We start from the raw sequence: 230,686 nt of genomic DNA, 5'->3' as shown, positions 1-230,686 counted from the left end.
TGCGCGTTAAGGCTGCCCGGCTGGGTCTGTTAGTTGCGGTTTGACTAGTAGCCGTGGGTCACGAGCGAAAGCACCGAAAGATCGGGATGCGTGCCCTCGATGATGCTCCGGCCCACATGTGCCGCCTCTTCCACCGCTTCTTGCTCGCTGCGGAAGGTTTCCTCGCCGTCCGGATGGTACAGGACCGAGTGGCCCGGCCGTGTGATGTCCGCGCCTGGGTGGCAGACATAGGCAGTGTAGGTATAGCGCGTGCCGCCTTCCTGGACCGGCATCGCGCTGACGTGGATCTCGAAACCTTCGTAATCGACTTTTTGAGTCTCAAGCTGCGCGGCGGGCATGGTGGCCTCCGAGGGACTGGGTGCGGGCGGGTGGCCCGGGGCATAGGGTTTAGTTTAGGGCACTGGGACGGGTTGGGTTGCTGCGGTGCGGGGGCTTGCTGGAGTCGATTTATTGGGCTGTCGCCTAGAATCCCTGGGTGATTGGGTTTGTCGTTTTGCTCATTTGTGACTGCGTGGAGGGTGGATATGGCTACGGGTACTGTTCGAATTCATCGTGTTTTTACGGCGCCGCCTGAGCGGGTTTATCGCGCGTTTCTGGATGCCGCCGCGTTGGCTAAATGGCTGCCGCCGAATGGGTTTACCGGGACCGTGCATCAGCTTGATGCGGTTGTGGGCGGGAAGTATCGTATGTCGTTTACGAACTTCACCAATGGCGCCAGTCACTCGTTTGGTGGGGAGTATCTGGAGCTCGTGCCGGGGGAGCGGATTCGGTATACGGGCGTGTTTGATGATCCGAATTTGCCTGGGGTGATGGAGACTACGGTTTCGCTGCGTGCTGTGTTTTGCGGGACGGAGTTGAATGCGGTGCAGGAAGGGATTCCTGAGATTATTCCGGTTGAGGCTTGTTATCTTGGGTGGCAGGAGTCGGTGGCGTTGTTGAAGACGCTGGTGGAGGCGGAGATTCGGGAGCCTTAGAAGGACAAACCCCGGTGGGGGCCGGGGTTTTCGTTTGTAGTTCTACTTAATCCTGCGTGATCACAAGTTTGCCTTCGTGCACTTCTAGCCTTACGCGCCGCCCTGCTTCGAAGCCTGCGAGTTCTAGCCATCGACCGGCGAGTTTGATCCAAGGATATAGCGGCGGGTCGGTGTGGGTTCGTGCGTTGATGCGGCGATATCGCCAAGACTTCTGAATGGTCACGTGACGCACAGGATGTGCGTGCAATGCATTAAGATTGGGGCCAGCCATGGTCAACTCCCGTGATGAGTTGGTTGCGGTTAGCGGGCTGTGAGTGCCGGTAACACTTGCAGCCCGCGCTTCGGTTACAGCGTTGAATTCCCCTCTGATATCTTTGCCACTTAATATGACATCCTATTTATTTTATAAAATAGCACAGGCCACCTAAATCGCATTTGATTTCTGGAGCGGCCCCACGTATCTGAGGACACGCGGACTCTCTTAAAATAAGGGATAGTCTTGTGCCTATCTGTAAGCCTAGTCGACTGCGTCATTGAAATGGCACTGGTCGAATTCGCCGCGATGGATCGTCGTACTTCCATTTAATCGGCCTGGGATTCTTGTTGTGCTCGCGGATGTAGCGCATCAGCTTGCGCTCCAGATCCTTTACCGTAGTGAAGATGCCTCGCGCAATCACGTCGCGCTGGATGCGCGAGAACCAGTTCTCCACCTGATTGAGCCAGGAGGTATAGGTCGGCGTGTAATGCAACCGCACGTTTCGGTGTTGCCGCAGGAACTCTTGCACGCGTGGGGTCTTGTGGCTGCTGACGTTGTCGCAGATCACATGGATCTCTTGTTTGGGCCGCTGGCTGGCGATAACGTCCGTGAGGAAGGCCACGAACTGCTCGCTGGTATGGCGTGGCGCCGTCTTGCCGATGACTTCCCCGGTTGTCGTGTTGAGCGCGGCGAACAGGCTCAGCGTGCCGTTTCGCTTGTATTCGAAGCCGTGGCTCTCGGCGCGCCCGGGTGACAGCGGCAGCATCCGGTCTTTACGATCCAGGGCCTGAATTGCCGTCTTCTCGTCTACGCAGAACACCACCGCGTGCGCGGGCGGGTTCAGATACAGACCGATTACGTCTGCCGCCTTGGTCTCGAAGTCAGGATCATTAGAGACCATGTGCGTATCGAGCCGATGGGGCCGCACGCCGTGCTTGCGCCAGATGCGCTGGACCGTCGAGGCGCCCACATCGCCCAAAGCCGCAGCAAGCTTGTAGCTGCTCCAATGCGTCGAGCCGTCCGCAGGCCGGTGCTTGAGCGTGAGATTCAGAACCCGCGCCTCCAGCTTTTCAGGCGGATGCACCGGGGCTCGTCCCGGATGGCGCGCGTACAGGCCTGCCAGCCGCTCGGCCAGAAACCGGCTCGACCAACGGCTAATGAAACGGGAGTCACAGCGCAGCCGCTGCATGATCGCCTCACGTGTCTCTCCGTCGTCAAGCATCAGGATCAACCGGGCACGCCGCGTGTCCGCTGCGCGCACCGTTTGGCTACGAGCCGCCGACAGCAATTGTTTGCGCTCAAGCGTGGTCAAGTTCATCTTTTCCATGTGTTTCATTGAATACCAAATAAGGTGCTTTTTCAATGACGCAATGGACTAGTCATTACGTGGAATCCATCGAAATTCTGACCGAGCCGGAGCGTCGTCGGCGGCGCACGGCCCAAGAAAAAATCGCCATCGTGCAGGAAACGCTGGCGCCGGGCGCATCGGTATCTGCCGTGGCTCGGCGGCACGGCGTGAACCCGAACCAGGTGTTCGGCTGGCGCAAGCAATACCAGGAAGGCAGTCTGGCTGCGGTGCAAGCGGGCGAAACCGTTGTGCCCGCCTCGAGCTGGCCGCTGCCATCAAGGAAATCAAGGAGCTGCAACGGCTGCTCGGGAAAAATGGTATGGACGCCTCCTCATCGCATAATTGAGGTCTCATCCTACCGGGAGAGCACAAATGGAGCCGACAGTCGTGGGCGTGGACATCGCCAAGCGGGTCTTCCAACTGCACTGGATAGCTGCGGATACTGGTGAAGTGTTCGACAGGCAGGTCCGTCGCAGTGAGTTCCTGGAGCACTTTGCTAATCGCGAGCCCTGCCTTATTGGAATGGAAGCTTGCGGAGGTTCACAGCACTGGGCACGTCGCCTCACTGAACTCGGGCACGAGGTCAAACTGATGCCCGGCAAGCTCGTCAAGGCGTTCGTGACAGGAAACAAGAACGACGTCGCCGACGCGCGCGCTATCTGGGCAGCTGCAAAACATCCGGGGGTGAGAGCCGTACCGGTTAAGACCGAAGCTCAGCAGGCCGTTCTCGCGTTGCATCGCATAAGACAGCAGCTGGTTGTATTCCGACGCTCCCAGTCCAACTGCCTAAGGGGTTTGCTGGGCGAATACGGAGAGGTGATGGGCGTTGGGCGTGCAGCCATGAACCGTGCCATGCCAGAACTCCTGCTACGTCTCGATTCACGTTTGCCCCGGGTATTGATAGATTCACTTCGGGAACAGTGGCAACGGCTTGTCGACATCGACAAGCAGATTACCGTCATTGAGCAGAGACTCCGTGCATGGCTACGTGAAAACCCAGCCTGCAGGGCAATTGCGGAAATCCCGGGCGTAGGGTTCCTCACTGCCACTGCTGCAGTCGCCTCAATGGGCGACCCTAAAGCCTTCCGTTCCGGCCGGGAATTTGCGGCGTGGCTAGGACTTGTTCCCGCGCAGTTTGGAACTGGTGGAAAAGTCCGCCTGCTTGGAATCAGCAAAAGAGGAGACCGGTATCTGCGCACCCTCATGGTTCACGGGGCACGCTCGGTTATGAAGCATGCGAAAGACCCGGGGGCATGGGCGGTGCAATTAAGCATGCGACGCCCATTCAATGTGGTAGTCGTTGCTCTGGCAAACAAGATAGCGCGGACTATTTGGGCTCTCCTGGCTCACGGACGCTCTTACAGCGCTAGTTATCCACCACCTACGACGGCATAGCTGACTTTCCACTGTACTATGTTGTACTCAATATAGACTCTATAGTTCAAGGTTGCGCAAGGTAACGTTGCAATGGCAAACAGGTAAGACCGGGACTCATCAAACCTGCATCGTCTTCCGGACGTGATGGTCCGTGGCAAAAATGAGGATTGAGTCAGCGGATTCCATTGGGGCCAGCGGGCATCGACCTGCACGGGCCGAATATAAAACCGCAGCCTGTATCTGTTCGACAACGCAACAAGTCCTTGGCAAGCCGGAGGCGTCCATATAAAGACGATGGAAGTCGAAATCCTGAAAGAAGCCGTCGAGTGGGGTCGCTCAAAAAACCTGATTGCGCGCTCGCCCTTGTTGCCGGGGGACGACCATTGAAAACGGTCTGCGAAGTTCTCGGCGTGGCGCGCTCTGGCTTGGCGGTGAAACGGCTTCGCTCGTCCGGTTGGCAGGATGGTCGCCGCGCCAGACCGACCGACGACACGGAGCTGGTCGAAGAAGTCCAGGCCCACATGGCGCACTTGCCGACCTACGGCTACCGGCGCATCTGGGCGCTGCTGCGTCGCAGTCGCGAGATGGTCAGCGCGCCATGCATTAACCACAAGCGCGTCTATCGCGTGATGCACGAGCACCAGTTGCTGCTGCGCCGTCCCGGCGTGCGTCGAGACAGGCGACGGCACGACGGCCGCGTTGCCGTGGACCGGAGTAATGCCCGCTGGTGTTCGGATGGCTTCGAGTTCCGGTGCGACGATGGCACGCCGTTGCGCGTGACATTCGCGTTGGATTGCTGCGACCGGGAAGCGATTAGCTGGGCGGCGACGACCGGTGGGCATAGCGGCGACGTGGTGCGCGACGTGATGCTGGCGGCCGTCGAACAGCGCTTCGGCACCACGCAGACGACGCAGCCCATCGAATGGCTGACAGACAACGATTCGGCCTACATCGACCATCGCACTCGGAGCTTTGCACGCGAGTTGGGCTTGGAACCGCTGACCACGCCCGTGCGCTCGCCGCAGAGCAACGGTATGGCCGAGTCGTTCGTGAAGACCATGAAGCACAATTACGTCGCCTATATGGACAAGCCCGATGCGCCGACGGCGCTCTCGCGTCTGGCTGTTGCGTTTGAGCATTACAACGAGCGTCACCCGCACAAAGCCCTGAAATACTGCTCGCCTCGCGAGTTCAGGCGGGCTGCGGCGTCATCAACCTAACGGTGTCCGCGTGTCCTGAGTTACAGGGGCAACTCCAATTTCATTCAATGTGCAAATGATTTTTAAAAATACAATTGTATCGGGGCTACGCCCTCCCTTGTCATAACCTTATGCGCCGCTTTTACCGCCTTAAATGACTCGCCATTCGAAGCCCCATCGATCGCAAGGACAACAGGATGTTTGGTCCATCCGTTCAAGCTGGCCAGATCGAACGAAAGCCGTCGATGGTGGCGGATCGAGAGCAGATATACCGTGCCTTTGATCTGCACATACGGCAGCAAGTAGTGTCATCACGTATTCGCGCAACTCGCTGCCTTCGACAATGGAATTCAATGGTTGGGTCAGACGAGCGATGCCGTTGCTAGTTTCCACGGAGTGGATAGGGAGTTCGAGGAAAGACCTGGCCCATGCGGGACAAGCGTCCGATATAGCGACGGCACCTTACGCTACGCGGGGTTTCCGGGGTACTTTGGTACGACTCGGATATCCAGTTGTGCGGAGGTCTCTCAAACTGATCGCTGTAGATCAATATTCACGGGCATCTATAGACTGCCGCTTATTGGAGTTGCCCCCAAACTTGCCCCCAGCAAAAGCCTGCTAACTCGAATCGGCGAATCGGCTCGGTGGAATTGTATCCGCGCTAAGCCGCCTTCAACGTCGTCGCATCCGTGTTGCGAAAAGCACACAGCGTATGCTGAACGCACGGCCCGCCGCAAAAAACGGCACGGCTTTCCGTGCGCCTGCTGGTTAAACGCAGGCTCAATTCGTACCATTAAACCTACCCAGTCTGCCGTTCGTCAACCCAAGCCAATGCCGCCGCCTGTGCCTCCCGCAGCGACAACCGCACACCATACGTGAGAGGCTCGACGCGCGCAGCCCTCCCGCCGAGACGGTAGCCTTCGCGAATCGCCCATCGCCAACATAGCGTAAGCGATCCATCTTTGACGTCTGGCAGTAAGCCGCAGGAGCGAGGAGCATAGGTGTCCACCTACTTTGGAGGTGGACACCTATGGCCGAAAAAGACTCAGAGTTGAAAGTGGTGCGTCAGAGCCGCGACGGACGGCGGCAGTACGACGAGAAAGGCAAGCGCACACTCATCGAAGCGGCGCTGTGCTCAGGCGTGTCGGTTGCCCGTCTGGCGCAGGAGCATGGGGTGAACGCCAACCTGCTGCGCAAGTGGATCACGAAATACCTGCTGGAGCGTGAAAAAAACACCGCGCAGACACCGCAGGACACCATTGCCAGGGAGCACGAACTGTCACCGCCCGCAGGCGAGGTGATCGACAGCGTATCGGACGGACGCCCGGATTTGATCAAGCCGACGGCGCAGACTCCAGCACTTTCGCCATTCGTGCCCATCGTTGCGGTGCCGTCGGCGCTTCCAACGCCACCTGCGGTGCCGGTGATGGCGCTCGCGTTGCATGTGCGCCTGTCCAATGGTGTCGAGTTTGACATCGGGGACGCAAGCGTCGAGGAACTGACCACCGTAGTCCAGATGCTCGGGAGGATGCCGTGTTCCGCTTCGACGAAAACCTGAAGGTGTACTTGCACCGCGATCCTGTCGATTTCCGCTACGGCATGAACAGCCTCTCGATTCTAGTCGAGCAGGCCATGCATCTGAACCCGATGGATTCCTCTCTTTATATCTTCGGAAACCGCCGTCGTGACAGGGTCAAGATTATCGGCTGGGATGGAAGTGGTTTCTGGTTGATGACGAAACGCCTTGAAACAAGCCGTTTTATCTGGCCCGACAGGAAGACCGAAGTCGTGGCATTGACGTCGGCGTCGCTGCACGCGCTGCTCGATGGCGATGACATCACCGCGATCCACCGACACCCACGGGAGGAATATTTGCGCGTGAGCTGAACATGGGCGGGCATGCATGGTCTAATCCGGCATGCCCGCCCAGATCACGATCTCCGCCGACGAGCTCAATGCGTTACTCGCCATGCGCGAGGCGTATGCCACTCTTGAGCGCGAGCACGAGGAAACCCGCAGCATGCTGCGTCTGGTGAGCGCGGAGCGCGACCTGGCCGAGGAACGGCTGCGTGCCTACCGGCGTGAGCTGTTTGGCGCAAAGAGCGAAGTACGGGACTCGGAACAGTTCGGGCTGTTCAACGAAGCTGAAGCGCTTGGCGCGAATGCGGCGCCCGCCCAGGAAGATACACCCGAAACGAAGGTCGGTGCACATACACGCAAAAAGCGCGGCCACCGCAAGCCGCTTGACCCCAGTCTGCCCCGCGAGATCCGGCGGCACGAGCTCCCGGAGGCCGAGCGTTTCTGCAGCAACGACGGCCTTGCACTGGTCGAGTTCGGCGTGGAAATCAGCGAACAACTCGACGTGATTCCCGAGCAGTTGCGCGTGATCCAGCACCAGCGCGTCAAGTATGCCTGCCCGTGCTGTGATCTGGGTATCAAGGTCACGCCGGCGCCGCCGCGCATCATCCCACGAGGACTCCTGACCGAATCAGCGCTTGCCTGGATCGCGACGGGAAAATTCCAGTTTGGCATTCCGTTGTATCGCCAGGCTGGCCTGCTTCGCCGCTTCGGCGGCGATATCTCGTCGAACACGATCGCTGCCAGCATGGTCAAGGTCGGCCTCGCAACGCAGCCCGTGATCAACCTGATGCGCGACGCGCTGCTTGAGGCAACGGTGATCCTCACAGACGAGACGACCTTCCAGGTGCTCAAGGAGAAAGGGCGCAAGCCACAGACGAAGAGTTACCTGTGGTGTCAGATGGCAGGCACTGGAATCCCGATCTGTTGCTATACCTACACGCCAGGTCGTGGGGCGAAGCTGGCTGACAGGCTGTTCGCCGGCGTGCAGGAAGGCGCTGCGCTGATGACCGATGGCTACGAGGCTTATAACGGTATCGCCGAGCGCTACAAGCTCGTGCACCTTGGTTGCCTCGTTCACGCGAGACGTTACTTCGTCAAGGCAGAGGAAAATGTTCCCAAGGCAGCACGTACGCCAGATCTGCTCGCAACACGCTTCATCAAACTGTTTGGCAAGTTGTTTGCCGCCGAGGCACGCAGTAAAACGTGGCGTGCAGGGCGGCGTCAGCGCCTGCGGCAACGCTATAGCGCCCGCGTACTCCAGGTCATCAAGGATCTCATGATCGAGCAGTCTCCGGGAGTGCTGCCCCAGAGCCTGCTCGGCAGGGCACTGAGCTATCTACGTGAGCAGTGGCCGAAGCTTGTGCGTTACCTCGAGAACGGCGACTGGCCGGCATCGAACAATCCTTGTGAAAATTCCATTCGCCCGTTTGTCGTTGCACGCAAGGGCTTCCTGTTCGCGGATACGGTTGCCGGCGCACATGCCAGCGCAAATCTCTTTAGTCTCGTTGAAACCTGCAAGGCCAATGGTATCGATCCATACCGTTACCTGACCTGGCTGTTCGAGCGCCTGCCTCTGGCAAAGACCGCCGACGACTACGAGGCGCTCGTGCCTTGGCGGATGCCGTCCCCCCAGAACTGATTCGCAGCATATCCACTCCACGAATCAACGCGCCTGTCCACTACTCAGAGGGACGGCGTTAATGGATCGCTTACAACATAGCCGCCCGAACATCGAATCGATCTCAGGCACCAAATACAGCAGGTAGCCATTGCCCAATATCGCCGCGAATCCGTCCTCGGTTGGCTGGTATCCTTGCACTCGAATTCTCCTTCACAGCGTTCACTCAACGCTTTCGTTTCCTGATATAGCTACGATTCAACGCCCAATGAACAAAAATCGGCCTGCGCAGATGGGCCAGCGATTCATCGATCACCATCGGCGTAGGTCGGGGGAGGCGGCAACGCCTTCAATAGCTCTACCGAATCAAGAATTGCTTGCGGGTCGTTCGATGCCGCCACCCCTGTTCTCCTTCCAATTTCACGAAGCCTCTACCCAGCCAATCAGCTGAGTTTCATATGCTTGGCCTTCCTTGGCGATTCCGCGATGAGCCAAGTCGCGATGAAGCATCGGCTCGATGGTCTTGGTGAGAGCAAGCAATGCTTCGTTTCGGGTCATTCGTGATCCCAAAGGCTCCGCTTCGAAATACCGCTCAGGGACGTGTTCCATCAACGGGCTGCGCCTGCCATCTGGATCGATAGCCAAAGCGAGTGTCAAAGCCCGCTGGCGATGCTTTTCATCCGTCGCCACGACACGCCACAGTGAAAGGATCCCAGGTTTGCCATCCGGGGCCTTTACTGAAATGCCGAGCGACTCCGCCGGTGCCGCGTGGTATTGCGAGAGGTAAGCCTCCATCATTGGATGGTCGATGCCAAGAAGCGACAATGAATCGTCAGCCACCGCCGTGTCTCTATCAGAGACAAAGCGAGCTTCGACGCGTCGGTCTCGGTCGATCGCGTGCCAGGCGCCGGTCCCGTCTCGCTCGAACTTCTTGCCGTCGGCCTCCAACGCTGCCTTCATAAAGCGCTCCAAAGCACCGAGGCCCGCAGCCGTGTCAGACAGTGGCTTGTAATCGTCGATGTTGAAGCCACCCAGATCTTGGAAGAGCTCGAAGACCACAGCCTGGGCCTGGGAAGCATTGCTCATGGCTGCCTCAAGCTCCACTTTCGTACGTTTGAGCTCTGGATCGCTCAACGCTTCGGCATAGAGCTTGTCATAGCTAAGGCGCTCTGAGAGCTGGCCAAGTATCTGCGCGCGGAGATCCTCGGCAACTTCGCCGCGTTCATCGACCTTGCCTAGGGTCTTCGCAATCTCGTTTAGCTTGTCGTCGAGCAGCAGGAAGATCCTTCCTTCGATCGTATCGGAGAGCACCAAGTTGTAGATCTGGGCAGTATGCTTTTGCCCGTAGCGATGAATACGCCCGATGCGTTGCTCCATGTCCATCGGGTTCCATGGGAGGTCGAAGTTGAAGAGGATTCGCGCGTGTTGCATGTTCAAACCCTCGCGGCCTGCGGCAGTGCAGATCATCACCCGAGGACCATTCGACTGCTTAAAGCGCTTCTCGGCCGCCGCTTTGCTCCCGTGGTCGCCACCTTTGAGCACCACCACGCCTTGCCCTGGATATTCACGCTCGATCATTTGGCCGAGCATCTCGACACTTCCAAGGTACGTCGCGAATATCACCACCCTCTCGCTGGGATCCTGACGCCACAGTGTCCCTAGAGCCATCAAGAGCTTCTGAACCTTCGTTTCGAGCTCTTGCGGGAAACGAGCAAGCAGATCCCTAATTCGCAAGCGCTCTTCAGGAAGAGCCAGGTCCACAGACGAGACCGCAGATTCCTCAGCTGCTGCCATTGACACCTCGTCCGAGACTTGTGCTCCGTAGCCGAGCGCCTCCTCATCGAGATTCTTTAGCAGTTTTCGCTGGATGTCGCCAAGAGCCCGGTCCACCTCGATGTCAGCGAGACGATCTTGACCAAGCCCGAGCTCCGACCTAATCATCTCCCGCGCTTCTCGCAAAGCGTCATCACGACGATCAATGTCGCGGTTCTCGTCGTGCACCAGTGCTTCGTGGACCGTCAGTGCTATAAGCCTGCGGCGGAGGGTTCGAGCGACTGCGGCAAAGCTTGAAGCGGCGATCTTCTGAAAGATCGTCATGACAAAGCCCAACGCCATACCCTTGTTGCCTTGGCGCTTCGCTAAGGCGAAACCATCTTGCAGGTATTCATTGAGGCCTTGATAGAAGAGCCTCTCACCTTCCCCCATCGTGAACGATTCCGTATGTACCCAGCGACGGGCGAAAAGAGGCGAGCCATCAGGGCAACATGCGTCGGCTTTCGTACGTCGGACCACTACTGCATTGAGCCGGTGGCGCTGCTCGACCATCTCTTCTGGCGAGTTGAAGAGCGTCGAGTCCAGGAGCTGAATTAGCATCCAGAAGCGAAAGTGATCGCCTTGGTGCGGAGTTGCGGAAAGCAGCAACAAATCGCGCGCGCGATCCCGCAAGACCTCTGCGAGCTTATAGTTCTCAGTTTTCTTGACCTTCCCGCCTGATCGGTACGCAGTTAGATGATGGGCTTCGTCAAAGACCACCAAATCCCAGCGAGGAGCCTCTTCGAGCTTCTGAATCCTCGCCTTGCGCTTAAGCGTGTCGATGCTCGCGATGAGCCGGTCGTGCTTCGCGAAGGCGTTGGACTTGCGGTCAGTGACATCTCCCTCAGCGCCGAAGACCTCGAAGTTGAGGTTGAAGACTTCGTTAAGCTCGCGATGCCAATTGTTGACTAAGCCAGCGGGCACCACCATCAACGCACGCTTTAATTCGCCTCGGCTAGCGAGCTCACGAAGGATCAATGCGGTTTCGATCGTCTTGCCCAACCCCACTTCGTCGGCAACAAGGAAGCGTCTGGGAGCAGTTGTCGTGACTCTATGGGTCAGGACTACCTGATGGGGCAGAAGATCGATCTTGGCCGACGTGAGTACGGCCGCGCTATCCATCAGTGGGAGTGCCTGCGCCTGCCACGCAAGCCAAGCATCCCGGGCTCGGTTCTTACCTTCCTTGACTGAATCAACCACGCGCTGCGCCCACGCTAGCGCCTCGGAAAGCGCGCTCGCGGGAACTTGCCGCTCGCCGACCTGAAAGAAGACCCGAACGAAGCCTTCGGCTGGTGCGCCAACAACCACACCGTCTCCAAACTGCGGATGCCTCACCCGCTGGCCTAGATTCAAATTCGGCATTGATTCCTGAGTTGCCGCCATTAAGAAATCCGCTGAAGATAGTAGCCGGCGAATCGGGAGTGGCCCAACGTTTTCGAACGGATCTCTTGGCTATTGGGCTCTGATCCATTCCAGAGTCGACGCCCGAGGTCGATCTCCTTGCGCCCATGGGCGGACGAGCATTTCCAAAACGCAGCTTCCGCAGCCGGTCGGTACTCAAAGCGGCGGCTGTCAGCGAACCAGAAGATCAGTGCTGCTTCGCTGCCTCCAAAAGCGACCTCACGCTGAAAGCCAGTCACAGCGGGATAAACCTCTTGGTCGAGCCATGTTAGAGCTTCGTCAGGCTCGAGCGCGTCAATACTGGCCTCGAGGCCAGCCACCACCAACGCTCTCTCCTTTACTAGCAGGTTGTCGACACCAGCCCACTTGGCGGCCGCCAGCCGCACGAATTGCCTGACACTAATAGCCTGTTCGGGCTTGCAGAAGGAGGCAAGAGCTTCTACGTCCCAGAGTAGAGAGTGTCCTTGACGTTTCCATACGTCAATTTCCATCGGCGCATTCTTCATGCTACCTCCCCGAACAGATCAAATTGCTCCTGGGCCGCTTCAGCGCGAGACTTGTTTTCACCCAGCCATTTTGCATAGAGCTGTTTAGCAATCTTGGCCGAACTCTGGATTTCCGATGTGGCGCCGCGAGTCGCCATCCAACTAAGCAGGTCCGGTACAGCCGGATGCGGTTCGAAATTGGGATTGTTAAGCGTTTCACCGACCGAAATGCCACTGTTTGGAAAGCAGGCTCCCACCAAAAAAAGTGCTTGGTCAAGATCCCGCGACATACCCCTCCGATGCTTGCCACGCCAGCTCTTCGCGAATTCCAGTGGATCGCAGAGGTGATAGATCTTCTTCTCCTCTTTGCACCAACCGTAACCCTCGAAAATCGATGGAGCAGTTCCGGTGCCGCGTAGATACTTGACCATGTCGTTGCGATCGACGCTCTTGGCTCGGTCGAAGATGCGCAGGAAAAGGCGGGTGTGCACCTCTGCAAGAACTGGCGGAGCAACCCCAGCCTCATCGCGCTCGTCGTCGAGAAGCTGGTGGATACCGGCTAGGGCTTCCAGTAGCGTGAACTCGCGGCCCTTTTCCACGTAAACATGGCCGTAGTGACGCGAGTAGTATTCAAGCGCCTTGCCGCGGCGGATCACTTCAAGATCGGCTCGGGGAAGGCCGCTAGCCTGGTGCTGTTCCAACAGTCCTTGCAAGTCGCGTACATCATCGACGATCTTCCGGCGCAGCTTTGCCCAGCTGATCGGCGTGGGATCGTCCACGCGCTTTCGGCAAACGTGGATGATGTCGTATTCAATTGTCTTCGAGCCGAACTCTCCCTCGCCCTTCGTTTCATCGCTGCGAATCGGATAGGTCGCCTCCAGATAAAAGCCGGCGTCGAATAAGCTCTTGAGCACACCGACCCAAGGTTCATCCTCACTATGATGGAACGTGAACGCTAGCAATCCACCTGGCTTCAGAATGCGATTCGCCTCACGCCAGCAAGCTGTCAATAGCCGCTCGTAAAATGCGTCTGCATCCTCGGGGTGTCGCGCTTTGTTAGAAACCGCTTCCAGGGTCTTTGGCGTGTATTCGGGGCCGAAGTACTCAGGGTACTTGTCCTTGAGTGCGAGCCTCATCCAAACATAGAAGAAGTCAGCTAACTCTGAATAGTGCAGCAGGCCTCCGAACGGTGGATCTGTAATGACCAAGTCATGTGTGGCGTCACCGATGCTTGATAGATCAGTCGACGATCCACAATAGATCGCCGCTGCGTTTGCGATCGGATCGCCCGGTTTCGTTTTTTCGCTCTTGCCCTTCAGCTGCTTGGCGAACGCCGGATCCCGCGCTGCAATATCTGGCGTCGCGACCAGTTCCCACGGATCTGACGCCCACTCCATTGCCTCAACGACACCTTCGGCGCAGGACTCCCAATTTCCGCGCCCCAGAACTGGAAACACCGAGTTTTCGACGATGTTATTCTTAGGATGGTAATTGTTGTTGCTCATGTGCGGCACGAGCTTGTCATATTCGCGATCCCAAAAGCAGAACATATTCTGGTTGCGCAAATACTGTTGAAAAGCGCCAACAGCCAACTCTCGCGTTTCCCAAGATGCCGTCCCAGCATCGAGACACGCCTTGAGCAATTGAGACAAAACTAGCAATTGCCTCGAATTGAACATCGTCCACCAATGCGTGAAGCCGTGGTTGGGAACGCCACCTTGAAGGTGGTGGGTCATAAAGCCGTATGGAAGTTCAGAAGTAGGCCACAATCCGGCCAGATCACCATCTTTGCGCTCAGCCCATTCTTCGTTCGCTTGATTGAGGGCTTCGATGTTTGGTAAATCAAAGTAGCGCCCTCCGTACAAGCGCCCCTCTTTGTCGCACTCCGGGCAATAGCATTGCTGCGCATACGCGGCTACAGGCCCAGTTTTCCCTGTGGCCTTAACTGCCTCAAGAACGTCATTGGCGCGACCACACGTCGGCTCATGGCAAGCAAACGTCGATTTCTTAGGGACGGTCCCTTTCGAGGGATCAAAAGAAACGCCACTGGCAGGGCACGTGACGGTCTCTGGCACAAGCCCTCGGACTTCCAGCAGCCGCAACGTCGACTGTCGTGCGTTATTCCACCGACGTGTTGATTCGGGATCGTCCCCCGCGCTCCCTCCGAAGGGGACACCATTGGCATCGACAGCGGGAGCGCCTTTAAGCCAATCTGGATGCACGAACAACGTAAGCGCAACCTTTTCGTTTTTCCCCTTGCCGAGGTTGATAGACTGACCGTCGATCTTCGCCTTAAGGTCGCAATGTTGCTGCCCGCATTTCGGACAGGCAAATGCCCCTTCGCTATCCATCACGGCATACGCTACTTCGGACGGTGAAACATACAACGGCACGCCAGGAGCCATGCGCGCTTCGTCTCGCTCGACCCTGAACTCATGACCGCAGGAACACGCGTAAGGCCACGTCTTTACTGAAATCTCTTTGACCGCAACGACAGGAGAAGTCATGATCGGCGTGCGGTGGCCACAATCCGCACCCAAACACGGACCGTGCTTCGCCCAGAAGGTATAGATTACTTCGGGGCCCTCGTAACTGTACGAGCTTCGATCTTGGCTGGAAAGGCTCAACGGATCAAACCCGATTGACATGGCCTCGCCGCTAGACTTGTGAATCCATTTGCCAGCGTGTCCTCTCGGGCATGTCGTCGCGTAGAACGGTGTAATCTGCGGCTTGACCGCCGCCTCAATTGCCCCAAACAGTCCGTTCAGCTCGGTGAGATCAGGTCTCGCCATCTCGTTCTTGACTACAAACCAAGCAACGGGATTCAGGTCGTTCGCGGTGATCTGCATGCCGAGGCGAGCCCCTTCGACGACTGTCGTGCCTCCGCCCATGAAGATCTCAGCGACCTTCAAATTCTTGAAAGCACCCTTTCGCTGATGGTTTGCGTAATACGCATCCCAGACCATTTTGGCAGTATCCAGCTCATCCTCTGGTGCTTTCGCGGCTGCAGCGATGAGCATCGAGCGAAAGACGCTCGAACGCCTACGCGCCCACCACTTCGACATCTGGTAGATCGGCTTTCCAGCATTCCCCTCCACAGCCGCAACCTGATTTACGGGAAGAATCGGAAAATCCACTTCCAAGCAAGTTTTGGGGCGGTTCGGGTCATTAAAGTCGACAGTATCAAGCGCTACGGCCCTGCCGGTCCCCACTAATGCCGCGACCTGCTCCGCTTGGAGCTCCGATTTGTTTTGCTTTGCAGTTGCCATGCTTACCCTTACAGAGCCTTTGAGAGCTCAATGAATGGAACAGCAACTTCCAACAAGGAGATGCCGCCATGGGATAGATTTTTTCGCCCACCTTGGACGCTCCAGGCGCGCCTTCCGAGCGTAAAACGGTAATTTCCACGCGAGGTAGTCAGTGCCAAATCAACTGGCGGCAGCCAATTGGAAGTGGACTGATCTGTGCTTGCGGCGAAGCGCTCTGCGCCATAGAACTTCTGGAAATACTCCTTCTGCTGGGCGTCGTGGACGTCGCTGAACTGCCCCGACGCTGCGTAGCCGTGATCGCCGGTAATGACAAGTCGTCGGCCTTGCGCAAGGCGGTCGATGAATTTCCAAAAGTCGTCGCTGGTGAGGACCGCCCTCACATCTTCAGCGAGCTGGTGCAACCCTGGGCCCGGACCGGAAAGCTCATGCATGATGGAATCAGGCCATTCATGCCAGACCAGCAAATTCGGGCTATTAGGCAACGTGTCCGCGCACTCGATCCAGTGCTGCTTGAAGAGGACCGCAGCCGCTCCGGTCAACTTCAGCGAGCCGATTTCGCCTTTCTCGATCGATGCTCGCTGCTGCAATCCCAGTTGACGAGCGAAGCTTGTAGTGTCACTGGGCAGCGCGGAGGCTGTCGGCACAGCGCGATGAATGTTGTAGCCACGCTTTGACGCTTGTTCCAACAGCCAAGGTGTCTCACGCAGCGATAGTGCATCGAGAATCAGGACCGCCTTTGAGCCTGGAGCAGTTTCCCAGAACTCGATTAAAGCGTTGGAAGTCTTCGGCGCGCAATCTTCGAAGCTCGACCACAGATCCCAAGCCGCGCTTGAAAGCAGCAGGTCGAGGCCTTCAACTTCCTTGTCACGTCGGACCACCTCGGAAGCCGCATCTCCCTCGATCTCAGAGCTCATGGAAGTCCATAGCTCACTGAACACCTGATCCCACGCTTGCTGAGGATCGGATAAGAGAAACTCTCCCAATCGATTGTGATCAAGGTTCATCAGGATTCCTCCTTGTCGGCTTCGAGCCCGTAGGACAGCCCGTCCGGCAAGGCCCTGATCAGGTGCTGTAGCTGGGCCCCAGTGAGCTTATCGACCTTGATCGAGACATTGCGAACAGTCGTGGCGGTTCCAACCCCCCATCCATCAACCACCTTGCTCAGCAAGTTGAGCCCGGAAGTCGGCTCGGCCGTTAGCTTTGTGGTGATCTGCGCGGTGGACGCGCCAGGAACGGTGGCCGGCGCGCCGAAAGGATTCAGAATGCCCCCCCCGCCAGGAGCCGGAGCGGGCACGCCCGGAATCGGGGGAATGCCCGGCAGTCCTGGAATGACAGCAGCTGGAGCGGCTGCGGGCGATTGACCAGCGCTGGCAGGCATAGCCCCGGGCTTCGACAACGTCGTTTCTTCGAGCTGCTTGCCCGATACATCGAAGTCGCGCTTCATGCGCTTCAAGGCCAGTTCTGTCGACTCGCCCGGCACAAGCTGCAAGGTCTTCAATCCCCTAACGTGGATGGCAATCTTGCCCTCCGCACACACAGCCAGAATCGAATCTTTTGCCTCAGCTTCGCCGAGCCACGGGATGCAATCCTTGCCGCCGCCGCGAGGCTCGCGCAGCTCGGCTAGAAGCTTTGCCATCGAGAGGTTTTTCTCTGCGAAGCTGACAACCATCTCATCGAAATCCTCGTCGACGAAAAGGTTCTGTTTGATCTTTTCTTGGATAGCTGGCGGAATCTTGTCGCCCTTTGTTCCGTGCGTCTCGATATGGAACGTACACTTGGACGAATCCTCGTGGTTCCATACCGCCAGGATCGCGAAGCGGTCAAAGCGCTCGGAGATCTTCAGCTTGAGAGTGCCTAAAAATTCCGTGGACAGCGCCTTGTAGCTGGGCTCATTTTTCGACCACGCCTTGGCGAGGTACGCGGCGCGCGCGTCAAGCATCAGTTCCTTGTCAAGGTAGATCGACGACGAGCTGTCGCTGCCTTTCTTCGGAAGGAGAAAGCGCACGGTGTTGCGGCCGACACCCAGATGCTTCTTTAGCCAGGTTCCCAATGTGGCGTTGAGGTTGGACGGGTACTCCGGCAGGATGATCAGCGGGATCTTGCCGTCCCAGGCGTTGGGACGTAAGGATTCGTCGATTTCCTCCCAGGGGGTGCGGAACCACTCGCGCTTCAACACGATGGTCCGATAGAGGCCGCTCACCTGGATATCCCCGCCGATCGCGTGACGGACCTCCGCTGCCAGGAAGTCGATGTCCTCGCCGTTCTGAAAGAGCTTGTCGTTGCGGGCGTGGGCCATCAGCCGGGTGCGCGCGTTCTCCTCAAGCTTGAACACCAACCGCGAACCCATGGGGTGAATGTTGTAGCTGTTGCTCTCAATCGTGGCCAGTTCGGCCTGGAAGGCATTGTCGTCGACCTTCGCCGAGCGCGTGACATCGACCTGAAGGGTCTCGGGATCTGCTCCGACCCGCTGGTTGTCCAAGGAGAGCGAACGCAGCCAGAGTGACGTGATGATCTCGCGCAGATGTGGAACCGAACTGAGGTCGCCGCCTAAGGCCATTTCGACCGCAGTAAGGTTGCGGAGCGCGCGGTCCCTAAGTTGCTTGTGGTGATCAATGCCGACGTTATCGATCAGCGCGGCAGCACTACCTTTCTCTTCGCCCGTCAAATCGAAGTCGGCGGGTGTGATGACCGGAACCTTGTCGCCAGCGGCCTTGTAAAGCTCCACCAAGATGCGCACGAGGTCGCGCGTACCTTGGGCCTTGACCGCGAAAATCACTTCATCGTCGAGAAGTTGCAAAAGCTCCGGCGAGAAAGGCCAAGCTTCTACGAAGCGCGCGCGATGCTTGTCGCTTTCGGAGGCTGGACGCTGTCCAAGCCGCATATATTCGGAAACGTGCAGCTCCACTAGGGGACCAACCTGGTCTTCTGGGATATTGATGCGGTTCTCGAAGATCCGATAGAGCAGAAGCCTGCGGCGGTCATGCTGCGCCTGCTCACCCTTAAAGTCGACTCGCACTGGGTTGACTCGGAAAAGCTGCTGGGCCGCATTAGAGCTGCCCTCGCGGACAGACACCACGAGAGTTAATAGCTCGGGGTTGTTCTCTGCGATTTCAGAGAGTATCTGAATGAAGTTGAAGGCCCAAACCTGACGCGGCTCCTGTGCATCGCTCAAACCGTCAAACCAGGTTTGAAACTCGTCGAGCAGTAGTGCGCAGGGTTTCTGCTTGAACATCTCGACCAAGATGTCCTTGCCAGGGACCTCTGTCTTCTGCCCAACCCATACGCCGCGAGCGTATTCGCCAGCCGGATGCCGCTTGAACAGCAAGTCCCAGAGGTAGGCGAAGCGGCGCTCGTGCAATGGCTCAGCGATGACATACCGGGCACTTTGCAAGCCAATGTCTGCAAGCTCCGGCCGACCAAGCTTTCCAGCCCAATCCTTGAGCCAGGCCTCTCCTGCGACAGGATCAGTCAGCATATGGCAAAGCGCTGCCATCAGGTGCGACTTGCCCTGCCCCTTGTCGCCAATAAGCACCACCGCCCGGTTAGATCCAGGCGCTGCGGCCTTAATAGTCTTGATCAAGTCCACAGACGGGTAAGTGATCCGGAGGAAATCCTGCGCGGCCATGTCCAACGCACCAGTCTTTGCGTCGTTTGTGAAGTCAATAGTGGTACCTCGGAGGCGAGTTCCCCGAAACTCTTCCCGAAGTTGCAATCCAAGCATGTTTTTTCCCCTCGTCTTTGCCCGTGTTTCGACGGTTGGTCAAATGTAATAGTGGAACGGAAGCGGCGACAGTTCTTCTCTGCGCGGAGCCGCTGTCAGGATCTCTTCAACCGAGTCGGCGAAGCATAGGGTGGCCAACTCAATTTGTCCCAGAAGTGGTCGCCACCCTTGCGGCGGCCGAGGTCGTGCCAAACTTGTGGCCGGCAAATTCGAACTTCGGACCATGCCAACGAACAAAATCATTGTTCACAGGCGCGGCACTAACGAAAATAACTTTTCGCATCATGCAACATCCTCTTCTGTAATGCATTCAGCCGCGCCTGGGGCCAAGGCCGCACTCTCAACCCCATAAAGCGTTTGCGTATTTCGTAACCAAAGATGGTGAACAATGGGATCAAGCCGATGGTCTGGGCTTGTGTCGACTACCCAACGCCTTAGCACGTACCCGGCGAGGGCGGCCCGCGCCTTAACGCGCAAGACCCCATCCAACATGCCGTAATCGGCTTCGATCGCCTTCGGATGGGCGATGCCTGGGTGCGGCACCAGCTCCATTTCCACGATCCGAGCCCATTGTTCGTCGGCGCCGATCAACTCGCCTTCGTCGACAGGGTCATCGATCAGTTGAACGTTCGAGATGCGGGTAAGGACAAAGTCACCGAAGCGCTTACGCTCGCGGTCGTAAGCGCGAACGTGCCATCGGAGCCCGTTGTCAGCTAAAGCGACTGGTACGATTTCGCGGCGCCGAGCACGACTGGATAATGACTGGTAGCTAATACGCACGGCGCGCTTGGCGCAAATGCTGCGAGTAATCGCGCCCAGCACCGCCAAATCTGGCCTAACAAACTGCCCTGGTCCCTCGCATGGGGCGGCCTGTCGCAGGCCCAGCTCCAACCCATCCCCAAAACCATTCAGCAGCCAAGCCAGCACACGTTCAGCACGAAATTCATAGACGGGCTTGAATCGATCTGTAGGTCGGTAGCACCGAGCCACGGCGTCGTAAGCCAGGTTGTCCGAGGCGATCTCTCTGTAGACGCTCAGATCACGAGATGCTGCTGCGGGCTTGATACCAAAACGCGCCTCGATATCACTTCGCCGGAGCTCTCCGGCGAAGTAGACCCGCAGCTCTAGAAATACCAGTCGCTCGCGCTGCGCTTGCGACACCCCCGATGTATCAGTCATCGTCACTCTGAGTTTGGGCCCGCGCCCGTGTGCCGAACGCGCGTCACGCCATTTTTGGGACAGGATACCATGCGTATCATTTTGATACGGTAATTGTTATCGCAAACGAACTCCAGGCCGGGTTACCTAGACTAGTAGAACAGCCTCCTGCATGCCCCGACTTGCTATAGCAATGCATTTTCGTGAGACCGATGCATGGCTGCACCTCAGCCTTTAATTTACAGCGCTACTTCTGCAACAACGTGCTGTTTGACACGGCTTGGGCCGACGTGTTGTAATTGCAGCGCATTCTGAATTGGGTCGACGCCCATGCCAACCTGCCTTCCCGGGCAAGGTGGATCGCGAGAGCGGATGTGGCTCCTGAAGGAGCAACCAAGCGGGCAACGCGTCGACCCTCCTTTATCGGAGGGTTTTTTGTTTCCAGATTCGGACATTCCACGCGATACGATCCAGGCCTACTTGGAGACGCACTATCACGTGCGGGGCAACGCCCCCACCACGTTGAAGATCGGCGAAACCAACGCGACGTTGGCCGTTCTCCACCGCGCAGCCGACGTCGAATGCAGCGCATTCGTTACCGCCTGCAACCCGTTCAGCGTGGAGCAACCCGCTGACGTCAACGCCGCGCGCCAACAAGAACTTGCGCGCGTGCTCGCGCAGCGTGGACTGACCACCATCGATGGCCTCGGCGAGCATCCGACCAACGGATGGGACGGCGAAGCCAGCTTCCTCGCTCTCGGCCTGGCACTGGACGATGCCATTCAAGTCGGCAAGCAGCATGGCCAGAACGCCATTGTCTGGTCAGGTATCGATGCAATGCCGCAGCTGATTCTGTTGCGATAAATCGACCAGACGCCATCGTTGCGTCGGAACGGTTGGTCCACCACCCTCCGGGGAATCGGACCGGGGGGATTTGATCCAGCTTGCCGCCCCCGACATCTCGTCATATGCGGCTAAACGGGAGACGTTATGTCCATTTACAACGGTCTGTTTTCGTCGGAGTCGGTATCGGAAGGCCATCCCGACAAGCTCGCCGATCGCATTTCCGATCGCATCCTCGACGCGTTCCTCGCCAGAGACCCGCAGGCGCGCGTCGCCTGCGAGACGCTGCTCGCGGACCAATGCGTGATCGTAGCCGGTGAATTCAAGACGAAGCACATCGACGACTTCCACGCGGTGCGGGAAAACGCGGCGTCCCTCGTGCGCGGTGTGCTGTGCGAGACCGGATACCGTGACGCGGCCACCGGCATCTCGCCCGACCAATGCGAGATCCAGATCCGCTTCAACGGCCAGTCGCAAGACATCAGCCAGGGAGTCGACCGCGCGGACGGCGTACTGGGAGCCGGCGACCAAGGACTGATGTTCGGCTACGCGACCGATGAGACGCCCGAGTTGATGCCTGCACCGATCGTCTACGCGCACCGGCTCGTTCGCCGTCAGGCCGAACTGCGAAAGACGGGCACGTTGCCATGGCTGCAGCCCGACGCAAAATCGCAGGTGACGTTCCGCTACGTCGACGGACGCCCGGTCGTCATCGAGGCGGTGGTTCTTTCGACGCAGCACGACGACGTCATCGATCTCGATGATCTCCGGGATGCTGTCCGGCAGTACATCATCGAGCCGGTGATTCCCGAAGCGTTGCGTTCGGATTCGCTGCGCACGCTGATCAACCCGACGGGACGTTTCGTGACCGGTGGCCCGAAGGGCGATGCCGGACTGACCGGCCGCAAGATCATCGTCGATACGTACGGGGGTGCCGCGCCGCATGGCGGCGGTGCGTTTTCGGGCAAGGATCCGTCCAAGGTGGACCGGTCTGCGGCGTATATGGCTCGCTTCCTCGCTCGCCAAGTCGTCGCGCGGGGCTGGGCGAGCCGCGCACTGGTTCAGCTGGCTTACGCGATAGGTGTCGCCGAGCCGGTCAGCTTCGTCGTGGAAACGTACGGGACTGCAAAAAGCGAGCGACGCGATATCGCCACGCAGCTCGCGCGCGAGTTCGACCTTCGTCCGCAAGGGATTATCGATACGCTTGACCTGCTGCGCCCGATCTACTATCCGACCGCCGCGTACGGGCACTTCGGACGCGACGATCTGAAGCTGCCGTGGGAGTCAGTAGTGTGACCTCCGAATTCGGCTCACTTGAGTCCCCCTTCCCGACTCGCACCGACATTGCTCGACGCGATCGGGAACGGTCTAATCCCACCTACGGGGAGAATTGACTTGTCCAATGAGAACAGCTTCGCAGGACTAGCGCAGCAATACAAAAACCACGCCGCGCTCGGCGGCCTTGTAGGCTTGCTGACCGGCGACGCGGTCGGCGTCTGTTACGAGTTTCGCCCGCCCGAAAGGCTTCCTGCGCGAGAGGCAATCGACATGATGCCGCCGGCTGGATTTCGCCGCTCGCACGCCGGTGTGCCGGTTGGCACCTGGTCTGACGATGGCGCACAGGCGTTATGCCTGCTTGCCAGCTTGATCGAGCGCGACAAGTTTTCGTTGCCCGACTTCGCGGAACGGCTCGTGCGATGGATGCGCAAAGGCTACATGGCCGTCGACGGCGATGTGTTCGACATTGGCGTGCAAACCGCTGAAGCGCTGCACAACCTCGTCGACGGCGTGCCGCCGCGCGAATCCGGCGGTGCGTCCGAGATGGATAACGGCAACGGTTCGCTAATGCGCGTGCTGCCGCTCGCGCTGTGGCATTTCGGAACCGACGGGGATCTGGTGCGTGACGCGCATCTGCAGTCGCTGCCGACTCATGCCTGTCCCCGCTCGCTTGTTGCATGCGCATTCTATTGTCTGGTGGCGAGGGGCTATCTGCGGAAAATCGCCGATCCGTGGATGTGGGCCGGTCAGCGATTGCAAGAAGTCTATGAAACGTGGCCTGACTGTCCGTCAAGACAGCAGCTTTCCGCCGAGCTTCGCCTGCTGCTACGCTTCCCCGCAACTGATCGCCCCAGAGGTACTGGGTACGTAATCGACACAATCTGGTCAGCAAGGCAAGCACTTGAGGACTCGTCGTTCGAGGAGGTGATTCGAAGCGCGATCTTGTTCGGTCACGATACGGACACGACGGCGGCGGTCGCCGGCGGTCTCGCTGGCATCCGCTTTGGCCTTGCCGGCATTCCGGAGCGCTGGCTCTCACAGCTGCGCGGGTACAGGCTAGTGGCACCGTTGCTTTCGCCGCTCTTGGTGCGCGCACCCTCATGACCAGCACTACATGATGCTTCGTTACGCGGAGGTGGCCGACCTGATCGAGCGCGCTCCAACAGCCATTCCCTAAAGCCGAAGGTAACGAAAGAGCTGATCCTCGGAGAGTCTGTGCTCTCCAACGGGCCCCATTGTCCGAGTGCAAAAATGTTCTTCACTGCGGCGGGCATGCGAGCGGTAACATTTTCCCGACACCCGCTTCAAGCAGGTGTCGGCCTTCCAGCTCCTCGTGGGATCGAACTTTTTAGTGCGGATAGAGATCGTCGCGATCGGGCCGCTCTATCGTCTTCCTGAGGATCGCTACGTCGTCCTCCACGTCTTTTGCCGGAACAATCAGACCAAGTGAAAAGGGATCCAATGCTAAGCCGCAGGCCACCGAAATTCGGTGGTACTCTTCGTTCGAGCCTGAAAAATTGGCCAAGCGAGGATGTGGAGGCAAGTGCATCAAATTAACCGCTCGCGCCAAATGCTGCCCGCCCGCCTTCACAGACGCCGAATACCCACTCACCGTTGCGCCGCCACCCGTTAGGAATGTTGGTAGGCCGTCTTGCCAAGCAGCGGATAGACGGTAGCGTATCTGCTTGGTCTTATACAAGACGCGCTCGACCATGCCACGCACCGCTACCCAGAAGATTTCATCACGTAGGCGAACCTGATCTTCCGATAGGCCGCTGAATTGAGCATATTCTTTTGCGTTGGGCACAGGCTGAAGTTCATCGGGAAGAATTGCGTTATCGGGAAGTGATGAGCCCACCAGTCTGTTCTGGTTAAGCATCTGTGTACCGAGCACTCGAACTTCAGGAACGAGAAAAGGAAAAACGGACTCCTCGTTTTTTTCATGAACGATGAAAGTCACGAGATCGAAGGTGCCACCCCCAACGTCGGCCAGAGCGTGAAGGCCCAGCTTTCGCTGCGGCGATTGAACGTAACTCGCAATTTGAGCTACGAATTCCGGCAACACCTGCAAATCGATCAGATCATCCGGCTCGGGGAGCTTTCCGGCCAAGGTCCCTTCTCGTGCTTGCTTCAGTTTTATATCCGTTCCTCCCAGACTCAGAGACCAGGCCAAAACTCCAAGTTTCTTGTAAGCATCCTTTATGCGCTCCGTCTCGAGGCCGTTACTCGGCGCCCCGATGTTTAGGAGCCAGCGAATATGGCCTGATCCGATCTTGCCTCCGTGGTGGTGATAAATCCATCCACGAACATAGCGAAGTATAAGCGCCACAAATACAGCAGCCGTCGCAATAGACTCACTGGACGCAGCTGGTTCGATAAACGGCTGTTTAAGACGCTGACGCACTCTCTCATAAGGTACGAGAGGTGCCTGACCAATATGGCAACTTCCGTCGTCCAACTCGCTGTATTCGGTTGGCAGAAGATATTCGTGTGGCGTCGCAGATATGCCTTCCCAGCTGACCGGAAGGATCTGGTCTCTAAGACCCACGGCGACCTTCGTATATGAGGTACCGAAATCGAGTCCGATCACGATATCCAGCGACCGGCTGCTTGGCAATTGAGCATACTGACTCCGCGCCCCAGCTGTAACCCAAGGTTCGGGCGACTTGTAGAACGATCGTCTTGTTAGCGTGCCGAGCTTGGGTTGATCAAGCCTCTCTGGAACGCCTTTCCTCTTTTTCGTATCAGCATTATTGGAAACCGTCGGTGTCTTTGCGTCCGTCCGCGTCGAAGCAGCCGTCCGAGCCGAGTCTTCCGACGTCTGTTGCGAAAGTACTGTGCTCGGCGACTTGCTTGCTGGTGTTTGCGGTGGCCGGGACTTGGCTTGAGCTTTGAGAGACTCGAGCCAGGCTGTCGCGTCAATATTTCTAATTCTTTTGGGTTTGGAATCCGCGCCGTGCTCGCGCCTTTCTTCCTTCGTTTTTGCAGTTGGCGACCGCCTCTTGATTTCGCGTAATGCGCTCTTCCAGTCGTTCATTGCGCTGCCCCCTTGTTCGGTCTTCTTATTCGACGCGAATCAGTCCAGCACATACCGGCGCATCGTCCGGTTGCATGCGTTCTTTGCGGCGGATCTGCTCTTGTTTCAGGCCCATAACGGCTCGAAGCCTATCAATGCGACCTTGCGTGGCCCGAACAAGTCCTTGCCTACTCAAAGATGCGTGCTGTGCTCGTACGCTCTCTAAGGTCTGAAGCCTTCGTTGCAAGTGTTGGTCGATTCCGCGAAGCTGAAACATTAGGCGATCGGCGTTCTCATCCCGCTTGCGGTTCTTCGCACGCTGATATGCATTTTCGAGGTGGATTTCTAACGCATCAAGGCAGGCGCTCGCCGCCTCCGCCGGCACGATATTGGGAGCCTCGAGCCAGTCCGATCCTTGCAGTCGAGCAAGGTTGATGAGCGCGTCAGCCTGATCGTCGCCCAGCGGCACGCGGTCGGCAAGTCCACACACGGCGGCCTGCAGCCACTCCTCATCGCGTACCCCGCTGAAGGTCCATCGCCGCAGCGCGAACATGTAGTCACCCGGCGGAGTATTCCCAGCATCTGACGCTGACACCCTTACCGAGACCAGCGGATAGAATGCCTCGTCTAGCTCTTTAAGGCGTTCACTCACAAAGCGAATAAGGGGATGAAATTGATGGATGCTCTCCCATGCCTTGCTGCTTGGACTGGTGACGTTGTTCAGAAAGCGGCATTGCCGTGTTAGTCCGTTGCCAAGCAACGTTTGCCCGACAATACCCTTTCGCCGACAAAAGTCATCCAAATCTGCCGCAGTACTTGCTGGCAGTCGAATCGAAAACTCGTAAGGGGTATCCAATTGCTGGAACTGATGCCCCGGTGCGTGATGATTCAGAAAGTCTTGGACATAAATGACTAGATCGCGCTCCGTTACTCGACGGGCGAGCTCCTGGGCAGCGGCGATGCGCTCTAACACCAGACCGCCGTGTGCCATCATCTGGGATGCGTTCCTCTCGAGTTCATCCTGCCGCTCGCGCACGTTCTCTAGCGCTTGAGCTGCGCGTTGAATTTCCTCCTCTTCTTGCGCTGGAGTCAGCCGGCTGGTCAGTAGCCTCGACTCCAACCGCTTGATGGTTTCACCGATAATTGGCTCCGGCTCGCCGAGGGCTTGCTCGAATACTCGCAGGCGCGCCAGCAATCGGCTGAAAATCCGCTCGTCAATCGTTTCCTGATAGAAAAGATTCCAGATGTGGATCACTTGGGCCTTTTGTCCCAAGCGGTCAATACGACCAATCCTCTGCTCCACGCGCATGGGATTCCATGGCAGATCGTAGTTTACTAACAAGCGGCAGAACTGCAGGTCAACACCCTCGGAAGCCACCTCTGTCGCAACTAGAACGCGGAGGTCCGGGCACTCGCGGAACTCGTTGATTATGTCCTGTTTTGATTCCGCCATATTGCCCCACAGCAGCCTGCTGGGCATATCGAGCGAAGACAGGCGCTCACTCAAATACCGCGCAGTCACTCGGAACGAAGTAAAAAGTATCACCTTCTCACTGGGGTTCTCGGCGAAATAATTTTCCAGCACAGTGACAAGGCGCTGCAACTTGGAATCCGTTCGCTCAAGGGCGCCCACGTCCAAATCGCGCGGCCGTTGAGCCACCAGGAATTCCTTGAGGGAGAGGCTGATTTCCTCCAGCTCTCCTTCCTCGTCTGTCTCCTCGTATTCCTCTGCGACCTGGTCTGCCAGGTCTTCGATCATGGAACTGTCGCCACCTAGCCAGGCACGGGCAAAGGCTGCCGGACAGCTGCAAACCTGCCGTTGAGGCGTCGCCAATAAGAACCCATCAGAAATGCCACGTTGCCACGCATATTCACGAGTTACCCGCGTCACGTACGTGTAGAAGGCATCCTCGACCGGCGTCATGGGTACTTTTTCCGCGTGGACCTTGCGCAGTGGACGCTCCAATTGAACGTCACGCTTGCGTGTGCGTGTAATCACATGCCCAAGCAAATTGATTCGCTCAAAGTTCGCGGCAAGTTCGGCACGATAGTCGGATTTAGTCAGAAGGTCGTCGGTAGGTGGGTTTTCTAATAGTGTCGCTAACTGACGAGAGTTACGCAGCAAGTCGCTGTCGGCAGCCTGTCGGATGTACCCAACGACTGTCGCTGCGCTCGAAGCCGGGTTGAGTGCGGCATCGCGGGCCGCTACCAAAGGCTGATTGGCCTCCAATAACTCCTGGAAGTTTGAAGGATATTGAAAGTGATCCGGGTCACACAACTGTAGCAGATGGAACAAATCATCGTTATGCAGATTGATCGGCGTCGCCGACAGGAGAACTCGCTGATGTGAAACTTTCTGCAGCATTTCCCCTAAGTGATGTACTGCACTCTCTGGGTTGCGCATGTAATGCGCTTCATCAAAGACCACGAGATCCACCAGTGGCTCTTCCTCCCCACGCTCATCCAGCAAATTTGCCAGAATTAGTCGTCCAGAAGCTTTTCTGGCAGCGGACTCAGTGCCAGGGCGCCAGCCTTTTGGTGGCCGCAGCGCTTGATAACTTGCTATCCAGGCTTTGGCAGCCCCCGAGCTAGAAGCATGCGCTAGCTCATCCGCCAATGCCCTTGCATCGACGATAGCCGCGTCGATGCCGAATCGAAGCTTCAGTTCATCACGCCACTTTTCACGGAGCACTGCCGGACAAACGATCAGTAGGCGGCGCATGTCTTCGCGCGCGCGCAGTTCTGTCCAAATAATCCCTGCTTCAATCGTTTTGCCAAGACCAACTTCGTCAGCTATCAACAAGCCATCGGCCGGTGATTCAAGCAAGGTTAACAACGGCTTGTACTGGTGGGGATAGAAATCGGTATTGGTCACGCCCATCGAATACACGAGATTTGCCAGGCGACCGGAAAGGTGCACATGCGTCAAACTACGGCGCAAATCCTCCGAACGCCCATAGCGACCTGTTTCGATCAGCTCGAATCGATCCTTCGAGGCGATTACACAAACCCCTTCCAGTTGGTCTTCGGCAACATAATCGAGAGAGCCATCTTGCCAACGCACTCCGTGGTAGTGCACGTTTCCCCGGTTGCGAATTTGCCCGGTGGTCGTTCCGATCTTGCCGGGATTATCGATACGCCGGACGTCCGTCCCACGTTCCCACGTCATCCGAACGCACCCTGAAGTAGTTACTTTGACTGAATTTTGCATGCCAGAAGTTACCGCGTCTTATAGAGAATTCCGGTTAGTAAGTAATAACTTCCAACTCAGGCCTTTGCGAGTATCTTTGCTTGTCCCTCGGCCCACTCTTTTACGAGGGCTTTGGCGCGCCGCTTCCCCGCTGCCGGCTCAAACGTCGCCAAGAACTGCTCCATATCGTCCACCTCTTCCTTGGCATCAGCGTCGTTATCACGGCTACCATGCGCCTTGGCCCATTCGAGCCAAGCGAGCACCAGTACGGAATCCTTCTCAACGCCCAGCCCGCGGTGAAACATTTTCGCCAAGCACAATGCCGCCACAACGCTGCCTGACAGCGCAGCCTTCTCAATCTCTTGTCGGTAATCGCGCAGATAACCAAGGGATAGTTCGTCGCCCGCCAAGGCCGCGATGGTGTGAAATTCGGCGGCAGCCGCGACATTCTGGGGGACGCCGCGCCCTAAGCGATACAAACTGCCAAGCTCCCGAACCGCTTCTGTATATCCCTGTTCAGCGGATCGCATGAGCCATTGCGAGGCCTCCGCGTCACTCTGCTCCACACCTTCACCCTGCAGCCAGCACATCGCGAGCCGGAATTGCGCCGAGGGTTCACCGGCCGTCGCCGCCGCACGGTACCAGCGCAGCGCTTCGACAATGTTTTTGTCGACCCCATCACCCGTTCGGTACGCTTCCGCCAGTGCAAATTGCGCCTTCGGGTCGCCGTGACTTGCCCGAGCGAATTCGGCTTGGATTTTTGGAGACATCAAGCCCCCTATTAGTTGGAGCAAACAAAATGGCCCGCATCCAGTTCGGTCTCCCCCTCCCAGCGGTACGCAACGAGTGGCCCGCCCTTGCCAGCACTGTAATCGACACAGGCGACCGTGGACGATTGAAGCTTCGGCGTGCCGGTCAACCAATAGTGACCAAAAAACACCGGTTTGTCGGCCGTGTAGCCCGGAATCGATCCTTTGGGAATTGGCATGTCGGGGAGCCTCGCGCGCGCCTCAGCATCAATCATGGCCGCCGCTTTATACGTCGTCGCACTCGCATCCCACCAGCGCAAGCGCACCCGCCGACGCTTGATCTCGTCTTTGTCGAGAAACACGTGGCCGTTGGGTAGATCGATTTCGAGTCCCTTGGTGAGGCCCTCGATCGTACGAAACTCCATCGAACATTCCCGGCTTGCAGCGACCATCAGCGACTCATCAAGCGTGTGGCCCGGCTTGAGGCGCGGCGCGACTTCTGCCATATAGCCGTGATGCCAGCATGCATGCACCACGCGCAGCCCAGGCAAGTCGAGCCAAAGGGGAAGCGTCAGAAACCAGTCGATGAAATGTTTGTGCAACCGAGGCCTTGATTTCACTTCTTCGAGGAAGGCTCTATGCTGGTGGAAGTTCTTCGCTCCGAGCTCTCCTTGGTGCGTACGCAGAAAATCACCATGGGCGGAAGGATCTGACAGAGACCACGCAATGGCGTTGAATTCGTGATTGCCCATCACCGCCAGTGCATTCCCTGCGTCGATCATGCGACGGACCAACTTGATTGTTTCTACTTGGTGCGGTCCGCGGTCAATGAAGTCACCGACAAAAATCGCTTGGCGTCCAGCCTGCCACCAGGCGCGTTTGCGCTCTCGGTAGCCAAGTTTCTCCAGCAAAGCCCGGAGTTTGCCAACTTGGCCGTGGATATCCCCGATGATGTCGTAGTTCACACGCCCCCCGTATTGTCGTTGTCGTACGTTTGGAACCACCACAGACCAACCTAGCAAATGTGCGTGGAAGTTATCCTCCACGTATACCCTAGCCTTCCATCGCCGCCCCGCACCGTCCCTGCCCCGGGAGCGACTGCTCAAGCCGCGCGGGATGGCCACAGGCGTTTCGGCCACGACAAGTCGGGTCTTGGGCTCGCTCCGGTCCGGGAGCTGCTCCAGGACGACATCAGGCAGCCACAAGACATCAGTCGCCTCACCTTGGTCACGGAGACCCCTGCGCGTGAGGCTAAAACTCCGTCCTCGGAACGAACTCAATGTCTTGTTGAACTGGGTGTTGACTCAACTAATGCTCTTCGCCCACCAAACTCTCTCTGCAGCAGCGCGCCCATACTGTCTGCTACCGCACAAAAGTGACCGAGTGCCTGGACGACATGGGCGGGCACGAATGGCTCAGCGGATATCTCAGCGAAACCATAAATCGTCTTATTTCGAAAAACGAAGCGCACAAGCGCCTCATTGGCATTGGCGATCGCTCGACAAGAGCGCCTTTCGCTGGCGCTTGAAGGACGAGCCCGATCTGATCGAGCTCAAGGGGGAGTTTCTACGCGGCGCCCAGCGACCAGCGCAGTTGCACCGGGCGGCTGATGGGATCCGCTCTTGATCTTTGTCACCTTCGGGCTGCGCTCTTTATCCCAGTCGGCGCCGCTCATCCGCGCGGTGTGGCTATGCCCGCAAGTGCACGCTGGCTGCTGCCCTAGGAGAAGTCACGGAGAGCGATGCTGTAGCATCAGTACGCCCGTCGGTGAAAAATGGTAACTGTACAGGCGTCGAAACTCACTCATAGCTGCAGCTTCCACCATAGCGCTTTCGAGGAAAGAGATAATTTCCTGGTTGACGTCCTTCTCGCTCGCCTTGGCGGCGGCCATAGCGTGGGCCAACGCAGTGCGCCGTCGTTGGTCTTGAGCAAATACATCAGCGCCATGCTCGACTAGTGCCTTCACGATCTGAAAGTTCCCTCGTTTCGCCCCAAACACCCCTGCTCCTCTTGTGGCGCGCATCAGCGGCGTGACTCCGGCATAATCCGCAATGCTCACAGCGCGCGAAAGAACAGTAATTATCTTTTGCTTCCAGCTGGCGTCCCTGAACACTATGGCCGAAAGAAGAGCGGTTCGTCCGGATCGGTCTTGATGGTCGACGCGGACGTGATTCTCGATTAACCATTCACACATCTCAATTCTTTGACTGTTGGCCGCCGGAAACAGCAACGATTCGCCGTCCTTGAAGACGTCGCTTGGTGCGACTCCTTCGGAAGCACACAGACGTTGAAGCTCCGAGATATCGCCACGTCCCGCTGCGTCGAACATGCGATTAGTCGGCGTGATCGAAGGTGGTTCTTGGATCACGCTCTCAACATCGGATTCCGCCTGCCCCCTCTCGGGCTCCTCTCCCCACTCATCTTCGAGAACATTCTTTGTTTCGGCATCGTCGACACCCCAGGTCACAGCATCGACGGGCCGCCACACCTTCCCATCTTCGATGTGGAACTCAGGCAGCCCCTGCGACGGGCGAATGTAGTCGCTCAGCTTAACCTTCACCCCCGGAATGTTTTGGAATTCTTGATGGATCGGCCTGAGCAAGGACTCCGGCCCATCAACACCGATGAAGGCCGACCATGAAAGGACGCGAAAATTGACACTCTGACCTTGATAGACATAGATCGTCGCGCGTAGCTCCGGGGATATGGCGGCAATCGGTCGAAGCGACGCCACGACCGTGTCAGAGTATCCCGAAAGGTTCTTCGGGATGCTGTCCATATCCAGTTCGACGGTGGGGATCGGCTCGCGTGACCGCGAGAAGTGAAGGTCCTTGCTCTGGCGTTCGATCATTTGAATTACCCGTTCGTATCAGTGTTTTGATTTGCGACAAAGGGTTTCGGCGCAACTCTAGTCTCTATGCAAGATACCGGATATTTACTTTCAGTCCGCATAGCTCCTTCACGGCACCTATCAAGTGAACGTGCGAACACCGGTCGCGCCGGTAAGCGCAGCCCCGACTAACGCTCCGCCGATTTTGATGCCGCCTGCGTCCAACTATCTTCGGGTATGGGCACAGCTCAACGGCTCTCAGCAAGAGCCTCGTCGGTCTTAGCATCGCTTAATCATTCTTGCCGCCTTCGACGGTCAAGCGTTGCTCCAACGTGTGTGCTGCCGTTTCAGTGCTCACCACTTCGACGTGCATTCGCGCCCTGGTCAACGCGACAAACAGCAGACGCGGCCATAACGTATCCGCCTCATCGAAATCGACCTCGGTCAAGACGATTGCTGGCGCCGATTGTCCTTTGAACCGCCGAACCGTTTCGATCCGTAGTTCCCCATCGGACCAGATGGGCTGGCCGCGATCGTCGTAAGCTCCCGCGAATTTCGCAAGCCGCCAGTCGGCCAGTACCGCTTCCCGCAGCAGCGCCGAGTGCTCGCGCCCGCGCCAGCACAACACAAGGATGTCCTGAAGCGCGTAACCTTGACTCAGGCACCGGCGGACAGCGTCCGCGGTCGCACGCGCAAGGCTGCTGCCTTTCGTTGAGTCGTACAGCGTGAACTCAGGTGGCACCCCAGCCAGTGGCGCACAGGAGACGATCGGCTCATTCGTCAATCGAAATAAGTTGATTGTGTTCGCAATCTTGCGGGGGCTTCTATAGTTTTCCCGTGCCGTAATGAGCACAGCGTCCTCAATTTCGATTGGGACGCGATCGGGATAGACGCACTGTTCAGGGTCGTCCAGCAGATAAATCTGTCCTTTGTCACGCACGCGCGCGCTTAGTGTTTGCACCCATTCGGCATGCATGTCCTGCAGCTCATCGATCACCAGCAGGTCAAGATCCGGGTTGGCCCGGAGCGCACTGTCGCGGTAACTTCTCACGAGTTCCTCAAAGTTGCGGGGAGCAACAGGTCGCCCCGCCGCCTCCCAGCATAACTGGTGGAAGCTCTTCACCTCGACTCCAGACGGAGCGATTTCGCGCATCTGATCCGCCAGTGGTCGGTTGAAACAAACGTACGACGCTGTCTCTTGAGCTACACGAGCCCGCCGCAACAGACCAAGTGCCAGTTGCGTTTTTCCCGATCCTGCTGTCGCCTGAACATGAATGACGCCACTTGGCGCTCGAACGCGTGGCACCCAGCTCGCCAATCCGCCAGCGATTGCATCGACTCTTCGCTGCAAAGTCCCATCCATCGCCGAGATGTCAGGCTGAACGCACATGCGATCGAGCAAAAAAGCACAAACTCGTTCCTTCATCGGGTCGGGCCGGCCTGCACCGAGCCGATGCTGTATGAACCATGCGAGGTCCTTGCAGTCGTCCGCGTCTGCTATCCGCTCGCGCGGATAGCCAATCGTTCCCTCGCTCCCGACCCTGTGGTGCGGCAACACCAGGCAATGCAGCAGGCGAACATTGAGTCCTTCCGCCTTCAGCCTTTGCAAGATCGAGCCGAATTGCCAACTTGCCTGCCGGCCAATGTCTTTAAGCTGCCCACCATATTGCTTGAAGACGTCGCCACCGTGGATCTCGACCTCGCCTGCCTTGACCTCCAATACAGCGATGTCACCGGCGTTGTTAATCACCACGACGTCGAGTTCGCCATGGCTATCCTTGTGCTGCTCCGCACGAGTCCAATCGACGCTATGAAAAAGCTCATAATCCTCGGGGAGCCCGCCAGCAAGCAGTGCGAGAACTTCGAGCTCGGCATGCTCGCCTGCCGACAGCGCTCTTATCTCGGAAATCGGCGGATGGACTCTAGCCATAACCTGTCTACTCCATTACTGCAGCACCAATCCCGCTCAACTGGTCGACGCCATCCATACGAGGCGGCTTACCGGCTGGTTACGAACGCTACCGTCGAGCATTCAACGCTCGCCACATTTACTGTCACGCAACGCACGCCAGTAAAGATAGATTACAAGGTTAACTAACAGAAACCTTATCGCTTGGTGGGGTTGGCCACCAACGGAAAGCCTAGCCAGGACGAAACTCAGCGTGGTCCCGGGATCGTTATCGAACGACAGCCAGCGAATGAAACGGTCACAAAAGCAAACTGGGAACCGTCAAATGACGGGCACGGATCGGTTTATGCAATTCGCATCAGTCACCGATCGGTCATGAGCGGACCGTCAAATGGATTGCCAATCGACCACTTCGGATTATGATCTTATCCGAAGCGAAGCAGTTCGAACGGCGGAATCAAGCAACAAACAGGCGCTGATGGCGATAAGCGCGAGACATTGACGAGGCCATAGGCGACATCGTTGAGAAATTCATTGGGGGATACCAAGTGATTCAAGGCGCACGCGTTCTGCCGGTCCAACATCTAACTATTCGGGTGCCTTGGCACGACTCCGGCTGGAAGGGCACTTTCTGCCAAGGTTGTACTGCTAACACCAGTTGTACGGTGCTCCCGCGTATTGCTACTGGGCGCGACGACGCCTTTGAAATGCTGCGTGCTGGCGAAAGCTTTGAATCGCTGGATCGTTTCCAGCATCCACCATGTGTCGATGAGCATGGAACATTCATGGCGAATTTTCCGCTGTCGATGCAGAAGAAGCATCCCTATTCGGAGACTGCCAAAGTCACGCATGGGCATTTCACTGACACGCCGTACACGATCCGCCCGTACTCGGCTGCAGCCATTCCGTTTCGCTGGATGTTGCGCGAGCAGGTGGAAGGCAATAAAAAATGGGGCGTACCCAGTCTGAAGGAGAACCTACAGTTGGGCTACCAGACCGAGCGCGAGCCGGATCTCACTGTCAACAAGGGCTGGGAAAAGGACAAGAAGACCTGGGTGCAAGAAGGCACCAACCAGCGCATCATCCTTGACACGTTTTTCAGCGTGGCCAAGCCGAATGAGTCGCTGGTTTTCTTCTATGCCAAGCGAACACCGCTGATAGAGGATGCGCGGCGCGTGATCATCGGTGTGGGACGCGTTAAGTCGGTGAGTGCGCCGATCGAGTATCACTACCTGGGCGGGCAGAAGCCGAAGGACAACATCAGCGGCTATCTCTGGGAACGCAACATCGAGCACTCGGTCCGACCGAAGGACTCGGATGGTTTCTTGCTGCCATACCAGCAACTGCTGCAAGCTGCGGAGGCAGATGAATCCATTGATCTTCTTGCTTGTACCGCATTCGCCCCGGACGAGTACTTTGGTAGCTACTCCTACGGCACCGAACACCTGGCACACGACGGCGCTATTTCTTCATTACTGTCCATCGAGAAAGCCATTAAGGCAATGCGCCAGCACTTGGCAGACGAGCCTTGGGACAAGCATCTGGCATGGATCGATGCGGAGTTGAACCGCCTCTGGGAAGTGCGTGGCGCCTTCCCTGGATTGGGCGCCGCCCTGAACGCGTTCGGTTTTCCGCATGGCAACTTGTTGGCCTGGTATCTGGCCAGTCAGGGCGATGAGAGGTTAGACCCTTGGCCAGCACTGGCAGGCGTGCTTAAAAAGCCCGAAGGCCTACCTGCTTACCTGCGCGATGGTATCGGCGACACCCTCCGAAAGAAGTGGGAGAAGCTGCTGCCCGAGCGGCGAGCACTGTTGATGCTGTTAGCACGGTTCAATCTGACCGATGCTCAGGCCCTGCGCTGGTATCAGCCGACAGAGCGTACGAAAGCCGGCATTGATCTGAGCGATGCAGCAATCCTGGCTAATCCCTACTTGGTCTACGAAGAAGACCGGTTGCAGGCCGACCCGGTGGCTTTTGAGATCGTGGACCGTGGCATCTTCCCCCCAGAGTCGGTCCGTGCGGCATTTCCGCTGGCCGAGCCAAGCCTTGTACGCGAAGCCATCGATGAGCGACGGGTACGCGCGGCAATGCTCCTGACGCTGGAAGAGGCAGCTCGAACGGAGGGGCATACCTATCTCATGGCCACGTGGGTCGTTCAGCGGATTCGTGACCGCGCGCTGCAGCCCGACTGTCCGTTGGACATGGACACGCTCTCGATTATGGAAGACGGTCTGGCGCCTAAGATTGAGAGCATCCAGGTCAAGGACGGCCTCCAGGCGTTTCAGTTGGATCGCTATGTCGAGACATCGGCCCTGATCAGGACCAGGATTACCAAGCGCAGATCCCGCAAGGCCAACGCCGGAGAACACAACTGGGCAGCGCTGGTCGATGCAGCAATTGACTCCACGAAGGACAAGGGCGCCACCAAGTCGAAACCGAGCAACCGCGACGTAGCTGCGCGCAAGGAAAAGTCCGCAGCCTTGGAAGTGCTCTACAAGTCCGGAGTCTCGGTGCTCATGGGAGCCGCTGGCACGGGAAAGAGCACCTTGCTCAAGGCGTTGTGCAGTATTGAGAGCGTGAAGAACAAGGGAATCCTGCTGCTTGCGCCCACCGGCAAAGCTCGCGTGAGGCTTGAGCAGACGAGCGGCATGGCCGGTCAAGGAAAGACAGTCGCGCAGTTCTTGAATGGACTTGACCGGTACGACGGTAAGACCGGGCGGTATTTCGTCAATGAGGATGCCGACCGCTCGGCCGTGCATGCCACAGTCATCATTGATGAATGCTCCATGCTGACCGAGGAGCAGCTCGCGGCACTTTTGGATGCGGTGGAAGGCGTAGATAGGCTGGTTCTGGTGGGCGACCCCAAGCAGCTACCGCCGATCGGTGCTGGCCGGCCCTACGTGGACATCGTCAATTTCTTGAAGCCGGCCAATATCGAGAGCTTACGAACCCGCGTTGCGGGGTGCTTCGCGGAACTGACCGTTACGATGCGCCAAGGCGCTGAGGAGGGCGACGTTCGCGATGACGTGCTGCTGGCTCAGGCTTTCAGTGGCAGACCACTGGATGCTGGCGCCGACGAGATCTGGCAGACCGTGGCGTCCGGAAAGTCGAACTTCGTGAAGCTGGTTCGATGGAACAAGCCGGATCAGCTTCAACAGTTACTACTCGATGAGCTGAAGGCTGAGTTGGAGCTGAAGTCGATCACGGATGAAGTGACTTTTGAAGAGTCACTGGGTGGCGTCTATTCGGAGTTCGACGGCGGCTCAACCGTGTTCTTCAATACCCAGTACAGGGATCGGCCAGGAGCATCCAAGAAGGCCGAGGCGTGGCAAATCCTCTCGCCAATCAAGCAATACCAAGCGGGTGTTAACGCAATCAACCGTGCGCTGCAGCAGCATTTTAGGAAGTCTTTCCTGAAGATGGCCGCTCAAACCGGCTGGAACAAGAAGATTCCAAGCCCTGCGGGCCCAGAGGGAATCATCTACGGTGACAAGGTCATCAACGTTATCAACAAGAGCGGGCGCGAAACTTACCCAGAAACAGATGATGCCTATGTTGCCAACGGCGACATAGGCATCATCACCGGGCACCGCAAGACCAAGGCGAGAAATTGGTCGCCCTACGAAGTCGAAGTTGAGCTGGCCTCGCAGCCCGGGATTTCCTACAAGTACAAGCCGTGGGAATTCGACTCGCAGGAGAGTACACCACCTCTTGAACTGGCCTATGCTCTGACCGTGCACAAGACGCAGGGAAGTGAGTTCGGCAAGACCTTCGTTGTGGTTCCGAACCCCTGCCGCAACCTGACACGTGAGATGCTCTACACCGCCCTGACGCGCCAGAGGGACAAGATCATCATTCTCCATCAAGGGGACTTCCGGGATCTGCTGCACTTCAGCCAAGAGGCGGCATCGGAGATCAACCGGCGTATGACAAATCTCTTCGTACCGTCGTCGCCGGTCGAAATCAAGGTGCGAAACAAGTCCGTCTTCCTGGATGAGAAGCTGATCTACCTGACCGAAAACGGTGATTTGGTCCGGTCAAAATCCGAATGGATCATCGCCGACAAGCTGAAGGCTGCCGGCATTAAGTACCAGTACGAGCAGCCACTCATGTTGGACGGCGTTGAGCGCTTGCCTGACTTCACGATTCGCGACGAGGATACCAACAGGGTCTGGTACTGGGAGCACAACGGCATGCTCTCCGATGACGAGTACAAGAAACGTTGGAAACGCAAAGAGGCTGCGTACCATAAGGCAAAGATTCTTCCTTTGCCGTTGCCTGAAATGGACGATGATAGGGTGGGGACTCTGCTAGTAACCGAGGAACACGAAGGTATGGGACTAGACCTGAACGCGATTCTCGCTAACATCAAACTCATACTTGGGAGAGACTGATCGACCTGCTTGACTTCCCGCGACGAGATTCCCCGTTGAGCCATGCCCGGAGTCAAAAGGCGACGACATTCGAACTGTGATGCCGCTGTCGCTGCGGAGCGGCCGCCGGGAGGCAACGCGCTGACGTAACCCAACCACGCGTGATGATGTTTTAGAGGAGGAGCGAGCCGTGACTTCTGATGAATACGAGAAAGAATTCGAGTCGCTTATTCGCAAGCGGGCCGACGAACTTGGCTCACTTGATGCTGCTGCAAAGGAGGTGCTAGCAATCGCATTGAAGGGATTAAAGACCGGCACCGGAGTAGACGGCGAACCCGTCACACAGCAAACAATAGCCGCCATTAATCGTGTACGCCAGTTGCTCAAGGACCGTAAGCAGTGAAGAACGGCTGCCTGCGGCGCAATATTGTCGAATTCTAGGCAAGTTCATACCAACGCGGCACGCATTTCACGTGGCGTTGCTGTTGGGCCGGCGGCGTCGGAAGATGCCGCCAATCCCGATTCAATGTACCGGCATGACCGAATACGAGCATGCTGGCGAGCGCGTTCGTTGGCAAGCGACACGGTCTGCACGACGCCTTCGAACTCGGCGAGCATTGCGCGGGGTGTTGGTGCGCCAAGATGAACGGCTTTGATCTACTTTGGAGGTACGGGCATGGACTGGTTCAAACAGGTTTTCGGTTTTACAGGAACCTGTCCGCATTTTTGTGGGCGAGGCGGTTAAAGGAATCGTTACCCGCGCGCCTGCGTGAATCGATCACCAAACAGGATAGCAAACTGGTTCATGGCCGACTTCCAATCGAAGGCAGCGCGAACAGATTTTGCCAGGACATTGCGTAGCGCCAGCCAGAGCAGCTTGATGGCAGCCTCGTCGTTCGGGAAGTGGCCGCGGGTCTTGATGATCTTGCGTAGCTGCATGTTCAGACTCTCAATGGCGTTCGTTGTGTACACAACGCGCCGGATCTCCGGCGGAAACGCGAAGAACGGCGTGACGTGCTCCCACGCGCGCTGCCACGACTGCACGATCATCGGGTATCTGAGGCCCCAGGGACCATCAGCAAACGCCTGCAGCGCCTGCTGCGCGGCCTGCTCGCTGGCGGCGGAGTAGACCGGTCGCAGCGCCGCCGCAAGGGCCTTGCGGTCCTTGTAGCTGGCATAATCCAGGCTGTTGCGGATCAGGTGCACGATGCAGGTCTGCACGGCCGTGCGGGGGTAAGCGGTGCCGATTGCGTCGGCCAGTCCCTTCAGGCCGTCAACCACCGCAATCAGGATGTCCTGGCAGCCACGGGCCTTCAGTTCGTTGAACACCTTGAGCCAGAACTTCGCGCCTTCGGTCTGCTCGATCCACAGGCCCAGTACATCGCGCTGGCCATCGGCCTGAATGCCCAGTGCCAGATAGACCGCCTTGTTGCTGACCACGCCGTCGTCGCGGATCTTGACGCGCAGGGCGTCGAAGAACACCACCGGGTACATCGCATCGAGCGGACGGTTCTGCCAGGCCAGCGTTTCGGCCATCACCTCGTCGGTGACCGAGCTGATGAAATCAGGCGACACCTCGGTGCCGTAGCTTTCGGCCAGAAAGGCCTGAATCTCGCGCACGCTCATACCGCGCGCGTACATCGCGATGATGCGCTCGTCGAATCCGGTGAAGCGGCGTTCGTGTTTGGGGATCAGGATGGGTTCGAAGCTGCCGTCACGGTCGCGAGGCACCTCGACGCGCACGGGGCCGCGATCGGTGATGACTGTCTTGCCACTGGCGCCGTTGCGCTCGTTGGCTTGCCCGGCCGGTTTGGACTGGCCCGGTGGGTAGCCCAGATGCAGGTTCATCTCTGCACCCATTGCCCGCTCGATAACTGCCTTGTTGAACGCCAGCATCAGGTCCTGCACCTCGGCCGGCGTCATCGGCCCCTTGACCAGCTCGTCCAGCAGCGCCTTGGGCAGTTCAGGCAGCGGCCCTCGGGCCGCTGCCTGAGACGCCACCGTACGTTTCTTTTTCATTGGCATATCCATGACTTTTACCTCTCATGATATGCCTCACCCACAAAATGCCGGATAGGTCCTTTTACAGAGTCGACGTATGCAGAAACGCAAAAGCGATTTCGCATTGAATCAGACAAGCTCCACACCGATACACAACCGCACCGGAATTTTCACGTGGGTACGCTGACCACACCCAGCTTGGACGAACTGCGAACGCAAGTTGGCGCGCTTGCGTCGCCGCCCACCGGAACGCGTTTGGCGCTGCGCACGGTCAGCGCCGACGCATATGACCTGCATACCTGGCCCGAAGCCCATGGGGCACTGATCCAAGTGGCCAGTCAGTTCAACTTGTTAGAGATGCCGGGCTACGACACGACTCCGGAACATGGCATCACCGCTTACGAGCACGATCATACACAGGGTCCCGCCTGTGCCAGGGCGTGCGCGCCTGCCACGGTTTTCCGCAATTACCTGGTGCCAGTGGATGGCCATAGGGGGCAGACTGCGACGCGTCAGATCAATACCTTGAGAGATCTCGATCGCGCCATTGGCATCCCGGGCATCCGAATGCAGAACGGCTATGCGTTGCTCGACGCTGAAACCGTTCGGGCAATCGGCCAACACATACAAGGTCTCGACGAGGCCGGGCGTGACGAGTTGCGTCGGCAATTGCGCATCGGATTGCATAGCGATACCGAAGTGACCGCCGACGATGCTCCACCCCAGCAGCGGGTGACCCAAGCCTTTTGCTCGGCATTGCCCGTCGCCTACAACCGCACGCCGAGTTCGGATTGGGCGCCGTTTGCATCCCTGGTGCTGGAAGCCAGTTACGAAGCGACCTTGTTGGCCGCCGTGCTCAACCACCAGCAGACTGCCAACCCCAAGGTCTATCTGACTACGGTTGGAGGCGGTGCTTTTGGCAACGAACGCGGGTGGATCCTTCAAGCACTGCGGCGTGCGTTGCATTGCGTGCGCGATTACCCACTCGATGTCGCCGTGGTCTGTTTTAACGAGGTGTCGCAGGATCTTGTGGACTTGTCGGCCGAGATCAGCGCGGGGCTTTTAACCCACAATACAGGGACTAGTCTTCGATCCGCTTCTCACGTGCTGGGAGCGTCAGCTATATTTCGGGGCGCGCTCCGTTTTCACCAAAGGAGCCCTACTCATCAGGAAGCACACCCTATCCGACGACACGCTGATTGCTTGTGGCAATTCCACACCGTGAAACGTCAGGCGCGGCGGGCAAGCGTCGCTGGCGCACTGGCACGCTACATCGCTGGAAATAAGCGGTGCGTCCAGTTTCGGAAGCGCCGCTTTTTGTTTAGGTGATCTCTCTGCTATTGCGTCTCACAAGCCCGAGATTGGGTCTCGTGTCGCGACGACCGAGTTATGCGTCTTGCGGAACCATTCTTCCGGCGCGAAATCTGTGGAAGGCAGGTGTTCCTCGGCCCCGCCGATGGCAACCGCCAGTTGCGGATAGACGCTTCTCATCGCTTCGGTCGCATGTTCCATCCAGTCGGGCATGGCCTCAACCGGAACGCATGAGATTTTCCTGCCCTTCACCTCGATCACGCCATGTGCGAGATCCTGGATCATCGGCAAGCGTGAACTTCCGCCGGTGAGAATGACCTGCAGCTTCACCGGATCACGGGCCAGGTAGTCGAGATAGCTTTCGTTCACGTCGCTCAATGCGTCGACGAAGCCTTTCTTAAGCAACTTGGCGAACGACTGTACCCGAAGATCATTGCAGAACTCTTCGCGCGTAAAGGAACCGACGGTTCGGTCAGCCAGCGTGTACTCGAGCGATCCCGTAGCGAACAACAGCTCCTTGAGAACGCGAATACGCCGGCGCAAGTCCGCTTCGATCATCGCGCCGTGCGTGCTTTTGGGATCGAATCCTTCCCGCTGCCCGATGAACGCCTGCAAGCACTGGTCTATCTTGTCACCTGCCTGACCCGATCCTTTGATCGACGACGCGACCTGGATGACCTTCGGCTCATCCATAGCCTGGTTGCGCAGTGCCAAGAACAGGCCGAAGTCGGTGGTGCCGGCGCCCGCGTCGACGACCATGTACGCGTCGATGCGATTCTCGCTGCTCTCGACCGCCGCCGCCGCGACGGCAACCGGTTCCGGCACGCCATCACCGATGAGAAACTCCGGACGGTGCTCCAGCTTTCTGACCTCCTCGACAGCCGACTTGAGGCGCCGGATATCGATGCCGCCCTCCCATTGCCCGTGAAATGTGTCGGCAAGGATCTGCGCCTCTGACAATAGGCGTCGCATCAGCGTGTCGACCCAGGCTGCCTGTTGTGCGTCGCGGCCGCAGGGACGCGCATAACGGCGCTTCATCAAGCGTCCGAGCGAAGCGCCTTCAACCGGCAAGATCGAGAGTTGCGTCGTGGCAATGTCCGTGAAATACGCCAGATAGATACGCAGGAAATCACCTTGCGTCAACTTGATAGGGCCGGGATTAAGTGCCTCCGAAAGAAGCACGGTGTCGATGTTGACGTGGTCCGCGAAGCTGAGCCAGCTCTTGATGGAATCGAGGCGCTGGCGACCGGCGTCCACCATACTTTCGCTACGGTCGATCGCTTCGAAACCGAAATAGACTTTGCCGTCGTCGACGAAGATCGACGAAGGAAGCGTGAATCCTTCGCTGCCCACTGCTCGTCCCAATTCCAGTCCAAAGTGCCTGCGTCCGTTCGTGGCGCATGCCTTCGATGAGGCCGTGCCGAAGTCCAGACACAGCAGATACCCGGGGTCGCTCGGTGCGCTGACATGCAGGGCATCGAGCACAAGTTCCACGGTCTCAGACTTTTCGAGTTCCGGCGGCTCAATCGCCGGCTTCCCCCCTGCAGGAGACTCGATTGCCTCGGGTTCGAGAACCTCGGGCTCGTCTTTCAGTTCTTCGGCTATGGCCTCCTCCGCTTGCTTAACCACCTTGGCGACGTCTGCGGACGCCACCTTCGCAACTTCCGCGGAAGTGGATGAATGCGCCGTCAGGACGCGCAGCGCGACCTTCAACGCCTCCTTCTCCATCTCCGACACAGAGCCGACCGGGCCTTGCTCGACGCGGTCGATCAAACTCGAAATCAAGTAATACGCAATCTTTTCGTCCATTTTTTCTGGTCTCCGTCACGCATCCACACATTCGTTTTCGACACGTCCTGCCAGACAAGTCTTATTCGACAAGTCCTTTCAGGATCACGTCCCTGATATCCCCATTTTCGCGAATCCGAACGATGGCAGGCTGCTTCACTGTCATTCGGCTTCGCGGCGTCGCACCGACGACCTCAAAAAATTTGGGCGCAACATCGATTTCCTCACCTCGATTCCCGTACAGGCTGATCCCGCGCAACCTCGCCACCTGTTCGATTTCCACGGCAGAAGCGTTCACCGTGTCGAGCAGCGCCCGTGTGGCGCCCGTCAGATTCGGCTCATAGATCTCCAGGCCCGACAGAAGCGGCTCGCTCAGACCGGCCGCCATCGCTCGCGCCTCGCGCACGGTTTGCAGAGCCAGTCCGATGCTTGCATCCGCGTTGCTTGCCGCCATTTCTTCGGCGGCGTAACTGGACAGCGTCGAATCCGTGTCCCGCTCGCGTGAAAGCCATTTGCGCACGGTTTCGTCGAGCTCGATATGCCGGGCCGCTAGCGATCTGGATATCGCCCGGGCGCGCTCCGGGTACTTGCAGAGAATGTCGAGTTGATCCAGAAGTGACTGATCGCGTCGCCCCTGGCGGCCGAGCAGGATCAGAGCTTCGGAGACGTCCGTGATCAGTTTGCCGAGCGCGTCGGCCAGCTCGTCCGGCCAGCTGCTGGAACGCCAGAAACGCTTGCACAACGTCACGACCTGATACGTCGCGGCGTCCGCCACTACGGAGAACCGCGTGCGTACGACGTCGTGCAGCGCCAAGAGCGTCTCACGTACCAGTTCGATCTTCGCTTTCTCGTCGTCCGGCCGGCCTGATGCTGAAAACGCGCCTTCCACGATGGCATTCAGCGCGCCGCCGATTTCGGTGCCTGCCTCGATATCGAGTTCGGGCAGACAGGCGCGCAAGGCGCTCAGCGTCCGCGTGAGCCGGCGCGCCACGGTATTCGCCGGAGAATCGGTCGAGGGCCGCAGCGTTTTGAAGCGCGCCGCGAGTTTCGCGATCGCTCCGGCAAGCGTATCGCAGCGAACCAAAAGCGCCGCCATGAGTTCGGCGCGCGCTTTTTCGCCCTGCTCCTCCTCGACGATCGATGTCGCCAGATAATCCACGAGCCAGTCGCGCTGGAACAGCGACAAGGCGCGCGCAAGGTTCAGGCGATCGTCCGCCTCGTCGAGCAGGCTGATCGGCGGCAGTTCTGACACGAAAGCCGGTTCCAGTGCGGCCGTGATTTCCGGCTGCCAGCGCTTGACGACCTGACCTAAGCGCATGATTTCGGCGATGGCCAACAGGCGAAGACGTGGCGTTTCCTGAGACACCGCATCGATGAGCGTGAGACGTTTGCCCTCGAGAATTTCCGGCGCATCGGCGAACTTCGGCAGGAATTTTCCAGAGATCAACGCCGTCAACGCGGTTTGTCGAGACTCAGGAGACCGCGCCTGCGCAAACTCTTGCAGGTGCTTCCGATTTGCCTCAGGGACTTGATTGTTACCGGGCATGGCATGACAACCTAATCAAAAATGTGATGCAAATTGTTTCCCGCGGACGATCCGGAGTCAATCACGGTGACGACAGCGAAATGGGAATGTACACGTTGGAGCCTTTGCTGACATCCCGAACGAGATCCTGACCAATAAGGTCTCGCACAAGGATGCTTTCCCGGGCGACGGAGGCATTCCGTTTGATCCAATCTGAGCCGGATGTCATAGCTCGCATACCAGTCACCCGTCCCGATTCAAAAGAAAAATAGACCTATATCACCAAACGGAGCGCGGCAGCAGCCTGCCGCTCCGTCCGCGCAATCCTGCGCTGGCGAATCCACCTCCGGGAGCCGTGATGCCTACCACTTCTTCCCCCTTTGAATTTCTGATCGTGTTCGCGATCGTCTTTACCGCTGGTGTTCTGACGTCGGTGGGCCTTCGCCAGTACACGGAGAAGGTCCGCCGGGAGGCTAACCGTCATGCATGACCCGCGCCCCTATCCCGAACCATTCGAACAGGACGACCGATATCTCGACGAGCACGATGACGACGCATCCAAACAGCCCTTCCTGATTCCACCGAGCGACAACACGGTCCCGATTACTGGCACTATGCCAACCTGCCCAAAATGCCACTCTTCCCGTGTTGATGCACGCAATCTGGCGCGCAAGACCGGAAGCGCCATCGGCACGGTCGCGGGCACGACAAGCGGCATCGCGATCGCACTCTCGGGCGCAGAAACCGGCGCAGCTGTTGGTCTGTTGGCTGGCCCAGCCGGCGCAGTGTGTGGCGCCATTGCCGGTGCCGTAATCGCCGGTCTTCTCGGTGGTGCGGCGGGCTGTGCCACCGGTTCTGTCTTTGGCGAAATCGTCGACGACAAGGTGCTCGACAATTTTCGCTGTCACGCCTGCGGACACACGTTCAGCCGCCCCAAAGCACCTACCTGATCCGTAGTTTTTCCCTTCAGCAGCATCCCTTTCACCTTTCTCTCGCATCCGCTCGGCCACGCGCCGGGCTTTATGCCATTCTCAAGGAGCTTTTCATGCATCTCGTACGCAATATGGCCTATGTTGGTGAAACGCCTTGGCATGGGCTTGGTAATCAACTCTCACCGCGCCAACCGATCGAGGTATGGGCGAAACAGGCCGGCATGGACTGGACCATTGAAGCCGCTGAGGTCCGGTATGTCGCCGGAGCTTCGGGCAACCTTGGGTCCATTCACGCCTTTCCCGAACAGCGCGTGCTATATCGCTCGGACACGAAAGAGGCCCTGTCGGTCGTGTCGTCGCGCTATCAGGTCGTTCAACCCAAAGACATCCTCGAGTTCTATAAGGATCTCGTCGAGTTCTCGGGGTTCGAACTCGAGACTGCGGGCGTCCTGAAGGACGGCCGCAAACTCTGGGCGCTCGCGCGCACCGGCCAGTCCGCGACGCTTAAAGGCCGCGACCAGGTCAACGGCTATCTGCTGCTTGCCACTGCCTGTGACGGCACGCTTGCGACGACCGCACAGTTCTGCAGCGTGCGCGTGGTTTGCAACAACACACTGGCCATCGCGCTGGGCGACGGCACCGGCGCCGTCAAGGTGCCGCACCGCTCGCAGTTCGATGCCCAGGCCGTCAAGCGGCAGCTCGGGATCGCCGTGTCCTCGTGGGACGCGTTCATGGTTCGCATGAAGGCGTTGTCGGAGCGCAAGGTGTCCGATGCGGCTGCGGAAAAGTTCCTGCGGCGTGTGCTCACGTATTCCGTTGCCAACCCGGCTGACCGGGATGCCATTGCAGTTAACGAGCGTGCCATCAAGGCCGTCAGTGAGCTCTATGCGGGACGCGGCAAGGGCGCGACCTTGCCTTCGGCGTCGGGCACGGCCTGGGGTCTCGTGAATTCGGTGACCGAGTTCGTCGACCATCAACGCCGCGCACGTAGCGACGATTCCCGGCGCGACGCTGCGTGGTTCGGGGCAGGAGCCGCCCTGAAGGAGAAAGCCTGGAACGAAGCGCTCAAGCTGATCGCCTGAAGGTTCCAGTGCGACGACATATAGCCCGGCCGGGACTATCCCCGCCGGGCTTTTTCACATCAGGAGGTATTCACCATGTCTCATGCTCAACCGGCTGGAGGTGGCAGAAGTCGTCCGGCCTTGCGGCTCGTGGAAACGAAATCCCTCTCGCGCGACGACTGGCTGGAGGTGCGCAAATCCGGGATCGGCGGATCGGACGCGGCGGCGGCCATTGGCCTGAATCCGTACATGAGCCCACTGGAACTCTGGCTCATCAAGACCGGGCGCGATGCAAACCTGCCCCGACCGGACTCTGACGATACGACCGAGCCCGTTTATTGGGGCCAACTGTTGGAGCCCATCGTAGCCGCCTCGTACACGAAGCAGACGGGCAACCGTGTGCGACGCGTGAACGCCGTACTGCAGTCCCCCACCATTCCCTTCATGATCGCCAACGTCGACCGCGAAGTGGTCGGCTGTCGCGACGTGCAACTGTTGGAATGCAAGACGGCAGGCGAGTTCGGTGCCCGGCTCTGGCGTGAAGGCGTGCCCGAGTATGTGCAGGTCCAAGTACAACATCAACTGGCCGTCACCGGGAAACAGGCCGCGGATGTCGCCGTGCTCATCTGCGGGCAGAAGCTCGAGGTTCACCGCATCGGGCGCGACGCCGAACTCATCGCGAGACTGGTCGAACTGGAAGCTGCGTTCTGGCGATACGTCGAAAGCGATACGCCACCACCGGCTGATGGTTCGGCCTCCGCTGATCGCGCGTTGCGCTGCCTGTATCAGGGGCACGGCGGCACGGTCGATTTCACAGACGATCGGCGTCTGTCGTCAGTGTTCTCCGACCTGGTAGCCGTGAGAGACGAGATTGAAACTCGCCAGGCAATCGAAGCGCAGCTCAAACAGCAAATCCAGCAGGCGATGGGCGACGCCACACGCGCGGTGTTCGAAACCGGCGAAGTGTCGTTCAGGCGCAGCAAGGATTCATCCACCGTTGACCTGAAACGCCTGCTCGTCGATCACCCCGAGTTCGAGGCGCAGTACGCCCTATCGAAGGCTGGTTCACGGCGCTTCCTCATTTCCACCTGATTTCGCATTGCACATTCACTTTTCAATTGGAGGATCACATGCTCAAAGGTTTGGCGATTACGCCGCCCGTCGTTGGGCGAATCTCGATCGGCAGAGTTGTTGAAAAGAACGGCAAACGACTGCCGGAAAAGGACGATCAGTTCACGCTCACGACGCAAGTGCAGAACCGCGACGGCTGGATGCTGCATCCCGCGGATCAGGCGCTGAGAAAGGCAACGACAGGCAAGCTGCGCTCGATTCCGGTCCGCGTGCTGTTCAATGACCCGGACCTCAATCTGCGCGCCGATTACAGCCTGTTCGACCGTGATACCGGGCGGCCGGTGTGCGTCGGAAATGGTGAAACGTGCCGGCGCGTCGGCAAAGACGGGAACGGCATCGAGAGCCTGCCCTGTCCATCCCCCGATAGTTGTGCGTTCGGTCAGCAAGGCGGCTGCAAGCCGTATGCGCGGCTCAACGTGATCATTGGCGAGGAAGACGAGCTCGGGTCATTCATCCTGAGGACGACGTCCTGGAACTCGCTCCGGGCTCTCTCGGCCCGGCTCCATTACTTCCGCGCCGTGTCCGGCAACCTGTTAGCCTGCCTGCCACTGGAACTGAAGCTGCGCGGCAAGTCGACAACGCAGAGCTACCGGAGTCCCATCTATTACGTCGATCTGGGCGTGCGTTCAGGTAGCACGCTCGAAGACGCACTGAAGCAGGCGCAGGAACTCGATGCGCGACGGCGGGCCGCCGGATTCGATCAAGCGGCGCTCGACGTGGCGGCTCGCGCAGGGTTTGCAAACGGCGCATTCGAGGATAGTCCAGACGAGCGGGCAGCGGTCGCCGATGAGTTCTATCCCGGCACCGCGCCCGATCATCAGGATACAAAGAACGGGGTCTCGACTGATGCATCCGCCGCAGCGCCCACAACACTGCGCGACAAGCTAGAGCGCAAAGCCGTGCTTCTGGGCGGGGCGGCGGCATGACTGCCATGTCCCGCTGGGCGGTCACACTCGCGATCGGCGCCACAGGCACGGCGGTCAGCCTTTCGGTTCTGGCGGGGTTGCAGCGTGGCGGCACACTGCCCGAAAGGGCTGTCTGGATCGCACTCGGCATTGTGCTCGTCGTGAGCGCCCACCTGCTGCCAGCCCTCACCCGTGGAGCGTCACCGACCGCACGCGGCATAAGCGGCGTCCTGTGGCTCGCATGTTTCGTAGCCGTGTGCTACGGGCATGCAGGCTTTTTTCTGCTCGCTCAGCGGCATGCGGGAGCACTGCGGGCGTCGTCCGTAGTCGCTCCTGCAGTCGCAACGACCGTCCGCAGCCTCACGGTCGTCATGACAGATCGGGCCGCGGTGATCGCGCAGCTCACGAGTATCGACGCCAGGCGGTGCTCGGGTGATTGCCGAACGCTGGATGGCCGTCGCACGACGCTCACTGCGAGGTTAGATGCGCTCAACGCGGAGGCTGACGATGTGCGACGCATCGAAGCCGGGCGCGACCGGGTCACCACACAGCGCGACGCGTTGCTCGCCGATCCGGTCACGTCGCGACTGGCAGCGTTACTCGGCACGACGACTGCGCGCGTCGATCTGCTGTCGGGACTGGCGTTCGCGGCTGTGCTCGAGGGCGTTGCATGCCTGTTGTGGACGGTGGCGCTGCGGCCATCACCGGTACAGGCTCAAGGCATGACTGCCAGCACGACGCACCCGATGACGATACGCGGGACAGCTACCGTGACTGACGCGTCTGCGCCGAACGTCACGGTAGCAGTCACGAGTGATACCGCGAGTCACGGCGACGTAATGGCCAGTCGCGACATCGCGCCCCGCCGTCACAGGAACGAGTCATATGTTCCCGCGCCCCGTGACGATCCGGTTTCGCCGCTACCGGAGGTCACCGACTTCGGTGACGACGTGACCCAGCTCGTCCGGGATATCGGCGCGGGACGGGTACGCCCGACCGTCGCCGGTATCCGTCAGCACCTCGGCTGCTCCCAGGCCAGGGCTTCTGCCTTGCGCCGACAGCTCGTCGACCTCAGAGCATAAGCCGGGCGCGTCCTGCGCCCGGTCTATTTTCCACCACGACGCGATCACGTCATCCGGTTCGTCCGGAGGCCCGTGCTCGCCCTTTATCCGGAGCAAGCCATGCACGAAACGAAAGTCGCTCACCTGCCGCATCCCGGTCCCGTGACAAGGGGACTCGGCGTAGTGGTCGGTATCACGGCCATCAGCTTCGCCGCCGCATGGGCATTCGAGCAGCACCGCAGGCGTGAAGAGATCCACGTCCTCGCCTCGATGCCCGGTGCCGCCAGAATCTTTTCAGCGCTGCGCGCGCACTCGGAGATGGTGTTGTCCCAGTTTGGCGTCGGCCTTCCGCTGGAGCCGGACAACCCTCGCCCGTAACGCATTTCCCCTCACTGGCGGCACGCGCTGCCGGGCTTCTCTCATTTTCCCGCACGCATCCGGTTCGACCGGAGGAGTGCGCTCGTCAATTTTCAGGAGAAAACGATGTACCAATCTACCCGTCTCAAACCCCTGTTTCATCCGGGCGAACTGCTCGTCTCCCATGCGATACTCGCAGCACTGCGCGCGAACAGCGTGCCGGTCATCAGCATCGTGCTCCGCCACATCGCTGGTGACTGGGGCATTGTGCCCGAAGATGACAAACGCCAGAACGACGTATCGATCATGGCTGGCTTGCGACTGATCTCAATCTACCGCCTGCCAGACCAGACCCGTATCTTGGTCATCACGGAGTGGGATCGGTCGAACACAACGATCGAACACCTCGATGAAGTCGTGCCTGGCAGCGAAGCACGCCCGGCTCAACCGGTAATCCGTCGCCATCCTGTCTGGCCCAGCGCTCAGTACGCACAGGAGGGCCATGCATGAGCTACACGAAGAGCCCGCGATTTCCGATCGGGCGACCTGTAATCACTCCCGCGGCTCAGGCCGCGCTTGAGGCGGCCGGCATCGAAGGTGTGCTGCTGCTCGCTCAACATATTCGTGGTGATTGGGGAAATCTGAGCGTCGAGGATATGGCCGCGAACGAGTTGGCGTTGCTGACAGGAAAGCGGTTGCTGTCGAGCTACAACCTGCCGGACGGGCGAAGCAAGATCTGGATCATTACTGAGGCAGATCGTGCCGTAACTACGATTTTGCTGCCTGAAGAGTATTGATTGAGCACTTGCTTATGGGCGAACCTAACATGCCGTATTCGACTGGGTTCGCCCCATAACAGCCGATCGACCGTAGAAAATCGGTTGACCGGTCAGCGAACTTCACCGCCCATCCTGGCAAGCTCAGAATCGATACCCGATACGCAGGCTTTGGCTCACTGCGATGCGGCGCGCACACTCGCTGACACATCCGCCGAACCAAACGCGACAGCAATGCTCAGGCAATTCATCCCCTGCGCATCGCGCTGGAGCGGATCCCCCCCGAATCGATGCATCAGTTCGAAAGCCTCCTTGCAATCACTCTCCGCCGCAAGCATAAGGGGTGTTCGACCCGGCGCGGGATAGCGGTGAGGTGCGTTAGGGTCCGCCTTATGGACTAGCAACGATTCAATGATGCTCAGCAGGTTTGACATTGCATGCCGCGCTAACTGCTCCGCCACCTGGGCGTCCACGCATCTCTCGAATAGTTCCGCGTAGCGCGGATAATCACGCAGGGTCCTAATAGCGCCTCCGTCGCCGAAGGCGCCAGCTAAGCTGACGTTGTATCGCCGGAAAACCTCGCGCTGCATTTCGTCAGGAGCCTCTGAGAAGGACCGCTGCAGCTGAGCGCGCAGGACATCCGTGTTCTTTACTATCGCGACCTTGGTGAGCGCATAGTACAGGGGTGTCTGGTCGGCGACGTCGGCTCTCAAGTCAGCCGTTGCTCCCATGGACAAAAGTGTTTCAACGACGACGGGCTCGCCCAGATCGACAGCGCACAAAAGAGGCGTGAGTCGCTTCTTGGCAGTAACGCTGTTGATCGTGGCAGCCGAATGCGGACGCCTTAGGAGTGCGTTCAATACTCGTCGGTCCGCGCTTGTCATTGCGCCCTGGATTGCGACCAGCAACGCGGAAGCTCCACTGTCATCAACGAGATCGACCGACGCTCCCGCATTGAGCAAGGCTTCAACAGAGTCGTACTGTCCCTTGGAAACAAAAAGCTGAAGTTGCGTCCAACGCCTGATCTGCCCGTCCGCCGCCCGAACGGTGACGATCCGGTCCGGATTGCGAAGGTCTGGCTTCTTCGTCTCACTAGCGTCCAGCACCAAAAATGGAAGGATGATTTTCTCCTCTCTCGATGCTTCCGGGAACCGACCGGCCGCAGGAAACAACTGCCCGAATTGTTGGCGAAACTGCTCGATCTCCCAGTTTTCAAGAACGTCCTCGCGCGGGTCCGCAAATAGCCCATGAACCACCCCGAGGTGCTTGAGCCTCTTAAGCGCGGCCTTCTTTCCCAAGTGCGCTGCGACGGCAAGGACCTCCTCTACTAGCGTCCTCTGTTTTTCTCCGGCTCGATAGCTTGCCCCCCGCACTGCAGACGCGTAGTGAGAAAGCGCCGATTCGAAGTCCGCCGAGAGCATATGCCACCTGGCCTTCAACCAGTCGACCTGAAAGTCGAATCGGTCGTCTCCCGGAGACGCGCAAAGCATCTGCTCGAGCTGATCGAGGTCGGCTTTCGTCTTCTCCTTCTCACCGGGTTCCTTCGAGGATGTTCGCAAAAGCCGATTGTGTAAGCCTTGCCCCAGTTCGATCGATGCCGCAAAACGGTCAAGACTTGCAACAACCGCGGCCTCCAGGGATTCGAGGATTTTGCCGTCAGGCATCCCCAGCAGGAGATGTCGCCGCATCATGTTCCTGATCGGCATACCCGAGGCGCGCTCAAAGTGTGCCACCGCCCGCGCGAGCAACAGCCATCGACGGACATGCTTGATTTTCCCTTCACGCATGGCCCCCTTTTCCTTCAACGCTGCGGCCAGCCGGACGATGCTATGCTGATCCGGGAGGTCAAGGCCCTTGCGCCACTTTCTGCATTTCTCGGTCTCGTTCCGATCAATGTCGCTCTTCGTTGGGTCGTATGCGAGCCGAGCGAGCGAGTTCGTTTCGCCCATCTCTAACCATTCCATCACCGCCGCGACCGGGTGTCGGTCCGGGTCGAGGAACGTCAACGGATCCGGGCCGCCCAGTTCCCTCTGAATCGCGTAAATCACGTTCAGGCCGTGTGGCACGAAGTAGTGTTCGATGAGGATGGGCAAGGCCTCCTTGCGCGTCAGGCTCTCGATCGCGGATCTTGAGACCATGCCGATGTAGCTGGTGTGCATGTGCCCGAACCAAGGCCGGACAAACTCTCCGAAGTCTGCGTCAACGTATTTCCTCAGCGGTGCGATAAATAGCTCCTCGGCAAGTGTCGGCAACAAGGACCAGTCGAACTCGCCGCGGCGGGCGAGGTCGTCAACCTGCAGATTGCTGTCTTTCGTGCCGAGCGCCACGGCCATCGCACGGTACAGCTCGCCGAGACGAGGAAAAGGAGGTGGGACTGAATTTTTGGTGGTCATGCTGGATTCGTGGTTGGTATGCGTCGCAGAGCGCTATTTTTCTAACACCTGTCGTCGAGCCTTTAAGCGCGCACGCCAGCACGGAAGACCTACCGTGGGAAGCACGCGCGCATTCCATCGCGATCATTACCCGCTTCGACGCTGCCGGGTATCATCCGACGCGGGGTACGCGGGTAAACCAGATTGCCTTACTTCCCGCCGCCCGAGCCCGATTGCGCGTTGGCTGCCGCGGCGCTGCTCGCGCGCGCCGAGAACGAACCCGCGGGCACTTGGCCGCCATGCACTCGCGCCGTCGCGCTCTGGATTCGTGATGCAGCGGCCTGCGTCATCGGGGCGCGCCCCGTCCCGGCCGAAGGAGTAGCGGATTTTGCACCTGATTTAGCCATGATTTTCCCTTTCTGAGGTTGGAGTGTCGTTGCCACCGCGGCAACGAAACGAACGATATCCAACGCCTTTCAGGAAATCACCCGCGCGGGTGCCGAAAAAAATCCGGAAAATGCACAGGGAATAGCGCAGCCGAATTGCCGGGCGTGCTCTCCTCCTTTCAAACGTCCACTCGTCGACAAGCTTCGGTCATTCCATGTCCGAGCTCGGGCGACCCTTGATGGCCGAACTGAGTCCGACGCGTTCGGCTCGTTCGACCCATAGGTGCCGTTCGGTTCGCCTCCTTTCGAACTTCCGCTATAGAGCGCAGTCCGGTCCAAGGCCCGACCCTAAGCAAGTGCCGGCGATGCGTTTCACATGGGCACGCCGCACTTCTGCTAGAACCAACGGCGAGTAAGCCAAAGTTTGTCGATCGACATACGAAGGCTCACGCCATCATTGCCCCCCGCTCGAACTCCCTTGTGCTGGAAGGAAGCTCCGTGACCATGATGTGAAAGACATTTAGTACGATGAAGCTTTCAGCGCAATGATGCGAGCCGAAGTCTGCAAATATCACTACGTGCGCTATCCGAAGCATCGCGATCCAATCGTCCGCGCCGATCGACGTCGGGCTGATTTCCATCGGAAGGCTGCGGAAATCTGCGAGCGTGCGGTCATGGCGGAGCTTCACGTGCAGGCTGCATTGCTTTAACGAGGAAATACTTACTTCGGCATGACCCTAGGCGCGCGCCTATGGTCATGTGCCGTCGTGTGCCATCCATCCTCACGGAGTGGGACATTTCATATTCTGACAAACCTCTTCGAGAACCCCCCCTGGACAAAATCGTTGCTTGAGCCGGTTAGCCGCTCCCGTTGCTACAGAGACTGCCCGGTCTAGCGATGCATTTGTTTGGACCTTGAGCGCGTATGCGTGGTCTTTAATCTCGGGCACTTCTGGAGCTAGCTTTTCTGCCTGAGATATCGAACCTATTACCCCGGGGTACTTCCGAAGAACTCCGTCCTTTCCAGCGAGCCGATCAACGGTCTCTGTGTAGCACTGGTAGACGCCACCTTCCAAGTGATGAGAGGCTGCTTCAACCTTTTCGGTTTCATCGGCAAGTTGATCCTGAGCCTCTTTTAGGAACTGAATAGCTTGCAGTTTTCTGCCGAGTGCAGCCGTATTTATCGCGTCAATTACTTCCAGATAATCTGCCATGCTGGCTTCGGCGGGTCCCTGTTCGTAAGACGTGAAAGTTCGCTCCCACCAATTCTTGCTAGGGGGAAAGCTTACCTGAAGAAGTCGTTGCTGCGCATCAGCTTTTACAACGTCGCGTGGATCAGCCTGCTGCATGGTTAGATAGGCAAGGTCTTTCGCTGCGATCACGCAAGTGTCTGCGTCATGACAGCTATTCTCCAGTCTTCTCCACGTAAGCCAAGGGCGACTCACTTCGATACGAATATCTCGAACCGCCGTGAGTGCCTCCGATCCGGAACTGCCAGCCGACACATCACAGGCAGTGATGTCTGCCGCATGCAGAAAGTCGCCATACGCGTCCACGTAGTCACTGGGAGCCGAGTTCGCATGGAACGCGGTCTCGAGCCGCACCCGCTCGTGCCGAAGATCTTTGACTGGAGCAGGCCTTCCTCCAAACAGCAAGTGCTTGGCTCCAGTGATTACGTTGTCGGCCGTACCTACGGCAGTACAGCTGGCATTCGCAAGCTGATGCGCGATCGTGTCATTAACCTTGTCGATGTAACCATAAACGCTTGCGTCCAGCATCGGCAGGGCCTTCACAATCAGGTCTAACGTCTGGTTCTTGATATTTTCGGGCATCTTATCGATCAAGGCGCGCGTTTCGGCATCGAGGCCCGCTTCTACACTCGCGTTGGCGGAAAGTCCAATATTAAAGTCCGCGGCGTGAGCATGACCGCAAGAGAGGAACGTCGCGAGTATCGCTGTTATCGGTTGTAGCCGGCTCCAATGCATTTTGGATCTCCCGATTAAGGTGAAATTGGTAACCCAGCCTATTTTCTAAAGTTTCCGAAGCACTGTCTGCTTTGCGAAATGCGGTTCCTATTGCCCCTGCTGCAGCTTTTATAATCGGATCTTTGCCAGGTCGCCGTCAACTTGTTTAAATGTAACGGCATAACTGGCGGGCTCGAAGGCCGCCTCTATCATTATCCGATCAGTTGTGCGTAGGCTTGCGCCAGGCGTGAGTGGTAGTTGTTTTTGGCTTCCCCGCTGCCGTTGTACTGCTTGGCGAAGCTCAGCAAGTTATGCGACACGAGTGCGCTCAACATCGCGCCGTCGTTCATGTCCTTCACGTACTCGACAAACGCGTCGAGCTGTTGCGTCTCCGTCGTCTGCATCGCGTTCGTGAAGCCCTCGACGCTACTGAAACCACACTGGGTATGGTAGTAGCCCATGATCTGGAACAGACCCCACGAGGCGCATCGCAGCGCGAGGCCCGTGTCGATGCCGTTCGTGGAACAGATCGCCTCTGCCTGCTGCAAACGGGTCCATTCGGCCGAACCGCCCTGATAGCCTCCCGTGCTCGTATTCACGAGGTTGGGATACTGGCGCCATCAGCTGCTGTACCGTTGCGGTCGGGAGCACTGTGCAGGAATCACCCGCGACGATCGAGCGGAAGATCGCGGCAGTGCGCGCGGCGACCGACCGGCCGTTCGGCGTGAACCTCACTCCCACAGGCACGAAACCTGAGTTGCTCGATGCCGAACTCGACCTATGCTAAGTTGGGAGCATGTGCGGTACCGCACACAGCGTAAGCCGTTTGTCGTGCCATATTCGCTCGGCAGCACGCCTCGGAAGAAGCAATAACAGTGGGATGTAGTTCGACCTGTTAGCACCAGTCCGCGCTTTTTGATCTCAATTCTTTCCACCAGATATATGCGAGCGCGAGGGGACTCTTATGACCATTTTCGTTCAGCGATGCGTCGCAACGTACTAACGGTTCGATGGGGACCGTCCTGGCTGATTGTTTGTTGCGCCATTCTGGGCTCCCAAAGTGCAACGGCCGCTGATGCCACTGCCTCATGCGTGACAGACGGCGGGTTCTGGGGGACCTTCGGCGTTCTCACTCTAAGGTCGGACGTGATAAATCACGATACGAGCAGATGGTATCGGTGCGAATCTCATTGTCAGTTCAGGGGCAGGTCCGGCAGACCTGTAAATCTGGATTGCACGGGCTTTGTTCCGCCGAACCAGCAGGTTTGGAGGCTTCTTTGCGCGAGACCCCTTGCCGTGGGTGAAGAGCTTGTCAACAATAATCCAATGATGGCCAATCGTCACACATGTACGCCACTCGCCGGTCCTCCGCAATGATGATACGGAAGCATCTCTTACTCGAGGGCAGGAGTTGGCGCGTGATTGTCTCTAACGAATTGGAGGGAAAGATGCTCCGGAATGCTACAACTGCGGTCGCGTTTTGTGCCGGTATTGCAACTTGCTGTTTAGCTACCTATGCGCTTGCTCAGCCAATTCCAGGAACTGGGCGCAATGTGCTAACTGCAATCCCGAAAGGCGGTGGCCCGCAAATTTCGCTTTACCGCTTTGAGACAGCAACCGAGTGCCAAGACGCTAAACCGTCTTACGGGGTTAAGTACCCAGCGGACAAATTCAATGTGGTTTGCATCTTCGAGTGAGCCAAAACTGCAAGGGAGCAGGTGGTAACGGATTTAGTGTGGGCTGCAGCGTCACTGTCCCGTGACGAGGGCAACAACTGGATCCCGGTTGTCCTTATACGAAGGCCAAATCAGACCGAGGAAATAGGCGGCAAGGACGAGGAGACCGACGACCTGCACGGCAGGCGATTCCAGACCAACGCATTTTTTGCGCCCTACCCTAGCGGTCAAAAGCTTCATGCGTTGCTCCTGCCTGATGGATCAGCGGACAACCGGCAACTTACGAGTTCTTTGTTCGGCCCCTACCAGCGTCTCGCGGCGCTCGAGCTCGCTCGGGAAGGTAAGAAACTCCAGTCAGTATCGGCGGTGGTTACATTCATCTAAACGGGTGTGAAACGGCGCCAACGATAAGCGAATGCCCGCTTTACTTGGGTGGTCGGACACCCGAATGTCCGATGGGCGCATGGGGCGAACGTCTCATCATGGCCGGGTACTGCCTGACGCAGTAGTCCTTCGACCCTGAACGGCCCTTCAAACACTTACGACGTCAACGGCAGCTTCTTTGGACGCAACAGCCCTCAACCGCTAGCCGCTGACCGCAACGTGCCTAGTGCCGTCCAGCGCTACAGAGGCGTGCGTAGTTTGCGACACGGTGAGTCTGGCGAGCGCTCCAACGTAACAAGAGGCTTTGCGTTCGTCGGCTAGCGCACAGATGTCGCCGTACTGTCTGAAGAAAATGTGTTTTATGTTGTCGTCCATCGACTGGGTTGTGTCAAAGCGGAACTGATCATGGCCCCTGCACGCGATCCCGAGACCCTACAGAATCTGACCAGGGAACATCTCCAGGCAGCCGCCCTAGCATGGAATTCGAGACAGCGAGCCTGGGACTTCAAGTTCACGACGCCCCAGGAGGTCGTCATCAGCGGCAGGAGGTACCCGACCAAAGCTATTGTGGCGCTGGCACACGAACTGGCTGGTCTTGGCACACTGACGAGCAAGCAACTGGCCGGCGAGGCTGCCCGGCGACGCCTGCTGGCTCTGGGCTTCTCGCTGGCCACCGGCCACTCGCTGGAGCAGATAGAGCGAAAGCACGTCGAGTCGGGAGCCGCGGCAATGCGCGAATCCATGAAGTACGCGATCGCCCAAAAGAACATTGCAGAGAAGCCGCATGCAACTGAATGGCGGGTCTGCATTGACGGATTTTGGTACAGTCCGCACGCGCTGCGCCACGAGGCATACGCGGCTGCCGGATTGACGACGAACTTCAAGCTGTCGAAGTCCGAGTACGACCGCTATCGAACACATTTGACAGCCCTCGGCTTCCGGGTAGAGCGCGGTCGAAAGCCCGAACGCGCCCGAACCACACCGCGGAGCGCCAGTGATCTTCGCCGAGCCGCAGCGGCGCTACGTGGACCTGTCGACGATGCAGATCCGCTGCAAATCGTGCTGGATGGCATAGCCTATTCCGCAGGCGCCTTGCTCGGGCTGACACCTGGCACAGCGCCGAGCGTTCAGAATCTCGCCGCCATCACCGAGGCAGGTGCGGTTTTGCGGGCTGCTCCTGACCCGCTAGACCGTGATCTCGATGCACTCGCGGCGCGCACCGACCTGCCGACTGAGGTCCGGCGCGCGGTCACAACACGCATCGGACAGGGGCGCTTTCGCGCAGCACTTATGCAGTTGCATGGCGGGTGCATGGTGACTGGCACCTCTACGCCAGAAGTATTGCGGGCAGCCCACATTCACCGCTGGACGGATTGCGCGGTAACACCAACAGCGCGCCTGGATCCAGAAAACGGGCTATTGCTAACGGCCAACCTTGACGCGTTGTTTGAAGTCGGCCTGATTGCCTTCGGCGACGACGGGGAAATCTTGATTTCGCCGCGGCTAGATGCAAGCGCACAAGCCGCGCTCGGCATCCACGGTGGCATGCGACTGGCGTCGACTCCGTCGGCTGCGCAACGTGCATACCTGGCCATGCACCGGGATCGCATCCGCGTCACGCGCATAAACGAGACAGCATGATTTCGCATCGAAGGACCGCTCTCTCATTCTAACTTGTCGTTCGAGCCGTCATCTCTACGCTCAATCGAACCGCTGTTCGTAGCCGAACTCTGCCTGATGTCTGTTATTGATATCGGCCGCACCCGCGTCAGCAACCAGCTTGATCCCCTCAGCGTCGCGCAAGGCGACCGGCCAGACGCTCAACAATCTCGACGACCATCGTCCGGTCATTGCCGCTAAGCTTCGACAGAAGTTGGCCGACGTACTTCCCCTGATCACTGCTGCGGGTGCTGGCCCCAGTCAGCAGATCGGCAGCATCGCACTCGAAGATCTCGGCTAACTCCACCAGCCGGGCCACCGTCGGCATCACGAGCCCGCGCTCCATGCGGGACACCGCTTCGTTGCCGATCCCGAGCTGTTCCGCAACCTGCTCCTGCGTAAGGTCGCTCTCCACGCGATGCTTCGCTATCGCTCGCCCAACCAACTCCGCCAATCGGTCTAGATCCGTTCCCGGCATGCGCTCTCCATTTCAACCTGAATGGTTGAGCATCACCCCATTGATTTGAAGGACTTTATAGGTTGAAATTAAACTTTTAACGATGAATGTCGTTACTGCTCATGACTGCGCTGCGTTCCCGGGGGGGTAACCCGGACAATCTCCCCGCTTTCCGGCGCGAGTGGCAGACACCACAACCCGAAAGGGCCATCACGCCTCAATAGGAAGACTCATGAAAGCCAAACCCAAAAGAAAACTTACACCGATCCTGCTGTGCGCATGCTCCGCAGCACTGCTCTCCGCCTGCTCGCATGGTCCATCGGAAAGCGATGCGAAGGCAGTCATCAAAGAGAGGTTCGCGAGTTGCCAGTACCTGTCGCTCAATGACTTCGATAAGACCAACGGCATTCCCGGCGACGACCCATCGAACTACCGCGTCGAAGTCAAATACACCGCGACGCTTGAACCGACCGACGACCAGAAAGACAGCCTGCGTCACTGGATCGACGACGCCGTTCAGGCGCAGAAGATCAATGCCGGCTATATGCAGGCGATGAAGGCTGATGCAGCCGCACACATCTATCACGGTCAGGACGAAGACGACTACCACCAAAAGTTGGATGCCCTGCAGCAAGACATGAAGCAGTACCTATCGGTGCACGGCTTCTTTGACAAGGTGGCAAACGACTGTCCGAATGTCGACAGCCAGTTCATCCATTCTTTCTACGACCCGAAGGGCAAGTTCTCCGACTACACCAGCGATGGCATTACAGGCACGTTCACCGAAACGATCCAGATGATCCACACCGACAACGGCTGGCAGGCCGCGCGGTAACGCGCAGCTACGGTCACGCTGTACGACATGAACGGCAATAAGGTGCGATCGGAGCAGGTCCAGAACATCGCTCGCAACTACGCGCCAGCGGCAGGCAGCACGGTGGCGTGGCAAACGCTGGGCAACGATGTGATCGCGAACTACCTGACGCCGGGTGGTTCCGGTACGCGAAGTGCACCGGGCACGTCCGCTTCGCTCGACTGGACGATTCCGGCCAATTCGCTCTATCCGAACTTCTGGGCATCGATCAATTCGCTCGGTGCTGCCCAGACCGGCATACCGGCCACCACTTACGATGCGACCGTATGGGGATCGAATAGCGGCAACACGCCGTCACCGCTCACGTTCAATACGCCGTTCGTCGATGTTCTGACCTCCACTGCGAACTTATCTGCTGAGCAAGCGGTGCAGGTTCAGCTTGGATGGCAGGCAGGCGGCGAGTATTACGTCAACACGTGGCAGTACGGCAATCCGTAACGCTGGCCCGTCGGCACAGAGGAACCCGCTACAAGGCGGGTTCCTCATTTTTTGCCGTCGCCTTCAGTAGTCGGGACCCTTCAATCAGAAACACCTGGTGACATAGCTCGCCAGGCAGTCCCCAAACAGTTCACAGGAACGAGCGCTCTCGCGACAGGAAACCCTCACTTCCAGGCTGACTAATTCTGGTTCGGGGCGACGTTCATTTTCGTGAATATCCGCACGCGGCGTAACCCACTCAAACTTTAACAGAGCCACATAAAGCCACTACCCTCAGTTTTGCGCCGGAGATGCCGTATACGTACATGGAACGTATATTCGCCAAGCAATTCTCAGCTTGGGTCCGGCGCTACAGGCGCGCCGCGATAACAAGCTGCCTCAGCCTTCATACGTCGAAACGGGTCACCCGGATCAGCACGCCCCTTCACTCCTTCTTAAAAATATGTCGAAACTAAAGAACCTACGAATCAGAGACGCACAGTGGCTGTTAGATCAGACTTCCGGTGCCGAAGTGCTGCATGTAACCGATCCTCACGCACTAGTTCAAGCGGCTGGGTATCTTAAGTTTCTGGGCGCCACCAACGACTCCCATACCGTTTTCTTTCGCGGCCAAGGCCGATATCGCAGCCAACTCTCACCCTCCCTTTTTCGTGGGCTCTCGAACGTTGGGCCGCAGAGCGATCGAGTAGGCGCACTGAACAAACTGATCGTTGCGGCAAAATCCAAAAGCAAAACATTAGCGGAACTTCCGGACGCAGCGCTGGAACCACTATTGCAACACTACGGCATTCGAACAAGCTGGATCGATCTCGTCGACAACCTATGGATTTCGCTATGGTTCGCCTGTCATCGCTTCCTGAGCTCCGGCGAGGCTGGCGAATATGCTCACTATGAGCGCCGTGTACCACGACGAGAAAGCGATGCCGACAGGTTTGCCTACATCGTTCTAGTTGCCGCTGAAACTGCACATGACACAAGAAATTCCGCTGGATTCTGGCACGGGACCAAGACGGAGCTAATTGACCTCCGATTAAAAGTGCCTTCCATCTTTGTTCGTCCGCACGCACAGCATGGAGTACTGTTTCGGCTTAAGGGGACCGGCGACAAACGGCCGTTGGATTACAGTTCTGCGATCGCAGGAACGATTCGCGTCAACCTGGAGGACGCATTGGAATGGCTAGGAGATGGCCGCCTGCTGGATGTGCGCGGACTGTTTCCACCCGCTTTCTACGACCCGGGATATCGCATTCTGCTCGACGACTTTCGTGCCGCTGGGCTACTCAACGACCCGGTCACGGGTACTATCTGGCATATAGGAACGTAAATCGCGAAGGCACATGAGAGCAATGCGTATTCGGCGAAGTCGAACAATGGTCGGCAGCTTCCGAAATTCTTGCACGGCTTCCCCGAAATCCGCATGAACTTGGCTCGCCCTTGCTTTCCAGTAATTCCTCGACTCACTCAACCACGGCAACTGCTGCGGCGACATGTGCCCAGCTCAATCCAAACTGGATAGTTTCTGAGTTCGGCAACACACGTGCGGCGGTTCATCGTGAAACTCGCCGGACCACCCCGATGCTCTGACGGCTTCGAGCGCACTCGCCACGAGGCCCATCCTGATTGCATAAGGTACCATCCGCAGTGCATACGCGATCCTCACCAGGGCTTTCGAACCAACCGAAACCCTTCGGCGACCTGCGATGTGTGTGCACAGCGGCAAGTCGAAGAGGAGGACAGAATGTCGGTATTGAATTTTCTTACGGGCCTGGCCAGCAATGCCGTACTTTCGTCTGCAGAGCAGTCATCGATTACTACCTCAATCGCCACCCTGCAAGCCCGGATGGAACAGCATTTCGATCGCGGCGTAATCAAACGGCATTTCCGCTTCGGATCGTCAACACGGGGAACTATCCTGCCACGCTCAATGGACGAGCAGTCTGACATCGACTACATGATCGTCTTCAGCGACAACAACGCGACGCCTCAAACATATTTGAATCGCCTGAAGACCTTCGTCGAAAAGCGTTACGGGTCGTCAGAAATTTACCAAAGCAGTCCAACCATCGTCCTTGAATTGAATCACATAAAGTTCGACCTGGTGCCCGCAACTATGACATTGTTTGGCGATCTCATGATCCCGAATGGCACAGGTGGTTGGAGAGGAACCAATCCCAACGACTTCAATTCCACTCTTGAAGCCAAAAACAAGGCGAACAACTCGCTGATCAAACCTACCATCCGACTATTCAAATATTGGAACGCGGCCAGCGGCTTTCCGTTCGAGTCATTTGAAATGGAAAAATGGGTGTGTGGCCTCAGTTTTTGGTGGCAGTCGAACCAGAAGGATTATTTTTTTGCCGTCATCGAGAACTTGAGTACGAACTGGTCATATGCGCAATGGGTAAACAATGAGATTGTCCGTGCGAAAGCTACAATCGCCAATATCAAGAGGTACGAGAGGGGTGGCCTGCCTGCGACAGCAGAAGCTGAGACCAGGAAACTGTTTCGACTATGAGCAAACAGCGTAACGCTCGATACGATGGCGGAACCGAATCTGACCGCCTGACAGGACCAAAAGCGTCAAACTCGGAGACACATGAATGCGCTTGTGAGATCGAAGGCCGGGACAGAAGGCCTTATGAAAGAGGAACCGCTGGCCGATACTGGAGATTGTGTAGTCGCACCGTGGGTACGACCTAGCCCGCAACAGACAGGCTGCTGTCGCTCCTACTGGGCTGCGGCATTAGCGTCGCCGTTGTCGATGACAGGAGCAGGCGCTGGCGAATGATGACGACGTGACGATCTGCGCCACAGGCGAAACCGCAGCGGGCTGCGCCGATAAGTCCTGTAGAACTGAGGGCATTAAAAGCTGCCAATAGCCAGGCACGCTGCACAAGCCCAGAAGGATTCCGGCACCTCCAAAAAGTAGTCCCTACTTTTTGGACTTGCTTGACCAGTTTCCGCTCGCCCGGCTTGCGATTGCTCCAATACGTCTTGCCCAGCGGTTTGCCACCATGTTTCTCGCGCTCGCGCATGATCGTCCAAGCCGTGACCGTCTCTCGCCCGAACTCCGTAACGTACGCCCAGCTCTTGCTGACTGACATTCATGCTCCCGCAACTATTGGTGGCAACCCGGTTCGCGGAACTTTGAACGAAGAGCGCGATGTGTCGTTTCCATTCGGCAACTTCAGCATACCGTGGCGAGAACCAAACACAGTTACCGCAGTGAATACGCCATATCGTGATGGAAATCGAAACAGCGCTCGAGTCCAGCGACCTAGAACGCCGGCATCTTGCTCACGTCATAGTTCGTCTTGTTCTTTGCAATGCGCAATTCGACCTCTACTGGCTCGCCAAGATGGGCCTGCTTTCCATCTGCGCTGATCTTGCCGGTAAGTACCGTGTTGCCAGATTCGATCAGTTCGACCACCTGCTTCGCCGATTTCGCCCCCAGCTGATTCCACTTTGTTGTTTTTGGATCTTGAAGCCAGACGAGAAAGGACGATGCAACGTGATTGTTCGGGTTCTTGTGATTCGCCGCCGTAATGCAATAGTTAGCCATAGTGGTCTCCGAAACGTCGCCGATATGGGCGAGCGAACCCCTCTGTTGGGGGCCTTTGCCGGAAAGCAAGAGCCGCGGGAGTGCGAAATAAGTCGCTCATCGCGTCGGCCGACGCAAAACGGGCCCAGCCTACAGGTTACCTTTAACCGCCGTAGCGGCAGCGGTCCTCTCGTTGCACCTTCATCGATCATCACGATACGAGCGCTCACGAGGCGCGACTCGCCCTCCTGATCGCGCCGTCAAAGCTTGAGCAGCGCCTTGATCGAGGTCCACTCCTTCGAAATCGACGGGTTCAATTTATCGAACGTCCCCGACGAAAGCGTGATGCCGGCCGTGGACTTCGTCGCTTCATACGACGTCAACGAATCGAGAGCCATCGCAGCAAACGTCGAGGCAGCGGGGCGAGATTGAAACAATCGGTACACGTCGTCGTATGTCTTCTCGAATCGCATCCTCAACCACTCGAGTCGCAACCAGCGGGATACCAGTTGCTCGCTGAAGACCACCTGCGACGCTGCCAGAATCACGCCGAGATCGGACTGGCGATTAATTACACAGACGAGCCAGAGCACTGCATATACGAGAAGCTTGATGCGCTCGAAGCGCGCCATCGACAGAGCGATGGTTTTGCTGAAGAGGCTATTTTCGAGCAACTGCGCGGCGAGCTTCCTGTTCGGATCACGTGCTTCGTTGTTGTAGTAGCCGTCGGTCACTTCGTGACTAAGACTGACATCGAACGCGCACCCGAAAAAATCTTGACGACGTTTATCCTCAGCCCGGGGCGTCAGATACAACCGGGAAACCTGACCCAGAACAAACAGGACGATGGCATCAATCAAGAACCCGACCTGAACCCAATCGTAAATTCTCGGGTACATGCTCTTGTCGAGCAGCAGCGACAGAACCGACAAGACCGCACCGACGTAAAACAACCAGTCCGTCGCGGTATCGGCAAGCTCGACATTATCGAAGTAGCGTTTTCGTATCGGATCTGCGTTGGACATTTTTGTCTCAGAGAAAGCGTTCAATAACACCGGCAAGTCAGGTTTGGCGATACCCGCCCGAAAGTCCTCAGGCGACCGTTCGTCCGATGCCATACCGTCGACGGGGAGCCGACGGTGGATGCTCACCGCCCCCTGTCCATTTTCCCGTGGCCAGCCATTCCTCGAAGTAGCCCAGCCACTCGACGGCCCATGGAACGTACGTCTCCGACAACTTCATGCTCGTAGACCATTCACGCGCCTTCGGCCACCACAGGCAGAGTTTTGTGCCCGGACCGTCGTGCAAGTAGGTATGCGGCGGGCGCTTGCCGTTTGCGAGGGCACTCAGGTCGGGCTCCAGCACCAACAGATCCGGCACCTTGCGTCCGGCCTTCAGCCGAAGAAGGCATCGGTATCTGCGCGCATACGGTCCGGGGGAGGCAACGAACACGAAGCGCAGCTCCTTGCCGGAACACAAGGTAAATGAACTGTCCGCCAGTTGCAACGACGCGAGATCCAGCGCCCGTGCAGCAAGACTCGGTGGTGGCGGGGCGCAGTGCATTCAGTCACCGTAGAAGGTGTGCGGCTTCGATCTGGCGATGACGGAAGATGGGGCCGCGCTGCCGCCCATGATCGCCACGCGCCCTGCTTTCCGGCCCGCTTCCCGTCGCGCCCGATCATCCTTGAGTATCTCCGCTCCCGCGCGCTCCCCGAAAACAGCGAGCACGATGCGAACGACGGCATCCAGGCCAGCGTTTGCTTCAATCGCGTCAACGAGCTTGCGCAGGTCCCGACAGATCCGGGCATGCCACTCGTCAAATGCCCCCTGGCGCTCACGTGTGTTCATGCTGCTCGCGAGGTTGTCGTAAGGCGACGACGGGTTCAGGAGGTACCAGACTTCCCGGCCACCGAAATCGCGTTCCCGCGTGAAGTACCGCGGCATCGCCTCGACGATATCAAGCAGAAGATCGAGCGGCGTGGAATGGGGTTTCGGAGCCAGATCGACATACGCCGCAGCTGCGAGCGTAGTGATGAACACCGACGAGGGAGCGAAATCCTCGTGACCGGTAGCCTTCCCGAACGCTACGTTCCGATGCAGTTTGAGCAGCTGGACGAGGCGGCTCAGCAATCGCTCGAAAACCTCGTCGGCCTTCGGAAGGGGGGAAATGGACTTGCGAACGGAGTCGGCCGCGAATGTCAGATGCTCGACGGCAGTGAAGACCGGCGCAATCGCTGCTGCACGCGCAAAGCTGCGGGTCAACCCGCGCGGATTCGTGGGTTCGTACGTCCGCAACTGGCGATCTGGGACACGGCCATGCGTGTCGCCGTACGGCGCCCAGGATAGCGGATCGTCGACAACCGGCGTGATGTCCGCGAACATGCCGCTTGCATATTCAAGCGTGACGCACCGTTCCCAGCGCTTGATCTTCAGACTGTGTGCGCTCGCATATCGTGACAGGACGGCATGCAGGTGGTTGATCAACAACCCGGGACCACCGTCGCCGCCGTATCTCAATATGGCACGCTGATCAAGCCGGGCGACGAGATCAATGTCGAAGCCCTCACGCGATTCATCCGACGGCCTGAGCAACGTCCCCAGCGCCCTCGAGCCATGGCCATGAATGTTCGTCGTCAGACCGGCGAACTCGTCACTCTCGGCAAGATACTCCGCAGTGCTGATGTAGGAGGACTCGAGCGCCAAAAGTTGCGTCGCCGTGGGCTCGTGCGAGCGCGCGATCGTATCGGCAAGGTGAAAAAACTGCGTCGCGGCACGATACGAAAAGGTAGGCCGCCGCTGCGGCACCTGCGACTTCGCTCCGCGACCTTCTTCCCTGCCGCCGCCCAAAGGGCTAGTAGTCAGTGCTGGTGTACTCATTGCGCCGTCCTCCCGCTCTCGAATTAGCGCTTATGTTTCGCGGGATCGACCAGGGTGTAGGTCTGATGACGCCCGGGAGTAGGCGGCAGCGGACGGCTCTTCACCCCCGTCACTTCGGTGCGAGTCACGTTATTGCGGTACAGCCCGGAGGACGGTGCCGGCGTCCCCGGTTTCAATGCTTTCGGCATGATGCTCTCCTTCCGCTCAAGAGCTTCGCGCCGAATCCGATCACCGGACACGCACGCGAAAAGGCGTTCGGTCTTCTTGCCTTTTCGGTTCGGAAGTCCGACAATGAAAATACTGGACTTCCGAATGCGCGAAGTCAAGTACTTTTTTTATCTGAATTCAGAACATCATGCCAACTCTAGGCGAAAAGATCCGCACGCTGCGGAAACAGCGAGGGCTCACGCTCGATCAACTGGCCCTTCAGGTTAGCGCGTCCAAGTCATCGATCTGGGAGCTGGAGAATAAGGAAAAGGCACGCCCGTCGGCCGACAGGATCGCTGCCATCGCGCAAGCGCTCGGCGTCACCTCGACGTATCTGCTGGACGACACGCAAACCGAGCCTTCCAGGAAGGTCGCCGACGAGGCGTTCTTCCGAAAGTATGAACAGCTAGACGAGCCCGTTAAACGGCAGCTCCAGGACATCCTCGACGTTCTTGACCGAAAACGTGACTGATCAGCCTCTGTCGCCGCAGCGCGAAGCAATGAAGCTCGTGCAGCTCTGGCGGGCTGTACATGGCGCGGCATTTCCGATCCGGGCGGACGAACTGGCCATTGAATGGTCGCGGCAGGTGTCGCCGGCTCGACCTATCGGCGAGGTTCTAGCCCAGGATCTCGATGGCTTCGAGGGCGGACTGTTCTGGTTACCCAAGAGGAAAGAATGGGTAATCCTGCATGCCCCTAACGAAGACGCTCCCGGGCGGGCGAACTTCACGATCGGCCACGAGTTCGGCCACTACGTGCTGCATCGCACGCGGGAGGAGGCGTTCCGCTGCTCCCAGAGCGCGACGCTCGGACTGGCGGCAAAGGCCATCGAGCGCGAGGCCGATCTGTTCGCCTCGTATCTGCTCATGCCGATTGATGATTTTCGAGAACAGGTAAAGGGAAAGTACATCACCCTTGACGTTCTCGGCGAATGCGCCGCCCGATACGGGGTTTCTTTGACGGCGGCCATTCTGAAGTGGATCGACTTCACCGAGCAGTCCGCTATCATCGTTTTCGCCCGCGAAGGGATGCTTCACTGGTGGAAAGGCAGCACGAGCGCGAAGCGATTCGGCTTCAGCCATCTCCACGAAGGCATGGAGCTGCCGATGCAATCGCTGGTGATTCAGCCTCGCTCGGGGACTTTTGACATTGACTCGCGCGACGGAATTGAGCATGAAAGTGGGATCTGGTTTCCCGACTCAAAGACTCGCGAGATGGCGGTCGTATCGGATCGTTACGACATGAGCATTTCGCTGCTGATGCTCGACGGCCCGACGTGGGACGCCGGTGAGGATGAGCTGCTGGCTCCACTCACTGGGACGCCGGGCTTCTAAGCGATAGCATTCGTTGCGATCGGCAACCAGTGGTCACAATCTCTTGCAGCGATCTCACACGAGCATTTTTCGGCGTAGCGTCCTACAGACCGCAGCATCTCACGAAGGCCGTTCTTACCGTGCGGATTGCCCGCCGCTCGGCGCATCACGAAACCGCAACCAAAGCGGTAAGCTTTCGATGCAGCCGTAGCATTACGGCGCGCGTCGCGCGTAAGCGAATGTCGAGCAAAGCCGGCGAACGGAATGCTCCCCGGTTCTCCCGACCACCAATCGTTGTCAACTGTCCGCCCATCACCGACGGCGATACCGACGTGCCAGTGCGTGTTCGGGCATCGCAAAACGCCCGTACGTCGCGGTCGCCAGAACACGACGTCGCCGGGCTTCAGATCCTCGAGCTTCACGACCTTCGGCCATCGCGACAATGCGGCGTCGACTGCCGACACCGACGCAAGATTGCCGATTGGATGGCACGCGGCGCGAAACATTGCGCTCACCGTGTACGCACATGAAAGCAGTCCCGGAAATTGCACGCCGAGATAGCTCGCGCGCGTGGCGGTGGTCCACCGCTGCACGCCGTAGAGAGAGCGTCCGGCAGCACGGCGCCAGGCGAAGCAAGCGCCGCGTGTGTCAGTCGCTGCGCAAGAGGCTGATCACACTGCACCCGCAACACCTCGCTTCTCGCTGCGTGCGAACTCTCGCTCATCATAACCACCGTCATCGATGCTACCGCGCCGAGACACCTCGTCACCTTCAATCGATTTCCTCGCGCTGCCATCGCTTCCGATTCCAATACTCCAAACAGTCTAAACGGGCGCCGCCCAACGAAAAGCACCCGTCAGACATTACGTTGCCTGCGGACCCCCTATGATTTCGCGAACGTCAGCGTCAGGTGATCGACGCTAGCCAGCTCGGCGCGGTAGAGATCGAAGCTCTTGCCCTCAGGCCTCTCGATGGTCTCCCGTCCCGGGTAGGCGCCTACGAAAAACGCCAGGACCTCTTCCCCGGCCGCAATAGCTTTTTCCAGCTCCGACATTTCCGCGAGGAACGCCTTTCTCCTGCGGGACCGATCAATATGCTCCTGCGGCACATACACCCAGATCCGATACGGCTTCCGGTCAACCCAAACCGGCTCGGCAAAGCGCAAACCAACGCCCTTGCCGTTGTACACGTTCAGTTCGGCGACCGTGCCGTAATAAATCAGGCCGGCCTCGTCACTGAAAAACTGTACCTTCTTGAAGAACCTCGCGAACGCCCTTGTCTTGCCGTCGATCGTAAACTGGCCGGCTTTGCTATCCTCGTCGCCGGAAAGAAAGCAGTCGACGACCTGGTCCAGGTAGCGTGTTTTGGTGCTTGTCTTGCGTCCGCCTCCACCGCCGTTGCCGCCAGTTCCGGTTCCGCCCGTCGTTCCTCCATCACCACCTTCGCCTCCGCCATCGCCTGTACCACCAGTTCTGTTACGCCTCGGTGGGTTCAAGACGAACTCGGTGGGAAAGTCGGTGGGTTTATAGTCATCCTCACCTTCAGATGGGCGACGTCCCTTTGCGCCGCCGGAGCCAGGCTGAAGGAACCCGCAATCTGGCTTGTGCTCGTCCTTTGTACGAAAGTGCAGCGCGCGTTTCGACTTGCGTGCCATGTAGATGCCGACGGGCGTCAGACGTACCCTACAGTCCTTGTCTTCACACCGAAACGTCAACTCCTGGCCGTAGTATTCGCTATCCTCGTCCGTGTACAGTTCGCGCGCCCGATAAGGCGTCAGTGCGTCGCCAGCTTCGTCGCACCAAGCGCGACCAAATTTCATTGCCATTCTTTTTATTCTCCAAACCGGTGCCCTCACTAAGGATCACTTTCCACTGCCGGCGGCAGGCCGAGTCGACCGACAGCACGTAGACCGACAATGCGAAAGTTGGTTGCACAAGTAACAGACGGTCTGTCCTTGAGCACAGCGAATCGGTTCGCCCGCTGCAATGTCAACGCCGCAATTATCCAAGGTCGCGTCAGGCAGACTACAGCGGCGAGCTACCCGGCTCGTGCGTCACGGGTCGGTTGGTGGCGTATGTACCTGATCGGCTCCGACCACTTTGTCATCGGATTGAGGCAGTTCACGCTGGAGTGACTGGTGCATGTAGTTCAACAGGGAAATCGTGCGAAGACCATTTTCCTTTGTCCCGTAGTCAACCGATTCCCCGTGGAGGACCATGTGACGGTTGAGCCCGGTGAAACCTTGAGGCCGCGCCTTCTCAGACAGTGCAATAGTCATCTCTGACTCCAACGGCGCAAGGAACGCCCGTGAGATCTGCGATCCCGCGAATTCCACCGCGTGCGCCAATACCTTCGGGCGTTCCCTTCCCATGAAAAGGTGCGCGTTTGCCACATCGAAGCAGATCCCATCGACCTGTGTGAGCAGGACAGGGATCGACATCAGGTACTGACCATTCAGGTGGGTGTCGAACGCGGCGTCAAGAACGGCGCCTCGATGGGGGTACGCCTGTATAAGGTCAGCGCGGATGCCCGGAATGCGTGCTTCGAAGTGCTCGACCATTGCAGTCTCGGCATCTGCCTGCCGTCCGTCGTCGACAGCCCGCTTGAAGCGCAACGGCTCGGACATTCCCATGTCGCGGTCCAGGTACCAGCCTGAGCGGCTCATGGCCACGAGTCCTTCACGCATCCGGCCCGGATACGTCTCGAACGTCCTGGCGATGGAGGCCATTTCCTCCGCCATTTTCCGTATCGGTTCGCCGATTGCACTCAACCGATCGCTGAAGGCACTGCCTACTTCGTTTGCTCGCTCAATAAGTGGCAGAAGCCCGAACGTGCGCTGCTGGAGTCTCTCCATGACGGCTCCGATAGCAGTGGGTGGATTCAAGCCGACCCGCAGTGGTTTCAGCCATGCCGGCTCCGAGAGTGCCGTCATCCACGGCATGCTGAGACCCGCTGCGTTCATGGCGGCAAAGGCGTGTCCCAGTTCAATCGCACCAAAATGCGTGCTGAACGGCCCCACTGGATGTGTCTTGAACTCGGCCTGTTCAGCCTTCGTGTCGTTCTGGTCACTGTCGTTCAATTCCGTCGACCTTTCATCCATGAGCTTATGTCCCGGGTTACACATTAAGGCGACGCTACCACGAGTGGGGCGCGAGATCGCAGACGGTGCCCGCGACGTTGTCGAAGCCGATGAAGTGGAAGTGATTTAACCCGATCGTCCTAGCTTCCCGGACTCGTGGATCGGTGCGACCAGCCCGGTCGGGGACATGGCACAACTTTTGGCCACCTCGGCGGCAACCGACTCACGAACGACAATAGTCGCGGCGTGGCCCGCGACTCGCTCAACACGACTACCCGGAGTCGAGCCCGATATCCGCGCGACGACCGTATGTTGCATGCATCGCCGGCTTTCAATCGCATGCGACTGCGGCGCGATCGCCGAAGACTTGCGTAAGTCCTGGAACAGGTCACGCGAAGTGATCTTCGATTTTGAGAACGACTGCGCACGCGAACTCCCGTCGCGAATTCAGTCGCGCCTCAGTCGGGCCCAGTCGGCTCGCGACCGGCGAACTAGCGGAATCAGCGGTTCAAGGGCAGCGCGATTTCACACTGAGACTGCCACGCCGGGGAAAGCGTCTTCGAATACAACGACGAATGACGATATGGCGACTAGCGGTACAGCGTTACGAATGCTGGATGGAGCAGCGAAGCCAACGTAGCCTCGAGGCGTCACGCCTCGGGCGCAATAGCAAAGCCCGATAGAATGCCCCGTCGTGTCGCCGTTATGCTTCCACTGGCTCGGCCATATTGGGTCCACCCAGACCATTCGAAAGCCTTGCAGATCCCTCCATACCCGGTGGCACAATAGTGACAAACTCATTGGTACCGGTACGCTCAACCCGCTGTTAGCACCGGCCAATGCACTCAATGGACCGAACCTTCGAGCCAGGAAATCTGACGACTTGCCGCGCCTGGCGCATCAAACATGAAAAAGTACACTGGCTGGTGGTTCTGGATTCTCTCGCCGACTTTCAAGCTTGCTGAAATAAACAAGAAAGCCCACCTCGCGAAGGATGACGGAATAGCGCGTCTGACCAAGGGTATCGGAAGGTACAACCACTTCTACTTCCTCACATCGCTCATTCTGGCAATCGTCTACGGCATCGTACTCGGTGCCAACCGGCATCACCTGCCAAGCTTCGCGGATTTTCGCATCCTGAGCGCTTTTATCTTTGGCTATCTGATCGCCTCGCGAGCGGTGGAGATATTTGCAGCCTTCCTGATCGACGCGGTCGAAAAGCTGAACGGCCGCCCATCCACCAGTGCCCTCAAATTTGGTGACCGGCTGCACCTTGCGCTCAAGAGCTACCTTGAGATCATGGTCGGCTTCGGATTGCTCTATTACCTTCTGCCCGACAAGTTCTTCAGCCACCCTTTCGGCAGCATCATTGAGGCAACGTATTTCAGCGCTGTCACGATGACGACCGTAGGCTATGGGGATTTCTCACCATGCCACTGGATCTCCCAGATCCTCGTGGTTTTGCAGGTATTCTGCGGCCTGACCCTGGCGCTCGTATGCTTTACCGTTTATACGACCCTCGCCCTCGCTGACCTCACAAACAAGAACAAGGAGTAAAGCTTGTTTCCCACTTCGCAGCTAACCGCAAACATTGAAACAGATGGCAGTCCGATGCCGCTTGGCGACCTCTCCTATTTTCTCTACCTGTTTCGCGCGCTATACGTAGCGGCACGCGAAGAGATGACGAGTTCGGGTCAGTTCCAAATCGAATCCATCGATCAGGTTAACCGTTTCGCGAGATTGGTCGCGAAACGGATCGGCACAAGTGCTCATCAGTTCGCCGACTTCGCATCCCGGAAGCTTAGCGATCAAGAAGACATTCGAGTCGTCAATATCTATCGCCAGAACCCACTTTTCGTTGTTTTCGAGGGGATCGGACTGTCGCTAGTAACTTGCGCAATCATAGCGGGTGGCTCGTTCGCACTTAACCAGGACACAATCGAGCTACCCAGTCTCCGGACAATGATCACGAAAATCCAGAGTGCGGTCTCGCGGCAACGTCGCGATTAAATGACGTCCGATTGAATAGCAAGAATGCGCCCGGCGACAAAAGCCAAGATTATTCCGCGTCCTTGCCGAAGCACTTCCGTCGTGTCTTGTGAAGCGGTTCGCGGATCTTGAAGATTCGGCGTTATTGAATCAGAATGCAATGACGGCGAAGCCACCAGCGGTACAGCTTTGCCAACGCCTGCGCAACGGGGTCAATACCGATTCAATGCGCAGCGCAATGAACTCACCTGCACAGCCTAATAGATCCCCATATCAGGCCGCTGATGGTCTCCGACTGCCGCCTTCATGCGTAGACATACCCGATCTATTCGAAAGCCTTACAGAGCCTGTTATGCATCAACCAGGTTATCGCCGCATCACAGGATGCACTCGGTTCCTACGCTACGGTATTGCGCCAGAGAATATCATCGGAATCGATGACTGCGCCAATCGACTGAGCAACACCGCCAATTCCCTGCTCTTCAATAGCGACATCCATTTTCGGAGATACAGAGCCCTCACCCGCACTATTCGAGAAGCGCGCCAGACATTCCTCAAAGTCGGCGACTGGCTTTGCCTTCACGAGCGGTAACGTCACTGCCGTCTTGCTGCGCTTTCTTCCCCTTCTCTTTGCTTCGAACTTAGGCGGCTGACTCTTCCAGAATGATCTATGCCCGTCGCGTTTCACCATGTCGAAGTAGAAGTCTGCCTTCGTCACGTACGGTACGACTTCCTCTTCGAGATTGCCGAGCTTATCGTCGCCGTATCTGACGGACCCAATTCCTTTTTTCTTATAGCTGGACCGAAAGCAGTTGTAGCTCCCACCCATGCCGCGCGTGATCGTCTCGTTCCAGTAGTGGCAAATCATCTCCGTAATGGCAGCATGCCGGCAGACGACGTCGCCGTTGAGGATGACGATCACGTGAAAATGGAAAGTCTTGTCAAGGCCGAATTCGAGCTTGATAGCGAAGCCCATGCCCTTGCAGGCACCGGCCGGAAGCATCTTGCTTAGATCACGTTTGAGGAAACGTCTCAATGCCTCTCGATGGCTTCTCACGTCCTCGTAGGTAATGGCGTGTCCACCGGAGAACTCGGCATCGCAATAGTACTTTGCATACCCGAGATCGAAGCGCAACACAGAGAGGTGGTGATTGACATTCAGACAAGCGAGAACCAGCGACCACAGCGCGTCCCTGTTACTGGCCGGCTGCCTCGCGAGCTTCTCGATCCAGTCCCGGAAAGCCTGGCTATTGCCGTTCCTGCGGATCTCGTCGACAACGTCGTTCAATGGCTGAACGTATTGGATTAGCCTATCGGTGCCACTCACCTTCCAGTCGGCGCTATCGAGCCACTCGTCGTTGGCGACTTCCACGAATGGCGCACTCCCGTTGGCGAGGTGTATCTCGCGCGTCACAGCCTTGTAGAAGAGATCGAAGTATCGATTGAATTGACCAATGCTCGGATACGTGTCTAGTACGCGATCTAGATCCATCTGCAGGCACTTCAGGAAGCACTCGCCGAGCTTATTCATCTCCAGCCTAGACGTAGGCGGTCTCAATCGACGATCAACCTCCACGTCTTTCAGATGAAAGAGATTGCGCTTCGACTGAATGATCCCTTTGACACACTCCGTGATCTGATGCACGCCGCTCGCAATGCTCCCGTCACTCGGACCGTATGAAGACTTGACCTTGCCATCTTTAAGGTCAAAGTGAAGTGTTTTGTAAGAATCGATCTCGAATGCGTCTTCGACGTTCGGGCTACTGCTGTTTAATTGGTTGTCCGTTTTCATTACTCATCTCGATAGTTCACTAGTCGCAGCCTCGTCAATCATGGAAATCGACTCGACCTCAATCAGGAGCATGCTCGATGACAGCGAGACACTACTCCTCAAATCATTCGGATGAGCAATAAGAATTTACGGTAACTTGAACGTAATGATAATTTCTACGTTGTTGATCTATCTATCGATCGGCATCTAAGGGATGCCTTTCGAGCGACGAGCGATGGTACTGAAGGAAAGGATACCGGGCGGGTGCTCAGGAAGGGGATGACAATACAGGTGCGCTAACTTGAACGTGATAGAAAGGACAAAACACAACAATGACAGATCCGGAATTCACTATCAGCAAAAGAGCCTGCTCATTGAGGAATCGAGATTGCAAATTGCTTTTCCTCACGCATTTTCAACCAAAAACCGCTCGCCAAGTTAGCGGGTCGAACAGAGTAGTCAAGGACAACCTCCTCATTCGAGATCCATGTATTGATCGCACCTTCCCCTTCTCGCCCCCCACTGACGTATGCCCCTTCGCCATAGTGAAACCATGTCGCTCCACAGCTTCGTAGGCCCGTAGATCAATGAGCCTTCAATTGGCTCCGCTTTGCATGTGAATCAGCGCATCGGCACAGGCTCCATTCTCAGCCCATTTCGCGTGAACTGCTTACGCGGCGGCTAAACCGATGACGTTACTCGATCGGCGCGCTAAATGGCAGGAATCGCACCGAGGCTCGAGTAGCAACTTTTATCCTCACCAAAATTCTCATAGAACATTGATTATTAACATTTTTATGAATATAGATGGCCCGTTTCGGTTGCATCCACAGGACTAGTTCGAATCGATTGCTACCCTACTACTTTTACTACTGTAGTATTTTTGAGAACAACTCGCAGATCATCTTATATAATCTATCGTGATTTTTTTGTAATAGATAAAATGAAATCAATCCTGCGCATTAGGATCGTCGTCGACTTCCTCGTCGTCATCAGCCGGGAATCCGAGAGAACTGGAGACAGCCCTGTTCAACTGATCATGTGGAAGAATGAAACGACTGGACTGTGACTGGTCTTCACCGCTATTGAGAACTGAAAGCGGGAATTGCTGCTCCTCCGCGCTAGTCTCTTTTGTTTCTTCTTCTGAGGCAACGAGATTGGGGCGCTTGGCTTTAACGATATCCAACAAGCTCTTTCCTCGCATGTAGGCATCGTAATCAACAGGGATATCCGTTGACTGCGGCCCCTGATCAACCACTCCTACCTGACGGGCATCACTTTCCAGGCCAAGCTTCACGGACTGACCCGTAACCTCATGAGCTGAAGGTGACTCAGCCTGCTTAACCAATGTCGGGGTCGGCACGCAACGACCACAGCCATAGAAGCCCGAACGGTTATAACAAACGAAGTACCCGCCCTTCTTGCCGCGTCCCAGATAAAGCCTTCCTTCGCTCGCCAGGCAATGTAGAGCGGCAAGGATCTCTCCCTGTGTCTTTATTGTGCGATTGGCATTCTGGATTTTCTTGTATTCGAGTTTGACACAGGCGCTGCCATGTTGAGCCTCGACGTATTTCCAATAGTTCTTTTCTATTGTTCGGAGGATCTTGTCCGCATTGGCTCTTACCTGAGTTGAGAACGCAAAGGCCGAAAGCGGTTCCGGGAGCTCACTTGCGACTACCAACATCCGGAACTCCGCCATATACCAGTCGCACAATCGGATGGCTGCCTGAACGGTTTCGATCGGTATGTCTCGCTCTTTGCCTTTCAGCGCAGGACGTCCATAAGCGTCGGTGGCCGAGCCGGAGTCCGCGCTATTGCGGACTGGATGCATCTCGAAGTAGTGAAACAGCGCGGCGATTCTCGCGGCTTGCTCGGGCAGTTTCCTGACAAAGCCCTCCATTTCCGTATCGAACTTGCCTTTCTCTGCGATCGCAACGCTGAGTTTGTTGTAATAGCTTTCCCAGTATCGCCGTGCGGTCGCCGAAAACGTCAGAACGGTTCGCTCTGGAATGCAAGGAAATTGCTGCCCCAGAATGGCCTGAATCCGTTGATGGAACTTTTTCAGGCTTCCAATTTCCCTTGGGGCGTCGTCACTTCCGCCAGCCGATTTCGGTGGGTAGGACGGCACCTTCAGGAGCAGCGTTCTCGATAGAAACCCATTGTCCAGCGCGTTCTCCCCACAATTGTCGAGGAATTTTTGAAACTGCTTTGGCTGGAGCATTAACGCGAGCGTCAGCCGAGGGGACTCAATGACGTATTCACGCTTGTCGTAGGTCTCCCGATAGAACTCGCACCCCCACAGGTCATTCCATGCGTCCATGTTGCGCGTGACCAGCGCGCTATTGAGAATCCCGCCGGCTTCTGCTGAGATAATTCCTGCTGACCGGCACTTGTCCTGCAAGCCATTGCGGAAGCCGGCAAATGAACCCCGTCCATAGACCAATCGGCGAGCAGCTGGTCCGATGGTGTCTCTAATTTCGGCCTGTATTTCGGCCAGCTCAGATTGCAACTCCTGGATACGGAGCAGAAGGCTTTCTAACGCATGATTGGCTGCGGCCACCCTCGCTTCCAGTGGCTCAGGGCGTTTTCCCCGTACCTCTATGACTGGACGCCGTCCGGACAAGACCTCGTTCTGGTAATCCAGATGCTTCCGAACCTTGCCTTCCTTCTCTCGGAGTTCGTCATATTCGACCAGTGCTTCGTATTCCCTCTCACGCAGTTCAGCCAGCATCTCTATACGGACTTTGCGTGACAGCTTTCTAGAGCCTTCGGATGCTTCATTTGCTCGGCTCTCTTCCTCCCGCTCAAATGCCTCGAGTTCGGTGATGAAATTGTTCTGAATCTCGCTCTTGCCCGCGCCCGTCCCAGCTATGGTGATCAGAAAGAGCGAACAGGATGATGGCTTGAGCTTCGGCCGCTGGACGTTGACGAATTCCTGACAGGCTGTCGAGACGATACCCAAGGCGGCAGAGGCAGCGAGTTCAATACCGCCGCCCAACTCAGCGTCGACGTCGATAATGGCCTGCCTGATGATGGGTGGGAAGGCATCAATCGGATAAGTTCGGCCCCGGCCGTTCTGCTGCAGCCGATACTCCGACAACTGGTATTCAGGTTGTGCCGTATTCCCCAGATTCTGATTGCCTGCGCCGTACATAGCGTTCAAATGTAGTGTTTGGTGACGAGACAGCGGACTCCTAGCTGCCCCCTGGCGATGCCCGATACTGTAGCGTCCGTTGCGATCTCGTGCCATCATTGCCGCCGCACACCGCTATGAGGGAATATTCAATGACGACAATCCACAATGAATCGCTCGAACCGACGACGTACGACGAATCGCTGGCCCAAATAGAACAGATTCGCAAGCAGGCGGAAGCCCAGATCGAGCAGATCCAAAAGAGGGCGAATGCGCAGAAGGAAAAGGAGAAAGCGGACGCTATTGCCGACATGAACACGAAGATCGAAAAGTACGGCATTGCCGCTGGCGATCTGAAATGGCCGACACAACAGGCAACCGGGAAAAAAGCCAAGGCAAAGAGCAAGGCTTTGCCGCCGAAATACAAGGATCCAGAGAGCGGTACAACCTGGAGCGGTCACGGCAAAGCGCCTCGCTGGATTTCCGGCAAAGACAGGTCACCGTTTCTGATCAAGTAGTAAGGCTCGCCCGGCAGGACCACGGGCCGGCAGAGTTCATTAGCATGAGGCACTGGCTCGTAGCCGTCTATTGTGGCACCTCGCCGCCATTTCCTACCGGAGCCCGCCTTCATAATCCGCTCTACAGTGCAAGCAGCCAAGAGAGTCAGTGGCTCGTCAGTTTGGCTGGCCCCACGTCGCCATCGCCATTGTTCATGAACGCGTCGATCGCGCGATGGACAAACGTGACGGAACCGATTACTCGCTAGCTGTACCGCCGTTGATCAATTGCCTAACGGCTTCGACCGGCCAGAGCAGCCGACGATTCGGAAGCTTTGTCGGCCGCACGCCATGATAGCTGCCAGTTTCAGAGTACCGCTTCCGAACCGACTGAGGCTCCACTGCCAGTACCGCAGCCAACTCTTCCGTCGACAGGTGTTCCCGGTTCTCTGGCAATGGCATCGGCAATCGTGCCGACGACTTTCTCTCTCCAAGCCGCGTATCCCTGCTCGACTCGCCAGCGACGAGCTTAGCGGTAAGCACGTCGACCTCGTTGGCCTTTTGTTCCGCGTATTCGACAATCGCAAGTGGAATTACGTCGACGCGACCACCATCCGCCTTGTAGCCAGTGAGAGACCGACAAAGCCAAAGACAATCGGTCTCGATATGCATGTCGTCGCACCAGATCAGAAACTTGTCCGGCCGAAACTCAGTCGGCGTGACTTCACCACGTTCCTGATCGTCTTCGCAACGCGAAAGCCACTTCCGCCAGATTCGGTGAGCATCCGAAAAGCGTTCATTGTCGCCGCTCGAGAAGATCCGGCCATCGAGGCCCACCCCCCTTTTGGGAATCTCACAGCAGTTGGGCGGCGGGTGAATCCCCGACACAATCAATGCCCCTTCCATCGGCGTCCAGGTCGGCCGGTCGATGTACTCCTGCAACGCGGCATAAAGCTGCCTTGCGGCAGCAATGCGTTCTCGCGGTGATTGCTCGCTCGTCATAGCGTCGATGTAGCTTTCGATACGTGGGCCGCGAAATACTAATCTTTCCCAGCTGAAACCCGCTCCTGAATCCACGCATCGACATCGGCCTGCAGATAGCCGACGGTGCGCGCACCAAACGACACCTTCTTCGGGAACGTAGGATCGTAGTATCGCGACTTGCGATTCATCTTTTCGTAGAGCATCGACACTGAGATTCCCGTCAGCTCACTCACTTCGCTAATGCGCAGAACGGTGCCACGCAAAGCGACAGGAGCTTTTGTAGTGTTGTCTGTTTTGCTGGCACCAGCGACGGCCGACGAGACTGAACCATGCGGCGGGTCTGCACGATGCGGTCCACTCGCGTCGCTACCATACGACTCATCACTGCCCGAACGTACTACCCCTGCACTCGCTTGACCGATGGAGACGCCGCGTGTCGGCGCTGGGAGAGTACCCGCGGCTCGTTGACCATCAATCGGTTTCCGCGCGCTTGCCTTTGCCTTCCGATACCCCAAACCGTGTCGATACAGATAATCGATCGCGGCCTTGCGGGAAAGGTAGGCGTCTGAAACAGGAGCAATTCGGGTCAGCCGAGTGTGCCCTCGGTCGAGAATTACTATTGCGCCCGAGGAACATTCATCTGCCAACGTGGCGAGGTGATATTCGACCATTTGCTCTTGCCGCTGGTGCTGCCTGCCAACATAGGCATCCGTCACAAGTATCGGCTCCCACAGCCAGTCGCGGGCCTTCTCCCGGAATGCTTGCGTGAACACTTCCCTGCTTCGGTCCGACAACGGGTAATGCAAAGGCGGCAAATCAGGCAATATCCTTTCCAGACTCTCCCGGTCCTTGTCCGTCAGCTTGTGCGGGAACTGAAGGTCAGACGTCAACCTCCAAATCTGCCGCTCGGTTGCGCCGCGTTCGTTTTCCAGCGCTTCACCACGAAGCTCGAGTTCGAGCTGTTTGTCGTGTTCGATAAGTGCTGGCAACGGAAAGGCCCCCGCGATATCCGCCCGAACGGCGTCTAGCAGTTCAGTTTGCGGCGACACCTTCCTGAGATCTGGGGCCACCAACTTGCCCGTCACGCAAGCCATGCCACTTGCCCCTTCTTCCGGCACTGGGTGGATCGCTCTCGCTATGGCGCGCGCAAACGCCTCGCAATGGATCAGTTCGTCGAGCGGCAAATCAACAACAGTGACGGTCATATTCCTCCCGTTATAGGATCGACGTCAGGCAGCTACAGTGCGAATTTTGAGAGCGTCGCCATTTTCGGACTTCAATTCGTCGAGATAGTCCGCCCATCGTTGCATCATCACCACCCGATCATCGATAAACCTGGTCCGGTTGTAAGCCGTCCCCAACGCATCAGGAACTTTATGCGCCAGCTGATGTTCTATCACCTCACTGGCGAATCGCAACTGTTCGTGCAGGATGGTACGGGCCATTGCGCGGAACCCGTGCCCGGTGATCTCGGTCTTCGTGTCGAATCCCAGTCGCCGCAAGGCCGCATTGATTGCGGCGCCGCTCATCGGCTTTTTGACGTCTCGCCCGGGAAATACGTGCTGGCGGTGACCGGTTAGCCCGTGCAGCTCTCGAAGTATGGCGACGGCCTGTCGCGCGAGCGGGACCAGGTGCTCTGTCTTGGTCTTGGAAACGGTGTAGCGCCACTCGGCCTTGTCGAGGTCGAACTGTGACCATTCGGCTGTACGCAGCTCACCGGGGCGCACGAACAGCAACGGTGCCAGTCGCAACGCACACTGGACGACGAAGGTTCCCTTAAAGCCGTCTAGCGCCCGCAAGAGCCCAGCGACCTCCTTTGGTTCGGTAATCGAAGCGAAATTCTCGTGGCGAGCGGGCGGCAGCGCTCCGCGCAAGTCTGCACTGACGTCCCTTTCCGCCCTCCCCGTCGCTACGGCGTAGCGAAACACCTGACCGCAATTCTGGTGTACGCGATGCGCTGTATCGAGTGCACCGCGGCCCTCGACTCTGCGCAAGACCGCCAGAACTTCCGGCGCTCGGATATCCGCGATGGGCCGCCCCCCCAACCAAGGAAAGACGTCGTTTTCCAGTCGGGCGATAATTTTGTCGCCGTGACTCTTCGCCCAGCCGGGAGACTGCCGAGCAAACCATTCCCGAGCGATGGTCTCAAAACTGTTGCCGGCTCGCTCGAACACCGCGGCTTTTTGTATCTTGCGATCAAGTCCCGGATCGACCCCGTTCGCGAGAAGCTTCCGTGCGCCATCCCTTCGGTCACGCGCTTCCTTCAAGGTGATCTCGGGATAGACGCCTAGCGAGATGCGCTTCTCCTTTCCGGCAAACCGGTATTTGAAGCGCCACCACTTGCCCCCGCTCGGGGCAACTTCCAGATAAAGGCCACCGGCATCGAAAAGCCGTATTGGTTTGTCGCCGGGCTTCGCGTTGCGGACGGCTATGTCGGTCAGGGGCATTTTGGGGCAACTCCTTCTTCAGTCTTGTACTTGCCCCTGAAGGTTGCCCCCAGCTGCCCCTGGATGTCAACGGACCACATCGGAGATCGCCGGAAACAAAAAACCCCGCGAGCCTTATGCTACGCGGGGTTTTGGACTTTTCCGGAACCGCTTTGGACCTACTCGGATGTTCTGTTGGTGGAGCGGAGGAGGATCGAACTCCCGACCTTCGCATTGCGAATGAGGTTTCGATCCGATTCGACCCACCCGATCAAAGTCCTTGATTCCGAAGAGCTTTTCGGCGAGAGATCAAAACCCTTGCAAATCAATCAGTTGCCGAATTTTTTGGGCCGCGCACTAATTTCGGTAGATTCGGGTACGCGCCGGGAGTTGGTATCGTACCGAAAAAATCCGCAGTCAAGTGGAGCAGAATTGGAGCGTCGGCCCGTGGGTAGTCACGGCAGCAAAGGCAGTCCCAGCTCCGAGAGGAATTTGTTGTGCTGCTCAGTGGCCAACTTGATCCTTTTATCCAGTGAAACAAGTTCAGCATGCGCCGCCGCGAGGTCGATCTCCTCCTCCTCCATCGTCGTGCTCACATAGCGCGAGATATTCAAATTGAAATCGTTCTTCTTCTCGATTTCCTCCATGCTCACACGCCGCGAGTAGCGTGCCTCTTCCTTGCGGAACTGGTAGGTATCGATAATCTTCTCGATGTGCTCGGGTAGCAGCCGGTTCTGCCGCTTACCCTTCTCGAAGTGTTCGGCGGCGTTGATAAACAGCACGTCGTCAGGCTTCTTGCACTTCTTCAGCACTAGGATGCACACCGGTATACCGGTGGAGAAGAACAAGTTGGGCGGCAGCCCGATCACCGTATCGATGTGGCCGTCCTTAAGCAACTTGGTACGGATGCGCGCCTCCGCCCCGCCACGGAACAACACACCGTGCGGCAGGATGATGGCCATCACGCCGTCCTGCTTCAAGAAGTGAAAGCCGTGCAGCAGAAAAGCAAAGTCCGCAGCCGACTTCGGGGCTAGGCCGTGGTTCTTGAAGCGTACATCCTCACCCAGCGCATCGGTCGGCTCCCAGCGATAGCTGAACGGTGGATTGGCGACCACCGCGTCGAACTTCGGCGCTTTCGCCGGGTTGGTCTCGCGCAGCATGTCCCATTCGTTGAGCAGGGTGTCGCCGTGGAATATATCGAATTCGGAGTCCTTCACCCCGTGCAGCAGCATGTTCATGCGCGCGAGGTTGTAAGTAGTGATGTTCTTCTCCTGCCCGTAAATCTTGCCAATACCATGCGGCCCCATGCGGTGGCGCACATTGAGCAACAACGACCCCGAGCCACAAGCAAAGTCCAGCACGCTGTCCATATGTTTGCGCTGGCCGGTGGCCGGTTCCTGCCCGTCCAACGTGACGATCGCCGAGAGGACGCTGGAAATGGGCTGCGGCGTATAGAATTCACCGGCTTTTTTTCCGGAGCCGGCGGCAAACTGACCGATTAGGTATTCGTAGGCATCGCCCAGCGTGTCGCTGTCGGTGGAAAACTGCGTGAGCCCTTTAGCGATTTCGCTGATGATCTTGCACAGGCGCGCATTGCGCTCGTCGTAATTCTTTCCGAGCTTGTCCGACGCTAGATTGATCTCGGAAAACAGCCCTCGGAAGGTACTGGCGAAGGATTCTGTTTCGATGTATCCAAAGCCCTTTTGAAGCGTGTCCAACAGGTACTTGCTCTGTTCGCGCGCCATCTGCGCGATATTGCCCCACAGGTATTGCGGCTCGATTACGTAATGCACCTTGCGACGCATCTGCTTTTCGAACTCGGGTACATCATCTAGATTTTTCTCGTACCAAAGCTGCAACGGCGTGGAAGCCGCGCCGTCGAGCTGGGCAGGGTAATCCGGCCCGAGCTCCTTTTGCGCTGCGGCCTCGTAGTTGTCCGACAGGTACCGCAGGAAGAGGAACGCCAGCATGTAATCGCGGAAGTCGTCCGCGTTCATAGCACCGCGCAATTGATCGGCAATGGCCCAGAGGCTCTTGCCCAGTTTCTGTTTTTCGAATTCGGTCATGGCGTGTCTGCTCCCTCAACGGGCTGAGGGAATAAATCTGGATTGAAGGGATAGCGGCTCAGGAATTCATGCAGGATCTTCCTGAAGTAAGCCTTGTTCTCATCCAGCATCGGCTGGGGTTCGAACAATGAATAGTTGCCATGGCTCATGATATTGATCAGCCGTGCATGCAGAACGCCGTCAGGGTCGTCGGCATCCCGCGCAATGCACGCCGAGAAGTTGGAGAAACCGTGAAAACTCGCCGACTTTTCCAACACCGAACGCAACATGTTGAAGTGGTAGGTGTACAGCTCGCCAGACTGCTCGGCCTTGTAGAGCTCGGTCAATACGGCCACGTGATGGAAGAACGGTGTCGCGCCGGTGTAGGCCAGAGAGTACGAGCCATCGGACTTCGAGCGCGACAGAAAGTACGCGGAGACGTTCTTGGACTTACGCGCGTCCAGCTCGTTGTGCATCACGTTGAAGAAGAGCGGATGGTGCGACGAGATCACCACCTTTAGCGCACTGCCGGGCTTGTTCAGCAGCTGCGCTAGGTGGTTTCCCACTGTAATGGCGTTGTGTTCATCCAACGAAGAAATCGGATCATCAATATAGACGTACTTGACCCACTGGTAAGCCTCTGCTCCGTCGATCGCCAGTTGGACTATAGCAAGGAAGAAACACCAGACAAAGATGTTCTCCTCTCCCCGCGAGACCTTGATATTTTCGATGATCTGTCCGTCCACCGTGCGCGAGAAGCGCACCACCCAGTTCTCCCGGTCTATACGAAAATCAAAATCCGCGTAGCGCTGCAGCAGCGGCCTAATGCGGTTGTCCATTTCAAGCTCAGCGGGGCCATCAAAGAAGTGCGAAGACGCATTGAGTGTGAGCTTTCGGTCGACGTCCCCATTCAAATCGTTGTCCCAGTGGAACAAATCCTCGGTAAAGGCATTAAAGTAAAGCGTGTCGCGCACATCCCCCTGTTTGCCTATGTTTTTGAACTCCATCGACAGCCTCGTCTTTCCGGTGCCGTTGTAAGCATAAAGAAGGATTGTTTTCTTGTTATCCAGCTCCTGCCGCAGATGTGCCGCCAGTGCAGCTAGATCGGTATAGCGGCGATTATTCTTCATACCAATACCTCATCATGCGCAGGGAAAAGTTGCTGCATGAGTGCTGCTTTGTGCTTCTTCAGGTGATCGATTTTCCGGGTTTGAGCTGCGACCAGTTCATCTAGCGAGGACAAGAGATTGACGATGCGCGTTTGCTCTGGCTGCTTAGGAACAAAGAACTTGTACTTGAGCAACTGGCCGCCGTTGATCGAATTAATCGTGGCCCCTAGATCTGCAGCAACTTGATTCTGGTATGCAGGTGTTTGAAACAGTTGAAAAATGAAATGCGCGCACTCAGATCTGAAAACAGTCATAAATGCACCATGCGTGCAAAGGGGCATCCCTTTCGGAATGATTGCATTTTTCCCGATCAGCGCTGACGAACCATTCCTGACGCATATCAATATGTCATCAGGCTTAGTCAGGTTTGCCCCCTTTATCTCCGGATCAACATAAACACAATCATCCAGAAGAATTCGTCCATCTTTGATATTCGAGGACCTGAGAACAAGGAGCCCTTCGTCTCGCACATCGTCTGGGCTATAGGTCAGACCGGAAACAAGCGTCCCAAGATCGCCCAAGCTGACGCGCTCCCAATCTCCCTCATTGAGAAACTCCTTAAAACGCAGGCGTGGGACGGTTTCGCCCTCGCGGGGGAAAATCTGAAGCATCAGGCCCTTCTTGTGGGCCTTGAGGGTGTCCAGCTTCTGGCCTTCCGCCGTGATCAATTCGTCGAGGGAAGATAGGCAGTCGGCAATTTTTTGTTGTTCCGCCTGAGATGGAATGGGCAAAGGCAGTTCAGAGAACTGCTTATAGCTAACCATCTTGCCGTCGCGCAACCCCTCAAGATTCTTGTTCAGTTGAGCAATGAATCGGTCTGTCTTCAGAAGTTGCCTGAAGTAGTCCGCTGAGTGCCCACGCTTGAGTCTTAGGACTACATAGGCCGGACTGCAGATTCCGTGGTATTTAGAATATTCAATCCCGCCTTGAAATGAGCGCAAGCTGATGATGAAATCACCAACTTCCACGACCTTGTAGCTTTCAATGCTTTTGTCAGCTACCGATACGTGGTAATCGATCAAATTGCGTGGGATCGCTCCATGCTCTTGGGTTATGGCAAGGACAGGAAGATCGGAGTTGTGATCCTTGTTGCTGACTTGAGCGAAGACCTCGTCACCAAATTCACTTCCCCACCCTTCTTCATCCCGAAAGTCGGGAAAGCGCAACCGTGGCACCAGTGCCGGCTTCTCGTCGTTCTTTTTGCTCATCGCGTCCGTGTCTTTATTGCTCATATGCACTCAGCCCCGAAATCTCGCGTCCTTGGGCGAGTTTGTGCAGCAGTGGCGTCAGATCCTCCACCAGTGCCAGTTCTTTTTGCGTGCGTGCCTTCCAGCCTAGGCCCAGTGGAGCCATCAACTCGCTCAGTGCTTCGCCGTCGAAGATGCGGCGGCGAAGCACTTCGTCCACAAAGGCTTGCAGCGCATCAGTGGCCAGTCCATGCTTGGTGGCGATCCCGGTGAGCTCGCGGGTCTTCTTCTCGGCCTTGAAGCGCTCGTAACCGACGCGGATCTGCTTTTCGTCTAGCGCCTCGCCCACCGGAAGACCACGGATGTATTCGGCAATGTCCTCGCGCTCGTCGATGAACTTAGCGTCGGACTGGATCAGGCCAATAAGCTGCTCACGGTTAAGGGTGAGCTTGCCGGGCTTCTCCTGCGTCACGCGGGCGATCAGCCCCATGATGTAGTCGTAGTCGATGACGGCGGAAGCGAAGAGCACAAATTCGAAATCAAGCTGCTGCACCTGGGGCAGGGCTTGATCGCCTTCTTTGTCTTGCTGCTCCTTGAGCCGTTTGGCGGTCTCCAAATACGCGCCTTTGAAACCTTGCAACTGTTCGGGTGACGTGATCTGGCTGATCTGCGTTTTCTGCTCCTCGCTCAGATCGGTGTACTGATCGAGCTGGGTCTTGAAGCGCTGCACTTCCTTGAACAGGTTAACGAACTGGCTGCGCGCGGCGTCCCCCCTGAGGTTGGCCACCTCTTCCGGTGCATTAGGCAGCCCCTGCGATTGCATGAAGTCGGCCAGCTTCTGAGTGGCTGCCTGCAGACTGTCGATGACCTTGGGCGCAGGATCCACCAGCCAGATCTCACGCGGATTGTCGATCTTCTCACCGGAGAAGAGTGCAATGGCTTCTTCCACAGGCTTTTGCTGCTGACGAAAGTCCAGAATGTTGCCGTAGGGCTTGGTGTCGTTGAGCACGCGGTTGGTACGCGAAAAGGCCTGAATCAGCCCGTGGTGCTTGAGGTTCTTGTCCACGTACAGGGTATTGAGGTACTTGGAGTCGAAGCCAGTGAGTAGCATGTCGACCACGATGGTGATGTCGATCTTTTCGGCGTGCGGCTGATCGGCATTGGAGTATTGCTGATCTTTGATGCGTTTTTGCACGTCCTGATAGTACAGATCGAACTCGCCGATACGGTGGTTGGCGCCAAAGCGAGCGTTGTAGTCGGCAATGATGCGGGTGAGTGCGACTTTCTTACCCTCCGGGTCCTCTTGGTTGTCTTCCTTTTCCTGTGGCAGGTCTTCCTGAATCTGCTGCACGTCCCTGTTGCCCTCGGCGGGCGGAGAAAATACGCAAGCCACGTTCAGCGGCTGGAAAGTGTCATCTTCTTCCAGCTTCTTGGCCTGAAGCGTCTTGAAAGCCTCGAAATACTCAATGGCGTCGTTGATACGGGCGGTAGCCAGTACGGCGTTGAACTTGCGCCCGTTGGTGGCCGCATCGTGCTTGGCGAGGATAGTCTCGATGACCTTGGCCTTCGCCAAGCCCTCGCCAGGCTTGGGCGGGTTCTTGCCCTCGGGCTTGAAGTAGTCCACGTGGAAGCGCAGGACGTTGCGGTCCTCGATGGCGTGGGTGATGGTGTACTGGTGCAGGCAGCGCTGGAAGAGGTCGTCCGTAGTGCGGTAGCTCGCTTGTTGCCCTTCGACCTGTTGATAGCTGGCGTTCTGCTCGAAGATGGGCGTGCCAGTGAAGCCGAACAACTGCGCGTTGGGAAAGAACTCCTTGATGGCCTTGTGGTTCTCACCGAATTGCGAGCGGTGGCACTCGTCAAAGATGAACACCATGCGTTGGTTGCGCAGTGGCTCAAGACGCTCCTTGTAGTTGCGCTTGTTGGTGCCGTCGAGCGCCAAACCCAACTTCTGGATGGTAGTGACGATGACCTTGTCTGCGTATTCGTCAGACAGCAAGCGGCGCACCAACGTTTCAGTGTTGGTGTTCTCTTCGACGCACCCCTCCTGGAAGCGGTTGAATTCCTCTCGGGTCTGGCGATCCAAGTCTTTGCGGTCTACCACGAACAAGCATTTGTCGATGTCCGGGTTGTCCTTGAGCAGGGTCGAGGCTTTGAACGAGGTGAGCGTCTTGCCGCTGCCGGTGGTGTGCCAGATGTAGCCATTGCCGCAGTTCTGGTGGATGCAGTCCACGATGGCCTTGACGGCATAGATTTGATAAGGCCGCATCATGAGCAGCTTTTGCTCGCTGGCCACCAGCACCATGTAGCGGCTGATCATCTGTCCCAAGGTGCACTTCGCCAGAAATTTCTCGGCAAAGCTGTCCAGTTGCGTAATCTTCTTATTGTCCTCGCTCGCGAACTGGTAAACGGGCAAGAAGCGTTCGTCAGCATTGAAGCTAAAGTGGCGCGCGTTGTTGTTGGCGAAGTACCAGGTATCGGTGCGGTTGCTGACGATGAAGAGCTGGACAAAGCACAGCAGCGTCCTGCCGTACCCGTTGCCGGGGGCGCTTTTGTAGTCGACGATCTGCTGCATGGCCCGGCGCGGGCTGACGTCCAAGGTTTTCAGCTCGATTTGCACCACCGGCACGCCGTTGATCAGCAGCATCACGTCGTATCGGTGATGGCTGTTGTCGGTGTTGATACGCAACTGATTGACCACCTCGAAGTCGTTCTTGCACCAGTCGCGGATGTTGACGAGGGTGTAGTTCAGCGGCGTTCCGTCGTCGCGCTCGAAGCTGTTGATGTTGCGCAGCGTCTGAGCAGCGTTGTACACGTCGGGCGTAATGATGCCGTCGAGCAGGCGCTGAAACTCGCTGTCAGTCAGTCGCACCCGGTTGAGCGCCTCGAACTTCGTGCGGAAGTTGGCTTCGAGGGCGGCCCGATCGCGGATATCGGGCCGGTAGCTGTACTTGAGGTCGCCGAGCTTGGTGATCAGGTCCTGTTCGATCTGATTTTCTGTCGAGGTCATGAATTAGTTCCCGCCGTAGGTGACCCGTTAGTTGGCGGACACTCCGCCCCGGATCGTTCGTCGCAACCAGGTCAGGCGCGCTTCCCATCTTGCGAAATTTGAATTATATCGGTACAGCCCGGTACAATCGGGTTAGTCAGCGCTTTGGCTGTCGCTAAACGGCCAGCTTTCTCCCTAATCTGCGTGAGCAGACCGTCAGACCGGAAATAGCCCCGGTTGACGTTTCCGGGCAGAGCCAGCGACAGAGCACTGATGTCTCTTTGAGACCGTTCTACCGACGGTGCAGGCCCCGGCGGAATGAAGAAGAACCTGCGAGGAAAGCCATCGAGGAATCAACGGGACGATGGCGAGTATCAACTTGAATGTACAGATGCGCGCGCGGACGCTTCCCTGAGAGGATAGCTGCAAGACCGGAACGAACACACAGCGCCGCACACCGCGACATCTGTACATACCCCTGGGCGCGGGGGCACCGTTGATGAATACGTACGTTTCCTTTTGCCACCTGACCCGTACGGCAGGCGATGGGGCGATTGCAGAAGGCGTACGTCCATGCAACGCTCCAAATCTCTGTTCGTTGTCAGCCATGCTGGCACCTCTCTCGCGTATCTATCCTCGCTGTATCCGCCCGCCCTGTCCGTCGCACAGGTCGCAGAGATCACTAGCGAGGCACCCCAGACCATCCGTAACCGGCTGAGCGCCGGCACATACCCTGTCCCGTCGTTCAAGGTCGGCCGGAAGCGCGCTTTCCGCCTGGTTGATGTCGCAGCGTTTATCGATCGGCAATGTGCCGATGATCCGTCGAATCCCTCCAATCGGCCAACCCGACGAGGCCGACCGACAAAGGTCCAACAGGTAGCGAAACTGCAAGCGCAGACGAGCGCGCCCCATTCCGCCCTCTCATCGGGGTTGGTAGGGGGTACGCGATGAACGTGAACGTTCAAATCGACCCATCGGCATGGCAAGCCGGATTTGACGCCGGCAAAGCGGGTCGCCCAATGACTCCGTGCCCGCAGAAATTCGACCCGTTTTCGTACTTTTCTGGATGGATCGAGGGCGACGCCAAGAGACAGGGGCTCGAATACAGCCGTGGAGGTGCGGCATGAAGAGCCTCCCGGTAGCCCGCGAAGCGCTGGAAGAATGCCATGGCGACGAGCCCGGTACCTGGGGCCAAATCGCGTCCACCGCGCCTCGCGCAACGAAGACGTCACGGGAAGAACGGCTGATCAATTTCGGCCTATCAATTGAGTCGGAACCACCCAGTGGCGACGATATGACCTTCACGCACGCCGTCTTTTGCCAAGTCGGTCTTCCGCGCGCCAAGGTATTGGAACGAGAGTTTCTGCGGCAATCCGGCTCCGTCTGGCTTAGCGTGCAGGCTGGGTTCCTCGACGAGGGTAACGGGCCGGTGATCCAGCCCATTCCGTATGGAGCGATGCCGCGCCTCGCGCTCGCGTGGGTATCCACCTACGCAAAGCGGCACAAGACGCGCGAGATCCCAATCGGCGACAGCGCCGCAGAGTTCCTTCGCTTGGTCGGAATGGACTCGCAGGGAAATCGGTATGCCACGCTGCGCAAGCAAATGCATGCTCTCGCGGCATGTCGGCTGCAGCTCGGCTACAAAGGACGCACGTTCAACGGTCAGCCAGTGGAGCAGTTCGACGCCTGGCTCGGCAACCGGGACGCCAGGCAGCGATCTTTGTGGCCAGGCGTCATGCTGCTGTCGGAGAGCTACTTTCAGGAGCTGATGGAGAAAGGGGTCCCCTTGGACAACCGTGCCCTGATGGCCTTGAAAGGCTCAGCATTGGCGCTCGACGTCTATGCTTGGCTGGCCTACCGCCTTCACCAGATACAGGGACGGCCGCCGATTGTTCCTTGGATGCGCCTGCGGGAGCAATTCGGCCAGGAATACATGGGCAAAGACCCAGACAACGACTTCAAGAAGAAATTCCTGCCAGCGTTGCACGCCGTAATGGCGGTCTATCCAAAGGCTCGGGTCAAGCGTGTGAGAGGCGGACTGCTATTGATGGCATCACCACCGCCGATTCGCCCAGCCGTGCATGCTGTTAGCAAGCGTGTGGACTCAGCGATTTATCCACGTTAGATCGGCCCCCCGAAGACGTTAAATCGGCCCCCGTCGCAGGGGGGCGACCACGTTAAATCGGCCCCCTCTACCGCGTTAAATCGGACCTCCCCTAAACCTGTAAGGTTTGCTTGTAACGGTTCTTGTAACTTCCTCTAGTAATTGGTGCCCGTGGACTTGTGGACAATGCGCTTCGCGCACCGTCGACGGCCCGTGGACAACCGCAAGCGGTTGCCCACAGTCCGACGCCTTTGCCCACAGGGTCCACCGGCCTATTCGCTACATGTGGACAATGCGCTGCGCGCACCGGCCCTTCGGGCCTTTGCCCACACTCCGCTTTCCCAGCTATCGATATGTACGATCGGCAAAAAAGCGGCAGCATCGACGGCACCTATGCTCGCCTTGACGCTCACCCCGGAAGCTACCTAGCGAGCTCGCTCGAACGCACGATTTGGCCGTAAGCCGCGATGGCTTTTTGAACAGCGGCATCATCGTCGATACGCAAGCTCCGGCGCTCGCCGCTGAGCCGCTTCTGCAGCTCGAGCAATTCATCAATTCGACGCACATCCGGCCGCGACTTTTCCCGCTCTTCGGTAATGTCACGTGACGCGATCGCAATCACGTTGCCAATCGTCTCGAGTGCCGTCTCGTAGTCCACCAGTTGATCATCCGTCCAGGTCATCACATCGCCTCTCGTTCTCGTCGATCCATAAGGCCTATCACGATCGACTTTGTTTCGCAATTTGGCAATCCCGCTAAGCGCACTTCCATCGTCGCCACGCTTGCCTTTCCGTCGTCCATAGATCGGCTTGTTTGCTCCCTCAAGCTGCTCAATTTGCATGCAACCTGGCAGCAGTAAGCGCGTGCCGTTTGATGACCGAAAACCGTCTTATCGATCAGCACTTGTCTGGCAGAAACAACACATTTTCATCCGCCGAGTAGTGTGCCGGAAAGAGTTGCTTTGAACTATTCGGAGTCCCTCTTCGCATCCTTCGATTTTGCTTCAAAAAATCGTCCACGCGAGCTACCTTCAAACTTCCACAAACAACAGCGTAACTTCGGTGACAGGGTAGGGTTTGTAATACCGCCAAATTGGCGCCATTCCAACCGGCAGCGCACCAGTCGTTTCACTCCCTATGCGCAGCCTACCGTCCCTGCTCAGGGCTTCGCCCCGAGACCCAGATTTCGAGAGAGAGGGCGTAACAATGAGTACGAGCGAACAACGAAGGAGGACGGGCATGCTTCCACCGATTCGGTGCTACGAAGACGAGGAAGCTTCGGTCCGGGAGAAGGCGCGCGATTGCGGCATGAGCGTAGGGCAATTCGTGCTCGCGGCAGCGCTTGGTCGCCGCACGCGCACGAAGATCGATACGCACATCCTGAACGAGCTTCGCCGCCTCGGTGGTTTGCAGAAGCATTTATTCAATGAAGGCGGCGGAATGCTGTCGAAAGAATACGCAGCCATCCTCGTTAAAATTCGTGAGGCAATTGCCCGCATCGGTGACTGAAAATGTTGGCCAAAATCCCGCCGCGACGAGAAGATCTGAAATCGAGTTTCAAGGACTTGGTGGAATACATCACCAATCGCGACGAAGAGAGGAAATATCTGGGCGACGAAGTTGATCCCAACGCCCCACTCGATCGGGAAAAACATCTCAAGACTCTTCAGCGTGCTCGAGAGCATCTTCGGGCAGCAGCAAACTACCTTCGACAGTCCCCAAAAATTGATCGCGATTTCCAACAAAAGGCACGAGCGCGGCGCGCCCTTCTGGGGCTCGAAGAAACAACGATTCAGCCAGCGCATAGCCAGGCCGAGGCGGAAGCCCTTGCAGAACTCTGGTCCGGGCGACTCCTCGGCCAGGCCGAACGTCTCGTGACGCCATCTGGCGTCGCGTGCGAACACAACTGCTTGTCACTGTCATCTGCTGCGGCTGAAATGGAGGCTGTGGCGACCCAGAATACCCGGGTTAAGGACGCCGTGTACCACGTCGTTCTGTCTTGGCCGGCGAATGAACCACCGTCCGATGCACAGGCGTTCGAATGTGGCGCACACGCGCTTGACGCCGTCGGCATGGCGGATCACCAGTACGTTTTTGCCGTGCATCGCGACACCGACAACACGCACCTGCACATTGCCGTGAATCGCGTGAATCCCGATACGTTCGCAGCGGTCTATCCCGAGCGCGACTATTTCAAGCTGGATCGCGCGATGCGCGAGCTCGAGCTCCGGTACGGCTGGCAGCACGACAATGGCCCCTACGCTGTTTTCCAACGCAGCGGTCACGTCGTCATCGATTGGGCGAGCAAAGACCCTGCGACGAAAGGCAAGCGACCGACGCCGGCGGCCGACATGGAGCGGCACGCCGATCAGGAAAGCCTGTTTACCTATGCGCGCGGCGAGCCGCGCAAAGCGCTCTTGGCCGCGCTGAAAAATGATCAGCTGACGTGGCGTCAACTGCACAATCTGTTCGCTAAGTACGGGCTCGAGATCCGCGAGAAAGGGCAGGGCTTCGCCATCTACGATCTCGCAGTCGTCGCGACGACGCCGATCAAGGCCAGCGACATGCACGAGGCGCTGGGTAAAGCGCGGCTGACCAAACGGCTCGGGTCGTTCGAGCCGTCCGCGTCGACGACCGGTGCTGTTCTGACCTACGACAAGGACCGACCGCCGAAACGCGATCCAAGGATGCGGGAAGATCGGCGCCAAGAGCGCGCACAAGCGCGACGCGAGCTGCGCGCCCGGTACGGTGCGTACAAGAGCACGTTCGTATATCGTCGACTCGACCCGGCTACCGTGCGGCAGCGATTCTCGGATATCCGCGAAGCTGCCCGCCAGAAGCGGCTCGAGATCCGAGAGACTGTCCCGTATGCTTCGGCCCGCAAAGTGCTGTACAGCGTCGTTGCATTCGAGACGCTGCGGAACCGCGATCGGCTGCGACGCGAGATCCGCAGGGAGCGTGAGGCGCTATGCGCAGAGCCAACGAATCGCAGACTGTCGTACCGCGAGTGGGTCGAGCGCCAAGCGGCCGCCGGCGATAGTGCGGCTATCGGCCAGCTACGCGGCTTCGTCTACAGTGAGAAGCGACGGACGCAAGAGCTGGTGCGGGCGCTGGCCAATGATGATGCCGACGGCATCATTCACGTTGACGATGTCGATCCGATTGCACGAAGCGTCGCTGATGGACTGTATTTCCGCGTTCGCCGGGACGGAGCCGTCATCTATCGGTTGGACGACGGCCGCGACGCATTCATCGATCTCGGCCGACGCATTGACGTGCTCGCCAAAGGCAACCGCGACACCGTATCAATCACGACTGCGCTGCGATTGGCAGCGGAAAAGTACGGGGGCGCATTCGAGCTCACGGGCAGCGAAGAATTCAAGCGCCGCGCGATCGACATCATGGTCGAACATCGAATTGAGGTGCGGCTCCGAGACGCCGAGCAGGAAGCGCTGCGGCGTGCCAGGGCAGCGGCCGCAGCGCAGCAGTTGCACCGGCAAACACCCCGCCGCCCCGGCAAGCCATGACCTGGGCAAATCTTGACCGTCCGACACCAGAAAGAAGCGAGGTATTGATCATGACCGACGACGAGGCCAAGGCGCGGATCGACGTGCTCCACGACGAGGCGGCGACCATTCTGGCCGAGCAAGGGCTGTCGCCCCTGCAGGCTTACCGCTTGATCCTCGAGCGGGTCACCACTCGACACGAGCCTACGTTGCAGTTGCTTGCCGACGCAGCAGCCTATGACCAGTGGTATCAGGAAGAGGTTAGCAAGGGCCTTGAAGAGGCGGACGATCCGAATACCAAATGGGTATCCAATGAAGAAGCAGAAGCTAGCTTTGCCAAGCAGCGAGCCGAGTTACAGGCACGGATCAAGAACGGCAATGAGTGACGATTACACACGCTGCGGTACGCCGCTGGTCTATGCTGCCCAGCTCGAGTTGCAGCCCGATATTCGCGCCGAGCTCAGCGAGCAGCAGTCGGACCAGGAGGCGCCGCCGTCTACCTGATCCACATTAAGCGCCCCGCCCGGGTGTTGCAGCACACGGGCGGGACTTCCACACCACCACCTGGCTAGAGGTGATGACATGGCAACTGAACATCCTATCAGCCCGGATGCAATCCGGTTCGAGATCGCACGTATGCAGTCGGCAAACGACCTCATGCGTGCAGCCAACAAAGCGCTTGCGAAGGGTGACGATGCGGCCTTGGCCGACATGGGTTTTTCGCCGGAACATGTCGATGAGCTGCGGAAGAACGGTGGCCTCCCGTCGACGTCGATCGGCAATAACACGCGGATGATCACCTACCTGCGATCGATTGGAGAGCCCCATGCACGCTGAACCCACCCGGCCGCTGTCGATCGCGGCCGGCGTGCTGACGTCGGCTACGCTGGCCAGCGCTCCATTACCGCGGCTGGCAGATCCTCGATCGCTGGGCGTTCGAGAGCCCTACGCAGCTCCGGGCCCTCGAGGCCGCAGGCACGGGTGATTCTGCTGGGCCGGTTGCTCGAGCAGCAGCGGCTCGAGCACCAGGTGCTGCGATCGGCGGCCGCGCTCAGGCTGCGCCGACGAGGCGTGGCAGAGCATGAGATCCTTGAGTTGCACGAGATCCGCGCCACGCTCGCATAGAAAAACCGGGCCATCAGGCCCGGTCTTGTTTGCTAGAACCCCAACGTCATTCGCAACCGCGATGCCGTGTCATCGACACTTCGACGTGGTACAAGCACCCGTGCCGACGGCAACGCATGCTCGTTGAACCACAGCACGAGGTAAGTGCTGCCCCGTTCGGCATCTTCAAACTCCCACCGCGACACCTTGTCGATCGGCATCTGCTTGGCGATGCCCTTCTTCTTGTCAACGACTACCACGCTGCCGGTCTCCGTCGAGATCCCTACATACTGACCTTCGGTCGGGGCGCTGGCCTCGACAGCTGGATGAAAACCCGGAGGGGCGACGCGTTGAACCTGTCGCTGCAGTTTTGCGGTCAGGTGGCTTGCGGACGTCCGGATCCAGACAATGGCCACGACCAGGCCGGCAACGGACGTTACGATCCACGGCATGCCGTCGCGCATGCCCACGCCTACGAACAATCCAAATCCACTGAAAACGAGGCCAGCGATCGACGCGAGAGCCAGCACGACCGGAACCAATACGATTGATAAATTTAGCATGACTTATTTCCTCACGAACGCATTCCGTCGGTGTTACCTGGGCGGCTGCCGCCCTTAGCCGGGTTACGCGTGGGGGCGCCCGGCATGATTCGCTCAAGCTTGCCTGCAAACACCGCGAGTGCCCCGCGAACTTCACCAGTCGTTTCGCGGCCGAGCGTCGCCGATGCTAAACCACCCACCCAGTTGAGTACCTGGTCGGGAACAACGAATATCAGGCTGAAGCTCGTTTGAATCAGGTTCGCGCAGAGCATGTAATAAATCACGAGGTAGCCGATGACGCTCACGATACCTGTGAGTGAGTCGAACTGGGCATTGGCGACAGCTATCCCGAAGAACAAGTTGAGCACCGTTCCGCCTTCCTGCAGGACGGCACCGCCAAAGAAAAAGCCAATCACCATCAGGATCGGGCGCACCGCCACGTTCAGCAGGAAGATGTATCCATGTGCTGTGCGTTGGCCCATGCCATCGCCCTCACCGCCGATGTGTGTCATCGCCCACAGAGGGGCGGCCACGACGGCTTCGCCTACGATGATGATCCAATTTATAACCGCCCCGAACCAAGTGATGAACGGGATCATGGGCAGGTACAGAGACAAGCCTGCACCGATGAACAGGAGGGGAATGAGCAGTGTGAACAACATAGGCTCCGTCGCATGCAGTGCCGCTCCGGCGGCTGCACCGAGGCCGGACGCAATGTTCGCGACTTTCCCCCAGATGCTGGCATCTGCGCCGGCGACGACGGCGTTCAAGCCGACCCATACGCCGAAGGCGCTTTCGACGCCTCCCAAGGTGTAGTCCCCGAGATTTTTCATCTTGATGAGCGGGTTCACGGTGCCACGCTCTGCGTCTCCGCTGCTGGTCATCGCGGCGATGATCTTCTGCCCAAAGCCCGAGAAGATCTGGCTGAGGGCTTTACCCCCATCCTTTTCGCTGGCATTTCCTGCGTTGCCCAACGGTTGCGTCGTCGTCGAGCCAGCTTCTTGAAGCTGGAATGCGTTGTCGACTTGGGAGCGCAGCGTGGAAACGCCATCGTTCCCACCTACCTGTTCTTTGTACACATGTGCGACGGCCGACACCGCATCAGAGAGCTTGCTGTTGGCCTGAGCAAACGTCTGATACCACGCGCCGAGCGACCACCATCCAGACTCCTTGATCGAACTGCTGAGCTGGCTGGCCAGGCTGCTGATGTTGCCGATGGTTGTCGCTGCCTGGCTCTGTATCGTGGCCTCGTACTGCTGCGCGGCCGACTGAATTGCTACCTCGGCATCCGGGATAACGGCGCCGGCATTCATTTGCTGATCAATAACGGCCTGCACGAATGCAGCCGCCGCCGGCGACAGCGTGTTTTCCATCGCTTTGAGGGCCTGCAGGTGCGCTTGGAACAGCGCCGTCGTATCAATGGTGCCGCTGAACCAGTTGGTCGATTGGTCTTGCTGAGTCAGCTTCGACGCATTGATATCGGCACCGCCGCAATATTTCGTGCCGATGGGGTTACGCAATACGAGGCCTTGTGAGCCGGACGTGACTTGCACGTATTCCTTCTGATCCGGCGGAAAGCCTCCATTTGCCCCGATCGTCGCGAGGCTCGCGTTGTACGCGTGCATGCACAGGTTGGACTGATACAGATCTCGCGCGAGCTGTATCGTGCTGGGCATGGCCGGTTGCAGCACCATCCCCTTCCCGTCCGCGAAGGCCTGGATTGCCGAGTCGGTTCCCATGTTGGCGAGCCCAACGCCCATGACTGATGCTGCCCACAGCATCAGGAGCTGGGAGAGTGCCCAGCCGTTGGCAGTCGGCACCAGCGAGGCGAGGCCCCACACAAGCCGAACTGGCCCCCACAAGGTCCCCTTGTCAGGCCCGTACACCGCGCCTGAATGCGCGGCTTGAGATAGCCTCTTGAACCATACATAGCAGGCGAAGAAGGCTCCTACGACGAGCAGTCCGCCGTTCGCCACCTGGAAGATGCTGGAGAGGATCGTATCGCCCCCTCCGGCCCCGCCGGTCGCGAGTGGGTTATTCACGACGTTACCGAAGATTCCGACCAGGACTTTGCGGCTGATGTCACCCGAGCGGCTTGCGGCTTGGCTGATTTCACCGAGGGTCGTGCCGTCGGCAAATGCAGGCAACGCGACGAGGCTAGTTAGAATCGCCGTAAGGAAGCGTGCTGTTCTGCGTTTCATACTCGCGCCCCTTTCTGTTGCTTTCCGAGCTCCGGATCGAGAACGCTGGCAAACCAGCCAGGCTCTTTCGTGAAGTCATTCAGGCCGCCGTGCTCAGCTCGCGATAGCCGCCGGCTTCGAAGCTGCCAGAGGCGAAATTGCGCGGTCAGGCTGGCCATGAACATCACAGGTAGACCAGCCACAAGCGTGAAGATGCCGAGCAGGTTGCCTCGTGAGAGGGCGTAGACGCCCATCAGGAGGAAAACCGCGCCGGTCCCGATGGCGAGACGCTTCTGAAAAAGAAACCGTCGCTGCAGATCTCCAATGCTTGGTGCGCCGACTGATCGGCAGCGCATCATCTCCTCGAACCCCTGCTCGCTAACGGCACCGCCTTCGCCTTGCTGTTCGGCGCGAGCTTTTTGTTTCGCGCGTGCATACAGCGCCTTGATGTAGACGATGTTCTCGTCGTGCTGCTGTTTTGCTACCCTGAACGATTGCACGTTCTTTCGGAACGCGTAGAACGGGAGGAAGAGGCGTTTTGCGATCTCAACCCCAGCTGATTTTGCGGTTTGCTTCATGTCCATCACTTGCGCTCCCGGGTATTGGATGTTCGCTTGTTGAGCCACGCAGTGAGGGGGTCTTCGCAATCGAATACGTCCCTCCACCTACACGGCGTGCCTCTAACGGCGTTGAGACGCTCATGCGTGCTCAGGGCGATAACCAGACAGACCGCCGCCGAAGCCAGCCAAATCCAGTTGAAGGGATGAGTGAGAACGACGGCCGTCAGGCACGCCGCGAATGCGATCATCCACCCGCGTTTTGCCCACAGCAGAGCCGCAGTGTTTTCGGTTTCGCCTGTCGTGGCAGAAGGAGCCTGTTTGTTGGTATCAGCGGGGCGCGTCATTGCTGCCCCCGATGGCTCTGTTCAATCCAGGCGAAAACGTCGTGCTCGTACCAACACAGCCTGCGGCTGTGCGGCATCTTGAACGGCGTGGGGATGAGGTGCCGATATTGCGCCTTCGAAACAAAGGTGCGAATGGTGGCGGGAGTTTTGCCGATCAGGTCGGCGAGCTGTTCGATGAATATGACGCGCGGGGATCCGCCGTCCGTGGCTGGTAGGGAGCTCACGTTTTCCTCTCATACACGAGCAAGAGCGCGTGTGGGGTGTCGTTCCCCACGTGCGAGGACCCTATTCGGGCGACTAGCGGAGTACCGAGTCAGTGATCAGAGCGGCTTTGCGCGTTATCCGCCCTGCTCGTTGACTCCCGACGCCTAATGCTGGGTTATCTCTTCGCTGACTTGGCCCAGCGGCTCTAGTGTCATCGTGGCGAACGATGTGAGATCGCCATCACGAATTGTGTGGAGTAATTTAGAACGAGCGGCCGACGCAGTCAATATTCCTTTAAAAACAATGACTTACGTACATATGTATGTACGTAAGTACGTCGCGTAGGATGTGATTTGGCGCGAGCCAGAGGAATTTATGCAATTTGGGAAACGACGGCGTTATACGAGTGCCGTTCCGGTACCGTTCGTCGGGCGGAGCCATTCTTGCTTTCCTCGGCCCCGGGGCAATACAAATGGGCCGCAGGATTGACGTCCGACTGAAACATGAGGCCGCTGTTGCGCGCGATGAAGCGATACATATTGCCGAAAGCCACCTGCTTTTGGGAATCTGCATTACCCAGCAGCGTCGGCGTTATACGAGTCCTCTAACTCTCAGATTTCGCCAACGCCGCCGACAGGCACTCACTACCTGCGGGTGGTGGCGCACGCCTCGCGCAATACCTTGCCACGCACCGCGGCATGCATCACGCCCGCGCTTTCCGTATCTTGCGGTCTAGCTTCCTCACCTGTTTCTCTAGCGCTTCAATCTTAGCGAGATAGGGCCATAACTCATCCATAATGCGGTCCTCCCGTTCTTGTAGTTGCCTGACCGCGAACGCGTATTCCCGCTCATACCTGAGTCTGGCGACCCTCGTATCGGACCATGAACGGCTAAGGGGCTCGCTTTCTTTTCTCAGCTTGCGCAACTCGCGCATAGCGGCCTTCATTTGTGCCTCGTCAGCCAATTCGGCGGCCAGTTCGGGATTCATCGTGGACCTTTTGCGCTCACGGGTCGGTTGCACCAACCGACTCGGAAAACTGCCGAGCCTGGGCCGCACGACAGTCACTTAAGCCGTTTCGCCAGATCCTCAGCTCGAGGATGGTAGTACCGCATAAGCATACGCGGGTCGCGATGTCCGGTAATCTTCGCCAGCTCGTGCACTGGGAATATCGACGCTAGGCGAGAAGTTGCCTCATGGCGAAGGTCGTGGAACCGGAGATCATCCAGATAGGATTTGCTGGGCACCTTCCCAGCATCTCTGCATTCGGTTACGTAGATGGCCCGCGCACGTTCAACAGCACGTTCGAACGCCCGTGTTACCGCATCACTACGAATTGGAAAGACCCTGTCGTCGTCGCAGCGAGTCTTGGCAGCTTTTCGTTGCTCCTTGAGCACTTCGACGGCACGTGTCGACAAGGGAACGTCTCTGGAACTCCCGTTCTTGGTTTCCGGGAGGTGTGCGACCCGTCGGCGTAGGTCAACGTGCTCCCACTGGAGATCGACGATTTCCCCGCGTCGCATAGCCGTTTCGACGGCGAGCCAAATAATGGCAGGCAGCAAGTCCGAACCACTTGCCGCCACGACACGCTCCAGCTCCCCTGCCTCCGTTTGACGACCAGACTCAGTGTCGGTTTCGGCGGCAATCCGGCGGGTACGTGCATTGTTGGCGGGTGGCTTGCGCACCAGCTCGAGGGGATTGAGCAGACTTTCCATGCCCCATTCCTTCCGGGCGATGCTGAAGACATGGGAGAGGACAGCGAGGCGCCGCACCACGCTGGCTGGCTTCAATGGAGGATTGGCCTGTTTCAACCAATCGTCCCTCAGTTTGGCAATGTCCGCGCTTCGCACCGAAGCCATAGGTCTGGACGCGATGACCGTGCTCTTCCAAATGCGCAGAAGAGACGCTTCCTGCACGTAGCCCTTCTTGGAGGCGGCGATTTCGCGATCGTATCGATCGAGCGCTTCAGCAAGCGTGGTCGATTCCGCTTCGGCTCGGCTGACGAAGACGCCGCGATCGATCTCCGACTCGATCAGTCGAGCCCAAGCCTCTGCTTCAGCTCGTGTGTTGAACGTCTTGATCTGGACCGGGTAGCCCTTGCGGCGAACGCGGGCCTGCCACTGAAGATCGCCTCGACGGGTGATAGATGCCATTCACTGCTCCTCAAGTGTTGCGCCTAAGGCTTCGACAGCCCAAGTGGCGCAAAATTGGCGCAATAAATCGAATCTACCAAAGAAAAAAGGCCTAGCCATCGGCTAAGCCCTTGAATCTGTTGGTGGAGCGGAGGAGGATCGAACTCCCGACCTTCGCATTGCGAACGCGACGCTCTCCCAGCTGAGCTACCGCCCCACTATCCAGTCGATTCTAGCACAGCAATTTCCGCTTGTGCCAAGCACCAAAATTGCGCGACCTCAACCTTAAGAGTCCGCGAAAACGCGCGCATTACTTGGAAGCAGGGAAATCCGGCGCCCCAGCCAAAACCCAGGCCACCACATCCTTCACATCCCCCGCACTCATCCGCGGATGCGCGGGCATAGGAACCGCGCCCCAAACCCCAGCGCCCCCATCCCGTACCTTCTTCTCGAGCTTGCCCTGCGCACCAGCATCACCCTTGTACTTAGCAGCAATATCCTTAAACGAAGGCCCGACGAGCTTCCGATCCACCGCATGACACCCCATGCAAGCATTGGAGCGCGCAACAACCGGCCCGTTACCCACAGCAGCAGCATCAGCAGCGAAAGCCGGAGCCCCTCCTGCAACGCCAGCAAGCACCACCACCCCAGCAACCCATCGCCGAGGCGCAACCAAAGCACGCATCACCATCACATCGTCTTCCCATTGCTACCCGGACGCACCGGCGCAGAATCCTTCACCGGCGCGGGCGATTGCACATCGAGCGGTTTGGAACTCACCCCCGCGTCAGGCACCGCGCCCACAGTCGGCGCATCGGCGGCGCTCACCGGCGCTGTCGTCGCGCCATTGCCGCTAGCCGATGCATTCGCCGCAGCCGCCTGCGCCGGCTGAATGTACTGATAGCACTTCACCACCTGCATCACGCCAGGCACCGTGCTCGCCGCGTTCGCGCCAATGTTGCCTTCCTGCGTGGTCACGAGGCCCATCAGATAGATAATGCCGCGCTCGCTCACCACCTTGAAGTTATTCGCCGAGATGTCCTTATAGGCAATCAGCTCGCTCTTCACGCGCCCTTCGAGGTAGGAGTCGTTGGCGCGCGACGAGAATGAGCTCGCCGGCTGAACCGCCAGTTCGTTGATGACCGATCCCACGTTCGCGACGCCACGCACGAGGGTCTCGGCTTTCTGCTTCGATCCGTCGTCGGGCACCTCGCCCGTTATCAGCACGCGCTGGTTGAACACGGCCACGTTCACGTGCGAGCTATCGGGCAGGCCGCTGCTCAGGTTCGAGAGCGCCTTCACCTGGATCTCGCGGTCTTCGGTCTGCGAGCCCACGGTGCGCCGGTCGGTTGCCACCAGCGCTGTGCCGCCCGCCGCCGCGCCCGCGACGGCGAGGAAGCAACCCTGCAGGCTCGCGCACAGCGAGGCTGCGAAGCCGATCGTCAGCGTGGTCCGGGCCAGCGCGCGCATCTTGCTGTTTCTGCTCATCAACTCCCTCTCCTTCGTCCTTCGCGGTCAGTCTTCGCCCAGCAGCATCGCGTCGATGCCGTCGCACAGGCAGTGGATCGTTAGCAGGTGCACTTCCTGGATGCGCGCGGTCCGATCGGACGGCACGCTCAGATGGATGTCGGTATCGGCGAGCGCATCGTTGACCATGCCGCCACCTTTGCCGGTCAGCGCAATCACGATCATTTCGCGCTCGTGCGCGACTTCGATGGCGGCCAGCACGTTCGCTGAGTTGCCCGAGGTCGTGATGGCGAGCAGCACGTCGCCGGGCTGGCCGAGCGCACGCACTTGCCGCGCGAACACCTGGTCATAGGCGTAGTCATTCGCCAGCGCCGTGAGCACGGAGGCATCGGTCGTGAGCGCGAGCGCGGGCAGGCTCGGGCGTTCGCGCTCGAAGCGGCCGATCAGTTCGGCGGCGAAGTGCTGGGCGTCAGCGGCCGAGCCGCCATTGCCGCATGCGAGTATTTTGTTGCCGTTCGCCAGCGCGGCGAACATCGTGTCGACCGCGGCGGCAATCGGCACGGCCAGGGCTTCCATCGCGGCGAGCTTGACGGCTGCGCTGTCGCGAAAGTGCTGTTGAATTCGTTCGACGGACATCGACTCTCTAATCTGTACTGCGGGTATCGCGAATATTCCGCGTGATTGCGGCGTGCCGCAAGTTTAGCGCACTCACGCTCGTTCTCTTCCGGCGTTCTTTTCCGCTCGCGCTTTCCATACCGATTTTTTCGCGCTCGGCGTCGTGCGTGAACGCGCGTCGCCGTATCGTCTTGCACTTCCTCCGCTCAACGTCCATCTTCGCGAAACGCATCGCGCAGCCACGCGAGGCGCCCGCCGTCGAACGTCACCACGTCGAAGCGGCACGCCAGCGGCAACGCCTCGCGTGCATGCGCGCGCATCGCGAGGCTCGTCAGGTAATGGCGCGCCGCCCGCAAGATGCGCTGCTGCTTGTGCCAGCCCACGCTCGCCGCCGCGCCGCCGTAACCGTGCCGCGTGCGTGCGCGCACTTCCACAAAAACAAGCGTGCCGTCGCGATCGCGCATCACCAGGTCCAGTTCGCCGGCACGGCAATGCACGTTGCGCGCGACCAGCACGAGGCGCTGACGCTGCAAAAAAGCGAGTGCGTGCGATTCAAAACGCGCACCTGCCTCGCGGCGTTCGGCATTGGACCGGCCGCGCGCGTAAAAGTTGTCGCAAGGTGGACTCGAAAGTTCATCCGCACCTGCGCGCGTGCGCGAGGCGCGTATGCCGCTCTCGCGCTGCCGCGTGCCCTGTTCCGCTGCGACTTTCCCCACATGGCACAATGGCGGCCTCTTTTCCTGCGTTCGCCGTGTCATGACGTCCCTCCTCGAACTCGCCCAGGCCCAGCAATATCCCGCCGCCACGCTGTACGTTGTAGCGACGCCCATCGGCAACGCGGCCGACATCACCTTGCGCGCGCTGCATGTGCTCGGTCTCGTCGATCGCATCGCCGCCGAGGACACGCGTAACACGGGCCAGCTGCTCGCGCGCTACGGCATTTCGAAGCCGCTCATCGCCGTGCACGAGCACAACGAGCGCGAAGCGGCGCTGCGCGTGATCGAGCATCTGCGCGCGGGCGAGCGCGTGGCCTGCGTCTCGGACGCGGGCACGCCCGGCATCTCGGACCCCGGCGCGAAGCTCGTCGATGCAGTGCGTGCCGCCGGTTTCCAGGTCGTGCCGCTGCCGGGCGCGAGCGCGCTCGCCACGGCGCTTTCCGCAGCCGGCGACTGGGTCGCGACCTTCACGTTCCTCGGCTTTCTGCCGTCCAAGCCCAAGCAACGCGCGGCCGCGTTGCAAGCGCTGGGAACGCATGCGCATGCGATGGTGTTCTATGAAGCGCCGCATCGCGTTGTCGAAACCGTGCAGGCACTCGCCGATGCATTCGGCCCGGCGCGGCGTCTGCTGATCGCCCGCGAGTTGACGAAGCTACATGAGGCGCTCTGGTGCGGCACCCTGGCCGAAGGGCCAGCGTGGCTGGCCGCCGATGCAAATCGTCAGCGCGGCGAGTTCGTGCTGGTCGTGGAGGGCGCGAGCGCGCAGTCGCCTGGCGACGCCGATCACGATGCGCTACTGCGTGTGCTGCTGGGGGAAGTGCCGGTGAAGGGCGCGGCAAAGATCGCGGCGGCGCTCACCGGCGCGTCGCGCAATGCGCTCTATGCGCGAGCGCTGGAGCTGAAGAACGAAGGCGGCGAGGAAGACGTCAACTAAGCGTCGATAACCGCAACAAGCCGCATCGGGCCATGCGGCTGCAAAACACGGCAGAAAAGCACCGCAGAAAAACCGAAGGGCCGCGTCGATCGATCGACGCGGCCCTTCATGTTTGCAATCTCAGCGTGGCGAATCTCAGTTGGTGCTCGAGTTTGCTGCCAGCATTTCGGCTTGCGCGGCCTTCGCTTCCTGGCGCGAGAGACCTTCGATGTTCACCTTCGCGGTGCCCGCATGCTGGAGGCCCAGCATCTTCGCTGCCGCATAGGACAGATCGAGAACGCGGCCACGCACGTACGGCCCGCGGTCGTTGATCTTCACCACGACGGACTTCGACGTTGCGGGGACGCTCACGCGCACATAGGAGCCGAGCGGCAGCGTGCGATGCGCAGCGGTCAGCGCCTTCATGTCGAAGCGTTCGCCGCTCGCGGTCTTGCGGCCATGGAACGCGCGGCCGTACCACGAGGCGCGGCCGGTCTGATGGAACGAGCCGACGTCAGGCGTGCTGTCGTCGATCGGTTGTGCGTCGGCAAGCGAGTTGCCCTTGCCGGCGCCTGCTGCAGGCAGCGCCCCGAACGCGGAGCCGTAGCTCTGCGGAGCGGCGAACGCCGTGTGCGCGTCCTTGGTGCTGAGCGCGTTGCCCTGCGCATGGTCCTGCTGACCAGGCGGCATGGCACAACCGGCCAGCACGGACACGGCTGCGAGACTCCCGAGTCGTCGTCGAGAAAGTCCGAGTTTCATAAGTTAGCCATCGTGTTTCGGAGCCGTCCCGCGCCTTGGTTGCGCGTTCGCGGATGACTCCGGCGGTCGCAGGCAAAAGCCCCCCTCCCGCCGATCGATGAAAAAAGGCGAGCGAATGCCAATACCCGGATGCAGCCCCATATGCCGCTAACCGCTGGTTTTCTTTCACGTCTGGCGCAGCCTGTCCCCGGCAGCCTGACCAGACCCCACATGCCGCCATCGAACGCGATGTACACGTTCAGGCGCGCCGGTAACACACGGCGCACAGGAACGGCGGCGTAGGCCCCACCCAGCGTCACGGCAGCAAGGCCGTGGCAGGCGCGTAGCACCTGGCTGGGCAAGACGTGCGGTGCCGAACGGATCGGCACCTGATTTGCTATCTTGTAAGGCAGCCTGTTTAGCCAGCCTTCCTCGACGGCACTGCTTGACGGCGATGCATCGAGACCCGTTTTAAACTGCGGGTCACATCGCCCAGTGAATGCACGCGTAACGTGCTTGATGCGTCGCATTATACCTAAAAGTAATTCTTGCCATCCTTCCCTGGTAGAAAACTCCATGATTTTTCACTATTGATGTAACAAAGCCGTTTGTCTTACTCATCCGCGGGCCTTGTCTGACAAGGCTGACAGATGCTCCCCGGCAAGCCGAGGCGACGTCTTGCGCGCCCCGGTACAATCGGGTCTTTGGCCTGTCCAGATCCCCGCAACACCGTCATCCAAGAGCCGCGCGCATGAAAGTCACGCTGATTCCCGTCACGCCGTTCCAGCAAAACAGTTCGCTTCTCGTCTGTGAGGCAACGCGGCGCGCCGCCGTGGTCGATCCGGGCGGCGACCTCGATCGCATCGAGGCCGAGATCGCGCGCCAAGGCGTGCAGCTCGAAAAGGTGCTGCTCACGCACGGCCACCTCGATCACTGCGCGGGCGCCAAAGAACTCGCCGAAAAGTTCGGCGTGCCGATCATCGGACCGCATGAGGACGAGCGCTTCTGGATCGATCAGTTGCCGCAGCAAAGCGAGCGCTTCGGCTTTGGCCATGCGCAGGCGTTCGAGCCCGACCGCTGGCTCGCGGACGGCGACACCGTGCAGTTTGGAGATGAAGAGCTGGAGGTCTATCACTGTCCCGGCCACACGCCTGGGCACATCGTGTTCTTCAGCCGCAAGCATGACCTCGCGCTGGTGGGCGATGTGCTGTTCGCGGGCTCGATCGGCCGCACCGACTTTCCGCGTGGCAATCACGCGGACCTGATCCGCTCGATCCGCGAGAAGCTTTGGCCGCTCGGCAACGACGTCACGTTCGTGCCGGGCCACGGCCCGGTTTCGACCTTCGGCGAGGAGCGCCGCACGAATCCGTATGTAGCAGACAGCGTGCCCGGCGTTTCGGGCGGTGCGAGCCAGGCCCGCTGGGGTTGAGCGCCGGACCGCGCTCGCCAGCACACCTCGAACCAGTTATCGAATCCAGCCCATGAGTCCAGCGAATCAAGCCGCCATTGAAGAGATCTACGTCAGCACCGACGTCGAGGCCGACGGTCCCATCCCCGGCCCGCACTCGATGCTGAGCTTCGCGTCGGCGGCCTACACTGCCGACAAGCGTCTGGTCGCCACGTTCTCGGCGAATCTCGCCACGCTCGAAGGCGCGGCGCCGCATCCGGTGCAGGCCGCGTGGTGGGAAACGCAGCCCGAGGCATGGGCTGCGTGCCGCAAGGATCTGCAGGACCCGGCCGAAGCGCTCAATGCCTATGTGGATTGGGTGGAGGCGCTGCCCGGCAAGCCGGTGTTCGTGGCCATGCCGGCGGGCTTCGATTTCACCTTCATGTTCTGGTACATGATGCGCTTCGCGGGGCGCTGTCCGTTCTCGTGGTCGGCGCTCGACATCAAGACGCTCGCGTTCGCCATGACAGGCCTGCCGTACCGCAAGTGCATCAAGCCGCGCTTTCCGAAGCACTGGTTCGACGATCATCCGCACACCCATGTCGCGCTCGACGACGCCATCGAGCAAGGCGCGCTGTTCTGCAACATGCTCGCCGATCTGCGCGCGCAGCAGACCGCGCCAGCAGCCGGCTCAGATCTCGATGATGGGGACACCTCGGGGCAGAAAGCCGCCATCTGACCATCAAATTTAGGGAATCTCCCTCGTCACGCGCGGTTTGCATTGCGTTTCGTTTTTCCGGCCTCTAACATTCGGAAATACGGCGACGCACATGGAGGCGCATTTGACACTCGATACGTTCTCTCAGAAGATCCTGCGCCTTTTGCAGCTCGACGCGCGCCGCTCGGTGCAGGAAATCTCCGATCAGGTGGGCCTCTCCAGCACGCCGTGCTGGCGCCGCATCAAGGACATGGAGCAGTCGGGCGTGATCCAGCGCTACACGGCGCTGCTCGATCGCGAGAAGCTCGGCCTGCACGTCTGTGCGCTCGCGCATATTCACCTCACGCGGCACACCGAAGGCGGCGTCGAGGCGTTCGAGCGCGAGATCGCCACCTGCCCCGAAGTGACCGAGTGCTACAGCACGACCGGCGAATCGGATTACATCCTCAAGATCGTCGCGCCGGACATCAAGGCCTACGACACCTTCCTGCACGAGCGCATCTTCCGCATTCCCGCTGTTGCGCAGGTGCGCACGAGCGTCGTGCTGCGGGAAATCAAGTTCGATACGCAATTGCCGCTGTGAGCCTTAGCGCCTCGCCCGGCCCGGCTGGCTGACGCGGCACTACGCGCCCGCCGGCCCCGGACCTGCCGTAGGCGCTTTCAGCGGCGTCGCGGACCGCACCGCCTCCACCTTGCTCGCGCCGAGCCTTCGCGCGAGCGCCTGCATGTCGATGCCGTCGAGACGCCCCGCTTCGCCCTGCGCCGCCAGCACGACCTGAATTTCGAGGCCCGTGCTCAGGTAGTGGAGCGTGACCGCCTCCACGCGCACGCCGTGCGCCGCAAGCGCCTCGCGCAGCGCATTCACGACTTCGCTGCGCGGCGGCAGGTCCGCGACCGAGCGCACGTGCATGTCATCCTCGGGATCGACGTGGATCAGCGCGTCGAGCACACGCGGATCCTTGAGCAGGCGCGCGCGCGCCATCTCCGCAATGTAGTGCCCTTCCGAAACTGAAATCAGCGGATCGACGAGGATATGCGCGTCCACGAGCGCGAGGTCGCCGGTCTTGCGCGTGCGCAGCTCGTGCACGTCGAGCACGCCGGGCGTGCCGACCAGCGTGGTGCGCAAGTCGGCGGTGGTCGCTTCGTCGAGCGCGCGATCGGAGAGATCCTGGAGCGCGTCCCAGCCGAACACCCAACCCATGCGCGCGACCATGAAGCCGACGATGGCCGCCGCGATTGGATCGAGCAGCCGCACGCCCATGAGGCTGCCCACGATACCGATGGCGACCACGAGCGACGATGCCGCGTCGGAACGCGCATGCCACGCGTTGGCGATCAGCATGGCCGAGCGTACGCGCTGCGCCTCGCGCAGCATGTAGCGAAAGAGTGCCTCCTTGGACACCAGAACGAACACGGCCACCGCAAGCGCGCTTGCGTGGACCGGCGGAATGTCGCCGAGATTGGCAATGCGCGTGCCGGCGCGCGCGAGCATGCCCACGCCCACGGCGATCAGCAATGCGCCGAGAAATAATGAGGCTACCGTTTCATAACGGCTGTGGCCGTAATTATGATCGGCGTCTGGCTTTGCGCCGCTATGGCGGTTCGCAAGCAGCACGACGAAATCGGAAACGAGATCGGAGAGCGAATGAATGCCGTCGGCGATCAAGGCCTGCGAATGCGCAAACACGCCAACCGCGATTTGCAGCACGACCAGCACCGAATTGACGCCGACGCTGACAAACGTGGTCTTGCGCGCGACGCGCTGTTTATCCGATGACGATATGGCAGTGGTGGAGGACATGCGTTACAAAGCGCGAGGTGGAATAGCCGCCATTGTAATGTCCCTACCATGACCAATTGGAGATAACCTTGGAATCTTCTTTTAAATCAGCCGATTACGAGAACACCTCGTATTCGCGTTTACCCAGGAAGAACAATGCCGCAAGGCGTTGGCAAGCTATTGGCAAGGTATTGGCAGGAGGGCAACAAAAAAGCCGCGCTTGCCCCGTGACGGCGCGGCTTTTTCGCTTTGCGGGCCGCAGGGCCCATCGCCAGAACGGCAGAAGGCGATTTATTACTTCTGAATCAGGAAATCGTCGCGGTCCTTGCCGGCAATCCAGCGCGGCGGCTTGCCACGGCCCGACCACGTGCTGCCGCTTTCAGGGTCACGGTATTTCGGAGCGACGCTTGCGCGCGAGCGGCTGGCTGCCTTGGCGCCCTTGCCTGCTGCGCGACCGCCGCCGAGTTCGGCCAGCGTAATGCCGTAATCGGCCATTTTCTGCTTGATCTCGTCGAGGACTTCGGCATATTCACGCGCCTTCGCCTCTTCAATCTGCTTCTCCAGCTTTTCTCGCTGAGCGAGGAGTTCCTTGTAGGAAGACATAGGTATCCTGGTGGTTTGTTAATTAATGGCTACCAATCTTGCGTCAGTATGCCCATTGACAGGTGATTTGCCTCGGAATTTGCAGGCGAGATTAACACAGAATCGAATGTCGCGAAAAGCGCAGGCAATAAAAATAATTAAAACGTTTTAGATATCGTAGAGCATCGCACCGGGCCGCGAAGACCTGCCATTTCATGCAAATCGGTATTTTTGCCCAATATCCAATTTTTCAGATAAATCCCGCTCTCATAATTCGCAGGACATGAAAATTAATCGACAAAAAATCCACAAACATTTCATCTCATGCGAACTTTCGGCAGCACCCATGCATTATCTCTAAATTACGCAACGCACTAGAAGTGGCGGTGAACAGCCTCCGCAGCCTGCTAGAAAAAATACTCAGCTCGCATGCCGTGCGAGGCAATCGGCTATCACGGCATGCAAGGATTGCGCGTCGCTCTGCGGCGCCTCGAAAACATAGCGTGTGCGCACGCCATCGATGCCGAGGTCGGCGCCGTAGCGATCCACGCCCAGCAACGCGAACCCGTCTCGCCGTTTCGGATGCGCTTCGAAGAAGCGGATCAATGCCTCTTCCTCGTCGGCGCAAAGCGGATCGAGCGGGTCGAGATCCGCGCCGTCGAGCCAGCCCATCGCGCCAAAGCCGCCGATATAGCGCAAGCGCTCCACGCGCATCGTCCAGAACGTGAAGTCGCCGAGCGCAAGGTAGCGCGCGGCGTCCGGCTGATACCGCAGGTAGCGGCGCGCGAGCGCTTCGAGGCCAAAATCGGCGTCAACATCGATGCCCCCGCCGGCTTCGGTCCCGCTCGGCTCGAACCGGCCGAGCAGTGTCATGCGCGGCGCGCTCAGCGCATCGTCGCCGCTCATCTGCGCGACGAGGAATCCTGCGCGCGAGTCACTCTGCAGATTGCGCGTGTGCTCGGCGAGCCGGCTCACGAGGATGACCGGGCGGTGGCGCGCATCGGGCACGAACGGCAGCAGCGTCGGGTAAGGAAAGCCGAGCGGTTCGCGCGCGTGGGTGGCGAGCGTGCCGGTGGCGGCCTGATGCAGCAGGTGCAGCGGAGCGTGAGCGGGAATCTTCAAGGAGTGTCCTCGATCGATGAGGGGGTCGATGGGCGCGGCGCGATCCCATTATTAGAACAGGCCGCGCGGCCGCGAGCAGCCCATGCGCGCCTTCGCTAGAATTTCCGCTCGCCTTTCAAAAAGCTGATTCGCTGTTGTCCACCCCAGGATCTTCCGTGTCCGACCACTTGCCCGACTCGTCCCTCGCACAACCGCCCCATGCTGTTCATCGCGCGCTGCCCGCCGCCACGCGCCAGCGCGCGCGCATCGCGACCATGGCGCTCTTTTTCATCGCGGGGATGATGTACGCGTCCTGGGGCGTGCACGTGCCCACGGTGCGCGACAAATTCCACCTGAGCGCGGCACTGCTCTCATATGCGCTCTTCGCCGTGGCGGGCGGTTCGATCGCGGCCATGACGACCATCGCCGGATGGATCACGCGCGTCGGCACGCGCCGCGCCTGCCTCACGGGCGGCCTCACCATGTCGGTGTGCGGCGCGCTGATTCTCGTCGTGCCGTACTACTGGATGCTGCTCGTCGTGCTTGCGGCGTTCGGCATGGGCATGGCCACACTCGACGTCGCCATGAACGCCGAGGCGAGTGCCGTCGAGGAAGCCGTCGGCAAGCCGATCATGTCGGCGCTGCACGGCATGTTCAGCCTGGGCGGCATGGCGGGCGCCGCCGTCGGCGGCGCGCTGCTCGCGCACGGCATGGCGCCTGCGCTGCATCTGCTCCTCGCTTCGGTGGTGGCTGCGCTCGTGCTCGTCGTGTCATGCCCCGCCGTGCTGCCGCACGTGCCGCACGCCACCCACGGCGAGCACGCCAAAACCGGCAACCGCTGGCGCACGCCCGCGCTGTGGGCACTGGGCGCAATCGCATTGATCGCGCTGATCGCCGAAGGCGCGATGTACGACTGGGCCACGGTCTACATGCGTGACGTCGTGCTCTCGACGCCGGCGCTGGCGAGCGCCGCCTACGCCGCGTTCTCAGGCGGCATGGCCGCCGCGCGCTTTGCCGGCGACGCCGTGCGCGCACGCTTCGGCGCGCCGCAGCTCGTGTTCGCGAGCGCCTCGCTCGCCTGCGCCGGCATGATCGGCGCGCTGCTGCTGCCGTATTCGTTTGCCGCGCTCACGGGCTTCACGCTCATGGGGCTCGGCCTCGCGAATATGATGCCGGTGCTGTTCGCCGCCGCGGCGCGCGTCAAAGGCATCCATGCCGCCGAGGGCCTCGCGCACGTCGCGGGCATCGCTTACTTCGGGCTGCTGTTCGGTCCGGTCGTGATCGGCGGCATCACGCAGGTGACCAATCTCACCGTCGGGCTCGCCGTCGTCGCGCTGTGCGCCGCGCTGGTGGCGTTCGCCGGGCCGAAGGTGCTCAGGCGGCTGGGGATTTGAGGCTTGCGCCGCGCGCAGCGCTGTTCGTGGAGCGATTGCGCCTTCCAGAACAAAACAAAAGCCCGCGAGTCGAGAAACCCGCGGGCTTTGCGCTTGCGACCATGAAGTCGAGCAGGTGACGATTTACATCTTCACCACGTCGAGCAGCGACTTCTTGCCCGCCTTGTAGTTGTACAGCGAGATCACGCCGTGCTTGAGGTCGCCCTTCGAATCGAAGGTCGTCTCGCCAATCACGCCCTTGTAGTCCGTAGCCGGCATGGCGGCGAGGATCTTGGCCGGATCGGTCGAGTTGGCGCGCTTCATCGCGTCGACGATGATGTACACCGCGTCATACGTGAACGGCGCGTAGATCTGGATCGGCTGGCCGAAGCGCTTCTCGAACTTCGCTTCGAACGCCTTGCCGCCCGGCATCTTTTCGAGCGCCATGCCCGCTTCCGAGCACACGATGTTGTCGGTCGCGTCGCCGGCGAGGTCGGCGAGCTTGTCGGTACATACGCCGTCGCCCGCGAGCACCTTGGCGCGCAGACCAAGCTGCTTGGCTTGCTTGGCGAACGGGCCGCCGGTGGCGTCCATGCCGCCGTACATGATTGCGTCGGGGTTCTCGCCCTTGATCTTGGTGAGAATGGCGCGGAAGTCCACGGCCTTGTCGTTGGTCGCGTCATGCGAGACCACCTTCATGCCGAGCGACTTGGCAGTCTTCTCGAACTCGTTCGCGAGACCCTGGCCGTAAGCCGTCGAGTCGTCGACGATCGCCACGCTCTTGAGCTTCATGGTCTTGGCCGCGTAGTTCGCGAGCGCCGGGCCCTGCTGGGCGTCGGTCGCCACCACGCGATAGGTGGTCTTGAAACCTTGCTGCGTGTAGGCCGGGTTGGTGGCCGACGGCGAGATCTGCACGATGCCCGCATCGCTGTAGATCTTCGAAGCCGGGATCGAGGTGCCCGAGTTCAGGTGGCCCACGACCGCGACGACCTTGTCGTCGACGAGCTTCTGCGCGACCTGCGTGGCCGTGCGCGGGTCGGCCGCGTCGTCCTGCGCGTCGAGCACCAGCGTGACCTTCTGGCCGTTGATCGTCAGGCCCTTCGCGTTGATTTCCTCCACAGCGAGGCGCGCGCCATTTTCGTTGTCCTTGCCAAGGTGCGCGATACCGCCCGTCAGCGGTGCGACGTGGCCGATCTTGACCGTTTCGTCAGCGCTCGATGCCGTTGCAAACGACGCGAACAAAACGACTGCCGCGCTAATCGGCAACAGCTTGTGAAGCTTGATATTCATGTAAGTCTCCGGTTTCGAACCAACAGCAACGTAATCGCCCAGTGCTCCCGCGCCCCGAACGTGTCGCTCCCCGTGCGGACGACCACGCGGATGCATCCTTGATGCACCTGGCCCGTATGGCGAAAAGCCCGCTCATGGCAGACCGCCCATCCATACTTGCGCGCAAGTGTAGGTGATCAAATTAATTTGGAGTATTTTTTTCAGATATCGGGGCGAGTACCAATAGTCTTTCACCCGAGTACTTCAAAACCCTGATCAATCGGCCCGCCAGCCTTGTCCTGCAAGGGTCTTCGAGGAGGTTTGCAATCTTTTCGAAAGCATTTTCCAGGGTGCGCCCGAATATTTTTCGGGATTTTTGGCGAGTTACGCGAGGCATGGTAAATGCGCTGCCGGCCACGATAACGTTTGCTTTTCGAATTCCCGCACTCGCTTCCGGATTAGCTGAAATTAAAGTCAGCTTTCGATTAATTCGCAGCACGCACGAATCGTTGCGCAGTCCAGGATCTGCCCGGATCAAAAAGGCCGCAGGCGCCAAAAGCGATTAATCGCGATCGTTACGATCGGCTTGCGCACGGCGCGCTGCAAGCCGCGCGCCGCCATGGCAAACTGGCTCCCCGTTTTTGCACCACCCCATTCGCGTAGAAGGAGAGCAATGTGAGCGTTTCGACCAAGTGGATCGACATTTCCGCCGGCAAGGACAGTTTCGGCGCATATCTCGCCCTGCCCAAGGGCGGCAAGGGTCCGGGCATCGTCATCATTCAGGAGATCTTCGGCGTGAACGGCCACATTCGCGACGTGGTCGAGCAATACGCGCTCGACGGCTACGTGGCGATCGCCCCCGACATCTTCTGGCGCACCGCGCCGCGCGTCGAACTCGACTATGTGGGCGCGGACCGCGAGCGCGGCATCGAGCTGATGAAGAAGACCGACATGAATCTCGTTGTCGAGGACATCGCCGCGACGGCCGCCACGTTGCGCAAGCTGCCCGAGTGCACCGGCAAGGTCGCTGCCATCGGCTATTGCCTGGGCGGCCGGCTCGCGTATCTGGCCGCGGCGAGCGGCTCCGTGGATGCGGCGGTCTCGTACTATGGCGGCGGCATCCACACGCAACTCGATCTCGCCGACCAGATCAAGCAGCCGATGCTGTTCCATTACGCCGAGCTCGACCACGGCATTCCACTCGACGCAGTGGGCCAGGTGAAGGAGCGCTTCGCCGGCCGCGACAACGCCGAATTCCATCTCTACCCGGGCGCCGATCATGGCTTCAACTGCTCGGTGCGCGCGTCGTACAACCAGAATGCGTCGGCGCTCGCGCACGGCCGCACGCTCGCGTTCCTCGCGCAAAACCTGTAAATAAACCGCCGGGGCGCGCAAGCGCGGCACAGGAAGCGGCCATTGCGGCAGAATCGTTGCAATGGCCGCTTTCGTTTCAGTGCGCCCCATCCCACGATGCCCCCAAGGAGTGCGCGCCTTGCAGTCCGACTATCTGGAATACGACGCCATCGGCCTGGCCGAACTCGTGCAGCGCCGCGAAGTGAGCGCGCGCGAGCTGCTCGACACCGCGATCGCGCGCGCCGAGGCCGCCAATCCCGCGATCAATTCGATCGTGCTCAAGGACTACGATGCCGCGCGCAAGCGCGCGCTGCGCATCGAAGCGGGCGGCAATGGCGTCGATGCCCTCGCGCAAGGGCCGCTCGCCGGCGTGCCGTTTCTCGTCAAGGACCTGGGCGCGGCGGTCGCCGGTCTGCGCATGACGCTCGGCAGCCGCCACTATCGCCATTACGTGCCGGCAGCGGACGCGCCCGTGGTCGAGCGTTTTCGCGCCGCGGGCCTGAATCTGTTCGGCAAGACGAGCGCCTCGGAACTTGGCCAGATGCCCTACACGGAGCCCGAGCTGTTCGGCCCGTGCCGCAACCCGTGGAATCTCGATCACACGCCGGGCGGCTCGAGCGGCGGCGCGGCCGCCTCGGTCGCGGCCGGCATCGTGCCGCTCGCACACGCCTCGGACGGCGGCGGTTCGATCCGCATTCCCGCCTCGTGTTGCGGGCTCTTCGGCCTGAAGCCTTCGCGCGGCAATCAGCCGCCTTCGGATCTGCCGCCCTCGCCGGGCGGACTGGGCGTCGACCTCGCCGTGTCGCGCAGCGTGCGCGACAGCGCGCTCATGCTAGATCTGCTCGCCGGCGACCCCGCGATCGCGCCTGGCGCGCCGGGCACTTTCCTCGCGGCGGCGCGCGAACCGCTCGACGGTGGCAAGCCGCTCGCCGTCGCCTTTATCACCGATCCGCTGTTCGCCGATGCGCTTTCGCCCGACGTGCGCGAAGCGCTCGACGGCGCTGCCGCGCTGCTCGCCTCGCTCGGCCACAACGTGGAGCCGGTGCAGCTCAAGGTAGATTTCGTGGCGGCGCGCGAGGCGTTCCTGATGCTGTGGTCGGTGGTGGCCGAGAAGTACGTGCTCGACGCCGACACGATCACGGGCACGAAGCCGCGCCGCCAGAACTTCGAGATCGCGACATGGGCGATGGCGCATATCGGCCGCAAGCTGGGCGAGCAGGCGCTGCCCGCCGCGCTCGAGACGCAGCAGCGCATCACGGCGCAAGTCGCCGACTTGATGACGCGTTTCGACGTGATTCTGTGCGCGACGCTGGCCGCGCCGCCGGTGAAAATCGGCGCACTGAAACCCACGTCTTCGGAACGCATGCAGATGCGCGCCGTCACCGCGATGCCGGTGGAAGCGCTAATGAAAAAACTATTGACGGAATCCGCGAACAAGGCGTTCGCGTGGGCGGGCTGCACCGAGCTGTTCAATATGACGGGGCAGCCTTCGATGTCGGTGCCGCTCGCGTGGAATGCGCGGGGCCTGCCGATCGGCGTGCAATTCGCGGCGCGTGAAGGCAACGATGCCTTGCTGCTGCGCCTCGCGGCTCAGCTCGAAGCGGCGCGCCCGTGGTTCGGACGGCGGCCGCCTCTGCTGATGGCGCGTACCTAGGCCAGCGCAAATCCGGCTTGGGTGAAACCGGTGCGCGCGCATCGATCCGCGCAATGCGCGGCGCGACCTGCTTCGAGCCTGCATGACCTCCGAGGCTCGTGCGCCAGGGCCTATCAGGCCTTCTTGTTGTAGGCGCTGCACCAGCCCTTGCCTGCAACCTGCTTGCCCGGGAACATCGGGCACGGGGCGTAGGCGTCGGTGGGCTTGCCTTGATAGAACGTGCAGTTGCTGCAATCCTGGCCGGCGGCGTACTTCGCGAACTTGGCCTTGTCGACCTTGGTTGCGTCGGCCTTGTAGCCGAGAGCCTGGGCGGTGGGTTCGGATTCACCAAGCTTCGGCGCGTCGGCGAAAGCCTGACGCGACAGCGCAACGGTTGCGGCAACGCCAACACTCGTGATCAGAAAGCTGCGGCGGGACGATTTCATGAGCAGTACTCCAATATTGTGGGCACACCGTTCTGCCGACGGCGTGGCGTGAAGAATAACAACGAAGCCGCCCTGCGTGCATCATGAATTCCGGACATAAGCAATTCGCATCCTGGCAATAAGGGGATGCGAGCCGGGTGTGCCGGGTGTGCCGGGTGTGCCGGGTGTGCCGGGTGTGCCGGGTGTGCCGGGTGTGCCGGGCGTGCCGGGCGTGCCGGGCGTGCTGGGCGTGCTGGGCGTGCTGGGCGTGCTGGGCGCGTTAGGCGAGCCCGGCCACCTCGCACACGCGCTGCGCGATGGCGAGCGATGCCGTGAGCCCCGGCGACTCGATGCCGAACAAATTCACGAGCCCACGCACGCCGTGCGCCGCGCCGCCCTGAATCACGAAATCGGCAGCATTCTCGCCCGGGCCCGAGAGCTTGGGCCGGATGCCGGCGTAGGCGGGTTGCAGCGCGCCGTCAGGCAAGCCCGGCCAGTAGCTGCGGATCTGCGCGTAGAAGGCGTCGGCGCGGCGCGGATCGACGTCGTAGTCGATCGAATCGATCCACTCCACGTCGGGACCGAAGCGCGCCTGCCCGCCGAGATCCAGCGTGAGATGCACGCCGAGCCCGGCCTCGTTGGGCATCGGATAGATGAGGCGCGAAAACGGCACGCGCCCCGAGACGCTGAAGTAATTGCCGCGCGCGAGATAAAGGGGTGGAATGTGGCGCGGATCGAGCCCGCGGATGCGTTTCGCGATCCGGGTGGCATACAGGCCCGCGCTATTGATGAGGCACGCCGCGCGGATTTCGGTGGGGGCCTCGCCGCCGGTCCTGATCACGAAGCCGTTCGCGCTCGCGTCCACCGATTCGACCGGCGACTTGAGCGCGATCACGGCGCCGTCGCGTTCGGCGTCGCCTTGCAAGGCCAGCATCAGCTGATGACTGTCGACGATGCCCGTCTGCGGGGAGTACACCGCCGCCACGCATTCGAGCGCGGGCTCGAGCGCCAGCGCCTCGGTCTTGTTGATGCGTGTGAGATCGAACACGCCGTTTTCCTTGCCGCGCGCCTGAATCGCTTCGAGCTGCGCAACCTGGGCGGCCGTCGTGGCCACGAGCAGCTTGCCGCAGCGCGCATGTGCGACGTTGCGCGCTTCGCAGTACTCGTAGAGCATCTCGCGCCCGCGCACGCACAGGGTCGCCTTGAGCGAGCCGCGCGGGTAGTAGAGTCCCGCGTGAATCACCTCGCTGTTGCGCGAGCTGGTGCTGGTGCCGATGGCGTCGGCGGCCTCCAGCACGATCACCTCGCGTCCGCGCGCCGCCAGCGCGCGCGCCACGGCGAGGCCGACCACGCCCGCGCCAATCACCACACATTCGATCTGATCCATGTCGCTGCGTCCGCATCCGGCGAATTAGGCGGCGGCGCCTCCCTGACGCCCCCATCAGAAAAATTGTAGACCGAGGGCGGGGTGGGTTTAAATCGAATAGATAACGAATATGCGGGCAAATCCACTGATCGCGCATGCGCTCGGGCCGCGGCACACCCCGGCTATCGATGGGCGTTGGCGATTAAATACTGCCCATCGTTGCGAAAAAAATAATAATTGGTTCCTGAACCGACCTCGAAATGCCCCACTGTTGCCTCTATATTGCAAATAGTTACACACGCCGCGATTGAAGCTGCGCGGGGTCTGCGCATTTGAAATGCATCGTTGCGGTCCAGTGTTTGCGAACCCGGTATAGGATCGAAGGTCTCAAGGAACCCGCCCCGCTATTGGGAACCGGCACAACCGGTTCGCACGGCACGCGTGCATGGAGCCTGCCCACATGACGTTGTTGAAGCATTGTCTCGCCGCTACCCTGGTCGCCGCTGCTGCCGCGTTCGTGACTGCAAGCGCGCAAACGCGAACAGAGGGCGTGATCCAGCCCGCGACTCCGGCCTCGCAGCCGGTCGTCCACGCCGTTCCAGCCCCGTCTTCCGGGACCGCCCAACCACCGGCGGCGCAGCCGGCGCCACAATCGAAATCACAGCCCGCCCCGCAGGCTGCTCCGGCGCCCCAGGCAGCACCGAAGCCCGCGCCAAAGCCCGCTTCAAAACCCGTGCACAAGCCCGCGCATAAGCCCGTTCACAAGCCGGCTTATGAGCCAGCGTATGAACCGGCTCCGCAGAACAATGCGCAGCCCATCGCCCAACCGGGGCCTGCGGCAGAACCCCCGATACTGCATACGCCAGCGCCGCAACCCACCGCGCAGCCAACGCCGCAGCCGGCCGTGCCGCCAGCGCCGACGCCACAACCCGTCCCGCAACCCGCACCGCGCCCTGCGATGCCGCCAGCGCCCGCTCCGCAACCGGCCCCGCTGCCCGCTGCGCAGCCAGCGCCGGCCACCCCGCTGCCGCCCCATGCTCAGCCTGCGTCCGCGCCGCAGCCGTACGCGCAACCGGGCGTGCAGGCGGTGGTCACCTGGACGCTGCAGGTGATCCGCGACGGCCAGCTGATCGACTCGTTCGACGGCACCACCACGGTGGGCCAGGCGCGCACCGATACGCATCACAATGTCGTCTCGCACCGGGTCGGCTGCAAGGACGAGGTCGCAGGCAGCATCGACCTGCAGCGCACGATCACGGTCTCGCCGTTGCGTGCGAACGCGACCCAGTCGATCCTCTCGATCGAAGCCCAGGAGACGCTCGAAGACGACTCCGCGCGGCAAAGCCCGTCCGGCTGCAAGTTGCCGCCGCAGCCGCGCCAGGTGAACGCCAGCCATCCGGGGCTCGTCGTGCCGGCCGGCCAATGGGTCAGCTGGCCGATCGTCGACAAGGATCCCGCGCTGGCGTACCGGGTGCGCGCAAGCCTCGCACCGCCGTCACAGCAGCCCTGAGAGGCTGGCCTGAAGCTCGCGCCGCTCGTCGGCGCCGGTCTAAACTGAACTGAACTGAACTGAACTGAACTGAACTGGGCTGGGCTGAACTGAAGCGCGATGCGCCGGCCGCAACCCAAAACCGCACGAAACTGTCGTAAGAACCCGTTGTAACAAGCGCATGCGAAACCTCGAACAACCCCTCATCGACGCAGTGCCGGCCAATACCCGGGACTTCGTCGCGGTGAGCTGGAACCTGCACAAGGGCCGCTCACCGCTCGGCTTTCAGGCATGGCAGGCCATGCGGCGCTGGGTGCAGTCCACCCACGCCGACGTCTGGTTCCTTCAGGAGGCGATGGCGCGGCGTCTGCCGCAGCCGGTGCTCTCCACGGCTTTCGGCGCGGAGCTCGGCGACCCGCTGGCGGACGTCTGGCACTGCCAGGCCACCGAAATCGCCGACGCGCTCGAGCTGCAAATCGCGCTCGGGCCGAATGTGTTCAAGCCTTCGTGGCGGCACGGCAATGCGATCCTGTCGCCGCATCCGCTCGATCTGGGCGGCCGCTGGGACATCTCGGCACATCGTTTCGAACGGCGCGGCCTGCTCGTCGCGCGCGCCAGCGTGGCGGGCCAGTCGGTCACGCTGCTGTGCGCGCACCTCGCGCTCACGCGCAGCGCGCGCCTGCGGCAAATGAACTGGATCGCGCACTGGATCGCCAAGGAAGCGCCGCAAGGGCCGCTCGTGCTCGCGGGCGACTTCAACGACTGGCGCAACGACTCGGTGCCGATCTTCGCGGAGCATGGCCTGCACGAAGTCGCGACGCTGCTCGGCGAGCCGGCGCGCACGTTTCCGGCGTTCTCGCCCGCGCTCGCGCTCGACAAGATGTTCGTGCGCGGCCTGAAACCGGTCGAGCTGATCCAGCCCGCGCAGGAGACGGCCTGGCTGTCCGACCACCTGCCGTACATGGCGCGGCTGCGGCTCGAATAACTCGAATAACGCTCCGGGCGCCAGGAACGCCACACCACATCGCGCCGCGAACGCCCGCACAGCCCCACGAGTTGCGAATGCAATCGCGCAATCGCGCTAATATGTCGCGTCGCGCGCCCTCGGAGTGCGCCCTTCCCATTCGGCTTCATCCGGCTGCTTCACATGCACCTCTTCGCCACGCTGCTCCAGATCGCCATCGTCTATTTGTTCGCGCTCGTCAGCCCGGGACCGAACTTCTTCATGGTGACGCAGCTTTCGCTCGCGGGGCGGCGCAGTCTCGGCATTGCCTCGGCGTTCGGCGTGGGCACGGGCTCCACGTTGTGGGCCGCGCTCGCCATGCTGGGCTTCGCCGCGGTGCTCCAGCATATCGAGTGGCTCTATCACGGCGTGCGCGTCGCCGGCGCGCTGTATCTGCTCTGGTTCGGCATCAAGCTGCTGCGCTCGGGCGCGCGCCGGGACTCGGACGCGGCAAGCGCCGCAAATGCGGCGGCCGATGCGACCGAAGCCACCAATGCCGCCAACGCCACGCTCGCGGCCCCGCTGCCGCCGCCGGACCGGCGTGCCTGGCTGCGCACATGGCGCGCGGGCTTTCTCACCTGCCTCACGAACCCGAAATCCTGCGTGTTCTGGACCAGCGTGTTCGCGGCGATCTTTCCGGCGCATCCGCCGGCATGGTTCTACGGCGCGGCGCTCGCGCTCGTGGCGACGATGTCGTTCGGCTATCACTCGAGCCTCGCGCTGCTGTTCGCCGACCATCGCACGCAACGCAGCTACAAGCGGCTGCGCCGCCCTATCGACGCATTCTGCGGCGCGGCGCTGATCGGCCTCGCCGCGAAGCTCGCCGCCGATCGCTGAGGTCCTCACGCGCGCCGAAACTGCCCCGCCAGCAGGGTCTCTGCTGCGGTGCGTCGAACCTTCCGGTATCATTCGAACCAACATTCGAGCCTGCCCCAACGGGCGAACCAGCCCGTCCGAAGGGCTGCGGGACTCCCAGGCGGGACTCCCGGTTTTTCGCGCCCTTGCGCCGCACCCCGCCGCAGCCGGTTTTATCGCTTCGCGACATCTTGCCTAACGCAGGTCACCGCTCCCGTTAGACGCGGCGCAGCCCATAAGGCACGCTCGCGTTAAAATGGCAAACTGCGCCTCGTTCGCAATGGGACGGCCAACAAGCTGGCAAAAACGGGGCACGAATTCGAATCAAAGCGGGAATTCAAGCGGAGCGCCCACCAAGGCGCACGCCGCGCATCGTCAAACCGAGCCCTACATGCACTTGTCATGCGTGGCCGGAAGGAACGCCCCGTCCGGCGGACCTTGTTTCGCATCATCAGGAACCATGAGCAAACACACCGAAGAAACCGTTCTGAGCGTGCATCACTGGACCGACACGCTTTTCAGCTTCACCTGCACGCGCGACCAGGCCCTGCGTTTCGACAACGGCCAATTCACCATGGTCGGCCTCGAGGTCGAAGGCAAGCCACTGATGCGCGCGTACTCGCTCGCGAGCGCGAACTATGAAGAGCATCTCGAGTTTCTGAGCATCAAGGTGCCGGACGGCCCGCTCACGTCGCGCCTGCAGCACCTGAAGGTGGGCGACAAGGTTCTGATCGGCAAGAAGCCCGTTGGCACGCTGGTGGCCGACAACCTGCTGCCCGGCAAGGTCCTGTGGCTGCTCTCGACCGGCACGGGCCTCGCGCCCTTCATGTCGATCATCAAGGACCCGGACATTTACGACCGTTACGAAAAGATCGTGCTCACTCACACCTGCCGTTTCGTCGACGAACTCGCGTACAAGGAATTCATCACCGAAGAACTGCGCGAGCACGAATACCTGGGCGAGATCGTTCGCGAGAAGCTCGTCTACTACCCGACCGTGACGCGCGAAGTGTTCGACAACCGCGGCCGCATCACCGAACTGATCGACACCGGCAAGCTGTTCAGCGACCTCGACCTGCCTGGGTTCACGCCCGAGCGCGACCGCATCATGCTGTGCGGCAGCACGCACATGCTGCGCGACACCGTCGCACTGCTCGAAAAGGCCGGCCTCAAGGAAGGCAGCAATAACGCGCCGGGCCACTATGTCGTGGAAAAGGCGTTTGTGGGCTAAGTCGTGGGCTAAAAACCGCTACTCGCGGTCTTTGCCAGACACAGGAACCGGAGCCTCTCGCTCCGGTTTTTTTTGGCCCTGACAAATCGCAGCACCGCTTTCCAAACCCTGCTCGCCCGTTACATTTCGGGAGGATTTCGCGCCATCCCCGTGTCAGCCTTTTTCCTACACCGCGAGCCCCAGCCAACTTCACACGGTTTCTCAGCTTTCGCCGCTAAGTATTGTCCTGACTGAAGTTTCCCGATTTTTCAGTTATCATCGCGGCGCACCATCGGTCATGTCGGAGGGCTTGGCAGGGGCCAATCCATGTTGTTACTGGATGTAAATTTCGTTACGCCCCGCCGCGCCAGCCAGAACAGAAAAGGACCGATTCCTGAACGGGAAATCACGGGGGATGGATGGATACGTCGAATCGCGCGGCGCTTGATGCCAGCGCGCCTCGCGCGAATGCGCCGGGCGCGCGTGCCCTCCACGCGGCAGGCGGCCTCCCCTTCCTCGCCAGCGCCGAAGGCACGCGCGCGACGCTCGATGCCATCGCGCGCGTACAGGAGCGGATCGCCGCAGCCGGCGCGGCCCGCGTCGACGCCGACGAAGCCGCGCGCCACCGGCTCGCGCGGGAACTGCACGACAGCGTCGGCGCCGAACTGACGGCCACGCGTTTCGCCCTTGAGAACGTCCACACCTGGCTGCCCGCCGATGCGCCGCCTCAATGCGCCGAGGCGCTCGCACTCGTCATGCGCTCGCTGGACTGCGCCACCGACGCCGTGCGCCACGTGCTCGACGGGTTGCACGCCCCCGAACTGCACGCGGGCCTCGTCGACGCGCTCGCGAACTGGACACGCGACTTCGCCTCGCGCACCGGCCTTGCCGCGCGCTTCCTCGCGAGCTCGTCGGTCGACGCATCGGTCGACGCATTGACGCCTTCGACCGCCGCGCCCCACGCCACCGGATTCGCCCGCGACGACGAAGCGCGCCTCGCGCGCCTGCCCGCCGAGGCGGCGCTCGCGGTGTTCCGCGTCGCGCAGGAAGCGCTCACTAACGTCGCTCGCCACGCCCAGGCCACGCAGGTCGAAGTGCGCCTGACCAGCACGCCGAGCGAGCTGATTGTGAGCGTGATCGATGACGGCGTCGGCCTCTCGCGCGAAGCCGCACGGTGCGCCAGGCGGCAATGCGGGCAAGCCTCGTCGAGCAGCCAGGGAGGTCCGGGCAGCGCGAACAGCCGCAGCGCCTATGGCATCGCCGGCATGCGCGAGCGCTGCGCCGCCTTCGGCGGCACGCTGCGCACCACCCCGGCTCGCCACGCCGCCGCCCGCCGCCTGGCCGCCGACCCGGCACGCCCCGGCACGACCGTCGAAGCACGCTTCCTTTGGGAGACGCTGCTCTCGCGCCCGTGCGCCGAACCCGTGGCAGACCAACTGAAGGGCATCCGCTCATGACCCTGCGCATCCTGCTCGTCGACGATCACGCCGTGGTGCGCCAGGGCGTGCGTCAGCTGCTGCTCGACCGTGGCGTCGCGAGTGAAGTGATCGAGGCGCCCAGCGGCGCGCAAGCGCTCGCCGCCGTCGCGAAGCACGCCTTCGATGTGGTGCTGCTCGACATCTCGCTGCCCGACATGAACGGCATCGAAGTGCTCAAGCGCGCGAAGAAAAAGGTGCCGCGCGTGCCGGTGCTGATGTTCTCCATGTATCGCGAAGACCAGTACGCCGTGCGCGCGCTGAAGGCGGGCGCGTCGGGCTATCTCTCGAAGACGGTGGACGCCGCGCAGATGATCGCCGCGATCCAGCAGGTCGCGAGCGGCCGCAAATACGTGAGCCCCGCGATGGCCGAAGCGCTCGCCGAGTATGTGCTCGTCGACGGCGAGCAGCTGCCGCACGAAAAGCTCTCCGACCGCGAGTACCAGACGCTATGCATGCTCGCCTCGGGCAAGCGCCTCACCGACATCGCGCGCACGCTCTCGCTCTCGGTGAAGACCGTGAGCGTCTACCGCACGCGGCTGCTCGAAAAGATGAAGCTCACCAATAACGCCGAGCTCACTTTCTATGTGATGAGCAACCGGCTCGTCGATATCGCGCCCGCGCCGGCGCTCTGAGCCCGCGCCTCGCCAGCGAGGCGCTTCGCGATTACGTCACGATCGGACGCCCCCATGCATGGCGCAAGGAATGCGTTACTAAAACGCGCTCCCGCCATAAGCCGTTGATCCGGAAATGAACCGCGTCTATACGGTGAGCTTCGTGCAAAGAATGCACGCGCTTGCGCCGCTTTGCAGTGGAATCGACCTCCTCCCCCACGCCGAATCCATGCCACGCCTGTGCGGTTGGCACAGCCGCCAAGCTCCGATCCACTAAAATTCAGGGTTTCCTCGCCAGTGCGTTTTACCGGCGTTTTACCTGGAGTTCTCCGCCCAATGTCCCTCTTTCGCAAGAAAAACGTCGAACACATGCTGCAGGCAAGCGCCAAGGGCGCCGGCCTGAAAAAGACGCTCGGCGCACTGGACCTCACCTTTCTTGGCGTCGGCGCAATTATCGGCACCGGCATTTTCGTGCTGACCGGCACCGGCGCCGTGCAGGCCGGCCCCGCGCTGATGCTCGCGTTCATCATCGCCGCCGTGGCCTGCTGCTTCGCGGCGCTCGCCTACGCCGAGTTCGCCTCGACCATTCCCGTGGCGGGCTCGATCTACACCTACTCGTACGCCACGCTCGGCGAGCTGGTCGCCTGGATCATCGGCTGGGACCTGATGCTCGAGTACGGGCTGGCCACCTCCGCGGTCTCGGTGGGCTGGTCGGGCTATCTACAGTCGCTGCTCTCGGGCTTCGGCGTGACGCTGCCCACGGCCCTCACCGCCGCGCCCGGCGCCGTGCCCGGCGCGTTCACGCTGTTCAACCTGCCCGCCTTCCTCGTGATGATGGTGATCACGGCGCTGCTCTCCATCGGCGTGCGCGAATCCACCCGCATCAACAACATCATGGTGGCGATCAAGGTCACGGTCGTGCTGCTCGTGATCGCCGTGGGCGCCTTCCACGTGACGCCCGCAAACTGGCATCCGTTCATGCCGCACGGCTGGGACGGCGTGTTCGGCGCCGCCGCCGTGATGTTCTTCGCGTTCATCGGCTTCGACTCGGTGTCCTCGGCCGCCGAAGAGGTCAAGAATCCGAAGCGCGACCTGCCCGTGGGCATCATCGCGTCGCTCGTGGTGTGCGCGGTGCTGTATGTGGCCGTCGCGGCCGTCGTCACGGGCATCGTGCCGTGGCAGCAATTCGCCGGCATCGCTCACCCGGTTTCGTATGCGCTGCAGGTGGCTGGCCAGAAATGGGTCGCCGGTTTCATCGACCTGGGCGCCGTGCTCGGCATGCTCACCGTGATTCTCGTGATGAGCTACGGCCAGACCCGCATCATCTTCGCCATGTCGCGCGACGGCCTGTTGCCCGCCAAGCTCTCGAAGGTGCATCCGCGCTTTGCCACGCCCTTCTTCACCACCTGGCTCGTGGGCATCTTCTTCGGCCTGATCGGCGCGCTCGTGCCGCTGAACGTGCTGGCCGAGCTCATCAACATCGGCACGCTCGCCGCGTTCTCGATGGTCTCGATCGCCGTGCTCGTCCTGCGCCGCACCCACCCCGATCTGCCGCGCGCGTTCCGCTGCCCTGGCGTCCCTGTCGTGCCGGTTCTCGCAGTGGCTTCGTGCCTGTTCCTCATGCTCAATCTCGCGTGGATCACGTGGGTCGCGTTCGTGGTGTGGCTGGTGATCGGTCTCGCAATCTATTTCCTCTACTCGCGCCGTCATTCGCGCCTCGCGCATCATCCGCACGAGCACTGAAAGCCGCTCGCGTTAGCGTCGATTTCGCGACACTGCAACGGCCCGTCCGGTCTCCGGCGCGGGCCGTTTTGCATGGTACGCAGGAGTAAAAGCGCGGGCTGCGCGAAATGGGAAAGTATGCTTTACTGTCCGGGCATCGCTTTCGCCGCACCACGCATCGCGCATCACGCACCATCCAGGCAGTATCCAGGCATCACTGAACAGCAAAGCACCAGCCGGACCCTCAAAACCCCGCTTCCGTCCAGCCTGCCCGCCATCGCGCGCGGCAAACGCCTCGCGCCCGCCGCGCGGCGCAACCTGGGCGAAAGACAGCAGGCGGCAAGAACGGGGCAATTGGTGAATGCGGGCCCAGGCCGGTCCCTATTATCCATAGGAGACAGTCAATGGCGATCAGTCTCAGCCTGACGGTCAACGGCAAGCCCGTGACCGCCGAAGTCGAACCCCACACGCTATTAGTCCAGTTCCTGCGCGAGCAGCTACGCCTCACCGGCACGCACGTCGGCTGCGATACCGCGCAGTGCGGCGCCTGCACCGTCCACCTCGACGGCCGCGCGATCAAGTCCTGCAACCAGCTTGCCGTGCAGTGCGAGGGCATGGCCGTGACCACGATCGAAGGGCTCTCGACGAATGGTGCGCTCCACCCGATGCAAGAGGCCTTTCGTGAATGCCATGGCCTGCAGTGCGGCTTCTGCACGCCGGGCATGGTGATGAGCGCCACCGCGCTCGCCGCCGAAAAACCGGATCTCACCGAAGCCGACGTGCGCGCGGGTCTCGACGGCAATCTGTGCCGCTGCACGGGCTATCACAACATCGTGAAGGCCGTGCTCGAAGGCGCCGAAGGCATGCGCGCCGGCGCCGCTGCCACCTCGACGGCAGCGTAAGGGGAGAATCGCCATGAACGCACCCGACTCCCAAACGCCGCGCATGATCGGCGCCCCGGTCAAGCGCAAGGAAGACTATCGCTTCCTCACCGGCGCGGGCCAGTACACCGACGACGTCGTCCTGCCCGCCCAGACTTACGCCGTGTTCGTGCGCTCGCCGCACGCGCACGCGCGCATCAAGAGCATCGATACCAGTGCCGCCAGGGCTGCACCCGGCGTGGTGGCCGTCTTCACCGGCGCGGACCTCGCCGCCGGGAACGTGGGCGGCCTGCCGTGCGGCTGGCTGATCCACAGCATCGACGGCACGCCCATGCACGAGCCGCCGCATCCTGTGATCGCGCATGAGAAGGCGCGCCACGTGGGCGACCAGGTCGCGCTCGTGATCGCCGAATCGATGAAGGCCGCGAAGGACGCCGCCGAGCTCGTCGAGATCGACTACGAGGAGTTGCCCGCCATCGTCGACACCGCGCATGCTGCCGACGCAGGCCAGCCGCTCGTGCACGACGGCGTGCCGAACAACACCTGCTACACGTGGGGCCACGGCGACAAGGCCGCCACCGACGCCGCCTTCGCCCAAGCCGCGCACGTCACGACGCTCGACATCGTGAACAACCGGCTCATCCCGAACGCAATCGAGCCGCGCGCCGTGAACGCGAGCTACAGCAAACACGACGACAGCTACACCGTCTACGTTTCGAACCAGAACCCGCACGTCGAGCGCCTCCTGATGGCCGCGTTCGTGCTCGGGCTGCCGGAGACGAAGCTGCGCATCGTCGCGCCCGACGTGGGCGGCGGCTTCGGCTCGAAGATCTTTCTCTATGCCGAGGATGTGGCGCTCACCTGGGCCGCGAAGAAAATCGGCCGTCCCATTAAGTGGACCGCCGAGCGCAGCGAGTCGTTCGTCTCCGACGCCCATGGCCGCGACCACGTGACGAAGGCCGAGCTCGCGCTCGACAAGGACGGCAAGTTCCTCGCCATGCGCGTGCACACTACGGCGAACATGGGCGCGTATCTCTCGACCTTCGCCTCCAGCGTGCCGACGATCCTCTACGCGACGCTGCTCGCGGGCCAGTACACCACGCCCGCGATCTACGCAGAGGTGAAGGCGGTGTTCACGAACACGGTGCCCGTGGATGCGTATCGCGGCGCGGGCCGCCCCGAGGCGACCTACGTGGTCGAGCGCCTGGTGGAGACCGCCGCGCGCGAGATGAACCTCGACCCAGCCGAGATCCGCCGCCGCAACTTCATCACGAGCTTCCCGTACGCCACGCCTGTGGGCCTCACTTACGACATCGGCGATTACGAGGCGTGCCTGTCGCGCGCGCTCGAACTTGCCGACGTGAAGGGTTTTCCGGCGCGGCGCGATGCCTCGAAGGCGAACGGCAAGCTGCGCGGCCTCGGCCACTCGTGCTACATCGAGGCGTGCGGCCTCGCGCCGTCGAATATCGCCGGAGCGCTGGGCGCACGCGCGGGCCTGTTCGAAGCGGGCGAGATCCGCGTGAATCCCACAGGCTCGGTCACCGTCTTCACGGGCTCGCATAGCCACGGCCAGGGCCATGAGACGACCTTCGCGCAGGTGGTGTCCGAGCGTCTGGGCGTGCCCATCGAGCAGATCGAGATCGTGCACGGCGACACCGCGCGCATTCCGTTCGGCATGGGCACCTATGGCTCGCGCTCGATCGCGGTGGGCGGCTCGGCCATCATGAAGGCGCTCGACAAGATCGAAGCGAAGGCGAAGAAGATTGCCGCGCATATGCTCGAAGCGGGCGTCGAAGACATCGAGTTCGCCGATGGCGTGTTCCGCGTCGCGGGCACCGACCGCACCAAGGCCTTCGCCGAAATCGCGCTCTCGGCCTACGTGCCGCACAACTATCCGCTCGAAACGCTGGAGCCCGGGCTCGACGAAAGCGCGTTCTACGACCCCACCAACTTCACCTATCCGTCGGGTGCGTACCTCTGCGAAGTGGAAGTCGATCCCGACACGGGCGAGACGCGCATCGAGCGCTTCACCGCCGTGGACGACTTCGGCAACGTCATCAATCCGATGATCGTCGAAGGCCAGGTGCATGGCGGGCTCGGCCAGGGCATCGGCCAGGCGATGCTCGAGCGCTGCGTCTACGACAACGAGAGCGGCCAGCTGCTCTCGGGCTCGTACATGGATTACGCGATGCCGCATGCGTCGGACGTGCCGTCGTTCACCGTGGAAACCGCGAAGGGCACGCCATGCACGCACAATCCGCTCGGCGTGAAGGGCTGCGGCGAGGCGGGCGCGATCGGCTCGCCGCCGGCCGTCATCAACGCGATCCTCGATGCGCTGGCCCCCCTCGGCGTGAAGGACCTGCAGATGCCGGCCACGCCGCATCGCGTGTGGTCAGCGATTCAAACTGCGCAAGCCGCACAATCCACGTCGGCGTCACAACAACCTTGAGCGGAGGCGCACCATGTATTCATTCGATTACCAGCGCGCCAGCGACGCGCAAGGCGCGGTGAAGACACTCAATGCCGACCCCGACGCCAAATTCCTCGCGGGCGGCCAGAGCCTGCTCGCGGCGATGAAGCTGCGCCTCGCGCAGCCTTCGACGCTCGTGGACGTCACGCGCATTCCCGCGCTCAAGGCCGTGCAGGTGGACGGCAAGGTGGTGAAGATCGGCGCGGCGGTCTGCCATGCCGATGTCGCAGCGAACGCGCAGATCCTGGCCACGCTGCCGGCGCTCGCACAACTGGCCGCCGGCATCGGCGACCGGCAGGTGCGCGCGCTCGGCACGCTGGGCGGCTCGCTCGCCAACGACGACCCCGCCGCCGACTACCCCGCGGCCGTGCTCGGTCTGAACGCCACGGTGGTGACGGACCGCCGGCGCATCGCCGCTGACGACTTCTTCCTCGGCATGTACGAGACCGCGCTCGAACCCGACGAGCTGATCGTCGCGGTGGAGTTTCCGGTGCCGCAGCGCGCCGCCTACGAGAAGTTCAACAACCCGGCCTCGCATTTCGCGTTGACGGGCGTGTTCGTCGCGCAGTCGGCAGATGGGTCCGTGCGCGTGGCCATCACGGGTGCGGCGTCCTCGGTGTTCCGCGCTACCGCGCTCGAGGACGCGCTCAAGGCGAGCTTCACGCCCGCCGCGGCGCGCGCGGTGAGCATCGCGCCTGACGAGCTCAACACCGATCTGCACGCGAGCGCCGCTTACCGCGCCCACCTGATCCCGGTGCTGGCTGCGCGCGCGGTGACCAAAGCGCTCGGTTAGGCCCGCTGCCCACGGCCGCTCGCCCGCGCGACGCGTGGCGCGAGCGGCCGCTTATCGCCGACGTATTGCTCGCGTATCGTCCACGTATTTCCGGCCCCATCCAGACCCGCCATGCTCCCCGCCACGATCGACCACACGCTCTCGCAACTCGAAGCGCACGGCTATTTCGCGAGCCGCGAGCTGGCCACGACGCTCTTTCTCGCGCTCAAGATGGAGCGCCCGCTGTTTCTCGAAGGCGAGCCCGGCGTGGGCAAAACCGAGCTCGCGAAGGCCGCGGCCGCGCTCACCGGCACGACGCTGCTGCGCCTGCAATGCTACGAGGGGCTCGACACGGCCAGCGCGCTCTACGAGTGGGACTATCCGCGCCAGATCATGGCGCTGCGGCTGGCCGAAGCCTCGGGCGAGAAGCCGCGCAGCGACACGCTCTATCGCGACGAATTCCTCCTGAAGCGCCCGCTGCTGCAAGCGCTCGAACCGGACCCGCATCATCCCGGCGCGCGCCGCGTGCTGCTGATCGACGAAATCGACCGCGCCGATGAACCCTTCGAAGCCTTCCTGCTCGAGCTTCTTTCGGATTTCCAGGTATCGATTCCCGAGTACGGCACGGTGCGCGCGAGCGTGCCGCCGCTCGTCGTCGTCACGTCCAATCGCACGCGCGAGGTGCACGACGCGCTCAAGCGGCGCTGCCTCTATCAGTGGCTCGGCTACCCCGAGCGCGCACGGGAGCTTGCCATCGTCGCGGCGCGCGCGCCTGAAACCAGCGCGGAACTCCAGCGCCGCGCCGTGGCGTTCGTGCATCAACTGCGCTCGATGGATTTGTTCAAGGCGCCCGGCATTGCCGAAACCATCGACTGGTGCCGTGCGCTCGCGGCGCTATCGGTCACCGAACTCGACCCGCAGTCGGTGCAGGACACGCTGGGCGTGCTGCTCAAGTATCAGGACGATCTCGCGCAGCTCGACACGCAGCGGATCGCCCAAACGCTTGCGCTTGCGGAGTGATGCCGATGGTGCACGCGCCGAACCGCTCGAACGCCACACCGGAAACACCGGAAGCGCAGGCGGCGCCTCGGACGCCCGCCCGCCCCGCTGCACGCGGCGCACCCGCATCGCACGAACCGCCGCCGATGTTCGCGCGCAATGTGGTCCATTTCGTGCGTGTGCTGCGCGGCGCGGGCTTGCCGATGTCGAGCGCGCGCGCCGTGGATGCGCTCGAAGCGCTGAGCTTCATCGACCTCACGCGCCGCGACGATGTGCGCGCCGCGCTGGCCGCCCTGCTCACCGCCGCGCCCGACGAGCGCGAGCTCTTCGACGCCGCGTTCGAGCTGTTCTGGCGCGACCCCGACTGGGAGGGCAAGCTGCGCGCGCTGCTGCTGCCGAAGGTGCAGGGCGCATTGCCGCCGCCGCGCCGCAACAATCGTCTTGCCGACGCGCTCGCGGCCCGCGCGGCCTCGCGCCCGGCCACTCAGGCGCCGCCGGCCCACGAGGAGCACGAACTGCGCGCGCATGCGAGCTTCAGCGCCGAAGAGCGCCTGCGCCACCGCGACTTCGATACGCTTTGCGCCGACGAATGGCGCGCGCTGCGCCACCTGATCCGCGCGCGGCGACTGCCGCTCGCGACCGAGCGCACGCGGCGCCTCAAAGCGTCGTCGCACGGCACGCATGCGGATTTGCGCGCGAGCGCGCGCCATGCCGTGCGCGCGGGCGGCGACTGGACCGTCTGGAAATACCGCGCATGCGTCGAGCGCCGCGTGCCGCTCGTGCTGCTGCTCGACATCTCCGGGTCGATGAGCAGCTATTCGCGCGCCGTGCTCTACTTTTGCCACGCGCTGCTGCAATCGCGCGAGCGCTTGCAGGTGTTCCTGTTCGGCACGCGCTTGACGCACGCCACGCGGGCGCTGCGCGAACGCGACCCCGATGTCGCGCTCGCGCAACTCGCCGCGCAGGTGGCGGACTGGTCGGGCGGCACGCGCATCGGCGAGACGCTCGCGCAGTTCAACCGGCGCTGGGCGCGCCGCGTGCTCGGCGGGCGCGCCACGGTGCTGATGGTCACCGACGGCCTCGATCACGACCCGGGCAGCGCGCTCGCCGAGGAAATGGCGCGCCTGCACCGCTTCGCGCATCGCGTGGTGTGGCTCAATCCGCTGCTGCGCTATCGCGGTTTCGAGCCGAAGGCACGCGGCGTGCAGGCGATGCTGCCGCATGTGGACGCGCACTATCGCGTCCACAATCTGGAGAGCCTGGAAGCGTTCGGCCGCAGCCTGCAGGACCCATCGCACGGATCAACGCACAGATCAAGACAAGGAGCGAGACAATGGAGCTGAGCGAAAGCCACACGCTGCCGGTGCCGCAGCAGCACGCGTGGGAAGCCCTCAACGACACGGCGATACTCAAGGTGTGCATTCCGGGATGCGAGAGCATCGATGCCGATGGCGAGAACGCGTATGCTGTGGCCCTTACGGCCGCGATCGGGCCCGTGAAAGCGCGCTTCAAGGGCCGCATGCAGCTCGCCGACATCGAAGCGCCGCGCAGCTACACGATCCAGTTCGAGGGCCAGGGCGGCGCGGCGGGCTTCGGCAAGGGCGACGCGCGCGTGACGCTCGAACCCGCGGGCGAGGACGCCACCACGCTCAGCTATACGGCTAGCGCGCAGGTGGGCGGCAAGCTCGCGCAAATCGGCTCGCGTCTGGTGGACGGCGCGGCGCGCAAGATCGCCGCCGAGTTCTTCAAGCGCTTCACCGAGCAGCTTGGCCAGGGCGCGCAAGCCGGCGGCGCGCAAAGCGATGAAGCCGCCGCGCAACAGACAGCCGAAACGACTGACAAAACACAAGCCGCCAGCGACGCCGAAGGCACGGGCGGCGACGAACCGCAAAAGAGGAAACGATCATGGACAGCGTGGATCTCGAAGTCCTGAAATCCAGCGAACGCTGGCTCGAGGAAGGCCACCGCGCCTTGCTGGTGACGGTGGTGAAGACATGGGGCTCGTCGCCGCGTCCGGAAGGCGCGATGCTCGTCGTGCGCGACGACGGCCTCGTGGTGGGCTCGGTCTCGGGCGGCTGCATCGAAGACGATCTGATCGACCGCGTGCGCCGCGAAGGCATCGACATCGTCACGCCCGAGGCCGTGAAGTACGGCATCACGGCGGAAGAGGCGCATCGCTTCGGACTGCCGTGCGGCGGCACGATCCAGCTCGTGCTGGAGCCGCTCACCCTGGCGTCGGGCATCGGCGCGCTGCTCGCAGCGGTGGAGCGCGGCGAGCTGGTGGCGCGCACGCTCGACATCGCCAGCGGCCAGGCGTCGCTCGGCCCCGCGAGCGCCACCGACGGCGTGGATTTCGACGGCAAGCGCCTGCTCACGATCCACGGCCCGCGCTACCGCATGCTCGTGATCGGCGCGGGGCAGCTCTCGCGCTATCTGTGCCAGATCGCGGTGGGGCTCGACTATCACGTGACGGTGTGCGACCCGCGCGAGGAATACACCGACACGTGGGACGTGCCCGGCACCACGCTCGTGCGCACCATGCCCGACGACACCGTGCTCGACATGAAGCTCGACGAGCGCTGCGCCGTGATCGCGCTCACGCACGACCCCAAGCTCGACGACCTCGCGCTCATGGAAGCGCTCAAGACGCGCGCGTTCTACGTGGGCGCGCTAGGTTCGCGGCGCAACAACGCGGCGCGGCGCGAGCGGCTCAAGGAGTTCGATCTGAACGATGCCGAACTCGCGCGGCTGCACGGGCCGGTGGGCATCTACATCGGCAGCCGCACGCCGCCCGAAATCGCCGTGTCGATCCTCGCCGAAGTCACCGCGGCGAAGAATGGCGTTTCGCTGCCCACCCTGCTCCAGGTCGAAGGCGCGAAGGCCGCGCGCGAGCAGGCCGCGAGCGCCGGGTCGAGCTGCGACGTCTGAAGCGCCCCGACCGGCAGGCGTGACGCTGCGCGTGCGCCCGCTTCAGGCGCCGCGCGAACCCGCGCCGCGCTCATCCTCGTGATTCTTGCTGCGCTCGCGTGCGCCGCACGGCTTGAGCCACTGTCCGAGCCGCGTGCGCACCAGCCGCATCGCGCGCGTCCATCCCGCCGGGCGCGGGTCGGCGAGCATGCTCAGCGCCCGCGCATAGTCGAGCGTCAGGCCGGGCGTCCACGCCATGGTCTGGCCGCGCTTGCGCAGCTGCGCGGCCACCCAGAGCTCCGGCGTCGCCAGCATGCGCACAAAGGCGAGCCAGCCGCCGCCCCACACGCGCGGCGTCGCGCCTTCGAGCGCCGCCTCCAGCGCATGCGAGACCGTGCTCGAACAGTTGCGATGCGTGAGGTTGTAAGTCGTGTCGGCGCGATAGTGCTGCCAGAAGCGCGCGAGCCGCTGCGCATCGTAGTTGCGGATGCGCACCTTGCGCGTAGACGGGCACCATGCTTTCGACTCAGTCGCGTAATCGGGCTGGAACAGGCCCGGCACGTCGTTCTCCGCGGTCGCCCGCAAGAGGCGCGAGAACTCGTCGGGCGAGCGGTCGATCTCGACGGCGGGATACAGGCTGATGTACAGGTTCTCGGGCGCCTCCAGCGCCGCGTGGCCGGTCGATATCACGCCGTCGCGGTCCACGGCCGCGATATAGCGGTCGATCAACGGCTGGCGCCGCGCCTCGGCCTTCGAGGTGCCCACGGGCGTCCACACGTGCACGGTGAGTGCGTGCTCGTGGTCCTCGGGCGGCCCGTCGAACACGGTGTGCGTCAGCCGCGCCTCAACTCCGTCCTTCCCGGCCTTCGTGCCCACGGCGCTCGCCGCGAGCGCCGCCGCGCCGCTCTGCGCCATCGCCGGATTCACGCCGAGCCGCCGCGCGCGCAAGGCGAGCAGCAACAGGTTCCAGCCGGTGAAGATCAGGGCGAGGCCAAGGCAATACGGCACCGTGCCCCTGTAATGCGTGGGATACGGCTGATACAGAAAGATCGCGATGGCGATTTCGAGCACGCCGCCCGCCACCGCGAATTTCCAGGTGCGGTAGCGCACGACCCAGGCGGAAGCGATCTGCAGCAGGCCATCGGCAAGAAAGAGCGTCGCGAACACCATCGAGAGGATGAACGGCGCATGCCGGTAGCCCGAGAGAATGAGCCCGGCGGTGAGGCAGAACGCGAGCCCCTTCACGTAGCGCAGCGTACGCTGGCCACCCATGCCGGTCCACGCGACTGCGAGCGTCGCGAGCCCTTCGACGAGCAGCAGCCAGCCGAACGGCGCGACGCGAAAATACAGCACGCCGTCGAGCGCATCGACGAAGAGCCCGGCGCCGATCGCAGCGCTCACCGCGCCCGCGATCAGCACCCCGCGCCAACGTGCGCGCAGGTAATCGACGCCCAGCAGGATGATCATGAGCCGCACCATCGTTCACTCCGCGTTGGCGGTTTTCATGGGTGCGATGCTACGCTCCACCGACGCGTGTCCGCCCTCAAGGTGCGCAGTACGTACACGCGAAGCGGGTTTTCGGTTGCGCGCGCAAGTGTGCGAAAGCACATGCAGCCAAGCGCAAATGCGCGCTAGAGCAGCCCGAACGCCAACGCAGCCGCCACCGACCCAGCCACCAGCGCGACGCCCGTGATGCGGCGGCGATTGAGCTCGGTCCACAGCAGCACGCCAGTCAGCGAAAGCAGGATGAGGCTGCCCGCGATGGTGTCCATGAGCAGCACCCAGCCCATGCTCATGCCCACGCCTTTGTGCAGATTGGTGAGCGTCGCGAGGAATGCGCTCTCGGTGCTCCGCACGGCGACGGTGCTGTCGCCCACCCAGTACTCCGCGGCCACGCTCTGGCGCGGCCCCATCAGCATGAGCTGCCAGAACTCGGGCTGCACGACGCTGCGCGCGCCCCACGCGACCGGATGCGCGCGCTCGCGGCGGATCTTGCCGGGCTTGCCGTCGAACACGAGTTCGTGCTGGAGCCAGCGCGCGAGCGCCTCGGGCGTGGCGGGACGCTCGGCGGGCAGCGCGAGCCGCAGCTGCGTGACCTGCGGCGCGCCCGTCGAAATATGCATCGGCCCGGCGCGATGGTTGAGCAAAAAGCCCGTCACGCCGAATAGCAACCCCAGCACGGCGCCCCATAGTCCCACCCAGCCATGCACCTTGCGCAGCCATTTGATGAAGTTCGCGCGGCGCGAGCGCTTGCGCCGCGCGGCGAATTCGGCGGCATCGAGGGGCTGGGCGGCGCGGTGCGGGGGATCGATGCGAACGCCAGCGCCAGCTTCGGCGCTCGGGGTTTCGATCAGGGGCTCGTCGAGACGGGCATTCAAGACACGACTCCGGATACGGCACACCAACGTCGTGCGCCGGATCAATAATTGACAATGAGAATAATTATTATTACACAAACGGAAGGCGAGACGTAAAGGCAAGGCGTGCGCAATGAGCGGCATCCGCTTGACAAGGAAATTGCGTGACTTTTAAGTGAAGGTATTGCGCCGAATACCTGCGAGAGCCGTCTCATAACCACAACGCCGCTCACGGAACGCCGCCATGCGCCACGTCCTCGTTCTTTATCTGGCTGTCCTCGGTTCGGCCTGCGGCGCACGAGCGGCGGAAATACCCGCGCCTGGCGCGGCCCCTGCGCAGACCGCGGCGCCCACGGCCGGCAACGCTGCCGACCAGGCGCCCTACACCAACGAGTCGGAGACGCAGACCTTCGCCATCAACGCCGACGGCTCCTTCACCAAGGTCGACGCGCTCACGCTGCGCATCAATACCGAGGCGGGCATCGCGCGCGCGGGCCAGTACTACGTGTGGTTCAACCGCGGCATGGCGCGCGTCGATGTGGTGGAGGCATGGACCGAGGACGCCCAGGGCCAGCGCCACGACGTGCGGCCCGAACAGATCCGCGACGTGCAGGAAGTACGCTCCTTCGACGCCCCGATGTTCCAGGACGTGCAGGACAAGGTCATCGTGTTCCCGGCCGTCGAGCCCGGCGCGCGCGTGCATCTCACGTGGCGCAAGACCCAGCGCGTGCCGCTCGTGCCCGGCTGGTTCAGCGACTTCACGCCGCCCGACATGGCGCCCACGCACAATTTCCGCGTGATCTACGACTTGCCCGCGAAGGTGCCGCTCCACGCCGACGCGCGCGGCTTCACCGTGCTCGAGCCGGTCACGGCGAACGGCCGCACGCGCTACGAATACCGCTATGACAAGACGAATTTCGCGCGCCTCGAATATGGTTCGGTTTCCTACGTAAGCTATGGCGACCGGCTGATGGTTTCCACCTTCCCCGATTACGCGGCATTCGCGAAGGTGTACCGCGAGGCCTCCGCCGACGTGGCCGCGCGCGACGCGGACGTGGTGCGGCTGGCGCACACGCTCACGGCGCACGATGCCACGCCGCGCGCGAAAGCTCAAACGCTCTACGACTGGGTCCGCCGCAATATCCGCTACGTGGCGGTCAATGTCGGGCGCGGCGAGATCGTGCCGCATCGCGCGACCGAGGTGCTCGCGAACCGCTACGGTGACTGCAAAGACCACGTCGCGCTCTATGGCGCGCTGCTCGACGCGGTGGGTGTGCGCAACGTGCCCGCGCTCCTGAACAGCGGCACGATCTACACGCTGCCTTCGGTGCCGGGCTTCGGTGTGATCAACCACGTCATCACATGGTTGCCCGACCTCGAGCTTTTCGCGGACTCCACGGCGAATAACGTCGAGTTCGGCTATCTGCCTTCGACGGACATGAACCGCGAGACCGTGCTCGCCGGCGACGGCACGCTCATGCGCACGCCGGCCACCGAACTGACCGCGCGCGACAGCGATCTCGACATCACCGTCGCGCCCGATGGCTCGGCGCGCTTCGTCTATCGCCTCGAGTCCAAAGGCTGGGCCGCGGAGCAGACGCGCAGCGTGCTGCGCCTGCAAACGCCCGCGCAGCGCGAGGAATCGCTGCAGTGGGAACTGCGCAACGCGAACCTGCGCGGCAGCGCCCTGCTCGCGTCGAGCCCGCTCGACGCCACCTCAGGACCGCTCGTGGTGACGCTCACGGGCACGCTGGACGGTTTCGTCGACCCGCTGATGACCACGCCGGTACCCACGCTCACGAGCCTCGTGGGCGGCATCGAGGCGAATCTGCGCTACTGGCTCGGCGAGACGCGCCGCACGCAGCCGTTCGTGTGCCGCAACGTGGCCGTGACCGAGCGCACGCGCATCGAATTGCCGCCGGGGCTGCGCGTGCTCGACATGCCCTCGGCGCAGCACGCCGCCACGACGCTGATCGACTACAGCTCGCAATACACGCTCGATACTCACGCCAACGTGCTGCGCGTGATGCGCACGGGCCGCACGCATTTTCCGAGCGACGTGTGCAGTCCCGCCGATTTCGCGCAGATGCGCGCCACCTTCGAGACCATGGCGCGCGACCTGCGCGCCCCGCTGATCGTCAAGCCCGTTGCGGCAAAACCGGCAGCGGGCGCGCTGGAGATCGAGGCGCCGCAGGCCTCGGTGCCACGCATGTAGTGATTGCGGCTCAAACGGATGATCAAACCGGCCAGAGCGGCCCTTCCTGCATCGCGCCGATCTGCTCGCGCAATTCGAGAATGCGCTCTTCCCAGTAGCGCTGCGTGTTGAACCATGGGAATGCCGCCGGAAAGGCGGGATCGGACCAGCGCCGCGCGAGCCAGGCCGAGTAGTGAATGAGCCGCAACGTGCGCAGCGCTTCGGTCAAATGCAGCTCGCGCTGATCGAATTCGCAGAAGTCTTCATAGCCGGCGAGCAGATCCGCGAGTGCGCGCGAGGCGTCCGCGCGGTCGCCGGGCAGCAGCAGCCACAAATCCTGGATAGCGGGACCCATGCGGCTGTCGTCGAAGTCGACGAAATGCGGCCCCGCATCGGTCCAGAGCACGTTGCTCGGGTGGCAGTCGCCGTGCAGACGCAGCTTGCGCACGTCGCCAGCGCGCTCGAACGCGGCCTCCACGCCTTGCAGCGCGAGCGCGACGACCGCTTCCCACGCTTCGCGCACGTCGGCGGGCACGAAGCCGTGTTCGAGCAGGTACGCGCGCGGCTCGTAGCCATAGCTCGCGATATCGATCGATGGGCGTGCCCGGTACGGCTGGGTCGCGCCCAGCGCGTGAATGCGTCCAATGAAGCGCCCTATCCATTCGAGCGTATCGCTGCGGTCGAGGTCGGGCGCGCGGCCGCCGCGCCGCTCGAAGAGTGCGAAGCGATAGCCCTCGTGCTCGTGCAGCGTGCGGCCCTCGAGCACGAGTGCGGGCACGGCGGGAATCTCGCGCGCGGCAAGCTCGGCCACGAACGCGTGCTCTTCGAGAATGGCTTCGTTGCTCCAGCGCTCGGGACGATAGAACTTCACGACGAGCGGCGCTTCGTCCTCCACGCCGATCTGGTAGACGCGGTTCTCGTAGCTGTTGAGCGCCAGCATGCGGCCGTCGGTGCGGCGGCCCGCCGGCATCAGGACGCCATCGACGGCGTCGAGCACGCACTCGGGTGTGAGGCGGGCGTAAGGTGCGGCCGAACCCGCTTCCGGAGGCTCGCCCGATGCAAATGTGGTTGGATCGTTCATCTGCGCATTGTGCATCGTGCGCGCCGCGGCGGCGAGGTCCGGTCAAACTCGCAGGTCAAATCCGGCACAAGTTCAGGCTGAATTCAGGGCGCGCTCAATGCAGATTCGCGCCGGCGGGCATGACGTGCTCGCCCGTGTCTATCAGATCCACCAGAAAAAAGGGTTCGGTGTTGAGCTGCTTCGACGCGCCAGGCTCCCCCACGTACCAGGTAACCATGGCCATGTCGCCGAGAATGCGCATCACGATACCGCGCGCGCCATGAGGCACTGCGATATGCACGGTGCGGACGATAGAACCGACTTGCATGATGTTTCCCCGTTCCCATTCCATTGCCGGCCTCCCCGCAAGAAAGGCCAGTCAGTGTGCTGACAAAAACTGGTGCGCATTCGACGTTGCGCACACATCCAACCTGCTCCGGCGAGCCGCGTTCGCGCTTGATTCGCGCGTGATTCGCGCTTCTTTCACACTTCTTTCGCCCTTGAGACGTGACACGGACCCGACACGGACCCAACCGGTTTACGCATTTTTGCCTCATTTCGGCTACTTGCGCAAAGCAAAAATAGAGGGGCGGCTCGCGCCCCCATTCGACTTACGAATTCCTGACTGTAACAGATGGTAATCGCCACCCGGCGCGCTTGTGGAGCGCTGGCTGCAAAAGTACTCTGACTATTACTGGCAGGCGTTATAGTCCTGCCAAAAGGCGCAAGCTTGGCACGAACGGATAAAAACGCAGACAAACGGCGCGTAATCGATGCACCAGCCGCCGCCCCAAACAGCCACATGAGCAGCCACGCGCCCCGCGCGAACGCTCGCCGCCCGATCCGGTAACAGCATGACAACTGCGCGGGCACCGCGCGATAGCTGCGTGCTGATATCGGCCATAACACCGCCACCCGCGAAGGAAGCTGCCGTTTCATGTGGATCGTCAGGCTCGCACTCAAGCGCCCTTACACGTTCATCGTGCTGGCGCTCCTGCTCCTGATCGTCGGCCCGCTGACGATCCTGCGCACGCCCACGGACATCTTCCCGAACATCGACATTCCCGTGCTCTCTGTCATCTGGACCTACACGGGCCTGCCCGCCGACGAGATGTCCAGACGCATCGCCATCAACTACGAACGCGGACTCTCGGTGGCCGTCAACGACATCGAGCACACCGAGTCCACCTCGCTCAACGGCGTGACGGTCGTGAAGATCTTCTTCCAGCCGCATGCCAACGTGCAGGAGGCGCTGGCCGAAGTCACCGCGCTCTCGCAGGCTCAATTGCGCTCGCTGCCGCCGGGCATCAACCCGCCGTTCATCCTGCGCTACAACGCCTCGACGGTGCCGATCCTGCGCCTTTCGCTGTCCTCGCCGCTGCTCACCGAGCAGGAGTTGTTCGACTACGGCAACAACTTCCTCAAAACGCAGCTCGCCACGGTGCCGGGCGCCTCGGCGCCGCTGCCCTATGGCGGCAAGCAGCGGCAGATCATGGTCGATATCGACCAGCGCGCATTGCAGCAGCACAACCTCTCGCCGATGGACGTGGTGAACGCCATCAGCGCGCAGAATCTCATCCTGCCCTCGGGCACGGCGAAGATCGGCGCGTCCGAATATTCGGTGCTGATGAACGCGAGCCCCAACACCATAGCGGGCCTGAACGACATCCCCGTGAAAACCACGGCGGCGGGCACGATCTATATTCGCGACGTCGCGCACGTGCGCGACGGCTTCGTGCCGCAGACCAACATCGTGCGCGTGAACGGCCAGCGCGCGGCGCTGCTCACCATCAACAAGAGCGGCAACACGTCCACGCTCGAAATCGTCGGCCGCATCAAGGCGATGATGCCGGTGCTGCACAATCTCGTGCCGCCCTCGTTCAACATCGACCCGGTCGCGGACCAGTCGCTGTTCGTGCGCGCCGCCGTGCAGGGCGTGCTGCGCGAGGCGCTCATCGCCGCCGCGCTCACCGCGCTCATGATCCTGCTGTTTCTCGGCAACTGGCGCGCGACGCTCATCATCGCGATCTCCATTCCGCTGTCGATGATCACCTCGATCATCGTGCTCGCGGCGCTCGGCGAGACCATCAACATCATGACGCTCGGCGGTCTCGCGCTCGCCGTCGGCATACTCGTTGACGACGCAACGGTCGCCATCGAGAACATCAGCCAGCAGCTCGAACAGGGCAAGACGCTCGAGCAAGCGATTCTCGACGGCGCGCACCAGATCGCGGTGCCCACGCTCGTCTCCACGCTCTCGATCTGCATCGTGTTCGTGCCGATGTTCCTGCTCACGGGCGTCGCGCATTATCTGTTCATTCCGCTCGCCGAAGCCGTGGTGTTCGCGATGCTCGCGTCGTACTTCTTCTCGCGCACGCTCGTGCCCACGCTCGCGAAGTATCTGCTGCGCTATCACCACAAGCCCGCCGACCTCCATCACATGCATGCGGGCACGCGCAATCCGTTCATGCGCCTCCACCTTGCGTTCGAGCGCGGCTTCGAGCGCATGCGCGTGCGCTATCGCGCGTTTCTCGCGGCGCGCGTCGCGCATCCCGTGTGGTTCGTGGCGGCGTTTCTCGCCTGCTGCGGCGCCTCGCTGCTGTTGCTGCCGTTTCTCGGCCGCGACTTCTTTCCGCAAGTGGATGCGGGCACGATCGCGCTGCATCTGCGCGCCAAGACCGGCACGCGCGTGGAGGAAACCGCCGTCATCACCGATCGCATCGACAAGCGCATCCGCCAGCTGATTCCCGCGCGCGAGCTGCATTCGATCATCGACAACATCGGCCTGCCGGTCTCGGGCATCAATCTCTCGTACAGCAACACCGGCACGATCGGCACCTCGGACGCCGACGTGCTGATCTCGCTCGCCGAAAACCACCACCCGACGGCGGATTACGTGCGGCTGCTGCGGCGCACGCTCAACGACGAATTCCCGGGCGTCCAGTTCGCCTTCCTGCCCGCCGACATCGTGAGCCAGACGCTGAACTTCGGCATGCCCGCGCCGATCGACGTGCAGATCACGGGCCGCGACGTGGATGCCAACCGCGCATACGCGGCGCGCCTGCTCGCGAAACTGCGCAGCGTGCCGGGTCTCGCCGACGCGCGCATCCAGCAGCCAGCCGACCTGCCGCGCCTCTTCATCGACGTGGACCGCACGCGCGCGCAGCAAGCGGGCTTCACGCAGAAGGACGTGGCGAGCGACCTGCTCATCACGCTCTCGGGCAGCCAGCAGACCACGCCCACGTTCTGGCTCAACCCGATGAACGGCGTGAGCTACAACGTCATCACCGAAGCGCCGCAATACACGATCGATTCGCTGCAGTCACTCGCGAACATTCCGCTCACCGCGAACGGGCGCAGCAACATTCTCGGCTCGCTCGCGAGCATGCGGCGCGTGTCCGGGGACGCGGTCGTCACGCACTACAACGCGCAGACCACCATCGACATCTACGCGAGCGCGGACCGCCGCGATCTGGGCGCGGTCTCCGACGACGTCCAGAAAATCATCGCCGGATCGCACGGCGACCTGCCCAAGGGCTCGACGCTCAGCCTGCGCGGCCAGGTCGACACCATGAACAATTCGTTCTCCGGATTGCTGGGCGGCCTCGTGTTCGCCATCGTGCTGGTCTACCTGCTGATCGTCGTGAACTTCCAGTCGTGGCTCGATCCGCTCATCATCATCTCGGCGCTGCCCGGCGCGCTCGCGGGCATCGTCTGGATACTGTTCCTCACGCACACCACGGTTTCCATTCCCGCGCTCACGGGCGCCATCATGTGCATCGGCATCGCCACGGCGAACTCGATTCTCGTGATCAGCTTCGCGCGCGAGCAGTTGCGCGAGCACGGCGACGCCGCGCGCGCCGCCATCGAGGCGGGGTTCACGCGCTTTCGCCCGGTGCTGATGACGGCGCTCGCGATGGTGATCGGCATGGTGCCGATGGCCATTGGACTCGGCGAAGGCGGCGAGCAGAACGCGCCGCTCGGGCGCGCCGTGATCGGCGGGCTCACGGTGGGCACGCTCGCGACGCTCATCTTCGTGCCCGTGGTGTTCTCGCTCGTGTACCGCAAGCTCGGCGAGCACCGCCAGCGCGCCATCGAAAACGTAGTGCCCAAATCATGACGACGATGCTCTTTTCTCCAACGACCCGGAGCCGCCATGCATCCCGGCCACGCTGACACGCCGCCGCCGGATCCACGCGATCCGCACGGTCCACGCCGGGCACGGCGCTGGCCGCTGGTGCTCGCGGCGCTCGTGGTGATCGCGCTTGCCGTGCAAGGCATCTGGTCGCGTTTGAACGCGCACGCGGCGCTCGAGCGCGAAGCACAACGCGCGAGCACACTGAGCGTGCAGGTGGTCACGCCGCAACGCTCCGCGCATGCGCTCGACCTCGTGCTGCCTGGCAACGTGCAGGCGTTTCTCGACACGCCCATCTATGCGCGCACCAATGGCTATCTGCGCAAGTGGTATGCGGATATCGGCGCGCACGTGAAGGCGGGCCAGCTGCTCGCCGAAATCGACGCGCCCGAAGTTGACGACCAGTTGCGCGCTGCGCGCGCCGATCTCGCGAACGCCGAGGCGAACTACGCGCTCGCGAAAACGACCGCCGATCGCTGGACGCAGATGCTCCAGACCCGTTCGGTGGCGAAGCAGGACGCGGACGAGAAGCAAGCCGACATGCTTGCGAAAAAGGCGACGCTCGACGCGGCGCGCTACAACGTCTCGCGGCTCTCGCAGTTGCAGTCGTACGAGAAGGTGAGCGCGCCGTTCGACGGCATCGTCACGGCGCGCAATACCGACGTGGGCGCGCTGATCGACGCGGGCAGCTCGGGCGGCCAGCAAAAGGAGCTGTTCCATGTCGCGCAGGCCGACCGCCTGCGCGTCTATGCGAACGTGCCGCAAGCCTACGCGCAGCAGATCCGACCGAACCAGCACGCGTATCTCACGCTCAACGAGACGCAAGGCAAGCGCTACCCGGGCGTGGTCGCGCGCACGGCGGGCGCGGTCGACCCGCAGCAGCGCACGCTGCTCGTGGAAGTGGACGTCGACAATCCCAACGGCGACCTGCTGCCCGGCGCCTACGCGCAAGTGCATTTCGCGCTCGACGGCAGCGCCACGCCGCTCACGCTGCCGGGCAACGCGTTCCTGTTCCGGCCCGATGGCGTGAAGGTCGCGACGGTGGGCGAGAACGGGCACGTGAAGCTCGTCGATGTCACGCTCGGCACCGACTTCGGCACGCGCGTAGCGGTGGCCGCGGGACTCACCGGCAATGAGCGCGTGATCGTGAATCCGCAGGATTCGATCGTCGATGGGACGCCGGTGCGCATCGTCGGGAAGGCGGCATCGTGAGGCGAATATTGCTCTGCCTTGCGCTTGGCGCCGCGCTCGCGGGCTGCAAGGTCGGCCCCGACTACGTGCGCCCGCAGATCGGCGTCGCCGCCACCTACAAGGAACTCGAAGGCACCGGCTGGACCAGCGCGCAGCCCGCCGACACCGCGCCGCGCGGCGCCTGGTGGTCGATCTACGGCGACGTGCAACTCGATGCGCTCGAAGCGCAGGTCGAGCGGGCGAATCAGAACGTGCAGGCCGCCCAGGCGCACTTTCGCGCCGCACGTGCGAACGTCGCCCAGCAACGCTCGACCTTTTTCCCGACCGTGACCGCGGGCGTGGGCTTCACGCGCACGCGGACCTCGCAGAACATCGAGTTCAAGTCGACGGCGGGCCGCACGATCAACGACTACCTCGTAGGTCTCGACGCCACCTGGGAGCCCGACGTCTGGGGCCGCGTCGCGCGCGGCGTGGAAAGCGCGCAGGCCAACGCCCAGGCGAGCGCCGCCGACATGCAGGCGGTGCTGCTCTCGGTGCAGGCCGAACTCGCGACCGATTACTTCGAGCTGCGCGGCCTCGACCGCGAACGCCAGTTGCTGGAAGACACGCTCGCCGCTTACCGCGAGTCACTCGCGCTCACGCAACACCGCTACGAAGGCGGCATCGCCACCGACGCCGACGTGGGCCAGGCGCAGACGCAATTGCAGACCACCGAGGCGCAGGCGATCGATCTGGGCGTGCAGCGCGCGCAACTCGAACACGCCATTGCAATCCTCACGGGGCAGTCGCCCTCCACCTTCGCGCTGCCCGTGCTGCCCGGCGCGCCGCTCACTGCGCAGGCGCTGGTCGCGCCGCCGGGCGTGCCGTCGACGCTGCTGGAGCGCCGCCCCGACATCGCCGCCGCCGAGCGCCGCGTGGCCGCCGCAAACGCGCAGGTGGGCGTGGCCACGGCAGCGCTCTTCCCGAGCCTCGTCCTTGCCGTCACGGGCGGGCTGGAGGCGACCAACTACAGCCAGTGGCTCGTCGCGCCCGCACGCTTCTGGTCGCTCGGCCCGGCGCTCGCCGGCACGCTGCTCGACTTCGGCGGCCGCGCCGCCGTGCGCGACGCGGCACGCGCGCAATACGACGAGAACGTCGCGCAGTATCGCGAGACCGTGCTCGACGCGTTCGGCCAGGTCGAGGACAACCTCGCGGCCCTGCGCGTGCTCGAACAGGAGGCCGTCGCGCAGGACCGCGCAGTGGACGCCGCGAAGCGCACGCTTGCGATCGTCGAGAATCGCTACAAGAGCGGCGCGATCACCTATCTCGACGTGGTGGCGGCGCAAACCACGGCGCTCAACAACGAGCGCCAGGCCGTGAGCATCGCGCGCCGGCGCCTCGCGGCGAACGGCGGCCCGCCGCCATAGATCGGCGCGGCGGCGAACCTGCAATCGGGCAAGGCATGGATCGTGCGGAAGGCGTATCGTTGCGCCTTTGCCAGTTCTCCCAGGAGTTCGAGCCGTGACCGCATCACCGGGCGCTGGGCGTAACACCACCACGCCCAGCGCCGCGCCATCCACCCTTCCCTTTATCGAGCGCGGCACGCCCGCCTTCTGGCGCGCGAGCCTCGCGCTGCTGTTCGCGGGCTACGCCACCTTTTCGCTGCTCTATTGCGTGCAGCCGCTGCTGCCCGCGTTCTCGCAGGCGTTCGGCGTGAGCCCCGCGCAGAGCAGCCTCGCGCTCTCGTTCACCACGGCGGCGCTCGCCTGCGCGATCTTCGTGGCGGGCTTCGTCTCCGAAGGCTGGAGCCGGCGCGGCATGATGACCGCCTCGCTCAGCATCTCCTCGCTGCTCACGCTCGCGGTGGCGTTCGTGCCCCACTGGCACACGCTGCTCGTGCTGCGCACGCTCGAAGGCGTCGCGCTCGGCGGCGTGCCCGCGGTCGCCATGGCGTGGCTCGCCGAAGAGATGCACCCCGACGGCCTCGGCCTCTCGATGGGCCTCTACGTGGGCGGCACGGCCATCGGCGGGATGGCGGGGCGCGTGATCACCGGCATCTGCACCGACCTGTTCGGCTGGCGCGTGGCCGTGGCCGTGATCGGCGTGCTCGGGCTCGCCTCGATGTTCGCGTTTCGTGCGCTGCTGCCGCCCTCGCGCCATTTCGCGCCGAGAAGCGGACTCGGCTTCGCCCATCACCGTGCGGCGCTCATGCGCCATTTCGCGCGGCCCGGCTTGCCCGTGCTGTTCGCGCTCGGCTTCGTGCTGATGGGCAGCTTCGTCACGCTCTACAACTACATCGGCTACCGGCTGATCGCGCCGCCCTACAACCTGAGCCAGGCCGCTATCGGCGCGATCTTCGTCGTCTATCTGACCGGCGTGGTCGCCTCGCCGTGGTCGGGCCGCATGGCCGACAGGCTCGGCCGCTCGCCCGTTCTGATCGCCGCGATCGTGCTGATGCTCGCGGGCGTCGTGCTCACGATGTTCGCGCCGCTCGGCATGATCGTGACGGGCATCTGCTGCCTCACCATTGGCTTCTTCGCGGGGCATGCGGTGGCCAGCGGCTGGGTCGGCCGCCTCGCGCGCGAAGCGAAGGGCCAGGCCGCGGCGCTCTACCTGCTCGCGTATTACCTCGGCTCGAGCATCATGGGGTCGATCGGCGGGCACTTCTGGGCCAGTCTGGGCTGGGGCGGCGTGGCAGGGCTTGTCATGGCGCTGCTCGTCGCGGGGCTGGCCGGGGCGTGGAAGCTGCGTGAACAGGAGCGCGCCGGAGCGGCCTGAAACGGCAGGCGCGCCATGCGGTTGAGTCACCATGCCATCGACGAAAGCTGAACGTAATGTTGACGGACTCTCCACGAATTGCGCGCTGCATCGCGTGCGTCGGCGCAAAGCGCCGCCAGGCGGGACTGCGGGCCGCAAAGCCTGCGCCGCGGCTGGGCATGGGTTCCGCCTTGTTCGCTAGCCTCTCCTATACTCGATTGAGGCCCGCAGCTGCAGTGGCGCACAGCGCCCGATTACTGCGATGGCCGACATGACCCACTTGCATGGGACAGGAGACGAGCATGGAAGGCTATTTCACGATCGGCGACTTCATCATGATCATCCCGATGGCCCTGGCCGGTGCGCTCTTCCTCGGCGCGGTGCCCTGCGCAACCGAATTCAAGCACAACACGCTGCGGGTGATCGGCGCGCTGATCGGTGCGCTATGCGCCGTTGCGCTGGTGGAAACACTGCCCGCGCTGATGTAGCGCCACGACGCTTCGCGGCTATTCGCTATTCGCTATTCTCAATGCGTTTGCGTTCGCTGCCGGCCGCGCGCTTCTGCGGCCACCGTCAGCACGCTCCCCCTGCCTGGCTGCAACCCCTTGAATTGCCGCAGCGCCGCATGCCAATACGGTATGCGCGCATGCACTGAGGCGGCGTCTTCGGCGCGCGTGAGCGCGGGCAACGCCACCCATGGCAGCGTCGGATGCAGATGATGCTGTCGATGCAGATGATGATTCATGAGCAGCACGCCCACCCCGCGCGGCACCCGAAAATCGCGCGCGCGGCCGGGTTCGTCCAGCGCCACGCCGTAATGCGGCAGGTTGTCGGCGAGCGACAGCCATAGCCCGCGCAGATACATCGTCACCAGCAGCACCGGCCAGGCCTTTCCGTAGAGCGCGAAGGCGAACCCATAAAGCGCGAGCGCACCAAGCCCGTCGCGGCGCGCACGGCGGCGCCTCACGGGGTCGGCAGCGTGGTTGCTGAAGAGCCGCTGCACGATCGGCCCCTGCGCCCCGTGTGCGCCCACGCCGCGTGCAACCAGTGCCTGCGCCATGCGCGCCGGCACGAACGCCAGCAATGGTGCACACAACTCGGCCGCGTAAAGCCCGCCCAGCAGCCTCGCATACCACGCCATGCAGCGCAGCCAGCGCGGGCCGCGCGCATCGTCGACGTCGGGGCGATCGAACGCCTCGCGCGTGAAGCGGTGATGCATCAGGTGTCCGAAACGTACCGCGTCGAACGGAATCGCCAGGCTAATCGAGAGCAGGCGTGCAACGGCTTCGTTGGCGCGCCGCGAGGCAAGCAGCTGCCCGTGGATCCCCTCGTGGATCAAACCCCAGTGGATCGGCGTGGCGAGCACGACAAGCACGACCGGCAAGAGCGAGACCCAGAGCGCGAGCGACGCTCCCCCCGCCGCACGCAGAAGCAGCGGCAAGCCGAATAGCTGATACGCGAGCGCCAACCCGGCCACGGCAATGAGCGCGGCATTCGCTCCCAGATGCGGCGTGCACCGCGAAGCCTGCGCAGCGAAGCGCGCTGCGGACGGCGCTTCGGCATCGGCAGATACGGGGCGAACGGCGCTCGTGGACTCCATCGGCACTCCTTGGGGCCAAGACTGCCGCGACGTTAGCAGCGCCGCATGACAGGCCGAAGACGTGCCGAACGGGAAGACACGAAACCTGTCGACGAAAAAAAACCGCCTCGCATGAAGCGAAGCGGTTCTTCAAGACGCTGCCGCCCAACGAACGGGACTGCGGTCTTCAGATGTGCTGATCCGTCGACGGCTTCTCCCACAGATTCACGCCGCCTTCGGTCGCGTTGCGGTCGATCTCCGCGAGTTCCTCCTGCGAGAATTCGAGGTTCTTCAGCGCAGCGACGTTCTCGCGCACCTGCTCCGCGCGGCTCGCGCCGATCAGCGCCGAGGTCACGCGGCCGCCGCGCAGCGTCCACGCGATCGCCATCTGCGCGAGGCTCTGGCCGCGCCGCTGCGCGAGTTCGTTGAGCTTGCGCACGTGCTCGATGTTCTGCGCGCTCAGGTGCTCGCTCTTGAGCGAGCCGCCGCCCGGCCGGTTCACGCGCGCATCTTCAGGCACGCCGTTCAGGTACTTGTTCGTCAGCAGCCCCTGCGCAAGCGGCGTGAACGCAATGCTGCCCGTGCCGAGACTGTCGAGCGTGTCTAGCAGCTCGTGCTCGATCCAGCGGTTGAGCATGTTGTACGACGGTTGATGGATCAGCAGCGGCACCTTGTATTCGGCCAGCAGCTTCGCCATCTCGCGCGTCTTCGCAGCTGAATACGACGAGATGCCCACATAGAGCGCCTTGCCCTGCTGAACCGCGGTAGCGAGCGCGCCGGCGGTTTCCTCCAGCGGCGTCTCCACGTCGAAGCGGTGCGAGTAGAAGATGTCGACGTAATCGAGACCCATGCGCTTGAGGCTCTGGTCGAGGCTCGCGAGCACGTACTTGCGCGAGCCGCCGCCCTGGCCGTAGGGGCCCGGCCACATGTCCCAGCCGGCCTTCGACGAGATCAGCAGCTCGTCGCGATAGGGGCGGAAATCGTCCCGGAAAATGCGGCCGAAATTGGTTTCGGCACTGCCGTAGGGCGGGCCGTAATTGTTCGCGAGATCGAAGTGCGTGATGCCGAGATCGAAGGCCGTGCGCAGTATTTCACGCTGCGTCGCAATCGGCGTGGTATCGCCGAAGTTGTGCCAGAGCCCGAGCGACAGCGCCGGCAGTTTGAGTCCCGACTTGCCGCAAAAGCGGTATTGCATCTCCGAATAGCGTTCAGCAGCGGCTTCGTAGGCCATGGTTCGAATCCTCGACGAAATGAGGGGGTAACAGGGTCCGGCAATGCGTCCGGCCAGTGCGCGGGGTTGTCATGGTAGCCAATCCCCACGCAGGCTGCAGATGCCCACCATGTGGGACTCGCGGATGGACGCCGCAGCGACGCTCGCCTACACTGCGGCGTTCGTCATACCCCGGGAGGTTTTCATGGTCAAAGCGATTTCGTGCGCGCTGATCGCCTGCGGCGTCGTGCTGCTCTACTTTGGCGGCCAGTCGTTTCACTCGTTATCGAACGACGTCTCGCGCCTCGTCACCGGCGCGCCCACCGACCGCACGATGATCCTGATCGCGGCCGGCGTGGCCGCGACCATTGCCGGCATTACCGGTCTCGCGGTTTCCGGGCGCCGGCGCTAGGCGCGCGGCGCGCCCCGCGCGCTCACACCAGCTTCACCTCGGGCAGCGAGGCCGAGCGCGTGCCCGGCAGCGGTACGTTGCTCGCGCCGTGGTAGGTGAACACCAGCGAGAACTTCACGTCGCCGCTCAGGTTCTGGCCCGCCGAGTGCAGCGTGTTGCAATGGAAGAACACGACGTCGCCCGCCTTGAGCGTGGGCGACGTCGCGCGCTCGATCCATGCCTGGTTCTCGGGCAGGTCGGCGCGGAAGAATTTGGCGGCGTCGAAACGCTCTGAGGTAAACGGCTCCGTGTGCGAGCCCGGCACCAGCCACAGCCCGCCGTTTTCGACCGTCTCGTTCCCCAGCGCGAGCCACACCGACACCAGATCGTCGCGCTCGAACGACCAGTAGCGCGAATCGCGATGCCAGCCCGTGAGGCTGCCATACATGGGGTGCTTGGTCATCATGCAGTTGTGATGGGCGCGCGAGAGCACTGGCTCTTCGCCGAAATACAACTCCATCCAGCCTGCGATCTCGGGCGAGGTCGCCCACTCGCGAAAGCGCGCATGGCGCGCGTACGCATCGAGCAGGCGGCGCACCGTATGGCCGCCAGGCGAGTCTTTCGACTCCGGCGCGCCGGGATAACGCAGATCGGCTTCGAATTCGAGCGGCACGGCGGCCGCCTGCAACTGCTCCTGCGCCACGCGCTTGAGTTCGTCGCACCGCCCAGGCGAGACGAGCCCCGGCACGACCACGAAACCGCGCTCGCGCAGCGCCTGCACCTGTTCCTTTTTGGATTGGACTGACATAGGACTTCCGTTGTTCGAGGCCTGCGAGGACCGCATCCATGAAAGGCTGCGGCAATGGCGGCGCCGGTTCAACTTGTTCTGACTTCGCGCGCGCCAATCGCTCGATTGTAAAACGTGCGCGCGCACGCGGAAGGGGGGGCCGTGCACAAACCTGATGCAAATGCACCGCGATGGCGACAAGGGCCACGATGGCGCAACTACAACGCAACTGCGGCGCAACCCCGGCGACCTGCCACGCACATGATCAAGCGCGGGTATTAACCGACTTTCGGGCGTCATGATTCGCGTGTAGTCTGCGCGCATGCAGTTTCATCACCCAGAATATCGATTGCGCGCGCGGGCCGCCACCGAAGCCCTGTCCATCGGGGCCGCGCGATACCCGAACATGCGCCAGCCATGCGCGATGCCTGAGCCCGCGGTCCGCTCCGATGCGCCACCGTCTGCTTCACGCACCCCGTACGATCCATCCCGTGACTTGCATCACCGTGACCGTCGTGAAGACGGGCACGTTTGCTGCTCGAATCGATGTGCCGCGCGAAACCTCGCACAAGGCGCACTTTGAACCCGACACCACACACGCCATGCATACCCTTTTCAGCACCCGCCGCATGACCCATGCCGCTCTGAAAGCGGCACGCCCCGCTCGTCGTCACGTCATGCGCGCCCTGCGCCATCACGCCGCGCGCACGCGCGCGCTTGCGCAGCAGGTGCGCGACGCCCGCGCCGTGGACGGCATGCGCACCTGGTTCCATTCGTTCTTCTCGGTGCTGCGCCTGCGCGCGGGCGCACGCCACTTCTCGCTGCGCACGCTGCTGTACCGTCCCAACTCGACGCTGCGCGCGCTCGCGGCACCCGCCACCGTGCATACGGCGCGCAACGCCCGCCGCCCGCGCCGCATGGGTGCCAGCAGCACGGGCTGGTTCGGCTTCGCCATGCGCTGACAACAACCCGCGCCAGATAAAAAACCCCGCCAGGGCGCACGCCCAGGCGGGGTTTTTCTTTCTTCATACGCGCCCGACAAAGCCGGCGAGCGCCGGCCTGCGTGCGGCGTGCTTACGCGAGCGCGCCCACCGGTTCCGTGCCGGCCGCCTCGGCCAATGCGAGCGCCTTGTCCGTGGCTTCCCACGAGAATTCCGGCTCCTCGCGACCGAAATGACCATATGCCGCGGTCTTTTCGTAGACCGGACGCAGCAGGTCGAGCATCTGGATGATGCCCTTCGGACGCAGATCGAAGTGCTCGCGCACGAGCTTCGTGATGGTGGCGTCCGAGACCTTGCCCGTGCCGAACGTGTTGACCATGACCGAGGTGGGCTCGGCCACGCCAATCGCGTACGAGACCTGGATCAGGCAGCGCGAGGCAAGCCCGGCGGCCACGATGTTCTTGGCCACGTAGCGGCCCGCATATGCGGCCGAACGGTCGACCTTCGACGGATCCTTGCCCGAGAACGCACCGCCGCCGTGCGGCGCTGCGCCGCCGTAGGTATCGACGATGATCTTGCGGCCCGTGAGACCGCAATCGCCCTGCGGACCGCCGATCACGAAGCGGCCGGTCGGGTTCACGAGGAACTTGATGTCGCCCTTGATGAGCTCGCGCGGCAGGACCGGCTTGATGATCTCTTCGATCACGGCTTCGCGCAGCGTGGCGAGGTCGGTTTCCGGCGAATGCTGCGTGGAGAGCACGACGGTATCGATCGCATGCGGCTTGCCGTCCACGTAGCGCACGGTGACCTGCGACTTCGCGTCCGGACGCAGCCAGGGCAGGCGGCCGTCGCGGCGCAGGTTCGACTGGCGCTCGACCAGACGGTGCGAGAGGTGGATCGGCAGCGGCATCAGTTCGGGCGTTTCGTCGCACGCATAGCCGAACATCAGGCCCTGGTCGCCCGCGCCCTGATCGAGGTTGTTGTCGTGCGCGCGGTCCACGCCCTGGGCGATGTCCGGCGACTGCTTGTCGTAGGCGACGAGCACCGCGCAGCCGCGGTAGTCGATGCCGTAATCGGTGTTGTCGTAGCCGATGCGCTTGATCGTGTCGCGCGCGACCTGGATGTAGTCGACGTTGGCCGTGGTGGTGATTTCACCGGCAAGCACGACGAGACCCGTGTTGCACAGCGTTTCAGCCGCTACGCGCGAGTATTTGTCCTGCGTGAGGATGGCGTCGAGGATCGCGTCCGAGATCTGGTCGGCGACCTTGTCCGGATGGCCTTCGGAGACGGATTCGGAAGTGAAGAAATAGTCGTTTGCCACGTGTCAGGCTCCTTGTAGCTGGTGACGGTTATATTCACGTAGCCAACTTCGGGAGCTTTGAAGCGGCGACGCTTTAGCGGATTACCTGCCCGGTTGGCCCACGCAGCAGCGCCCGAAATATCCGACGCTGATGGCTGCATGGCAACCGGCTTCGCCCCGCAAGTTGTCTATTAACTCGGCGAAGCCCTTATTATAGCGACTTCCCTAATTTGCCGCAGAGTCATACCGCGTGCCAACCAACGCAACGTTCCATTTATCCGCGCATGCCATGAGGACGGTGCATGCTCGCTAAGCTCGGCTCCCGCCTCGCTATTGGCTTGCTCAAGCTGTTCGCGATCCTGCCCTATGGACTCATCGCCCGTTTCGGCGACGGCCTCGGCTGGCTGCTCTACCAGATTCCGAGCAGCCGCAAGCGCGTCGTCCATACCAACCTGCGCCTGTGCTTTCCCGAGTGGAGCGAGGAAAAGCGCGAGGAAGTCGCCGGCCTGCATTTTCGCCACGCGATCCGCAGCTACATCGAGCGCAGCGTGCAGTGGTTCGGCACCGCGCAAAAGCTGGAAAAGCTGATCGAGCTCGACAGCGAAATCGACCTCACCGATCCCGATCTGCCGCCCACGCTGTTTCTCGGGCTGCACTTCGTCGGCATCGAGGCGGGCTCGATGTTCCTCAATTACTCGCTGCACCGCCCGTGCGGCTCGCTCTACCAGCCGTTTTCGAACCCCGAGTTCGAAGCCGCCGCGAAGGCGGGCCGCAGCCGCTTCGGCGCCGAGATGGCAAGCCGCGCGGACGCCGCACGCATCGTGCTGCGCTGGCTGCGCGACAAAAAGCCCGTGATGCTCGGCGCGGACATGGACTATGGCATGCGCAACTCGACCTTCGTGCCGTTCTTCGGCGTGCCCGCGTGCACGCTGACCGCCGTGGGACGTCTCGCCAAGGTGGGCCGCGCCCAGGTCGTGCCGTTCATCGGCGAGGTGCTGCCCAATTACAAGGGTTATCGGCTCAAGGTCTTCAAACCTTGGGGCCACTACCCCACCGGCGACGACGAGCAGGACGCGCGCCGCATGAACGCCTTCCTCGAAGAGCAGATTCCGCGCATTCCCGAGCAGTACTACTGGGTTCACAAGCGCTTCAAGACGCGCCCTCCCGGCGAGCCGGGCGTGTACTGACGCTCGCGGCCAGCGCGCGGCATTCGGGCGCGCGTCGCTTACAATGACGGGATGAAACTCAAGTTCACCAAGATGCACGGCGCCGGCAACGACTTCGTCGTGCTCGACGGCTATAGCCAGCCCATTGCGCTCACGCCCGAGCGCGTGCGGGCGCTCGCGAACCGCCACTTCGGCGTGGGCGCCGATCAGCTGCTGCTGGTCGAAAAGCCCACTGTCGAAGGCGTCGACTTCCGCTATCGCATCTTCAATTGCGACGGCGGCGAGGTCGAGCACTGCGGCAACGGCGCGCGCTGCTTCGTGAAATTCGTGCGCGACCGCAAGCTCACCGACGCCAACCGTGTGCGCGTGCAAGTGCAAAAAGGCGTGATCACGCTCGTCATGCAGGACAACGGCGAGGTCGTGGTCGACATGGGCAGCCCGGTATTCGAGCCGTCGGACGTGCCGTTCGACGCAAGCGGGCTCCAAGGCCGCCGCGAAGGCAACGACACGCTCTGGCCGCTCGAAGTGAACGGCCAGACGCGCTGGATCTCGGCGGTGTCGATGGGCAATCCGCACGCGGTGCAGGTGGTCGACGACGCCGAGGCGTTTGCCGTGCTCGCCGACGGCCCCGTGATCGAGGCCCACCCGCGCTTTCCGAACAAGGTGAACGCGGGCTTTATGCAGATCGTCTCGCGCCACGAGGTGCGGCTGCGCGTCTACGAGCGCGGCGCGGGCGAAACGCTCGCGTGCGGCACGGGCGCGTGCGCAGCGGTGGCGGCCGGCATCCGCCGCGGCCTGCTCGATTCGCCCGTGAAGGTGCATACGCACGGCGGCATGCTCACGATCGCCTGGGACGGCTCGCGCGACGAATCCGCCGCGCTGACGATGGCGGGTCCAGCCACGACCGTTTTCGAAGGCGAGATCGAACTCGCCGACGCGTTGTCGAACTGACGTTTGCCGGGCGGCCCGCGAGCCACATCGGCGCTGCCCCAACCCCGCATGGCGCGCTCGCCGCGCGCCGCCTCTTCATCGAACGCGCCACCAACATGAACGATCGCGAAGTCGCCGACTACCTGCTCGCCAATCCCGATTTCTTCGTTGAGCACGCCGAACTGCTGGCAACCATCAAGCTCGGCAATCCTCACGGCAAGGCAGCCGTGTCCCTGCAGGAGCGCCAGATGGAGATGCTGCGCGAAAAGAACAAGCATCTGGAACTGCGCCTTTCCGAATTGCTGCGCTACGGCCACGAAAACGACACGCTCTCCGTGAAGACGGTGCACTGGGTCGCGCATGTGCTCGCCGAGCGCGACCCGCACGCGCTGCCGCGCCTGATCGCCGAACAACTGCGCCGGGAGTTCGACGTGCCGCAGGCGGCGTTGCGCCTGTGGGACGTGGCCGATGCCTATGCACAAGCAAGCTTCGCGAAGCACACGGGCGAGGAAGTCCGCCTCTTCGCCAACAGCCTCGAAGTGCCGTATTGCGGCGCGAACACCGGCTTCGAAGCGGCGCAATGGCTCGATGGCGACGCGGGCGCGCCGCAGTCGGTGGCGATCATCGCGCTGCGCCGGCGCGTGAGCGCCGAAGAGCGCGATCCGAGCGGCGAGGCGTTCGGCCTGCTGGTGCTCGGCTCACCCGATCCGCGCCGCTTTCACGACGGCATGGCCACCGATTTGCTGCGCAAGATCGGCACGCTCGCGAGCGCAGGGCTCACGCGGCTGCTGCCGCATTAAAGCGACCGCTCCCACGCGCAGGCCGCAACAGTGAACCCAACCGACCCGATCGCCGACTATCTCGATGAACTCGAGCACGTGCGCCGGCTTTCGGCGCACACGTTGCGCGGCTATGCGCACGAGCTCGACGAACTCAAGAAGCTCGCGAACGGCAGTCCGCTCGAAAAAGTCACGTCCGTCGAAGTGCGCGGCGCCGCCGTGCGCGCCCATGCGAGCGGCCTCTCGGCGCGCTCGATCGCGCATCGGCTCTCGGTCTGGCGCGCGTTCTACCGCTGGCTCGCGGGCCGCATCGCGCTCGACGCGAATCCGGTGGCGGCAGTGCGCGCGCCCAAGCGCGAGAAGACGCTGCCCAAGGCGCTCTCCGTCGACGACACCATGAAGCTCATGGATGCGCCCAGCGCGGCGGCCCAAGCCGGCGAAAATGCCGCCGGCAGCGTCGAGGCGCTGCGCGATCACGCCATGCTCGAGCTGTTCTACTCGTCGGGGCTGCGCCTTGCCGAACTCGTGGGGCTCGACGCGCGCTACGTGAAGCGCGACGGCTATGAATCGGCAGGCTGGCTCAAGCGCGACGCCGCAGAAGTGGAAGTGCACGGCAAAGGCGGGCGGCATCGCATCGTGCCCGTCGGCAAGAAGGCGCTGGAAGCGCTCGACGCCTGGCTCGCCGTGCGCGGCGCCTGGATCAAGCACGACGACGCCCCGCTCTTTCTCTCCGTGCGCGGCAACCGCATGGCGCCGGGCGTCGTGCGCGAGCGCGTGAAGCGCGCCGCGCTCGCCGCCGGCATTCCGGCGAACGTCCATCCGCACGTGCTGCGGCACTCGTTCGCGACGCATCTGCTGCAGTCGAGCGGCGATCTGCGCGCCGTGCAGGAGCTGCTGGGGCACGCGAGCATCGCGGCCACCCAGGTCTATACGTCGCTCGATTTCCAGCATCTCGCGAAGGTTTACGACACCGCGCATCCACGCGCCAAAAAGCGCGACTGAGCGCGAGCCTTGCCTTGCCTCGCCCGGTCGTGTCATCGCTGCGTCACCGGGCCTCGCCCTTGTATCGAACCCATCATGAATATCGTCACTCTCAAGCCGTCGAAAGAAAAATCCCTGCTGCGCCGCCATCCGTGGGTCTACGCCAACGCCATCGAGCGCGTCGAGGGCAAGCCAGCACCGGGCGCGACCGTGATCGTGCGCGCGCATGACGGCCGCTTTCTCGCGCGCGCCGCCTACAGCCCGCATTCGCAGATCCGCGCGCGCGTCTGGAGCTTCGACGAAAACGAGCCCATCGATCACGCGTTCTTCAAGCGCCGCGTGCAGCGCGCGCTCGCGCATCGTCAGGCGATGGTGAGCGGCACGGGCGCGGTGCGCCTGATCTTTGGCGAGGCGGACGGCCTGCCCGGCGTGATCGTCGACTACTACAAAGAGGACGCCGCAGGGGAAAACGCACGCGGACAGCTCGTCTGCCAGTTCATGGCGGCAGGCGTCGAGGCATGGAAGGAAGCAATCGTCGCGGCGCTCACGGCAGCCACCGGCTGCCCGAACGTGTACGAGCGCTCGGACGTCTCGATCCGCGAAAAGGAAGGGCTCGAGCAGATCACGGGCCTGCTGGCCGGCGACGAGCCGCCCGAAACCATCGTGACCAGCGAGAACGGCGTGCGCTATCACGTGGACGTGCGCAACGGCCACAAGACCGGCTTCTACGTCGATCAGCGCGACAACCGCGCGCTCGTGCAGACCTTCGCGCAAGACCGCGACGTGCTCAACTGCTTCTGCTACACCGGCGGCTTCTCGCTCGCGGCGATGAAGGGCGGCGCGAAGCGCGTGGTGTCGATCGACTCGTCGGGCGAGGCGCTCGCCACCGCGCAGAAGAACATGGCGGCGAACGGCTTCGACGCAGCCCGTGCGACCTGGCTCGACGCCGACGCCTTCAAGACGCTGCGCCGCTTGCACGAGGAAGGCGAGCGCTTCGATCTCGTGGTGCTCGATCCGCCCAAGTTCGCGGCCTCGCGCGAGCACGTGGACCGCGCCGCGCGCGCCTACAAGGACATCAACCTCACCGGCTTCAAGCTGCTGCGTCCGGGCGGCCTGCTGTTCACGTACTCGTGCTCGGGCGCGATCGATGCGGAGCTGTTCCAGAAGATCGTTGCGGGCGCGGCCGCCGATGCCAAGGTCGATGCGCGCATCCTCAAGCGCCTTGGCGCGGGCGTCGATCATCCGCTGCTCGCGGCCTTCCCCGAAGGGGAGTATCTGAAGGGGCTGCTGCTGCAAGTGCTGTAAAAAACCCGCGCGGAAAATACAACAGGGCCCCGGCCGGAAGGCCGTGGACCCTGCATTTCGCTGCATTTTGTGTTCGCCGGCCTTGCGGCCGGCTCGCACTAGCGAGGCATTACCACTGATAGCCCGCGCCGACCACCACACCGGTGTTGCCGGTCGTGCTGGTATTCGCCGACAGCTTGCCGACCCACTTGTTGTTCTCGGTCACGTACGAGACACCGAGCGCGCCGCCCGTCTGGCCACCGTAACGGCCGCCGGCCATGGCAACCATCATCTTGCCCGGCTGCGTCGGCTGCGGCAGACCCGCGACAGCCATCGCCGCCGCCGTGCCGGCGTAGGAGCGGCGCAGCACGTCGTGCACCAAATCCTGCAGCCCCGAGAGACTCTGCGACATGTTCGACATGCTCTGCGAGATACGCTGGTCGGCGTAGTTCTCGGCCTGCTTCTGCGCGTCGTTCAACTGGTTCACGTTCACGGCGTCGGTGCCCGCGGTACCGGCGGCCACGTTCGTCACTTGACGCTCGCTGCCCGCGGCGCCCACCGAAACCGTGTTGGCGCGATCAGCCACCGAGCCCGCGCCCAGCGCGACCGAGTTGTCCGCCGTTGCCGACGCGTTCACGCCGACTGCCACCGCATTCATGCCGCTCGCGCTGGCCGCTTCCGTGTTCTTGTCGCCATAGGCGGCGAACAGCGGATTGCGCGCATTTTCCGCGGCGGCTGCGGCAAACGCCATCGAACCGGCGCCGGAAGCCAATGCCTTCGAGCCCATGGCGACCGACTCGTCACCCTCGGCGCCTGCACCGTTACCCGAAGCAACCGCATTCACGCCGCTAGCCGCGGCGCTCTCGCCGAACGCCATCGAGCCTGCGCCCGAGGCCGTGGCCTGTGCGCCCATCGCGACCGAATTGTCACCCTCGGCGTTCGCGCCGTTGCCCGTTGCCGTAGCGAGCGTGCCCAGCGCGATCGAATCATCACCGGCTGCCGTGGCGGCGATGCCCGATGCAAACGAACCCTGGCCGGTAGCCGCCGAGTTGATGCCGAACGCCACCGCGCCCGCGCCGTTCGCAACCGCGCCCCAGCCTTGGGCCACCGTGCCCAGGCCATTGGCGTGCGAGCCGCAGCCCATGGCGATCGAATTCATGCCGTAAGCCTGGGTCTGCGCCACGCCGCTGCCGCTTTCCGTCACGTAGCCGGCGGTCATCGAGGTGAAACCCTTGATGCCGGCCTGGCCCGCGCCGGCGTTCGACAGGTCGTCGTAGTTGGCCGCCGCATTCTGCACGCCGAAGCCGTAGATGCCGTTCTTATAGCTGTTGGCCAGACCGTCGCCGTACACCTTCTGGGCGTCGATGTCGGTGAGCAGGTTGCAGTCGCCGTCGCCGACCATGGCGAGCGAGTTGGCCGATGCCGCTGCCCCCTTGCCACCCGCGCTACCGCCCATGGACGACGTGCCGGACTGGACCGTCTGCATGCCGTTGTCCGAAATCGACACGGATGCCTATGCCAGCTCGGACATTGCGCCCGTCGAGACAAGGAGTGCGCCCGCTACGAGCATGGCGCCCGACTTCGCGCGCGCCGGCTTGCGGCGCGCAGCGGTCAATTCCGATGCCGCCACCCACGTACCCAGCACCTTGTTATAAACGCTGCGATAAACCTTGCTCATAAAATCCTCAATAATGTTTCAACAAAGCAAGCAGTTAATCCAGATTCCCATTAATTGGAGAAACGGGGAAACACGATCAATCCAGCATTCGCCAACCAATTAATGAGACATAGAGCCGATCGTCTATTCCCGACTCCGGCACGGCGCGCGCTAAAAACAATCTCCGTGAGTGCTGCTTATCAGCGACGCGCACGCCGGATCAAACCGGAGGGTTTCGTTGGTAATTGCTGTCGGCAGTTGAATTAAACGCGGCTTGCCAGGCTGAAACACTAGGGCGATTTCCAAACTCAAGGATTTGCTGCAAAGATGTGAATCTATAAGACCATTGATTAAATTGAGATGGTTGAAATTAATGAGATAAACCGCTTCGACAATCCCGGCGCAGCCGCCCGACCCGAACGGTTACCTCCTGCAGCGCAAGGCTGGTGCAAGCGCGAGCCGGCCAGATATGTTCCAATACGTCGTTATCTTGTAACGCTCAGCTCCCGCGCCGCATCCCACCCCGATTCCAGGCATTCAAGGCACATAGCATGATTCCAGTCACCATCCTGACCGGCTTTCTCGGCAGCGGCAAAACCACCTTGCTCAAGCGCATCCTGAACGAGCAGCACGGCATGAAGATCGCCGTGATCGAAAACGAATTCGGCGAAGAGAACATCGACAATGAAATCCTGGTGCAGGACAGCCAGGAGCAGATCATCCAGATGAGCAACGGCTGCATCTGCTGCACGATCCGCGGCGACCTCGCGCGCGTGCTCGGCGATCTCGCCCAGCAAAAGCGCGACGGCAAGCTCGATTTCGACCGCGTCGTGATCGAGACCACGGGCCTCGCAAATCCGGGCCCGGTCGCGCAGACGTTCTTCATGGATAACGAGATCGCCGGCGAATTTTTGCTCGACGCCATCATCACGCTCGTCGACGCCAAGCACGGCAACCATCAGCTCGACGAGCACGAAGTCGTGCAGCGCCAGGTCGGTTTCGCCGACCGCCTGTTCGTCACGAAGGCCGATCTCGTCGACGCCCGTGAACTCGACGACCTGCGCCATCGCCTGATGCACATGAATCCGCGCGCGCAAATCCGCGAGGTGAATTTCGGCGAGGCGGACATCAAGGAAGTGTTCGATCTGCGCGGCTTCAATCTGAATGCCAAGCTCGAGATCGACCCCGACTTCCTCGCTGAAGACGATCACAATCATGCGCATCACGACCACGATCATGATCATGATCACGAGCACGCCGGATGCGACCACGATCACGGCAAGTGCAATCACGAAGGCCACGACCATGGCCACCACCATCATCACGCGCATCACGACGACAAGATCAAGTCGTTCGTGTACCGCAGCGACCGTCCGTTCGATCCGAACCGCCTCGAGGACTTCCTCGGCGGCATCCTGCAGATCTACGGCGAGCGCCTGCTGCGCTACAAGGGCGTGCTCTACATGAAGGGCGTGGACCGCAAGGTGGTGTTCCAGGGCGTGCACCAGTTGATGGGCAGCGACCTCGCCGCGAAGTGGCTGCCGATCGAGAAGAAGAGCAGCAAGATGGTGTTTATCGGCATCGAGCTGCCGCAGGACCTCATCACCGACGGCCTCGACGCCTGCCTCGCCTGACGCGCTGCACTGCAGCACGGCTCGTTCGTCAGGATGCCTCCAACGCCCGGCCCATGGCCGGGCGTTGTCGTCTGGCGAGCACGGCTGGGTAAAATCGCCTTTCTCCGCTGCGCATGTCAAATAACGTACCCGACCATCGCTTTTTCACGATGGGCGCGTTATATTTTCTGGATATCGAACGTTGACGAGAGCCGCCAACTTGGGATTTTCCCGCTTGCGGCGCGAGTTTGCGGTTCGGTTACAATACGGCCCCACTGGAAAGAGAGGCGCCCCGGGATTTCCCTTTCAGCGGATTCCGGCAGGAGATGGCCTCCCCGGCCGCGCATCGCGTCGCAGCGCGCAGCCGGTACGAAATATGCCTCAGGAGCATCTAAAAACGGTTTCCAGAGGAGTTCGGCCCCGCAGCGGCGCTTAGGCGTCACGACAGTTCATCGTCCCGTCTCGCCGGCGCGCACATTGGCGCGATACAGCGCGCGGTAAAGTGGGAGAAGCCACTGCGGGCAACACAAAAGTGCAGGCAAGATGTGCCAGTTTTGCCTCACTCATTGAAGAAGCAAGCCAGATGACGACGAAACGACTCTTGACCGAAGCCGAAATCCTGAAGATGAGCGACAAGGATTACATGAACGAGGATCAGCTCGCCTTCTTCAAGAACCGGCTCGAACAGCTGCAGGCGGAAATCCTCCGCAATGCGGGCCAGACCACCGAGAATCTGCGCGAAACGGTCATCGTGCCAGATCCGGCCGATCGCGCGACGATCGAGGAAGAGCATGCGCTCGAACTGCGCACGCGCGACCGAGAGCGCAAGCTGCTGAAGAAGGTGCAGCAATCGATCGCGCGCATCGAATCGGGCGATTACGGATGGTGCGAGGAAACCGGCGAGCCGATCGGCATTCCGCGTCTGCTCGCACGCCCGACCGCCACGCTCTCGCTCGAAGCGCAAGAGCGCCGCGAACTGCGCCAGAAGCTGTTCGGCGATTGATTGGCTGCCGGCGCCGCCGCGCGGCGGGTGCCGGAATTTTCTGCCTTCCTAGTCGAAGCGCACGGAGTCCCGTGCGCTTTTTTATTTGCATCTGACGCTGCGCAGGCGTTCGCGCCCGACTTTCTCCCACGCTTGTCTCACGGTTATCTCGATTTCTGCGCCGCGAGCCCTTGAACTGCCCGCTGCCGCCCTAAACTCCATTCGATACGCCCGCTCGCGCGCCCCGCGCGAATAGAGCGGCGTGTACCGAATCCGACAATGCGGCACGGCTGCAAAGGCCGCGTCGCACCAGCCTCTGCCTGGCATCAACGGTAAAAAGGAACGCACATGGAGCAATTTCACGGCACGACGATCGTATCCGTGCGGCGCGGCGACAAGGTCGCGCTCGGCGGCGACGGCCAGGTCACTCTCGGCAACATCGTCATGAAGGGTGGCGCGAAGAAGGTCCGGCGCATTTACGGCGGCAAGGTGATGGTGGGCTTCGCGGGCGGCACGGCTGATGCGTTCTCGCTGCTCGACCGCTTCGAAGCCAAGCTCGAAAAGCATCAAGGCAATCTCACGCGCGCGGCCGTCGAACTCGCCAAGGACTGGCGCACCGACCGCATGCTGCGCCGCCTCGAAGCCATGCTGATCGCCGCCGACGCCAGCACCACGCTCGTCATCACCGGCAACGGCGACGTGCTCGACCCCGAAGAAGGCATCTGCGCAATCGGCTCGGGCGGCGCGTATGCGCAGGCCGCGGCCCGCGCGCTCGTGGAGAACACTGAACTCTCGCCGCGCGAGGTCGTCGAAAAATCGCTCCAGATCGCGGGCGACATGTGCATCTACACGAATCACAACCGCGTGATCGAAACCATCGAGTAACCCGCCGCACAGACGAGAAGGAATCAGGATGAGCACCATGACCCCCGCCGAGATCGTCTCGGAACTCGACAAGCACATCATCGGCCAGACGAAGGCGAAGAAGTCGGTGGCCGTCGCGCTGCGCAACCGCTGGCGCCGCCAGCAGGTGGCCGACCCACTGCGCCAGGAAATCACGCCGAAGAACATCCTCATGATCGGGCCGACGGGCGTCGGCAAGACCGAAATCGCGCGGCGTCTGGCCAAGCTCGCCGACGCGCCCTTCATCAAGATCGAAGCAACCAAGTTCACCGAAGTGGGCTACGTGGGCCGCGACGTGGACAGCATCGTGCGCGACCTGATCGAAATCTCGGTGAAGCAAACGCGCGAGTCGGAAATGCGCAAGGTGCGCAGCAAGGCCACCGATCAAGCGGAAGACCGCATCCTCGACATCCTGCTGCCGAGCGCGCGCCCGGTGGGCTTCGGCTCTTCGTCGGCCGAACCGGGCCAAAGCGAAGGCGACAACGCCACGCGCCAGACCTTCCGAAAACGCCTGCGCGAAGGTCAGCTCGACGACAAGGAAATCGAGCTCGACGTCGAGCAGCCGCAAGTGGGCATGGACATCATGGGGCCGCCGGGCATGGAAGACATGACCGAGCAAATCCGCTCGATGTTCGCCAATCTCGGCGGTGGCAAAAAGATTCGCCGCAAGCTCAAGGTGAAGGAAGCGCTCAAGGTCCTCACCGACGAAGAAGCGGCCAAGATGCTCAACGACGAAGAGGTCAAGACCAAGGCAGTGCAGAACGTCGAGCAGAACGGCATCGTGTTTCTCGACGAAATCGACAAGATCGCCTCGCGCAACAACGAAGGCAGCGGCGGCGAAGTCTCGCGCCAGGGCGTGCAGCGCGATCTGCTGCCGCTCGTCGAAGGCACGACCATCAACACGAAGTACGGGATGGTGAAGACCGATCACATCCTGTTCATCGCGAGCGGTGCGTTCCATCTCTCGAAGCCGAGCGATCTGATTCCCGAACTGCAAGGGCGCTTTCCGATCCGCGTCGAACTCGATTCGCTCTCCGTGAAGGACTTCGAAGCGATTCTGGTCGCCACCGACGCCAGCCTCGTCAAGCAATATCAGGCGCTGCTCGCCACCGAGGACGTGCAACTCGATTTCGCCGACGACGGCATTCGCCGCCTCGCGGAAATCGCTTACGCCGTCAACGAGAAGACCGAGAACATCGGCGCGCGCCGTCTCTATACGGTCATCGAAAAGCTGCTCGAAGATGTGTCGTTCGCGGCCGGCAATCATGCGGGCCAGAGCGTGGTCATCGATGCGGCCTATGTCGACAAGGCGCTCGGCGAAGTCGCGCAGGATGAGGATCTCTCGCGCTATGTGCTGTAACGGTTTGTGGGCGCGCGGGTAAAACGCGCGAACTTGATCGAAGCCCGCCCGTGTGCGCGCGCACAACGAAAAAGGGGCTCCGCACACTGGCGGAGCCCCTATTCTTTTACGCGTGGCTTGCGTGGCTTGCGCGCGCTTTTGCGCTTACTGGCGCACCGGCCGCTTCGCGAGTTTGCGCTGCAGCGTGCGCCGATGCATGTTGAGCGCGCGCGCCGTGGCCGAAATATTGCCGCCGTGCTCGGCCAGCACGCGCTGAATGTGCTCCCATTCGAGGCGCGCGACCGATAGCGGCGCGGGATGCTCGATGGCCGCCTCGGCCTGTAGCGCGCTGGCGTCGCCTTGCAGCGCGGTGAGAATCATTTCCACGTTCGCGGGCTTGGCGAGATAGTTGTCGGCGCCATCCTTCACGGCCTGCACCGCCGTGGCGATGCTCGCGTAACCCGTGAGCACGAGCATGCGCGCATCGGGCTGCAGGTTGCGCAACGGCGCGATCAGCGAAAGACCCGAGTCGTTGCCGAGATGCAGGTCGACGGTAATCTGCGAGAACTTCTGCTGATTCGCGAAACGAATCGCTTCTTCGGCATTGTGCGCCTGCTGCACCTGGTAGCCGCGTCGCGTGAGGCCGCGCGTCAGGATGTCGGAAAACACCTCGTCGTCGTCGATCACCAGGAAATTCATATCGCTCATACTGCTTCTCCGTGTTATCAGGCGGCGTCGGGCCGGCCTGGCCCTTCGCCAATTTCCGAACTCTGCGCCGCCGCACCTGCGCTAGCCGCCTCGCCCGCCCGGGTCTCTGTCTTCGCCGGCACATGCAGCACTGCGCGCGTGCCGCGCCATTTGCGCGGGCGCGCAGCAGCCTGGCCCGCGCCCGGCACCTCGCGCGCGCCTGCGTCAGGCTGCCCGGCGTCGAGCGCGGCGTCTTTCCCGGCGACGGCGCCCGCATCGCCGAGATCGATCGAACCGCCCAACCGCGCCGCCGACGAAAACGCGAGATACAGCCCCACGCCGTGACCGCCCTGCGTGCTTTCCACGGGCGCCGCGCCAAGCGACGCGCGCAGCGCCGCCGGGATGCCCGGCCCCGCATCGCAAACCTCGAAATCGATGTAGCCGGCGCGCGTCGTTGCGCGCAGCGTGACGAAGTCGCGGCTCGCGCGCGCGGCGTTGTCGAGCAGGATCGTGAGGATCTGGCCGACCGCAACGGTGTCGTCGAGACACAATTCGGCAGGCGCATTACCAAGGAGTTCGAACTTTACGTGCGGATGGCGCAGCCGCCATTGCTCGACGAACGGCCCTAGCCATTCGCTCACGGCCTGGCGGCTGCCCGCCGAAGACGCGCGACTGCGCAGGCGCGCGAGCGCCGAGGTGCACAGCGTGATCTGCTTGTCGAGCAGTTCGAGGTCGGCGCCATACGGCTGGAGCCCTTTGTCAGTGCGGGCGATGTCACGCAGCTCTTCGGTCAGCATCGCGATGCTCGAGAGCGGCGTACCGATCTCGTGCGCGACCGTGGCTGCCTGCACGCCGAGCGCGACCGCGCGTTCGTCGCGCAGGAGGCGCTGCTGCGCGTCAGCGAGCGCGGCTTCGCGCTGGCGCAGCGCGCGCGACATGCGCGCGACGAACCACACGATGAGCGCCACGCTCACCATGAAGTTCACCCACATGCCCCCGCGGTAGTAATCGAAGAGATTCGCGGGATTGTCGAGATTGAGCGGGACGTTGTCGAACCCGAGCAGTATGTAGCAAGCCACGGCGAAGCACGCGAGCCACGCGGTGAGATACCACGGCAGCACGGCCGCCGCGATGGCGAGAGAAGGCAGATAGAGCGAAACGAACGGATTGGTCGTGCCGCCCGAAAGGAACAGCAGCGCGGAGAGCGCGCCCAGGTCGACCCAGATCTGGCCGAACAATTCGAGATTGGATTCAGGGCGATCTTGCGTGACGCGCAGCCAGGTCACGCCGTTGAACGCCACTTCCATGGCGATCACGAACAGCATCGCGGGCAGCGGCAACGTCACGCCGAACATGAATTGTACAAAGGCGATCGTGCAGAGCTGGCCGATGATGGCGAGACTGCGCAGCCAGAACAAATGGCTGAGATTGACGCTAGCACTGACGGTTATGCGATGCATCGTGCCAGTTTACCTGTTCGGACTCGTCTGATTCATTATCGTGAAAAGGTTTGCTTCAATCTAAGTCATCCTCTGGCTACATTCGATGTGACATTTTCCGACAGGGTGACTTGGTCAAATGCAAACTCTTCTTCCTGGCACGCTTGCACACGTGCGCGACCTCTTTCTCGATTTCGTCGATGCCGCAACCGTTGAAGCAACCGAAGCCTCGACCGATGGCGAAACCGAAGTGGCCCGCGAACTGCTGGCGAAAATGCGCGCCTCGCTGCGCGGTCTCGACGACGATGCGCTGATGCTCATCGCAGCCAGCGCCCGGGAGCCCGCACTGGCCAGCGAGGCCATCCGCCTGAGCGCCGCGATCGCGAGACTCGAACCGCAGCGCGCCGCCGCATGGTTCGCCGCCGGGCTTGCGCTGCAGTTCGCCAACCGCCACGCAGAAGCACTCCCGCCCTACCGCCATGCACTCGCGATCCAACGAACGTTTCCCAGTTTGCGAAACAATCTTGCTAGCGCCTTGCTACAAGTCAATATCGAACGCAATAGCCGGGAAATCCTGGCATTGCTCGAAGAGTCCGTCGCGGCAAACCCGGAGGACATCAATGCCTGGATCAATCTCAGCCGGGTGCTGCCCACCGACACCGACATCGCGCGCCCGCTAGCGGCGGGTCGTAGGGCACTTGCACTCGCGCCGCATAGCGCGCTGGCCGCGAACAATTACGCGATGGCGTGCCGGGAAGCCCAGCAATGGGACGAAGCCGAACTGGCCGCGCGCAACGCTTGCCAGTATGCGCCGAACGACGCATCGATGCGCCTTAACCTGTCGATGATCCAGCTCATGCGCGGTAACTTTGCCGAGGGCTGGCACGGACACGAGGTGCGCTGGCAGGGGGCGAGCGAGCTGGCCAGCGGCCGCCCGGCCTTCCCCAAACCCGAATGGCGGGGCGAGCCGCTTGCCGGCCGCACGCTGCTGGTGTGGGGCGAACAAGGCAAGGGCGACCTGCTGCAGTTCTGCCGTTATGTGCCGATGCTCGCCGAGCGCGTGCATCGCGAAGGCGGCCGGCTGGTCTGGAATTCGTTTCCGGAGATGGGCGCGCTGCTCTCGCGCAGCCTGGGCGGACATTGCGATCTTTACTGTGCGGGCGGCCCGGTCGCCACGCTGCCGCCCTACGACTGCGAAGTGTCGCTGCTGAGCCTGCCGTTGATTTTCGGCACGCGCGAGGACACGATCCCAGGTCCGGCGCGCTATCTCGCGCCGGACCCCGCCGCAGCGGCGCGCTGGCGCGAGCGGCTCGCGGGCGAGCGGCGCCTGAAGGTCGGGCTCGCGTGGACGGGCAGCCTCACGCACAAACGCAATCCGTTCCGGCGCATTGGACTCGGGCACTTCGCAACACGGTTCGCAGCAAATTTCGCAGCGGCCCTACCTGAGGTGGCGTTCTATTCACTGCAGCCTGGCGCGGGCGCCGAGATCGAGGCCGTGCGCAAGGCAGGCTTCGAGATCGCGGATTTCAGCGCCGAGTGGCGCACCTTCGAAGACACCGCAGCGTTCATCGACTCGCTCGATCTCGTGATCTCGGTCTGCACGTCGAGCGCGCATCTGGCGGGCGCGCTGGGTCGGCGCACGTGGGTGCTGCTGGACGTGAACCCGCACTGGGTCTGGGGACTGGAGCGGCGCGACAGTCCGTGGTATCCGCACACGACGCTGTACCGGCAAAAGCGGTTTCGCGAGTGGGAGCCCGTTCTGGACGAGGTGAGCGCCGACCTCGCGAAACTCGCCGGCGAGCATCGGGCAAAGCAGGCACGATGACGGCGTATTGAATGGCTCAGCGGCCCGGCGACTCAGCGGCTTTCGCCAGCGCCCCGGGCCGCCGCCCCCGCGGCAACGGCAGCGGCCAGACACTCGGGACACAGACAGCGTCCGCGCGGGTCGAGCTGGCTCGCCGGCGCGGCGGGCAGCGTCTTGCACCAGCAGTCGAAGGGGTCGGTGTCCCTGCCGCAATCGAAGACACTGCCGCAACGCGGGCAACGCGCGCGCTTCACGGCATGGGCAGGGCTTGCGGGGGCGGTCATGGCGGCGCGCTCCTGGCGAGGCCGGATTCAGTGATGGGAAAAATGATGCCACAGGACCGCACAGCCGCCTGTGGCCCACTCATCGTACGCATTTTAGTGAAAATAGCGTGCGATCGCTTGAAATTCGCTTCAATTGTGCGCAACCCAACGCCCCGGCGCCACCTTGTTGCACGCTCGTGCGCCGCCGTGCCGAAAACCCTGTTGCACCGCGCCAGTCCTGTACAATTCGCCCTGTTTCAACCGCGCTTTCGCGAGCGCGCCTATTTTCACCCGTTTTCCGCTCCGTTTTCCTGTCCAGTCCCGCCGCCATGTCCGAGCCCATCGACCTCTCGCAGATCGCGCCCACCCTGAAAGCCGAAATCCTGGCTGAAGCGCTGCCCTACATCCGCCAGTATCACGGCAAGACCGTCGTGATCAAGTACGGCGGCAATGCCATGACCGAGGAGCGGCTCAAGCAGGGCTTCGCGCGCGACGTCATCCTGCTCAAGCTCGTGGGCATCAATCCGGTCATCGTGCACGGCGGCGGCCCGCAGATCGACACGGCGCTCAAGAAGATCGGCAAGCAAGGCACGTTCATCCAGGGCATGCGCGTCACGGACGAAGAAACCATGGAAGTCGTCGAGTGGGTGCTCGGCGGCGAGGTGCAGCAGGACATCGTCACGCTCATCAATCACTTCGGCGGCCACGCGGTCGGCCTGACCGGCAAGGATGGCGGCCTGATCCACGCGCGCAAGCTGATGATGCCGGACCGCGACAACCCCGGTCAGTACATCGACATCGGCCAGGTGGGCGAAGTCGACGCGATCAACCCGGCCGTCGTGAAGGCGCTCCAGGACGACGCGTTCATTCCGGTGATCTCGCCGATCGGCTTCGGCGAGGACGGCCTCTCGTACAACATCAACGCCGATCTGGTGGCGGGCAAGCTCGCGGTGGTGCTCAACGCCGAGAAGCTCGTGATGATGACGAACATCCCCGGCGTGATGGACAAGGCAGGCAATCTGCTCACCGACCTTTCGGCACGCGAGATCGACGCGCTTTTCGAAGACGGCACGATCTCGGGCGGCATGCTGCCGAAGATCTCGTCGGCGCTCGACGCGGCCAAGAGCGGCGTGCGCTCGGTGCACATCATCGACGGCCGCATCGAGCACTCGGTGTTGCTCGAAATCCTGACCGAGCAGCCGTTCGGCACGATGATCCGCTCGCACTGAATCGGCTTCGGGCGCCGCACGGGCGATTCCGCCACGGCGCCCTCCTCCCCTCGCGCGGCGCCTGCGCAACGCCAACTTTCGCATGATGAACGTCTCACGCCCGCTTCGCCGCCGGCCGTCGCATGCCGGGCAGCGCAACTGGAGCGCCGGCGACAGCGCCCCGAGCCATGGCGCCCCCGTCTGGCTCTTCGACCTCGACAACACGCTGCACTGCGCCTCGCACGCGATCTTCCCGGCCATCAACCGGGGCATGACGCAGTACATCATCGACGCGCTCGGCGTGAGCCGCGACGTCGCGAACCATCTGCGCACGAGCTACACGCATCGATACGGCGCGGCACTGCTGGGCCTCACGCGCCATCATCGAATCGATCCGCACGACTTCCTGAAGGTCGTGCACACCTTCGACGACCTGCCCGCGATGCTGCGCGCCGAGCGCGGCCTCGCGCGCATGCTCGCGGCGCTGCCCGGTCGCAAGATCGTGCTGACCAACGGCCCCGCCGACTACGCGCACGCGGTGCTCGCGGCGCTCGGCATCGAGCGGCAGTTCGAGCGCGTCGTGGCGATCGAGCACATGCGCACGCGCGACCGCTGGCGCGCCAAGCCCGACCACACGATGCTGCGCAAGACGCTGCGCGATGCGCGCGTCGCGTTCGCCGACGCGATCCTCGTCGAGGACACGCGCGGGCATCTGAAGCGCTACAAGCGCCTCGGCATCCGCACGGTCTGGATCACGGGGCATCTACCCGCACACGTGGCGAGCGGCGGGCGGCCCCACTATGTCGATCATTGCGTTCGTTCGCTAAAATCGCTCGGACGCGGTCTGCGCAGCGGGGCATTGCGCAGCAGGCGACAATAAACGGCAGGACCAACGGCAAGACTCAAGCGGCCGGGCGCATTCGCAGCCTGCGGGCCGCACTCAGGGGGCGACCTTCATGCAGCCGACCGAAACGCGTGACGCCGCCGTGGCGGCAAGCGCAGCAGCCGAATCTCCAGACGCCGCGCCTCGGCGCGGCAGCCGTCCAAAGCCGGGCGAGCGCCGCGTGCACATTCTCCAGACGCTCGCCTCGATGCTCGAAGCGCCGCGGGGGGAGAGGATCACCACCGCCGCACTGGCCGCGCGCCTGAACGTCTCCGAAGCCGCGCTCTATCGCCATTTCGCGAGCAAGGCCCAGATGTTCGAGGGCCTCATCGACTTCATCGAGCAGACGCTGTTCCAGCTCATCAACCAGATCGTCACGAAGGAGCCGAGCGGCGCGCTGCAGGCGCGCGCGATTGCCTTGATGCTGCTTCAATTTTCGGCGAAGAACGCCGGCATGACGCGCGTGCTGACCTGCGAAGCGCTCGTGGGCGAGCATGAGCGCCTCGCCGAGCGCGTGAACCAGATGCTCGACCGCATCGAGGCCACGCTGCGCCAGTGTCTGCGCGTGAGCCTGGCTGAGCAAGCGCAGGCCGAAGGCGGCACGGCCGACGGGCGCGTTTCGAAAACCGGTTACGATCCCGCTGTTCGCGCCAATCTCCTCGTCCGCTATGTCATCGGCAGTTGGCACCGTTACGCCCAAAGCGGCTTCAAGCGCTCCCCCAGCGAGCATGCCGACGAGCAGATCCGCGTGATTCTTCAATAGCCGGACTGCGCCCACGAGGCGCGGTCTGGCCGACAAGGAAAACACGCATGAACCGACCGACGCCTCCCGCCGCCCTGCCCATTCTCGCCAGCCTCTCCGCCCATTGGGGCTGGCTGCTCGCACGCGGCATCGCCGCCATTCTGTTCGGCGTGCTCGCCTACGCCTGGCCCGGCCTCACCGTGCTCACGCTCGCCCTCGTCTGGGGCGCTTACGCAATCGTCGACGGCGCCTTCGCGCTGCTCTATGGCGCGCGCGGCGGCGGCTCGCGGCGCTGGTCATACGTGTTCGTGGGCGCGATCGGCGTGCTCGCGGGGCTCGTGGCATTCTTCTGGCCCGGCGAAACCGCCATCATCCTCGTGATGATCATCGGCTTCTGGGCGCTCGCAGTGGGCTTCTTCGAGATCGTCTACGCCATCCAGTACCGGCATGCAATTGCGCATCCGTGGGTGGTCGGCCTCTCGGGGGTGCTCTCCGTTGCACTGGGCATCTTTATCGTCATGTTCCCGGGCGCGGGTGCACTTTCGCTCATCTGGCTGATCGCCAGCTTTGCGGTTCTTTACGGCATCTTGATGATCGTCGCGTCGCTCCAGTTGCGGCGCTGGCACAACGCCCATCCGCGCGGCGTCTGAGCCCGCGAGGCATACGCGCGGGCGGGCGGCGGCGGGAGCGCAGGTTCGTCCGCGTCATTGTGCCCAGGCGTTTTCCGTTATACTTTGCGCTCGTTGTGCATCACCCACGCGCCGATTTGCTGACTCGATTGCGGGCGCGTGAACTTCAGGCATTGGCCTGAGGTTCGATATAAATGCGGCTAAAGAGGTCGTCAGCTGCGCCCGCACCGCGCGCCCGCCGACGCCGTTTAGCCGCCCAGAAACCCAGGCGGAACGAATGGAATCGATCGGCATCGTCGCTCCTCAAACACTGCATTTCGACGAGCCCCTGCAACTGCAGAACGGCACGGCGCTCGCCGGGTACGACCTCGTGGTCGAAACCTACGGCACGCTCAACGCCGCGCGCAGCAACGCGGTGCTCGTCTGTCACGCGCTCAACGCGTCGCATCATGTCGCGGGCGTCTACGCGGACAACCCCAAAGACGTCGGCTGGTGGGACAACATGGTCGGCCCCGGCAAGCCGCTCGACACCAATCGCTTCTTCGTGATCGGCGTGAACAATCTGGGCTCGTGCTTCGGCTCGACCGGACCGATGAGCGTCGACCCCGCCACGGGCAAGCCGTGGGGCGCGCGCTTTCCGGTGGTCACGGTGGAAGACTGGGTGGACGCCCAGGCACGCGTGGCCGACCGCTTCGGCATCGAGAAGTTTGCCGCGGTGATGGGCGGCAGCCTCGGCGGCATGCAGGCGCTCGCGTGGAGCCTGCGCTATCCCGATCGCCTCGGGCATTGCATCGTGGTGGCCTCCACGCCCAAGCTTTCGGCGCAGAACATCGCGTTCAACGAAGTGGCCCGCTCGTCGATCCTCTCGGACCCCGACTTCCACGGCGGCGACTACTACGCGCACAACGTGAAGCCCAGGCGAGGCCTGCGCGTGGCGCGCATGATCGGCCACATCACCTATCTCTCGGACGACGACATGGCCGCCAAATTCGGCCGTGCACTGCGCCGCGCCGAGGGCGCCGTGAACGACTACAACTTCAACTTCGATGTGGAGTTCGAGGTGGAGTCGTATCTGCGCTACCAGGGCGACAAGTTCGCCGATTACTTCGACGCGAATACGTATCTGCTCATTACGCGCGCGCTCGACTACTTCGATCCCGCGAAGGACTTCGACGGCGATCTCACGCGCGCGCTCGCGCACACCAAGGCGAAGTACCTCGTGGCGAGCTTTTCCACCGACTGGCGCTTCGCGCCCGCGCGCTCGCGCGAACTGGTGAAGGCGCTGCTCGACCACAAGCGCCAGGTGACCTACGCCGAGATCGACGCGCCGCACGGCCACGACGCCTTCCTGCTCGACGACGCGCGCTATCACGGCGTCATGCGCGCTTATTACGAACGCATTGCCAACGAGGTGGGCGCATGAACCAGAGCGCATTCGACAGTCTTTCGGCCCGTCCCGACTTTCGCACGATCGCGCGCTGGGTCGAGCCGCGCTCGACCGTGCTCGACCTCGGCTGCGGCGACGGCGCGCTGCTTTCGCTGCTCTCTGAAGAGCTCGAATGCACGGGCTACGGCATCGAGCTCAACGACGCGGGCGTGCTCGCCTCGGTGAGCAACGGCATCAACGTGATCCAGCAGAATCTCGAGGACGGCCTGCGCCTGTTCGAAGATGGGAGCTTCGACTTCGCGATCCTCTCGCAAACCTTGCAGACCATTCACCAGACCGCCGCGATCCTGCGCGAGACGGCGCGCGTGGGCAAGGAGTGCATTGTCTCGTTCCCGAACTTCGGCTACTGGCCACACCGCCTTTCGGTGCTGAACGGGCGCATGCCGGTTTCGAAGTCGCTGCCTTACCAGTGGCACAACACGCCGAACGTGCGCGTGCTCACGGTGAAGGACTTCGAGGCGCTCGCGCCCGAGGTCGGCATCGAGATTCTCGACCGCGCCGTGCTGCACGGAGGCCAGACGGTTCGATGGGGCGTGAACTGGCGTGGTAGTCTTGCGGTCTATCGCGTGAAGAAAGCGTGAGAAAGCGGCGACACCGGCAGCGGTGTCGCGCACCCTTCACGGATCGCCGATCAGCAAACCACGCTGGTCACCCGCTGGTCACCGCGCCGCCGCCCTCCGACGACACTCCGCCGATATCCCGGACCCCATGCAGAATCCGCCCCAAGAGGCCGCCACGGACACCCCGCAGACGTCCCAGGCGTCCGATGTAACCCAGACGCCTCTGGCATCACACAACCTGGACGCACACGAAGACCACCCCGGCTGGCGCGCGTACCTGAATACGCACATGCTGATCTGCGTGTTTCTCGGCTTCACCTCGGGGTTGCCGCTCTTTACGCTCGTCTATCTGGTGCAGGCGTGGCTGCGCTCGGAAGGCGTCAACCTCAAGGAAATCGGCCTGTTCGCGCTGATCCAGTTCCCCTATACGTGGAAGTTCGTCTGGGCGCCGCTCATGGACCGTTACGTACCGCGTCTGCCCGGCTGGCGCCCGGGGCGCCGGCGCGGCTGGATGCTCGTCACGCAGATTCTCGTGGCGGGGGCGATTGCCACGCTCGGCTTCGTTTCGCCGAAGGAGTCGATCTGGACCGTGGCCGCGCTCACCGCGCTCGTGGCGTTCTTCGGCGCGAGCCAGGACATCGCCATCGACGCCTACCGGCGCGAGTTGCTCAAGGACACCGAGCAAGGCCTCGGCAATGCGGTGCACGTGAACGCGTACAAGATCGCGGCGCTCGTACCCGGTTCGCTCGCGCTGATTCTCTCCGATCATCTGCCGTGGAGCACCGTGTTCGTCGTGACGGCGGTGTTCATGATTCCCGGCATGATCATGTCGCTGGTGGTGAGCGAGCCGGAAGTGCACGGCGCGCCGCCGAAGAACCTGCGCGAAGCCATCGTGCAGCCGTTCGCCGAATTCGTGAAACGCGACGGTCTGGGCGCGGCACTCTTCGTGCTCGCTTTCATCTTCCTGTACAAGCTCGGCGACACCATGGCCACGACGCTTTCGACGTCGTTCTTCCTCGATATCGGCTACTCGCGCACCGAGATCGGCGTGATCGCCAAGATGACCGCGTTCGGCGCGAGTCTCGCGGGCGGCATCATCGGCGGCGTGGCGCTCGTGAAGATCGGCATCGGACGCGGTCTATGGATCTTCGGCTTCCTGCAGATGGTCTCGACGCTCGGCTTCGCCTGGCTCGCGCAGCTCGGCCCGGGCTCCCCCACGCTCGCGCTCATTCAGGACGCCCTCCATGGCGTCGCGCAACTCGCCAGCGCCGTCGGCCTGCACGCGCAGCTCGCGCTGGACCCGCGCGCCGCCGCGCTCGCGCTCGTCTACGGCCTCGAGACGTTCGCGACCGGCCTCACGCTCGCCGCGTTCACCGCGTATATCGCCAGCACCACCGATCCGCGCTATACGGCGACGCAATTCGCGCTGTTCACGAGCCTCGCCTCGGTGCCGCGCACGCTCGCGTCCGCAGCCAGCGGTTATGTGGTCGCGAAGATCGGCTGGTTCGATTACTTCATCGTCTGCACGGTGCTCGCGGTACCGGGTATGCTGCTGCTCATTCGTATCGCCCCGTGGAGAATCCGGAAGTGAAGTCCCGCCAGCATGCCGTGCCCGCCCGCCACCCGACGCATCACCGTCCGGGGTGGAGCAGCACGCTCGCGCGGGCGCTCGCCGCAGCGCTGCCCATGTGGGGAGTCCTGCATGCGGGTCTTGCCGGCGCCGCTGAGGCCGCTGCCGGCAGTTCTAGCGCGAATGGATCCGCGAGCACATCGGCGAGCGTCCCGGCCAATTCGACCTCGGTGCCCTCCACGCCGGCCGCGCTCGCGAGCGCGGCCGAGGCCATCGGCACAGCTGCGGCTACTTCCGGCGCGAATGCGCAGCCAGCGCAGGCGCAGGCCGGCAGTGCTTCTGCGTCCGCCAACGCCACGTCCGGCGGACCGAACACGGGCCGCGTCGTGCGTTTTGGCAACATCGCGGCGTTTCGCAACCTGATCCCGTCGCCGATGCTCGAAGCGCAGGCCGCCGCCGAATACACCGAGATCGTGCGCGGCGCAGCGCACTCGAAACTGCTCTACCCCGACTCCGATCCGCACGCGCAGCGCGTGCGCCAGCTCGTCGACCGGCTCGCGCCCTATGCGCTCAAATGGAGCGATCGCGTGAAAAACTGGAAGTGGGAAGTGGCGGTGATCCGCTCGCCGGACATCCGCATGTACTGTCTACCGGGCGGCAAGCTCGTGGTGTACGGCGGCGTGCTCGATCGCGTGAAGCTCAACGACAACGAACTCGGCATGCTGCTCGGCCACGAGATCGCGCATGCGGTGCGCGAGCATGTGCGCGAGCGGCTCGGCGAGCAGCAGGCCGCGCAGATCGAGGCGGGCGTGGTGCCGCAACTGTTCGGGCTCGCGGATCTCGGCATGTTCCCGCTCGGCATCGGCTCGCGTCTCGTTGAGATGCATTATGGCCGCGACGACGAAACCGAAGCCGACGTGATCGGCAGCGACATCGCCGCCCGCGCGGGCTTCGATCCGCGCGCGGCGCTCACGGTCTGGGACAAGCTCGCCACGGCCACGCGCGCCGACCGCGACCAGGGCTTCATCTACGTGCATCCGTATCCGCCGGCGCGGCGCGCGGACATCGCCAAGCGGCTCGTCGACATGATGCCGCTCTACGCGAAGGCAATCGGCAAGCCATTGGCCAGCTTGCCCGACTATCAGGGCATTCCGGTGCCGAAGCGCTCGAAGGTAACGGCCACAGCTGCGCCCTGACGAGCGCGCGAGGCGGCCTCGAGCCGCCCGACGCGCGCTCAGCGCTTCTTGATCTTGTAGTCGTAGTCGATGGTCAGCGGCGCATGGTCGCTGAACTTGATGTCCTTGAAAATGGACGTGTGCTTCGCTGTCGCCGCGATGCCGGGCGTCGCGATCTCGTAGTCGATGCGCCACCCCACGTTCTTCGCGTAGGCCTGGCCACGGTTGCTCCACCACGTGTACTGCTCGGGGCGCGGATCGAGCGTGCGGAACACGTCGACGTAGCCCACGTCGTCGAAAAGCTTGGTGAGCCAAGCGCGCTCTTCGGGCAGGCAGCCCGAATTCTTCTGGTTGCCCTTCCAGTTCTTGATGTCGATTTCCTTGTGGACGATATTGACGTCGCCGCACAGGATCACCTCGCGTTCGCGCTTGAGGGCTTCGAGATGCGGCAGGAACGCATCCATGAAGCGGTACTTCGCCTGCTGGCGTTCCTCGCCGCTCGAACCCGACGGCACGTACACCGAAATCACCGAGAGCTTGCCGAAGCGCGTCTCGACGTAACGGCCTTCCACGTCGAACTCCTCGCTACCGAAGCCGATGATCACATCGTCGGGTTCATGGCGCGTGTAGACGCCCGCGCCGCTATAGCCCTTCTTCACGGCGTGCTGGAAATAGCCCTTGAAATCGTGCGGCGCCATGAATTCGGGCGTCATGTCGTCCTGCGAGCACTTGATTTCCTGCACGCAGAGCACGTCGGCGTTCTGCTCGCCGAACCATTCGAAGAAACCCTTCTTCGCCGCGGAGCGGATGCCATTGAGGTTCGCGGTGATCACACGCAGCATGTCTTCAGTCCTTTTGATTTGCGCGGTTGGGAGATGGGAGCGCATTGAGCCGCCCTGGCGTCGCTCTGGAGTCGCTCCGAAGCGTCATTCGACCTTCACGCCCGCGAGCTCGGCCTTGGCCGGCGGAAACTCGAGCTTCAGTCCGTCCATCAGACGCAGCAGCAACTCGGCCACCATCACATTGCGATGCGTCTTCGAATCGGCGGGAATCACGTACCACGGTGCGACTTCCGTCGACGTGGCCGCGAGCGCATCGCGATACGCCGCCTGGTAGGCGTCCCAGTGCTTGCGCGCCTCGATATCGGAAAGATCGAATTTCCAGTGCTTGGTGGGGTCGTCGATGCGCGCCTGGATGCGGCGGCGTTGCTCGTCTTTCGAAATGTGCAGCCAGCACTTGATGATGGTCGTGCCGTTCTCCACGAGCATGGCCTCGAAGTCGCGGATCTGCCGGTAGCGGCGCTCGCATTCGTCCATGTCGATCTGGCGCATCACGCGCGGCACGAGCACGTCTTCGTAGTGGCTGCGGTTGAAGACGGCCAGTTCGCCGGCGGCGGGCACCTGCATATGCACGCGCCAGAGGAAGTCGTGCGCCGACTCGATGGGCGTAGGCGCGCGAAACGGCACGATGCGCAGCCCGAGCGGGTCGACCTCGTGGAACACGCCGCGCACGGTGCCGTCCTTGCCGCTCGTGTCCATGCCCTGGAGCACGAGCAGCACGCGATGGTGACGCTGCGCATGCAGGCGCTCCTGCAGCTCGTCGAGCCTTGCGCCGATTTCCGCGAGGCGTTCGCGGTCGCCATCCTTGCTGCCGGTCGAGAACGGCTTCTCGGTCGGGTCGATCGCCTCGGGCGCGAACTTCTCCGCTTTCTTGTCGCCGGCATACGGCACACGGTAATCGTCGAGACTCGGGGACTTCGCCATGCGCTGCACTCCTCCTTGTTGCTGGACCCTGAAACGGCAAGGCGGCACCGCACGCCATGCGCGCGACGCCGCCCCACAACGACTTGCGTCAACCCGAACGCCAGCCCGGCTCGATCAGCCCAGCTTCTTCTTCAGCAGTTCGTTGACTTGCTGCGGATTGGCCTTGCCCTTGGTGGCCTTCATCGCCTGGCCGATCAGCGCGTTGAACGCCTTTTCCTTGCCCGCGCGGAATTCCTCGACCGACTTCTGGTTCGCCGCGAGCACCTCGTCGATGATCGCTTCGAGCGCGCCCGTATCCGAAATCTGCTTGAGGCCCTTCGCTTCGATGATGCGATCCGCTGCGGCAACGTCTGCGGCCTTCTCGTCCCACATCGCCTGGAACACTTCCTTGGCGATCTTGTTCGAGATCGTGCCGTCGGCGATGCGCTGGAGCAGCAGCGCGAACTGCGCGGCCGAGACCGGCGAGGCGCCGATGTCGAGGCCTTCGCGGTTCAGCTGCGAGGACACTTCGCCCATCAGCCAGTTCGCGGCGGCCTTCGCCTGGGCAGCGCCGGTCTTCGCCACGACCGCTTCGAAGTACGCCGCCATCGCCTTGCTCGACGTGAGCACGTTCGCATCGTACGGCGTCACGCCGTACTGCTCGACGAAGCGCGTTTGCATCGTCGCGGGCAGCTCGGGCATCTCGCCCTTCACGCGCTCGACCCACGCCGCATCGATCACGAGCGGCATGAGGTCGGGGTCGGGGAAATAGCGGTAGTCGTGCGCGTCTTCCTTGCTGCGCATCGAGCGCGTCTCGCGCTTGTCCGGGTCGTACAGACGCGTCTCCTGCACCACGGTGCCGCCGTCTTCGATCAGCTCGATCTGGCGGCGCACTTCGTACTGGATCGCTTCTTCGAGGAAGCGGAACGAGTTCAGGTTCTTGATCTCGGCGCGCGTGCCGAATTCCTTCTGGCCGACCGGGCGCACCGAAACGTTCGCGTCGCAGCGGAACGAGCCTTCCTGCATGTTGCCGTCGCAAATGCCGAGCCACACGACCAGCGTGTGCAGCGACTTCGCGTATGCCACCGCTTCGGCGGCGCTGCGCATTTCAGGTTCGGTGACGATTTCGAGCAGCGGCGTGCCGGCGCGGTTCAGGTCGATGCCCGTCATGCCCGCGAAGTCTTCGTGCAGCGACTTGCCCGCGTCTTCTTCGAGGTGCGCGCGCGTGAGATTGATGGTCTTCTCGTACGCTTCCTTGCCGGCCTTTTCGTTGGCGGGCACCTGGATCGTGATCTGCCCGCCCTGCACGACCGGAATCTCGTACTGGCTGATCTGATAGCCCTTCGGCAGATCCGGGTAGAAGTAGTTCTTGCGCGCGAAGATGCTGCGCGACGCAACCGTCGCGTTGATCGCGAGGCCGAAGCGGATCGCGCGCTCGACCGCGCCGCGGTTCATCACCGGCAGCACGCCCGGCAGCGCGAGATCGACGGGGCAGGCCTGCGTGTTCGGAGCCGCGCCGAATTGCGTCGATGCGCCCGAGAAGATCTTCGACGCCGTCGACAATTGCGCGTGCGTCTCGAGACCGATAACGACTTCCCATTGCGTGCTCATGCTTTACACCCCTGCCGGCGCCTTGCGATGCCATTCGGTCGCGCGCTGGAAAGCGTCGGCGACCTGCAGCATGCGGGCCTCGTTGAAATAGTTGCCGACGATCTGCAGACCGACCGGACGTTGCGCGTTCGCACCGGCGCCGAAGCCGCACGGCACGCTCATGCCGGGCAGGCCCGCGAGGCTCGTGGAGAGCGTGTAGATGTCGGCGAGATACATCTGCAGCGGATCGTCGCCCTTCGCGCCAAGGTCCCACGCCACGCTCGGCGCGACCGGCCCCATGATGACGTCGCACTGCTTGAACGCTTCCTGAAAGTCCTGCGCGATGATGCGCCGGATCTTCTGCGCCTGCAGGTAATACGCGTCGTAGTAGCCGTGCGAGAGCACGTAGGTGCCCACCAGGATGCGGCGCTTCACCTCGTGGCCGAAGCCCTCGGCGCGCGACTTCTTGTACATGTCGAGCAGATCGGTGTACTCGGCCGCGCGATGGCCGAAGCGCACGCCGTCGAAACGCGAAAGGTTCGACGAGGCTTCCGCCGGCGCGATCACGTAATAAACGGGGATCGAGAGCTCGGTCTTCGGCAGCGTGACTTCCACGAGCGTGGCGCCGAGCGATTCGTAGACCTTGAGCGCGGCGTCGATGGCGGCGCGCACCTCGTCGGCCAGACCCGCGCCGAAGTATTCCTTCGGCAGGCCGATGCGCAGGCCCGCGAGCGGCTTGTCGGCCGTTGCGCTGGCGCTCCACGTCTGGCCGAGGTGGCGCGTGTAGTCTTCGTCGTCGCGCTGGAGGCTCGTGGAATCGCGCTCGTCGAAGCCCGCCATCGCGTTGAGCAGGAGCGCGCAGTCGGCGGCGCTGTGCGCCATCGGGCCGCCCTGGTCCAGCGACGACGCAAACGCGATCATGCCGTAGCGCGACACGCGGCCATAGGTGGGCTTGATGCCCGTGATGCCCGAGAACGACGCGGGCTGACGGATCGAGCCGCCCGTGTCGGTGCCGGTCGCGGCCACGGCCAGGCGCGCGGCCACGGCAGCTGCCGAGCCGCCCGACGAGCCACCCGGCACGGCCTGCTTGTCCCACGGGTTCTTCACCGCGCCGAAATGCGAGTTCTCGTTGGACGAGCCCATCGCGAATTCGTCCATGTTGGTCTTGCCGACGCAGACCATGCCCGCGCGCTCGAGACGCGTCACGACAGTCGCGTCGAACGGGCTCACGTAATTGGCGAGCATCTTCGAGCCGGCGGTCGAGCGCCAGCCGCGCGTGACGAACACGTCCTTGTGTGCGAGCGGAATGCCGGTCAGCGGGCCGGCGTTGCCGCCCGCGATGAGCGCGTCGGCGGCTTTGGCCTGCGCGAGCGTGAGCTCGGGATTGACGTCGACGAAGGCATTCAGATCTTGATTCGCATCAATTCGGCTCAAAAAATGCTGAGCCAGTTCGACGGCGGAGCATGCCTTTGCGGCCAGTGCGGCGCGCAATTCGGTCAAACTATTGTCATGCATTGCGTGATTCCTGGAAGAACGTAACGGCGCGTCCACAACGTTTCGCGCCGCCGGGGGCGCCTCGCACGCGTGTACGGGCTGCGCCGGATTCGGGTTTCCGTATTCGTGAAGTTAAGGTTATCTAACTCGAACTTCATCGAAAATGACGGGAAATGAGCGCGTGTTTACTCAATCACGCGCGGCACGAGGTAAAGTCCGTCCTGTACCGCGGGCGCGGGGCGCTGAAAGGCGTCGCGGTCCACGATTTCGGTTACCGCGTCCTCGCGCAGTCGCAGCGCGACGTCTTCGATCTGCTCGATCGGATGTGCGAGCGGCGCGATGCCCGTCGTGTCCACGGCCTGCATCTGCTCGACGAGCCCGAAGAAGTTATTCAGGCGCTCGAGCGTATTGCCGGCCTCGGCTTCGGCCAGTTCGAGGCGCGCAAGATGCGCGATGCGCTTCACATCGGTCAGGGTCAGGGCCATGCGGTCACCGGAAAAAAGAGGCTGAGGCAGTGCGGAAAAATCAGTGCTGCAACAGCGGTTTATCGCACCGGATCCGGGGGTAGAGAAAAGCTTCGACGAAGTCAAAAACTGCCCTTCGGATCCTGCAAAACAGGCAAAATTATAAGGTATCATTACGCGTTCGACTCAAACCCGGACCGCCTTGCGCCCGCCTTTCATCCCTGATCGCTGCAATGAGCGCTCAGGCGGCGCCCAGCGTGGCCAACTCCGGTAACCATTCCCGCAGTTTCAGGCTCCTCGCGGCGGCGCTTTCCGCCCGTCCTGAGGCTGTTATTTTTTCCGCTGCCGCCCCGTGACCCGCTCGTCCCAAGGTCGGCCACAAGCGAGACAGGATTTTTGAATGTTCGGTTTTCTGCGTAGCTATTTCTCCAACGATCTCGCGATCGACCTCGGCACCGCCAACACCCTGATCTACATGCGCGGCAAGGGCATCGTCCTCGACGAACCCTCGGTCGTGTCCATTCGCCAGGAAGGCGGCCCCAACGGCAAGAAGACGATCCAGGCGGTCGGCAAGGAAGCCAAGCAGATGCTTGGCAAGGTGCCGGGCAACATCGAAGCCATCCGCCCGATGAAGGACGGCGTGATCGCCGACTTCACCGTCACCGAGCAGATGATCAAGCAGTTCATCAAGACTGCACACGAATCGCGCATGTTCTCGCCGTCGCCGCGCATCATCATTTGCGTGCCGTGCGGCTCCACCCAGGTCGAGCGCCGCGCGATCAAGGAAGCCGCGCACGGCGCCGGCGCCTCGCAGGTCTATCTCATTGAAGAACCCATGGCCGCCGCGATCGGCGCGGGCCTGCCGGTTTCGGAAGCCACCGGCTCGATGGTCGTCGACATCGGCGGCGGCACGACCGAAGTGGGCGTGATCTCGCTCGGCGGCATCGTCTACAAGGGCTCGGTGCGCGTGGGCGGCGACAAGTTCGACGAGGCCATCGTCAACTACATCCGCCGCAACTACGGCATGCTGATCGGCGAGCAAACCGCCGAGGCCATCAAAAAGGAAATCGGCTCGGCGTTCCCCGGCTCCGAAGTCAAGGAAATGGAAGTGAAGGGCCGCAACCTGTCGGAAGGTATTCCGCGCAGCTTCACGATTTCGAGCAACGAAATCCTCGAAGCGCTCACCGACCCGCTGAACCAGATCGTCTCGTCCGTGAAGATCGCCCTCGAGCAAACGCCGCCGGAACTGGGCGCCGACATCGCCGAGCGCGGCATGATGCTCACGGGCGGCGGCGCGCTGCTGCGCGACCTCGACCGTCTGCTCGCCGAGGAAACCGGCCTGCCGGTGCTGGTGGCAGAAGATCCGCTCACCTGCGTGGTGCGCGGCTCGGGCATGGCGCTCGAGCGCATGGACAAGCTCGGCAGCATCTTCTCGTACGAGTAAGCGCGCTGCCGCGTTGCATAGCCGCAGTGCCCAGCCAGTGCCCGGCTACGGGCAAAGGCTGCGCAATTGAAGCACACTTGGCTGCGGCGGCACGCACACCGCCGCACCGTCCGCAACGCGGCGCCGACCAAGGCGCCGCTGTTGCGTTTTACGTCTCATCGTTAGTTTCACCGAACCGCACACGCGCCCGGCGCCGACCATGGAATACAGTCCGCCGCCTTTATTCAAGCAAGGCCCCTCGGCACTCGCACGGCTAATCTTCTTCGTCGTTCTGTCGATTGCGCTGCTGATCTCCGACGCCCGCTTCAAGACCCTCGAAGTCGTGCGCGGCGTGCTCGGCGCAGGTCTTTACCCGCTGCAACGCGCCGCCCTCGTGCCGCGCGACCTCTTCATGGGCGCGGCCGACCTCGCCGTGACGAGCGCCGCGTTGCGCCAGGACAACGCCAAACTGCACGCGCGCAATCTACAGCTCTCGCAGCAAGCCAACGACGCGGCCACGCTCGCCGCCGAAAACGCGCATCTGCGCGCGCTGCTGCAGCTTTCACAGCGCATCGGCGCGCAAACCACGCCCGCCGAGATCCAGTACGACACACGCGACCCGTTCACGCAGAAGGTTGTGATCGGCGGCGGCACCCAGCAGGGCGTGCAGGACGGCGCGCCTGTGGTAAGCGAAGACGGCGTGATCGGGCAGGTCACGCGGGTGTTCCCGATGCAGTCCGAGGTCACGCTCGTGACCGACAAAGACCTGGCAGTGCCGGTCGAGATCGTGCGCACCGGCCTGCGCAGCGTGATCTACGGCACGGCCAAGGGCGATCTGCTCGACCTGCGCTTCGTGCCGATCAGCGCCGACGTGCAAGTGGGCGACGAACTCGTGACGAGCGGTCTCGACGGCGTGTATCCGCAAGGGCTGCCGGTCGCGAAGGTGCTGCGCATCGACAAGCAGGCCGACACGGCGTTTGCGCGCGTGATCTGCGTGCCGCTCGCGGCGGTTCGGGGCGCGCGCGAGGTGCTGGTGCTGCATTTCGTGGCGCAAGTGCCGCCCAATCCGATCGAGGCCGCCGAAGCCGCTTCTGCCGCTGCCGCCGCCGAGGCCAAGGACGCGAAGAAGAAAAAGTCGAAGGCTGCGGACAAGAAGGCCGACGACAAATCGAAGCCTGCTGGAGCCAAGCCCGCCGCTAATGCATCAACCGGCGCACCCACCGGCGCGCCGGCGCCCCAGGCGAAGACCCAGGCGGCGGAACATGCGAGCACTGCGGCGAAGGCGCCTGCAGCCGCGCCCGCGAAGCCGCAGGGGGGGCATTGATGACGCGCCCGCAATACATCCTGCAGCCGGTCAACCCGTATTTCATCGCGTTCAGCCTCGCGGCCGCGTTCCTGCTAAACCTGCTGCCCTGGGGCAAGCTGCCGGGCATTCCGGACTTCGTCGCGCTCGTGCTGCTGTTCTGGAACATTCACCAGCCGCGCAAGGTCGGCATGGGCATCGCGTTCTGCCTCGGGCTGCTGATGGACGTGCACAATGCGAACCTGCTGGGCGAGCACGCGCTCGCCTACACGCTGCTCTCCTATGGCGCGATCACGATTCATCGCCGCGTGCTCTGGATGTCGCTCGGCGTGCAGATGTTCGCCGTCATGCCGATGCTCGTCGGCGCGCAGATCGTGCCGTTCGTGGTGCGCCTCCTGATGGGCGCGCCGTTCCCCGGCTGGGGCTATCTGATCAGCGGCTTCGTGGAGGCCGTGCTCTGGCCGCTCGCCAGCATCGTGCTGCTGCTGCCGCAGCGCCGCCCCGTCGACCCCGACGACACCCGGCCCATTTGAGCGGCGCGCACGCCGCTTCCCGTTGAAGACGCAATCGATGACCCATCCTTACCACCGGCACGATCGGCCCGCCGCAGCGCCTGAGCGAGGCGCGGGCCCCGCTGCTCCGAGCGCATGACCGAATTCAAGGACACCCAGCAGCAGCTCACGAAATTCCGCCTGCGCGTCGCGGCTGCGGGCGTGTTCGTGTTCGTCTGCTTCGGGCTGATCGCGTTCCGGTTCCTCTGGCTGCAAGTCTGGAACCACAACAAGTACTCGCTGCAGGCCGACGAGAACCGCATCTCGGTCGCGCCCATCGTGCCGAACCGCGGCATCATCACCGACCGCAACGGCGTCGTGCTCGCGAAGAACTACTCGGCGTACACACTCGAAATCACGCCCTCGAAGCTCACCGACACGCTCGACAACACCATCGACGAACTCTCGACGGTGATCCCGATCGACGCGCGCGACCGCCGCCGCTTCAAGAAGCTGCTCGAGGACTCGAAGAACTTCGAGAGCCTGCCGATCCGCACCCGCCTCACCGACGAGGAAGTCTCACGCTTCACCGCGCAGCGCTTTCGCTTTCCCGGCGTGGAGGTGCGCGCGCGCCTGTTCCGTCAATACCCGCTCGGCACCACGGCCGCGCACGTGATCGGCTATATCGGCCGCATCTCGCAGCGCGACCAGGAGCGCATCGACGACATGAGCGACAAGAATGACGAGGATCCCGAGCATTACGATCCGCGGCTCGACGCGAACAACTACAAGGGCACCGACTACATCGGCAAGATCGGCGTCGAGCAGAGCTACGAAACGGAGCTGCACGGCCTGACCGGCTTCGAGGAAGTCGAGGTGACCGCGGGCGGGCGCCCCGTGCGCACGCTCAAGCGCACCCAAGCCACGCCCGGCAACAATCTCGTGCTCTCGCTCGACATCGGCTTGCAGCAAGTGGCCGAGCAGGCCTTCGCGGGCAAGCGCGGCGCGCTCGTGGCGATCGAGCCGTCCACGGGCGACATTCTCGCGTTCGTTTCGGCGCCGAGCTTCGACCCGAACTCGTTCGTGGACGGCATCGACCAGCAGACCTGGGACGCGCTGAACAACTCGCCCGATCACCCGCTCCTGAACCGGCCGCTGCACGGCACCTACCCGCCGGGCTCGACCTACAAGCCATTCATGGCGCTCGCCGCGCTCACGCTGCACAAGCGCACGCCGGGCTGGGGCTTCTCGGACCCGGGCTTCTACATGTTCGGCGGCCATCGCTTCAACAACGATGTGCGCTCCGGCCAGGGCTGGGTCGACATGAACAAGGCGATCATGGTGTCGAACGACACCTACTTCTTCATGCTCGCGCACGACCTGGGCGTGGACAACATCGCGAACTTCATGAAGCCGCTCGGCTTTGGCCAGTTGACCGGCATCGACATCGCGGGCGAGGCGCGCGGCATCCTGCCCTCCACCGAGTGGAAGCGCAAAGCCTATCGCCGGCCCGAGCAACAGCGCTGGTACGAAGGCGAGACCATCAGCCTTGGCATCGGCCAGGGCTACAACTCGTTCACGATCCTGCAACTCGCCCACGCGACGGCCACGCTCGCCAATAACGGCGTCCTCATGAAGCCCCACCTCGTGAAGGAGATCGAAAATCCGATCACGAAGGCGCAGCACCTCACCGTGCCGAACGAAAGCGGCCGGCTGAACGTGAAACAGTCCGATATCGACGTCGTGAAGCGCGGCATGGAAAACGTCGACATGAACCCCTCAGGCACGGCCTACGCGGTCTTCAAAAACGCGCCCTACACCTCGGCGGGCAAGACCGGCACGGCGCAGGTGTTCTCGCTGCAGGGCGGCAAGTATCAGGCGCATGCGCTCGCCGAGCATCTGCGCGACCACGCGCTCTTCATTGCGTTCGCGCCCGCCGAAAAGCCGCAGATCGCCGTCGCGCTGATCGTCGAGAACGGCGGCTGGGGTGCGCAGTCAGCGGGTCCGATCGCGCGGCGCGTGCTCGATTACTGGCTCGTCGACCGCCTGAAGCCAGGCGTCGAGCAGGCTGCCGTGGCCGAGGCGGCCTCGGCCACGCAGGATGCGTCCGCGCCCACCATCGGCGGTGCGCCGCTGGCCAGCTCGGGGACCACAGGAACAACGCCGGTCAGGGTTGCGGCGGGCTTCACGCCACTGCCGATTCCCGGCGCGGCTTCGGCAGCCGAAGCGGCTTCGGCCGCGGCGGCGGCTTCGGCTGCTGCGGCGGCCTCCGAAGCTTCTGCGGCTGCGGCCACATCGGGCACCTCCGCCGCGACCGTGCCCGGCGCCGCGCCGGCACGAGCCGGTGCATCCAGGCCCGCCAGCGCGAGCGCCCGCGAGAAAACGCACAAGCCGAGCGCCGGGCCGGCCGCCCCCGAGGCCCCCCAGGGCACCGATGCCGTGAGCGGCGGCACCGCGACCACCACGCCAGGCACTGCGGCGCCGGACAACGAAGCTGCGGCCCAGCGGCCCGGCGCTGCCTCGCTGCCCCGCCATTTCGGCCCAGGTCCGCATCGCCCGCGCCGCCCCGCCAGCGCGCCCGACGCGGCCACGCTCGCGCCGCAGCCCTTGCGCGCCACGGGCGGCATCGACGAGTAAGGAATTCCCATGCCTTTCTTCCAGTTCGAAAAGATCGACAAGCGCGCCGTGCTGGACGCGTTGCGCAAGATGTTCGTGGGCTTCGATCGCCCGCTCGCGCTCACGGTGTTCCTGCTGCTGTGCGTGGGCATCGTCACGCTGTATAGCGCAACCCTCGACATGCCGGGCCGCGTCGAAGACCAGCTGCGCAACATCATGTTTACCTTCGTGCTGATGTGGGCGCTCGCCAATGTCCCACCCACCACGCTCATGCGCTTCGCGGTGCCGGTCTACACGTTCGGCATCGCCCTGCTGATCGCGGTCGCGCTATTCGGCCTCACGCGCAAGGGCGCAAAGCGCTGGATTAACGTGGGGGTCGTGATCCAGCCTTCCGAGATTCTCAAGATCGCCACGCCGCTCATGCTCGCGTGGTACTACCAGCGCCGCGAAGGCGTGATGCGCTGGTACGACTTCGTGGTCGGCTTCGTGATCCTGCTCGTGCCGGTGGGGCTGATCGCCAAGCAGCCGGACCTCGGCACCGCCGTGCTCGTGTTCGCTGCGGGCTTCTTCGTAATTTATTTCGCGGGGCTCTCGTTCAAGCTGATCGTGCCGGTGCTCATTGCAGGCGTGATTGCCGTGGCGTCGATCGCGGCGTTCCAGGACAAGATCTGCCAGCCGCAGGTGAACTGGCCGCTCCTGCACGATTACCAGAAACACCGCATCTGCACGCTGCTCGACCCGACTTCCGACCCGCTCGGCAAGGGCTTCCACACGATTCAGGCGGTGATCGCCATCGGCTCGGGCGGCCCGCTCGGCAAGGGCTGGCTCAAGGGCACGCAGTCGCATCTGGAGTTCATCCCCGAGAAGCACACTGACTTCATCTTCGCGGTGTTCTCGGAGGAGTTCGGCATGGCGGGCGGGATCGTGCTGCTCACGCTCTACATGTGCCTGATCGCACGCGGGCTCTATATCGCCGCCAACGGCGCGACGCTATTCGGGCGATTATTGGCCGGCTCGCTCACGATGGCGTTCTTCACCTATGCGTTCGTGAATATCGGCATGGTGAGCGGCATCCTGCCCGTGGTGGGCGTGCCGCTGCCGTTCATGAGCTACGGCGGCACCGCGCTCACGACGCTCGGCGTCGCCATCGGGCTGATCATGAGCGTCGGGCGGCAGAAGCGGCTGATGCAGAGCTAGGCCTGCCGTCTTCCACACCCACCGCACTCATTGCGGCGGTGCCGCCTTCATCAGTTGCGCGCTCAACTGCTTGTACTTGAGCAGCGCCACCTGGTCGCCCTGCGCGGCCGCCGCCGCATAGTAGGCGCGCGCGACGTTCAGGTTCTTCGGCACGCCGTCGCCGCCGCGCTCGTAGAACGAGCCGGTCACGTACTGCGCCGTCATGTCGCCGCCCTCGGCGGCCTTCTTGTACCAGTAGAACGCCTGCTTGTTGTCTCGCGACGTGCCGCGCCCATCGAGGAACTGGTTCGCCAGCGCGAGCTCGGCCTGCACGTGGCCCTGCTTCGCGGCCTTCAGGAACCACTGATGCGCCAGCGCCGGGTCGCGCTCGACGAAATCGCCGTCGTCGTACATCTTGCCGTAGACGTACTGCGCATGGGACATGTTCGCGTCGGCGGCCTTGCGCAGCCACTTGCGGCCCTCGCCCACGTCGGCGCCGCCGCCCTCGCCGTTGATCAGCATCATCGCGTAGTTGAACTCGGCGAGCCGGTTGCCGCGCTCGGCGGCGGCCTTGAATTCGGCGCGCGCGCCCGCGAGATTGCCGGCGTTGTAGTCGGCCACGGCGTTGGCCGTCTGCGGATCGGATTGCGCACCTGCAACGGGTTTCGTGACGGCCGCGCTTGCACCCGCACTTGCACCTGCACTTGCCCCTGTACGTGCACCTGCACTCGCGCTCGCTGCCCCCGCGGCACCAGCCGCCATCGTCTGGCCGCTTGCGCCAAACGCCGCGCCAGCGACACAAGCCGCCGCCACCACGCCGACAAACTGCGCGCGCAACGCTTTCGGACGCTTCATGACCTCGCCTCCTGGAGCGCCTGGCGCGTCGCGCGCATGAGCCAGATGACATCGGCGGCGAGCGCGACGAAGTTGAAGCCCATCTCGCGATACTGCTTCGCCTGCGCGGCATCCATTGCAAAGATGCCCGCCCCCACGCCTGCCGCACGCGCTGCGGCAACGATGCGCGTCATCGCGGCAACGACGTCAGGGTGCTTCGAATCGCCCAGATGGCCGAGGCTTGCGGCAAGATCGGCAGGCCCGGCGAAGAGACAATCGACGCCCGGCACCACTGCGATTTTCTCGACCTCGCCGAGTGCCGCCGCCGATTCGATCTGGATGATCGAGGCGACTTGCGCGTTCGCGCCATGCAGATAATCGCGCCGCATGCCGTAGGCCGCCGCGCGCACCACGCCCGCGACGCCGCGCTGGCCGCCCGGCGCATCGGCATCGGGATATTGGGTGTAGCTCACCACACGGGCGGCTTCGTCGGCGGAGGTCACGTTGGGAAACATCACCGTGCGCACGCCCGCGTCGAGCACGCGCTTGACGAGCCACGGCTCGTTCGCCTGGATGCGCACGACCGGCTCGGTCGGCAAATGGGCCGCCGCGATCGCACGTAATTGCGCGATGACGTCGCTGCTGTCGTTGGGCGAATGCTCCATGTCGATCAGCAGCCAGTCGAAACCGGCGTGCGCGAGCGCCTCGGCGGCGGTCTCGCTGCCCATCGAAAGCCACAGGCCGTAAAGCGGCTCAGCTTCCTTGAGGCGTTCCTTGAGGGGATTAGTGAAGGTGCTCATTGCCGTGCTCCCGGCGAGTTGCGGGACGCGCGCGTCCCGCGCGGGCCTGGCGGCCCGGCAGCGCCGCAGCCGGCATGTCTCGCTCCGTTGTGTTGTCGGGCCGCGCGGACGCGGGCCTTGCCGGAACGATCATACCGCGACAAAAGTTTGAGGGCCGGGCGGAAAACCCGGCCTTAGGGCTCGGCGCGGGCCTCGATGCCGGCGCTCAATCGCGCGTGACTTCAGCCCAGCAATTCGGCGTTTCGTACAGACGCAGCTTTTGCAGTTGCAGATTCACGCCGTAATGCGCGTCGTAAACGTTAGCGAGGATCTCGAACGCGATGGCCGCGAGATTTTCCACGGTCGGAATGCGGTCGATCACGACCGTCTTGTGACCCGGCAACGTTTCGAGAAAACCGCGCACCTGCGCGTCGTCTTCGAAGACGATGAACGCGTGATCCCACAAATCGACGAGATGCTGGTTCGCGAGCGCCTTCACGTCGGCGAAATCCATCACCATGCCGCGGTCGGGCGCGCCTTCCGTTTCGACGGTGTCGCCTTGCAGCGTGACTTCCAGCACGTAGCGATGGCCGTGCAGGTTGCGACACTGGCTGCGGTGGTCGGGAATGCGGTGGCCCGCGTCGAATTCGAGTTTTCGGGTGATCGTCAGCACGGCGCTTTTAACCAGTCAGGCAAGGAATCAGGGGATGCTCAGGGAATGTTCAGGTACTTGTGAGTCTGCATCGACAGGCGCCATTGCGGATGGCGCTTGCACCAGTCGATCGCGAGCTTCGTGTTCAGGTCGCGCGACGGGCCGTCCATCGGCTGAACGAGGAAATACTCGAAATCGAGCTTCGCATAGTCGGCGAGGCGCTGGTTGTCCTGGGGCACCACCACCTTCAACTCGTTGCCCTTCGTGACGACGAGCGGCGCGTCGGCCTTCGGGCTCACGCAGATCCAGTCGATGGTATCCAGCACGGGCAGCGAACCATTGGTTTCAATGGCGATCTCGAAGCCGGCGGCATGCAGCGCATCGACGAACGGCTGGTCGATCTGCAGCATCGGCTCGCCGCCGGTGCACACGACGAAGCGGTTGCCCTCGCCTTCGGGCCAGAGCGACGCGATCATCGCGACGAGTTCCTCGGGCGTGCGGTACTTGCCGCCGTTCTCGCCGTCGGTGCCCACGAAATCGGTGTCGCAGAAACGACAGACCGCCGTTTCACGGTCTTCCTCGCGGCCCGACCACAAGTTGCAGCCGGCGAACCGGCAAAACACGGCCGGACGTCCGGCGTTCGCGCCCTCGCCCTGCAATGTGTAGAAAATTTCCTTTACTGCGTACGTCATGCTTACTGCCTGATCATGTTCAATGCGCGCGTTCACTGCGCATGTTCCCTGCGTGTCGACGCGCTGGGAGCGGGTTATTTCGGGCGCTGATTGTCTTGCTGCCTTCGTTCGGCGGGACGCGCCGCCCGTGCGCCGCCCCGCTCATGCTGCCACGCCATGCAAAGCGCGTGGCGCGCGCCCGTCATCGGTTCAGACCGGCGCTTGCGTCACCTGCTCGCCCGCGAGGTACGCTTCGTAGCCGCGCTTGCGCAACTTGCACGCCGGGCATTCGCCGCAGCCGAAGCCCCAGTCGTTGAGCTCGGCGCGCTCGCCCACGTAGCACGTATGCGTTTCCACGCGCACCAGTTCGACCAGCGGCTCACCGCCCAGTTTCTGCGCGAGACGCCACGTGTCGGCCTTGTCGAGCCACATGAGCGGCGTTTCGATCACGAGGCGGGTTTCCATGCCCAGATTGAGCGTGACTTGCAGCGCCTTCATGGTGTCGTCGCGGCAGTCGGGATAGCCCGAGAAGTCGGTTTCGCACATGCCGCCCACGAGGAACTTGAGCCCGCGCCGGTAAGCAATCGCCGCGGCGATCTGCATGAACATCAGATTGCGGCCCGGCACGAAGGTGTTCGGCAAGCCGTTGGCCGCCGTCTCGATCTCGATTTCGCGCGTCATGGCCGTGTCGCTGATCGAGCCCAACACCGAAAGATCGATCATGTGATCGTCGCCCAGGCGCTCGCCCCACTCGGGGAAGGTCTGCCCAACGGCCGCGCGAAAGCCTTCACGGCATTCCAGTTCGACGCGATGACGCTGGCCATAATCGAAGCCGAGCGTCTCGACAGTGTCGTAGCGGTCGAGCGCCCAGGCAAGGCACGTAGCCGAGTCCTGGCCGCCGGAAAACAGCACCAGCGCGCCGTTCCTGGGTTCTGTTCGAGTCACCGTGAAACTCCGTATCAAGAGGTTCCGCGCGGTCGCAAGCCTTGAAAACCCGCCGTGCGGACCCGCGCGGGTCTTTCCCCTGCGCAGGCCAATGCAGTATAGGCCGCTGTATTTTTGCGAATATCGGCGCTACTTTATACCGCTGATATTCCATCCGCTGTGTTCGGCACGACAGGACATGCCGTGCCGCCAGAACAACGAAAAAGCCCCAGGAATCGTACGATCTCCTGGGGCTGCATTCTGGTGGCCTGGGACGGAATCGAACCATCGACACGCGGATTTTCAATCCGCTGCTCTACCAACTGAGCTACCGGGCCAACGAAGAAGAAGAATTATAGCGACACTGACAGGACTGCGCAAGCGCTTTCGCAAAAAAATCTGCTTACTCGCCCTTGCTCTTGCCCAGGTCCACACCGAGCTGCTTGAGCTTGCGGTACAGGTGCGTGCGCTCGAGGCCGGTCTTCTCGGCCACGCGCGTCATGCTGCCGTTCTCGCGCGCGAGGTGGTACTCGAAGTAGGCGCGCTCGAATGCGTCGCGAGCGTCGCGCAACGGGATGTCGAACGAAATCGACGCCACGCCCGCCGCGGCCGCGCCGCCCGACGCGCCGTCGGCGCCCAGCACCGGCAGCGCCGCCGCCGACGCCACCACGGCCGGCCCGCCCGCAGCCGGCTTCGCGGCGCCCGCGGCCGTCGCGGGCACAGGCGCGGCGCTCCCGCGCGCGAGCCCCTGCTCGACCGCCTTCAGCAGCTTTTGCAGCGCAATCGGCTTTTCGAGGAAGTTGAGCGCGCCGATCTTGGTCGCCTCGACCGCCGTGTCGATCGTCGCATGCCCCGACATCATGATGACGGGCATCGTCAGTTGGCCATGCGCGGCCCATTCCTTGAGCAGCGTGACGCCGTCGGTGTCCGGCATCCAGATATCGAGCAGCACCAGGTCCGGCACCTGGCGCTGACGGAATTCGCGCGCCTCCTGCGCGTCCTCCGCAAGCTCCACGACGTGTCCTTCGTCGCTGAGGATCTCCGAGAGCAATTCCCGGATGCCCATTTCATCGTCTACCACCAGGATGGTTGCCATTTACGCTGCCCTTGTCTGCACTGTTGCTTTTGATCCCTGCTCCGTTGCCGCGCGCACCGCCTTTGCGGTGCCGCGCGTGGCGGCATCCGACGAAGCGCCCGGGTGGGTGTCCGGGTTGGCGTCATCCGCCAGTTGGAGAAAGAGGATCGAGATCTGCGCGCCCTCTATCACATCGCCCGCTTTCATGCGATTGCGGATGTCGATGCGTGCGCCGTGCTCGTCGATGATCTTCTTCACCATCGCGAGCCCGAGTCCTGTTCCTTTGGCCTTGGTTGTCACATAGGGTTCGAATGCGCGCGTGAGAATGCGCGCCGGGAAACCGGGCCCGTTGTCCGACACCGTGAGCCGCACCGCGACGCGCGTGCGGCCGTCCGCGTCCGGATCGCCGTATTCTACGGCCCGCGTCTCCAGTGCCACGCGTGGAGTCTCAACATCGGCCACCGCGTCTTGAGCATTTTGCAAAAGGTTGTGAATCACCTGGCGCAATTGCGTTGCGTCGCCGCGGATGACCGGCAGCGCGGAAAGCTCGACCTTGATCGTGCTCTTGCCTTCTTCCGCGCCGTACAGCGTGAGCACTTCGCTCACGAGGTCGTTCAGTTGCAGGCTCGCGAGCACCGCCGGCGGCGTGCGCGCGTAGTCGCGGAAATTGTCGACCATCTGCTTCATCGCCGCGACCTGGTTGACGATGGTGGTCGCGCCGCGCTTGAGCACCTCGGCGTCCGAAGGAGCGAGCTTGTCGGTGAGCTTCATCTGCAAGCGCTCGGCCGAAAGCTGGATCGGCGTGAGCGGATTCTTGATCTCGTGCGCGAGTCGCCGCGCGACTTCGCCCCATGCCACCGAGCGCTGTGCCGAGATCACGTCGGAGATGTCGTCGAACACCACCACGTAGCCCGAGGTCTGCATGTCGCCGGCGTCGCGGCCCGTGTCGGAGACGAGGCGCGCGCCGCGCACGAGCAGCGTGAGCGGATCGGTCTCGCCCGCCACCGGCACGGAGAACTGCTGCTGCCAATGGCCGTGATCCACGTCGCTGCCTTCGCGATCGGTGCGCGAGGCTTCCTGGTCGGCGAACGCCTTGCGCACCATCGCCGCGAAGTCGCCGAGCGCGGCCACATGATCGATGGGCAAGCCCAGCTGCGCCTGGAACGGATGGCGGAAGATGCGCTCGGCGCCGGGGTTCGCCGTCGTCAGCCGGAACTGGCGGTCGAACACGAATACGCCCGCCGTGAGATTCGCGAGGATGCTCTCGAGATACGCCTTCGAATGCTCGAGCGCGACGCGGTTCTTCTCCACGGCCTGGCGCGCTTCGGAAAGCTGACGCGTCATCGCGTTGAACGACTGCGTGAGGAAGCCCAGTTCGTCGCGCGACTTGATCTCGCGCTTGGGCGTGTAGTCGCCCTCGGTCACTTCCTTAGTGCCCTGCGCGAGCAGGAAGAGCGGACGTGCGAGCTGGTTGCCGAGCGCGAGCGCCAGCATCATCGCAACGAAGGTGGCGAGAAAGAGCGCGAGCGTGAGCGTGCCGATATACATCTTGCGCAAGCCGGTGCGGCCCAGCGCCTTTTCCTGGTACTCGCGATAGGCGCGCTGCACGGCGTCGGCGTTGCGCGCAAGCGCGGCGGGCACCGGCTGCTCCAGTTGCAGGAAGCGCTCGACCGGTTGCAGGTCGGTGGTGTTCGCATCGGGAATGCGCGTGACGACGCGCAGCCGCAGCGCGCCCTTCGGACCGTGCAGACGCGGGTCGCCATCGACTTCGCCTTCGATCGCCGCGTAGCCGCGCCCGCGCGCCTGATCGATCATGAGCGCGGTGGGCAGGTCGGCCGGCATCAGCGAGGAGAAGTTGCTCGAAGCCTGCGCGACGACGTGCATCTCCGGCGCCGCGCCCGACATGCTGCGCACCGGCTCGACGATGGTGGCGTCCTGCACGCCGAACTGGTCACGCGCGCGCAGCAGCGTGAGCGTGGTGCCCGCAGCCTGGCCGGTCGCGATCTGCTCGGCCATCAGACGCGCCTTGGTTTGCAGATCGGAGAGCGAGGCGTCGAGCATGCCGCGCCCGAGATTCAGGCCCGCCGTGAGCGCCGTCTCCACGTTCACGTCGAACCAAGACTCGATCGAGCGCGAGACGAACTGATACGAAACGACATAGATGATGCCGCCCGGCACCACGCCCACGAGCGCGAAGAAAAACGCGAGCTTGGCCAGCAAACGCGTGCCGAACTTGCCGCGCCGCAAGCGCACGACGATCACGATCACGAGCGCCGTGACCACCGCGAGGAAGATCAGCGCGACGCCGATGTTGGCCGCATAGAGCCAGCCGTAGTAGCGGTCGAAGAACTCGGTGTTCGCGCTCGCGGCGGCAAGCAGCACGAGCAGCAGCGTCGCGGTGAGCGCGACAGTGGACACGAGCAGTCGGATGACGATGCCGCTGACACTGGTGGCGCGGCGCACTTTATTTAGCACGTTCGGTCACCGTGAAGTTAAAGCGCTTCCAGTCGGAAGCGAGATTCCAGTCGCGGTTGTTGACCGCATCGATCTGGAAGGGCTTGGGCATGAGCGCGACGTCGAGTTGCATGCGCACGGACGCCGTATAGGTTTCGCCCGCATGCACCTGCTTGCTGTCGATCACGTGCCACGACGTGACATGCTTGATGACGGCGAGCGCGTCGGCCAGCGTCGAAAAGCCGAGCTGCAGGCCGCCGCTCGACACGCGGTACTCGCGCGTGAGCGGCTGGAACGAGAGACGAATGCTTTGCGAGACGCTCGCGGGCTGCTCGTCGAACCAGTACCAGCGTGGGCGCGTGAGTTCGAAGTCCGTGGTGAAGTAGAGCGGAATGCCCTTGTTGACCGCATCTTCCAGGCTGCTATTGAGCTCGAAGTCGAAGCGCGCGTCGAGGCTCCAGCCGGAGCCGTCGGCCTGCAGCGACGCCCGTTGCACCGAGATCGAATCGGCGCGCGCCGGCTTGACGGCCAGCAGGCCGAAAGCCAGCGCGATCCCGATCAGGATCGCAAAGCGTAGCGGGAAGAAGCGTTTGATGATCACCGTTTCTGGAAGCGCGCGTAGAAGAAGCCGTCGTGATCCGCGGTGCGATCGGGAACGGGGCGGGCGTCGTTCTGCACTTGCGCATCGCGCCGCGCCACGCTGGCTGCGCCACTCTGTGCCCCCCCGGCCGGCGCGCCGTCGGTCGCCGGCAGCAGTTGCCCCGGCGCGTCCAATCGTACCGCATCCGCGTGGGTGCTTTCAAACCAGCTCGCCTGCGCCTCGCCTTCCTCGGGGAAGATCGAGCACGTCACGTAAAGCAACTCGCCGCCCGGCTTGAGCAAGGCCCACAGCGCCTCGGCGATGCGGCGCTGCTCCTGCACCAGCGCAGCGATGTCGCTTTGACGGCGCAGCCAGCGAATGTCGGGATGGCGGCGCACGATGCCCGAAGCGGAGCACGGCACGTCCGCGAGAATGCGGTCGAACGGCACGCCGTCGAACCAGCTTTCGGGCGCACCCGCGTCGCCGATCACGACGCGCGCGCGCCAGGCGGGTGGGGGTGCATCGTCATCGGCTTCGTCGTCAGCCTGGTCGTGCACCTCCTCAGCCGAAAAACCCAAACGCGCAAAGTTTTCGCCGATGCGCGCCGCGCGCGTGGCATCGCTTTCGAGCGCGATCAAGTCGATGTCGGCGAGTTCGAGCAGATGGCCGCTCTTGCCGCCGGGCGCCGCGCACGCGTCGAGCACACGCATGCCGTCGCGCACGCCCATGATTTGCGCGGCGATTTGCGCGCCGGCGTCTTGCACCGAGGCGTCGCCGGCCATGAAGCCGGGAATGCGGTCGACCGGCAGCGGTGCGGCAAGGCGCACGGCGTGCTCGCCGATCCGCGTCGCGGCGATGTTTTCATCGGCCAGACGTTGCAGATAGTCGGCCGTGCTCGCGCGGCGCGCGTTCACGCGCAGCGTGAGCGGCCCCTGCGTGTTGCCCGCTTCGAGAATCGCCTGCCAACGGTCGGGCCACGCCTTGCGGATCGCGTCGATCCACCATTGCGGATAATTCCAGCGCGCGACCTCGTCGCCCTGGGCGGCGGCCAGCGCGCTCTCGCGCTCGCGCAGGAAACCGCGCAGCACCGCATTCACGAGGCCTTTCGCGAAGGCGATGTCGCGGCGCGCGCCGATCGCGCGCACGGCCTGATCGACGACGGTAAAGGGCGTGTAGGCGGCGTGCGCCTCGTCGTCGACGAGCAGTGCGAGCGCGCACGCGAGCAGGTTCGTCACGGGCGGCGGCGGCGCCTTGCTCACACGCTGCTTGATCAGCCAGTCCACGGTGCCGAGGCGTCGCATCGTGCGATACGCGATGTCCTGCACAGCGCCGCGCGCCGTCGCTGCGAACTCGTGCGGAAGCGCGCCGAAAGCGCTCGTGAGCGCCGCCGGCAAAGCCGCGCCCGCGCGCACCGCACCCACGATATGCGCCGCCGTGTCGAGCGCGAAGCCGAGCGATTCGGGAGCCAGATGGACGGCTTGATGCGCGGCGGCCTTGCGCGGCGTGGCCTGATCCGACCGGCGCGCCGGCGAGGCGGGACGCCCTGCACGCTTGGCACGTGGCTGGGCAGACGGCGATGAGCCGGACGGGCGGCGCGAGGAGCTGGATGTCATGGAAAAACCGGGAGCGGGCCGCGCCGGGGCGCGGCGAATCGTGCAAAAAGCAAACCACAAGCGAGCCATTGTAGCGTGGCGCGAACGCAACGCTGCTCGCCGGGCCGAATCGGCAAGGCACCGCACTGCTGCGCGCCCGCCATGCACCAATAAAAAAGGCAGACCGTGGGGACTGCCCCGGGTCTGCCTTTCTCCGCCTTTCGCTCGCGCCGCGCTGTTTCAGTCGAAGCGGCCCGTGCGCGCCATCTCCATAAGACGCGCGATGCGCTCCTCGGTGGCGGGGTGCGTCGAGAACAAATTCGCAACGGCGCCGCCCGAAAGCGGATTCATGATCATCATCTGCGCCGTGGACGGATGCTGCTCGGCCGCCGGGAACGGAATGCCCTGCGCGTAGCGATGGATCTTGTCGAGCGCCGATGCAAGCGCCTGCGGATCGCCCGAAATCTGCGCGCCGCCGCGATCGGCCTCGAACTCGCGCGCCCGCGAGATCGCCATCTGGATGAGCGCGCCCGCGATCGGCGCGAGCAGCGCAACCGCAATGCTGGCGATCGGGTTCGCGGGACGGCCGTTCTCGTCGCGGCCGCCGAAGATCATCGCGAAATTGGCGAGCGCCGAGATCGCGCCGGCCATGGTGGCCGTGATCGTCGAAATGAGGATGTCGCGGTGCTTCACGTGCGCGAGCTCGTGGGCCATCACGCCGCGCATCTCGCGCTCGGAAAGCACGCGCAGGATGCCGGTGGTGGCGGCCACTGCCGCATGCTCGGGATTGCGGCCCGTGGCGAACGCGTTGGGCGCGTCTTCGTTGATCAGGTAGACGCGCGGCATCGGAATGTTCGCGCGCGTGGCCAGCTCGCGGACCATGCGATAGAACTGCGGCGCCGTGGTCTCGTCGACTTCCTGTGCGTTGTACATGCGCAGGACCATCTTGTCCGAGAACCAGTATGAGAAGAAGTTCATGGCGAGCGCGAACATGAGCGCGAGCATCATGCCGCGCTGCCCGCCCATCATTCCGCCAATCACGATGAAAAGGGCCGTAATCGCGGCCATCAACATCGCGGTTTTGACCCAGTTGAACATGTGCTGTGCTCCTTCACCCAATGGGAATCAATTCGGGGATCAAATCGTCAAACACCCGCCAACAGCGGCCGGCGAGCGCATTGTAAGCGATTTGTTAGATATGGGCGGATCGGAAAAATTCAATCTCAGCGCGTGGCCGTGGCGAGCCGCAGGCCGAGCCCGACAAACGCAGAGCCCACCGTGCGGTCGAGCCACTTTCTGATGCCGGGCTTGCCGGAGAAGCGCTGCGTCACGCTGCCCGCGATCCAGGCGACGAAGCTGTTCCAGATCGTGCTCATGACGACGAACACGACGCCGAGCGCGAGGAACGCGAGCACCTTGTGCGGGCTCGTCACGCTCACGAACTGCGGGAAAAACGACACAAAGAACAGCACGACTTTCGGGTTGAGCACGTTGGTCCAGAAACCCGAGAGGAAAAGCTGGCGCAGCGGACGCGGCGCAGCGGCGCGCGGGGCGAACTCCGTGGTGCTAGCCGGGGCGCTTTGCTTCGCGAAGATCAGGCGCACGCCGAGGTACACCAGGTAGCATGCGCCCACGAGCTTCATGACCGTAAACGCCGTGGCCGAGGCCGCGAGCAGCGCGGTCAGCCCGAACGCGCAGGCCAGCGCATGCACGCAGCAGCCCGCGGAAATGCCCAGCGCCGAGACGAGCCCGGCGCTGCGGCCTTGCGCGACGCTGCGCCCGACGATGTAGGCCGTATCGGGGCCGGGCGTAACGTTCAGGAGAAAAACGGCGACGAGGAAGAAGCCAAAATGAGTAATGCCAAACATGACGTTTTTCCTGCAAAACGACTCGGGAAAAGGGTTCGAGCCGTCCTGTGCAGCCGTCTCGACAACGCTCCTGAATTCTAACGCGCGCGGCGGCGCGTGTATCGCCCCGCCTTCAGGTTGGGCGCCTACGCGGCCCCGGCGCCGGTGTCAGTCAGCGCGAAGCGCTGGCCAGCCGCGAGCGGCATGCCGGCGAGGAATTCGCGCGCCGGCAGGCGTTTCCCACCCGGCTTCTGCAGCTGCGTCACGCGCAGCGCGCCCTCGCCGCACGCCACGACGACGCCGCCAGGCGAGGCTTCGAGGATCTGGCCCGGCACGGCTGCGGCGGGCACCTTGATGCCGTCGGCCGGCTCGGCCGACCACAGCTTGAGCAGCGCGCCATCCAGTGTGGCCGCGCCGCCCGGGAACGGATCGAACGCGCGAATCTGCCGTGCCAGCGCCTCGGCGGAACGGCGGAAGTCGAGTGCGGCCTCCTGCTTGCCGATTTTCTCGGCATAGGTGACGCCCTCGGCCGGTTGCGGGACCACGGGCAGAACGCCATCGCGCTCGAGCCGGATCAACCCCTCCACCACGAGTTCCGCGCCCAGCTTCGCGAGGCGGTCGTGCAGCGTCGCGGTCGTGTCCGTGGACGCGATGGGCGTGCGCACTTCCGAGATCATCGGGCCGGTGTCGAGGCCCGCATCCATCTGCATGAGGGTGATGCCGGTCTCGGCATCGCCGGCCTCGATCGCGCGGTGGATCGGTGCCGCGCCGCGCCAGCGCGGCAAGATCGATCCGTGAATGTTGATGCAGCCGCGCGGCGGAATATCGAGCACTTCCTGCGGAAGCAACAGGCCATAAGCAGCCACCACCATCACGTCGTGCGGCGTCACGCGCAGCAGTTCCAGCGCCGCGGCGGCTTCCTCGGGGTACTTGCCCGCGCGCCGCAGCGAAGGCGGCTGCGCCACGGCGATCCCGTGCTCCTGCGCGTAGCGTTTAACCGGACTCGCCTGGAGCTTCATCCCGCGACCCGCGGGCCGGTCGGGCTGGGTCAGCACGAGCGGCACGGCAAACCCCGCCTCGTGGATCGCGGCGAGCGCGGCGGCGGCGAATTCCGGCGTACCGGCAAAAATCACGCGAAGAGAATGGCTCATGGGCGCTGGAAGAAGATCGGCGAATGAAGAAAAGGACGGTGCGGCGCGCGAACCTTACATCGCGCGCTCGAGCTTCTTCATCTTGCTCCTGATGCGCGTCTGCTTGAGCGACGAGAGGTACTCGACGAACACCTTGCCCATCAAGTGATCCATTTCGTGCTGGATGCACACGGCGAGCAGGCCTTCGCAGTCGACCTCCCAGGTCTCGCCCTTCTCGTTGAGCGCCCGCACGCGCACCTTTTCGGCGCGCTCGACCTCGTCATAGATGCCCGGCACCGAGAGGCAGCCCTCTTCGTGCACTTCGCGCTCATTGCTCGCCCAGACGATTTCCGGGTTGATGAACACGAGCAATTCGTTGTGCGTGTCGGAGACGTCGATCACGACGACGCGCTCGTGCACGTCGACCTGGGTGGCGGCAAGCCCCACGCCAGGCGCGGCGTACATGGTCTCGGCCATGTCGGCGACGAGCTTGCGGATACGGTCGTTGACCACCTCGACGGGCTTGGCAACCTTGTGCAGGCGCTTGTCCGGGTAATGAAGAATGTTCAGTAGAGCCATGGTTTGACAGGTTCCTGGTTGGGCGCCGCGAGCCGCGCGCTCGCGCGCGAACTGGCCATTCGGCCAACTGGTGCGCCCCTCGCGGAATACAGAAGATAGACGGTCAGATCGACGTGCGGGCAACTGGCGGCGGGCAAAAAGCGCGGTGCCAGCAGCACGCCGTGACGATGCGTCACAGCGACGCAAACAAATTTCGGATGGTGAAAATTTTAACACGACGGGCTTGACTTCGCCCGCCGACGGAGAATCGCCGATGCTCGCTACCTTGCCGCTCGGGGCCGACGAACTCAGCGCCTGGCTGCGCCTCGCGAACGCACGGGGCCTGAAGCCGGCTGCGCTGCGTGCGCTGCTCGGCACGTTCGGGCTCCCTCAGCGCGTGCTCGCGCAGCCGTTCGGAGCGCTTGCGGCCGCTGCCGGCAACGAGGCCGCCCGCGCCGTGCTTGCACCGCCGGCTGCCGGCTTCGCGCAACAAGTCTCCGCCGTGACCGCATGGTGCAGACAACCGCGCAACGCGCTTGTCACACTCGCCGATCCCGCGTATCCGCCCCGCCTCCTGACGATGCCCGACCCGCCGCCGCTCCTCTACGTGACAGGGCGGCTCGATCTGCTGCATGCGCGCAGCGTGGCCGTGGTGGGCAGCCGCAGCGCCACGCCGCAAGCGCTCGAAGACGCCGCGCGCTTCGCGCGCACGCTCGCCGCGGCGGGCGTAACGATCGTCTCGGGCCTGGCGCTCGGCGTCGACGGCGCGGCGCACGAGGGCGCACTCGGCGAGCCCGGCGGCACCGTCGCCGTCACCGGCACGGGCGCCGACCTCGTCTATCCCGTCGCACATCACGCGCTTGCGGCCCAGATCGCCGAACGTGGCGCGATCGTCACCGAATGGCCGCTCGGCACGCCCGCGCGTTCCGCGAACTTTCCGCAGCGCAACCGCGTGATCGCCGCGCTGGTGGAGGGCGTAATCGTAGTCGAAGCGGCCATGCGCTCAGGCTCGCTCATCACCGCGCGCCTCGCCAATGAAATGGGACGCGACGTGTTCGCGCTGCCCGGCTCAGTCCACGCGCCGCTTTCGCGCGGATGTCATCGGCTGATCAAGGAAGGCGCGCAGCTGGTCGAGACACCGGAGGAAGTGCTCGAAGCGCTGCGCTTCACGCAACCGGCGCCGCGCGCCGCGCGAGCCAGGGCGTCGCGCAAACAAACCACAGCATGCGCGGCGACGCTTCCATTGGAATTCGAAGCGCAGCTCGACGGCCTCGCGCGAGACCGCGCCCCAACCGGTCCGCTGGCCGAGGCGAAACCCGCCAAGGCAGCGACGGTCACCACGCTCGGGCCCGAGGCCTCCTCCCTGCTCGCCGCGCTAGGCCACGCGCCCGCCACGCTTGAAATCCTCGCGCAGCGCACCGACATGACCGAAGCGGTCCTGCAAGCCACGCTGCTGCGGCTCGAACTGGCCGGGCACATCAGCACGCTGCCCGGCGGGCGGTTTATGCGGACGTCCCACTGCTAGCCCGCCGCCGTGTTACATTCGCGCCAAATACCCGCCCAACGTCCACACTCTATATATAAGAGAACGCAAGGAACGATCATGCCCGCGCTTGACCTCGACACCGACGCCGACCAGATCGCCGAGCGCGTCGCCAACCGCGACACGCTGTTCGTCGCCTGTCTATGCGCGCAGTGGTGCGGCACCTGCCGCGATTACCGGGCCACCTTCGACCGTATCGCCGAGGGCCATCCCGAGATCTGCTTTGCCTGGATCGATATTGAAACGCACGCTGACCGCTTCGACGACCTCGACGTGGAAAACTTCCCGACCATCCTCATCGAGGACAGCAAGGCCACGCGGTTTTTCGGCACGGTGCTGCCGCACGCCGCGGTGGTCGAGCGCATGCTCGCCGATCTCACCGCGCTGCCAGGCGTCGCCGATGCACCGAAGCTGCGGCCCGCGCTGGCCGAGGCCTAAGGCGCGCCTCGCGAATCGCCAACGCCGGGACCGCCAGGCGCCGTCCGGCACTTGTTCCGACCCCATGCTTGCCCGCCACCGCGCCGCGCCCTTATGATGGGCGCCCGGAGACGCCCCCAAGGCTCCATGCAAGCAACCTCGCTCCGATGACAAGAAAATCGCCGTCTGCGCGCCATGTGCTATAAAGCGGTCGTTAAGCGAGAGGCGAAACGCGCCGCGCCGGCCACGCAGCCGATTCAGACCGGATAGCCGCGGGGCGCGATTCATGTCCAAAGCCCGGATCAACCACACACAGCCAGTCATGTCCAAAGCCCTGATCATCGCCGAGAAGCCATCTGTCGCGAACGATATCGCGCGCGCTTTGGGCGGATTTACCAAGCATGACGAGTACTTCGAAAGCGACGACTACGTGCTTTCCTCGGCGGTTGGCCACCTGCTGGAAATCGCCGCGCCCGAAGAGTACGAGGTCAAGCGAGGCAAATGGAGCTTCGCGCATCTGCCGGTCATCCCACCGCATTTCGACTTGAACCCGATTGCCAAGAGCGAATCGCGGCTCAAGGTGCTCAACAAGCTGATGAAGCGCAAGGATGTCGACCGTCTGATCAACGCATGCGACGCGGGCCGCGAAGGCGAGCTGATTTTCCGCCTGATTGCGCAGCACGCGAAGGCGAAGCAGCCGGTCCAGCGCCTGTGGCTCCAGTCGATGACGCCACAGGCGATCCGCGACGGCTTCGCGAACCTGCGCAGCGACGACGACATGCAGCCGCTCGCCGACGCCGCCCGCTGCCGCTCGGAAGCCGATTGGCTCGTGGGCATCAACGGCACGCGCGCGATGACCGCCTTCAACAGCAAGGGCGGCGGCTTCTTCCTGACCACGGTTGGCCGCGTTCAGACGCCAACTTTGTCGATCGTCGTCGAACGCGAAGAGAAAATCCGCCGTTTCGTGCCGCGCGACTACTGGGAAGTGCGCGCGGAGTTCGTCTGTGCGGCTGGCTTCTATGAAGGCCGCTGGTACGACCCGAAATTCAAGAAGGACGAGCTCGACCCGGAAAAGCGCGACTCGCGGCTCTGGAGCCTGCCGGCCGCCGAAACCATCGTGGCCGCCTGCCATGGCCGCGAAGGCACGGTCACGGAAGAATCGAAGCCGTCGACCCAGCTCTCGCCCGCGCTCTTCGATCTGACGAGTCTGCAGCGCGAGGCCAACGGCCGCTTCGGCTTTTCGGCCAAGAACACGCTCGGCCTCGCCCAGGCGCTGTACGAAAAGCACAAGGTGCTCACCTACCCGCGTACCGATTCGCGCGCGCTGCCGGAGGATTACCTCGGCACCGTGAAGGAGACGCTGGAGATGCTCAAGGAGAGCAACAACTACCTGCCGCACGCCAAGCAGGTGCTCGATAAAGGCTGGGTGAAGCCGAACAAGCGCATCTTCGATAACTCGAAGATCAGCGACCACTTCGCCATCATCCCCACGCTGCAGGCGCCGAAGTCGCTCTCGGAGCCCGAGCAGAAGCTCTACGACCTCGTGGTGAAGCGCTTCCTCGCGGTATTCTTCCCGGCTGCGGAATACCGCGTGACCACGCGTATCACCGAAGTGGCCGGCCATCACTTCAAGACCGAAGGCAAGGTGCTGGTCGAGCCGGGCTGGCTGCAAGTCTACGGCCGCGACACGGGCGGCGACGACGCCAACCTCGTGCCGGTGCAGAAGGACGAGAAGGTCAAGACCGAGAAGATCGCGGCGCATCAGCTCGTGACCAAGCCGCCCGCACGCTACAACGAAGCGACGCTGCTGTCGGCCATGGAAGGGGCCGGCAAGCTCGTGGACGACGAGGAACTGCGCGAGGCGATGGCCGCCAAGGGCCTCGGCACGCCGGCCACGCGCGCGGCGATCATCGAAGGCCTGCTCGGCGAAAAGTATCTGGTGCGCGAGGGCCGCGAGCTGATTCCCACGGCCAAGGCGTTCCAGCTCATGACGCTGTTGCGCGGCCTCGACGTGAAGGAACTTACCGCGCCGGAATTGACCGGCGAGTGGGAATACAAGCTCTCGCAGATGGAGCGCGGCAAGCTTCCGCGCGACGCGTTCATGCAGGAAATTGCCCGCATGACGCAGACCATCGTGAAGCGCGCGAAAGAGTACGACTCCGACACCATTCCCGGCGACTACGCGACGCTGGAAACGCCGTGCCCCAACTGCGGCGGCCAGGTTAAGGAAAATTACCGCCGTTTTGCGTGCACGAAGTGCGAATTTTCGATCTCGAAAATCCCGGGAGGCCGCCAGTTCGAAATCCCGGAAGTGGAAGAGCTGCTGCAGAACAAGACCATCGGCCCGCTCTCAGGCTTCCGCAGCAAGATGGGCCGGCCGTTCTCGGCGATCCTCAAGCTCTCTTTCGACGACGAGGTCAAGAACTTCAAGCTCGAGTTCGACTTCGGCCAGGACACAAGCGGCGAGGACGGCGAGGCGCCCGACTTCTCGCAGCAGGAGCCCGTGGGCGCGTGCCCGAAGTGCAAGGCCCGCGTGTTTGAGCACGGCATGAGCTACGTCTGCGAGAACTCGGTTGCGAATCCGAAGACCTGCGACTTCCGCTCGGGCAAGGTGATCCTGCAGCAGGAGATCGCCCGCGAGCAGATGGCGAAGCTGCTGTCGGAAGGGCGCACGGACTTGCTGACGAACTTCAAGTCGTCGCGCACGGGCCGCAACTTCAAGGCGTTTCTGGTGAAGCAGCCTGACGGCAAGATCGGCTTCGAGTTCGAGAAGAAGGAGCCGGGCGCCAAGACTGCGGCGAAGACCGCTGCGAAGAAGTCCACCGCTAAGGCGGGGACCGACGAAGCCGCCAACGACGCGGCCAGCGAAAACGACGCCGCAGAAACGAGCGCAAAACCAGCGCGCAAGACGGCTGCCGCCAAGACCGCGCCTGCGAAAAAGACCGCCGCGCGCAAAACGGCGGCGCGCAAGACCGGTTCGTAATCGCAGGGACCTGCGGCAGCCGGGCGGCGGCACGCATCAGCAAAAAAGCGCAGCTTCTCACGAAGCTGCGCTTTTTTATTTCCGTTCCAAAGCAAACAGAGCGCCCAATCAGGCCCTTCTGGCCCTTGATAAGCGAAATACCGCGCTTATAGCGGTGACAACGCCGTCGGCCGCGTGCGCGCGGCCGCGCGCGGCGCCTTCGAGGGGCGCTCGCTTTGCACGCCGTGGTGCTCGCCGTCGAGCAGATCAGAAATTGGCTCCGAGCCGTCGAACGCCTCGGGCGCCGTTGCGTGCGCCGCGCTGTTCACCGGGCGCGTAAGCCCGTCCTTGATCCATTGCTCGCCGAGCTGGCTGTTCGGCGTCTGGCTGAAATGCTCGACAAGGTGGTCGATGAAGGTGCGCACCTTCGCAGGCAAGTGGCGGCGGCTAGGGTACGCGACGTTGATCTCGACCTGCGGCAGCCGATATTCGCCGAGCAGACGCACGAGACGCCCGCGCGTCATGTCGCGCCCGATCAGGTAGCTCGGCAGGATCGTGATACCCATGCCGAGCAGCGCGAACTGGCGCAGCATCTCGGTGTTGTTCGCGATGATCACGTTGCTCGGGCGCACGCGCACTTCGCCTTCCGGCCCCGTGAAGACCCGTTCGTCGCCCCAGTACTCCGAGGGCAGGGAAAGCGACGGATGCTCCATCAGGTGCTCGGGGCGCGTGGGCGTGCCGTGCTTCTCCAGATAAGCCGGCGTGGCGCACACGGTCATGCAGCCGGTCGTGAGGCGGCGCGTGACGATGCTCGCGCTGCGCATCTGGCGCGCGGTCACGACGCCCAGGTCGAAGCCTTCTTCGACGAGATCGACCTGACGGTCGACCAGCGTAACGTCGGGGACCACCTGCGGGTAACGCTGCGTGTACGTCTGCAACACGGGCGCGAGATTGTGCAGCCCGAACACCACCGGTGCCACGATGCGCAGTGTGCCGACCGGCTCATGATTGCGCGCCACCACCATCTGCTCGACGTCTTCGAGTTCGTCGAGAATCTGGCGAGCCCGTTCGAGATAGACTTGGCCCGATTCAGTGAGGGAAAGGCTGCGGGTCGTGCGGTTGAGCAAACGCGTGCCGAGCCGCCCTTCGAGGTCGGCGACGTGACGCGTTGCAACCGCATTGGAGATATCCATCGCGGAAGCCGCCCGGGCAAAACTGCCGAGGTCGGCCACCTTGACGAATACTCGCATCGACTGCAAATGATCCATGTGACAACTCCTGCCTGTTACTTGGCTGCCAGAAGACGGCAGCGGAAGCCGCGAATTCTCCTACGACACGAGAATTCGTGCAGAAGTTGCCTAAGATTGTCGGAATTTCTTTACGATTTTCTCGACTTTCACTTATTACGCATTGTTACAGCGGCGATTGTTTCCAGAATCGAAACAACACTGGTGAATACTCACCCTCACTTCGCCTGAAATTCAAAGACGCGTCTCCAGCGCCGTACGCGCATCGTTCAGCGCTGGCGGCAAGCCGTGGGCGAGCTTGGCGAAAAGCTCGGCGTGCAACGCGAGTTCGGCGCGCCACGCCTCGGCGTCGACCGAAATCACCTGTTCATACTGTGCAGGCGTGAAATTCAGGTCGTGCCAGTTCAAATCGTCGTAGCGCGGCGAAATGCCGAACGCATGATCTTCGCCCTCGGCCTTACCCTCGATGCGGCGCACCATCCATTCGAGCACGCGCGCGTTCTCGCCGAAGCCCGGCCAGACGAACTTGCCGTCCTCGCCCTTGCGGAACCAGTTCACGCAGAAAATGCGCGGCTGCGTCGCGCCCAGCTTCGAGAGGCGCTCGCCCACCTTGAGCCAGTGGCCAAAGTAATCGGCCATGTTGTAGCCGCAGAACGGCAGCATCGCGAACGGATCGCGCCGCACCACGCCCTGCTGCCCGGCAGCCGCCGCGGTGGTCTCAGAGCCCATGGTCGCGGCCATGTACACGCCCTCGGTCCAGTCGCGCGCCTCGGTCACGAGCGGCACCGTGGTCGAGCGGCGACCGCCAAACAGGAAGGCGTCGATGGCCACGCCCTTCGGATCTTCCCAGGCGGGATCGATCGACGGACACTGCGAGGCGGGCGCCGTGAAACGCGCATTCGGATGCGCAGCCTTGCGACCGGTCTCCTTGCCAATGGCCGGCGTCCAGTCGTTGCCCTGCCAGTCGATCACGTGCGCGGGCGGCTCGTCGGTCATGCCTTCCCACCAGACGTCGCCGTCGTCGGTGAGCGCGACGTTCGTGAAGATCACGTTCTCCTTGAGCGTCGCCATGGCATTGAAGTTGGTCTTTTCGCTCGTGCCCGGCGCGACGCCGAAATAGCCGGCTTCCGGGTTAATCGCGTAGAGACGGCCATCGGCGCCCGGCTTGATCCAGGCAATATCGTCGCCGATCGTGGTGATTTCCCAGCCGTTCATTGCTGCCGGCGGAATCAGCATGGCGAAGTTGGTCTTGCCGCACGCCGACGGGAACGCCGCCGCGACGTGATATTTGCGCCCTTCGGGCGAGCGCACGCCGAGAATCAGCATATGCTCGGCGAGCCAGCCTTCGTCGCGGCCCATCGTCGAGGCGATGCGCAACGCAAAGCACTTCTTGCCGAGCAGTGCGTTGCCGCCGTAGCCCGAGCCATAGCTCCAGATTTCGCGCGTTTCCGGAAAATGGACGATGTATTTCGTATCGTTGCACGGCCACGGCACGTCTTTGTCGCCCGTCGCCAGCGGCGCGCCGACGCTGTGCACGCATGGCACGAACGCGCCGTCCTCGCCGAGCACGTCGTACACGGCACGGCCCATGCGCGTCATGATGCGCATATTCACGGCCACGTACGGGCTATCCGAAAGCTCGACGCCGATATGCGCGATGGGCGAGCCGAGCGGCCCCATCGAGAACGGCACCACATACATCGTGCGTCCGCGCATGGAGCCGGCGAACAGGCCGTCGAGGGTCGCGCGCATCTCGGCGGGTGCCATCCAGTTGTTGGTCGGGCCGGCATCTTCCTTCTTCTCGCAGCAGATGAAGGTGCGATCCTCCACGCGCGCCACGTCCGACGGATCAGAGCAGGCTAGATACGAGTTCGGGCGTTTTTGCGGATTGAGTCGGCGCATCGTGCCCGCGTCGACCATCTGCTGACACAGGCGGTCATACTCCTCCTGCGAACCATCGCACCAGACGATGCGCTCGGGTTGGGTATGGGCGGCAACCCTCTGAACCCACTCGACCAGTTTCCGGTGCCGGACCCAGGCCGGTGCTAGTACAGCAGCCTGAGCGGGGAAGTCAGGATGATTCATCGATATGTCTCCATGGGGGCTTATGAAAATCGATTCTGGCCCTTTCGACGCTGCATGCGAGAGGCTGGGCTGCGCTAACCACCATCTTCATTCGCGCAGCCAGGCAGGTCGTCAAGGCCCTGACAGCGAGGGTTCGCAACCGTCTGTAAAGCGGCTTGCATCAGAACCCTTCAAGCTGATAAAAGGGGGAAAATTCTCACTTAAACCCGATCTGGCTGTACCGGGCGCTATTGCCTGAAACATCAGCAGTGGATAGCAAATGGAATACCCGCCTGTTCCGCGTGCCGGAAGGCACCCTTGTATTCATACCAGCCTACTGCACGCTGCATAGTGGGATAACCACCAGATAAACATCGAGTCGCACCGAGATGTGCGCCACCACCACCCAAGCTGCCATGAAAATTGCCATCCTTGACGACTACCAGGACGCCGTCCGCAAGCTCGACTGCTTTCAATTGCTTGCCGATCACGATGTCAAGGTCTTCAACAACACCGTGCGCGGTCTCGGCCAGCTCGCGAGCCGCCTCGCGGAAGTCGACGCGCTCGTGCTGATCCGCGAACGCACTCGCATCCCCGCGCAATTGCTCGATAAACTCCCGCATCTGCGCATGATCAGCCAGACGGGCAAAGCCGGCCCGCACATCGACATTGCAGCGTGCAGCGAGCGCGGCATCGCCGTGCTCGAAGGCACCGGCTCGCCGGTCGCACCCGCCGAACTCACGTGGGCGCTCATCATGGCCGCGCAGCGGCGCATTCCGCAGTACGTGGCCAATCTCAAGCAAGGCGCGTGGCAGCAGTCAGGCCTCAAGACTTCGGCGATGCCGCCCAATTTCGGCCTCGGCCAGGTGCTGTGCGGGCAGACGCTAGGCATTTGGGGCTACGGCAAGATCGGGCGCCTCGTGGCCGGCTACGGCAAGGCGTTCGGCATGCGCGTGGTCGTGTGGGGCCGCGAGCACTCGCTCGAAGCGGCGCGCGCCGACGGCTACGAAGCGGCCGCCAGCCGCGAGGCGCTGTTCGAGGAGAGCGACGTTCTCTCGCTGCACCTGCGCCTGCACGACGACACGCGCGGCATCGTCAAGCAGGAAGACCTGTTGCGCATGAAACCGACTGCATTGCTCGTCAATACGAGCCGCGCGGAGCTGCTGGAAGAAAACGCGCTGCTTGGGGCGCTCTCGCACAACCGGCCGGGCATGGTCGCCATCGACGTGTTCGAGAGCGAGCCGATCCTCCAGGGCTACAGCCTGCTGCGCATGGAAAACGTGATCTGCACGCCGCACATCGGCTATGTGGAACGCGAGAGCTATGAGCTCTACTTCGGCGCGGCGTTCCGCAACATCCTCGCGTTCGATGCGGGCGATTACTCGCACGTCGCGAATCCCGAAGCGCTGCAAGGCGTGCGCCGCCGGTAGTCACACAAGCGGCGAAAGAACGACAAGGCGGCCCAAGCCGCCTTTTTTCATGATGCGCGCAACGTTCGCGCCTTTACGCGTGCTCGGCGGCCTCGAACACCTCGGGCAAACGCTCGAGGAAACGCTCGCCGTCCTCGGCGCCCAGGTTGTAGGCATGCTGCATCTGCTGCGGGCTCGTGTAGTCCCAGCTCGAAATCGGCACCCGGGCCGAAGGCTGCACATACAGGCGCTGCTGCTCGCCGCCAGCTTCACCGCCCGCCCCGCGCGTGCGGTGCTTCACGACGAACATCTGCGGACGCGGATATAGGCGCGTCACCATCACGAGCACGCGGCCCGGCGTGTCGTCGAGCGCGCCCACGGGGACATTGTCGACCATGCCGCCATCGAGCACTGGCCGGCCGTTGCGGCGCAGAACCGGCGTGAAGGGCGGCGTGCAGGAGGACTGCAGCACGAGATCGGCGAGGTCGTCCACGCGCTCGCAATCCTGCGCGACCACGAATTCTGGATGAAAGCCGAGCTTGCGCCCGAGCGTGGGATGCAGCGTCTTGCGGACGTGCTTCTCGATGTTGTACGCAATGAGCCCTGCCGCGACGGCGCTACGCGCGCCGAGCCAGCGCGGCAGATGCGAAACGCCGATGCGGATCTCGGGCGCATCCTGCAGCCTCGCGAAATGCGGGCCGTAGATGTCGAGCAGGGCCTGGCGATAAATGCGGTAGTGCGGAAACACCGACTCGCCGCGCAGCAGGTTGCCCCAATAGGCATTGCGCGTGTTGTGCTTGAGCGCTTGCGCGTAATAGCACATGACCCATTGCGAGTCGCGCACGTAGAGCATGCAGGCGGTGGCCGCGCCCGCCGAAATGCCGGTAATCACGCGCGGATGAATCCGCAACTCGGGCTGCACGACGTCCCAGAACCCCGCCTGCCACCAGCAACGATTGCCGCCGCCAGCAAAGACCACTTGATCGAACATGCGCCCTCTATCTTTCAGATCGTGCCGAAGGCTAGAGCTTAGTCGAGGAGTGCGTAAGTCGAGGTCGCGTGGACGGCCATACGACCCTCTTCGTCATAGAGTTCTATTTCGCCAAACACCAGATTGCGGCCCATGCGCAGCACCCGTGCAGTGATTGTCACGTCGCCCTTGCGCACGGCGCGCATGAAATTGGTGTTGAGCGCCACGGTGGTCATGGGCTTGAACTCGCCGAGCGCTGCGGTAATGGCGACGATCATCGCCGTATCCGCGGCCGCCATGAAGACCTGACCGCAGATCCCGCCGCCCGAATGGCGCAGCTCGCCGGAAAATGGCAGCCGCATCGTGGCGCTCTCCTCCGTGACCTCGACCGGCCTCATCCTGAGCGCCTTCACCCACGGCGCCAGCACGCGCTCGAGCAGCGCGTCGATTGCCTTTTCGTCCATCGTCTTATGCCTTCTGGTCTGGAATTCATGCCGCGCGGCAAGGTCGCCCGATCGGGTCCGCCGGGCGGTTCAGACAGCGGGATCGGTTAGCACGACGCGGCTCGCCGGCTGCAAATCAGCGCGACGTGGCGACATCATACCGGGAGGCATCGCCCATGGCCCAACACGACATAATTTCGGCACGACACCTGAACCGCGCCCGCTCTTCGCCGATGGAAGCGCCAACGGCCCAACGACGACTTTTCAGGAATTTTGCAAAAAAGGCTTGCCAACTCTCAAAAAGCCATGCATAATCTTTCTTCTGTTGGGGGCGTTAGCTCAGTTGGTAGAGCAGCGGACTCTTAATCCGTAGGTCGAGTGTTCGAGTCACTCACGCCCCACCAGCGAATTCATGTAAAAAGCCCGGTCTCTGACCGGGCTTTTTGCTTTTCCGCGCCTGCCTCGGCACGGAGCACACGGCTAACAACGGCTTCAAACCACCGCCAACCGCGCTTGCCTTGTGCGCACAGCGAGGCGTGCCGCCACCTTCGATTGCGGCAGCCAGCGACCCAGCACCTCGAAACCGTCGAGCTGACGCAAAAGCGTATCCACGGTCGCAAGCTGAGCGTGAGTCAAATGATTTTGCTGGAGCAAGGCATGCAGCCGATTGCGCCAGTATTCGATGCCCATGACCGGCTCTTCGAAGTCGCCCGCGAGCGATAGCGGCATCACGCGTGCAATGTGCGCGATTTCTTGTTCGACAAATGTCATGGTGCACCCCGTATGGACGACTGCGTTTCTAATCGTATGACGGTACTGTAGGACGGCCACGGGGCGGCGCCAGCCTACTCGAACGGATAGGTGTAAATCCAATGCAAAATACACGTGCATGGCACGGACCATGCTTAGCGCATGCGCCGCGACAACCGTTGTGCAAGCGTTTTAGGACTGCTCCGATGGGGGTTTTCTGACATACGTCAGATGATGGTGCCATCGAAAACACTCTTGGGCAGTTGTCATGCACGGGCATCCCACCGACAAACTCGTCGCCGGCGCAATCGTCGGCGCAATCATCACCGCGCTTCTCGTTGTGCTGCTGGTCTGGGCCGATTTCCCCTCTGATCGCCACTACGGCGCACTCGTCCGGCTAGCCGTGCCGGCCATGATTTCGGCCTGTCTATTGTTCCCGCGCCCGCTGCTGCACCGCACAGTGCTGCGCGAGCGGCGCGACGCCGGCATGCTCGACGAAGACCTGAATCTGCTGCTCGTCGGCCGCGCGCTCGGTCTGATCGGCGGCCTGATCTTCGGCATCTCGCTCGCGTCGGAAATCCTCTGACGCATCGCGCGGGCGCGCCCGGCTTAGAGAAACGGCTTGCCGTCCACCTGCTCGTAGACGGCGTTGCCGTCGTCGTCTTCGAACTGCTCGAGGTAATTGCGGGCGCCGCACAGCGGGCAACGGAACAGAGGGCCTTGGCCCTCGTTCTTGATCACCACCTCGTTTTGCTCCCACGGGGTGCCGCACGACTGATTGCGGCAGACGAATGTACTCGACATGCAAACTCTCCTTGCTGTTACGGGTGCAAAGCCTACAGCATGCGCGCCGCCCGCGCCGCTTTTTTCCGCGCAGCTCACCCGCGTTGCGCCCCTGTTGTTCCTCTACTGTTCCTTTTCTGAACAGCGTCGCACCGTGCTGCTCCGCCAGGGCACAGCTGACGCATGCGTCCTCACATCGCGGAGCAGCGCACGACGCCCTTTTTGCACCCCGACAATCCCTCAAACGCCCGCCACACGGTGATTGCGTGCTCATTGGCATGGTTCTGGCGTTAATGCGCTCCGGTTGCGCGGCGGTCAGCATCATCAGGACCGCGCCCGTCCATATCGATAGACACAAGCGAGGAGCACACAGATGAATCACGCGGACATGCAGTTTCTGAGCACCGAATTCCCCTACAAGAAACAGTACGGCAACTTCATCGGCGGCGAATGGGTGGCGCCGCTCGGCGGCGAATATTTCGACGATATCTCGCCCATCACCGGCCATCCGTTCACCTCGATTCCGCGCTCGCGCGAAGCCGATGTCGAGCTCGCGCTCGACGCCGCGCACAAGGCCAAGACTGCGTGGGGCAAGACCTCGTCGACTGAGCGCGCCAACGTGCTCAATCGCATCGCCGATCGCCTCGAACAAAACCTGCAAAAGCTCGCGATAGCCGAAACCATCGATAACGGCAAACCGCTGCGCGAGACGCTCGCCGCCGACATTCCGCTCGCCATCGACCATTTCCGCTACTTCGCGAGCTGCGTGCGCGCGCAGGAAGGCGGCATTTCGGAGATCGATCACGACACCGTCGCCTATCACTTTCACGAGCCGCTCGGCGTGGTGGGCCAGATCATCCCGTGGAACTTCCCGATCCTGATGGCCGCCTGGAAGCTCGCGCCCGCGCTCGCCGCCGGCAATTGCGTGGTGCTCAAACCCGCCGAGCAGACGCCCGCATCGCTACTCGTGCTCGTCGAACTGATTCAGGATCTGCTGCCGCCGGGCGTGCTCAACGTGGTGAACGGCTTCGGTCTCGAAGCGGGCAAGCCGCTCGCATCGAGCCGCCGCATCGCCAAGATCGCTTTCACCGGCGAGACCACCACGGGGCGCCTGATCATGCAGTACGCGAGCCAGAACCTCATTCCCGTGACGCTGGAACTGGGCGGCAAGAGCCCGAACATCTTCTTCGCCGACGTGCTCGACCACGACGACAGCTACTTCGACAAGGCGCTCGAGGGCTTCGCGATGTTCGCGCTCAACCAGGGCGAGGTGTGCACCTGCCCGTCGCGCGTGCTGATCGACGAGAAGATCTATGACCGCTTCATGGAGCGCGCGCTCAAGCGCGTGGCCGCGATCCAGCAAGGCCACCCGCTCGACCCGAAGACGATGATCGGCGCCCAGGCCTCCCAGGAGCAACTGGAGAAGATCCTCTCGTACGTGGACCTCGGCAAGCAGGAAGGCGCTCAATGCCTGATCGGCGGCGAGCGCAACAAACTCGCGGGCGAGCTCGGCGACGGCTACTACGTGAAGCCCACGGTTTTCCGCGGCCACAACAAGATGCGCATCTTCCAGGAAGAGATCTTCGGCCCGGTCGTTTCCGTGACGACCTTCAAGACCGAAGAGGAAGCGCTGGAAATCGCCAACGACACGCTTTATGGCCTCGGCGCCGGGGTGTGGACGCGTGATGGCACGCGCGCGTATCGCTTCGGCCGCGAGATTCAGGCGGGGCGCGTGTGGACCAACTGCTATCACGCATATCCGGCGCACGCGGCGTTCGGCGGTTACAAGCAGTCGGGCATCGGCCGCGAAAACCACAAGATGATGCTCGACCACTATCAGCAAACGAAGAACCTGCTCGTCAGCTATAGCGATAAGCCGCTGGGCTTCTTCTGATTCCGATCCGATCGCGATCGTGATCGCCGGGTAGCCAGGCCGACCGGGATGAGCCGTCTTCCCGGCCGCTCTGGCGCCGATTGACGGAGGACCGCCATATGGTTGCACGCGTTACCGCCACGCCGGCTGCGCTCGCATTGATCGGGCAGCTCGAACGCGAGCACGGCGCTCTGCTGTTTCATCAATCGGGCGGCTGCTGTGACGGCAGCGCGCCGATGTGTTTTCCTGCCGGCGAGTTCATGGTCGGAAGCGCCGACGTGCAGCTCGGCGAGATCGGCGGGATGCCGTTTTATATGACCGAAGCGCAGTTCGAGTACTGGCAGCATACGCAGCTCGTCATCGACGCAGTGCCCGGCAACGGCGGCATGTTCTCGCTCGAGCGGCCGACGGGGCTGCGCTTTCTCACGCGTTCGCGGCCTTACGACGACGACGACGAGCGCGCTTGGCTCGATACCCACCCGATGAGACGGGTCGCCCTGTGAGCCTCCGGGAGCTTTAGCGGCGCATGCATCTGAGGTGCCTGATCCGGGAAAGAACGTCTCTCCAAACGCGGTGCTATCTTGGAGCGGATGAACCTGCGCGGCCGGTGCGGCCGCCGAACCTGGAGACTCCATCATGCAACACCGCGAAGTCAAGCTAGTCACCCTGGATCAGCTCGATCTGCTTGCCGTCAGCCACGTGGGCCCGTACATGAAGATTGGAGACGCGTTCTATACGCTCGCGCAATGGCTCAGCGAGCGCAAGGTGCGCACCTCCGGCGCGCGCATGGTCGGCATCTACTACGACGATCCCAATCAGGTCGAGGCATCGAAGCTGCGCTCGAAAGCGGCCATTCATCTGGAGCAGCCGACGGATGTCGACATCATTGCGCCCGTCGAGAAAATCCATCTGCGTGGCGGCGAGCACGCAATGCTGCTGCACAAGGGGCCGTATGAGGGTCTCGGCGACGCGTGGATGTGGTTTTACAACGACTGGCTGCCGAAGTCCGGGCGCAAGGCCGATTTTTCGACGCCATCGTTCGAAGTCTATTTGAATACGCCGGATGAAGCGGCACCCGATGATTTGCGCACGGAGTTGTATATCCGGCTGATTTGATCGGCGTGGTTCTATGCCGCCGGTCCAGGCTGTTCCGGCGGCTGAAGCCACTTCCGGTGCGGGGGTTCTAAGGTTTTTTTAATTTATGTATACGTAAACGTAGTAATAGTTAACAAGCCCCTGGGTTTCCTGTGGATAACCGGGAAAAACCGTTGAGTAAACAAGGTTGTGGGGAATTCATAACCCTGCGGGCGTTTCAAGGACAACGCTGGACTGCTGCTGGCAACTTTTCCCCGTTTTTCAGCGCTGTAGAGTTATCCCCGATTCGTGCACAGTGATTTCCAGGGCTTTTCCTTGGGTTATCCGCAGAGGTCTGTGGATAGTTGCTCCGCAGGGGAGGAGCCGTTCCCCAGGCGTTGAGCGCTTGTTCAAAAACTGTCCGAAATCAATTCGAGAGCGCCGCTACGCCGCGAAAATAGCGAGCTACGCATCTTCACGTCTCGTTGTGTCCGGCCTGCGTCGTCAGGCGGTCCGCAGCGGCGCTTCCTACCATGGCAACCTCCGACACCGGGGCTCCCGGCGCGCTTCTCCCCGGCGACACGTTCGCAACTGCCGAGACCGCCTGGCACCGCGGCAAATCTGAAGCCGCGCGCGCGATGTGCAAGCGGCTTGTTGACGCGAATCCTCAAGATGCCGATGCGCTGCACCTTGCCGGCCTGCTCGAGTTGGATCGTGACCGTTCGGCAGCACGTGCACTGATTGGCCGCGCGCTCGCGGTGCGCGAGAGTCCGGTTTTTCTCGTCAGCCTGGCCCTGACTTGTCATTCCGCAGCCGAGCGAGGCATTGCGATTCATGCACTGAACCGCGCGATCGAGTTGCAGCCGGATTTCCCCATCGCGTTAAATAATCTTGGCCACCTTTACGGCGAGCAGGGAGAGACCGATCAAGCATCTCGGCTGTTCGAACGCGCGATCGCACTGGCGCCCGATCATGCGGGCATCCGCTTCAATTACGGGACCATGCTATTGAACTCGGGTGAGCCGGCGCGCGCCGAGGCCGTGCTGCGGCGCACGGTGGATATCGCGCCGGCCCACGCGAATGCATGGAACAACCTTGCCAAAGCCCTGCTGGCGATGAATCGCAACACCGAAGCGCGCGCTGTTCTCGAACGTGCCCGCGCGCTCGCGCCGGATTCGGTTGAAGTGCTCACGAATCTGGGCTGCGTCTTGTGGGGCGCGGGCCACCTCGACGAGGCGAAGTCGACACTCGAACGCGCGCTCGAGCTTGATCCGCTGCGGGTGTCGGCATGGAACAATCTCGGCAACGTCTTCATGAGCCGCGGCCACATCGACGAAGCGCGGGCGGCGTTTTCCCGCGCCATCGAACTGAAGTCCGATTTCGCCGACGCACACCTCAATCTCGGCAACGCCATGAGCAAGAGCGGATGCATCGAGGCCTCCATCGCGTGCTATCGCCGGGCGATGGAATGCGACCCGGCCAATCTCGGCGCGAATAGCAACTTGCTATTCGCGCTGATGTTCGCTGCCGACGATGCTCACGCGGTTCGCGCGGAGGCCGAGGAGTTCTCCGCGCGGCACGAGGCGGCGCTGCTTGCCGCAAGTGCGACCGCACACTATGCGAGTGCGCCGGAGCCCGAACGACGGTTGCGCATCGGCTATGTCTCGCCCGATTTTCGCAACCACTGCCAGTCGCTTTTTACGATGCCGCTATTGCGTCATCACGATCACGCAGCGTTCGAGATCGTCTGCTATGCGTTGAGCGCGCAGCGCGACGACGTAACCGCGCGTCTCATGAAGCTCGCCGACGTGTGGCGCGACGTGCGCGATTTCGACGACGCGCGCCTTGCACAGCAGATTCGCGACGATCGCATCGACGTACTCGTCGACCTCACGATGCATATGGGCGGCGCCCGGCGCCTCTTGTTCGCGCGGCGGCCCGCGCCCGTTCAGGTCGCGTGGCTTGCCTACCCGGGGACGACCGGCAGCCCGTCGATCGGATGGCGCCTCACCGATCCGTGGCTCGACCCGGTGGACATGCCGCACGTCGACGACCAGTACACCGAGCGATCACTGCGCTTGCCCGACGCGTTCTGGTGTTACGACGCACTTTCCCCGGGGCTGGAACCGGGTGCGTTGCCGGCACTTTCAACGCCTTCGGCTGGGCACATCACGTTTGGATGCCTGAACAACCCCTGCAAGCTCACTGATGCGACGCTGGCGCTCTGGTCTGGTGTGTTCGCTGCGCTGCCCCAGGCGCGCCTCATACTGATGGCGCCGCCCGGCAGTGCGCGCGAACGGCTTGCGACGTGCCTCGCGGCACATGGCATCGGTGCCGCGCGCGTGCGCTTCGTCGGCTTTCAGTTGCGCGAGGACTATTTGCGCACGTATCACCAGATCGATATCGCGCTCGACACATTTCCGGCCAACGGCCATACCACGAGTCTGGATGCTTTCTGGATGGGGGTGCCGGTGCCTACGCGCTATGGACGCTCGGCGGTGAGCCGTGCGGGGCTCTGCCTGCTCGCCAATCTGGGTCTGCCGGAGCTTGCCGCGCAGAACGACGCCGACTACGTCGCTATTGTGATCGCACTTGCATGCGACCTGCCGCGGCTCGCTGCGCTGCGCGCGGGGTTGCGCGAGCGCATGCAACGTTCGCGGCTCATGGACGGAACGCGTTTCGCGCGGAATATGGAGGCGGCGTATCGGAGGATGTGGGAAGCGTGGTGTGTGGATGCCAGCTTCAAACGTCTGCCGAACGGGGATTAAAAAAGAAACAGACCCATAGGCTTTTCAACTTATGAGTCTGTTTTCCGCTGCTTATGCGTCGATCAACAAAGCAGCCGATCAAACATCAATATTCCCCGCACGCAACGCATTGCTTTCAATAAACGCGCGACGCGGCTCCACATCATCGCCCATCAGCGTCGTAAAGATGCCGTCGGCAGCAATCGCATCTTCAATCTGCACGCGCAGCAAACGCCGCACCGCCGGGTCCATCGTCGTTTCCCAAAGCTGCCCGGGGTTCATCTCGCCGAGCCCCTTGTAACGCTGCTTCGAGACATTGCGCTCGGCATCTGCGATCAGCCACTTCATTGCGCTCTTGAAGTCGGTCACCGCCATGCTCCGCTCGCCGCGCTTGATGAACGCGTTCTTGCCGATCAAGCCCTTGAACGTATTGGCCGTGTTCACGAGCTGCTGATAATCGGCGGTGAGCTGGAATTCCTCGTCGATGACCGAGACCTTCACGTTGCCATGATGACGACGCTCCACGCGCAGCGAACGTTGCTCGCGCACCGGGTCGTACATCGGCACCACGGTGACTTCGGGCTTCAGCGGGTCGTCGCGCAGTTGCGCTTCGAGCGCGCGCGCCGATGCCTCGGTCGATGCCTCGCTCGACAGGTCGATCGCCACGCCGTCCATGATCGCTTCGAGCGCACGCACGTCATATAGGCGGCTCAGGCGGTCCACCACGCCACGCGCGAGCTGGTACGAGCGCGCGAGTTCTCCCAGTGCGTCGCCCGAGATCGGCGTCGCGCCTTCGCTCGGCACGAGTTCGGAGCCTTGCAGCGCGAGACGCAGCATGTGCGCGTTGAGATCGGCGTCGTCCTTGAGGTAACGTTCGTCCTTGCCCGCCTTGAGCTTGTAGAGCGGCGGCTGCGCGATGTACACGTAGCCGCGCTCGATCATGTCGGGCATCTGGCGATAGAAGAACGTGAGCAGCAGCGTGCGGATGTGCGCGCCGTCCACGTCCGCGTCGGTCATGATGATGATGCGGTGATAGCGCAGCTTTTCCAGGTTGTAGTCGTCCTTGCCGATCCCGCAGCCGAGCGCGGTGATCAGCGTAACGATCTGCTCGCTGGAGAGCAGCTTGTCGTAGCGCGCCTTCTCCACGTTGAGCACCTTGCCGCGCAGCGGCAGGATTGCCTGGAATTTGCGGTCGCGGCCCTGCTTGGCCGAACCGCCTGCCGAGTCGCCCTCGACGATATAGACTTCCGACTTCGCGGGATCCTTTTCCTGGCAGTCCGCGAGCTTGCCCGGCAGGCCCACGCCGTCGAGCACGCCCTTGCGGCGCGTCATTTCACGCGCCTTGCGCGCGGCGTCGCGCGCACGCGCGGCGTCGACGATCTTGCCGCAAATGGTCTTGGCGTCGTTCGGCGTTTCCAGCAGGAACTCTTCCAGCGCCTTCGCCACGACTTCCTCGACCGGCGCGCGCACTTCGGACGACACCAGCTTGTCCTTCGTCTGCGAACTGAACTTCGGCTCAGGCACCTTCACGGAAAGCACGCACGAGAGGCCTTCGCGCATGTCGTCGCCCGAGGTCTCGACCTTGGCCTTCTTGGCGATTTCGTTATCGGCGATGTACTTGTTGATCACGCGCGTCATGGCCGCGCGCAAGCCGGTCAAGTGCGTGCCGCCGTCGCGCTGCGGAATGTTGTTCGTGAAGCACAGCACGCTTTCGTTGTAGCTGTCGTTCCACTGCATCGCGACTTCCACGCCCACGCCGTCCTTCTCGCTTTGGATGTAGAAGATGTTCGGGTGCAGGACCTGCTTCGCCTTGTTGATGTACTCGACAAAGCCCTTCACGCCGCCCGCGAACGCGAAATCGTCTTCCTTGCCGGTGCGCTGGTCGGTCAGGCGGATGCGCACGCCGTTGTTCAGGAACGAAAGCTCGCGAATGCGCTTGGCGAGAATGTCGTAGTGATATTCGACGCTGCCGAAGATGGTTTCGTCGGCCATGAAGTGCACTTCGGTGCCGCGATTTTCGGTGTCGCCGAGCAACTGCATGGGCGAGACCGTCACGCCGTCGCGCTCTTCGAGCACGCGGTTCTGCGGCACGCCACGGTGGAATTCCATGAAGTGCTTCTTGCCGTCGCGGCGCACCGTGAGGCGCAGAAAGCTCGAGAGTGCGTTCACGCACGACACGCCCACGCCGTGCAGGCCGCCCGAAACCTTGTAGCTGTTCTGGTCGAACTTGCCGCCCGCGTGCAGCTCGGTCATCACGATTTCGGCGGCGCTGCGCTTCGGCTCGTGCTTGTCGTCCATCTTCACGCCCGTGGGGATGCCGCGGCCGTTGTCGGTAACCGAGATGGAGTTGTCCGCGTGGATCACCACGTGAATGTCGTTGCAGTAGCCGGCGAGTGCTTCGTCGATGGAGTTGTCGAGCACTTCGAAGACGAGGTGATGCAGACCGGTGCCGTCCGACGTGTCGCCGATGTACATCCCGGGCCGCTTGCGCACCGCCTCCAGTCCTTCGAGGATCTGGATCGACGAGGCGCCGTAGCTGTTGTCGGGTTGCGAGTTGTTCGTATCAGTCATGGATTTTTTCCGGTTCTGCGTACTGCCTGTGTTACTGCTCGAGACTTTTTCGAAAAGCCATAAAAACGCCAAAGGGGCGCAGCGCCCCCTGGTGTTCTTCTTCTGTCGCGTTTTTTAGATGCGCATCGGCATCACGACGTATTTGAATTCCTCGTTCTCGGGAATCGTGATGAGCGCGCTGGAGCTGGCGTCGCCAAGGCTCACTTCCAGCGTGTCGACCTTCAGGTTCGCGAGGACGTCGAGCAGATACGTGACGTTGAACCCGATGTCGATGGTGTCGCCCTGGTAGGCGATTTCCAGCTCTTCCTGCGCCTCTTCCTGGTCGGCGTTAGTCGACATGATCTTGAGCTGGCCCGGCTCGATGATGCAGCGCACGCCCTTGAACTTGTCGGACGTGAGAATCGCCGCGCGTTGCAGCGAGCGTTGCAGCTCTTCGCGGCCGATCTGGAAGGTGTTCTTGTGCGCCTTCGGAATCACGCGCTGGAAGTCGGGGAACTTGCCTTCCACGAGCTTCGAAACCAGTTCAACCTGGCCGAACGTGAACTTCACCTGCGTGGAGCCGATGTCGATCTTCAGCGAATCGTCGATGTCTTCAAGCAGGCGCTGGAGTTCGAGAATGGTCTTGCGCGGGATGATGACTTCCTGGCGCGCGAACGAGCCTTCGATCTTCATCGACGAGAAAGCGAGGCGGTGGCCATCGGTGGCGACAGCCATCAACTGGTCGCCATCGACGACGAGCAGCATGCCGTTCAGGTAGTAACGGATGTCCTGCTGCGCCATCGCGAAGTAAACCATGCCGAGCAACTGGCGGAAGGTCTTCTGCGGCACCGAGAGGTTCGCGCCGAAGTCCTTGGCCTGCGCCACCGTGGGGAACTCGTCCGCGGCGAGCGTTTGCAGGGCGAAGCGGCTCTTGCCCGACTGCACCGTGAGGCGCTTGTCGGCGAGCGTGAGCGTGACCTGGCCGTCGGGCATCGCGCGCAGAATGTCGAGCAGCTTGCGCGCGGCGACGGTGGTGGCCACCTGGTCGTTGCCGACGCCGAAGTCGGCGGTCGTGGTGATCTGCAACTCGAGGTCGGTCGACAAGAACGAGACGTCGGAACCGGTTTTGGTGATCAGCAGATTGGCGAGGATCGGCAACGTATGGCGGCGTTCGACAATGCCGCTCACCGTTTGCAGCGGCCTCAGCAGGTTATCGCGTTCGGTCTTGACCAGTTGCATAGAGTTCCTTCGTTGATGTGACGGTCTGCGCACCCCGTCCAGGGCTGGCATTCGGCGCTCGCTTGGTGTTCAGCCGGCGCCACAAGCCCTGGAGCCGCCCTGCAGCGCAGGCCGCGGCGTGAAAGCCGCGCGACGGCCTGGCCGCCGCGCGGATAAACCCATATTGTGCCTGAAAACGGACCGCTCCCCTAAATTGGGGGCGATCCGCAAAATAAACAGGTGGCGCGGCCGAGCTCGGCCGCGCCGGTGTTGCTGCGCCTGACGAGCCCAATCAGCCCTTGAGGGTCTGCTCGAGCACGTGCAGCTCGTGGTTGAGCTGGGCGTCTTTGGTGCGCTCGTCGGCGATCTTGCGCACGGCGTGCAGCACCGTCGTGTGATCGCGCCCGCCAAACAGCTCGCCGATTTCCGGCAGGCTTTTCTGCGTGAGCTCCTTGGCCAGGTACATGGCGATCTGGCGCGGCCGCGCGATGTTCGCGGGACGCTTCTTCGAGTACATGTCCGCGACCTTGATGCTGTAGAAGTCGGCCACCGTCTTCTGGATGTTTTCCACCGAGATCTGGCGGTTCTGCACCGTCAGCAGGTCCTTGAGCGCTTCCTTGGTCAGCTCGATGGAGATTTCGCGGCCGTGGAACTTGGAGTACGCGAGGATCTTGCGCAGCGCGCCTTCGAGCTCGCGCACGTTCGAGCGCAGATGCTTGGCGACGAAGAACGCCACGTCCTCGTTCAGGCTCACGCCTTCCGACTGCGCCTTGCGCATCAGAATCGCTACGCGCATTTCCAGCTCGGGCGGCTCGATCGCCACGGTCAGGCCTGAGTCGAAGCGCGAGATCAAACGGTCGTCGATACCCGAGATTTCCTTCGGATAGGTGTCGCTCGTGATGATCACCTGCGCCTTGTTGGCGACCAGCGCCTCGAATGCGTAGAAGAACTCTTCCTGCGTGCGCGACTTGCCCGAGAAGAACTGGATATCGTCGATCAGCAGCAGGTCGAGCGAATGGTAGTAGCGCTTGAAGTCGTCGAACGCCTTGCGCTGGTACGCCTTCACCACGTCGGAGACGTACTGCTCCGCGTGGATGTAGCGGATGCGCGCGCCCGGCTTGTCGATCAGGAGCTGATTGCCGATCGCGTGGATCAGGTGAGTCTTGCCGAGGCCCACGCCGCCGTAGAGGAACAGCGGGTTGTACGAGATGCCCGGGTTGTCGGCCACCTGGATGGCCGCCGCGCGCGCAAGCTGGTTCGCCTTGCCGGTCACGAAGTTGTCGAACGTGAGCACCGGGTTGAGCTTGGAACGCTCGTAAGTGGGGTCGGGCTCGCCACTCGCTGCGGCTGCGGCGCTTTGGCCGGGCCGCCAGCCACGCCGGCCTGCCGCGGCTTCGTTGGCGTCGAGGCTGGGCAGATCGAGATCGGCAGCGTCTTCAGCGGCTTGTGCGGCAGCGCGCGACATACTCGCGAGGCTCGCCAAAGTCGCCGCGCCCGGGCTTGCCTGGGACATGACGGCTTGAGCGGCGGCATGACCGGAAACATGGCCGGCAACATGAGCGGCTTCGGCCTGCAGGGCGGCCGCCAGCGGCGCGCGCGGCGCCGGCGCGCTTGCCGCCTGCGGAGCACGCATGCCTGCCTTCGGGTCGAGGACGAACTGCACGTCGACGGGCGCTTGCCAGAAATCGCGGGCCAGATCGGTGATGCGGCCCGAAAACTGGCTCTTGACCCAGTCGAGCTTGAAGCGGTTGGGAGCGGCGATCTGCAGCGTGTTTGCCGCAGCATCGAAGGCAACCGGGGCCAACGGTTTAATCCACGTCACGTACTGCTGGGGCGTCAGCTCGCGCTCCAGCAGTGCGGAACAGTGTTGCCAGAATTCGTTCAT

197 protein-coding genes, 3 tRNA genes, 2 pseudogenes and 1 riboswitch are annotated in these 230,686 nt (G+C 62.1%); of the genes and pseudogenes, 101 read left to right on the top strand and 101 right to left on the bottom strand.

Features of this window, described 5'->3' with window-relative positions; all coding sequences use genetic code 11:
- Nucleotides 1-44 precede the first annotated feature (44 nt).
- On the bottom strand, nt 45-338 hold the full coding sequence (locus tag P5W99_RS01010) for a hypothetical protein (RefSeq protein ID WP_434661549.1): 294 nt from the start codon (nt 336-338) through the stop codon (nt 45-47).
- A 186-nt stretch (nt 339-524) separates the two neighbouring features.
- On the opposite strand from P5W99_RS01010, the gene P5W99_RS01005 reads away from it, so the two are divergent.
- Nucleotides 525-974 carry an SRPBCC family protein gene (locus P5W99_RS01005; RefSeq protein WP_421022790.1) on the top strand — a complete coding sequence of 150 codons (450 nt, stop codon included), beginning with the start codon at nt 525-527 and terminating at the stop codon, nt 972-974.
- 46 nt (nt 975-1,020) lie between these two features.
- Here the strand turns inward: P5W99_RS01005 and P5W99_RS01000 are convergent, their stop codons facing one another.
- Nucleotides 1,021-1,245 (bottom strand): SymE family type I addiction module toxin, encoded by a 225-nt coding sequence (locus tag P5W99_RS01000; protein WP_421022789.1) that lies wholly within the window; start codon nt 1,243-1,245, stop codon nt 1,021-1,023.
- A gap of 259 nt (nt 1,246-1,504) precedes the next feature.
- Nucleotides 1,505-2,566: an IS630 family transposase gene (locus tag P5W99_RS00995; protein WP_434661546.1), complete on the bottom strand. Its 1,062-nt coding sequence runs from the start codon at nt 2,564-2,566 to the stop codon at nt 1,505-1,507.
- Between the two features lie 26 nt (nt 2,567-2,592).
- Here P5W99_RS00995 and P5W99_RS00990 point away from each other — a divergent pair.
- From P5W99_RS00990 to tnpC, 6 genes and pseudogenes are all read left to right on the top strand, one after another.
- Nucleotides 2,593-2,903: pseudogene (locus P5W99_RS00990) on the top strand (transposase); the annotation flags it as partial.
- Between the two features lie 47 nt (nt 2,904-2,950).
- Complete coding sequence (locus tag P5W99_RS00985) at nt 2,951-3,973, top strand: IS110 family transposase (RefSeq protein WP_421073428.1); 1,023 nt, start codon at nt 2,951-2,953, stop codon at nt 3,971-3,973.
- Nucleotides 3,974-4,243: 270 nt separating this feature from the next.
- Nucleotides 4,244-5,175: pseudogene (locus P5W99_RS00980) on the top strand (IS3 family transposase); the annotation flags it as partial.
- Nucleotides 5,176-6,184: 1,009 nt separating this feature from the next.
- The gene (locus P5W99_RS00975) at nt 6,185-6,712 is read left to right on the top strand and encodes a transposase (RefSeq protein ID WP_434661545.1); all 528 of its coding nucleotides are present in this window, start codon (nt 6,185-6,187) and stop codon (nt 6,710-6,712) included.
- Nucleotides 6,688-7,041, top strand: a complete 354-nt coding sequence (tnpB, locus tag P5W99_RS00970) for an IS66 family insertion sequence element accessory protein TnpB (RefSeq protein WP_035534556.1) — start codon at nt 6,688-6,690, stop codon at nt 7,039-7,041. Before P5W99_RS00975 ends, tnpB begins: the two co-directional genes overlap by 25 nt.
- 31 nt (nt 7,042-7,072) lie before the next feature.
- On the top strand, nt 7,073-8,653 hold the full coding sequence (gene tnpC, locus P5W99_RS00965) for an IS66 family transposase (RefSeq protein ID WP_434661543.1): 1,581 nt from the start codon (nt 7,073-7,075) through the stop codon (nt 8,651-8,653).
- 399 nt (nt 8,654-9,052) lie between these two features.
- Here the strand turns inward: tnpC and P5W99_RS00960 are convergent, their stop codons facing one another.
- The 6 genes from P5W99_RS00960 to P5W99_RS00935 all read right to left on the bottom strand — a co-directional run bounded on the left by P5W99_RS00960 (nt 9,053) and on the right by P5W99_RS00935 (nt 20,499).
- The gene (locus tag P5W99_RS00960) at nt 9,053-11,827 is read right to left on the bottom strand and encodes a DEAD/DEAH box helicase (protein ID WP_434661541.1); all 2,775 of its coding nucleotides are present in this window, start codon (nt 11,825-11,827) and stop codon (nt 9,053-9,055) included.
- On the bottom strand, nt 11,827-12,351 hold the full coding sequence (locus P5W99_RS00955) for a hypothetical protein (protein ID WP_434661539.1): 525 nt from the start codon (nt 12,349-12,351) through the stop codon (nt 11,827-11,829). Before P5W99_RS00955 ends, P5W99_RS00960 begins: the two co-directional genes overlap by 1 nt.
- The gene (locus tag P5W99_RS00950) at nt 12,348-15,599 is read right to left on the bottom strand and encodes a DUF1156 domain-containing protein (protein WP_434661537.1); all 3,252 of its coding nucleotides are present in this window, start codon (nt 15,597-15,599) and stop codon (nt 12,348-12,350) included. Before P5W99_RS00950 ends, P5W99_RS00955 begins: the two co-directional genes overlap by 4 nt.
- 8 nt (nt 15,600-15,607) lie before the next feature.
- The gene (locus P5W99_RS00945) at nt 15,608-16,603 is read right to left on the bottom strand and encodes a hypothetical protein (protein WP_434661535.1); all 996 of its coding nucleotides are present in this window, start codon (nt 16,601-16,603) and stop codon (nt 15,608-15,610) included.
- Entirely contained in the window at nt 16,603-19,224 is a 2,622-nt protein-coding gene (locus P5W99_RS00940; RefSeq protein ID WP_434661533.1) for a DUF499 domain-containing protein, read from the bottom strand. The genes P5W99_RS00945 and P5W99_RS00940 overlap by 1 nt, the downstream gene beginning before the upstream one ends.
- Nucleotides 19,225-19,602: 378 nt before the next feature.
- On the bottom strand, nt 19,603-20,499 hold the full coding sequence (locus tag P5W99_RS00935) for a WYL domain-containing protein (protein ID WP_434661532.1): 897 nt from the start codon (nt 20,497-20,499) through the stop codon (nt 19,603-19,605).
- Between the two features lie 280 nt (nt 20,500-20,779).
- A riboswitch (SAM-I-IV-variant riboswitch) is annotated at nt 20,780-20,885 on the top strand.
- Here P5W99_RS00935 and P5W99_RS00930 point away from each other — a divergent pair.
- The 3 genes from P5W99_RS00930 (at nt 20,851) to P5W99_RS00920 (ending at nt 23,703) form a co-directional block, all read left to right on the top strand.
- Nucleotides 20,851-21,342 (top strand): DUF3293 domain-containing protein, encoded by a 492-nt coding sequence (locus P5W99_RS00930; RefSeq protein ID WP_434661530.1) that lies wholly within the window; start codon nt 20,851-20,853, stop codon nt 21,340-21,342. It overlaps the preceding riboswitch by 35 nt.
- A gap of 126 nt (nt 21,343-21,468) precedes the next feature.
- Nucleotides 21,469-22,617, top strand: coding sequence for a methionine adenosyltransferase (gene metK, locus P5W99_RS00925; RefSeq protein ID WP_434661529.1), 1,149 nt, complete (start codon nt 21,469-21,471; stop codon nt 22,615-22,617).
- A 99-nt stretch (nt 22,618-22,716) separates the two neighbouring features.
- Nucleotides 22,717-23,703: an ADP-ribosylglycohydrolase family protein gene (locus tag P5W99_RS00920; RefSeq protein ID WP_434661527.1), complete on the top strand. Its 987-nt coding sequence runs from the start codon at nt 22,717-22,719 to the stop codon at nt 23,701-23,703.
- Between the two features lie 244 nt (nt 23,704-23,947).
- Here the strand turns inward: P5W99_RS00920 and P5W99_RS00915 are convergent, their stop codons facing one another.
- The 7 genes from P5W99_RS00915 to P5W99_RS00885 all read right to left on the bottom strand — a co-directional run bounded on the left by P5W99_RS00915 (nt 23,948) and on the right by P5W99_RS00885 (nt 34,314).
- On the bottom strand, nt 23,948-25,636 hold the full coding sequence (locus tag P5W99_RS00915) for a hypothetical protein (RefSeq protein ID WP_434661525.1): 1,689 nt from the start codon (nt 25,634-25,636) through the stop codon (nt 23,948-23,950).
- 25 nt (nt 25,637-25,661) lie between these two features.
- Nucleotides 25,662-28,784, bottom strand: a complete 3,123-nt coding sequence (locus P5W99_RS00910; RefSeq protein ID WP_434661523.1) for an SNF2-related protein — start codon at nt 28,782-28,784, stop codon at nt 25,662-25,664.
- A gap of 98 nt (nt 28,785-28,882) precedes the next feature.
- Entirely contained in the window at nt 28,883-29,575 is a 693-nt protein-coding gene (locus P5W99_RS00905) for a tetratricopeptide repeat protein (RefSeq protein ID WP_434661521.1), read from the bottom strand.
- Between the two features lie 11 nt (nt 29,576-29,586).
- The gene (locus tag P5W99_RS00900; protein WP_434661519.1) at nt 29,587-30,519 is read right to left on the bottom strand and encodes a metallophosphoesterase; all 933 of its coding nucleotides are present in this window, start codon (nt 30,517-30,519) and stop codon (nt 29,587-29,589) included.
- A 311-nt stretch (nt 30,520-30,830) separates the two neighbouring features.
- On the bottom strand, nt 30,831-31,025 hold the full coding sequence (locus tag P5W99_RS00895; RefSeq protein ID WP_434661517.1) for a T3SS (YopN, CesT) and YbjN peptide-binding chaperone 1: 195 nt from the start codon (nt 31,023-31,025) through the stop codon (nt 30,831-30,833).
- A gap of 258 nt (nt 31,026-31,283) precedes the next feature.
- Nucleotides 31,284-32,405, bottom strand: a complete 1,122-nt coding sequence (locus P5W99_RS00890) for an ankyrin repeat domain-containing protein (RefSeq protein ID WP_434661516.1) — start codon at nt 32,403-32,405, stop codon at nt 31,284-31,286.
- 268 nt (nt 32,406-32,673) lie between these two features.
- A complete protein-coding gene (locus P5W99_RS00885; RefSeq protein WP_434661514.1) occupies nt 32,674-34,314 on the bottom strand; it encodes an AAA family ATPase in 1,641 nt (546 codons plus the stop codon).
- Between the two features lie 644 nt (nt 34,315-34,958).
- On the opposite strand from P5W99_RS00885, the gene P5W99_RS00880 reads away from it, so the two are divergent.
- The gene (locus P5W99_RS00880) at nt 34,959-38,687 is read left to right on the top strand and encodes an AAA family ATPase (protein ID WP_434661513.1); all 3,729 of its coding nucleotides are present in this window, start codon (nt 34,959-34,961) and stop codon (nt 38,685-38,687) included.
- A 169-nt stretch (nt 38,688-38,856) separates the two neighbouring features.
- Entirely contained in the window at nt 38,857-39,069 is a 213-nt protein-coding gene (locus P5W99_RS00875) for a hypothetical protein (RefSeq protein WP_434661511.1), read from the top strand.
- Between the two features lie 350 nt (nt 39,070-39,419).
- On the opposite strand, the gene P5W99_RS00870 is transcribed toward P5W99_RS00875, so the two are convergent.
- Nucleotides 39,420-40,691: an IS256 family transposase gene (locus P5W99_RS00870; RefSeq protein WP_421025294.1), complete on the bottom strand. Its 1,272-nt coding sequence runs from the start codon at nt 40,689-40,691 to the stop codon at nt 39,420-39,422.
- Between the two features lie 150 nt (nt 40,692-40,841).
- Here P5W99_RS00870 and P5W99_RS00865 point away from each other — a divergent pair, with 150 nt between their 5' ends.
- A complete protein-coding gene (locus tag P5W99_RS00865; RefSeq protein WP_434661510.1) occupies nt 40,842-41,996 on the top strand; it encodes a hypothetical protein in 1,155 nt (384 codons plus the stop codon).
- Between the two features lie 18 nt (nt 41,997-42,014).
- Here the strand turns inward: P5W99_RS00865 and P5W99_RS00860 are convergent, their stop codons facing one another.
- Nucleotides 42,015-43,787 carry a hypothetical protein gene (locus P5W99_RS00860; protein WP_434661508.1) on the bottom strand — a complete coding sequence of 591 codons (1,773 nt, stop codon included), beginning with the start codon at nt 43,785-43,787 and terminating at the stop codon, nt 42,015-42,017.
- 61 nt (nt 43,788-43,848) lie between these two features.
- Nucleotides 43,849-45,222, bottom strand: a complete 1,374-nt coding sequence (locus tag P5W99_RS00855; RefSeq protein WP_434661506.1) for a hypothetical protein — start codon at nt 45,220-45,222, stop codon at nt 43,849-43,851.
- Nucleotides 45,223-45,773: 551 nt separating this feature from the next.
- Between P5W99_RS00855 and P5W99_RS00850 the strand changes: the two genes are divergently transcribed.
- The 8 genes from P5W99_RS00850 to P5W99_RS00815 all read left to right on the top strand — a co-directional run bounded on the left by P5W99_RS00850 (nt 45,774) and on the right by P5W99_RS00815 (nt 51,535).
- Nucleotides 45,774-46,241 carry a hypothetical protein gene (locus P5W99_RS00850; RefSeq protein WP_434661504.1) on the top strand — a complete coding sequence of 156 codons (468 nt, stop codon included), beginning with the start codon at nt 45,774-45,776 and terminating at the stop codon, nt 46,239-46,241.
- 95 nt (nt 46,242-46,336) lie between these two features.
- Nucleotides 46,337-47,305 (top strand): DUF932 domain-containing protein, encoded by a 969-nt coding sequence (locus tag P5W99_RS00845; RefSeq protein ID WP_434661502.1) that lies wholly within the window; start codon nt 46,337-46,339, stop codon nt 47,303-47,305.
- Between the two features lie 75 nt (nt 47,306-47,380).
- Nucleotides 47,381-48,376 carry a YqaJ viral recombinase family protein gene (locus tag P5W99_RS00840; RefSeq protein ID WP_434661500.1) on the top strand — a complete coding sequence of 332 codons (996 nt, stop codon included), beginning with the start codon at nt 47,381-47,383 and terminating at the stop codon, nt 48,374-48,376.
- Nucleotides 48,377-48,414: 38 nt separating this feature from the next.
- Nucleotides 48,415-49,341: a phage capsid protein gene (locus P5W99_RS00835; RefSeq protein WP_434661499.1), complete on the top strand. Its 927-nt coding sequence runs from the start codon at nt 48,415-48,417 to the stop codon at nt 49,339-49,341.
- Complete coding sequence (locus P5W99_RS00830; protein WP_434661497.1) at nt 49,338-50,402, top strand: hypothetical protein; 1,065 nt, start codon at nt 49,338-49,340, stop codon at nt 50,400-50,402. The genes P5W99_RS00835 and P5W99_RS00830 overlap by 4 nt, the downstream gene beginning before the upstream one ends.
- A gap of 99 nt (nt 50,403-50,501) precedes the next feature.
- Nucleotides 50,502-50,759: a hypothetical protein gene (locus P5W99_RS00825; RefSeq protein ID WP_434661495.1), complete on the top strand. Its 258-nt coding sequence runs from the start codon at nt 50,502-50,504 to the stop codon at nt 50,757-50,759.
- Nucleotides 50,760-50,864: 105 nt separating this feature from the next.
- Complete coding sequence (locus P5W99_RS00820) at nt 50,865-51,248, top strand: hypothetical protein (protein ID WP_434661493.1); 384 nt, start codon at nt 50,865-50,867, stop codon at nt 51,246-51,248.
- On the top strand, nt 51,245-51,535 hold the full coding sequence (locus P5W99_RS00815; protein ID WP_434661491.1) for a hypothetical protein: 291 nt from the start codon (nt 51,245-51,247) through the stop codon (nt 51,533-51,535). The genes P5W99_RS00820 and P5W99_RS00815 overlap by 4 nt, the downstream gene beginning before the upstream one ends.
- A 155-nt stretch (nt 51,536-51,690) precedes the next feature.
- On the opposite strand, the gene P5W99_RS00810 is transcribed toward P5W99_RS00815, so the two are convergent.
- The 4 genes from P5W99_RS00810 to P5W99_RS00795 all read right to left on the bottom strand — a co-directional run bounded on the left by P5W99_RS00810 (nt 51,691) and on the right by P5W99_RS00795 (nt 56,835).
- The gene (locus P5W99_RS00810; RefSeq protein WP_434661489.1) at nt 51,691-53,907 is read right to left on the bottom strand and encodes an ankyrin repeat domain-containing protein; all 2,217 of its coding nucleotides are present in this window, start codon (nt 53,905-53,907) and stop codon (nt 51,691-51,693) included.
- A gap of 811 nt (nt 53,908-54,718) precedes the next feature.
- On the bottom strand, nt 54,719-54,961 hold the full coding sequence (locus P5W99_RS00805; protein ID WP_434661488.1) for a hypothetical protein: 243 nt from the start codon (nt 54,959-54,961) through the stop codon (nt 54,719-54,721).
- 93 nt (nt 54,962-55,054) lie between these two features.
- Complete coding sequence (locus tag P5W99_RS00800; RefSeq protein WP_434661486.1) at nt 55,055-56,257, bottom strand: hypothetical protein; 1,203 nt, start codon at nt 56,255-56,257, stop codon at nt 55,055-55,057.
- Nucleotides 56,258-56,448: 191 nt separating this feature from the next.
- Entirely contained in the window at nt 56,449-56,835 is a 387-nt protein-coding gene (locus tag P5W99_RS00795; RefSeq protein WP_434661484.1) for an N-acetylmuramidase domain-containing protein, read from the bottom strand.
- Nucleotides 56,836-56,888: 53 nt separating this feature from the next.
- Here P5W99_RS00795 and P5W99_RS00790 point away from each other — a divergent pair, with 53 nt between their 5' ends.
- Entirely contained in the window at nt 56,889-57,023 is a 135-nt protein-coding gene (locus P5W99_RS00790; protein ID WP_434661483.1) for a hypothetical protein, read from the top strand.
- A 961-nt stretch (nt 57,024-57,984) separates the two neighbouring features.
- Here the strand turns inward: P5W99_RS00790 and P5W99_RS00785 are convergent.
- Nucleotides 57,985-58,152, bottom strand: coding sequence for a hypothetical protein (locus tag P5W99_RS00785; protein ID WP_434661482.1), 168 nt, complete (start codon nt 58,150-58,152; stop codon nt 57,985-57,987).
- Between the two features lie 549 nt (nt 58,153-58,701).
- On the opposite strand from P5W99_RS00785, the gene P5W99_RS00780 reads away from it, so the two are divergent.
- Nucleotides 58,702-59,937 (top strand): HNH endonuclease, encoded by a 1,236-nt coding sequence (locus tag P5W99_RS00780; RefSeq protein WP_434661481.1) that lies wholly within the window; start codon nt 58,702-58,704, stop codon nt 59,935-59,937.
- Between the two features lie 148 nt (nt 59,938-60,085).
- Here the strand turns inward: P5W99_RS00780 and P5W99_RS00775 are convergent, their stop codons facing one another.
- Nucleotides 60,086-60,433, bottom strand: coding sequence for a helix-turn-helix domain-containing protein (locus P5W99_RS00775; protein ID WP_434661480.1), 348 nt, complete (start codon nt 60,431-60,433; stop codon nt 60,086-60,088).
- A gap of 211 nt (nt 60,434-60,644) precedes the next feature.
- Between P5W99_RS00775 and P5W99_RS00770 the strand changes: the two genes are divergently transcribed.
- The 4 genes from P5W99_RS00770 to P5W99_RS00755 all read left to right on the top strand — a co-directional run bounded on the left by P5W99_RS00770 (nt 60,645) and on the right by P5W99_RS00755 (nt 64,239).
- Nucleotides 60,645-61,247: a hypothetical protein gene (locus P5W99_RS00770; protein WP_434661479.1), complete on the top strand. Its 603-nt coding sequence runs from the start codon at nt 60,645-60,647 to the stop codon at nt 61,245-61,247.
- A 27-nt stretch (nt 61,248-61,274) separates the two neighbouring features.
- Nucleotides 61,275-61,724 (top strand): hypothetical protein, encoded by a 450-nt coding sequence (locus P5W99_RS00765; protein ID WP_434661477.1) that lies wholly within the window; start codon nt 61,275-61,277, stop codon nt 61,722-61,724.
- 337 nt (nt 61,725-62,061) lie between these two features.
- Complete coding sequence (locus P5W99_RS00760) at nt 62,062-63,048, top strand: FRG domain-containing protein (RefSeq protein WP_434661476.1); 987 nt, start codon at nt 62,062-62,064, stop codon at nt 63,046-63,048.
- A 414-nt stretch (nt 63,049-63,462) separates the two neighbouring features.
- Nucleotides 63,463-64,239: an SMODS domain-containing nucleotidyltransferase gene (locus P5W99_RS00755; protein WP_434661475.1), complete on the top strand. Its 777-nt coding sequence runs from the start codon at nt 63,463-63,465 to the stop codon at nt 64,237-64,239.
- Between the two features lie 181 nt (nt 64,240-64,420).
- Here P5W99_RS00755 and P5W99_RS00750 read toward each other — a convergent pair whose 3' ends face one another.
- The 5 genes from P5W99_RS00750 to P5W99_RS00730 all read right to left on the bottom strand — a co-directional run bounded on the left by P5W99_RS00750 (nt 64,421) and on the right by P5W99_RS00730 (nt 68,330).
- Nucleotides 64,421-64,828: a hypothetical protein gene (locus tag P5W99_RS00750; RefSeq protein WP_434661473.1), complete on the bottom strand. Its 408-nt coding sequence runs from the start codon at nt 64,826-64,828 to the stop codon at nt 64,421-64,423.
- Nucleotides 64,829-65,001: 173 nt separating this feature from the next.
- Nucleotides 65,002-65,286 carry a hypothetical protein gene (locus P5W99_RS00745; RefSeq protein ID WP_434661472.1) on the bottom strand — a complete coding sequence of 95 codons (285 nt, stop codon included), beginning with the start codon at nt 65,284-65,286 and terminating at the stop codon, nt 65,002-65,004.
- A gap of 239 nt (nt 65,287-65,525) precedes the next feature.
- Nucleotides 65,526-66,416 carry a hypothetical protein gene (locus P5W99_RS00740; RefSeq protein ID WP_434661471.1) on the bottom strand — a complete coding sequence of 297 codons (891 nt, stop codon included), beginning with the start codon at nt 66,414-66,416 and terminating at the stop codon, nt 65,526-65,528.
- Between the two features lie 412 nt (nt 66,417-66,828).
- A complete protein-coding gene (locus P5W99_RS00735) occupies nt 66,829-68,142 on the bottom strand; it encodes a nucleotidyltransferase domain-containing protein (protein WP_434661469.1) in 1,314 nt (437 codons plus the stop codon).
- Between the two features lie 23 nt (nt 68,143-68,165).
- The gene (locus P5W99_RS00730; RefSeq protein ID WP_434661467.1) at nt 68,166-68,330 is read right to left on the bottom strand and encodes a hypothetical protein; all 165 of its coding nucleotides are present in this window, start codon (nt 68,328-68,330) and stop codon (nt 68,166-68,168) included.
- Nucleotides 68,331-68,497: 167 nt separating this feature from the next.
- Between P5W99_RS00730 and P5W99_RS00725 the strand changes: the two genes are divergently transcribed.
- Nucleotides 68,498-68,821, top strand: a complete 324-nt coding sequence (locus P5W99_RS00725) for a helix-turn-helix domain-containing protein (protein WP_434661465.1) — start codon at nt 68,498-68,500, stop codon at nt 68,819-68,821.
- Nucleotides 68,802-69,683, top strand: coding sequence for an ImmA/IrrE family metallo-endopeptidase (locus P5W99_RS00720; protein ID WP_434661464.1), 882 nt, complete (start codon nt 68,802-68,804; stop codon nt 69,681-69,683). Before P5W99_RS00725 ends, P5W99_RS00720 begins: the two co-directional genes overlap by 20 nt.
- Nucleotides 69,684-70,545: 862 nt before the next feature.
- Here the strand turns inward: P5W99_RS00720 and P5W99_RS00715 are convergent.
- Both P5W99_RS00715 and P5W99_RS00710 read right to left on the bottom strand, forming a co-directional pair.
- Nucleotides 70,546-71,487: a hypothetical protein gene (locus P5W99_RS00715; RefSeq protein ID WP_434661463.1), complete on the bottom strand. Its 942-nt coding sequence runs from the start codon at nt 71,485-71,487 to the stop codon at nt 70,546-70,548.
- Nucleotides 71,488-71,715: 228 nt separating this feature from the next.
- Nucleotides 71,716-72,762, bottom strand: a complete 1,047-nt coding sequence (locus tag P5W99_RS00710) for a hypothetical protein (protein ID WP_434661462.1) — start codon at nt 72,760-72,762, stop codon at nt 71,716-71,718.
- 885 nt (nt 72,763-73,647) lie between these two features.
- On the opposite strand from P5W99_RS00710, the gene P5W99_RS00705 reads away from it, so the two are divergent.
- Nucleotides 73,648-74,298 (top strand): potassium channel family protein, encoded by a 651-nt coding sequence (locus P5W99_RS00705; RefSeq protein WP_434661460.1) that lies wholly within the window; start codon nt 73,648-73,650, stop codon nt 74,296-74,298.
- A gap of 3 nt (nt 74,299-74,301) precedes the next feature.
- Nucleotides 74,302-74,751 carry a hypothetical protein gene (locus tag P5W99_RS00700; RefSeq protein ID WP_434661458.1) on the top strand — a complete coding sequence of 150 codons (450 nt, stop codon included), beginning with the start codon at nt 74,302-74,304 and terminating at the stop codon, nt 74,749-74,751.
- Nucleotides 74,752-75,127: 376 nt separating this feature from the next.
- On the opposite strand, the gene P5W99_RS00695 is transcribed toward P5W99_RS00700, so the two are convergent.
- On the bottom strand, nt 75,128-76,522 hold the full coding sequence (locus tag P5W99_RS00695) for a hypothetical protein (protein WP_434661456.1): 1,395 nt from the start codon (nt 76,520-76,522) through the stop codon (nt 75,128-75,130).
- A gap of 928 nt (nt 76,523-77,450) precedes the next feature.
- Nucleotides 77,451-79,655 carry a DUF3987 domain-containing protein gene (locus P5W99_RS00690; RefSeq protein WP_434662623.1) on the bottom strand — a complete coding sequence of 735 codons (2,205 nt, stop codon included), beginning with the start codon at nt 79,653-79,655 and terminating at the stop codon, nt 77,451-77,453.
- 131 nt (nt 79,656-79,786) lie between these two features.
- On the opposite strand from P5W99_RS00690, the gene P5W99_RS00685 reads away from it, so the two are divergent.
- Nucleotides 79,787-80,152, top strand: coding sequence for an H-NS histone family protein (locus tag P5W99_RS00685; protein WP_434661454.1), 366 nt, complete (start codon nt 79,787-79,789; stop codon nt 80,150-80,152).
- 237 nt (nt 80,153-80,389) lie between these two features.
- Here the strand turns inward: P5W99_RS00685 and P5W99_RS00680 are convergent, their stop codons facing one another.
- The 7 genes from P5W99_RS00680 to P5W99_RS00650 form a co-directional block, all read right to left on the bottom strand.
- Nucleotides 80,390-81,133: a hypothetical protein gene (locus P5W99_RS00680; protein ID WP_434661452.1), complete on the bottom strand. Its 744-nt coding sequence runs from the start codon at nt 81,131-81,133 to the stop codon at nt 80,390-80,392.
- A gap of 38 nt (nt 81,134-81,171) precedes the next feature.
- Nucleotides 81,172-82,320: a helix-turn-helix transcriptional regulator gene (locus tag P5W99_RS00675; protein WP_434661450.1), complete on the bottom strand. Its 1,149-nt coding sequence runs from the start codon at nt 82,318-82,320 to the stop codon at nt 81,172-81,174.
- Nucleotides 82,321-82,344: 24 nt separating this feature from the next.
- The gene (locus P5W99_RS00670; RefSeq protein ID WP_434661448.1) at nt 82,345-83,562 is read right to left on the bottom strand and encodes a tyrosine-type recombinase/integrase; all 1,218 of its coding nucleotides are present in this window, start codon (nt 83,560-83,562) and stop codon (nt 82,345-82,347) included.
- A 434-nt stretch (nt 83,563-83,996) separates the two neighbouring features.
- Nucleotides 83,997-85,607: a type I restriction-modification system subunit M gene (locus P5W99_RS00665; protein ID WP_434661446.1), complete on the bottom strand. Its 1,611-nt coding sequence runs from the start codon at nt 85,605-85,607 to the stop codon at nt 83,997-83,999.
- The gene (locus tag P5W99_RS00660) at nt 85,604-86,716 is read right to left on the bottom strand and encodes an AAA family ATPase (RefSeq protein WP_434661444.1); all 1,113 of its coding nucleotides are present in this window, start codon (nt 86,714-86,716) and stop codon (nt 85,604-85,606) included. Before P5W99_RS00660 ends, P5W99_RS00665 begins: the two co-directional genes overlap by 4 nt.
- Nucleotides 86,713-87,987, bottom strand: a complete 1,275-nt coding sequence (locus P5W99_RS00655) for a restriction endonuclease subunit S (RefSeq protein WP_434661442.1) — start codon at nt 87,985-87,987, stop codon at nt 86,713-86,715. Before P5W99_RS00655 ends, P5W99_RS00660 begins: the two co-directional genes overlap by 4 nt.
- Nucleotides 87,977-90,949, bottom strand: coding sequence for a type I restriction endonuclease subunit R (locus P5W99_RS00650; RefSeq protein ID WP_434661440.1), 2,973 nt, complete (start codon nt 90,947-90,949; stop codon nt 87,977-87,979). Before P5W99_RS00650 ends, P5W99_RS00655 begins: the two co-directional genes overlap by 11 nt.
- A 1,102-nt stretch (nt 90,950-92,051) precedes the next feature.
- On the opposite strand from P5W99_RS00650, the gene P5W99_RS00645 reads away from it, so the two are divergent.
- Nucleotides 92,052-93,053 (top strand): replication protein RepA, encoded by a 1,002-nt coding sequence (locus P5W99_RS00645; RefSeq protein WP_434661439.1) that lies wholly within the window; start codon nt 92,052-92,054, stop codon nt 93,051-93,053.
- 400 nt (nt 93,054-93,453) lie between these two features.
- Here the strand turns inward: P5W99_RS00645 and P5W99_RS00640 are convergent, their stop codons facing one another.
- On the bottom strand, nt 93,454-93,714 hold the full coding sequence (locus tag P5W99_RS00640) for a hypothetical protein (RefSeq protein ID WP_076939214.1): 261 nt from the start codon (nt 93,712-93,714) through the stop codon (nt 93,454-93,456).
- A gap of 556 nt (nt 93,715-94,270) precedes the next feature.
- Between P5W99_RS00640 and mobA the strand changes: the two genes are divergently transcribed.
- The 6 genes from mobA to P5W99_RS00610 all read left to right on the top strand — a co-directional run bounded on the left by mobA (nt 94,271) and on the right by P5W99_RS00610 (nt 97,662).
- Nucleotides 94,271-94,540: a plasmid mobilization protein MobA gene (gene mobA / locus P5W99_RS00635; RefSeq protein ID WP_211097529.1), complete on the top strand. Its 270-nt coding sequence runs from the start codon at nt 94,271-94,273 to the stop codon at nt 94,538-94,540.
- A 2-nt stretch (nt 94,541-94,542) separates the two neighbouring features.
- On the top strand, nt 94,543-96,558 hold the full coding sequence (gene traI, locus P5W99_RS00630; RefSeq protein ID WP_434661437.1) for a TraI/MobA(P) family conjugative relaxase: 2,016 nt from the start codon (nt 94,543-94,545) through the stop codon (nt 96,556-96,558).
- A gap of 50 nt (nt 96,559-96,608) precedes the next feature.
- Complete coding sequence (locus P5W99_RS00625; protein WP_243435687.1) at nt 96,609-96,923, top strand: hypothetical protein; 315 nt, start codon at nt 96,609-96,611, stop codon at nt 96,921-96,923.
- Nucleotides 96,916-97,041 carry a hypothetical protein gene (locus tag P5W99_RS00620; protein ID WP_434661435.1) on the top strand — a complete coding sequence of 42 codons (126 nt, stop codon included), beginning with the start codon at nt 96,916-96,918 and terminating at the stop codon, nt 97,039-97,041. The genes P5W99_RS00625 and P5W99_RS00620 overlap by 8 nt, the downstream gene beginning before the upstream one ends.
- A 78-nt stretch (nt 97,042-97,119) precedes the next feature.
- Nucleotides 97,120-97,374: a hypothetical protein gene (locus P5W99_RS00615; RefSeq protein ID WP_434661433.1), complete on the top strand. Its 255-nt coding sequence runs from the start codon at nt 97,120-97,122 to the stop codon at nt 97,372-97,374.
- 144 nt (nt 97,375-97,518) lie between these two features.
- Nucleotides 97,519-97,662, top strand: a complete 144-nt coding sequence (locus P5W99_RS00610) for a hypothetical protein (protein ID WP_183161156.1) — start codon at nt 97,519-97,521, stop codon at nt 97,660-97,662.
- A 32-nt stretch (nt 97,663-97,694) separates the two neighbouring features.
- Here P5W99_RS00610 and P5W99_RS00605 read toward each other — a convergent pair whose 3' ends face one another.
- From P5W99_RS00605 to P5W99_RS00555, 11 genes are all read right to left on the bottom strand, one after another.
- Nucleotides 97,695-98,204, bottom strand: a complete 510-nt coding sequence (locus P5W99_RS00605; RefSeq protein WP_434661431.1) for a hypothetical protein — start codon at nt 98,202-98,204, stop codon at nt 97,695-97,697.
- An 11-nt stretch (nt 98,205-98,215) separates the two neighbouring features.
- Nucleotides 98,216-100,384: a DotA/TraY family protein gene (locus tag P5W99_RS00600; RefSeq protein ID WP_316401857.1), complete on the bottom strand. Its 2,169-nt coding sequence runs from the start codon at nt 100,382-100,384 to the stop codon at nt 98,216-98,218.
- A complete protein-coding gene (locus tag P5W99_RS00595; protein WP_434661429.1) occupies nt 100,381-100,947 on the bottom strand; it encodes a hypothetical protein in 567 nt (188 codons plus the stop codon). Before P5W99_RS00595 ends, P5W99_RS00600 begins: the two co-directional genes overlap by 4 nt.
- 316 nt (nt 100,948-101,263) lie before the next feature.
- On the bottom strand, nt 101,264-101,491 hold the full coding sequence (locus tag P5W99_RS00590; RefSeq protein WP_009971166.1) for a helix-turn-helix transcriptional regulator: 228 nt from the start codon (nt 101,489-101,491) through the stop codon (nt 101,264-101,266).
- A gap of 683 nt (nt 101,492-102,174) precedes the next feature.
- Nucleotides 102,175-102,459, bottom strand: a complete 285-nt coding sequence (locus tag P5W99_RS00585) for a hypothetical protein (RefSeq protein ID WP_038718521.1) — start codon at nt 102,457-102,459, stop codon at nt 102,175-102,177.
- Nucleotides 102,460-102,533: 74 nt separating this feature from the next.
- On the bottom strand, nt 102,534-103,622 hold the full coding sequence (locus P5W99_RS00580; protein WP_231151903.1) for an integrase: 1,089 nt from the start codon (nt 103,620-103,622) through the stop codon (nt 102,534-102,536).
- Nucleotides 103,623-103,742: 120 nt separating this feature from the next.
- Nucleotides 103,743-103,818, bottom strand: a tRNA-Ala gene (locus P5W99_RS00575).
- 93 nt (nt 103,819-103,911) lie between these two features.
- Nucleotides 103,912-104,286 (bottom strand): c-type cytochrome, encoded by a 375-nt coding sequence (locus P5W99_RS00570; protein ID WP_421025142.1) that lies wholly within the window; start codon nt 104,284-104,286, stop codon nt 103,912-103,914.
- Nucleotides 104,287-104,291: 5 nt separating this feature from the next.
- Nucleotides 104,292-105,089, bottom strand: coding sequence for a BON domain-containing protein (locus P5W99_RS00565; protein ID WP_421022736.1), 798 nt, complete (start codon nt 105,087-105,089; stop codon nt 104,292-104,294).
- A 27-nt stretch (nt 105,090-105,116) separates the two neighbouring features.
- Complete coding sequence (locus P5W99_RS00560; protein ID WP_035523528.1) at nt 105,117-105,704, bottom strand: phosphoheptose isomerase; 588 nt, start codon at nt 105,702-105,704, stop codon at nt 105,117-105,119.
- 185 nt (nt 105,705-105,889) lie between these two features.
- Entirely contained in the window at nt 105,890-106,441 is a 552-nt protein-coding gene (locus P5W99_RS00555; protein WP_421022735.1) for a YraN family protein, read from the bottom strand.
- On the opposite strand from P5W99_RS00555, the gene rsmI reads away from it, so the two are divergent.
- Nucleotides 106,440-107,333: a 16S rRNA (cytidine(1402)-2'-O)-methyltransferase gene (rsmI, locus tag P5W99_RS00550; RefSeq protein WP_421022734.1), complete on the top strand. Its 894-nt coding sequence runs from the start codon at nt 106,440-106,442 to the stop codon at nt 107,331-107,333. The genes P5W99_RS00555 and rsmI overlap by 2 nt on opposite strands.
- A gap of 135 nt (nt 107,334-107,468) precedes the next feature.
- Here rsmI and P5W99_RS00545 read toward each other — a convergent pair whose 3' ends face one another.
- Nucleotides 107,469-108,071, bottom strand: a complete 603-nt coding sequence (locus P5W99_RS00545; RefSeq protein ID WP_421022733.1) for a septal ring lytic transglycosylase RlpA family protein — start codon at nt 108,069-108,071, stop codon at nt 107,469-107,471.
- A gap of 730 nt (nt 108,072-108,801) precedes the next feature.
- Here P5W99_RS00545 and P5W99_RS00540 point away from each other — a divergent pair.
- The 3 genes from P5W99_RS00540 (at nt 108,802) to P5W99_RS00530 (ending at nt 110,738) form a co-directional block, all read left to right on the top strand.
- The gene (locus P5W99_RS00540) at nt 108,802-109,479 is read left to right on the top strand and encodes an MBL fold metallo-hydrolase (RefSeq protein WP_421022732.1); all 678 of its coding nucleotides are present in this window, start codon (nt 108,802-108,804) and stop codon (nt 109,477-109,479) included.
- Between the two features lie 52 nt (nt 109,480-109,531).
- The gene (locus P5W99_RS00535) at nt 109,532-110,176 is read left to right on the top strand and encodes an exonuclease (protein ID WP_421022731.1); all 645 of its coding nucleotides are present in this window, start codon (nt 109,532-109,534) and stop codon (nt 110,174-110,176) included.
- Nucleotides 110,177-110,267: 91 nt separating this feature from the next.
- Nucleotides 110,268-110,738 carry an Lrp/AsnC family transcriptional regulator gene (locus P5W99_RS00530; protein ID WP_174220033.1) on the top strand — a complete coding sequence of 157 codons (471 nt, stop codon included), beginning with the start codon at nt 110,268-110,270 and terminating at the stop codon, nt 110,736-110,738.
- Nucleotides 110,739-110,777: 39 nt separating this feature from the next.
- Here the strand turns inward: P5W99_RS00530 and P5W99_RS00525 are convergent, their stop codons facing one another.
- The 3 genes from P5W99_RS00525 to P5W99_RS00515 all read right to left on the bottom strand — a co-directional run bounded on the left by P5W99_RS00525 (nt 110,778) and on the right by P5W99_RS00515 (nt 113,639).
- On the bottom strand, nt 110,778-111,956 hold the full coding sequence (locus P5W99_RS00525) for a cation diffusion facilitator family transporter (protein WP_421022730.1): 1,179 nt from the start codon (nt 111,954-111,956) through the stop codon (nt 110,778-110,780).
- Between the two features lie 273 nt (nt 111,957-112,229).
- Complete coding sequence (locus P5W99_RS00520; RefSeq protein WP_035523518.1) at nt 112,230-112,538, bottom strand: H-NS family nucleoid-associated regulatory protein; 309 nt, start codon at nt 112,536-112,538, stop codon at nt 112,230-112,232.
- Nucleotides 112,539-112,937: 399 nt separating this feature from the next.
- On the bottom strand, nt 112,938-113,639 hold the full coding sequence (locus P5W99_RS00515) for a HugZ family protein (RefSeq protein ID WP_434661423.1): 702 nt from the start codon (nt 113,637-113,639) through the stop codon (nt 112,938-112,940).
- Nucleotides 113,640-113,893: 254 nt separating this feature from the next.
- Between P5W99_RS00515 and P5W99_RS00510 the strand changes: the two genes are divergently transcribed.
- Complete coding sequence (locus P5W99_RS00510; protein ID WP_421025141.1) at nt 113,894-115,012, top strand: MFS transporter; 1,119 nt, start codon at nt 113,894-113,896, stop codon at nt 115,010-115,012.
- Between the two features lie 123 nt (nt 115,013-115,135).
- Here P5W99_RS00510 and P5W99_RS00505 read toward each other — a convergent pair whose 3' ends face one another.
- Complete coding sequence (locus P5W99_RS00505) at nt 115,136-116,281, bottom strand: branched-chain amino acid ABC transporter substrate-binding protein (protein ID WP_421022728.1); 1,146 nt, start codon at nt 116,279-116,281, stop codon at nt 115,136-115,138.
- 654 nt (nt 116,282-116,935) lie between these two features.
- On the opposite strand from P5W99_RS00505, the gene P5W99_RS00500 reads away from it, so the two are divergent.
- A complete protein-coding gene (locus tag P5W99_RS00500; RefSeq protein WP_421022727.1) occupies nt 116,936-117,634 on the top strand; it encodes a dienelactone hydrolase family protein in 699 nt (232 codons plus the stop codon).
- Between the two features lie 61 nt (nt 117,635-117,695).
- Nucleotides 117,696-119,267 (top strand): amidase, encoded by a 1,572-nt coding sequence (locus P5W99_RS00495; protein ID WP_434661421.1) that lies wholly within the window; start codon nt 117,696-117,698, stop codon nt 119,265-119,267.
- Nucleotides 119,268-119,380: 113 nt separating this feature from the next.
- Here the strand turns inward: P5W99_RS00495 and P5W99_RS00490 are convergent, their stop codons facing one another.
- Both P5W99_RS00490 and P5W99_RS00485 read right to left on the bottom strand, forming a co-directional pair.
- Nucleotides 119,381-119,692, bottom strand: coding sequence for a high-potential iron-sulfur protein (locus P5W99_RS00490; protein ID WP_213298120.1), 312 nt, complete (start codon nt 119,690-119,692; stop codon nt 119,381-119,383).
- A 259-nt stretch (nt 119,693-119,951) separates the two neighbouring features.
- Nucleotides 119,952-121,058 carry an NAD(P)/FAD-dependent oxidoreductase gene (locus tag P5W99_RS00485; protein WP_421022725.1) on the bottom strand — a complete coding sequence of 369 codons (1,107 nt, stop codon included), beginning with the start codon at nt 121,056-121,058 and terminating at the stop codon, nt 119,952-119,954.
- A gap of 937 nt (nt 121,059-121,995) precedes the next feature.
- Here P5W99_RS00485 and P5W99_RS00480 point away from each other — a divergent pair.
- The 14 genes from P5W99_RS00480 to P5W99_RS00415 all read left to right on the top strand — a co-directional run bounded on the left by P5W99_RS00480 (nt 121,996) and on the right by P5W99_RS00415 (nt 137,455).
- A complete protein-coding gene (locus P5W99_RS00480; protein ID WP_421022724.1) occupies nt 121,996-122,547 on the top strand; it encodes a hypothetical protein in 552 nt (183 codons plus the stop codon).
- 160 nt (nt 122,548-122,707) lie between these two features.
- The gene (locus tag P5W99_RS00475; protein WP_421022723.1) at nt 122,708-123,511 is read left to right on the top strand and encodes an endonuclease/exonuclease/phosphatase family protein; all 804 of its coding nucleotides are present in this window, start codon (nt 122,708-122,710) and stop codon (nt 123,509-123,511) included.
- A gap of 162 nt (nt 123,512-123,673) precedes the next feature.
- Nucleotides 123,674-124,366 (top strand): LysE family translocator, encoded by a 693-nt coding sequence (locus tag P5W99_RS00470; protein WP_421022722.1) that lies wholly within the window; start codon nt 123,674-123,676, stop codon nt 124,364-124,366.
- A gap of 478 nt (nt 124,367-124,844) precedes the next feature.
- A complete protein-coding gene (locus P5W99_RS00465) occupies nt 124,845-125,615 on the top strand; it encodes a ferredoxin--NADP reductase (RefSeq protein ID WP_421022721.1) in 771 nt (256 codons plus the stop codon).
- 398 nt (nt 125,616-126,013) lie between these two features.
- Nucleotides 126,014-127,051: a sensor histidine kinase gene (locus P5W99_RS00460; protein ID WP_421022720.1), complete on the top strand. Its 1,038-nt coding sequence runs from the start codon at nt 126,014-126,016 to the stop codon at nt 127,049-127,051.
- Nucleotides 127,048-127,704, top strand: coding sequence for a response regulator transcription factor RqpR (rqpR, locus tag P5W99_RS00455; protein ID WP_434661417.1), 657 nt, complete (start codon nt 127,048-127,050; stop codon nt 127,702-127,704). The genes P5W99_RS00460 and rqpR overlap by 4 nt, the downstream gene beginning before the upstream one ends.
- 315 nt (nt 127,705-128,019) lie before the next feature.
- Nucleotides 128,020-129,426, top strand: a complete 1,407-nt coding sequence (locus tag P5W99_RS00450) for an amino acid permease (RefSeq protein ID WP_421022718.1) — start codon at nt 128,020-128,022, stop codon at nt 129,424-129,426.
- Between the two features lie 383 nt (nt 129,427-129,809).
- Nucleotides 129,810-130,307 carry a (2Fe-2S)-binding protein gene (locus tag P5W99_RS00445; RefSeq protein ID WP_421022717.1) on the top strand — a complete coding sequence of 166 codons (498 nt, stop codon included), beginning with the start codon at nt 129,810-129,812 and terminating at the stop codon, nt 130,305-130,307.
- A gap of 13 nt (nt 130,308-130,320) precedes the next feature.
- On the top strand, nt 130,321-132,735 hold the full coding sequence (locus P5W99_RS00440) for a xanthine dehydrogenase family protein molybdopterin-binding subunit (RefSeq protein WP_421022716.1): 2,415 nt from the start codon (nt 130,321-130,323) through the stop codon (nt 132,733-132,735).
- 13 nt (nt 132,736-132,748) lie between these two features.
- Nucleotides 132,749-133,549 carry an FAD binding domain-containing protein gene (locus tag P5W99_RS00435; protein ID WP_421022715.1) on the top strand — a complete coding sequence of 267 codons (801 nt, stop codon included), beginning with the start codon at nt 132,749-132,751 and terminating at the stop codon, nt 133,547-133,549.
- Nucleotides 133,550-133,660: 111 nt separating this feature from the next.
- Nucleotides 133,661-134,548, top strand: coding sequence for an AAA family ATPase (locus tag P5W99_RS00430; protein ID WP_421022714.1), 888 nt, complete (start codon nt 133,661-133,663; stop codon nt 134,546-134,548).
- Nucleotides 134,549-134,673: 125 nt separating this feature from the next.
- Nucleotides 134,674-135,870: a vWA domain-containing protein gene (locus P5W99_RS00425; protein WP_421025140.1), complete on the top strand. Its 1,197-nt coding sequence runs from the start codon at nt 134,674-134,676 to the stop codon at nt 135,868-135,870.
- Nucleotides 135,861-136,460 carry a CoxG family protein gene (locus P5W99_RS00420; RefSeq protein ID WP_421044645.1) on the top strand — a complete coding sequence of 200 codons (600 nt, stop codon included), beginning with the start codon at nt 135,861-135,863 and terminating at the stop codon, nt 136,458-136,460. Before P5W99_RS00425 ends, P5W99_RS00420 begins: the two co-directional genes overlap by 10 nt.
- Complete coding sequence (locus tag P5W99_RS00415; RefSeq protein WP_421022712.1) at nt 136,433-137,455, top strand: XdhC family protein; 1,023 nt, start codon at nt 136,433-136,435, stop codon at nt 137,453-137,455. Before P5W99_RS00420 ends, P5W99_RS00415 begins: the two co-directional genes overlap by 28 nt.
- A 42-nt stretch (nt 137,456-137,497) precedes the next feature.
- Here the strand turns inward: P5W99_RS00415 and P5W99_RS00410 are convergent, their stop codons facing one another.
- Together P5W99_RS00410 and P5W99_RS00405 are read right to left on the bottom strand one after the other, a co-directional pair.
- Nucleotides 137,498-138,913 (bottom strand): HdeD family acid-resistance protein, encoded by a 1,416-nt coding sequence (locus P5W99_RS00410; RefSeq protein ID WP_421022711.1) that lies wholly within the window; start codon nt 138,911-138,913, stop codon nt 137,498-137,500.
- Between the two features lie 152 nt (nt 138,914-139,065).
- A complete protein-coding gene (locus P5W99_RS00405; RefSeq protein WP_421025139.1) occupies nt 139,066-139,785 on the bottom strand; it encodes a PepSY-associated TM helix domain-containing protein in 720 nt (239 codons plus the stop codon).
- A 250-nt stretch (nt 139,786-140,035) separates the two neighbouring features.
- On the opposite strand from P5W99_RS00405, the gene P5W99_RS00400 reads away from it, so the two are divergent.
- Nucleotides 140,036-142,006 (top strand): DUF3857 domain-containing transglutaminase family protein, encoded by a 1,971-nt coding sequence (locus P5W99_RS00400; protein WP_421022710.1) that lies wholly within the window; start codon nt 140,036-140,038, stop codon nt 142,004-142,006.
- A 22-nt stretch (nt 142,007-142,028) separates the two neighbouring features.
- Here P5W99_RS00400 and P5W99_RS00395 read toward each other — a convergent pair whose 3' ends face one another.
- On the bottom strand, nt 142,029-143,066 hold the full coding sequence (locus P5W99_RS00395) for a serine/threonine protein kinase (RefSeq protein ID WP_421022709.1): 1,038 nt from the start codon (nt 143,064-143,066) through the stop codon (nt 142,029-142,031).
- Between the two features lie 94 nt (nt 143,067-143,160).
- Nucleotides 143,161-143,373, bottom strand: coding sequence for a hypothetical protein (locus P5W99_RS00390; protein ID WP_035523464.1), 213 nt, complete (start codon nt 143,371-143,373; stop codon nt 143,161-143,163).
- A 609-nt stretch (nt 143,374-143,982) separates the two neighbouring features.
- On the opposite strand from P5W99_RS00390, the gene P5W99_RS00385 reads away from it, so the two are divergent.
- The 5 genes from P5W99_RS00385 (at nt 143,983) to P5W99_RS00365 (ending at nt 151,595) form a co-directional block, all read left to right on the top strand.
- Nucleotides 143,983-147,165 carry an efflux RND transporter permease subunit gene (locus P5W99_RS00385; RefSeq protein ID WP_421022708.1) on the top strand — a complete coding sequence of 1,061 codons (3,183 nt, stop codon included), beginning with the start codon at nt 143,983-143,985 and terminating at the stop codon, nt 147,163-147,165.
- A gap of 36 nt (nt 147,166-147,201) precedes the next feature.
- Nucleotides 147,202-148,392 carry an efflux RND transporter periplasmic adaptor subunit gene (locus P5W99_RS00380; RefSeq protein ID WP_421073861.1) on the top strand — a complete coding sequence of 397 codons (1,191 nt, stop codon included), beginning with the start codon at nt 147,202-147,204 and terminating at the stop codon, nt 148,390-148,392.
- The gene (locus P5W99_RS00375; protein ID WP_434661411.1) at nt 148,389-149,777 is read left to right on the top strand and encodes an efflux transporter outer membrane subunit; all 1,389 of its coding nucleotides are present in this window, start codon (nt 148,389-148,391) and stop codon (nt 149,775-149,777) included. The genes P5W99_RS00380 and P5W99_RS00375 overlap by 4 nt, the downstream gene beginning before the upstream one ends.
- A 163-nt stretch (nt 149,778-149,940) precedes the next feature.
- Nucleotides 149,941-151,128: an MFS transporter gene (locus tag P5W99_RS00370; protein ID WP_421025138.1), complete on the top strand. Its 1,188-nt coding sequence runs from the start codon at nt 149,941-149,943 to the stop codon at nt 151,126-151,128.
- A gap of 281 nt (nt 151,129-151,409) precedes the next feature.
- Nucleotides 151,410-151,595: a hypothetical protein gene (locus P5W99_RS00365; RefSeq protein ID WP_421022705.1), complete on the top strand. Its 186-nt coding sequence runs from the start codon at nt 151,410-151,412 to the stop codon at nt 151,593-151,595.
- Between the two features lie 38 nt (nt 151,596-151,633).
- Here P5W99_RS00365 and P5W99_RS00360 read toward each other — a convergent pair whose 3' ends face one another.
- Both P5W99_RS00360 and mgrA read right to left on the bottom strand, forming a co-directional pair.
- A complete protein-coding gene (locus P5W99_RS00360; RefSeq protein ID WP_421022704.1) occupies nt 151,634-152,707 on the bottom strand; it encodes a fatty acid desaturase in 1,074 nt (357 codons plus the stop codon).
- 166 nt (nt 152,708-152,873) lie between these two features.
- Complete coding sequence (gene mgrA / locus P5W99_RS00355; protein ID WP_421022703.1) at nt 152,874-153,917, bottom strand: L-glyceraldehyde 3-phosphate reductase; 1,044 nt, start codon at nt 153,915-153,917, stop codon at nt 152,874-152,876.
- Nucleotides 153,918-154,101: 184 nt separating this feature from the next.
- Here mgrA and P5W99_RS00350 point away from each other — a divergent pair, with 184 nt between their 5' ends.
- Complete coding sequence (locus P5W99_RS00350) at nt 154,102-154,308, top strand: DUF3185 family protein (RefSeq protein WP_421022702.1); 207 nt, start codon at nt 154,102-154,104, stop codon at nt 154,306-154,308.
- A 22-nt stretch (nt 154,309-154,330) separates the two neighbouring features.
- On the opposite strand, the gene P5W99_RS00345 is transcribed toward P5W99_RS00350, so the two are convergent.
- On the bottom strand, nt 154,331-155,095 hold the full coding sequence (locus tag P5W99_RS00345) for a phytanoyl-CoA dioxygenase family protein (protein ID WP_421022701.1): 765 nt from the start codon (nt 155,093-155,095) through the stop codon (nt 154,331-154,333).
- 581 nt (nt 155,096-155,676) lie between these two features.
- Between P5W99_RS00345 and P5W99_RS00340 the strand changes: the two genes are divergently transcribed.
- On the top strand, nt 155,677-156,036 hold the full coding sequence (locus tag P5W99_RS00340) for a hypothetical protein (protein ID WP_421045079.1): 360 nt from the start codon (nt 155,677-155,679) through the stop codon (nt 156,034-156,036).
- 112 nt (nt 156,037-156,148) lie between these two features.
- Here the strand turns inward: P5W99_RS00340 and metK (P5W99_RS00335) are convergent, their stop codons facing one another.
- A complete protein-coding gene (metK, locus tag P5W99_RS00335; protein WP_035523442.1) occupies nt 156,149-157,336 on the bottom strand; it encodes a methionine adenosyltransferase in 1,188 nt (395 codons plus the stop codon).
- A 281-nt stretch (nt 157,337-157,617) separates the two neighbouring features.
- On the opposite strand from metK (P5W99_RS00335), the gene P5W99_RS00330 reads away from it, so the two are divergent.
- The 5 genes from P5W99_RS00330 to P5W99_RS00310 all read left to right on the top strand — a co-directional run bounded on the left by P5W99_RS00330 (nt 157,618) and on the right by P5W99_RS00310 (nt 162,476).
- On the top strand, nt 157,618-158,502 hold the full coding sequence (locus P5W99_RS00330; protein WP_421022700.1) for a lipid A biosynthesis lauroyl acyltransferase: 885 nt from the start codon (nt 157,618-157,620) through the stop codon (nt 158,500-158,502).
- A 51-nt stretch (nt 158,503-158,553) separates the two neighbouring features.
- Complete coding sequence (gene dapF, locus P5W99_RS00325) at nt 158,554-159,432, top strand: diaminopimelate epimerase (RefSeq protein WP_421022699.1); 879 nt, start codon at nt 158,554-158,556, stop codon at nt 159,430-159,432.
- Between the two features lie 95 nt (nt 159,433-159,527).
- Complete coding sequence (locus P5W99_RS00320) at nt 159,528-160,211, top strand: DUF484 family protein (RefSeq protein WP_421022698.1); 684 nt, start codon at nt 159,528-159,530, stop codon at nt 160,209-160,211.
- A 30-nt stretch (nt 160,212-160,241) separates the two neighbouring features.
- On the top strand, nt 160,242-161,192 hold the full coding sequence (locus P5W99_RS00315) for a tyrosine recombinase XerC (RefSeq protein WP_421022697.1): 951 nt from the start codon (nt 160,242-160,244) through the stop codon (nt 161,190-161,192).
- A 75-nt stretch (nt 161,193-161,267) separates the two neighbouring features.
- The gene (locus P5W99_RS00310; protein ID WP_421022696.1) at nt 161,268-162,476 is read left to right on the top strand and encodes a class I SAM-dependent rRNA methyltransferase; all 1,209 of its coding nucleotides are present in this window, start codon (nt 161,268-161,270) and stop codon (nt 162,474-162,476) included.
- 109 nt (nt 162,477-162,585) lie between these two features.
- On the opposite strand, the gene P5W99_RS00305 is transcribed toward P5W99_RS00310, so the two are convergent.
- Together P5W99_RS00305 and P5W99_RS00300 are read right to left on the bottom strand one after the other, a co-directional pair.
- Nucleotides 162,586-163,962 carry a YadA family autotransporter adhesin gene (locus tag P5W99_RS00305; RefSeq protein WP_434661406.1) on the bottom strand — a complete coding sequence of 459 codons (1,377 nt, stop codon included), beginning with the start codon at nt 163,960-163,962 and terminating at the stop codon, nt 162,586-162,588.
- A gap of 6 nt (nt 163,963-163,968) precedes the next feature.
- Entirely contained in the window at nt 163,969-164,133 is a 165-nt protein-coding gene (locus tag P5W99_RS00300) for an ESPR domain-containing protein (RefSeq protein ID WP_421073858.1), read from the bottom strand.
- Between the two features lie 530 nt (nt 164,134-164,663).
- On the opposite strand from P5W99_RS00300, the gene P5W99_RS00295 reads away from it, so the two are divergent.
- From P5W99_RS00295 to hslU, 4 genes are all read left to right on the top strand, one after another.
- Nucleotides 164,664-165,746 (top strand): CobW family GTP-binding protein, encoded by a 1,083-nt coding sequence (locus P5W99_RS00295; RefSeq protein WP_421022693.1) that lies wholly within the window; start codon nt 164,664-164,666, stop codon nt 165,744-165,746.
- 562 nt (nt 165,747-166,308) lie between these two features.
- A complete protein-coding gene (gene dksA / locus P5W99_RS00290; protein ID WP_027815854.1) occupies nt 166,309-166,728 on the top strand; it encodes an RNA polymerase-binding protein DksA in 420 nt (139 codons plus the stop codon).
- A 327-nt stretch (nt 166,729-167,055) separates the two neighbouring features.
- Nucleotides 167,056-167,592: an ATP-dependent protease subunit HslV gene (hslV, locus tag P5W99_RS00285; protein WP_421022692.1), complete on the top strand. Its 537-nt coding sequence runs from the start codon at nt 167,056-167,058 to the stop codon at nt 167,590-167,592.
- A gap of 28 nt (nt 167,593-167,620) precedes the next feature.
- The gene (hslU, locus tag P5W99_RS00280) at nt 167,621-168,970 is read left to right on the top strand and encodes an ATP-dependent protease ATPase subunit HslU (RefSeq protein WP_421022691.1); all 1,350 of its coding nucleotides are present in this window, start codon (nt 167,621-167,623) and stop codon (nt 168,968-168,970) included.
- Nucleotides 168,971-169,114: 144 nt separating this feature from the next.
- On the opposite strand, the gene P5W99_RS00275 is transcribed toward hslU, so the two are convergent.
- Together P5W99_RS00275 and P5W99_RS00270 are read right to left on the bottom strand one after the other, a co-directional pair.
- Nucleotides 169,115-169,657: a response regulator transcription factor gene (locus tag P5W99_RS00275; RefSeq protein ID WP_322061294.1), complete on the bottom strand. Its 543-nt coding sequence runs from the start codon at nt 169,655-169,657 to the stop codon at nt 169,115-169,117.
- A gap of 17 nt (nt 169,658-169,674) precedes the next feature.
- Nucleotides 169,675-171,096, bottom strand: a complete 1,422-nt coding sequence (locus P5W99_RS00270; protein WP_421022690.1) for an ATP-binding protein — start codon at nt 171,094-171,096, stop codon at nt 169,675-169,677.
- Between the two features lie 118 nt (nt 171,097-171,214).
- Here P5W99_RS00270 and P5W99_RS00265 point away from each other — a divergent pair, with 118 nt between their 5' ends.
- Nucleotides 171,215-172,900 (top strand): hypothetical protein, encoded by a 1,686-nt coding sequence (locus tag P5W99_RS00265; protein WP_434661402.1) that lies wholly within the window; start codon nt 171,215-171,217, stop codon nt 172,898-172,900.
- A gap of 32 nt (nt 172,901-172,932) precedes the next feature.
- Here P5W99_RS00265 and P5W99_RS00260 read toward each other — a convergent pair whose 3' ends face one another.
- Nucleotides 172,933-173,163: a cysteine-rich CWC family protein gene (locus P5W99_RS00260; RefSeq protein ID WP_421022688.1), complete on the bottom strand. Its 231-nt coding sequence runs from the start codon at nt 173,161-173,163 to the stop codon at nt 172,933-172,935.
- Between the two features lie 308 nt (nt 173,164-173,471).
- On the opposite strand from P5W99_RS00260, the gene argB reads away from it, so the two are divergent.
- From argB to P5W99_RS00220, 8 genes are all read left to right on the top strand, one after another.
- A complete protein-coding gene (gene argB, locus P5W99_RS00255) occupies nt 173,472-174,371 on the top strand; it encodes an acetylglutamate kinase (protein ID WP_421022687.1) in 900 nt (299 codons plus the stop codon).
- A gap of 85 nt (nt 174,372-174,456) precedes the next feature.
- Nucleotides 174,457-175,230 carry a pyrimidine 5'-nucleotidase gene (locus tag P5W99_RS00250; RefSeq protein ID WP_421025136.1) on the top strand — a complete coding sequence of 258 codons (774 nt, stop codon included), beginning with the start codon at nt 174,457-174,459 and terminating at the stop codon, nt 175,228-175,230.
- 76 nt (nt 175,231-175,306) lie between these two features.
- On the top strand, nt 175,307-175,996 hold the full coding sequence (gene slmA, locus P5W99_RS00245; RefSeq protein WP_421022686.1) for a nucleoid occlusion factor SlmA: 690 nt from the start codon (nt 175,307-175,309) through the stop codon (nt 175,994-175,996).
- 47 nt (nt 175,997-176,043) lie between these two features.
- Nucleotides 176,044-176,625, top strand: a complete 582-nt coding sequence (locus P5W99_RS00240) for an HdeD family acid-resistance protein (protein ID WP_421022685.1) — start codon at nt 176,044-176,046, stop codon at nt 176,623-176,625.
- Between the two features lie 256 nt (nt 176,626-176,881).
- Nucleotides 176,882-178,027 carry a homoserine O-succinyltransferase MetX gene (gene metX / locus P5W99_RS00235; RefSeq protein WP_421022684.1) on the top strand — a complete coding sequence of 382 codons (1,146 nt, stop codon included), beginning with the start codon at nt 176,882-176,884 and terminating at the stop codon, nt 178,025-178,027.
- Entirely contained in the window at nt 178,024-178,632 is a 609-nt protein-coding gene (metW, locus tag P5W99_RS00230; protein ID WP_421022683.1) for a methionine biosynthesis protein MetW, read from the top strand. Before metX ends, metW begins: the two co-directional genes overlap by 4 nt.
- Before the next feature lie 127 nt (nt 178,633-178,759).
- Nucleotides 178,760-180,202: an AmpG family muropeptide MFS transporter gene (locus P5W99_RS00225; protein WP_421022682.1), complete on the top strand. Its 1,443-nt coding sequence runs from the start codon at nt 178,760-178,762 to the stop codon at nt 180,200-180,202.
- Entirely contained in the window at nt 180,199-181,377 is a 1,179-nt protein-coding gene (locus tag P5W99_RS00220; RefSeq protein WP_421022681.1) for a M48 family metallopeptidase, read from the top strand. Before P5W99_RS00225 ends, P5W99_RS00220 begins: the two co-directional genes overlap by 4 nt.
- 38 nt (nt 181,378-181,415) lie before the next feature.
- On the opposite strand, the gene P5W99_RS00215 is transcribed toward P5W99_RS00220, so the two are convergent.
- The 5 genes from P5W99_RS00215 to gatC form a co-directional block, all read right to left on the bottom strand.
- Nucleotides 181,416-182,198, bottom strand: coding sequence for an exodeoxyribonuclease III (locus P5W99_RS00215; RefSeq protein WP_421022680.1), 783 nt, complete (start codon nt 182,196-182,198; stop codon nt 181,416-181,418).
- 84 nt (nt 182,199-182,282) lie between these two features.
- Nucleotides 182,283-183,119 carry a PPK2 family polyphosphate kinase gene (locus tag P5W99_RS00210; protein ID WP_421022679.1) on the bottom strand — a complete coding sequence of 279 codons (837 nt, stop codon included), beginning with the start codon at nt 183,117-183,119 and terminating at the stop codon, nt 182,283-182,285.
- A 114-nt stretch (nt 183,120-183,233) separates the two neighbouring features.
- Nucleotides 183,234-184,709 (bottom strand): Asp-tRNA(Asn)/Glu-tRNA(Gln) amidotransferase subunit GatB, encoded by a 1,476-nt coding sequence (gatB, locus tag P5W99_RS00205; protein WP_421022678.1) that lies wholly within the window; start codon nt 184,707-184,709, stop codon nt 183,234-183,236.
- A 3-nt stretch (nt 184,710-184,712) separates the two neighbouring features.
- Complete coding sequence (gatA, locus tag P5W99_RS00200; protein WP_421022677.1) at nt 184,713-186,203, bottom strand: Asp-tRNA(Asn)/Glu-tRNA(Gln) amidotransferase subunit GatA; 1,491 nt, start codon at nt 186,201-186,203, stop codon at nt 184,713-184,715.
- A 164-nt stretch (nt 186,204-186,367) separates the two neighbouring features.
- Complete coding sequence (gatC, locus tag P5W99_RS00195) at nt 186,368-186,667, bottom strand: Asp-tRNA(Asn)/Glu-tRNA(Gln) amidotransferase subunit GatC (protein ID WP_421022676.1); 300 nt, start codon at nt 186,665-186,667, stop codon at nt 186,368-186,370.
- A gap of 379 nt (nt 186,668-187,046) precedes the next feature.
- On the opposite strand from gatC, the gene P5W99_RS00190 reads away from it, so the two are divergent.
- The 5 genes from P5W99_RS00190 (at nt 187,047) to rodA (ending at nt 193,676) form a co-directional block, all read left to right on the top strand.
- On the top strand, nt 187,047-188,090 hold the full coding sequence (locus P5W99_RS00190; RefSeq protein ID WP_004189550.1) for a rod shape-determining protein: 1,044 nt from the start codon (nt 187,047-187,049) through the stop codon (nt 188,088-188,090).
- Between the two features lie 199 nt (nt 188,091-188,289).
- Nucleotides 188,290-189,393, top strand: a complete 1,104-nt coding sequence (gene mreC, locus P5W99_RS00185) for a rod shape-determining protein MreC (protein ID WP_421022675.1) — start codon at nt 188,290-188,292, stop codon at nt 189,391-189,393.
- The gene (gene mreD, locus P5W99_RS00180) at nt 189,393-189,905 is read left to right on the top strand and encodes a rod shape-determining protein MreD (RefSeq protein ID WP_421022674.1); all 513 of its coding nucleotides are present in this window, start codon (nt 189,393-189,395) and stop codon (nt 189,903-189,905) included. Before mreC ends, mreD begins: the two co-directional genes overlap by 1 nt.
- Before the next feature lie 114 nt (nt 189,906-190,019).
- Nucleotides 190,020-192,500: a penicillin-binding protein 2 gene (gene mrdA / locus P5W99_RS00175; RefSeq protein WP_421022673.1), complete on the top strand. Its 2,481-nt coding sequence runs from the start codon at nt 190,020-190,022 to the stop codon at nt 192,498-192,500.
- 9 nt (nt 192,501-192,509) lie between these two features.
- Nucleotides 192,510-193,676, top strand: coding sequence for a rod shape-determining protein RodA (gene rodA / locus P5W99_RS00170; protein ID WP_421022672.1), 1,167 nt, complete (start codon nt 192,510-192,512; stop codon nt 193,674-193,676).
- Between the two features lie 27 nt (nt 193,677-193,703).
- On the opposite strand, the gene P5W99_RS00165 is transcribed toward rodA, so the two are convergent.
- From P5W99_RS00165 to def, 14 genes are all read right to left on the bottom strand, one after another.
- Nucleotides 193,704-194,417: a tetratricopeptide repeat protein gene (locus P5W99_RS00165; protein ID WP_421025135.1), complete on the bottom strand. Its 714-nt coding sequence runs from the start codon at nt 194,415-194,417 to the stop codon at nt 193,704-193,706.
- Nucleotides 194,418-194,506: 89 nt separating this feature from the next.
- The gene (locus P5W99_RS00160; protein ID WP_421022671.1) at nt 194,507-195,289 is read right to left on the bottom strand and encodes an HpcH/HpaI aldolase family protein; all 783 of its coding nucleotides are present in this window, start codon (nt 195,287-195,289) and stop codon (nt 194,507-194,509) included.
- A 205-nt stretch (nt 195,290-195,494) separates the two neighbouring features.
- Complete coding sequence (queD, locus tag P5W99_RS00155) at nt 195,495-195,938, bottom strand: 6-carboxytetrahydropterin synthase QueD (protein WP_421025134.1); 444 nt, start codon at nt 195,936-195,938, stop codon at nt 195,495-195,497.
- Between the two features lie 41 nt (nt 195,939-195,979).
- Nucleotides 195,980-196,612, bottom strand: coding sequence for a 7-carboxy-7-deazaguanine synthase (queE, locus tag P5W99_RS00150; protein ID WP_421044676.1), 633 nt, complete (start codon nt 196,610-196,612; stop codon nt 195,980-195,982).
- A 189-nt stretch (nt 196,613-196,801) separates the two neighbouring features.
- Nucleotides 196,802-197,536 (bottom strand): 7-cyano-7-deazaguanine synthase QueC, encoded by a 735-nt coding sequence (gene queC / locus P5W99_RS00145; protein WP_421022669.1) that lies wholly within the window; start codon nt 197,534-197,536, stop codon nt 196,802-196,804.
- Nucleotides 197,537-197,777: 241 nt separating this feature from the next.
- Nucleotides 197,778-197,853: transfer RNA gene (locus tag P5W99_RS00140), tRNA-Phe, on the bottom strand.
- Between the two features lie 65 nt (nt 197,854-197,918).
- On the bottom strand, nt 197,919-198,611 hold the full coding sequence (gene esaR, locus P5W99_RS00135) for a response regulator transcription factor EsaR (RefSeq protein ID WP_421042636.1): 693 nt from the start codon (nt 198,609-198,611) through the stop codon (nt 197,919-197,921).
- Nucleotides 198,612-201,065 (bottom strand): sensor histidine kinase, encoded by a 2,454-nt coding sequence (locus P5W99_RS00130; RefSeq protein ID WP_421022664.1) that lies wholly within the window; start codon nt 201,063-201,065, stop codon nt 198,612-198,614.
- The gene (locus P5W99_RS00125) at nt 201,055-201,645 is read right to left on the bottom strand and encodes a DUF4390 domain-containing protein (protein WP_413187424.1); all 591 of its coding nucleotides are present in this window, start codon (nt 201,643-201,645) and stop codon (nt 201,055-201,057) included. The genes P5W99_RS00130 and P5W99_RS00125 overlap by 11 nt, the downstream gene beginning before the upstream one ends.
- Complete coding sequence (gene rsmB / locus P5W99_RS00120; RefSeq protein WP_421022663.1) at nt 201,642-203,237, bottom strand: 16S rRNA (cytosine(967)-C(5))-methyltransferase; 1,596 nt, start codon at nt 203,235-203,237, stop codon at nt 201,642-201,644. Before rsmB ends, P5W99_RS00125 begins: the two co-directional genes overlap by 4 nt.
- A gap of 219 nt (nt 203,238-203,456) precedes the next feature.
- Nucleotides 203,457-204,314: a zinc metalloprotease HtpX gene (gene htpX, locus P5W99_RS00115; protein ID WP_035523362.1), complete on the bottom strand. Its 858-nt coding sequence runs from the start codon at nt 204,312-204,314 to the stop codon at nt 203,457-203,459.
- A 125-nt stretch (nt 204,315-204,439) separates the two neighbouring features.
- Nucleotides 204,440-205,084 (bottom strand): LysE family translocator, encoded by a 645-nt coding sequence (locus tag P5W99_RS00110; RefSeq protein WP_434661353.1) that lies wholly within the window; start codon nt 205,082-205,084, stop codon nt 204,440-204,442.
- A gap of 125 nt (nt 205,085-205,209) precedes the next feature.
- Nucleotides 205,210-206,214 (bottom strand): methionyl-tRNA formyltransferase, encoded by a 1,005-nt coding sequence (fmt, locus tag P5W99_RS00105; RefSeq protein ID WP_434661351.1) that lies wholly within the window; start codon nt 206,212-206,214, stop codon nt 205,210-205,212.
- 54 nt (nt 206,215-206,268) lie between these two features.
- Nucleotides 206,269-206,772 (bottom strand): peptide deformylase, encoded by a 504-nt coding sequence (gene def, locus P5W99_RS00100; RefSeq protein ID WP_421022660.1) that lies wholly within the window; start codon nt 206,770-206,772, stop codon nt 206,269-206,271.
- 253 nt (nt 206,773-207,025) lie between these two features.
- Here def and dprA point away from each other — a divergent pair, with 253 nt between their 5' ends.
- From dprA to P5W99_RS00085, 3 genes are all read left to right on the top strand, one after another.
- On the top strand, nt 207,026-208,276 hold the full coding sequence (gene dprA, locus P5W99_RS00095) for a DNA-processing protein DprA (protein ID WP_421022659.1): 1,251 nt from the start codon (nt 207,026-207,028) through the stop codon (nt 208,274-208,276).
- A gap of 78 nt (nt 208,277-208,354) precedes the next feature.
- A complete protein-coding gene (locus P5W99_RS00090; RefSeq protein ID WP_421022658.1) occupies nt 208,355-208,732 on the top strand; it encodes a thioredoxin family protein in 378 nt (125 codons plus the stop codon).
- Nucleotides 208,733-209,033: 301 nt separating this feature from the next.
- Nucleotides 209,034-211,694 (top strand): DNA topoisomerase III, encoded by a 2,661-nt coding sequence (locus P5W99_RS00085; RefSeq protein ID WP_421022657.1) that lies wholly within the window; start codon nt 209,034-209,036, stop codon nt 211,692-211,694.
- Between the two features lie 146 nt (nt 211,695-211,840).
- Here P5W99_RS00085 and P5W99_RS00080 read toward each other — a convergent pair whose 3' ends face one another.
- Nucleotides 211,841-212,941, bottom strand: coding sequence for a LysR family transcriptional regulator (locus tag P5W99_RS00080; RefSeq protein WP_421022656.1), 1,101 nt, complete (start codon nt 212,939-212,941; stop codon nt 211,841-211,843).
- Between the two features lie 213 nt (nt 212,942-213,154).
- The gene (locus tag P5W99_RS00075; protein WP_434661350.1) at nt 213,155-215,005 is read right to left on the bottom strand and encodes a phosphoenolpyruvate carboxykinase (GTP); all 1,851 of its coding nucleotides are present in this window, start codon (nt 215,003-215,005) and stop codon (nt 213,155-213,157) included.
- A 395-nt stretch (nt 215,006-215,400) separates the two neighbouring features.
- Here P5W99_RS00075 and P5W99_RS00070 point away from each other — a divergent pair, with 395 nt between their 5' ends.
- Complete coding sequence (locus tag P5W99_RS00070) at nt 215,401-216,414, top strand: D-2-hydroxyacid dehydrogenase family protein (protein ID WP_421022654.1); 1,014 nt, start codon at nt 215,401-215,403, stop codon at nt 216,412-216,414.
- Between the two features lie 73 nt (nt 216,415-216,487).
- On the opposite strand, the gene P5W99_RS00065 is transcribed toward P5W99_RS00070, so the two are convergent.
- Both P5W99_RS00065 and P5W99_RS00060 read right to left on the bottom strand, forming a co-directional pair.
- Nucleotides 216,488-217,384 (bottom strand): patatin-like phospholipase family protein, encoded by an 897-nt coding sequence (locus tag P5W99_RS00065; RefSeq protein WP_421022653.1) that lies wholly within the window; start codon nt 217,382-217,384, stop codon nt 216,488-216,490.
- A gap of 38 nt (nt 217,385-217,422) precedes the next feature.
- Complete coding sequence (locus P5W99_RS00060; protein WP_035523333.1) at nt 217,423-217,827, bottom strand: PaaI family thioesterase; 405 nt, start codon at nt 217,825-217,827, stop codon at nt 217,423-217,425.
- A gap of 307 nt (nt 217,828-218,134) precedes the next feature.
- On the opposite strand from P5W99_RS00060, the gene P5W99_RS00055 reads away from it, so the two are divergent.
- Nucleotides 218,135-218,210: transfer RNA gene (locus tag P5W99_RS00055), tRNA-Lys, on the top strand.
- An 88-nt stretch (nt 218,211-218,298) separates the two neighbouring features.
- Here the strand turns inward: P5W99_RS00055 and P5W99_RS00050 are convergent.
- A complete protein-coding gene (locus P5W99_RS00050; RefSeq protein ID WP_434661348.1) occupies nt 218,299-218,709 on the bottom strand; it encodes a hypothetical protein in 411 nt (136 codons plus the stop codon).
- 115 nt (nt 218,710-218,824) lie between these two features.
- Between P5W99_RS00050 and P5W99_RS00045 the strand changes: the two genes are divergently transcribed.
- Nucleotides 218,825-219,142 carry a hypothetical protein gene (locus P5W99_RS00045; RefSeq protein ID WP_421022651.1) on the top strand — a complete coding sequence of 106 codons (318 nt, stop codon included), beginning with the start codon at nt 218,825-218,827 and terminating at the stop codon, nt 219,140-219,142.
- Nucleotides 219,143-219,165: 23 nt separating this feature from the next.
- Here the strand turns inward: P5W99_RS00045 and P5W99_RS00040 are convergent, their stop codons facing one another.
- Complete coding sequence (locus P5W99_RS00040) at nt 219,166-219,360, bottom strand: hypothetical protein (protein WP_421022650.1); 195 nt, start codon at nt 219,358-219,360, stop codon at nt 219,166-219,168.
- Nucleotides 219,361-219,712: 352 nt separating this feature from the next.
- Here P5W99_RS00040 and adh point away from each other — a divergent pair, with 352 nt between their 5' ends.
- From adh to P5W99_RS00020, 4 genes are all read left to right on the top strand, one after another.
- Nucleotides 219,713-221,233: an aldehyde dehydrogenase gene (gene adh / locus P5W99_RS00035; RefSeq protein ID WP_421022649.1), complete on the top strand. Its 1,521-nt coding sequence runs from the start codon at nt 219,713-219,715 to the stop codon at nt 221,231-221,233.
- 98 nt (nt 221,234-221,331) lie between these two features.
- Nucleotides 221,332-221,715 (top strand): DUF779 domain-containing protein, encoded by a 384-nt coding sequence (locus tag P5W99_RS00030; RefSeq protein WP_434661347.1) that lies wholly within the window; start codon nt 221,332-221,334, stop codon nt 221,713-221,715.
- Between the two features lie 133 nt (nt 221,716-221,848).
- A complete protein-coding gene (locus tag P5W99_RS00025) occupies nt 221,849-222,328 on the top strand; it encodes an AraC family transcriptional regulator (protein ID WP_421022647.1) in 480 nt (159 codons plus the stop codon).
- Between the two features lie 491 nt (nt 222,329-222,819).
- Nucleotides 222,820-225,054 (top strand): tetratricopeptide repeat protein, encoded by a 2,235-nt coding sequence (locus tag P5W99_RS00020; protein ID WP_434661346.1) that lies wholly within the window; start codon nt 222,820-222,822, stop codon nt 225,052-225,054.
- A gap of 78 nt (nt 225,055-225,132) precedes the next feature.
- Here the strand turns inward: P5W99_RS00020 and gyrB are convergent, their stop codons facing one another.
- The 3 genes from gyrB to dnaA all read right to left on the bottom strand — a co-directional run bounded on the left by gyrB (nt 225,133) and on the right by dnaA (nt 230,686).
- Nucleotides 225,133-227,604 carry a DNA topoisomerase (ATP-hydrolyzing) subunit B gene (gyrB, locus tag P5W99_RS00015; protein ID WP_421022645.1) on the bottom strand — a complete coding sequence of 824 codons (2,472 nt, stop codon included), beginning with the start codon at nt 227,602-227,604 and terminating at the stop codon, nt 225,133-225,135.
- 114 nt (nt 227,605-227,718) lie between these two features.
- Nucleotides 227,719-228,822, bottom strand: a complete 1,104-nt coding sequence (gene dnaN / locus P5W99_RS00010) for a DNA polymerase III subunit beta (RefSeq protein WP_035523302.1) — start codon at nt 228,820-228,822, stop codon at nt 227,719-227,721.
- Between the two features lie 271 nt (nt 228,823-229,093).
- Entirely contained in the window at nt 229,094-230,686 is a 1,593-nt protein-coding gene (gene dnaA / locus P5W99_RS00005) for a chromosomal replication initiator protein DnaA (protein WP_421022644.1), read from the bottom strand.

Origin of the sequence: Paraburkholderia sp. A3BS-1L, from assembly GCF_051125215.1 — a bacterium.
Lineage (GTDB): Bacteria > Pseudomonadota > Gammaproteobacteria > Burkholderiales > Burkholderiaceae > Paraburkholderia.
This window is presented reverse-complemented; position numbering and strand designations above follow the sequence as displayed.

What these genes read in the sequence shown, in the direction of transcription:
- P5W99_RS01010 (WP_434661549.1), bottom strand. Translation starts at nt 338, where the DNA reads ATGCCCGCCGCGCAGCTTGAGACTCAAAAAGTCGATTACGAAGGTTTC.
- P5W99_RS01005 (WP_421022790.1), top strand. Translation starts at nt 525, where the DNA reads ATGGCTACGGGTACTGTTCGAATTCATCGTGTTTTTACGGCGCCGCCT.
- P5W99_RS01000 (WP_421022789.1), bottom strand. Translation starts at nt 1,245, where the DNA reads ATGGCTGGCCCCAATCTTAATGCATTGCACGCACATCCTGTGCGTCAC.
- P5W99_RS00995 (WP_434661546.1), bottom strand. Translation starts at nt 2,566, where the DNA reads ATGAAACACATGGAAAAGATGAACTTGACCACGCTTGAGCGCAAACAA.
- P5W99_RS00985 (WP_421073428.1), top strand. Translation starts at nt 2,951, where the DNA reads ATGGAGCCGACAGTCGTGGGCGTGGACATCGCCAAGCGGGTCTTCCAA.
- P5W99_RS00975 (WP_434661545.1), top strand. Translation starts at nt 6,185, where the DNA reads ATGGCCGAAAAAGACTCAGAGTTGAAAGTGGTGCGTCAGAGCCGCGAC.
- tnpC (WP_434661543.1), top strand. Translation starts at nt 7,073, where the DNA reads ATGCCCGCCCAGATCACGATCTCCGCCGACGAGCTCAATGCGTTACTC.
- P5W99_RS00960 (WP_434661541.1), bottom strand. Translation starts at nt 11,827, where the DNA reads ATGGCGGCAACTCAGGAATCAATGCCGAATTTGAATCTAGGCCAGCGG.
- P5W99_RS00955 (WP_434661539.1), bottom strand. Translation starts at nt 12,351, where the DNA reads ATGAAGAATGCGCCGATGGAAATTGACGTATGGAAACGTCAAGGACAC.
- P5W99_RS00950 (WP_434661537.1), bottom strand. Translation starts at nt 15,599, where the DNA reads ATGGCAACTGCAAAGCAAAACAAATCGGAGCTCCAAGCGGAGCAGGTC.
- P5W99_RS00945 (WP_434661535.1), bottom strand. Translation starts at nt 16,603, where the DNA reads ATGAACCTTGATCACAATCGATTGGGAGAGTTTCTCTTATCCGATCCT.
- P5W99_RS00940 (WP_434661533.1), bottom strand. Translation starts at nt 19,224, where the DNA reads ATGGCCGCGCAGGATTTCCTCCGGATCACTTACCCGTCTGTGGACTTG.
- P5W99_RS00935 (WP_434661532.1), bottom strand. Translation starts at nt 20,499, where the DNA reads ATGACTGATACATCGGGGGTGTCGCAAGCGCAGCGCGAGCGACTGGTA.
- P5W99_RS00930 (WP_434661530.1), top strand. Translation starts at nt 20,851, where the DNA reads ATGTGGCTCCTGAAGGAGCAACCAAGCGGGCAACGCGTCGACCCTCCT.
- metK (WP_434661529.1), top strand. Translation starts at nt 21,469, where the DNA reads ATGTCCATTTACAACGGTCTGTTTTCGTCGGAGTCGGTATCGGAAGGC.
- P5W99_RS00915 (WP_434661525.1), bottom strand. Translation starts at nt 25,636, where the DNA reads ATGAACGACTGGAAGAGCGCATTACGCGAAATCAAGAGGCGGTCGCCA.
- P5W99_RS00910 (WP_434661523.1), bottom strand. Translation starts at nt 28,784, where the DNA reads ATGACGTGGGAACGTGGGACGGACGTCCGGCGTATCGATAATCCCGGC.
- P5W99_RS00905 (WP_434661521.1), bottom strand. Translation starts at nt 29,575, where the DNA reads ATGTCTCCAAAAATCCAAGCCGAATTCGCTCGGGCAAGTCACGGCGAC.
- P5W99_RS00890 (WP_434661516.1), bottom strand. Translation starts at nt 32,405, where the DNA reads ATGATCGAACGCCAGAGCAAGGACCTTCACTTCTCGCGGTCACGCGAG.
- P5W99_RS00885 (WP_434661514.1), bottom strand. Translation starts at nt 34,314, where the DNA reads ATGGCTAGAGTCCATCCGCCGATTTCCGAGATAAGAGCGCTGTCGGCA.
- P5W99_RS00870 (WP_421025294.1), bottom strand. Translation starts at nt 40,691, where the DNA reads ATGCCAATGAAAAAGAAACGTACGGTGGCGTCTCAGGCAGCGGCCCGA.
- P5W99_RS00860 (WP_434661508.1), bottom strand. Translation starts at nt 43,787, where the DNA reads ATGGACGAAAAGATTGCGTATTACTTGATTTCGAGTTTGATCGACCGC.
- P5W99_RS00850 (WP_434661504.1), top strand. Translation starts at nt 45,774, where the DNA reads ATGCATGACCCGCGCCCCTATCCCGAACCATTCGAACAGGACGACCGA.
- P5W99_RS00845 (WP_434661502.1), top strand. Translation starts at nt 46,337, where the DNA reads ATGCATCTCGTACGCAATATGGCCTATGTTGGTGAAACGCCTTGGCAT.
- P5W99_RS00840 (WP_434661500.1), top strand. Translation starts at nt 47,381, where the DNA reads ATGTCTCATGCTCAACCGGCTGGAGGTGGCAGAAGTCGTCCGGCCTTG.
- P5W99_RS00835 (WP_434661499.1), top strand. Translation starts at nt 48,415, where the DNA reads ATGCTCAAAGGTTTGGCGATTACGCCGCCCGTCGTTGGGCGAATCTCG.
- P5W99_RS00830 (WP_434661497.1), top strand. Translation starts at nt 49,338, where the DNA reads ATGACTGCCATGTCCCGCTGGGCGGTCACACTCGCGATCGGCGCCACA.
- P5W99_RS00825 (WP_434661495.1), top strand. Translation starts at nt 50,502, where the DNA reads ATGCACGAAACGAAAGTCGCTCACCTGCCGCATCCCGGTCCCGTGACA.
- P5W99_RS00820 (WP_434661493.1), top strand. Translation starts at nt 50,865, where the DNA reads ATGTACCAATCTACCCGTCTCAAACCCCTGTTTCATCCGGGCGAACTG.
- P5W99_RS00815 (WP_434661491.1), top strand. Translation starts at nt 51,245, where the DNA reads ATGAGCTACACGAAGAGCCCGCGATTTCCGATCGGGCGACCTGTAATC.
- P5W99_RS00810 (WP_434661489.1), bottom strand. Translation starts at nt 53,907, where the DNA reads ATGACCACCAAAAATTCAGTCCCACCTCCTTTTCCTCGTCTCGGCGAG.
- P5W99_RS00800 (WP_434661486.1), bottom strand. Translation starts at nt 56,257, where the DNA reads ATGCATTGGAGCCGGCTACAACCGATAACAGCGATACTCGCGACGTTC.
- P5W99_RS00785 (WP_434661482.1), bottom strand. Translation starts at nt 58,152, where the DNA reads ATGAAGCTTTTGACCGCTAGGGTAGGGCGCAAAAAATGCGTTGGTCTG.
- P5W99_RS00780 (WP_434661481.1), top strand. Translation starts at nt 58,702, where the DNA reads ATGGCCCCTGCACGCGATCCCGAGACCCTACAGAATCTGACCAGGGAA.
- P5W99_RS00775 (WP_434661480.1), bottom strand. Translation starts at nt 60,433, where the DNA reads ATGCCGGGAACGGATCTAGACCGATTGGCGGAGTTGGTTGGGCGAGCG.
- P5W99_RS00770 (WP_434661479.1), top strand. Translation starts at nt 60,645, where the DNA reads ATGAAAGCCAAACCCAAAAGAAAACTTACACCGATCCTGCTGTGCGCA.
- P5W99_RS00765 (WP_434661477.1), top strand. Translation starts at nt 61,275, where the DNA reads ATGAACGGCAATAAGGTGCGATCGGAGCAGGTCCAGAACATCGCTCGC.
- P5W99_RS00755 (WP_434661475.1), top strand. Translation starts at nt 63,463, where the DNA reads ATGTCGGTATTGAATTTTCTTACGGGCCTGGCCAGCAATGCCGTACTT.
- P5W99_RS00750 (WP_434661473.1), bottom strand. Translation starts at nt 64,828, where the DNA reads ATGTCAGTCAGCAAGAGCTGGGCGTACGTTACGGAGTTCGGGCGAGAG.
- P5W99_RS00745 (WP_434661472.1), bottom strand. Translation starts at nt 65,286, where the DNA reads ATGGCTAACTATTGCATTACGGCGGCGAATCACAAGAACCCGAACAAT.
- P5W99_RS00735 (WP_434661469.1), bottom strand. Translation starts at nt 68,142, where the DNA reads ATGAGTACACCAGCACTGACTACTAGCCCTTTGGGCGGCGGCAGGGAA.
- P5W99_RS00730 (WP_434661467.1), bottom strand. Translation starts at nt 68,330, where the DNA reads ATGCCGAAAGCATTGAAACCGGGGACGCCGGCACCGTCCTCCGGGCTG.
- P5W99_RS00725 (WP_434661465.1), top strand. Translation starts at nt 68,498, where the DNA reads ATGCCAACTCTAGGCGAAAAGATCCGCACGCTGCGGAAACAGCGAGGG.
- P5W99_RS00715 (WP_434661463.1), bottom strand. Translation starts at nt 71,487, where the DNA reads ATGGCAATGAAATTTGGTCGCGCTTGGTGCGACGAAGCTGGCGACGCA.
- P5W99_RS00710 (WP_434661462.1), bottom strand. Translation starts at nt 72,762, where the DNA reads ATGGATGAAAGGTCGACGGAATTGAACGACAGTGACCAGAACGACACG.
- P5W99_RS00705 (WP_434661460.1), top strand. Translation starts at nt 73,648, where the DNA reads ATGAAAAAGTACACTGGCTGGTGGTTCTGGATTCTCTCGCCGACTTTC.
- P5W99_RS00695 (WP_434661456.1), bottom strand. Translation starts at nt 76,522, where the DNA reads ATGAAAACGGACAACCAATTAAACAGCAGTAGCCCGAACGTCGAAGAC.
- P5W99_RS00690 (WP_434662623.1), bottom strand. Translation starts at nt 79,655, where the DNA reads ATGTACGGCGCAGGCAATCAGAATCTGGGGAATACGGCACAACCTGAA.
- P5W99_RS00685 (WP_434661454.1), top strand. Translation starts at nt 79,787, where the DNA reads ATGACGACAATCCACAATGAATCGCTCGAACCGACGACGTACGACGAA.
- P5W99_RS00680 (WP_434661452.1), bottom strand. Translation starts at nt 81,133, where the DNA reads ATGACGAGCGAGCAATCACCGCGAGAACGCATTGCTGCCGCAAGGCAG.
- P5W99_RS00675 (WP_434661450.1), bottom strand. Translation starts at nt 82,320, where the DNA reads ATGACCGTCACTGTTGTTGATTTGCCGCTCGACGAACTGATCCATTGC.
- P5W99_RS00670 (WP_434661448.1), bottom strand. Translation starts at nt 83,562, where the DNA reads ATGCCCCTGACCGACATAGCCGTCCGCAACGCGAAGCCCGGCGACAAA.
- P5W99_RS00665 (WP_434661446.1), bottom strand. Translation starts at nt 85,607, where the DNA reads ATGACCGAATTCGAAAAACAGAAACTGGGCAAGAGCCTCTGGGCCATT.
- P5W99_RS00660 (WP_434661444.1), bottom strand. Translation starts at nt 86,716, where the DNA reads ATGAAGAATAATCGCCGCTATACCGATCTAGCTGCACTGGCGGCACAT.
- P5W99_RS00655 (WP_434661442.1), bottom strand. Translation starts at nt 87,987, where the DNA reads ATGAGCAATAAAGACACGGACGCGATGAGCAAAAAGAACGACGAGAAG.
- P5W99_RS00650 (WP_434661440.1), bottom strand. Translation starts at nt 90,949, where the DNA reads ATGACCTCGACAGAAAATCAGATCGAACAGGACCTGATCACCAAGCTC.
- P5W99_RS00645 (WP_434661439.1), top strand. Translation starts at nt 92,052, where the DNA reads ATGAAGAGCCTCCCGGTAGCCCGCGAAGCGCTGGAAGAATGCCATGGC.
- P5W99_RS00640 (WP_076939214.1), bottom strand. Translation starts at nt 93,714, where the DNA reads ATGACCTGGACGGATGATCAACTGGTGGACTACGAGACGGCACTCGAG.
- mobA (WP_211097529.1), top strand. Translation starts at nt 94,271, where the DNA reads ATGCTTCCACCGATTCGGTGCTACGAAGACGAGGAAGCTTCGGTCCGG.
- traI (WP_434661437.1), top strand. Translation starts at nt 94,543, where the DNA reads ATGTTGGCCAAAATCCCGCCGCGACGAGAAGATCTGAAATCGAGTTTC.
- P5W99_RS00625 (WP_243435687.1), top strand. Translation starts at nt 96,609, where the DNA reads ATGACCGACGACGAGGCCAAGGCGCGGATCGACGTGCTCCACGACGAG.
- P5W99_RS00620 (WP_434661435.1), top strand. Translation starts at nt 96,916, where the DNA reads ATGAGTGACGATTACACACGCTGCGGTACGCCGCTGGTCTATGCTGCC.
- P5W99_RS00615 (WP_434661433.1), top strand. Translation starts at nt 97,120, where the DNA reads ATGGCAACTGAACATCCTATCAGCCCGGATGCAATCCGGTTCGAGATC.
- P5W99_RS00605 (WP_434661431.1), bottom strand. Translation starts at nt 98,204, where the DNA reads ATGCTAAATTTATCAATCGTATTGGTTCCGGTCGTGCTGGCTCTCGCG.
- P5W99_RS00600 (WP_316401857.1), bottom strand. Translation starts at nt 100,384, where the DNA reads ATGAAACGCAGAACAGCACGCTTCCTTACGGCGATTCTAACTAGCCTC.
- P5W99_RS00595 (WP_434661429.1), bottom strand. Translation starts at nt 100,947, where the DNA reads ATGGACATGAAGCAAACCGCAAAATCAGCTGGGGTTGAGATCGCAAAA.
- P5W99_RS00585 (WP_038718521.1), bottom strand. Translation starts at nt 102,459, where the DNA reads ATGAATCCCGAACTGGCCGCCGAATTGGCTGACGAGGCACAAATGAAG.
- P5W99_RS00580 (WP_231151903.1), bottom strand. Translation starts at nt 103,622, where the DNA reads ATGGCATCTATCACCCGTCGAGGCGATCTTCAGTGGCAGGCCCGCGTT.
- P5W99_RS00570 (WP_421025142.1), bottom strand. Translation starts at nt 104,286, where the DNA reads ATGCGTGCTTTGGTTGCGCCTCGGCGATGGGTTGCTGGGGTGGTGGTG.
- P5W99_RS00565 (WP_421022736.1), bottom strand. Translation starts at nt 105,089, where the DNA reads ATGAGCAGAAACAGCAAGATGCGCGCGCTGGCCCGGACCACGCTGACG.
- P5W99_RS00560 (WP_035523528.1), bottom strand. Translation starts at nt 105,704, where the DNA reads ATGTCCGTCGAACGAATTCAACAGCACTTTCGCGACAGCGCAGCCGTC.
- rsmI (WP_421022734.1), top strand. Translation starts at nt 106,440, where the DNA reads ATGACGTCCCTCCTCGAACTCGCCCAGGCCCAGCAATATCCCGCCGCC.
- P5W99_RS00555 (WP_421022735.1), bottom strand. Translation starts at nt 106,441, where the DNA reads ATGACACGGCGAACGCAGGAAAAGAGGCCGCCATTGTGCCATGTGGGG.
- P5W99_RS00545 (WP_421022733.1), bottom strand. Translation starts at nt 108,071, where the DNA reads ATGAAACTCGGACTTTCTCGACGACGACTCGGGAGTCTCGCAGCCGTG.
- P5W99_RS00540 (WP_421022732.1), top strand. Translation starts at nt 108,802, where the DNA reads ATGAAAGTCACGCTGATTCCCGTCACGCCGTTCCAGCAAAACAGTTCG.
- P5W99_RS00535 (WP_421022731.1), top strand. Translation starts at nt 109,532, where the DNA reads ATGAGTCCAGCGAATCAAGCCGCCATTGAAGAGATCTACGTCAGCACC.
- P5W99_RS00530 (WP_174220033.1), top strand. Translation starts at nt 110,268, where the DNA reads ATGGAGGCGCATTTGACACTCGATACGTTCTCTCAGAAGATCCTGCGC.
- P5W99_RS00525 (WP_421022730.1), bottom strand. Translation starts at nt 111,956, where the DNA reads ATGTCCTCCACCACTGCCATATCGTCATCGGATAAACAGCGCGTCGCG.
- P5W99_RS00520 (WP_035523518.1), bottom strand. Translation starts at nt 112,538, where the DNA reads ATGTCTTCCTACAAGGAACTCCTCGCTCAGCGAGAAAAGCTGGAGAAG.
- P5W99_RS00510 (WP_421025141.1), top strand. Translation starts at nt 113,894, where the DNA reads ATGGCGCTCTTTTTCATCGCGGGGATGATGTACGCGTCCTGGGGCGTG.
- P5W99_RS00505 (WP_421022728.1), bottom strand. Translation starts at nt 116,281, where the DNA reads ATGAATATCAAGCTTCACAAGCTGTTGCCGATTAGCGCGGCAGTCGTT.
- P5W99_RS00495 (WP_434661421.1), top strand. Translation starts at nt 117,696, where the DNA reads ATGGCCGCTTTCGTTTCAGTGCGCCCCATCCCACGATGCCCCCAAGGA.
- P5W99_RS00490 (WP_213298120.1), bottom strand. Translation starts at nt 119,692, where the DNA reads ATGAAATCGTCCCGCCGCAGCTTTCTGATCACGAGTGTTGGCGTTGCC.
- P5W99_RS00485 (WP_421022725.1), bottom strand. Translation starts at nt 121,058, where the DNA reads ATGGATCAGATCGAATGTGTGGTGATTGGCGCGGGCGTGGTCGGCCTC.
- P5W99_RS00480 (WP_421022724.1), top strand. Translation starts at nt 121,996, where the DNA reads ATGCCGCCAGCGCCCGCTCCGCAACCGGCCCCGCTGCCCGCTGCGCAG.
- P5W99_RS00475 (WP_421022723.1), top strand. Translation starts at nt 122,708, where the DNA reads ATGCGAAACCTCGAACAACCCCTCATCGACGCAGTGCCGGCCAATACC.
- P5W99_RS00470 (WP_421022722.1), top strand. Translation starts at nt 123,674, where the DNA reads ATGCACCTCTTCGCCACGCTGCTCCAGATCGCCATCGTCTATTTGTTC.
- P5W99_RS00465 (WP_421022721.1), top strand. Translation starts at nt 124,845, where the DNA reads ATGAGCAAACACACCGAAGAAACCGTTCTGAGCGTGCATCACTGGACC.
- P5W99_RS00460 (WP_421022720.1), top strand. Translation starts at nt 126,014, where the DNA reads ATGGATACGTCGAATCGCGCGGCGCTTGATGCCAGCGCGCCTCGCGCG.
- rqpR (WP_434661417.1), top strand. Translation starts at nt 127,048, where the DNA reads ATGACCCTGCGCATCCTGCTCGTCGACGATCACGCCGTGGTGCGCCAG.
- P5W99_RS00450 (WP_421022718.1), top strand. Translation starts at nt 128,020, where the DNA reads ATGTCCCTCTTTCGCAAGAAAAACGTCGAACACATGCTGCAGGCAAGC.
- P5W99_RS00445 (WP_421022717.1), top strand. Translation starts at nt 129,810, where the DNA reads ATGGCGATCAGTCTCAGCCTGACGGTCAACGGCAAGCCCGTGACCGCC.
- P5W99_RS00440 (WP_421022716.1), top strand. Translation starts at nt 130,321, where the DNA reads ATGAACGCACCCGACTCCCAAACGCCGCGCATGATCGGCGCCCCGGTC.
- P5W99_RS00435 (WP_421022715.1), top strand. Translation starts at nt 132,749, where the DNA reads ATGTATTCATTCGATTACCAGCGCGCCAGCGACGCGCAAGGCGCGGTG.
- P5W99_RS00430 (WP_421022714.1), top strand. Translation starts at nt 133,661, where the DNA reads ATGCTCCCCGCCACGATCGACCACACGCTCTCGCAACTCGAAGCGCAC.
- P5W99_RS00425 (WP_421025140.1), top strand. Translation starts at nt 134,674, where the DNA reads ATGTTCGCGCGCAATGTGGTCCATTTCGTGCGTGTGCTGCGCGGCGCG.
- P5W99_RS00420 (WP_421044645.1), top strand. Translation starts at nt 135,861, where the DNA reads ATGGAGCTGAGCGAAAGCCACACGCTGCCGGTGCCGCAGCAGCACGCG.
- P5W99_RS00415 (WP_421022712.1), top strand. Translation starts at nt 136,433, where the DNA reads ATGGACAGCGTGGATCTCGAAGTCCTGAAATCCAGCGAACGCTGGCTC.
- P5W99_RS00410 (WP_421022711.1), bottom strand. Translation starts at nt 138,913, where the DNA reads ATGGTGCGGCTCATGATCATCCTGCTGGGCGTCGATTACCTGCGCGCA.
- P5W99_RS00400 (WP_421022710.1), top strand. Translation starts at nt 140,036, where the DNA reads ATGCGCCACGTCCTCGTTCTTTATCTGGCTGTCCTCGGTTCGGCCTGC.
- P5W99_RS00395 (WP_421022709.1), bottom strand. Translation starts at nt 143,066, where the DNA reads ATGAACGATCCAACCACATTTGCATCGGGCGAGCCTCCGGAAGCGGGT.
- P5W99_RS00390 (WP_035523464.1), bottom strand. Translation starts at nt 143,373, where the DNA reads ATGCAAGTCGGTTCTATCGTCCGCACCGTGCATATCGCAGTGCCTCAT.
- P5W99_RS00385 (WP_421022708.1), top strand. Translation starts at nt 143,983, where the DNA reads ATGTGGATCGTCAGGCTCGCACTCAAGCGCCCTTACACGTTCATCGTG.
- P5W99_RS00380 (WP_421073861.1), top strand. Translation starts at nt 147,202, where the DNA reads ATGCATCCCGGCCACGCTGACACGCCGCCGCCGGATCCACGCGATCCG.
- P5W99_RS00365 (WP_421022705.1), top strand. Translation starts at nt 151,410, where the DNA reads ATGGAAGGCTATTTCACGATCGGCGACTTCATCATGATCATCCCGATG.
- P5W99_RS00360 (WP_421022704.1), bottom strand. Translation starts at nt 152,707, where the DNA reads ATGGAGTCCACGAGCGCCGTTCGCCCCGTATCTGCCGATGCCGAAGCG.
- mgrA (WP_421022703.1), bottom strand. Translation starts at nt 153,917, where the DNA reads ATGGCCTACGAAGCCGCTGCTGAACGCTATTCGGAGATGCAATACCGC.
- P5W99_RS00350 (WP_421022702.1), top strand. Translation starts at nt 154,102, where the DNA reads ATGGTCAAAGCGATTTCGTGCGCGCTGATCGCCTGCGGCGTCGTGCTG.
- P5W99_RS00345 (WP_421022701.1), bottom strand. Translation starts at nt 155,095, where the DNA reads ATGTCAGTCCAATCCAAAAAGGAACAGGTGCAGGCGCTGCGCGAGCGC.
- P5W99_RS00340 (WP_421045079.1), top strand. Translation starts at nt 155,677, where the DNA reads ATGCATACCCTTTTCAGCACCCGCCGCATGACCCATGCCGCTCTGAAA.
- P5W99_RS00330 (WP_421022700.1), top strand. Translation starts at nt 157,618, where the DNA reads ATGCTCGCTAAGCTCGGCTCCCGCCTCGCTATTGGCTTGCTCAAGCTG.
- dapF (WP_421022699.1), top strand. Translation starts at nt 158,554, where the DNA reads ATGAAACTCAAGTTCACCAAGATGCACGGCGCCGGCAACGACTTCGTC.
- P5W99_RS00320 (WP_421022698.1), top strand. Translation starts at nt 159,528, where the DNA reads ATGAACGATCGCGAAGTCGCCGACTACCTGCTCGCCAATCCCGATTTC.
- P5W99_RS00310 (WP_421022696.1), top strand. Translation starts at nt 161,268, where the DNA reads ATGAATATCGTCACTCTCAAGCCGTCGAAAGAAAAATCCCTGCTGCGC.
- P5W99_RS00300 (WP_421073858.1), bottom strand. Translation starts at nt 164,133, where the DNA reads ATGAGCAAGGTTTATCGCAGCGTTTATAACAAGGTGCTGGGTACGTGG.
- P5W99_RS00295 (WP_421022693.1), top strand. Translation starts at nt 164,664, where the DNA reads ATGATTCCAGTCACCATCCTGACCGGCTTTCTCGGCAGCGGCAAAACC.
- dksA (WP_027815854.1), top strand. Translation starts at nt 166,309, where the DNA reads ATGACGACGAAACGACTCTTGACCGAAGCCGAAATCCTGAAGATGAGC.
- hslV (WP_421022692.1), top strand. Translation starts at nt 167,056, where the DNA reads ATGGAGCAATTTCACGGCACGACGATCGTATCCGTGCGGCGCGGCGAC.
- hslU (WP_421022691.1), top strand. Translation starts at nt 167,621, where the DNA reads ATGAGCACCATGACCCCCGCCGAGATCGTCTCGGAACTCGACAAGCAC.
- P5W99_RS00275 (WP_322061294.1), bottom strand. Translation starts at nt 169,657, where the DNA reads ATGAGCGATATGAATTTCCTGGTGATCGACGACGACGAGGTGTTTTCC.
- P5W99_RS00270 (WP_421022690.1), bottom strand. Translation starts at nt 171,096, where the DNA reads ATGCATCGCATAACCGTCAGTGCTAGCGTCAATCTCAGCCATTTGTTC.
- P5W99_RS00265 (WP_434661402.1), top strand. Translation starts at nt 171,215, where the DNA reads ATGCAAACTCTTCTTCCTGGCACGCTTGCACACGTGCGCGACCTCTTT.
- P5W99_RS00260 (WP_421022688.1), bottom strand. Translation starts at nt 173,163, where the DNA reads ATGACCGCCCCCGCAAGCCCTGCCCATGCCGTGAAGCGCGCGCGTTGC.
- argB (WP_421022687.1), top strand. Translation starts at nt 173,472, where the DNA reads ATGTCCGAGCCCATCGACCTCTCGCAGATCGCGCCCACCCTGAAAGCC.
- P5W99_RS00250 (WP_421025136.1), top strand. Translation starts at nt 174,457, where the DNA reads ATGAACGTCTCACGCCCGCTTCGCCGCCGGCCGTCGCATGCCGGGCAG.
- slmA (WP_421022686.1), top strand. Translation starts at nt 175,307, where the DNA reads ATGCAGCCGACCGAAACGCGTGACGCCGCCGTGGCGGCAAGCGCAGCA.
- P5W99_RS00240 (WP_421022685.1), top strand. Translation starts at nt 176,044, where the DNA reads ATGAACCGACCGACGCCTCCCGCCGCCCTGCCCATTCTCGCCAGCCTC.
- metX (WP_421022684.1), top strand. Translation starts at nt 176,882, where the DNA reads ATGGAATCGATCGGCATCGTCGCTCCTCAAACACTGCATTTCGACGAG.
- metW (WP_421022683.1), top strand. Translation starts at nt 178,024, where the DNA reads ATGAACCAGAGCGCATTCGACAGTCTTTCGGCCCGTCCCGACTTTCGC.
- P5W99_RS00225 (WP_421022682.1), top strand. Translation starts at nt 178,760, where the DNA reads ATGCAGAATCCGCCCCAAGAGGCCGCCACGGACACCCCGCAGACGTCC.
- P5W99_RS00215 (WP_421022680.1), bottom strand. Translation starts at nt 182,198, where the DNA reads ATGCTGCGTGTGATCACCGCGAACCTCAATGGCATCCGCTCCGCGGCG.
- P5W99_RS00210 (WP_421022679.1), bottom strand. Translation starts at nt 183,119, where the DNA reads ATGGCGAAGTCCCCGAGTCTCGACGATTACCGTGTGCCGTATGCCGGC.
- gatB (WP_421022678.1), bottom strand. Translation starts at nt 184,709, where the DNA reads ATGAGCACGCAATGGGAAGTCGTTATCGGTCTCGAGACGCACGCGCAA.
- gatA (WP_421022677.1), bottom strand. Translation starts at nt 186,203, where the DNA reads ATGCATGACAATAGTTTGACCGAATTGCGCGCCGCACTGGCCGCAAAG.
- gatC (WP_421022676.1), bottom strand. Translation starts at nt 186,667, where the DNA reads ATGGCCCTGACCCTGACCGATGTGAAGCGCATCGCGCATCTTGCGCGC.
- P5W99_RS00190 (WP_004189550.1), top strand. Translation starts at nt 187,047, where the DNA reads ATGTTCGGTTTTCTGCGTAGCTATTTCTCCAACGATCTCGCGATCGAC.
- mreC (WP_421022675.1), top strand. Translation starts at nt 188,290, where the DNA reads ATGGAATACAGTCCGCCGCCTTTATTCAAGCAAGGCCCCTCGGCACTC.
- mreD (WP_421022674.1), top strand. Translation starts at nt 189,393, where the DNA reads ATGACGCGCCCGCAATACATCCTGCAGCCGGTCAACCCGTATTTCATC.
- mrdA (WP_421022673.1), top strand. Translation starts at nt 190,020, where the DNA reads ATGACCGAATTCAAGGACACCCAGCAGCAGCTCACGAAATTCCGCCTG.
- rodA (WP_421022672.1), top strand. Translation starts at nt 192,510, where the DNA reads ATGCCTTTCTTCCAGTTCGAAAAGATCGACAAGCGCGCCGTGCTGGAC.
- P5W99_RS00165 (WP_421025135.1), bottom strand. Translation starts at nt 194,417, where the DNA reads ATGGCGGCTGGTGCCGCGGGGGCAGCGAGCGCGAGTGCAGGTGCACGT.
- P5W99_RS00160 (WP_421022671.1), bottom strand. Translation starts at nt 195,289, where the DNA reads ATGAGCACCTTCACTAATCCCCTCAAGGAACGCCTCAAGGAAGCTGAG.
- queE (WP_421044676.1), bottom strand. Translation starts at nt 196,612, where the DNA reads ATGACGTACGCAGTAAAGGAAATTTTCTACACATTGCAGGGCGAGGGC.
- esaR (WP_421042636.1), bottom strand. Translation starts at nt 198,611, where the DNA reads ATGGCAACCATCCTGGTGGTAGACGATGAAATGGGCATCCGGGAATTG.
- rsmB (WP_421022663.1), bottom strand. Translation starts at nt 203,237, where the DNA reads ATGACATCCAGCTCCTCGCGCCGCCCGTCCGGCTCATCGCCGTCTGCC.
- htpX (WP_035523362.1), bottom strand. Translation starts at nt 204,314, where the DNA reads ATGTTCAACTGGGTCAAAACCGCGATGTTGATGGCCGCGATTACGGCC.
- P5W99_RS00110 (WP_434661353.1), bottom strand. Translation starts at nt 205,084, where the DNA reads ATGTTTGGCATTACTCATTTTGGCTTCTTCCTCGTCGCCGTTTTTCTC.
- fmt (WP_434661351.1), bottom strand. Translation starts at nt 206,214, where the DNA reads ATGAGCCATTCTCTTCGCGTGATTTTTGCCGGTACGCCGGAATTCGCC.
- def (WP_421022660.1), bottom strand. Translation starts at nt 206,772, where the DNA reads ATGGCTCTACTGAACATTCTTCATTACCCGGACAAGCGCCTGCACAAG.
- dprA (WP_421022659.1), top strand. Translation starts at nt 207,026, where the DNA reads ATGCTCGCTACCTTGCCGCTCGGGGCCGACGAACTCAGCGCCTGGCTG.
- P5W99_RS00090 (WP_421022658.1), top strand. Translation starts at nt 208,355, where the DNA reads ATGCCCGCGCTTGACCTCGACACCGACGCCGACCAGATCGCCGAGCGC.
- P5W99_RS00085 (WP_421022657.1), top strand. Translation starts at nt 209,034, where the DNA reads ATGTCCAAAGCCCTGATCATCGCCGAGAAGCCATCTGTCGCGAACGAT.
- P5W99_RS00080 (WP_421022656.1), bottom strand. Translation starts at nt 212,941, where the DNA reads ATGGATCATTTGCAGTCGATGCGAGTATTCGTCAAGGTGGCCGACCTC.
- P5W99_RS00075 (WP_434661350.1), bottom strand. Translation starts at nt 215,005, where the DNA reads ATGAATCATCCTGACTTCCCCGCTCAGGCTGCTGTACTAGCACCGGCC.
- P5W99_RS00070 (WP_421022654.1), top strand. Translation starts at nt 215,401, where the DNA reads ATGAAAATTGCCATCCTTGACGACTACCAGGACGCCGTCCGCAAGCTC.
- P5W99_RS00065 (WP_421022653.1), bottom strand. Translation starts at nt 217,384, where the DNA reads ATGTTCGATCAAGTGGTCTTTGCTGGCGGCGGCAATCGTTGCTGGTGG.
- P5W99_RS00060 (WP_035523333.1), bottom strand. Translation starts at nt 217,827, where the DNA reads ATGGACGAAAAGGCAATCGACGCGCTGCTCGAGCGCGTGCTGGCGCCG.
- P5W99_RS00050 (WP_434661348.1), bottom strand. Translation starts at nt 218,709, where the DNA reads ATGGTCCGTGCCATGCACGTGTATTTTGCATTGGATTTACACCTATCC.
- P5W99_RS00045 (WP_421022651.1), top strand. Translation starts at nt 218,825, where the DNA reads ATGCACGGGCATCCCACCGACAAACTCGTCGCCGGCGCAATCGTCGGC.
- P5W99_RS00040 (WP_421022650.1), bottom strand. Translation starts at nt 219,360, where the DNA reads ATGTCGAGTACATTCGTCTGCCGCAATCAGTCGTGCGGCACCCCGTGG.
- adh (WP_421022649.1), top strand. Translation starts at nt 219,713, where the DNA reads ATGAATCACGCGGACATGCAGTTTCTGAGCACCGAATTCCCCTACAAG.
- P5W99_RS00030 (WP_434661347.1), top strand. Translation starts at nt 221,332, where the DNA reads ATGGTTGCACGCGTTACCGCCACGCCGGCTGCGCTCGCATTGATCGGG.
- P5W99_RS00025 (WP_421022647.1), top strand. Translation starts at nt 221,849, where the DNA reads ATGCAACACCGCGAAGTCAAGCTAGTCACCCTGGATCAGCTCGATCTG.
- P5W99_RS00020 (WP_434661346.1), top strand. Translation starts at nt 222,820, where the DNA reads ATGGCAACCTCCGACACCGGGGCTCCCGGCGCGCTTCTCCCCGGCGAC.
- gyrB (WP_421022645.1), bottom strand. Translation starts at nt 227,604, where the DNA reads ATGACTGATACGAACAACTCGCAACCCGACAACAGCTACGGCGCCTCG.
- dnaN (WP_035523302.1), bottom strand. Translation starts at nt 228,822, where the DNA reads ATGCAACTGGTCAAGACCGAACGCGATAACCTGCTGAGGCCGCTGCAA.
- dnaA (WP_421022644.1), bottom strand. Translation starts at nt 230,686, where the DNA reads ATGAACGAATTCTGGCAACACTGTTCCGCACTGCTGGAGCGCGAGCTG.